Below are 188,259 nucleotides of genomic sequence, written 5' to 3'. Positions count from 1 at the left end.
GCTGGAAGAGAGATCGGTTGCTTCGTTGTCGTTCCTCCCACTCGCACGGACATCAACCCCATAGATGACCTATATGTGGACCGATTGATTTCAAGAGGTTTTCGAGCGCGCTGTAGGGCTTTCGGGAGCAAAGTGGAGTCTATGATCGTCGGTAATAAAATAATGCAGGAGAGAAGCTTAAAACGGCTTAAACAAAGAACGTATGGCCGAGGGCCTATGGCAAGTGGGGTATCTGCAAAGACAAAGCTGGTGCCAGTAGGCGAGCGACCTCTCCACTACGGCCGAGGGGACGAACAAAGAGGGCCGTGGCTCCCGGGAGCTATCAGCCAAAGGCTATCCGCTTGTTTAATAATATTTTGTGTTGTGTTTAGTAGTCCCGCCACAAGCGGGGCGGTCGCTCAGACGCAGCCGGGGTCGGTACTCCAAGGTGAGGTACGCTCGGCTGCCGATGGGTCGATCATCGAAGGGGCGACGGTCACGAACGGCAAAAACACCGTACGTACAGATGCAAAAGGTACATTTAGCATCGCTGTAGATAAAACACATGGGTCATTATTAATCAAACATATAGGCTATAAAGAGCAAAGCGTTGCTTATGATAATACAACTACTTTTTTAAAGATACAGCTGCAGGGGGGCAGCAAGGAAATAGAAGAAGTCGAGGTGGTCTCGACAGGCTATCAGAAGATACCCAAAGAGCGTGCTACAGGGAGTTTTGAGTTCGTAAACAACGAAGCCCTGAACCAAACGATCAGTGGAAATATCATCGACCGCATCGAGCTACAGGTGCCCGGCCTGCTTGTCGACAGGAACGAAGGGGCGCCGGACAAATTCCTGATTCGCGGCCGCTCCAGCATTTATGCTGATGTACAACCGCTGATTGTACTGGATGGCTTCCCCTACGATGGTGAGATAGGCAATATCAATCCCAACGATATCGAATCGGTCACCGTGCTCAAGGATGCCGCGGCCGCTTCGATCTGGGGCGCACGGGCCGGAAACGGCGTCATCGTCATTACGACCAAACAAGGCAAGTCTAAAAATCCATCGATAGCGGTCAATTCAATAATCAGTCTGTCCCAGAAACCCAGTTATCGCCATATTTCGCAGGTATCGAGTGCCGACTACATCGAATTGGAAAAATGGTTGTTTGAAAAGGGACATTACACCACGGATGAGTTTTTCGACAGCATGAACAATGGTCATCCACCATTTACACCCGTGGTCGAGCTGTTGCGCAAAGAAAGAGATAAAATACTATCATCGGCAGACGTCGAAAGACAGATTGCACAGTGGAAAGACAATGATGTGCGCAAAGATATCTTAAGAGACCTGTACCAGCGCGGTTTTAAGCAGCAATATGGCGTACAGGTCGGGCAGCAGACAGACAGAGCACGTTATATCTTCTCTGCGGGCTATGATCAAAATCGGAATTTACTGATTGGGCAGGGCGACAAAAGGTTAAACCTTAGGGTTAATTTGGAAACACAGCTTGCAAACAACATCTGGCTGAATAACTCCCTGTCGTACACGAATTCATCCCAGTACAACGGTATTAACGGCGGATTTAATTTAAAGGGCTATGCACCGTTTTCAACAGGTGGTGGCAAAAGCCTTTATCCGTATGCGCAGCTGAGGAATACGGATGGATCACCCGCGTACCTGTACCTGGATAATAACGAGGCTTATGTCACTGCACAACAAGCTAAGGGCTTAGATTGGTCGTACCGTCCCATCGATGAAATTGAAAAAATTAAAGCCAGGAATGATGTAGGCGATTTTTTACTGAACACAGGGATCAGGTTTGCGCCTTTGCCCGATCTAAACCTGTCCGTTCAATACCAGTTTGAAGACCAGACCTCGCTATTGTCAAATATACGTATGGCCGACTCCTATTATGTCAGGGCCTATGTCAATTCCTTTGCGCAGCTGGGCACCAATGGCAAATTTACGTTTCCCGTACCCAAGGGGGGCATATGGGACACAAATGCAGGTCGCGCCCGGGTGCATCAGGGACGTCTGCAGGGGGACTGGAATAAACGATGGGCTACGGCACATGACCTTTCCTTGATGGCAGGATGGGAAATACGTAGCCGTATAAATAAAACAAGTATAGACAGGCTTTATGGCTATAGCGAAGAGTTTTACGGCATCAATCCTACCGTGGATTATATGACGGAGTATGTGCTGTATAATAATTCGTTCATGAAACAGCGAATTCCACCGGCCAAAGGAATTGGAAAGTTTACCGACAACTTCCTGTCGGTGTACTTTAACGGTTCGTATAGCTTTTTGAATCGCTACATCGTGTCATTCAGTATACGGAAGGACGAAGCAAATCTCTTCGGCGTCAATACCAACCAAAAAGGAACGCCCTTATGGTCTTCGGGCCTCCGCTGGAAGATCTCTGAAGAACCCTTTTACCAGCTCGATTGGATCCCTGCACTTTCACTCCGTGCGACCTATGGCAAATCCGGAAATATTTCAAGAAATGCGTCAGCATTGCCCGTTATCCAGCTGGCAAACAGTGCTTACACCACACCGCTGCCGACGGCCTCGCTCACGCAGATGCCTAATCCCGACCTGCGCTGGGAAAAGGTGAATACCTTGAACCTAGGTGTAGACTTTGCTGTGGTGGGCAACAAACTATCCGGCACAATAGCCTATTTTGATAAACTGTCTGAGGATGTAATGGGAGAAGCAGCTATCGATCCTACCCTTGGTAGAAATCGATCCTGGGGCAATGTAGGCGAAATGCATGCCAAGGGATTTGATCTGAGCCTCACTGCAAAATTGATGGATCGAACATGCAAATGGACGACAACGCTTATAGCAGGATACAGCAGCCCAAAGGTGACTAAATATTTTATGCCTGCAAGTACCAAAGGCAATGCCTATGTTGTACGGGTCGGCAATACGATAGACCCGGTCGTGGACAGGCCTGTTTTTGGAATGTACAGCTTTCCCTGGATAGGGCTGGATCCCGTTGATGGCGGGCCACAAGGTATGCTGAATGGCACACTTAGTAAGGACTACAATAATATTTACGCCAATACCCCACTAGAGGATATGCTGTATCATGGCTCCGTACAGCCTACAGTATATGGCTCTATAAACAATGTAATTAGCTATCAGAATATAGCGTTAAGGTTTATGCTTAGCTATAAAGGTGGTTACTACTTTAGAAGGCCTTCGTTAAGCTATGCAACACTGTTTTCCTCCTGGAATGGACATGGCGAGTATGCCGACCGTTGGCAACAACCGGGCGACGAGAAGTGGACCGATGTGCCATCTAGGGAATACCCCTACAACGCATCACGCGACCGGTTATATCAATATGCCTCGATCAATGTATTACGTGGTGATCATCTGCGCCTAGAGAATATTAAACTGAATTACACGGCTCCTGCAAGGTCTGTCTTTGGAAGCACATTTAAGCAGATCGATGCCTTTCTCTTTGTACAGAATATTCCGCTGGTATGGCTTCGCAACAAAGCCGGTATGGATCCATACGACACGCAAAGTTTGAGAAATGGTATACAGTGGTCTCTAGGTTTGAATTTTACAATATAAGCGTCATGATGAATTTAAAGAATATACATAGCTATATCCTCATGGTTTTATGGGGAGTGGCTGCAGCAGGCTGTAGTAAGGTGGATTTCTTAGATGCTAAACCGGACGAATCCATGGCAGTACCCGCTACACTGGCCCATTATATGGGGATGATGGATAATGATGCGAGCATGAACGGTGCCGGTGGCTTTGGCTCCAGCCCGCTGTACCCGGCTGTGACGGAATGGGCTTCGGATAATATCTGGGTACCCCACAACCGCTATGTAAACAACTTAAAGGAGATACATAGAGCGGTTTATTCGTGGTCGCCAAATCCGTACCCCGCTACAGATATGCAAGAATGGAGTAGGCCATACGCAATTATTTTGAATTGCAATGTCGTATTGTCCGGGTTAGAAAAAATAGCGATAAATGCAGATAACCAGGCCGACTGGAAGATGATAAAGGGCATGGCTCTTTTCAACCGCTCGCACCTGTACGCCATGCTGCTGCATATGTTCGCGCCGGTATACGATCCGGCAACAGGTAATAACAGTCCTGCGATCCCGCTGCGAACGGGGACCGATTTTTCGGAAAAACTTAGATTTTCAACCGTAGAAGAATGTTACGCCAAGGTAATCCACGACCTGGAGGAAGCTATAGATTTATTGCCTTTAGAACCCCTTTACAAGACGCGGCCTTCTAAGAGATCATGCTGGGCGCTGCTGTCCCGTATCTACCTCTGGATGTCCAACTATGAAAAAAGCAATTATTTTGCCGGTCTGGCCCTGGAGGCCAATGGCGAATTGCTCGATTATAATGACTACGCAACATCTGCTAAATATCCATTCCCCAGATTTAATGCGGAAGTGATTTTTAATTGTACGATGCGAACTTCCTATTCGACCCAAATGCGAATAGATAGTGTGCTATACGAAAGCTATATGGAGAATGACTTGAGAAAAGTGCTGTTCTTTAAAAAGGCAGCTGATGTAGGCTATATTTTTTATGGTAATTATGACGGCGCAACTTATGTCTTCGCAGGTCTAGCAAACGATGAACTATATTTCAATAGGGCAGAGACCTCTGCACGGATGGGAAAAGTTGATCGCGCAATGTCGGACCTTAACAGGCTTTTAGAGAAAAGGTACCGCAAGGTGAATGGCCTGTCGACCTTTGTCCCCTATGATATAACGGATCGCAAAGAGGCAATCCGGCTGATATTGCGCGAGCGAAGAAAGCAGTTGGTATGGCGTGGCCTCCGTTGGATGGATCTCAAAAGACTAAATCTTGATCCTGAATATGCAAAAACACTGAAAAGAAAAATTGGATCCGAGCAACTGGAATTACCGCCCGATGATGCACGTTATGTATTCCCCGTGCCTGATGCAGTGACAGACTTGAATCCTGCACTTATTAAATAGATGTGATGGATAATATTAAGTTTTTAGTGGTTTTTCTGTTTATTAATTATATTCCTGCATACGGACAAAATCCGGATTACATAGCGCTAAAACAATATCGTCCCGTTATGCATGAAGACGGAAGCCTGGATAGCTTGGCATTGGACGAATATAAGGGTAAGCTTATTCTATTGGATTTCTGGAATCGGTCCTGTGCTTCTTGTATTCGGCAGATGCCTAAGCTACATGCCTTGAATCAAAAATATGCCGATCAGATTGAAATTATTCCGGTTACCAAAGATTCGTATGAACAGGTGAAAAAGGTGTATGCCAGACAGCGAGGAGGTCCGTATGACATTAAACTTTCTACAGTGTATTCAGACACGGCACTGGCGCAGAAATTCGCTGTTAAAGGGTACCCGACGGCGGTCTGGTTAAATGCCAATGGGCAATTTTTAGCCTCTACTTACGGCACAGCGGTAAATGAGGAAGTCATAGCGTTGGTTTTGTCTGAAGACTATAGTTTGCTGGACCGATCAGCAACGGTAAAAGGAGAGGTAATGCAAAACAAATTAAAAAATAAGGTTAGAGCACGTAAAGGGCCTTTGTTAAAGGTATCGGTACTTCCTTATAATTTGACAAATTCTATAAATGAATCCAACGGATTAGAAGATACTACGCTATGTACATCGGAGTACAAAAACAGAACTGTCATCGATCTGATTAAATTATTATTGTACAGTACCGACGACCCATTTACAGTTCTGCTTTTTAAGGACAACCGAAACAAAAGAATAACCTTTAGTGATAGTTTCAAAAAAGAGTTTCCGAGTTTGTTTACACGTGCTGATAATTTGACCTATGAAGAAAAAGTCTACACGTACGAAAATACCAGACGCACCATACAGATGGTATACGACAAGAAAGTAGACCCTGTTGAAATGCGAAACGCTGCCTTGAACATGTTTGAGTTAGCGATCGGGCATAAAGTCAGCAGGGTTTTTGAGGAATCGGATGTATGGGTGTTAAAATACAGCACGCCTGAGAAACATGAAATGGGCGGGATACCCCTTGAATCTCAAGTTTCGCTGCGAACAATAGCTGATCTGGTTTCATTTCTCGGTAATATTTCGGAACATGTTATAGTCGCTGATACCGAAAGTTTGTACAGCGTGGAAATAGGGGTTACGTTGGACAAGACAAAGGAAGTGAACGCGTTAATCCAAGAGTTGGAAAAACTAGGTGTTGTGCTGGTACCGGAGAAGCGCAGGATTGAAAGACTACATGTGCGATAAAGAGAAGAGGCCCCCTTGAGGGCCTCTTCTTTGTAGAGAAAGTATGTTGGTCTTAATTTCTGAACCGAACTACTTCTTGACCATTTTCTAAGGCCGGAGTGCCCGGTGCATACTTTCCAGAAGCAAGTAGTGTCACAGAGGTATAGGCCTGTGCACATTTTTCTTCATCACCTTCGCATGCGTATGGGTTTGTTGCAGATGGATCTGGCATAGTATCCTGATTGATAATATGCCCACTCGCATCGTACTCAAACCAATAGTAACTGGTCTGCAAATATTTTTCAACAGCCTTAAAGCTGGAAAAACTTATAACCGCTGCTCCTGCTAATAGGAGCATGCTATTTTTCTTGATATATGAAATTGCTTTCATTTGAGGGCCTTTTTATCGATTCCAACATCAGTTTGGTCGGAATACGCTAACTCAAAAAAAGTTTACCCAACAAAAAACTCTAATTTATTTATTTTTGACAGATACATTGCTTTTACGAGGGGTATCTGTCTTTTTAATACCTCGGGTGTTCTTTTGCAAGTTTTACGCGGAGCCCCACGTATCATAATTTATCCCCATACCGGCCTACCCGGGAAAAGGGCAAAGCGTCGCTTAAAAACATTGAAACGAATAATCAGGAGTAGGATCACGGCTACGGCTATTTGCCGGATATAGGGCAGGAACAATTTGACCGGCCTCTTGTATGCATTAGGTGCTCCGGCTGCGCCGCTTGATTTTGTCAGAAGGGCTCCCGCTAGCGATAATGCCAATAGCATAAGATTGATCAATAAATGCCATGCCCAGGGCACTCCTGCGAATATCGAAGCGCAACCACAGGGCTTTTCCGCATATAGGCCTATCACTCCTAATCCGATGTATACCGTGAATAGGATCAGTAATACGCTAGATAGCTGGTATGCCCTACGTATTAAGATTTTCTCTATTTTCAAAGGTCGCCCCAGGAATAGCAAGAAGATCAGTAACTCAACAGCCGGCAATCCCCATGCTAGTAGGTCAGCCCACCAGTCTGGAAAGGGTTGCTTTACCAGAGCTTCGTGAAATAGCGCCCAGTCCCATAGCTTATCCATAGCGACATACAGCCAGAATAACAGCAGGAAAAGGCGGATGCCATTCAGAATAGTATGTCTATTTATCTTACTCATCTTTTTTATCGAGTTATCGAGTTGTCGAGTTATAACCCTATTAACCTTATCTAACCTTCAAACCCAAAGGTATACCAAATAGGAGGTGAGTCAGGGGTTAAAATCTGAAGGGGCGAATGCCGTTTCTGGCCAATAGGAAGGGGTGGACGAGGGCTGGGGTGGGTAAAAGGTGATTATTTCAGCTTTTGGGCTTCCTGACAGAAATACGGTTTACAGAGCGCAATCGCACTATTTAAGGCGCTTACAGGGACCGCTGACGGGGTGTGAAAGGGTGTACACCCCCTTATTTTCAAAAAAATGCGGTATTTATGCGTATTCCATGGATATTTCAAGAGCTTTTACCAAACAGCTTATACGGATCAAGGAACGCACGGTAATAAAACCAATAATCAAAAGTTTCTCGCTTAGGATGTCCCACACAAGCAAGCATAAAATCGAGCTGTTTCTCCACGTAGCGCTCGATGTAAGGAATTATTTCCTCAAAGTCGAACTTGTCGATATGATCGAGGGTCAAATGCTGGGCATGCTCCTTAAAGGCGTTGCGCCGCATGATCAGCGACTTAATATCCTTCGAAAGGAGGGGTTCGCTGTATTCGTACACATGGATATGGCTCGTGTCGGGATCGCCGCAAAAGGCCAGAAAATTACAGGTTATTTTATTGAAGAAAAGGTCTTCACCATTAAGGATGGCAAAGATTAAGCTATTTTTGTCCAGAAGAGAATTCTGCACCACGCAGACGGCTGTCCTTCCCAATCTGGTTTCCGGGCGCTGTATATATACCTCGATACGGGCCTTGCTCATTAAGCTACTTAAAAGATTGCGGTACGATTCTATCTGGGCAGTTATCGCAAGGAATTTTTCGTGAAATAATTCGGGAGGTATTTTACGTTTACAGGATTTGCTGTTGTCCTTCTCTTTGGCTTCCTGGAAAAGTTCTTTACATGATCTATACTTGGCCAAGAGGGATTCGGTGTGTGCTGATAAATTTTTCATGATATTGAATTTATGAATTCCATGATTTGGCCGGGATTGTATTTTTTCATGAGGTAATTAAGTTCTTTGGATAAGTATGCTGTGATCATGGGCTTCACCTTGTCGAAGTCGAAATGCGCGATAGCGAACGTGTGTAGGTGACGGGAATATTTGGGGAATTCATTCCGCTGAATACGGTTGTTCTTAGGGTTTTCTCGATCGATCTCGTCCGCATATTCGTAAACGTGGACCTGGCCTTTTGCATAGTCTCCCCAGATGGCCAAAAAACCACAATGTCGCCATCGCGCTAGCTGTGCCGCCTTTTTGGAAGCTATGGCGAATAAGATCAGGTCTTGGGGTCTATTCGTTTTACTCAGGATAATGGAAGTGTGCTCCCAGGTTTCTATACGGATGTCGATGTCCGCTTTGACCAGTGTAGGGCTTAAAGCGTTACGGTATGCCACCAAAGGTGCCTTTACCAGGTTAAGCGTGTTCAGAAAAACACCATGCTTTTTATTCGCTGCGCGCGCGAGGGCCAGGATTTCTTTATTGGTCTGCTTGACGACCGCCATGCGGGTGATATACAGCTGTACACTAGCGGCTATTTTTGATAAGTGTTTTTCCATCGTAAAATAATTTGGTAACAATAGGATCTTCGTACAAATCGGTATACGATACTAAAGGTACAATTTTAATTTATTGACTACAAGGCATTTCTGTTTTGGCAGACCACAGCACACGGTACCTAGCCCCTGAAATCCCGGTCTATGGCCTCGACTACTGATTTCAGCAAACGTCTTACTTTGATGGCCGATCCGGCTAGGTTGCTCTTCTCAAATTTCTCTAGTGTCTTGTAGGAAATTTTACGGTTCGTCTTGCTATAGATAAATGTTGAAAAGGCTTTGGCGGCTTCTCGCTTACTGGGATAATCGAAGATCTTGGCTTTGTAGAAGTAATAGAAAAGGAGATTCAATTCATCCCCGTTGAGTTTTGTCAATAGCGCAGTGTCTTCTTCGAGCGCCATGTCTTTGTGGCTATCTCCGAGTTTTTCGAGGATGCTGCGGACATACAGCAGCATCTGCTCAAGCAAGCATTCCTGGTGCATATTGAAACAAAGATCGCTGCTGTGATAGCTGAGATGCAGCTCATGCTCGATATGGAATAAATACCGTTCCTTCGCGTGAAATGTATCTAGCTGCTTGAGGGCTTTTGTCAACTGTTCGCTCCAACGGTTGAAGAAGCCCGGATAGTTAAAGTTATAACGGATCATCAGGTATACATAGCGGTCTGTCCAGACTTTGTCCCTTTCGTCATGGGCTATTGCCTGCAGCCCATCCAGTAGTTTCGGAATGTAGCGCAGATGGGCATAACAGCAATGCGGCTGCTTGTTGGGATTTAAAAGACTCTTTAGCGCATATTTTAACTCCAGGATATAACTCTCGGGGATCGCTTTCTTCACGAGTTTGCTGCTGATGGCCGGAAGCCGCCCTTTTATCTCTTCGGACAATTGCTGCTGTAGAAACAAGGGGGGCGTACTGCCGGGCTGTATATAGAAGCCGAAAGACAGTTCAAAACTGAAATATAACTTTTCAACGGTTTGGAAAGCGGGTAACAGACTGGGGGCGCACCAAAGCTGATCCAGCAAGTTGCTGATGGCGATATAGCATTGATTGATGACCGGACTGGCCATCTCGGGGGTATTGATCTGTCGGAATTGCACAGTCATATCGGAAAGGACCTGGGTGCATAGCCCGTCGATGGAGCGCTCTGGCCTCGGATGGTCGCTGCCTCTTGCCATCAAATGCTGCTCGACGGCTGCTTGTAAAGGTGTAAGTGTAGCTATCATAAATAAAGGAAAATTTTATTGGTTTCCAGATTTTGTCCGTAATGGTGCTGTCTAAAAAGTAATAAATAGCGGTCATTGTGAACGGTTATTTTTTTATCAGACACATGGCGCGTCTAATGCCAGTAAACGTCACCTCGACCTGCTGGAGCGGTGACGTTTTCTGTATAGGATTAATGTATGGTTTCTCGATCCCTACGCTTCGGTCGGGAGGACGACACGGTCTATTACCCTGTCCTTCGGCCCGCTACCGGTACCGTATCCATATAGCGACTTGATCGAGCGGTCCCGTGGCTTCTTCGCCAACGGTGAGGCTCTGCGTCGCCTGACGCGAAAAGATAATGTCCTTGGGGCTATCCGCTCCGTCTTGGGGTGGGCTCTCTTTGTAAAAACTCACCAACTGGCCCTGATCCCAGCTGTCGGCCACGGCCGTGGCCATGCGCTGTAAGAATATGGGGTCTATCGATTGCAGTTGATCGTACTCCTGCGTATCGAGTATAAAATTCTCGTCGATCCATTCCACCGGCTTAGCCCGGAGATAGTCGGTCTCTAGCCTGCGGCCGCTCGCCGACAGGCTCAATAATCGGGTTTCCACCTTTGAAAACCCAAGGGTGTCAAATTGTTCTTGCATAGCTGTGTTGTTTGGTTACTCAAATTTAGAGCGCGCGGAGGCATATCCCAAGGAATCGGCTGTTGAAAATCCCATTTGTACATCATTTGTACAAACTGAATGATAAAAGCCGCTCAGAAGCCTTGTATAGAAGGTCTTACCGAAAGGACTTGGTCACAAATGACGGCAGTGGCATACGCTGCGATTTAATTGATTGGTAAAAAAAAGTTAAATAAATTTCTTAAATTGCTTTTATGTTGCGCGTAGGGCGTACGGTACCCATGTAAACGACAGCTATTATTGACCATTATGCAAGTAAAACTTATCAAGTATTCGCTGCTCTTGGTATGGAGCATGCTTACTGCCTATCTGATCAATATATCAGACAAGATACTCGATCCGATGGAGCGCGTAGCCGACTATAATTTTGGTATTGTATATTTCGTAACCGTCCTGTTAGTAATAGGCTATATCTATGGCATCAGCGTGTTTTATTATTGGCTGCTGGGTAGCGACACCATCAAACAGAAGATCGGAAATCGCAGCGCTACACTGCTCTACCTGCTAAGCGCTACCCTGTCGGTGGTCTTTGTACACCGCTTGTTTCTACATGCAGGAGTCGCCCTGGCCAGCCCTGCACCGGTAAATTTCTGGGACGAATTGTTCGCCCCGGTATATTGGAGGACAGATTTTATCTTTCTGCTCATCCCGGTACTGGCTACTGTGCTGTTCTTTTATTACTTTCCGCAGTATAGTTTGTTTAAAGTCAAAGAGATTCGGGTAGAAGTGCTTGTAGAGCGCGCTGTCTACATTGCGGTCGAAAAACCCGTTGAGGCTCCCGGTACTGTCTCCGCAGGATGGCGGGCCTACTGCCTGCCGCATATGTTGCTGGCAGATCTGAGGCTGAAAATGGATTCGACAATACGATTGGGAAGTTGGTGTATCCGGCTGTTTGACATAGTATTTATCGTGAAGGAAAACAACAGCTATTTTGCGGTACTGACCAACGGCGAAAAATACCAGATAAATTTTTCCAAAAAGATGCTGTCGGAATGGGCGCTAGGTGCTTGGTTTATACAGATCGAAAGGGGGCGCTATATCAATATGCTGTACGTACGCTACCCGATATCGAACTTCCTCAGACTGGAGCTGGACGAGCGGGTGGCCGAAGTGCTTTTCCACTCGGACAACCGCTACAACACCGCGATGCTCACCGTAAGCCGCCGCCTCTCCGAAGAGGTAAAGGCTTTCTTGGCACAGATCCCCGAACTGGAAGAAAATGGCTGGGAAGATGCTGTAGCAGAGGTGAGGGTGTAGAGGATTGTAAAAAAATCAGAAAGGGTTCAGATAAGTCTGAACCCTTTTGTCTTTAAATAGGACATTCTGCCCGTCACCAGCCCTTAGGGATCGGTGTGACGAACTTATTGATCTATTTGATCTCTATGGCATTCTCGGACTGGATGTAATCGTCGCCGATCTGTACCGTGACTCTAAACTTGCCTTTGGTTATATAGGCAGGAATCATGAATTTAAACCCTTCGGTGCTTCTGTTGATGACATTGATGGAAGTTCCGCCAAACATGACGTTGTTTACAGGACCTAGTCCTTTTCCTTTTACCGTAATGACATCGCCGACATAAGCTTCCAGTGGGGAGACATCGCTTATGAGACTCTTCTCTATAGTAAGTGACAAATTATTTTCTGCGAATTGACTGTGGTAACCATTTGTTCCGAGGTAGCCCACTTTGACCGTACGCTTTCCAGCAACTACAGACGGTGCTGCAAAGGTAATGGCACCATTTTGCGCTTTCTGGATGCTTGATGTTGTATTATCCACTTGAAGGGTATACGTCTCGCCATCAATAAAACTACCTCGGATAGTGATGTCTTCGCCTATATAAACACTGGGTTTATCCAAACTGTTGAGTACCAACTTGCGCACTTCTACCTTATTTTTGCTTTCCAAAGCGCTGTAAAAGGAACTCTTAAGCGTGAGCGGATACTGTCCATTTGGCAAATCCGGCACATTGATATCAAAATAATCATTGTAAAAGTTCGTAAGGGGCATCGTTACTCCGGCTAGCTGGGGCACCAATTGACTGTACGTGAAATATTGTGAAAATTTAATCCCTTGGACTCTCAACGTGGATCTCGGATGGATCACCTGTTTAGAAAAAGTTATGTCTTCGCCATTTGGAACAAATAGTTTTAATGGATTGGGCAACATAACTTCTTTCGTACCACTGGAATAGCCTACTTTGAATTCGGTGCCGATTAATCCCTCTATAGCAGACAACACCAATGGATTACGATAAGGTACTTTTTGAGTACCGATGATCAACATGAGGTCTGTGCTGGAATCATACTGGTTTGGCAAATTCTGTCCGGTCAAGGTGATGGTGCTGTTGGCAAATACCTGATCTTGGCTGATCGGGTCTATAGTGGCCAATAACTTTACCTTGGCAATAGGGTATCTTTCATTGTAATAATTGCCGCCATAATCGGGCATGGTTATATTCCTGGCCAGATAAAAATCCACATTGGATCCGTGTGCAAATGTCGTTCTGGGAACATTAAATGTGAGTGATTTTTTGTCCGCACTGATTTCGTATTCAACGGATTGGCCACCGTACGAATAATTCAATCTGAACTGATCATTCACCTCTTTAAAATCACCAATTACGGTAATACGTTCGTCGGCCTGCGCAGTAATAGTCACTACGGTGGCGTTGATATTGGCATTGATTTTAAAGGGTACATTAAAGCTTCGGTAGTATCCCTTATTGGTCTGCGCATAGAAATATACCATATAATTTTCTCCACTTACAAATCCACCTGAAGGTTTGTAATGGTGCTGGATATTCTCCACCTTTAGATTTTTGCCCAGCGATATTTTCTCTTCTTTCTTGCCGCTGCCAGAGGCTGTATATACAACAAAGCCATAGTCCTCGACAGGCTCGCTATTGAGGCTGAGTACCTGGCAGGCGATCTTGAACCCTTCTTTGCTGACCTCTTCAAGTGTAGGTACCTCAAATGTGATGGGCTTTGTCTCCACGGGCTCTAAGTGGTTCTCGACTTTCTTGCAGGCACCTAAAATAAATAGAGCCGTAAAACACAGGTATGAAAATAAGCGTAACATGGTATTATATTTTATCATCATGGGTTAATAAACTTCAAGATATTCTGTGGAGGTGATCAATTCACCACTTATCCATAAGCCAATACGAACTTTACCCTTTGGTATATAGGAAGGCAATGGGAACTTAATCTCATCGTCCGTAGCCATAATAGCTTGTACAGCGACACCGCCTACATAAATTCCGTTAACGTATTTGATCCGCTTGCCTTTCAGCGTAATGATGGTGCCGGGCATAGCTTTTGACGGATAAAATGATTCAAAAGTGGGCGGAATGACATCCAGGCTTATTATCTTATCTATATACCGATAGTCAGAAGAGGAGACTTTATACCCGATCTTCAACGAATTAAGTCCAGCACTTAGGTTACTTACCTCGAATGTCACTTTATTTCCATCGGCCTCGACTTGTCTACTGTAGTTGTCGCTACTGGTGCTTATAACATATTGCTGACCGGATATAAAATTGCCGGTGATCTCTACCTTGTCGCCCATAAGTACCTTCGATACTGGTGGCACGGTAAAGTCGAAGTCTACCACTTCAAGCTTATTCTTTAGTTGGAAATCACCGCTGGGATGACTTAAATTTATAGTATAGGTGCCTACAGGAATTTTGCCTGTGTCATAAGTGAAATTTAAATTATTGGAACCATTAAAGCGCACTAAATGTTGATCGATTGTCACTTCGGGTATGACAGGTGAAAAGTAGGTAAATAGTTCAGAAAAATCTAAACTCAACAATTGTCCGGGATGCAATATTGCTGTTTTAAGATTCAACAGATCGTCCTGAGGACGGTTAATGCTGTATTCTTGTGGAAATATAACCGAGTCACGACCATTGATATATCCCATTTTAAAATTTCCGGTGATAGGTAGTACACTTTGAATAGAGACAGTGCTCTTGTAGGGGATAATTTTGCCGTTGATAATCAAACGCAAACTACCGTCATTGAAAAAGTCTCGATCGATACCTGAAAAAGTAATGTTATCATAGAAATAATAATGGGTTTTTGTGGGAGCTTCTACCTTACCGATAAGTTTTATTTTTGTTAAATTCTGGGTATAAAAGGCGGTAGTTTCATAGCGGCTCAAACTAATGTCGACAACCCTGTTGTGGTGTCCTTTAGTATGGGGGACTACAAAGGAAAGCTGTGTCTTTTCTGAATTTAGCGTAATAGGCAGCCGGCTCACGCCAAGATCGGCAATACCGACTGTATACCGGCTGTCCAACATATTGAAATCGCCCATTAATTGAATAGTGTCACCGGTAGTGGCTATTTGCATTGGCGAAGAGGTAACCTTAAGACCACTGTACGTAACATAGGCAGTAGGACTTTTGTAGTACCCCTTTTCGGTACGAAGATAGAACTGGTATTGAAAGCGCTCGCCCAGCAAAAAGCCGCTTTGCGGCACATAACGATATTCAAATGCGCCTATCTTGGGGTTGTCTCCCATACTGATGACCTGCTCTTGGCTGTATGGATTTTCGACGTCTTTAATAAGAATACCGTAATCGGTTACTTTCTCATCATTCAACCGATCAATACTACCTGTGAGTACGGCTTTTTCCTTGTCAATGCTTAACAGCCCTTCGTTATTGATCTGGATCGGTGTGATATCCAACGCAATGGTATTAATCTCCTTATTGCAGCTTATAATGCCGCTGCTGAATACCAACAAAGCCAGTAAATTAGAAATAAAAAAGGGCTTTCGGTCTATTATATGCAGATTTATCATAAACATCGGATTAAGGAATTATTAACTCAAATACATCGGATACTTCTAACCATTTGTCCGCGATACGGGCAGATATCTTGTATTTACCGGGTTGCGCATAAGGTACCGCAATCTGCACTTCTTTCAATAACGGATTTCCGCCTATTGGGCTAACCTGCTTGTCTCCAAAATAGATATTAGCATAATTGATAGACTCCCCTTTGAGGGTCACGACGGATCCAATCTTGCCGGAGTGGGGAGCGAATCCGGTATAGCTTGGTTCGGCAACATCTATCGTAAACTGCTTGTCATGTGTATAGTAGTTGTTGTTGAAGACCCTTGCGATCCTGAAAATTTGTTTGCCGCCAGCGAGTGTAGGGATATTAAAGGTCAATAGGCCTTCGGTAGCTATGCCGTATGCTCTTACTGTGCTGAAATTATCAAAAATAATGTAATACATCTCGTTCGCTATAAAATTGCCCGTGACCTGGACTTTGCTCCCTATACTGGTTCCATATTGTGTAACATTATCGGGCTTGAAAGCCTCTACCTGAAACTTATTCTTGGTGGTGATTTCATAATTGGGGCTCTGAATGGTGAGGTCGTAAACGCCATCCGGAAGATCGGGGATCTGAAAGATAAATTTTGAATTATTATCCAAAGGTCTCAATGTCACAGGACTGCCATTTATAACGTATTTTACTTCTCCAAAAATATCTGCACTATGCAAGCCCGATAGCCTTACATGGCCATTGGGGTGCACCCTGGGGGAATCAAAAGTTATGGAATGGGCATCCGGCCTCTTGATCTGAAGTGGCTGTGGAAATATCACCGTGTCACGGCCATTAAAATAGCCTAGTCGATAGCTGTCACCTGAAAGATAGTGGATGTAATCCCTTACAAAGATACTAGAGGAATAAGGAATGATTCGATTCCCTATGATCACGGATGTATTGTAGCCTACACCCGATAGCACGGGTAATTTCAGGTAATTTGTCCAACTTATATTGTAGCTTGCTGGTGGCCCTAGGCGTGATAGGATATTGACTTTGGTTAAATATTCTCTGATCTGATAGCCTGTGGGTTGTTGGTGTGGTATCAGGAAAACGTGTAATTCGGCTTTATTGATAAAATTTCCATTAACTTTAAATGTCAAACTGTTCTCGTTATTACTAATCTGAAATGGAATAGTACCTGCTTGATCTTCTAACTGTAAGTAATATTTACCTTGAATACCCCGAAAATCTCCTTTTACCGTTATCTCGTCGCCCGGTAATACCTGGAATAAGCCCTGGCCAGGATGTACCTTAAACTTGGGCTGCTGCACAGGATAAAAAGAAACTGTAGAAGAACGGAATGTACTATCGCCGATGGTATAATAGTAGCTGAATTGAAACCCATTTTTGAGGAGTACCGTCAGATTGCCCTTGAGCGGGTAGGTGACCCTGCCCGAAACCAGCTTGGTACCCAACGAATAGTTTTGCGAATGAGAAACGGTATCGTTATAGTAAGCTATGTTAAACCCGTGGTCTTTTACATTTTCATCCTTAACATAGCTTACATTGGCGATCAGATTGATATGGTCTGCAGCGATATATTCTATGCCTTGAATTTCTGTTTGACTTTTTTTTGTGTCCTCTGGTTGAAAATTATCTACTTTTTCACAGGAAAACAAGAGCGCTAAAAATAAGGGTACAACAAATAAGGCAAAATACTTACTCATAATGGCGTTTTCAGTTAATAATCGTACGAATATACAATTTAATTTGCATGCCGTATTGTACTTTTTACAAATACAAAACAAAAAGACCCGCACTCCTGCGGGTCTCTGAAACAAAAATTACCCAGTTCCTATGGGTAGGTCGTTACCACTTTGCTGACTTTCCAGCCATCTTTGGTCTGTTGCATAGTGATGTAGTCTATACGGGTGAAGTTATCAAACTTCATCGTTGCCTTTCCTATGGCAGTGGTACCTGCTTGATCCATGATCTCGTAGGTCGTCTCACAGTTATATTTTAAACCTTTGTTGGCTTTTAGAAATGCAAGGTACTCGGAGCGGTTGGATGTCTGGTTATTTACAGCGTTGGCGTATTCAAAATCTGAAGTATAGAGGAATTTGTTGTATTGCGTATTGCCTGTAGCGATGGTCTGAAGGTAAGTGAGTGCAATTTCTTTGCTGTCTAACTTCTTAAGTGGATTAGCGGTTTCTTTGGCCGAGGCATTAAATGAAAATGCAAGGGTGAATAAGGTGGCGATGGTGGCGATAGTAGTTTTCATCTGAGTAATTTGTTTTTTAGTGGTTGTTCTATTGTTATTTAACTCTTGTCGTTATTGTTGATTCAAAAGTAGGGCAGTATACGCAGATAGGAAATGGCCTTTCGACCAAATGATTTTATTTTTCGGCGAAATCGGTAAAAGAGGCGGTGAAAGAAACTTTCGTTATCAGCTGGAACCCTTTCAAAAAAAAGTTCCTAGTTTGTTCTCAGGATAACTCATGTTGACTAAAAATATTAGTAATTATGGTTTTTATTTCTTACTTTAGCTTAGATTATAGCTACTTATAAACTTAATGCTATGAAAGAATACTATGATTATGACGAAATTCTCCTAGCGCTGGAAGATCCGCTTGGAGATCAAGGCTATGAAAGCGCATCGGTTTACATCGACCCTACGACAGACTTTGGATTCAAAAGAATCTTCGGTATGGAAGCGAACAAAGATCTGTTATTGGCCTTTCTAAATGTTCTTTTTAGAGGGCGTAAGCAAATCGAGGATCTACATTATAATAAGAATGAGCACGTAGGTGTTGCGGATAGATATCTATCTATGTAACAGAGAGACAGGCGAAATATTCTATGAGGACTTTGGCTTTATTTACATCACTTTAGTTAACTTTGTAAAAGAGGAAGCGGAACTTGAAAATGATTTTGAAGGGTGGCTGTATATCTTGAAGAATATGACAAAGCTCGACAAGTTGCCCTTATATCTTCGTAAACCAATTTTTGAGAAGCTGTTCGATGTAGCAGCGTATAGTAAAATGAACAAGGAGGACCGAGAAATGTATGATGTAAGTTTAAAAAGAAAATGGGACGCGTATTCTTATGAAGAATCGAGGGTTCTATTTGAAGAACGTGCAGTCGCTAAGGCACTGGAGCAGGGACTTCAGCAAGGACTTCAGCAGGGTATTGCGCAGATGAAACAGAAAGCTGATGTTGAAAAACTGAAATCTGCTAGAAAAATGATGGATAAGGGCTTTGACTTAAAGCTGATCACAGAACTATTAAGCTTGACCGAATCGGAAATTGACAAGCTTAATCGCTAGCCCCTGTCTGGAAAATGCAATCTTTAGAAGCTCATTAACCACGATAAAACCCCAATAAAAACCGAAAAGAGCTTCTATTTCCTTAAATTTAGTTCACCGCTGTGTAACAAAACTTTAGACCAAAAGTATTTTTTAAGAAAAATAGAGATCAACAAAATAATTATAAAAGACACAGATAAGTCTGAACCCTTTTGCTTTATAAGCATTTAAAACTAAAAAGCCTGCACTCCTGCAGGCTTTACATGAAACAAAAAGCTTCAGTTTATTGAAGCTTCTTGAATGTCTATAGATATGTCGTTACCACTTTGCTGACTTTCCAGCCATCTTTGGTCTGTTGCATAGTGATGTAGTCTATACGGGTGAAGTTATCAAACTTCATCGTAGCTTTAGCTATACAGCTGTTACCAGCCTGATCCAAAATATCGTATGTAGTAGTACAGTTGTACTTCAAACCTTTGTTGGCTTTTAAGAAACTTATATATGCGGAGCGTGAAGTTACTTCCTTATTCGCTGTATTACGGTACGCAAAATCGGATGTGAACAGGTGCTTGTTATAATCAATATTTCCGGTAGTCAATGCTTCTACATAGACGAGTGCTATTTTTTTAGCACTAAAATCTTTTAACGGATTTACGGTTTCTTTGGCCGAGGCATTAAATGAAAATGCAAGGGTGAATAAGGTGGCGATGGTGGCGATAGTAGTTTTCATCTGAGTAATTTGTTTTTTAGTTGTTGTTCTATTGTTATTTAACTCTTGTCGTTATTGTTGATTCAAAAGTAGGGCAGTATACGCAGATGGGAAATGGCCTTTCGACCAAATGATTTTATTTTTCGGCGAAATTGGAGATTGTTTCGGTGAAAAGCTAATGCTTGCGTTGGTGCGGGGTGCGGAGTTTATGTACAATCTAAAAGGCCAAAAGAAAAGCTTGTTTCATTTTTATGCTCTGATAAGAGATCGACCTGGCCGGGAAGTCGGTAACTTCTTTATCATGGTTGATAATCTCCCATTTATTTCTTTTCTTCGTATTAATTAACCTAAGGTTTAATAAGTTGTAATATATGAGTGCTGATATAGAGAGTCTATTGGAAAGATTAAGGGATGGGGATTATGATGCTTTTGAATCGCTTTATCAAACGCTACACCACCAGTTGATAGGCAACCTTTTAAAGCTCCTCAAGTCTTCCGATCTGGCAAAAGAAGTGGCACAGGATACTTTTTTGGTCCTGTGGGAGCAGCGGGCCAGTATCAAGCCAGACCAATCCATTTATGCTTATATAAATAAGATCGCCAGTAACAAAGCATATAATATATTCCGCAAGGCAAGTCACGACTCCCGATACCGCGCTTATCTATTCCCAATCTTAGCGGCTGGATACGAACAGATAGAATCCAGCTTCTTTAAAAAGGAGAGAAGCGAAGGATTACATCGTATTATCGATGAAATGCCTCGTAGACAAAAGGAGATTTTTACGATGTTTAAGATGGATGGCAAATCGTATGAAGAAATTGCTGTCGAATTAAAACTATCCATCCATACGGTACATACGCATATCAAACGTGCCAATCAATTTCTCAAAGATCGTATTAAGGATGATCCGGAACTTTTTACCCTGGTTTGGTTTGCGTTGTTCCTGCCGGCTACATTTATTTAATAATTTATTTATTTTTCTGTACCCAGAAATTTGTCAAAGATTGTTTATATCTATAAACGATCGATATTGTGAAAGAACAGAAGCACATAAAACACATTTTTTTTAAGTATCTACGGAACGAATACTCCAGGGAAGATCTCGATTTTCTTTTGAAAGAACTCGCATCCAATGATTCCAAACGTAACGAATTTGAGAAGCTGATTGAAGAAGCTCTTGATAATACCCATGGACTGGAAAAACTGGCGCCCGAAATAAATCATGTGGCTGAGTGGACGCTTCAGTCTTTGCGCCGGCAAATAAAACCTAAATCTGCTACACCTATCAGATTGCTTCTTAAAATCGCTGCTGCTGTAGTGGCCGTAGTTGGCCTAAGCATAGCCGCTTATCAATGGACATCACATAAAAAAGTCGCTCAGCCTCCAACAGAAAATATAGCTTCGACACCCATAGACATGCCCCCCGGTAGAAATCAGGCCGTAATAAGTATCGACGGTGGAGAGGAGGTAATAGTGGACGATGGGGAGCCCGGTATAGAATCGTCAAATAAAGAGATAAGATATTCGAATGGTTTAGCGCTTACCCCATTAAAACCGGGCGACATCGTACAGGTGAGAACGCCCAAAGGAGGACAGTTTCAGGTCACACTTCCGGATGGCACAAAAGTATGGCTCAATGCAGAATCTATACTGCGATACCCATCACAGTTTGGAAGTACCGAAAGAAGTGTATCACTGATCGGGGAGGCCTATTTTGAGGTGAATAAAGATTCCGGCAAATCCAAGCGTTCCTTTGTAGTGAAAAGTGATATGCAAGAGATAAAAGTTTTAGGTACGCATTTTAATGTAAGTGCTTACCCCGATGAATTGCAAAGCACAACCACGCTCATTGAAGGAGCAGTCCATGTTACTGCCTTAAACAGTAGCATCAGAAAGGGCAAAGCTGCTTCAGAGATATTGCGGCCCGGACAGCAGTCGGTGCTCCGCCAAGGGGTACTTAAAGTGGCAAATGCCAACGTAGAAAAGGCACTAGCCTGGAAAAACAATATGTTTATTTTCAACAATACTCCACTGGAAGAAGTCATGAAGACCATTGCAAGATGGTATGATGTAGAGATCTACTACCAGGATAGATCGACCGTGAGCGAAGTGTATGCCGGTAGTATCACCAGGTATGAAAACCTATCCAAAGTGTTGGGTATGTTGGAAAAAGCAGGGGACACGCGTTTCAAACTAGAAGAAGGGAGGGTCGTCGTCATGAAGTAACAAAAATCTACCCCAACTAACCATAAATACAATATAAAGCCGAGTACCCGCTGCCCAACAGTGGGAATATACCGGGAATTGAACAACTATCCTTTAAAACCAACATTAATGATGAATGAAAGATCTCAATGGAATATAGGTAAACTGGTGAAGATGATGAAACTGATCTCGCTGTTGCTTATGATGAGTATGGTGCAAGTCAATGCTCGTACATTTGCACAAACAATTACCTACGCAAGAAATAATGTCAGCCTATCTCAGCTTTTTAATGAGATCCGCAAGCAAACAGGCCTAAACGTACTTTGGTCTGCAAAAAAGGTGCAAAATAAAAAAACAATAAAGGTTAATTTTATGAAGACCCCTGTCGCTCAGGTCTTAAAGGAGAGCTTAGCAGGACAGGGACTTACTTATGAAATTGAAGACAATACCATTATAATAAAAGAAAACCCAATGAAAACGAGCGTTCAAAACGTAGTAATTTTGAACGATATAGATGTGCACGGTACCATCAAGGGGGATAACAATAAGCCACTTGTGGGGGCAACAGTAACCATCAAAGGGACCAGCAAATCGGCGATTACCAATGAGTCAGGTAACTTTTTGTTGACTAATGTAGATGAAGATGAAGTCCTGATCGTAAGCTATGTCGGGTATTTGTCGAAAGAAATAAAGGTTTCAAAAAATATGGGCGTGATTGTCCTTGCCCGTACCCATACCGATATAGGCGAGACGGTAGTGTTCAGCACTGGATACCAACGTATTCCGAAGGAAAGAGCTACAGGATCCTTTGATCTTATCAGCGGCAAGCAAATTCAAAATAAGATTCAGACAAACGTCTTGGAACGTTTGGAAGGGATGGCGCCCGGCCTCTTACTGATAGGAGGCAAGGATAGACCGAATGCAGATCCGACCCAGGATGACGGATTGACGATAAGGGGGGTATCTACATTGTACGGTACAAAAAGACCGCTTATCGTCGTTGATAACTTTCCTATAGAAGGCGATATAAACTCGATCAACCCCAATGATGTAGAAAGTATAACTATATTGAAAGACGCTGCTGCTGCATCTATCTGGGGTGCGCGCGCAGCAAATGGCGTGATCGTAATTAGTACAAAACAAGGCAAGAAAGGTAATATAACCTTTCAATATAACAACAGTTTTCAATTTCAGGCCAAGCCCAATATAGGTTACCTAAATAGATTGTCCGCGGCTGACGATATTGCCGTAGAACGTAAATTGCTTACACCAAGGTATGAAACCCTCCTGGGGTACTCGAACAGCGCATTTTCGGCCTTTGCACATCTGTATATGGATTCGGTAGCGGGTAGAATCACGCCGGAAGAATATGCCCAACGCGTGAGTTATCTATCAGGTCTGGATAACACAGATCAGATCAAAGATCTAATGATGCAATCTCCATTTACGCAAAACCATAGCTTTTCGTTTAATGGAGGTAATGATAGAAATCAATACTACGGGTCCTTAAACTATACCAATGCGAATGGCTACGACCTAAAACAACAGGATAAAACCTATACGGTGTTTCTCAAAACTGCACATCAGGTGACACAGAGGCTGAGTTTCGGTGTAAACGCAAATATGAACTTTAATAACGGTACGGATGCTCCGGTTTCCGCATTGAGTATCTTTAAGCTAAAACCATATGCTATGCTACAAGATGAACTGGGCAACCCGATGGTGGTAAACCGAAATGCTGACCCTGCGAATCAGAACAGTTCAAACGTATTTTCAATAGCGCAACGCATGGCATGGGGACTGGCCGACGAATCCTACTATCCGTTAAAGGAATTGAATAATAAGGACATACGCTTTGATGGTGCTGCACAACGTATTCAGGCAGAACTGAATTATAAAATAGCGGAAGGAATCAACTTGGGGGTGAGTTATCAGTTCGAAAAAGGCAATCTTAAAAAACGTGTCCATACCTTGTCTCAACAAGCAGATCTCCTAAAACAGATAAATGATTTTATCACGCCCTCGCTGGATGACAACGGACAGTTTGCCACCAACTTAGACGGTACTTTGCTGACACCTCAGTATAACATACCACAAGGGGCTAAATTAGACGAGGTCAATAGCAACTATTCGGGACATGTGATCCGTGGTATTCTATCCATCGATAAAACGCTACATACCGACCATGCTATTGCCGCACAGCTGGGGGTCGAGAACAAAAAGTCTGTTAATAGCGCTACTGCTGTGACCAAATACGGCTACGATGATCTTACGCTTAAATTTATAAATCTGGATTGGCAACGGCTTCAAAATTTACCGGTAACGCTATTGAGCATCAGATATCCATTTGATGGCATGAATGACTTCTTTTCTTATGAGGAAAACCGCTTTGTATCTGCTTTTGGAAATGCGTCTTATACGTTTAAAAACAAATATATTGCCAGCGGAAGTATACGTATAGATCAAACCAATCTCTTTGGAACCGATCCAAAATACCTGTACAAGCCGATGTGGTCGGCAGGGGTGGCCTGGAATGCTTCTAAAGAAACCTTCTTTGAAGGACTCTCTTTTGTAAATGATTTGCAACTGCGCGCTACATATGGTATTAATGGTAATATTCCCAAAAATTCGGGTCCTTTTATGATCGCCGCCGCAGATGTAAACTTCATTACTGGTCAACCATCCAATTGGATTATCAGCCCTGCCAATAATGCTTTACGTTGGGAGCGGACAGCGACTTCTAATATTGGGGTAGATTTTGGCTTATTCGGATATAGAATCATCGGTAAACTGGATTATTATAAACGCAATACTACGGATATATTGGGCGATGAGTCTCTAAATCCTACGTACGGTTTTTCAAATGCGCAGATTAATTCGGCAAGTATGACGAATAAAGGATTTGAGGCACAGCTCACGACCAAAAATATAGATGGCCAAAATTTCAGATGGTCTACCACATTCATGTATGCACACAATAAAAATAAAATTACCCATTCGGCTTTATCGCCGGCGTTTAACAACCCAAGAGCAATTGCCAATGGATCGCCTTTCCTTGTGGGAATGCCTTATGGAGGCTTGTATAGCATCCGGTTTGCGGGTCTGTCTGAAGATAAGGGACAGCTACAGGTGCTCGATGCAGATGGCAACCTGGAGAATAGCGAAGAGGGATTGACCAGTAGGCTGGACTTCGCTTATTTTTCAGGAAGCACTAGGCCTATCCATAACGGCGCCTTTACCAACATGTTTGGCTATAGGAATTTTGATCTAAGCTGTATGTTTGTATTCTACGCAGGCTCTGTAGCTAGACAGAATATGCCAAGAGGAGTTAGAGGTCCTAATGCCCTGGATGGTAGACTGGCAGATGCATGGAAAAAACCTGGTGATGAGCATATCACGAGCATCCCTAATGTTATCGATGATCCGAATTCTTGGTATACGAACACCTACTATCGTAATTACCTGGATGTAAATGTATTTAACTCTTCTTATGCTAAGCTTCGCGAGGTAATATTAACGTATAATGTACCGGCCAATAGCTTGAATAGAATCAAATATCTTAAAGGATTGCAGTTTAATGCGCAGATTCGGAATTTATGGACCATAGATTTCAATAAATTTGACATCGATCCGGAAGCATTCGCTAACCAGCAGCGCACATTACCAGAAATGCCAACCTATTCTATCGGTATCAACGCAACATTTTAATACGAATAAAGATGAAGAAATATTATATATACCTATTGTTTGCCTTTGTGGTGCTATCTACTACAGCTTGTAAAGAATATTTAGATATCACCCCAAAAGGCTATGTGATCCCCTCAAAGATTGAAGACTTTGAACGTATCCTAAATGATGCCAATATCTTTCGGTTTCTATCTACAGATATTGATTTTCTATCGGATGATTATTATGCGACGAATATTGACCCCACTAATTTTAAGGACAACGTACAGAGTCGGTTATATTTCTGGAAAAAAGATATTTATGCTACCGAAGAAGAAATATCTTACTCCTTTTGGTCAAGTTTGTTTGGTAGTATTTATCAGTTTAACGCGATTATTAATAATGTAGAAAAATCTGTAGGGGCTACACCGGATCGCGCTGCAAAAATCAAAGCGCAGGCTCAGTTTGGCAGAGCTTTGGCTTATTGGTATTTGGTTAATATTTACACAAAGCCTTATGCAAGCGCTACGGCGGGTACAGATTTGGGAATCCCACTGGTCGTGAACAACGATATTACAAAACAGCTGCCGGGTAGAGGTACCGTACAGGCAACATATGATTTTATAGTCAAAGATCTGACAGAATCACTAGGTGCAGTACCCGAATCGGCGGCAAATCCTTACATGATTTCTAAACCTGCTGTATATGGCTTCTTGGCACGTACCTATTTAATGATGGGTAAATACGATCTGGCGGCTAAGGCAGCTGGCGATGCATTAAGCTTTAATAATCAATTGATTGATTATAATGAGGTGTACTCGGAAAAAGTAAGTAGGAACGGTGTGCCTTATATTGGTGTCAAACCGGGGGTCACTGTATTTTCAGACCACCTGAAAGTTCCTGAAAATATCTTTTCATTACTATTTACTTATATCGGGGGTATGTATTATCAACCTATCGCAAAGGAGACAGAGAAGCTATTTGATGCCGATGACTTGAGACGTGTTTTTTTCAACCCCTACATGGAAATAGGTGCGCCCTGGAATGGTTTATATACCTATATGGAGCAGTTTGCTTACGTAAATCCGGGGATTACTACGGCAGAGATGTATTTAATCCGGGCAGAATCCAGGGCTAGGACCAAGGATCTTGCTGGAGCCATGCAGGACATAAATACTTTGCGCAAAAATAGAATTAAGGCTGACGAATTTACTGACATGACGGCTACATCCGAGACCGATGCGGTGAAGTTCATCTTATTAGAGCGGCGCAAAGAACTGTTGTTTAAAGGGGCTAGGTGGTTTGATATGCGTAGATTGAACAATGATCCTCAGTATGGTTTTACGGCGTATCATTATTTTATAGATGGTACTAAGGTGGCTATTGAACCCAACAGCCCTTCTTATACGTTGAATCTACCTGAATCGGCGCTGGCCACCCATATAGTACAAAATTAAAAATTCAAACATGGGATTAAGCTATAAATGTTATGTGTTGTGTGCGGCCTTGATGGCCGTCACAACGCTTTATGCGCAACAAAAAACAATTATAAAAGTACATAATGCGCACGCTGCCGACAAGGAGGTTAGGATCTCGATCCCTATCGATGGCAACTATTTTCAGGAAAATCAGCGCTCGAGTCAGATGGCACCGAACAAGGAGGCGGTTATTGAATTTGACATAAACAAAGAGGGCATGGTAAGGGTGGTGAACGATTTTCGCTACGTTTATGTATGGGTAAAACCTGGTGATCGCCTGGATGTAGATTTTGGCCCCGACAATACGTACAAGATAAGTGGGGCTAACGGATCTGGACAAGAGCTTTACAATAAACTATATTCTGATGATACGCGTAGCAGATATGAGGTGCTGGAAGTCTATCCTCGGGCTGAGAAAAGGGTGGAGGTTTGTGACAGCTTGAAAAACGTCGATGTTGCGCAATTTAAAGCTTTATTGGAGCAGGGTAAAATAGATAAAGACTTTTACAATAGGGTTCAGATAGAAGCAGAGCTATATTATAAGCTTCTGTTGTCTACTGCTATTTTCTTCAAGATGCGATCGCATGTGTTTAGTCCGGAACCTGATACTCAAAATTTGCCTGATCCAAGCTATTTAAAGGTATGGCAAGATATCTATAGTGACTTAAATACAAATGCAGACTGGATAAAGAGTCCGTTGTTTAATTCGCACTTGGGGCGATATCATAGCTTGCTCCGCCTGATGAACAAACCTTTGACACAAAGAGACTTACCCTATTCACTGGAAATGATTAATACATTTAAACCTCTGTTGAAAGATGAGACGCTCGAATACGCCTGGGCAACGTGTATAGCGGATGGTTTAGCAAGTAAGGACAATGAGAAAGCTTGGCTCGCTAATTGGACCGATTTTGTACAGCAGTACCCTAATAGTAAATTGATTTTGCCGTTAAAACCTGCAGTTGAAGAGGTGCAAGACTACCATAACAGAATAGGCAAAAGCGATGCGTGTGTTGAATTTTTAGAAGATTTTGCCCATATAAATACTTTAGCTGAACTTGGTGAGCGTCTGAAAGGAGCTGTCGCTTATGTAGATCTTTGGGCAACCTGGTGTGGCCCATGCCGGGCGGAGCTGCAATATAGTATCAAATTGCATGGTGCGATGGAAAAGATGGGCATAATGCCGGTGTACCTATCTATAGACTACGATAATGCGGATGCCAAATGGAGAGAAATGGTACAGGGCTATCCCTTGAAAGGGATTAATCTGCGTGCTAACAAAGCTTTGGCAAAAGATATACGCGATAAAGTTCCAGGTTTTAACGGAATACCCCGTTATCTGATTTTTGACAAGACAGGCAAAATCGTAAATTGGGATGCTAAACGCCCTAGCGATATGGATGAATTGTTGAATCAATTGAAAACGGTAAGGTAAATCTACCTACGAAAGTCTAGGTACCAGCTATTCACCTGAGGGCACACGGGTAATTTTTCGCCGGGCTTTCGTCTGTCTTCAGGGGACCGATAGCCCGGATGATTTACGCTAAGAGCGTGCTGCTTATATTCTTTTTCCAAATAAAAAGCCCCGATCGCTCGGGGCCTAAACATATAATTTACAGTAAAAATCACAAAATACTAAGCGTATGTTGTTACCACTTTGCTGACTTTCCAGCCATCTGGGGTCTGCAGCAGCGTAATGTAGTCTATACGGGTGAATTTCTCGAATTGCATGCTTGCCTTGGCCATACAGGTAGGACCTGTCTGATCCAATATTTCGTAACTGGTCTTGCAGTTGTACTTTAACCCTTTATTGCCTTTCAGAAACTTTAAATAGGTCGCACGGTTGTGTACCTGATCCGTGCTGGCGACGCGGTATTCAAAGTCCGGGGCAAATAGATACTTGTTGAACTCGGTGTTACCTATTGTTATAGCTTCTACATAGGTAAGGGCAATTTTCAGGGCGCTGACGTCTTTCAATGGATTAAAGGCCGTTTTGGCCGAAGCATTAAATGATAGGGCGAGAATGAATACTGTTGCGATGGTTGCGATAATCTTTTTCATCTGAATAATGTTTTTTTAAATGGTAGTAGTTTCTTTTATCCTTAAGACGCTAGTTCTATTATGGAGGTTGCGCCTGCTTGTTGTTTTATTTATTCTTTCTAGCATCAACCATATTTTATCAACTTTTTTCTCCGATGCCTGCTTTGTGGTAATTGCTGATTCAAAAATAGGAGGGATTGCGCAGGTCGGAAACGGTCTTTCGACCAAATGATTTTATTTTTCGGCGAAAGAAGAGATTGCTTCGGTGAAAAGTTCTGCATTTGTTGATAATTATTCTCAAAAACGACTGTTCACAGTCTCCGAATCGACTCAAAGTGCTCCTGAGACATTCCTAGATGCAATAAAATACTGGAAAGTGGGCACCTTAATTGGTAAACATACGTCAGGGGCTAACGGAAATATCAACTATCAATATCTCCCAGGAGGAATTATGGTTACTTTTTCGGGAATAAAAGTCATAAACTCGGATGGCACTAAACACCACCTCGACGGTATCACGCCAGATTATGAAGTAGACTACACCCTGAATGATGTGTTACAAAAGCGAGATCCCTTTATAGAAAAGGCTTTAGAGATCATCACAAAATAGGGGAAATAGAACAAAAAAGCAGGCCCCGAAATAATCGGAGCCTGCTTTTATATCGTATAGTTATTAAGATAGTTTATGGGCCTTTTGTTTGCGTGCATTGACGATCAGGTAACTGACATACAAGAGAATCAACCATATCGGGATGAGCTCGACAGATATCTTCAAGCCGGTAAACCACATCATCACCAAAACGCCTGACAGGAATAAAAGACAGATCACATTACTAAAAGGATAGAATAAACTAGGAAATAGGGTTTTCTTGTTTTCTTTTATCTTTTGTTTTTTGAAGTAAATATGGGTCCAGCTAATCATAATCCAGTTAATGATCAGGGATGATACAACCAGAGACATTAATATTTCTAAGGCTTTTTCGGGTATTAGTTTGTTGACAACGATACAAATGGCGACCAAGGCAGCTGATACTAAAATGGCTGCAGTAGGCGCGTGGTTCTTATTCACCTTATTCAGAAACTTAGGCGCATTGCCCTGCTCGGCTAGGCCGTAAAGCATTCTGGAATTGCTATATACGGAGCTATTATACACAGATAAGGCCGCTGTAAGCACGATTAGATTGAGCACATTGGCTATGATGGTCGTAAAGAAGTATGTCTTGCCAAACAGTGTGAATTGATAAGAATTAAGGGAGTTGAATACTTCGACAAAAGGGCTCGTATCGGCATTGATACTACGCCAAGGCATTAATGAAAATAGAATAAACAAGGCTCCTACATAGAAAATAAGGATCCGGATCAACACTTGGTTGGTCGCTCTTGGAATATTCTTCTCTGGATTCTCGGCCTCAGCGGCGGTGATCCCAACAAGTTCGAGACCCCCGAATGAGAACATGATCATCACTAGCGCAGCTAGAAGCCCCTGGTAACTACCGTCCTCGGCGGTGCCTAACCATCCTTTTGGAAAGAAGCCTCCATCGTTATAGAGGTTGGTGACCGTTGCCGTCTCACCCCCTGAACCTGAAATGAGTAGATAGGCCCCAAATATGATCATCGCAATGATGGCGACGACCTTGATAATAGAAAACCAGAACTCGGTCTCTCCATATACTTTTACAGAAGCAAGGTTGATCGCATTGACGACGATAAAAAAGAAAAGACTGGATACCCATAATGGAATTTCGGGCCACCAGAATTGTACATACACACCAATAGCCGTAAGCTCCGCCATACTAACAAGGATGTAAAGTACCCAGTAGTTCCACCCGGATGCATAACCTGCAAAGCCGCCCCAATACTTGTTGGCAAAGAAGGAGAAGCTGCCGGAAACAGGTTCGTCGACCACCATCTCTCCCAGCTGACGCATAATGAAAAAAGCAATAATGCCAGCAATAGCGTAGCCCAATAATACGGAGGGGCCTGCCAATACAGCCGCTTTTCCGATACCTAAAAATAGCCCCGTGCCTATAGCTCCACCTAAAGCAATAAGCTGAATGTGCCTATTGGTAAGTCCCCGTTTTAATTTTTGATCTTTATTGTTATCGTTCACAATCTTGGTTAATTTTTGTTTTCTTTATTATTGATAGCAGCTGTGCCGACACCTAGCAATTCATCCCAGTAGGTTCCGGTGCGACGGTAGTAGACCAGAATTTGATAATCATTGCCGGTCTGAAAATGGCTGCCTGAAAAAGCATCCGTGATGGTCTTTCCTTCAGGAGTGACCAACACATACTCGTAGTCGTAAAGCCCCTGCTTTAACTTTAGTGTTACTTCCCAATTCTGACTTTTAGCATTGTATTGCAACCGGTTATACGATGTCTGCTGGTAGTTATTGAATCCTCCAACCACATAAATCGATCCACCGATATCTTCCTTTGCCTCTAGGGAGAAGGTGACGTCTGCATAGTCAGCACTGATGTCTTCCTGGGCGTAATCGAGATTCCGTATATAGAATTTACCGTTCTCATCGTAAGTGGTCGCATAGGTCTCTCCGTTATTGTTCTTGTCGGTAAACAATAGGATATCCACAAGGCTGTCTATACGGATATCCTGGATCTGTGCCGAACCTCCTTTAAAAGAACGTAGGTCAGCATAGCGAAACTCGTTATTACCCAGAAAATCAAGGGTTTCGCTATTGTTATACTTGATTTCACTTGTGCCTATAAACATAGGGGTCTTAAGCACCATCCTATTATCGGGGCGTTGGTTCTGAAGGACATGTATCTGTATGTCTCGGTGTGGGTTAGCTATCGTTAATCCTGTTTTTATCGTTACATTTAGCTTTTGGTTCGTCAGACGTTTGTTGGCAAAGCTTGAAGCCATCACCTGGCTTTCGATGGCTACCAAAGGCTTGACCACGTAAAATCTTCGGGTAAGAATGAGTCTTTCTTTGTCGGCATCTTCATATACTTTGAGTAGAAAGTTGCCAGCAACCTTGGGCTTCACGTATTCATTCGGAAATACAGTTTTGTAATGTGTGAAAGGCTGTAAGGTACCCTGGGATTGTTGACTTTCGATGATTCGGTCTTCATTGTATCCTTCGGCATAGTCCAGGGATGATAAGCGGCTCTGTGTCCAATCGGCATTGCAGTGTTCAATGCTGTAGTAATAACTGCGAACGTCGGCCCTCAGATCATCAAACGAGAGGTTCAGAAGCTCTGTATCTCCTAATGTATATATAGGCAGCTGGCTTTCCTTGCCCGTAGGATAGAGCTGTACGGACTGTATGTCGCGGAGATAGTTGAAATCTTTATACAGCAATTCCTGCTTTGGAGACTGCTCGACATAAACACGCTTCTTTTTCTTCTTTTGCGCTTGGGCGACCAACGCTAACTGCAAAAGAAGAAAAAAGACAAAGAATGGTTTGATTTTAAACATAAAGAAGGGTTGACGCTGATTACGGCTGTATACCACTGTTATTTCATTTGTACAATGCGATCTACAATATACTTGGTGTTGCCACGCCAGGGAATGACACCATGGTACTCTTTATAATGCAGGTCGAAAAACTTGCCGCTATTAGCCTCCAATTGGGTAAATATAGAATCGCTCTCGACGGAGAAAACAAACTCATTGCTGGTCAATGTCCCGGCTCTTCCGCTACCAAACCCCTCTTGAATAAGCTTGCCCTCGTAGGTCTTGAAGAGGTTTCCTTTTTTTACGGCATAATTGAGATAACCTGATTTGACGCCCTCGCCAAAAACAAAATAGTATTTGAAATAGACAAGACCACTGCCGATTAATACGAGTACCAGAAGTGCCCATCCTAAAAAGCTCTTTAACTTGGATCCTCTTCGTTTTGGGGTAAGATTTGTATCTGTCATATCTATTAAACAATTACTTGATAGATTAAAGATACTAGAATGTTTATAATAATGAAAAAACGATGTTAAATAAAATGGTATGGAAGAGGGCAGGAGGTATATTCGTCTCCGGACCGTTGATGCCTGGAGACGAATTGCTGTAAACACTTTTTGAGTGTTATGGGCTTTTTGTTAAGATAATACTTTCATTTCCGCATCAATTGCGGCCTTGGTCTTGTCACTGATAGGAACCAATGGAAGACGTAAGACGTCCTGACCGATATCGATACGTTTTAAAATATATTTAACCCCGGCAGGATTACCTTCCACAAAGCATAAGTCCGTAATACGCAACAGCTTGTTGTGTATACTTCTAGCTTCTGTATATCTACCTTCAGCACACAGCTTGGTTACCGTGGACACTAGGCGAGGGTATGCATTGCCGACTACAGATATGACGCCAACGGCTCCCATAGCCATCATAGGAAGGGTCACAGGATCATCGCCTGATATTAACACAAAACCCTCGGGCTTGTCTCTTAATATTTCTGAAAACTGTGCAAAATTGCCCGATGCTTCTTTAATAGCGACGATATTGGAAAAATCATTGGCTAGTCGGAGGGTGGTCTCTGCGGTCATATTGCTACCGGTACGCCCTGGTACATTGTAAAGAATTACCGGTAACTTGGACGCTTCGGCTATAGCCTTGTAATGTTGATAAATCCCTTCTTGAGTCGGCTTATTGTAATAGGGCGATACAGAGAGTATTGCGCAATACCCTGCACAATCAAACTCTTCAATCTGACGTACTGTTTCCATCGTATTATTGCCGCCTATACCGGCGACCAAAGGAACTCGGCCATTGACCTTATCGGCCGTAAATTTCCAGATCTTCTTTCGTTCCTCAGAGTTTAATGTCGCCGTCTCTCCAGTGGTGCCTAGTGACACTAAGTAATTCATTCCTTGATTGATCTGAAGCTCTATGAGTTGGCCCAAAGCCTCAAAATCAATTGTTCCATCTGCATTAAATGGGGTAACTAATGCTACACCCGCGCCCTGAATCTCATTCATTTTCGTTGATTCTGATTTAAATATGTTGTAAGTTACTATTGATTAATCATTTTTAATAATTCTTCGTCCGTGATGATCGGTATTTTTAGCTTTTCTGCCTTCACTAACTTGGAAGGTCCCATTTTATCACCGGCCACCAGGTAGTTGAGCTTCGAAGAAATACTGCTTAACATCTTTCCGCCATGCGACTCGATCAATGCGGAAAGATCTTCTCTACTGTGTGTGGCAAAAACTCCGGATATCAGAAAAGTTTTTCCCTCGAGGTTGTTTCCGGCCAGTTCAATTACTTTTTCGGCGACTTCAAACTTCAATCCCGCTGCTTCTAATTTGTCGAGTTCGGATAAATGTTCCGGTTGTTGCAGATAGTGATAAACGCTTTCGGCTATGCGTATACCGATATCCTGTACGGTGGCAATCTCCGCTATGGAAGCCTGCTTGAGGTGATGAAGACTCTTGAAATGAAAGGCCAGTTTTTTGGCAACGGTCTCTCCAACATGACGTATACCAAGAGCAAAAAGAACTTTCTCAAAAGGCTTATTCTTGGACTGTTCTATTCCAGCCACCATGTTGTCTATTGATTTTTGACCAAAACGTTCTATAGTGACCAAAAGATCCTGCTTGTCTTTTAAGGTGTAGATATCGGAAAGATGACGTAGTAAGCCTTGCTTATAAAAGGATACAATAGTCTCATCGCCCAATCCCTGTATATCCATCATCTTGCGACCTATAAAATGTTGCAGCTTGCCGATGATCTGCGGCTCGCAGTGTTCTTCATTTGGACAGTAATGTACCGCCTCACCTTCTTGCCGGATTAGCCTGGCACCGCACTCGGGACAGCTGTCCGGGTATTGGATAGGGGTGGCGCCGGGGCTTCTCTTTTCCAGATTAACGCCCACTATTTTAGGAATTATCTCACCTCCTTTTTCTACGTATACGGTGTCGTGCTCGTGGAGATCTAACCGTTCTATTTCGTTGGCGTTATGCAGCGAAGCCCGTTTTACGGTAGTACCTGCTAAGAGCACAGGGGCCAAGTTGGCAACAGGGGTGACTGCGCCGGTTCTCCCGACTTGATAGCTCACGGTATTGAGACGGGTTTCGGCGCGTTCGGCCTTGAATTTATAGGAAGTGGCCCAACGTGGAGACTTGGCGGTAAAACCGAGTTCTTCTTGGTAGGCATAATCATTGACCTTGATAACGATACCGTCGATCTCGAAACTGAGCTGATGACGGGCGGCATCCCAATAGTGGACAAAATCCAAAACATCCTGAATGGTATCACATAGCTTAATGTGGTCAGAAACGGGAAAACCCCAACTTTGCACGGCATTCAGGCTATCCCAGTGCGACTGAAATACCCTATTCCGATTATCCATATATAGGAAGTATAGAAAGCAGTCCAAAGGACGTTTGGCTACTTCGGAAGAGTCTTGTAACTTGAGCGTACCTGATGCAAAATTACGCGGATTGGCGTAAGCGGATTCACCATTTTCTTCGCGTTCGCTATTTAATCTCAAAAACGCAGACTTGTGCATGAAGATCTCTCCTCTGATTTCAAAAAAATCGGGATAGGAAGTCTTGGAACGTAGCTGGTGCGGAATACTTCGGATGGTACGTACATTATTGGTCACCTCGTCACCTTGTACACCATCTCCACGGGTCACGGCTTGAACCAATTTGCCTTTTTCGTAGGTCAATGAGATAGATAATCCGTCAAACTTGAGCTCACAGACATATTGTACAGCATGACCTATTGATTTTTGGACGCGTTCGTCAAATTCAATCAATTCCTGCTCACTGTATGTATTGCTCAGTGACATCATCGGCCACCGATGCTGTACGGTATTGAATTTGGACGTGATATCGCCACCTACTTTTAAGGTAGGTGAGTTGGCATCTCTATATTCGGGATAAGCAGACTCTAAGGCCTCTAGTTCCTTAAGCTTTTGATCAAAGTCGTAATCCGAGATTAGGGGATTTGCCAACACATAATACTGGTAATTGTATGTATTAAGTTCTGCTGTTAACTGTTCTATTTTCGATTGGATATCCTGCGACATATGCAACGAAATTAAGAAATTTTGTAGCCCTAATATAATTTTAGGGCATTATTTTAATTGTCTTTTTCCAGAAAAAAGACAACGGGCGTCACTGCATTCGCTATTTCTCCGTTAATGGGAAATTATTTGCAGGCAAGTCTGAGAAACGCTGCATTTTGTTCATATAATACTCCCAAATGATGCATTTTTTGTAAAGACCAACTTTATTGTAAGCCGGAGGAGTTTTTTTCCTTTTTGAAGCATTTTTAAAGAAATTCAGGAAAAAGTACTGATGTGCTCTACTGATGGCCCAGGCGTCTCTCGCCTTTCCTTCCATAAAAAAATGCATCAGTGCTATAAGGTCTAACCAAAGGCGTGCAAATATCACCCACACCGCTGTCCAGAAGGAGAGGTTTTTTTGCAGCATGACCAGGTTGTTCCTAAAATTTAAGTAGGTCTTTTTAGGGTTACTCGTATTGAGTGTGCCCCCGCCGACATGATACACGGTACTCTGTGGACAGTAGCCGATTTTGTATCCCAGCTTTTTTAATCGCCAACATAGATCTATCTCTTCCATGTGTGCAAAAAAATCGGCATCAAAACCTTGTACTTCCTTCCAGACAGCTGACTTTATAAACAAGGCAGCTCCTGTGGCCCAAAATATCTCCTTGGTGGTATCATATTGACCGGAATCGATCTCAACGGTATTTAAGATACGACCGCGACAGAAAGGATATCCATAGATATCCAGATAACCGCCCGCAGCACCGGCGTGTTCGAAGTACTCTTTTTGATGAAAGGAGCGGATTTTAGGCTGAGCCGCAACGAAGGACTCCTGCATCATCGTCTCGATGACGGGTTCGATCCACCCTGGACTGACTTCAACATCGGAGTTTAATAACACATAGTACTCGGCTTCTACCTGCTCTAAGATCTTATTGTAGCCTCCGGCAAAGCCGAGATTTTCCGTATTTTGGATGATTCTGATCTGGGGAAAATTGGACCGGACGAAATCAATGGAATCATCGGATGAGGCATTGTCGCCCAGTATAAATTCTATATTAGGATACGTAGTGTTATATACAGATGGCAGAAACTTTTCTAAGAAATATCTGCCATTCCAGTTTAATATTACAACGGCTACCTTAGGGTATTGTGTCATGCTTTATCTTTTCGCTGTCTTTTCCATCTATTGTGCGACCATAACCAATAGGCTGGTGTATCACGTATGATCTGTTCGGTAAATTCATTATGAATTTTCGTGATTTCGTGATCCGCATACATAGAAGGCGTTTCTACTAAAGTGGTAAATTTACAAAAATAATGTCCTCTTTTTGCCTTTCGTCCAATATGACAATAAACAACAGGACTATTTGTTATCTTGGCAATACGCTCTGTACCGGTATAGACTAATGTCTCTTGATTGAGAAAGGTCATGTAGTAATCCGAATCCTGGTACATCGGGGTCTGATCGGCTACAAACATACTGATGTGAGGCGTATTTTTGAGTCGTACAATGTGCCTTAAAATCTGCTTCATCGGAACCATAGTAGCACCAAATCGAGTGCGCACACCGTTATAAATCTGATTGATGTCCTCGTTGTTTAATGGCTTATAGATTATGAGTCTAGCAAAATCGGTCATCAGCGACAAGCGATGTATTCCGAGCTCCCAGTTGCCATAATGCGCCGTAACTCCGATCACTGCCCGCCCTGCGTCAAAATGCCTGTACACCTCCTCTGGATTGAGAAGTTCGATACGCCTTTCGACATCAGCTTTCTTGATGCTGAACATCTTTACAACCTCTACAATAATGTCGGGAAAATAACGGTAAAACTGCTTGGCAATGGTCTGGATCTCCGCTTCGCTTTTTTCGGGAAAAGAGTTGCGTAGATTTCTAAACACGATCTTCTTGCGGTATCCGAGAACATGATAAATCAAAATGTACAATACATCTGAGATCCCATATAGCATCCAAAAAGGCATCTTGGACATCATATGTAAAATAAAATGTAGTATACTTTTTTTCATTTATAATGATCGTGACGTTTTAAGTTACGCAAACTTAGAGAAAATGCTTAGCATTCGCCAACACCTATCCATAAAAACTTTTACGATCCGCCAGCTGGCAGATCTCCAACAGCGATGAACCGATTCCAATGTTATCGGGTGAGCTCTTGAATGCCCATGCAAAAAAAACATTAATAAGTTCCTGACGACCCTTAAACCGAACGAAGGGAGCTCCTTGATTCCTAAGAACATAGCTTCATCAATAAAACATACACTTTCTGAAAAAAGAGCTGGAATTGTCTATTCTTTTTGGTCGCGATGCAACGTGATAGAGCCGTTTGAGCAAGCGGCTTGATTTCGATATGCTGATTAAATACTATTACTAAGCTTTTTATAGCAGAAATTTCCCTAAATAACATTAGTTTTGCGTACAAATTCAAAATTATAGTTACAAAAATGTCTATCCCTGTTCTATTAGCTGCAAATTATCTTCCGCCGGTATCGTATTTCCATGCTATTGCAAAAAATCCTGTAGATATACTTTTAGATCAGTACGAGCATTTTCCGAAACAAACCTACCGTAGTAGAACACATATCGCTACGGCCAATGGAATATTGGACCTATTTATCCCTATACAACACGGGAGAAAAGAGCATGTGGCAATGAAAGAGGTTAAGATAAGCTATGACCATGACTGGCAACGCTTACACTGGTCCAGCATACAGACGGCGTATCGCAGCTCGGCATATTTTGAGTACTACGAGGACGCTTTCGCTCCTTTTTATGAAAAGAAATACGATTATCTTTTTGATTTCAATGTAGAACAGCTGCAGGTAGTACTGCGATTGTTAAAGATCCAACGAGAAATAAAGTACACCGAATCTTACGAGGAAAGCTATCCTGAAGAATTGGATTTCAGAAGTTCGATACACCCTAAAAAAACTTCTGTCTATGCGCGTCCTAAGGTATATTATCAGGTCTTTGAAGACCGAACTGGCTTTCAACCGCAGGTGAGTATCATCGACTTATTATTCAATCAGGGACCGCAAAGTAAAATGTTCTTGTAACTTCCGACAAAGGTATTTATTTTAAAACTATAAGTCCATCTTGTTGTTCTAATCAAGATAGAAACCGCTAAGGTATTTTTATTTTATAACAATGAATCGGATTATAATAGCCTTATTATTACTTATCAGCCCTTGTAGCCCATCGATAGCGCAGACGGGCGTGGACACCATCCACTACAAAAAAGTGTATTACTTTGCCGGCACTGGATTGGGAATCCCCTTAGGAAAAACAAAGGATGTACTATCGCCCAAACTTTTTGTCGGTAGTATGGGGCTGGATATCACACTGAAAAACCCTAAGTATTACTTATACCCCGCCTTGTACATGCTGTCTTTTAAATATGATCAAAAGATCAGAGATCCGGAATTTAATACAATTATAGAAAATGGCCTATCCAGTTTTTATATGCTCAGTCTGGCAGCAGGAACTAGAAGACAGTTTGACAGATTGAATACCTATGTGTATCTGGGCCCCGCAATCGGATTGGCCAACGAGCCTCGATCTAATCTGGTGGGAGATGTGGTCAAAGTGGAATATCTCCGTTCGATAGCTTTTGGAACAAAGCTGGGGATAGGAGCAGACTATAAATTTAAGGGATTTTTCTTGGGTACGGAGATCGGCTATTTGTATAACGTAAACAAAGTTGAAGGGCAACCCTTTCACGTCTTGACTTTTATGGTTGGGCTGAAATCTGACATAACACGGTTGAGCGACAAGGTGGTGGATATTATAGCTCCTTAACTATCTGTTAAAAAATGTTAAGCTATACCCTTTTATGTAATTTAAAAAAAATGTTAACGTTATTAAGGTGAATATAACATTCATAATTTCATAATTTAGGTTAATAATTGGTTTGGTAAATCCTGAAGCTCCCCGCTTCAGGATTTTTCTTTTAACTTAAGTCTAAATTTCGGTTTGTCCGTCCAAATAATGTCATTTACTGCAAAATTGACAGTATAAATAGACTGCCATTGACAGGAAAAAATACGGTCAAAAAAATGGCTATAAAATATCTTTATCGAGAATTAATATTTTTTTGTTAAAATTATGTTAAATAATTGTTACAACTTTAATTTGGTATTTCGTTTGTGATATTTTCCGCGAATATTAAATTCATAATTTCATATTTAGGTTAATAATTGGTTTGGTAAATCCTGGAGCTCCCCGCTTCAGGATTTTTTTTGCACCTGCGGACGGCATTGCTCGAAGAGCATCAGAAAGAAACTTTGTTGATACTCCAGGTATCCGTACGCAGGATCAAAAGTTGATTTTTCAGACCGGGGCTACCTGTTATTATCGCAAGAGCTTCTTGTGCCATCATCAAACCTAATATACCGGGAACGGTATTCAATACGCCATTGAGTTCGCAACTGGGAACCTGATCCGGATCGGGGGGGAGCGGAAAGAGGTGTCTAAGATGTTTGGATCCCTCCAAATTAAAAACAGCAAGCTGAAGCTCAAAATTTAATACGGTACCGTATACGAGTGGCTTTTTTTGTCTTACACAAGCGTCATTGATCGCATAGCGGGATGCAAAATTATCTGTACCATCTAAGATTACATCGTACTGTGACACATAGTCATCGATATTGGCCTCGGTTATTTTTTCGTCTATTGCTTCGAAATTGACTGTTGAATTAAGTGCTTGAATGGCTTCCATTGCGGAGAATACCTTGGGTACACCTATATTTTTCTCGCGGTGTATAATCTGCCGGTGAAGATTATGGATCTCTACGCGGTCAAAGTCGATACAAGCTAGCGTTCCGACACCTGCTGCGGCAAGATATAGTAAACTAGGCGCCCCCAAACCACCTGCGCCGATCACGAGAACCCGACTTTGACAAATTTGTTTCTGGCCTTGAAGCCCTATTGGAGCAAAGGATATTTGCTTTTTGTAACGTAAGATCTGTTCTTTTGTTAATTCCATACCTTTAAAGTTTAGTACTCGGGCACCCAGTCTTTCCATACTGGCTGATAGCCTTTTTGGGTGATTAAAGTAGCGATCTCGGCTGGTGTGCGCTCGTCGCTAATTTCAAATTGTTCCAGTGATTCGGGTGCAACGACATAGCCACCGGGATTGGTCTTGGATCCGGCACTCATGGCGGTGATACCCAACGGAATGACATGATCCCGAAAAATAGCATGCTCTCTCGTGGAAAGTGATAACTCGAGATCTGGATTCCAGATCCGATAGGCACATATCAATTGCAGCAGGTCATCATCCTGCATGACAAAATTGGGTTCTACGCTGCCACTGGCAGGTCGTAGCCGGGGAAATGATACGCTATACTTGGTCTTCCAGTATTTCTTTTGTAGGTAATCGATATGTAAAGCAGTAAAGAAGCTGTCCACCCTCCAGTCCTCTAAACCCAATAACACACCTAAGCCAATTTTATGGATTTGAGCCCTACCGATTCGATCAGGGGTCTCGAGCCTGTAATGAAAATTGGATTTTTTACCCTTGGGGTGATAACTTTTATAGGCGGCCTGATGGTAGGTTTCTTGATACACCATGACGGCGTTTACTTTTGCTTCATGCAATACGGCATAGTCTTCATAGTCCAAAGGTTGCACCTCTATGGATATGTTTGAAAATATCGGTACCAACTGTGCAACTGCACGTAGGAAGTAATCTGTATCTACCCGATGATTGGATTCGCCGGTCACCAACAGAACATGTTGGAACCCCATTTTCTTTAGCGCTTCTGCTTCCAGCGCTATTTCGGCAGGCTGCAGTGTGCGTCTGGGAATTTTATTATCCATGCTAAAGCCACAATAGGTACATATATTCTGGCATTCATTGCTAAGGTACAGTGGCGCATACAACTGTATGTTTTTACCAAAACGCTTGATGGTGAGCCTGTGCGATAGCTGGGCCATCTCTTCCAACAGGGGTTTGGCAACGGGAGATACCAGATTCAGAAAGTCATATACATCGTGCTTTTCTTTACGGAGCGACCGATACACTTCATCTATCGTCGTATGATATATCCTGTCTTTTATCTCCTGCCAGGAGTAATCGTTGAATAGAGCCGTAAATGTAGTTTCCATTAACTATAGGTTTGATTTAAAAAAGCGGTGAGGGGGCTGCTGGATGCCGCTGTTTTGTCCACATATCCCAGGCCGGCTTCGTAGGCTAGCCGTCCGGCTTCGACAGCTTTGGCAAAGGCCTGGGCCATGACGACGGGCTGAGGTGATACCGCTATTGCCGTATTGACCAGGACGGCATCTGCACCCATTTCCAAAGCCTTGCTTGCATCGGACGGCGCCCCGATGCCCGCATCTACGATGACAGGCACGTGGCTTTGCTCGATGATGATAGATAGAAAATCAATTGTCTTCAAACCTTGGTTGGTGCCTATGGGTGAGCCTAAGGGCATCACGGCGGCCGTGCCAACATCTTCTAATCGCTTGCAGAGCACGGGGTCTGCATGAATGTAGGGAAGGACGATAAAACCTAATTTGACCAGCTGTTCACATGCAGCTAAGGTCTCTATAGGATCCGGCATAAGGTACCTGGGATCAGGATGGATTTCTAGCTTTATCCAGTTGGTCTGCAAGGCTTCGCGGGCGAGCTGGGCTGCCAATACCGCTTCTTTTGCGGTTCGGGCACCTGATGTGTTGGGTAGGAGATGTGCTCCTGAGGGACTGATATAGGATAATATATCGTCGTCGTGGCCCTCGTCAACACGCTTTAATGCTACCGTCACCAGTTCTGTGCCAGAAGCGAATAAAGCGTCTTGCATCTGTTGGTTGGAACCGAATTTTCCGGTCCCCATAAACAATCTGGACTGAAATGTCCGCTCTGCTATTGTTAGATTCTTCATTATACAGTAAGGTTAGTGTGATATATCGTTAGGGGCGTAAGGTCGGTACGTTCAAGGTAGCTCGATAGGGCAACACCGTATAGCCCGATGGCGGATAGCAATGGAATATCTTCCAAGGTGACGCCTCCAATGGCATAGATAGGTGGGGCGGGACTGTCTTTTAATTGCGTAAAGATGGCTTTATAGCCTTCAGGGCCTAGTAGGGGGCTGAGCTGTGCCTTTGACGTCGTAAAACGTAAAGGGCCCAGGCCTATATAGTCGCAGCCTTCATGGATACGCTGCTGAACATCGTCCCACGTATTTGCTGTGCCTCCTATGATTTTAGCAGGGCCAAGTTGCTGCCGTGCTGTTGCTACAGCTTGGTCTTCTAGCCCCAGGTGTACACCGTCTGCATCGACTTCCTGGGCGATATCGATAAAGTCATTGATGATAAAAGTGAAGTCGTATTCCTGTTTTAGGAGCTTGGTCGCTTTGGCGACATTGCGTACCGCCGTATGATCCTCGGTCTTAAAACGGAGCTGCACCCATTTGATTCCTTTTTGTAATACGGCCTTAATGTTGTTTAGTTGCTGTTCTTCGGTCGTGCCTGAAGAGATGTATTGTATTTTGCTATACATGTGTTTGAAAATAGGCTTTCCCTGTTATTAATGTTAAAGCGACTGTTGTTTTGTTTATTATCAACTGTATTTTAATAGTTTGTCCCTTACGCCGGGCAGGCAATTACTTTTTATCCATTAGCGGCTGCTCCCAAGGCTTTCATAAACGCTTCGCGGTTTCCGAAAAAGTCATCAAAACCGGAAGCGGGTGTAGTTCAGCGAAGCTAAACTCGCCGCCGTACCGCATGGGCACAACGGTATTGTTTCATTCTGCTGTAGCCAATCCGCTACTGCGCACCAGGCCTCAAGGTCAGGTGCCCGCTTGTGGATGAACCGGTTTCAGTTTATTGATGATCGTACCACAAGGTGTAGCAAGCCTCGAAGGCGGTAAAAGGATCCTCGGCGAGCCAGATCGCACCACATAATCCCACATCGTCAAAGTCAGATTTGAGGGTATGGATATTCTCCTGGCATATACCGCCCAACGCAATAAGTGTGGTCGAAAAATTCATGCGTTTGTCTACACAGGAAAGTTGTGCATCCTGCCCGTAGTCTGTCTTTGAAATACTGGAAAATACGGGACTGATAAAGGCTGCCTGAATACCTCTGTCCAACGCATTAAATTCGGCCCAGTTGTGTGTTGAAGTGCTGAGGTGTGTGTAATTTTGTCCCCACCGAGCAAGCCCTTCGTCTCGGACGGACGAAGGGTAATGCACGCGGTCCAAGCCCCATCTGTGGCTCAGTCCCTGATAACTGTGCAGCACGAGTTGCTTTCTCTCCTCTGCCGTGAAACGGTCGACTAATCTCATCATTTCGGTAACTTCCAGCACAGGTTTTCGAATATGCACAATGACCTCAGGATAGGTAATAAACTGTTTTATCAGTGCTTCTTCGTGATGAACGAAACCTGGAAGTGTGACAATACGCATTTAGAGATAGATTTCCTTTCCCGACTCGATGTATTCCTCAGACTTTTGCTGCATCCCTTCGGCGACGCTTTCGCGGATCTCCTGTGTGATCTTCATCGAGCAGAATTTTGGACCGCACATCGAGCAGAAGTGTGCTACTTTGGCTCCTTCGGCCGGTAGTGTCTCATCATGGTACTCGCGTGCTGTATCAGGATCTAACGACAGATTGAATTGGTCTTCCCAGCGAAACTCAAAACGGGCTTTACTCAGCACGTTGTCTCTATACTGTGCACCGGGATGTCCTTTTGCCAGGTCGGCAGCATGAGCGGCAATCTTGTAGGTGATCACACCGTCCTTGACGTCCTTTTTATTGGGCAAGCCCAAGTGTTCTTTTGGAGTCACGTAACAAAGCATGGCGCAGCCATACCAACCGATCATGGCAGCACCGATGGCTGAGGTGATATGATCGTAGCCGGGAGCGATGTCTGTCGTAAGTGGCCCTAATGTATAGAATGGAGCTTCATCGCAACACGCAAGCTGCTTGTCCATGTTTTCTTTGATGAGGTGCATAGGGACATGTCCTGGCCCCTCGATCATAACCTGTACATCGTGTTTCCATGCGATCTTGGTGAGTTCGCCCAACGTCTCCAGTTCGGCAAATTGAGCTTCATCATTGGCATCGGCTATAGACCCTGGACGTAGACCGTCACCCAGAGAAAATGCGATATCGTACTGACTCATAAGCTGGCATATCTCTTCAAAATGTGTGTATAGAAAGTTTTCCTGATGATGGAATAGGCACCATTTGGCCATAATGGAACCTCCTCTGGAGACAATACCTGTGACACGCTTGGCTGTGAGATGGATATAACGCAGCAATACGCCGGCATGGATAGTGAAATAGGAAACACCCTGCTCTGCTTGTTCGATAAGTGTATCCCGAAATATTTCCCAGGTGAGATCTTCGGCAACACCATTTACTTTTTCCAATGCTTGGTATATAGGTACAGTGCCGATCGGTACTGGCGAATTTCGGATAATCCACTCTCTGGTTTCATGGATATTTTTTCCGGTAGATAGGTCCATTATCGTGTCTGCCCCCCAGCGGCATGCCCATACGGCCTTCTCTACCTCCTCTTCGATGCTGGATGTCACCGCGCTATTGCCGATGTTAGCATTGATCTTAACCAAGAAATTACGCCCTATAATCATGGGTTCGCTTTCGGGATGGTTAATATTATTGGGAATAATCGCTCTTCCTGCCGCAATCTCGGCACGGACAAACTCTGGTGTTATCTTGCCATTCGGAGTATTTGCACCAAAACTATACCCGATATGTTGGTGGTTCATTCCTGCGGTGCTGTTTTCCAGTTGCTCTATCCGTTGGTTCTCACGGATAGCGACATATTCCATCTCGGCTGTAATAATTCCTTTCTTGGCATAATGGAGCTGTGTTACATTTCGTTGCGCTAGTGCTCTTTTGGGCTTATGCTGATAGTCAAAGCGTAAATCGGCCAACTTGGGGTCGTTGGCTCGCTCATTGCCATACACAGAACTGATATTTTCCAATATCTCTACATCGCTGCGCTCCAGGATCCACGGCTCACGGATGCGTTCGATACCGCTCTTGATATCAATAGATTTGTCGGCATCGGTATAGGGGCCTGATGTGTCGTAAATGGTTATGGGAGGATTCTCCGCTAAGCCACCAGAACTCAATCGGGTAGGCGAAAGCGTGATTTCACGCATGGCGACCTTGATCGGGTGCAGCTTGCCAGGTAGGTAAACTTTCTTTGAATTTGGAAATGGTACTGTGGTAATTGTGGTATTTTGTGTTGTCATAGTTTATGGTATTTTACCCGCCTTGAGTAGCGGTGATGATCAGTATTTCGTCTTGGTCTGCAATAGGGGTGGAGGGCCAGTCCTCACGGGGTATCACGCTGCTGTTAATAGCTACAGCGATACCATTTGTCTGGAGATCTGGCATCAACAGGGCGAGCACACTTAATAAAGTAGCGGGAAACTCGGCGCTAAACTGATGGGGTTGATTGTTTACTTTTATCTGCATAGTACTAAATTTTTTAAATTAAAGTACTTTAGGAATGCTATAAAAGCAGCGCTACAGATTGGTAGCCGCAAAGTGATTGGTACACTTACTTTTCCCTCCGCTAGTATGAACTAGATCAGGTTCCAAGGGTAAAATCTCAGCCTGTATTTTACAGACACCCCTAAAGTATTTGGTACAAGGATAAGGGATATTGTTGTGAAAAAAAAATATTTAGGAAATTTATTCGTGGTTGTTAAAAAATGTTAATACAGCGCGGCGTGTATACTAACGGGGATTGATAGTCGTTTTAATACCAAAAGTAAAGATTTCATAATTTCATATTTAGGTTAATAATTGGTTTGGTAAAACCTGAAGCTCCCCGCTTCAGGTTTTTTTTAAATACTTTCTGTATCCAGCCTTCGATCTTTAAAATAGAAGTTTTTGTCCTGGTCGGTTATAGCTCTGATGACCTTACAGGGATTGCCGGCGGCCACCACATTATCGGGAATATCTTTTGTCACAATACTACCGGACCCGATCACGGAGTTGCGCCCGATGGATACGTTGGGATTGATCACCACATTGCCTCCGATCCAGACATTGTCACCAATGTTTACGGGCATAGCGCACTCCAAACCTGTATTCCGCACTTCATAATGCAGTGGGTGACTAGCGGTAAAAATAGAGACTGAAGGACCGATCATCACGTTGTTGCCTATTTTGACGGGTGCACAATCTAGGATGGTCAAATGATAGTTGGCAAAAAAATTCTCCCCGATCTCAATGTTAAATCCATAATCGCAGAAGAAGGGCTGCTCGACACAAAACATAGCCTCGGTCTTGGCAAATAACCCCCTAATGAGCCCTTTGCGCTCTTTATAGTTTTTGGGGTCAATCTGATTATACCTGTAGCAAAGCCGTTGTGCAGCTAAGCGCAGTGTCGTCAATTCTTTGGTATGCGCGTAATACGGTCTGCCTGTTATCATTTTTTCCTTTTCAGTCATAATATCCGTCTGTCAATAGATAAAAATATCGGTGAAGATAAGAAAAGTCATTTTTATACCATTAATCAAAGGCTGAAAGAATGGTTAATTTAATATTAATTATCTTTGCCTGGAATGATGGATAGTTCAAATTTGAAGATTGGTATAATAGGAAGCGGAAGTTGGGCCACGGCAATGATAAAGATGTTGAATGACAACACGATGGCCAAGGAGGTGTTCTGGTGGGTTCGTAAACCGGAAGACGTAACGTTTATTCGGCAATATAAGCATAATCCGAGTTATTTAAGTGCGGTCGAAGTCAAGGTGAAAAAGTCGAACATCAGCTCCGATGTAAAATGGATTGTAAAGCAATGCGATATCATCGTTGTCAATACACCGGCCACTTACCTAAAAGCTGCGCTACATGGATTGACCGCAGTGGATTTCGAAGGAAAGACAGTCGTTTCGGCAATTAAAGGGATTATTCCGGACGAAAATCAGATCGTGGGCGAATACCTCCGTGCCCGGTATGACATACCTTTGGATCGGATCGTCGCTATTGGGGGGCCCTGCCACGCCGAAGAGGTGGCTCAGGAGAAATTGTCCTACCTGACCTTTGCCTGCAGCGAAGAAAAACAAGCGGCTCTGGTGGCTGGTTTTTTTGCTTCCCGCTACATCAATACAATCACCTCCAATGATATTATCGGTATCGAATACGGAGCCGTGCTGAAGAACATATATGCCCTAGCTGGCGGAATCTGCCATGGGCTGGGCTATGGTGATAATTTTCAGGCTGTGCTTATTTCTAATGCCATTCGAGAGATGGCTTACTTTGTAAAATCACTCGATCCGCAATATAGGGACATCAATGCTTCGGCTTACCTGGGGGATCTGTTGGTCACTGCTTATTCTCAGTTTAGCCGCAACAGGACATTTGGCAATATGATTGGCAAGGGGTATACTGTTCAGTCTGCACAGCTGGAGATGAACATGGTTGCTGAGGGCTATTACGCCTCGGCGTGTATACAAAGTATCATTCAGAAATTTGAGCTGAAAATGCCTATCTGTAATATGGTATTCCAAATATTATATAATCATCAACCCGCTAGTTCGGAAGTAACAAAATTGGCCAAAGACTTTACATAGAATGTTATTAAAAGAAAAAATTGCTGCGGAATATCAGCGTATTCAAGATGAAATCTGTTTAGCACTCGAGAAGTTGGACGGTGGAGCTAAATTTGAAGAGGAAATCTGGGAAAGAGAAGGAGGTGGCGGTGGAAGGACCCGGGTTATTCAGAATGGAAATATCCTTGAAAAAGGAGGTGTTAACTTCTCTGCCGTACACGGTAAGCTTCCGGAAGCCATAAAGAAAGCTTTTGGTGTGGACTGTGATGATTTCTTTGCAACAGGGGTATCCATTGTAATACATCCTAACAACCCACATGTCCCTATCATACACATGAACATCCGCTACTTCGAACTTAATGCGGAAAAGCGCTGGTTTGGAGGAGGTATTGATCTCACGCCACATTATGTGGTGGAAGAGGATGCCCGGTATTTTCATCAGACATTAAAAGGAGTTTGTGATAAGCACCATGCCCATTTCTACGAAGAGTTTAAAGCGTGGGCGGATAATTACTTTTACATTAAGCATCGCGACGAAACAAGAGGTATAGGGGGCGTATTTTATGATAAGTTAACACCTGAAAAAACGGGATTGACTTATGAAGATATCTTCGCATTTTCCTGTGATCTGGGACGGACCTTTGCGCCGATGTATGCAAACCTGGTCAATAGAAGCCGCCATAAGACCTTTAGCGGGGAACAAAAAGACTGGCAACTATTGCGCAGAGGGCGCTACGTGGAGTTTAACCTCGTGTACGATTCCGGTACGCGGTTTGGATTGGAAACTAACGGCCGCATCGAATCTATCTTGATGAGCTTGCCTGCTCAGGCCAATTGGTTTTATAATTTTACCCCAAAGCCTGATTCAGCAGAAGAAAAAACATTAGCCTTATTAAAAAAAGGTATTAACTGGATTTAATTTCTTGCTTTAACTATCTCTTATGATAAACTTTGAAAAGTTTACTTTGGACAACGGGCTGACTGTATTGGTACATGAAGACCATACGACTCCTATGGCTGTTGTCAATATTTTATACAATGTAGGCGCTCGGGATGAATCTCCTGATAAAACCGGATTTGCACATTTATTTGAGCACTTAATGTTTGGCGGTTCGATAAATATCCCCAGCTATGATGCTCCACTGCAACAGGTAGGAGGTGAAAATAACGCTTTTACCAGTAACGATATCACCAACTATTATATAACCTTGCCGGCAGACAACCTGGAGACCGCTTTTTGGTTAGAAAGCGACCGTATGTTGAGCCTGGCATTTAGCGAGCAAAGCCTCGAGGTACAGCGGCAGGTTGTATGTGAGGAGTTTAAGCAGCGTTACTTGAATCAACCCTACGGAGATGCATGGCTCCGCTTGAGACCTATGGCTTATAAAGTACATCCTTATAGATGGGCTACTATCGGCAAGGAACTCAAACATATTGAAGATGCCAAAATGGAAGATGTAAAAGCTTTTTTTCAGAAGTTTTATACGCCTCAAAATGCAATTATGGTTGTCGCTGGAGACGTTAAGGTGGAGCAGGTCCGCTCGCTTACACAAAAGTGGTTTGCAGGCATCCCTAAAGGTGAATCTTATCAGCGCAACCTGCCTAAAGAACCTAAGCAACTGAGTGCTAGACGCGAAACTGTCGTAGCCGATGTGCCGGTTGATAGTATATATATAGCCTTTCACGGCTGCGAAAGATCGTCCAAAGACTATCAGACAATGGATCTGCTTTCAGATATCCTGTCTAGAGGATCCTCATCAAGACTGTATCGATCACTGGTCAAGGAAAAGCAGTGTTTTTCGGAAATAAACGCCTATGTTACAGGAAGTGTAGATAGCAATCTATTTGTAATAGAAGGTAAAACTTCTGAAAACATAAGCCTTGCCGACGCAGAAGCTATGATATGGGAAGAGATTGACCGCATAACATCGACACCGGTGGATGAGACGGAATTACAAAAAGTAAAAAATAAAATTGAGTCTACTATGCTGTTTGCAGAATTGTCGATCCTGGACAAGGCAATGAACCTTGCTTATTATGAAGTACTGGGTGATGCCAATGATTATAATATGGAGGGTACTAAATATTCACGTATTAAATCGGAGGATTTATTACGTGTTTCTTCCGAAATATTAAGAAAAGAGAATTCATCCACTTTGTGGTACCAGACGAAAGGAGGTGTAGATGCTTAATCGATCCGTAGCCCCTCTGGCACAGCCTATAAAAAACCTTGATCTGATACATCCTGAAGCGGTAAATCATTCCAATGGCCTCCATACGTTTTTATTCCATGCGGAGGATCTTGAACTGATGAAATTTGAATTTGTGTTTGAGAATAGCTATGATAGCTCCCGGATACCGCTGCTAAATGTAGCATTGTCTTCGATGTTGAAAGAAGGTACATTAACAAGGAGTAGCGCTCAGATAGCGGATGAAATTGATTTCTACGGCGCCTATCTGATGACGGAATACAGTTTTGACTATACGGCATTGTCGCTGTATACTATTCGAAAGTATGCCGATAAAGTATTACCGATTGTCGCTGATATCCTTAGCAATTCAACTTTTCCGCAGGCGGAGCTAGATACTTATATACGTAACAATAAGCAAAATCTACAGATCGCTCTACAAAAAAATGATGTCGTAGCCAGACGCCTGTTCTACAAGAATTTATTTGGCGATAACCAGTATGGTGCTGTTGCTACTGTAGAAGACTATGACTCTATAAAGAGAGCGCAATTGCTGGATTTATTTCAAAAGCAGATCCAACCTAAAAACTGCACCTTGCTAATTGCCGGAAAGATAGATAATGATCTTAGAGAGCTGGTAAATAGTCTATTTGGTGAAAATTGGGAAGGAAAGCAACCGGCTACGCATGGAGCTATTCTCCTGACTGATTACTCCTCTTCAAAACTGCTTATCGAAACTAAAGATGATGCCCTGCAGTCTGCAGTACGGATGGGAACCTATACGATCGGACGAAATCACTCCGATTTTCCAGCGGTACAGTTTGTCAATACGTTATTAGGGGGATTTTTTGGATCGAGGCTGATGCGTAATATTCGAGAAGAAAAAGGTTATACCTATAGTATTGGGTCGGCTGTGATCAGTCTGAAACACAGCGCCTTTATGACCTTAAGCTCTGAAGTGGGCGTTGACGTGACGAAAGCTACCGTAGTGGAGATTGAGCGTGAATTTGCTCGATTGCACGAAGAACGAACCGACGAAACAGAGATCGATCTGGTACGTAACTATATGCAAGGAAGTATACTAGGTAGCCTGGAAAGTATCTTTTCGCATGTCGATAAATTTAAGGCTGTTTATTTCAGCGGACTGGACCTTGCCTATTATGGGTATTATCAGGATGTCCTTCGGGATATGACTCCCAACACTGTTCAGGAGATTGCTATGCGGTATTTCGATTTTGACCGCATGATCAAAGTAATAGCAGGGAAGTATTAATACTTCCCTTTTTTTGAATTGGCGAGTTTTTACTAACTATCTTTTTTTGCCTCTTTGGCGGCCTGCTTTTTCTTTTCTTTGGCATTAAACTCTGCTACTTCGATAATTCGAGGTATACTACTTTTGGGTGCCATATTTTTTACACGCTTCAGTTTTTTACGGTAACGGAAGGCACGTATAGTCCTGTTGTTTTTGTACAGGTTCCAGTTCATCAACAAGACGGAAAATAAAACAACAGCCAAACCTGAGATCTGCAAAGAAGTAACCTGATGCTCTGTAAAGAAGTGCACCAGCAGCAATGCTACGATAGGATTTACATAAGCGTAGGTACTAACCTCTGTCGCCGGGCGAACCTGTAACAACCAGATATAGGAACTAAAGGCCAATATAGAGCCGAAGAAAACCAGATAGATCATCGCTCCCCAATCCGCAGAGGAGACTGTCGAATAATCGAATGAGCTGTATTCACCGTTAACCAATGCTACGGTAGTAAATGCGGTCCCGGCCGTCACCATCTGCCATGCTGTCTTGACAATAACATTCAAGGATTGTTCTTTGGGCTTGTCACTTTTTTCTTTCTGACTGTACTTGGAAGTCAATGATCCGATCGTCCAACCGATGGTCCCAAGGATAAGAACTCCCATAGCTACCAGATTCTGGGATCTCTCCCCATCATCGGTCTGCCCGAACACCTGCTCTGCGAACAACATAATAACCCCCGAAAACCCTAAAATCAAACCCAAAACGATGGGTAGACTCGAGAAGTTCTCTTTCCATTTTGGCTTATCAAAAATAATAAACCAAATAGCCGTAGCGGCAGAAAGGATAGAAACGATACCACTGGAGATGAACTGTTCGGACCATATAATAGCAGCCATATCAATGAAAAGAAGTAAGAAGCCTACGAACACCGCTTGCTTCACATCGCTTCTATTAAATATTTTATAGCCTTTTAGGCCACAATAGCCCATAAGCAAGGATCCCGCTATGATAAAGCGGATCGAGCCCAATACAAATGGTGGAAAAGAATGTAGTGCTTTCTCGATAAAAAAGAAAGTGGATCCCCAGACGATGTATACGACGAGGTATGCAAAGATAATACTTGCGACCGAAGGACTTTTCTCGTTCATGCTTAATCTTTAGAGGGTATGACCAATTTTTGCTCTTCCTTAATCGTCTGTAGTACAATAGTGGTACGTGTAGAAAGTATGCCTTCTATCTTTCCTAAGGTATTACGCATGAGATCGACTAGACCGGCAGCGTCATTCGTACGTACCTTGATTAAATAACCATCATCTCCGGCAATATCATGTACCTCCTGAACTTCGGGTATCTCGGCCAATAGATAGGCCACCCCTTGTTCGCCAATAATATCCGAAGTCTTGATAAAAATAAAAGATAATAAGTTTTGATCTAAAGCCGATGGATTGATCTTGGCATTGTACTGCAATATGACGTTCCGTTGCTCTAATTTCTTGACGCGCTCCAATATAGCAGAGGGGGCCATACCCAGTTCACGGGCGATATCGGCATTGTTTGTCCGCGCATTATTTTGCATAATACGAAGGATTTGATAATCAACATGATCTAATGAAAGTTCTATTTTTGCCATAATTCTGCAAATATAGCATTTTTAAGAATATAATTCATTTAATTTTGCTTATTTATGAATTATATTCTATTATAAATTTTGATTGACGTGAAAAGCGGTTGCTTTGAAATGCGTTATTTTGCGCTAGTTGTACGATACCTTGCAAAAAATAACAATCAATGACTTCAATATACGAAATAATAGTCTAAGATTCGTTAGATTTGTTTATCTATTGGATTTAATACACAAACTTCATGTTGTCAACGTTAGAGAAACTAAACCATGAGATAGAGGGTGAACTCTATTACAATTCCTCAGACCCAAAGCACCAAACCGTAAAAATGGCCTATGCTACGGACGCATCCGTTTATCAGGAATTACCAATAGCCGTTGCGATTCCTTATACAAAAGGAGATCTGGTCAAATTAGTACGTTTTGCTACAGCGAATCAGGTTACCCTGATCCCTCGTACAGCTGGCACCTCATTGGCTGGCCAAGTTGTAGGTAAGGGGATTGTCGTTGATGTGTCCAAGTATTTTAACAAAATAGTAGAACTCAATACCGAAGAGGGCTGGGTAAAAGTGGAACCCGGCGTAATTCGTGATGATCTAAATGCATACCTTAGGCCGTACGGACTGATGTTTGGCCCGGAAACCTCTACCGCCAGCCGGGCGATGGTAGGTGGTATGATAGGCAACAATTCTTCGGGATTGCACTCTATCGTGTGGGGAGATACCCGTCAGAACTTAATACGTGCAAGTGTTATTCTAAATGACTCGAGTGAAGTAGTGTTTGAAGAACTAACGCCTGGTCGTTATTTTGAAAAATTAGCAAATAAGGGCAGGGAGGGAGATGTTTATCGTGCTTTGAATGAAGTGCTTACCAACCGTGAAAATATAGAAGCGATAGAAAAAGGATTTCCTAAAAAGACGTTGACACGACGGAATACGGGATACGCATTGGATTTTTTAGTAGATAAGGAAAAACCTTTCAACCTGTGTAATCTTCTAGCTGGCTCGGAAGGGACTATTGGTATCGTGACGGAAGCTGTGTTACGGTTGCGTCCGTTGCCTCCTAAGGAGATCGGCCTTTTGTGTATACATTTTGCCGATATGGTAGAATGTATGCATGGTAATGTGGTGGCACTGGCGCATACGCCTGAAGCCTCTGAATTGGTCGACAAATATATATTAGATTTTACTGTAGGCCACCCTACGTATCAGTACAACCGCTTTTTTATCGAGGGCGACCCTCAAGCGCTTCTTATTGTTGAATTTAGGGCTGACACCGCTCAAGAGATAGCTGAGAAGGCGCAAAAATTAAAGGAAGAACTTGTCGCAAAAAAATTGGGCTATGCTTATCCATTGATCACCGGAGACAAGGAGACCAATCTGGTATGGGATGTCCGTAAAGCAGGCCTAGGTTTGATTCGTAACTTACCTGGAGATAGTCAACCCGTTAATCTGATTGAGGATTGTGCCGTTTCGCCGGATGATCTTCCAGCTTATGTATCGGACGTCCAAAAATTATTGCAGGAAGAGGGGGTACATGCTTCGTATTACGCACACGCTGGCGCGGGGGAACTGCATATCGAGCCTTTTATTAACTTAAAATCTGCCGAGGGAAAGAAACAGTTTAGAAGTATATTGGAGAAAACAACAGATCTTGTACTCAAATACAACGGATCATTGAGCGGCGAACATGGTGATGGCCGATTGCGGGGAGAATTTATCAGCAAAGTACTGGGGGATAAGGTCTATAGCCTGTTAAAAGAGGTCAAACATATTTTTGATCCGCAGGGGATATTTAATGCCAATAAAATCGTGGACGCGCCGCCTATGGACAGTTTCTTGCGCTACGAAAAGGCTGTTGATGGCAAAACAATACCTACCTACTTTGATTTTACAAAAGACGAGAGCATCCTTCGATTGGCCGAGAAGTGTTCGGGTTCTGGCGATTGTCGTAAGACAGAGATAACAGGCGGTACGATGTGCCCTTCTTTTATGGCGACAAGAAATGAAAAAGATACGACAAGGGCCCGGGCAAATATGCTCCGTCAGTTTCTGACCAATTCGACCAAGAAAAATAGATTTGATCACGAAGAGATAAAAGAGGTCATGGATCTTTGTTTAAGCTGTAAAGGATGTAAAACGGAATGCCCTTCTAGTGTAGATGTCGCGAAAATGAAAGCGGAGTTCCTTCAGCAGTACTACGATGTCAATGGCGCACCATTCCGCTCAAAATTAATAGCCAACTTTACCAAAAGCCAACAAGTGGGATCTATGGTAGCGCCTGTTTATAATTTCTTTGCACAGACGCCGATCTTTGCTAATCTTATTAAACAGATCGTCGGCTTTGCGCCGGCACGCTCGCTCCCGACAGTATCTGGAACGACACTGAAGCAATGGATGAAGCGACAGTCTCCAACCGGTACACAAAAGAAGGTTTATCTTTTCTGCGATGAGTTTACGGATTACAACGATACTGAGATCGGTATTACGGCGTATAAGCTATTGACGGCCTTAGGTTACGAAGTTCTCGTTCCGCCGCATAAAGAAAGTGGACGTACGTACTTATCTAAAGGTTTTGTTAAAGAAGCTAAGATACTAGCAAATAAAAACATATCTCTACTAAAGGGGTTAATCAATGAGCACACTCCTTTGATAGGCATCGAGCCTTCGGCCATTCTTACTTTTAGAGATGAATACCTTTCTTTAGTAGATCAGGATCAAATGGAAGAAGCTCTCCGTGTCGCTAAAAGTGCATTGATGATTGATGAGTTCTTGATGCAAGAAGTTGAAAAAGGAAATATACATCCGGAACAGTTTACTTCGGAGCAGCAGTCTATCAAATTGCATGGACATTGTTATCAAAAGGCCTTCCACCTGGTCGGTGTTACGGAGAAGTTGCTGTCCTTGCCGCTTAATTATACCGTCGAGGTCATTCCTTCGGGCTGCTGTGGTATGGCTGGTTCGTTTGGGTATGAAAAGGAACATTACGAGCTATCGATGAAAGTAGCAGAATTGGTCTTACTACCTGCTGTGCGCAGCGCTGCCGACAATGTGCTGATAGCAGCAGCGGGTACCTCGTGCAGACATCAGATCAAAGATGGCGTAGGCAGAAAATCATTCCATCCAATAGAAATTCTTTACAAAGCTTTAATAAAATAAAACAATATTGTATCTTGATTGTTTCACAATAAAAACAAAGCTTATGAGATCGACTAACTCTTTTTTAGGATTGGGCACAGCCTGTGTTCTGGCATTAACCGCTTGTAATAACGCTCCAAAGGATGGCAATTCATCGGATGGTAATGCAGCAAAGGGAGACCCTACAATAGAACAACTCAGTAATCAGGTAGATGCTCCAAAGCAGCACTTGTTCTTACGCTTCACAGATGAAGTAAGTACAGATTCTTCAATGATCTATACAACAAAGTCGCTGTTTGACAAAGATACTGTAGGTCTAAAAGTTGAAGTGCTGAAGAATATCAAGCCTGGATTGAGAAATGACGGAACGGTTGATGAAAAGACTGGTTTTATGCGGGGATCGATAAAAATTTCCTCTCTAGGAGCGCATTCTGATGCCTTTGTTAAAGCTTTGGGTACAATGTTTAAACTTCCGACTTCCAATAAAATGACGAATGAAGTGGTTTTACCTACGGTATTTTCATCTAATAAAGGTGCTGTCGACCTGACTAAACCGGCGACATACAGTTTTAAATTATTCCTTGATAATAAAGTAGGGGAGCCTGCGGAGGTATTTGCGGTGGTAGATACTTATCGTAAATCGTTTGAATTGACCGAAAAGGATTCTACTTTCCGCGGACAGATCATCGCGGCCTTTGAAGGTAAATAGATTTAATAATCCATTAATAGATTACGCTATAGCTTATCCATGGCGTAATCTATTTTTTTACGCAACCTTTGTTTGGCTTTCTTCACCCCATCCAGCGATATACCCAAAAGATGAGCTATACTTTGATTACTTAAGTTCAATTTAAGTAAAGTAAGTAATCGAAGATTGCTTTCTGATATATTGGGATAACGAAATGTCAGTTCGTCAAAGAATCCCGGATTAGAACCCTCAAATAATGTTTTAAACCTATACCACCTTTCATCGGTCATGATATGTGATTCCAACATCTGGTTCAGACTATTCTGGATCGCTACGACATTGTGTTTCTGCTGCTGTAGCTGCGCATTGTAGAGATCATCTTCAAGTCTTTGAATAACATTTTCATTCTCCCTGATTCGGACGAGAAAATTTTCCATATTTTGCTTCGACTGAAGGAGTTCTTCGTCCAGTTGTTGTTTTTCAAGAATCAACGCTAGTTGTTCTTTTTCCAGTTTAATAGATTTTAGCCTTATTCTTTGACGGGAACGATGGATCAGCAAGGTTACACACAGGAAACTGAGGGTCAATATCAGACCAACACTAATACCGCGAATACGATCCTGTCTTCTTTTTTCATTTGCTTCTAGTAATGCAGACTCATACCGTTCCGATTCCCATTTCCACAAAGTCTTCTGCAGTCTTTCTGTATCTTTTTCCAGTTGCAACGCATCATTGTATTTGATAAATGTATTTAGATATTGGACGGCTTGTACGGGATCCCCCTGAGCTTCTGCAACTCTGGCTTTCAGACGGTACGCATTTGTTTTGTAAGGAACGAAATAGGGTTTGGCTTGAAAGTAAATTTCTGCCCGGGCAATATATTTTTTTGCCTTGTCCCATTTACCTTGGGATACAGCAATCTCTGCTAACCCCAATAATGTACGCATTGCATCTTTATATTCGCCATATTGTATGGAACTGGCGACGTTTGATTCAGAAAGTCTTATCGCTTGGGCAGTATCTCCTTTTACCAGCTGAATATTACCAATATTGCCTTTCAAAATACCTATCCATACACTGTCTTTTGTTGCTTCGGCCGTCTTTAAAGCTTTTTGGTAGTATTGTTCAGCGTCATTATAAAGGCTATCCCTGTAATAATATACTCCTATAGCATTTGTAAGGTCTATGGCTCGACGACTTAATACGGGCACATACTTCAAAGCCATCTTATAATATTCCTGTGCTTTCTTTGATTCGCCAATATAGCCGAAAAAGTTAGCAATGTATTGTAGATGAGAAGCGGCTAAGGGTATTTTCTTCAAATCCACTTGCTCCACCAGTTTGGAGGAGGACAAAAAATAGGGTAGGGCCTTGGATATCTCCCGATAAACAAAATTGTAGTAGCCAGCACGCGTCAGGGTTATGAATAAATACTCGTCTCGCTCACTTTTCTTGGCAATCGTTAAGGCCTTTTCGAAATAGTGATCTGTTGTCGGATTCACGCCATCGAATACCATGGATGTAGCATCGGCCAAAAGTAGGTAATAAGATAACCTGACACCGTCATTTTTATGCTGTAGTAAAGGCTTTAGCTTATTCTTAAGACGAGTCGTATCGATCTTGCCTTTTTCTTTCAATCCAAGGCCAAGACAATATTCTACCTGTGCTCTCTGATTGTCTATCGATTGCAGGTTTTCGGATAAAATATCTGCATGAGCTGCAGAAATGGAACTTATTAAAAGTAAGGTTATAATACGTTTGATAGCTTGCATAGATAGTTTGCAAGTTAACTTTTTAAATTAAAAACTCAAATACGCTGCAGTACACTCTTTAGGATCTCAAGGCTTTTTTCCATTTCTTCGTTATCCATATGACCAAAACCGAGCCGCATAGCGCAGAGCTTCTTATTTTGGTAGAGAATATGGCGTGGAATGAATAAGTCTTTGCGCTGGCACTCCTTTTTTAGTGTAAACAAGGACTTACTTTGAGGCAGCTCGAGCCAAAGTGCCAGACCGCCACTGGGGGGAACGACCTCCAATTCATCTGGTAGGATATCGCGTATAAGTTCGCACATGATATCGCGTCTTTCCTTATAAACTTTGAGGGATTTCTTTAGATTCCGATGGATTTCGCCTTCATCTATCATTTCGCCTAGAGCCTGTTGCATAATGATGTCCCCCTGTCGGTCTATTATGCTAAGATATTTGTTCATCTCTTGTATCAGATTGGGCGGAGCTACTACGAATCCTGTACGAAATGCTGGTGCCAACGACTGTCCAAAAGTGCCTGTGTAAACCACCATGCCATTCAGATCCGCGCTCGCAAGGGGCAACACGGCGGACTTCTCGTAATGAAAATCATAATCATAGTCATCCTCTACAATGATAAATCCATAGTGCTGGGCCAATTGCAGCAATTCAAGACGTCTTTGTGCGCCTAATGTCACCGTGGTCGGATAGTGATGGTGCGGCGTGATATAAAGCATTCGGATAGGTCCTTTTTCTAACTTATCTCTTAAAGAGGCTATACAGATCCCTTCGCTGTCCAACGGGACGGTTTCTAGCTTGGCGCCGGCTTGAAGTAACGTCATATTTACGGCAAAATTACTCAGCTCGGCAACGACGACTTTGTCGTTAAGCTGTAGTAGTACCTTGGCAATGAGATAGAGACTCATTTCCGAACTTCTGGTAATTAATAAGTTCTGTTTTGAAATATGAAGACCTCTTGACAGGTTTAGAAAGTTGCTGAGTTGCTCCTTGAAGAAGATGTTTCCCTCTTGTTGATACTGCGACATTCGTTTGAGACTTCCTTTTCTATTCATGGAAGCACTGTATTGCAACGATAGGTTCTTAACTTGGATCAGTCTGATATCGGTCGTACCATCGGTAAAGAAATATGTAGATGTATTGTCCTCGAATGGGTTATCCAAAATATTCGAACTAGGCACTTGAAACCCTGTCTTTGCGGGATACTGCGCTGAAGATATTGGTATTCGGGTCGATAGTGGTAACGGCTTACGCTGGTCTTGTTGCAATACAAAAGTTCCTTTGTTCGGTACGATATCTATCCAGCCTTGGGCCTGCAACTCATCGTAGGCGGCGATTACTGTTTTGCGATGCAAATCCAACGCTTCGCTAACCTGTCGGGTACCCGGCATCTTTGACCCCACAATAAGAAACCCCCGTTGGATTCCATTAATAATTTGTTGCGTCAATTGAACGAAGATAGGTGTGGAACTATTTCTGTCTAAATGCACAAAACTTGATAAAGAAAGCAAAACCGGACTACCCATATTATAAAAAGTGGACTATCTAAATGTTCCGGAAAGATAGGACTTTTGCCGACAATAAAACAAATACATTTTGATACTTTAATGAAACGATTATTTTTAATTCTTCCCTTAAGTTGCATTTCCTTAGCGATACAGGCACAGTCTAACGTCGCTGATACGACATCCATAAACGAGGTCGTGATTGCAGAAAACAGATTACAAATTCCATTTAACAAGCGGAATCGTAACATACAGATCATTCAAAAAGAGGACATCGCGAAGTTGCCTGTACGCTCGATCAATGAAGTATTGAGCTACATCCCTGGAGTCGATGTAAGGCAGCGCGGTCCATTTGGTACGCAGGCGGATATCAGTATCGACGGTGGGTCTTTCGAACAAACCCTTATATTGCTAAATGGTGTAAAGCTATCGGATGTACAGACGGCTCATCATTCCATGAATATACCGGTCAGCTTGGACGCTGTAGAGCGTATCGAAGTGCTAAAAGGACCAGCAGCTCGTGTATATGGGATTAATGCACTGACGGGTGCCATTAATATCATTACAAAGACGGGATCAGACACGGATCTGTCGGTGCGCGTGCAAAGTGGCTCTAGTTTTGAGGCCAAAGAGGAGGGAGACGGCACAGGAATATATGGGGGCGCAAGTGTGCAGACGGTAGCCAACTTTTCGAAAGGGAATATCCAAAACCTGATTTCTCTTGGGGGCCAAAAATCAAACGGACAACGTTATAACAGCCGCACCGGAGATCTTAAGGCCTTCTACCAGGGAAGATATGCCTTGGACGAAAAAAACAACATGGATGTGATGGCCGGATATATTCATAATGAGTTTGGTGCCAATGGCTATTACGCCGCACCTTATGACAAAGAATCGTATGAAATAGTCAAAACGAGTATTGTCTCCTTAGGAAGTACGCACCGATTACATCCAAATTTTTACCTAAAACCGCGATTGAGCTATAGGGGTAATAAGGATGATTATCGGTTTTTTCGAAATGATCTCTCTAAATCGCGATGGCAACATGAATCAAACGTATATACAGCCGAATTGAACAGCATGCTGCATACCCGTTTAGGAGATTTTGGTTTTGGAGTGGAAAGTCGCTATGAACAAATTGAAAGCACCAATCTAGGGGATCATACCCGATACAACCATGGCGTATACGCCGAGTACAAAACAGAAGCGATAAACAAGCTTTTGCTAAATATCGGAACCTATATAAACTACAATACTCAATATGGTTGGCAGGTATTTCCAGGATTGGATCTTGGCTATGCCATCGATAACCACTGGAAAGCCTCTTTGAGCGTAGGATCTAGTCAACGTATTCCTTCCTATACCGATCTCTACCTCCAACAAACTGGAAACATAGGCAATCCAAATCTGAAATCCGAAAATGCTTGGCAGTATGAATTGGCTATGCGCTACGAAAAACAAAATATGTATGTGCGAGGAGGGGTATTTTACCGCAACATAGAAAACTTAATAGATCGGATACGTTATAATACAAGCGATCCTTATCAGCCTTTTAATTTTGGAACAAACAAAATGATTGGTGTCAATCTAAGTCTCGGACAAGTATTTGCGCTATCGGGTTCGCAACGTTTAAAATACGATATAAGCTATAATCACCTAAATCCCAGCAACATGAATTACGCACAGAATGTAACGTCTAAGTATGTTGTTGAGAGTTTAAAACATCAAGCGTTATTACGCGTATTGTATCAGGTCGACAAGTTTGACATTACGTTAGGTGGTAGGTGGATTAAGCGCGAACTTAATGATCCCTATTTTATTTCAGATTTACGAATCGGGTATAGCTTGTCAAGATGGAATTTCTATGCAGAAGGCAACAATTTGCTGAATGAAACTTATAAGGAAGTTGCTGCTGTCTACCTTCCAAAACGTTGGTATAACTTGGGAATACGCTATCAGTGGAAGCGCTAAGCCGTACGTGTCTCTTTTCTAAAACCTGTACTGCTTCCAATAGGCAAGCAGTACAGGTTTTGTTAAACACTTGCCTTAATTTTTGTCGGCTGATTAACGCTTTATTTTATAGGTTACACCCGTAATAGCCCACGAAAGCCTCTGGCTGCATAATAGGACTCAGCGCCATTATGATACACAAATACACGTCCGAAACGCCAATCACCAAATATGGCACCTCCGAGTATGCGGATTTCCTCCGGCGTGGCCAACCAGCTTGATGTCTTACTATCAAATGTGCCGAGCTGCTGTAGTTGTCGGTACTCCTCCTCGGTGAGCAATGAAATCCCCATCGCTGCCGCCATATGTACGGCACTATCTTGGGGCTTATGCGCTTTGCGTGAGTCGAGCGCGCGCTGATCATAACAAATTGATCTGCGCCCTTTTGGACTCTCTGGCGCACAATCACAAAACAGGTATTCTTGACGCTTCGAATCATAACCTATGACATCTGGCTCTCCTCCGGTCTGTTCCATTTGGTAGAGCGCGTATATCTTATCTGGATTGTCGACCACGCGATTCCAGATGACGTCCCATGACAGCTCGGCATGACGATGCCTGTTTTTTTCAAACCTCTTTTTTAAGATGACTCCGAGTTCATTGATCTGATCCGAGGATAAATTACTATTTTCCATATGTAAATAATTATTTCGCGAGCTCGCTAGCTCGGCGATTCAGTCATGAAATTTACGAATAATTCTATTGCTTTCCTCCATTTCGATAATAGCATCGTGCTACCTATAACATGAGGAATATAGGCGTATCTATCCTTGGGTACATTTCCAGATGGCTTTGCCCTCATATTGCCGAAAACTGCTCTTTTTGTCTTTAGAGGCATGGATTAAGGCCTGCGCCAATAGTTCCGTCGGTAGGGGAGTGTGTGCCTTGAATAGCCCTATACGGTTGAGTGCCATAATCACTTTTGACGCAAATATCTCCGTTTTGCGATCACTATTTTTACGCAATAGCATTGGGGGGTTGAATATATGTAAGTAGGAAAAACCTAGCTTTCTAATATCAAGCTCCAATTGCCCTTTCATTCTACTGTAGAAGAACCTAGAGTGTGGAGAGGCCATCGCTGCGGATACCAACACCATATTTTGCACCCCGTTATCTCGAGCTGCTCTAGCAACTGCATACTGATAATCGTAGTCAATTTTCCATTGTGCCTCCTTGCTTCCGGCAGCTTTTAGTGTAGTGCCCAAACAGGAAAATAATACATCGCCCTTTATCAGATGTTGCCATTCGGATATCTGATCAAAATTGATGACATGGACATGGAGCTTTTCATGTCGTATAGCTATAGGCCTCCGTACAAAAACATCGACACGATCAAAAGCCTCGTCTTTCAATAATAATTCTAATAAATCTGATCCTGTAGCGCCCGTAGCACCGATTAAAAGAGCTTTCATTCCTGATATTTGTTTCGTGATCAAATCAAAAATACGAAAAGTATTCTTTTGTAATTCCATCTCTTATTGAAATCTATTTAAGCAATGATTCGACTTATTTCACTTTTATATTTTCTGATAACTGTCTTCCAATAACCGAACTAATGCTATTTTATGATTTCATTTATGTCTAACATGTGGTATCGGTAAAATGATTACTTCTTAAAAAAATGAAAGACTGCCTCCCTTTCTGGAGACAGTCTTAACTACACTTCCTACTCGTTAAATAGGTGTTACTTATGTGAATTACTTACGGCATTCGTTTTCTTAGAGTGTTATTGTTTTAAAGCCTAGCTCTTGAAGGCCAAATAGATAGGTAAACCCGTTTGGAGTCGTGTGAATAGAGGTGTCGTACTGTGATTTTTTAATTCCTAGTTTGTTCATTGCAAATTCACAAACGACTAATCTAATTCCAGAATTTTCGGCCTTCCGAATGGTTGCTTCTAATTGCTTACTTTCTGCCATGTCCTTGACTACTTCTCCGATCAATACGATCTCAAATTGAACAGCTTTGTTTTTCGCCTTATATTCTTGTCCCGTCATTACCGAAGCCATCAGATGCATTGGGTTTTGAACTAAAATAGCGTATTTCCCATCTGCTTTAACAGCCTTTTCTACCGCATCAACCGGCACTTGTTGTGCTAATATTTGATTGGTGAATGCGATCCCTAATAGTAATAATGTAACGGCTAAAATTTGCTTTTTCATTTGTTCTAATGTTTAATGTTAATTGAATCTTTTTTATTGACAAATTTAATCCTATCTAATGACCTTTGGTGTAACAAGAGATACATAGCGACACAGATTATTTTTGTAGTAATTCCTAATAGAAGACATTGGTTTGGCTTATTTACTATTTAATCCAACATAAATGATTTTACTCTTCGTATCTTTGCAACTATAAATATAATAACATGCCAAGAGAAACAAAAAGAGGCTTATATCAAGGATTCATCGAACGTGATGAAAAAGGAAATTATTTTTGTGGTCCTTACTTGTTGGACTATAAAATGACAGAAGCTAATTTTAAAGTAGGAGACAAAGTGAGCATCAAAAAAATTGTTGCAAATACCAGTGGGAAAAGTATAGAAGATTACCCACAAAAAGCAATTAAGTTTTCTTTAGCAGGCGAAGATCGGGATTACTAGAGCTGTGGTTGTATATTAGCAACTCTATTTGTACTTTTATAACATATACCTTATATTTACCTGTAAATCAATAAGATTACAATTATGAAAGCTTTTTTAATCGCTATCGTGTGTTTGATCGCACAAACTTCATTTGGTCAAACAGACAAGAGTAAACGGCCGAGTCCACCGGACTCTGTTCAAATTACGACCACAGATGGTGTGACTATTCGTGTAGACTATTCAAGGCCTTCTCTCAAAGGTAGAGAAATTGGTGTTGACATTGTCGTTGTGGGTAAGCGTTGGCGGACAGGTGCCAACGAAGCTACCACTATTGAGATTGATAAAGATATCCGATGGAATGACAATGTGCTTAAAGCTGGTAAATACAGCCTTTCGACGATTCCGGGAGAAAGCGCCAGCACGCTTATTTTGAATAAAGATTGGAATCAGTGGGGCACAAAGTATAATGAAGCTAATGATGTCTTAAGATTTGAAGTACCTACTATATATGGTTCTAATTTTCAAGAGCAATTTAAGATTGATGTGGATAAGACAGGTCTTTTTACATTAGCATGGGGTAATTTTGAGTTACAATCTCAAATCAAAGCTGATTAATAATCATAGGCTGTAGCAAGAACTTCTTACCTGTCTCTCATCATTCCACAAATAAAAGCCCAACTTTCGTTGAGCTTTTATTTTTAGAGGCAGAAGGATGTTGGCGTCCTGTATCCCCTTACTTAAGGCCGCAAAGCTACTTTTCGACCCCTCTCGTCACATTCTACGAGGTTTTAAAGTAGCTTCATGAGGGGCTGGCGCAATGGTTCTAATCATTGGGCTCATCTACCTGACTTTGATTGTAGTCAAACTAAAGCAGAATTTCATCTTTATTTCTAACAACTTTCAGATCTTTCATGGTCAAAATCTGTTCATCACCAACGTCTTCGTAAGAAAAATATAGGTTGAATATTTTCTTGCTGTCACTGAGTTTGTATCTTAAATTCTCCTCATAGATTTTCTCACCATCTTTATAAGTATGAATAATTATAGTATTTGACTTAGTTTGAAATTCCATCTCAACCTTTTCATCCTGTCCATTATCAATTTCTTTTAATAACAGCTTATCTTCCTCATTGTAAAACTCTTTTACAATCGTAACAAGATATGTAGCTTCTTCGGGAAATTTAATGCTATTTGTTTTGTGATAATCAAATATAGCAATATCAATGAAAAAGATAACAAGCATTTAATGATGGATATATTAGAAGTACCTACAAGATGTCATGGAGAAAGGGGAGGTCGGCAATACTGCTCCTGCAATTGACGGAATATTTAGATGGATGCCAGCAACTTTGAACAAAGGCAACTTCAGCACTATGGTGTACTATAGTCTACCCGGAAGAGATTGATCTTAGCCCCCCATACAGGAGCCTGGTCGAGAAGTAGTAATAGTGGCATAATTTCGAATGGGATCGCGAAAATTTTATTATCTTGTTTGCGGTGGATTTAATACGATAGAGCTACCCCTTATCGTTAATGTAATAGAAAAGGTCGTATTTATGACAATAAAAAGTTTAACAGTGTTCTGTGGATCTAGTGCTGGATCAGACAAGAAATTCGAACAAGAGGCTTATAGGCTTGGGGAAATATTGGCGCATGAACATATTGATTTGATCTATGGCGGTGCGGTCGTGGGATTGATGGGGGCGGTAGCTAATGGCGTAATGGAAAACGGAGGGAAAGCAATAGGTGTATTGCCTCATTTTCTCCAAGATAAAGAGATAGCACATACGAATCTAACGGAGCTCGTGATCGTCAATACCATGCACGAAAGGAAGACAAAGATGAACGAACTTTCTGACGGAGTGATTGCGCTGCCGGGCGGCTTCGGAACACTCGAAGAGTTATTCGAAATGCTGACATGGGCACAACTCGGTCTTCATAAAAAGCCGATAGCTATTCTAAACACAAATGGCTTCTATGACGAACTCCTTTCACTCTTACAAAATATGGTCGAGAAGGGCTTTTTAAAACCAATAAACAGAGAAATGCTATTGGTCAGTGATGATATCGACAGGCTGATATGCATGATAAGAGCGTATAAGGCTCCATCGGTCGAAAAATGGATTAAAAACACTGAAGTCTGACATCATTTGGATGAGAATTTGTTAGATAGACGTAATGATTATCATATATTAAGAAGTATATTTGCGTTATGACAGTGGAAGATTTGAAAAATGAGCTATTGGGCAAGACTTATCCGGAGGGAATCATGGTAGGTCCACATCAAAGAGTCGTAGATGTTGAGAAATTCTTAGAGGTGCAATTCTATGAATGTGAGGTCTGGAAAAAGAAAGATATTACGAAATGTCCCGGTCACTACAGACTCATGCAATTTTATGAAGCTACTAAAAACCTGTAGTCCCATTACTGGCATTTATACATGATTTTAGCCTCTAATATCTTCCGATACCAGAGGCTTTTTTTATGAAGTGGAATTTGCGCAAACTTAGCAAAAATGCTGTAGGAGCTAATTCCGGGCACTAAATGACGCGAACAACCTCCTAATGATTTTACCTTTATGGAGGTGATGTTTATAAAGACATTTTTTTGGAAAATGCCTTTATTAGATCTATTTCTTTTTGTTATTTTTCTTTTGCTGTTTCATCACCTTCTTATAGAAATCTTTGATCACAGCTTTCAATTGAGTTAATGCCTCTTTTTTCTTTTTTTCCTTTTTCTTTTCAGCCTTTTTTGACGCTTTTTTTGATTTAGCATCAGCCTTTTTAGTCTTTTTGTTGTCTTTCGATTCTTTCTTGTCTTTTGACTTAGATTTTTCAGCGCCTTTTTCCTTGTCTTTCTTCACTTCTTCTGCTTTGGAATCTTTTTTCTTCATATCGTTTTTATTTTTAGTCTCTTTCGAATCTTTATCGTTCTTCTCTTCTTTCTTGATAACGATTTTCTCTAAGTCCTGTTTTTTTGCTTCTTCCTCTTTTTTGTAGGATGCAACTTTATCTGTCACTGCACTTGATATAGCCTTCTTGGATTTTGTAGTAACAGCGGGATTCTTTGCTGTCGCAGTGGTACTTGCTAAAGGAGCAACTGCTTTTTCTGTCGTCGGTTTTGTCGTGTTAGTAGATTTGGGAGTAGCAGGTTTGCTTGGCATTGCTGGAACAGCTTTGGTAGGATTAACCGACTTTGAAGCTGCCGCTACCGGTTTGTCTGTTGTTGCTTGCTTAGCAGCAGAGGTAGTCTCAACTGAAGGGGGGGGGGCCGTAGTTGATTTTGCTGCTACAGCCGCCTTGGCTGGAGCTGCTTCGTTTTTTGCTGCACTAACTTTAGCCTTAGGCGCGGTTTTAGCTACAGCAGAACTCGCTTTCACAACAATAGTTTTAGTTGGTCTACTCACCGTGGTTTTTGGTGTGGCTGCCTTAACAGGAGCTTTTTTTGCGGTCGAAGTTGCCGCTTTTGGTGTTGTTTGTGCTTTTACTGGCTCCTTCGTCGTTTCCTGTTTATTTTCGGCAACAGTACCCGCTTGGCTTTCTACTGACATAATTCTCTTATATTTAAATAACTAATTAATAAATATTACAACACAATATAATCAAAATAGTTTGTAATTGAAAAGATTTACCGCTTTTGCTGCATTAGATTCGGATAATATATGTAAATTTGTAATTCATAACTAAGGGGTCGACCGGAATTGACAGGGTAGCGATGGTTATGTAAGCATGCAGTGCATTGTGAGTCTAGCACTTTAATCTGAACTTTCAGAATTTTAACTGGCGAAGAAAACTACGCCTTAGCTGCTTAAGTTAGACTTAACATAGCTATTTGTCCCGTTAGATCCTGTTCTTTGGTTTAACATTAGGGGCATCGAACAATAGAACTGGCCGATGTGATTTTGCTAAGCATCGGTGAGATCCAGCAGATAAGGAGAAAGGTATAGGTAAGCGACTCACCTTCCCTCTCCCGACAATCAAAGAGAAGCTAAGCATGTAGAAAGCGTAAATCATACTACGTTTGGACGAGGGTTCGAATCCCTCCGGCTCCACCAATAAAGCTCAACGAAAGTTGGGCTTTTTGTTTTAGGAGGGAGGAGAGCCCTTCTAGAGGGTTCGAACAATATCTTTGCGGCCCCAAGTGCGGGGATGCGGGACGCAAAAAATCCCTCCGGCTCCACCAATAAAGCTCAACGAAAGTTGGGCTTTTTGTTTTAGGAGGGAGGAGAGCCCTTCTAGAGGGTTCGATGCCGAAAAAAGACTGTCTGATCATAAAGCACTCTAATCGATCTATACAGTACATAAAAAAAGGAAGATCGGATAAATTATCCGATCTTCCTTTTTTAACTTATATCATCCATTTAAAAAGACTTGCTCCCCAGGAGAACCCGGCTCCAAAGGCGGTCAACATGACCAGATCTCCGGTTTTGATCTGTTTTAGATTCTGCCAGATGCACAATGGAATCGTTGCGGCAATGGTATTGCCCAAATATTCGATATTACTCAACGCGCGACCTTCAGGCATTTCCAATGCACGACCGACAGCATCGATAATGCGCTGATTGGCTTGGTGTGGAATCAACCAATTGACATCATCTACAGTTAGATTATTACGTTCTAAGACTTTAAAACAAGCGTCGCTCATCGACTGTACGGCGTGCTTAAAAACAGTTTTACCGTCTTGCTTCAAAAAACGCATGTCCGCAACAGCATCATCCGCATCCATGGGGTACAAGGAGCCTCCACCTTCTATATTAAGAAAAGCACGTCCGGAGCCATTACTACGTAAATAGGCATCCATAACACCGCCCTCTACAGAGGGTTCTAACCACACAACACCCGCACCGTCACCAAATAATATATTCGTGGATCGGTCATGGATATTGACATAGGTACTGATATTATCCGCCCCGACGACAAGTACATTCTTATACCTTTTGGTCTCTATCAATGAAGCACCTAGATCTAGGGCGTATAAAAAACCAGAACAAGCTGCATTCATATCAAATGCCCATACATTATCCAGCCCCAATTTATCCGCTATGATATTAGCCGTTGCGGGCATCGGCATATCCGGTGTAGATGTCGCCACCAATAGGGCATCTATATCCTTAAGATCTTTATGGTATCTTTCTGCAAGATCCTGAATAGCTCGTACAGCCATATCAGATGTCGCCAGATCTTCTTCCAAAATTCTTCTTTCCTTGATTCCCGTACGCTTCATGATCCATTCGTCGGAGGTGTCACAGAGTTGTTCCAGATCAAAGTTTGATCTTGTATTCTGCGGTATATATCCACCCACACCAGTTATAGCTGCATAAAGCCTATTCGGTACACTTGCACTCATAAATATTAGTAATCACAGTAAATGCTTCTCAGCAATCAGCAAATCATTTTCGTTATGTCACTTAATGGGTTTATAGTCTTTGCACATTAAGAGGCGTAAAAATAGACTTTTATTCGGCTCTAGAAAGAAAATAGAAGGGATTTTTACATAATGTTTACCTAAAACGAACTTATTTAGAATAGTTCTACTGTAGATGCTTACTAATGTATGGAAGGGTATAGCTTGAGCCAAATTTAATTTCAACCTACTGGTTGTATTGCAAATTTTAAATGGTAATCTTCAAAATTTGATTTCTCCTTGTAAATGCTGATGGAATACTTTACATTTGGTTTCCTTTTCGGGATGTAGCGTAGCCCGGTATCGCGCCAGCATGGGGTGCTGGAGGTCGTCGGTTCAAATCCGGCCATCCCGACTGAAAAAAATAAGAACTCAACTTGTGTTGAGTTTTTTTGTTTTTAAAATATAGTATTGGAATCCCCTTCACCTGTTTGTCCCCCCCTTTGAGAGCGTAGCAGCACCGGCACCAACTTCATAGCAACGTTTTATTTTTTACTATTAAATACTGTTGATTTTCTAAAGGAAGATAACCATATTCATAGACGAAGAAGTAAGTATGTCCTTTGGATGTCGAAAGCTCGTGTGTACGGTATTCCCAGTCAAATCCTTGCGTTATCAGACGATCCTCATTTACTTTGATCATCTTTTCTTCCCGGAGTAGGTCGGAGAGGATTTTTCTATTCTTATACAGCTGTTTATTGATTTTTCTAACAATATTACTATTATTCGTTTTAAGGCGATTATTGTAACTACCACGACAGGAATCGTTGCAAAAACGTTTGTCAGAACGACCTTTAATAGGATTTAAGCATTCTAAGCATCTTCTATTTTCCATAATTCTATTTCCCTTTATCCGAATATATCCGAATATAAACGGATATATTCGGATATAAGCGTTTAACAACCGACTATCAGTTAAGCTGGTTTATAATTTTGGTTCTACCTCTGGCAATCAAGCAATTACTGCCGTAGGCGAAAATACTTATATTTTTTGATAATTTAAATTTTAGAAGAATGAATGCTTTAATGAATCAAGTCCAACTCATTGGACGACTAGGTGCTGATGCGGAAATCAAAACAACAAGTCAAGGGGCACGAGTGTCTAATTTTAGAGTAGCTACAAATGAACGTATGAAATTGAACAATGGTCAGTGGCGAGAAGTAACCCAATGGCATAGTTGCGTTGTCTGGGGAGATCTCACAAAAATAGTGGAGCGCTTTGGGCATAAAGGTAATCTTTTTATGTTGTCCGGCGCACTACAGTATCATGAGTATACAGACACGCACGGCATTAAAAGAAACGTGGCGGAAATAAAAGTCAATCAAATTTTAGTACTCGACAGCTCTAGATCTGAATCTGACGTAGACGCAGCAGCAGCAGTAAACGAAGGGGAGTTACCTCTATAGGTATATAAAAAAGCGAAGGGACTACATAGTCCCTTCGCATACATGTAAAACTAAATTGATATTAAAAGTCAAAACCTGCAATCTCAGCTATCTTTTTAGGGATATCCGTATTCTCTAGCTTCTGATGAAAAGTTTCTGCTCCTTGTCCTATGGCGTAAACCGGCACGTAGGCTGCTGAATGGTTTTTTGAAGCCCAGGCTATACTTCCCAGCTTGTTCAATAACTCGATGCTCAATGTTGCTATTTTATCATCACTAGCGTACAGGCTCTTTTCAGTTTCATTGTGATGATCCACAAAGCTCTTTTTATAGGCCTCATAGATCGGACGTTCCGCTTTTTCGGACACTTTCACAGCAGACCACAGCCCTAAATTATCGCTCAATAATTTCTTAACCTCATCCCAACTCGCATTGGGATTAGACTTGCGCAACTCGCCTATCTTTGCTGATAAAGCACCTTGGGAAACCTTCTGATGTGCCAATACTTTTGTATTCAGGGTTGAACTTCCATTTCCAATCCCAAGCCCTCCGGTTTCATGGTCGGCCGTAACAACGATTAGGGTTTCTTTGGGATATTTGCGGTAAAAATCGTACGCTATTTTTACAGTCTCGTTAAAGTCCAAAACTTCCTTTATTGTAGTTGCTGCATCGTTAGCATGCGCAGACCAGTCGATCTTACCTCCCTCTACCATTAAGAAAAAACCAGTTTGATTATCTTTACTTAATGAAGTAATAGCTGCCTGTGTAATATCTGCTAGTTTGAAATCGGCTTGATTTTGATCGATAGCAAATTTCAGCGAACTAGGATCGCCACCATCTACATCCATCAAGACTATTTTTTGGCTTTTATTTTTCTCTTTGTCGAAAGCTGCCTTTCCTTTTACCACCTTATAACCTGCTTTTTCCAATTGAGGCAATAACTCTGGCATACTTTTTTTGTCAAAGGAAGTATTGGGTTTAAGAAATCCAGATCCCCCAAAGAAGTCAAAGTTAGATTTTATAATATCCTTACCGATTTCATAGTACATATTCCGATCTGCTTGATTGGCATAAAAAGAGGCCGGTGTAGCGTGATCGATACTGACACTGGTAGTGATACCGACTTTTAGCCCTTTCTGTTTAGCAGCATAAGCAATACTTTTATACGCAACAGTGCCTGTACTATCCATACCAATGACACCATTCTTTGTTTTTTTGCCTACAGCTAATGCCGTGCCGCCTGCTCCGGAGTCAGTAATGCCATGTGACAACGAATAGGTCGAGGCAAAACCTACGTAAGGAAACTGTGTGAATACTAATGGAACTACTGCGTTTTTCCCTTGGATTTCGGCCTGATGAATCTCTGCGAGATTAACTTGATTCAGCCCCATACCATCACCGATTAGATAAAAAATATATTTTGGTTGCTGTCCAAAAATCTGAACACTAATGAAAAAGGTGAGTAGGAGTAGGTGAAGTTTTTTAAATTGCATGATTAAAGTAAAATAAATTACGTCAAATATAACACTGGAATATAAAGTTATTGTTAAACAAAACAAAAACTTCTATTCAAACAAAAACGTTACAGTTTTGTTACACTTAATAAATATAACCAACAAAATTGTAAAGCCATGGAAAATAACCTTTTGCAAAATATCAAAGCCTACTTTACTGATGACGTCATGAATAAACTCGCGAACCATCTCGGAGAGGACAAAGAACAGGTCCACAAGGGAGTCAATATTGCGATCCCTTCGCTATTGCTTGGATTGCTAGGACGAAATCAGGAAGGATTATCAAGCATTCTACAATCTGCCAAGCATCTGTTCAGCGGATTTGATCTTCACGACACCTTAGGAAAGTACTTTTCCAAAGACGACCAGGGCGAACGATCTCATTTTGAGAACGATAACCTTATCACCTCTATATTTGGCGATAAATTGGAGGGAATCCTACAGTCTGTCGGTAAATATCTGGGCATGAGCCCACAATCTGTCAGTGGATTGTTTGGAGCGTCAATACCTGCTGTAATATCGGGTATCACGAGTAAAGGAGGGCATTGGGATGTAACGGAGATCATGGAACAGCTAAACGGCAGCCGATCCGCAATAACGGCGGCTATTCCGCCTGGACTTGGATTAGGTGCTTTTGGTAGCATGTTTGCCGCGGCAGAGGCTCCTAAAGAACTCCATAGCCCAGACCCTAGTCGACCCATAGCAGCTGCCCCGAGTATGGCCTATACCCAAAAGACTGTAGATAATGCAAAGAGAGGTGCTGGATTTTGGTGGATACTCATTCCGATCGTTGCTCTCGCACTATGGTTTATGTTCGGTAAAAGTTGTAGCAATAAAGCCGAGTCGGAAAGCAATACAGCTGTCACGAGCGTAGACAGCAACCTTACGACCGGAGATAGTCTTTCGGGAGCTACTTCCCTTATCGATGTCGCGCTACCTGACGGAAATTCATTAAAAGCATATGCTTCGGGCATTGAAGATCAGCTTGTTCAATTCTTGCAGTCTGATTATAAAAGTTGGACCGATGATCAGTTGAAAGCAAAATGGTTTAATTTTGATAATCTTAATTTTGAAACCGGCACTGCCAATGTCACTCCGGAGAGCCAAGGGCAGTTAGAAAATATTGGAAAAATATTAAAACTATTCCCTGGGGTGAAGATAAAAATAGGTGGCTACACCGATAAAAGAGGAGATGAAGCCCTTAACAAACAGTTATCTCAACAACGTGCTGATGCCGTGAAGGATTACCTGGACAAACAAGGACTCGGTAGCCAGGTAGTAGGAGCAGAAGGCTACGGTTCGGAATTTGCAACTGCAGCTTGGGATGCCTCAGAAAAAGAACGTGCAAAAGATAGACGGGTAGCGATTAGTATAAGGAATTAGGAGATCGTACCTAGGCAAGCTTATCTAACTTTTTTAAAGGCGTCTTTGTCATAGGGTGCCTTTAAAAAACTTTCCTTATTTTTGAACGAAAGTGGGGTAGAAACACCTTCTATTACTAAAGTCAAGAATGGATATACTGCTAAAGAAAAAACTGGAAGAAGCGTTCGAATCGTATATGTATAGTTTTTACACCGAATTCAAAAGATTCTCGTTGGAAGATTTTGGGACATTTGCGACCACGGTGTTAAACTGTTATATTAATAATAAATCGATCGAAGCAGACGACAAGTCCGAAGCAGCGTATTATTTGACCAGCCTATACAACAAAGGAATAGGCAATCGCATCACCGAGGAGCACCTTCAGATAATAACAAAATCAATAGTAGAGGATTACTCCATTGATTTCATAGTTGCTCAACGTCTATTCTAACCGAAAACGGAAGGGGCTACCCCTGAAAGGTCCAGACCAGGTTTTTCAATGCATATCCGGATTGCTCGGCATAGGCCAAGTATTTATCCCTTATTTCGGTATCTATAGTCTTGGTACGTGACAGTATCCAGAGGTAGTCCAGATTATCTCCAAATACCAGCGCATGCTGGTAGCTTTCGTCTATATGCATAATATGATAGCCTGAATAAAAGGGTCCAAAAAACGAAACCTTTAAAGCTCCCTCATTTTGGGCTCCTGCAAATTTGGCTTTTCCTACCGAACGCTTGGTTTTGTGTGTTTTTATATGCACTCCTGTATTAACGACTTTAATACTCCCATCCTTATTCAGGCTATACTCCGCAGTTACATTTTTTAAGTTCCTCTCCCAATAGAAATCCAATCGTGCAATCTCGTACCACAGGCCCAGATAGCGTTCCAATTCGAAGTTCTGAATTACGGGAAGATTACTCTTTACAGGTTTCCATATATTATACACCACCGCTCCAGCGGCTGCTCCTGCCAACAATAAAAGTGATTTCTTTTTATCCATATCTTATTAATAACAGTCGCATTTAGTAAAAGTTTAATCATTTTTCTAATTTTGTAAAAATTTAAGGTTTGTATTCGCGAGAAGAAGTAAAAAAGTTAAAAGAAGAATTCTGGACAAGTTTTGGACAGTTCATGTCTCCTGTACCGTCTGCTGATATGGAAAAAATAAATTGGGTCAACTACAGGACCGGTGTAAAACATCTGTTTTTCCGTATGGATGCAACCAACAAATCAGCAAGCATAATGATTGAGATAACGCATCCCGACGAAGGGATACGGGCATTGATGTTTGATCAATTCCGGGAATTTCAGGCACTGCTCCATGACGCAATGGCGGAAAATTGGGACTGGTATCCAGAATACCAAGACGACTATGGCAAAAGGACAGCCAGGATCAGCCACTCCATCACAGGGATATCCATTTTTAAGAAAGAAGACTGGCCTCAGTTGATTTCCTTTCTTAAACCGCGATTGATTGTATTGGACGAGTTCTGGTCCTCCGCCAAGTATGCTTTTGATATTTTTAAATAATTATATAAGGATGAAAACAAATAAACTAAGTCTTATCGCTTTATTACTGGTCTTATTTTCTTTGGGACAACAGCAACAGGTCTACGGCTGGGGAATGACAGGACACCGCGTGATTGCAGAGATAGCTGACAATCATCTCACCAAAAAAGCGAAAAAGAACATAGAGAAGATAATCGGTAAACAGAAGATCGCCTACTGGTCCAACTGGGCCGATTTTATAAAGTCTGATCCAGATCCGACATTAAACGAAACCGGATCCTGGCATTTTGTCAATACGGAAGCAAACCTAAGTTTTGAGGCTTTTGACGCGGCACTAAAGGCATCACCAGAGGATAACCTTTATAAAGCATATCTGCGCATTAAAAAAGAAAGCAAGGACAACAGGGAGCTACCTCTTTTACAACAACAACACAATCTTTACTACATCATTCATTTATTCGCTGATGCACATCAGCCTATGCATGTGAGCAGAGCTGTAGATCAGGGGGGGAATAAGATCGAAGTTTCATTTTTTGGACGCAAGACAAATATTCACCGTGTATGGGATTCTGAATTGGTAGACAACGAAAAATACAGCTTTATCGAGTATGCACAGGTTTTGGATATATACAACAAAAAATACTACTCAAAATATCAAAGTTCATTTGAACGTGCATTGTTCGAATCCCATGAGCTAGCAAATAAAATATACAAGGACGTAGAATATAACACCAATCTGAGCTATAAATATAGCTATGACTACAAATACATCATGGAAGAATGTCTGCTTAAGGCAGGAATCCGCCTTGCTAACGAACTTAATGAAATCTACGGTTAATCTATCGTATAATATTCAGAAACTTCGCACCGACCATGATCGCGTTGGAAGCACGTATACCGTTGCTGGTACGGACATAGTCTACCCGAAATAAGCGGTATTTACCCCACCCGATATTATCAAGCCCTACCGAGAACTCTTGGTAGGGCTTTTTATTGATCGTACTCAAAAGGTGATAACCGACAACTGTTTGTAGCTGCAGTCTATTGACAATTGGGATCTTATTTAACCAATAGCCTTTAAAGTTATGTTCGGCATGTAGTTCAACAAAAGACTTGTTCGTACTATGACTGTAATACGGTAATGTCAAAAAGTTGTTGAGATATTGACTCGATGTACCGATATGTGTTTGATTGCCGTTAAAATGCCGATAATCTGTAAAAGCAATATCTTTGGCATTGAAATATGTTCCGGTAGTGAGGGCATACGCAAATAAACCTTTATTCCCAATGGACATCTGTTGTCTTAGATGGAGTATAAGTTCCTGGTAATTATATGTGCTGAACGATGAAGCGAATGCGTTACTAAAGCCAATATCGATGGTGGGGTAGGCGCTGCTGTGTGTATAATCCAGCCGATTGGGTTTCTTGTCTATAGATGTCTTCAGATGGATGGTCATATTCAAAGCGGCCTTCCATAGCGCATGATCCTGAAATGCTGGAAGATCAAAATCAGACTCAGCTAACGGATTATTAGCGGTGTAAGTACTGTTGGTAGAAGAAAAAGTATAACTGGTATTGTTAAACACATTACTCCGTCTAAAGTAACCCAGCGATGCTTTTACCTGCAGATTAGGAGTCAGATACTCCTGATAGCCGGCACGGATAAATTGAGATTGATATAATTTCATATAATTATCCCCCAAAAACAAACTATATACCGAATTCAAAAACGGAGATATGGGACTGTCGGCATTAAATTGATTCAACGTCGTCCCGCCCGACAAAGCCAATGTTGCGTAGGTAATCGTATTAAAACGCATCTTAAAGTCGCCATGGGTATATAATCTTTTATCTGCAAGACCATAATTGAAATGAACACCAACACTGTATCTAGCCCCTAATCCCGCATCCCCAACCGTCGCAGACAGCGATGTTTTGAAATTGAACCCCTGAACTGTATTAAAAGACGTTCTAAATAAAGATAAGGGGGACTGGTATTGTAGAGCTAATTTTCGAGGTGTATCTTGATAGTGGTAACCGAAAAAGATGTGTTTAATCTTAAATGTGCTTCGAAGCCGGTCAATCGAGTCTATATAATGCGGCGAATTTATAATCGCTGCAATGCTGTCTCGACGGTGGTAATCGGTGATCTCATCTTCAGCTAGGGGAACCTTTCTGTTTTTCGCCCAGTAGGACTCGTCTTGCGAATTGGCATTTTCCTTAAACTCACTGTTGATCTGTCCGAAAGTCGACTGTTCAAACCGTTCTACGTAGATGTAGTTAGTAAACGTATGGGTAAAATGACCTTTAAAACGAAGGCCCATAATTCCCGCTTTGAAGTCCAAGGTCTGAAGCTGTTTGGACCATAGCCTGTCGTATCTATTATACGTGTATTGCTGCGTCAGGAACAAGGTATCTAACACAGGTTGATTTATACTAGATCCTAATAGCACGAAATCCAGACCGTACACTTGCCATGTCCCTTCTACAATATAGAGCTCACCTTCAACTACGGGTTCGGATTTCCGTTTGGCCTCAACAGCTATTTTGAAAATAAGCTGCCCTTCTTCCTCAAAAGAACCCAACAATCGATACCTGTAGTAAGAAAAAGCTTGATCCGCTATGGGAGAAATAATCTTCGCAGTACCCAAGTCCAGGAAATTGCTGTATAGATCAAATTCGGTGCCTTGTGCTCTATTAAAACTAAAACCTTGATTTTCTCCACTGACCTTGGATGCTAAAATCGTTTCTTTCATCTTGTTAGGCCTATCCACAAGGATACGGGATATCGTTTCGGAAAGATATAATATACCTGAACCGGAGCTATCCAAAAGCTGCTTGTCATCCTCCAGCTTGGCACCCAGTATTTTTTTCGGCAAGTTGATCGCCGACAAGGAACCTTTTGAATAAAAATCAGCTTCAAATTTGTCACGTGCATCGGCATTATTATCTCGATGAGCAATAGTTTTTCGTATCAGGTTGTCGGCTGGATTGCCTAAGTTCCGAATTAAGACTTCTTCAATGGAATAGACTTCTTCTTCCAGTACGACATCCAATTCAACGGGGTGCTCGCTGCCTGTCAATGCCACGGTTTTTGTCTTAAATCCTAACCGTTGAAACACGATGATTATGGACGATGTGTTTGGAGCTTTAAGTTCATATTGCCCCATGCTATTGCTCGAAGTCGCTGTATACGTCCCTTGAACACTAATCGTAACTGCACTTAAGGGAATTCCCGAAAGCTGTGTAATAGTACCACGGATCTGCGCTTGCGTCCGCACAGTAATCAAAAACAACAAAACAAGAAATAAACACGTTAGAAATGATCGCATAAAACTTAAATTAAAAGTATTAGGTTGGCCTTCCAAAGGTAACTAATTCAGCCTTTTAAAGCGCTGTTTTTATGTTAAATAGATTGGTATCGATTTTTTAAGCACTTTGTATGCAAATTCTAGAATTTTTGCTTGTCTGTTTTCATCGGTAAATCGTACCTTTGCGCTATGTCTGAAAAAATAATAATCCTTGATTTTGGTTCTCAATACACGCAGTTAATTGCGCGCCGCGTTCGCGAATTAAGTGTGTACTGTGAAATCCATCCTTTTAATAAAGTTCCTGATTTAGATGATACCGTGAAAGGGGTTATCTTTTCAGGCAGTCCATACTCTGTACGTCAGGAAGACGCACCTCAAATTGATTACAAATGTATTCAGGAAAAATTTCCATTGTTAGGTGTTTGCTATGGCGCGCAGTATCTAGCTCAACAGTCTTGTGGTGAAGTATTACCTTCAGCGATCAGAGAGTACGGCAGAGCTAATCTGCAATTTGTGGACAATGATAATGCGCTATTAAAAGGGGTGCCAGCACAATCTCAGGTGTGGATGTCTCATGGTGACACCATTAAGGAAGTTCCTGCAAACTTTAAAATCATAGCAAGTACAGACAAAGTGCGCGTTGCAGCTTACCAAGTAGAAGGAACCAATACCTACGGTATTCAGTTTCATCCGGAAGTGACGCATAGTACTGACGGTCAAGTATTGCTTAAGAACTTTGTGATTGATATCTGCGGGTGTACGCAGGATTGGACGTCAGAATCGTTTGTAGAGAGTACTATTGCAGATCTAAAAAAAGATCTTGGCAATGACCACGTAATTATGGCCCTATCAGGAGGTGTTGACTCTACAGTAGCAGCAGTATTATTACAGCATGCTATCGGAGATAGATTGCATTGCTTTTTCGTAGACCATGGTTTGTTGCGCAAAGACGAATTCGAACAAGTATTGGATTCTTATAAAAACATGGGGCTTAATATCAAAGGGGTCAATGCCAAAGAATTATTCTTTAGTAAGCTAGCCGGTGTAACGGAACCGGAGCAAAAGCGAAAGATTATCGGTGGAGCCTTTATCGATGTATTTGACCAAGCTTCAAGAGATATACAAAGTGAACTCCCTGAAGGAAGCGAAGCGAAATGGTTGGGTCAAGGAACTATTTACCCCGATATTATCGAGTCAATATCTGTCAAAGGACCTTCAGCGACAATAAAGTCGCACCATAACGTAGGTGGTCTTCCTGACTATATGAAACTCAAAGTGGTAGAGCCTTTAAAGACTTTGTTTAAAGATGAGGTACGCCGTGTTGGTAAAACGCTAGATGTAGATCCTAATATCTTAAATAGACATCCTTTCCCTGGTCCTGGTTTAGGAATTCGAATTTTAGGTGATATTAACGAAGAAAAGGTACGGATTTTGCAGGAAGCAGATGACATCTATATACGTAACTTAAAAGAATCGGGTTGGTATGATAAGGTATGGCAGGCTGGAACAATATTCCTTCCTGTTCAATCTGTAGGAGTAATGGGCGATGAGCGTACTTATGAACACGTTGTAGCGCTGCGTGCGGTGGGATCACTGGATGGTATGACCGCAGATTGGATTCATTTACCTTATGAATTACTAGCTAAGATATCGAATGAAATAATCAATCATGTTAAAGGAATCAACAGAGTTGTTTACGACATCAGTTCAAAACCACCAGCAACCATTGAGTGGGAATAAAAAATTGAGAAATTCAAGCATATTAGTAGCTCTTGCATTAGCTTTAGGTGTATCTTCGTGTACACCTAAAGTTGGTGTATTGCGATCTCCAGATTACAAGGGAAATGTGGGGAGCAGCACAAGTACAGAATCTGGAGAATCTTCGAAATCTAACGACAACGAGACAACAGGTTCTAAAAAGGATAATGCAGCTAAAAAATTTGTAGGCCGTAACATCGCCTTGGTCTTACCTTTCCAACTGGACCAGATTTCCGAAAGTACACTGGCAGACAAAGACATAAAACGTTCGGCTCTTGCTTTGGATTACTACCAAGGTTTTCAGCTGGGACTAGAGGAACTAGCAAAAAAGGGGGCAAATTTCAATCTTAATGTTCTAGATTCCCGTGACAACGCAAATTACAGCGGTAACTTAGCACTTTCTTCTGAAATACAGAGGTCATCGCTTATTATCGGGCCGGTATATCCTCAGGAAATAAAAGCTTTCGGGAGTAATCTAGCAGATAAAGAGACCTTACAGATTAACCCATTAGCAGCATCTATGCCGACAGAGTTTAACCTGCCAAACCTTGTTTCACTGACGCCGCCGATAAAGGCGCACAGCAATGCTATTGCAGCGCGAGTGGCACGTGAATACAACGTAGGAGATGTAGTCATTATTTATAATACAACAGATTCGGACGGAAAACAATTTCTCAACGGCATGTCGACAGCGATCAAACAAGCTAAAGGAAATATAAATGTCATCTCGGTATCTTCTACAGGCCAACTCAACGATAATCTTTCGTTGACAGGAAACAACCTGATTGTGACAGGTACGACAGACAAGCTTCAATTGAAAACGTTGTTGAATAATTTGACGAAGAAGTATACAGAAAATGCGTACAACTTCCAGTTATTCGGGCATCCCCTTTGGGATCGCTATGATTTTAATATGTATCCAAACTTCTCCGATCTGAACCCGACAATCACGAGTGAAAGTAATCTAAAGCCTTGGTCAAATACGGTAAAGGCTTTTAAAGAGATCTATTATAATACTTACGGAGTTAATCCTTCAGATCAGTCTTATAAGGGATACGACTCTGCACTCTATTTTGGAGGATTGATTAATAAGTATGGGGTCGATAAGCTGAAAGAAAAGTTAACGATAGAGCCTTATAATGGTTTGTTCAGTTCTTACAGATTCAGACACAGCGAAACTTGGGGGTATGCCAACGAGTCTGTTTCTTTTAGAAACTATCGTTCCGGGTCATTTCAATTACAATAGATATTTATGGAAATTAATGAGCGAAGAGTACTGCAACAGGTAAGAAATTTTGAACGGGCATTGACAGGTTATGATAATAAGGAACCTTTGGCAAGATACCTAACTCGTTTTTTTAAAGAAAATAGACAAATGGGGTCATCTGATAGAAAGATGACCTCTCGTTTTTGCTATAACTATTTCAGACTGGGCAATGCTTACCCGCAATCAGATCCTGTAGAACGACTTATACTTGGTGAGTTCTTATGCGAGCAACATTCAGACCTGGTTAATCTCCGAAATAAGGAGCTAGCCGATTCTATGGCCTTGCCGCTTTCCGAAAAATTAAGTATGGCAAACGCTCAAAAAGGTTTTGCCCTGGATCGTTTATTTCCAATTGCTGATGCTTTATCAAAAGATATTGATCGGGATATTTTCTTCAGCAGTCACTTTATACAGCCCAACCTATTTATCCGGATAAAAAGAGGACAGGAAGCCCGGGTAAAGGATTTAATAGAAAAAGAAGGTATCCAAGCTGAATCTATTACAGCTCAGACTTTGGCATTGGCTAACGGTACAAAACTTCAAAATATCAAAGGTTTGAACGGCCTTTACGAAGTACAGGATCTTTCTTCGCAGTATACACTAAATTTTATGGAGTCCAATCCCGGTGAAAACTGGTGGGATACCTGTGCCGCATCGGGAGGAAAGGCATTGATGCTGCTCGACACTCAACCGGCAATAAAATTGTTAGTCTCGGATATCCGGCTTTCCATACTCCGTAATTTGGATGAGCGTTTTCAGCAAGCAGGAATAAAGCAACCGTATCGAAAGAAGGTAATCGATCTAACGGATGTAGACAACGTAAAAGCAATACTACAGAACGAGCAATTTGACGGTGTTATTGTCGATGCACCTTGTTCGGGCTCTGGGACATGGGGACGGACACCGGAAATGATACAGGATTTTGATGTCAAAAAACTCGAAACCTTTACGACATTGCAAAAGCAAATTGTAACACAGGTCATTCCCTTTTTAAAGAAGGGGAAACCCCTGATTTATATCACCTGTTCGGTATATAAATCTGAAAATGAAGACATAGTAAACTACATACTAACACACTTTGCTATGCGATTGGATAAGATGGAAGTGATAAAGGGTTACGAAAACAGGGCGGACAGCATGTTTGCGGCCCGCCTAATTAAAGCTTAAACTTAGAAGCTTTAATCACATTTGCTAGGAATTACTAATACAGGGCATTCTGCCTTGCGGATGACGGATTCTGAAACGCTGCCCGAAATAAAATGCTCAAATCCCGTCCTTCCATTTGTTCCTAGTATCAATAAATCTGCCGACCATTCATGTGCGACAGTAAGTATTTCCTCCCGTATATTCCCAATACGGGTAAAAGTAAAAATTTCATGAGTCGATGTAAACTCGCCCGCAAGACGCTCTAAATAGTCTTGCGCCGCTTGTTGCTGAATTTCGGCTACTTCTGCAACAATAATAGGTTGTTGTCCTAAGAGCGGATCAGCGCCATAAGATGCTGGTGAAGTAGGTGGCACTACTGTCACTAGAGCCAATGCCGCGTTTTCTCCTTCCAACATAGATTTGGCATAATCTAGTACTTTATGTGAACAAGGGCTATCATCTACTGCCAATAGTATCCTTTGAAATTTGGAAAATCCCATAACTTTTTAGTTTTTTAGAAGTATATTCGTTCTTAAAAAACAAGGACACGCTATTATTGTTTTAAAAAATAAAAGTAAAATGATTCTTTCAGCTTGTAATCTGCGTATAGTACCACTTCGTGCAGACGCATCACACCGCAGCGAGATGGTTAGCCAAGTTCTTTTTGGAGAGGCTTTTGAAACTCTTGAGGAGGGAAATGACTTTGACTATATCCGTCTCTTAGATACGTGCTACGAAGGTTGGATTCAAAAAAATCAATCGGCACATGTTGACGGTCACCTGCCGTCAGATTGGATTGTTGACATATTTGGAGCTACTGCTGTTTCCAAAAAAAATACTGTACATCTCATTCATGGCACGAGCGTAGAAAAGAATGAAATGCGGATCGGTGAAGAGAACTTTCTGATAAATGGAGCGCTGCGTCAAGCTGTACTTCACGATTTCGATATAGAGTTTCCTAAGCTAATTTCTTATTACAACAACAGTCCTTATATGTGGGGAGGCCGATCTACAATGGGCATCGATTGCTCGGGCTTTAGTCAAGTCGTCTACAAACACTTTGGTGTCCAACTCAAAAGAGACGCTTGGCAACAGGCCGAATCAGGTCAAATGGTAGATTTCTTGACGGAGATAAAACCGGGAGATTTAGCCTTTTTTGATAATGAAGCTGGACGTATAACACACGTAGGTGTTATGATCGACAATGAGACAATCATCCATGCCGCTGGCCGGATCCGGATAGACAAAATGGACAATGAAGGTATTTTCAATGCAGATCTAAACAAATACACGCACAAATTGCGCATCGTAAAGCGCTACTTTTAATTATATTTTTTTTATTTTGAAAGACGATAATCCATACTTCTACTTAGCGAGTTCACAACTATTTCCCTTTACTACATCTGTACCAACAGATCGAAGTGATACCGACTTGCTCGCCGCTGCACAGAACGCACTTGAATTGATCGAATCAGGAAACACTGCCGAGGCGCTAAGCCTGTACACGACAGTGATTGAACAACATCCTCAATTACCTTTCTTTTATGCTTGCAGAAGTATTTTAAATACCCATTTAGAAGATGAGGAAGGTGCATTTTACGACTATCAAGTAGCCAAAAAATTGGATTTCAACTACCACAATTTCTTGGAATGGCAAGAAAATAAAGGAGCGATGCTTCTAGCTCAAGAGCTGAAGGAGATGAATGAAGAGATGAAACAGCATGACGCTTCCGCCCAATCCTTTATCAACAGAGCGATGCTCTGGGTACAACATTTCGATTACGAACAGGCTATTGATGATTACAGTCTAGCCCTTTCTATTGGCGACAACGCAGATGTACGCGTATCTAGAGCTGCCGTTTTTATGCGCATGCTTCATTATGATATGGCACTAATGGACCTAAATGCAGCCATTAACCTAAATCCGGAACTGCATATGGCCTTTCTTTATAGAGCAAAATTATTTGTTGCTATACGGGAAGACAAGGCAGCGCTTGCGGACTTTGAACATGTATTACAGTTAGCTCCCGATAATATAGAAATATTTGAAGAAAGAGCCAGCTACTATGAAAAGATCAACGATTGGCAGGCAGCTATTGCTGATTATACACAGGTTATTACGCGCAATCCAACTGATTTTTACTGTTACGTATTGCGAGCGGATGCATTTGAACACATAAAAGATTGGCATCGCGCTATTGCGGATTACGATGAAGCTATTCGATTGAACCCACATTACTCGGACTTGTACCAATATAGAGGCGAATTGAAAAAGAAAATAGGGGATGAGGACGGTGCTTCCCAGGATTTTAACACCTTTGAAGAACTAGAACAGGAATAGAATGGGAAAACCCAACGCGCACCTAAAGCGGATAAAAGATCTGGCCGCTAAAAATCTGGAAGAAGGGGAAGCTTTCTTAGCTCAAAACAAAAATAGGGAAGGGGTCATCGGTTTGAGTGCGGATTTACAATACGAGATCATTGTTATGGGAAATGGCGCAATCCCTACTTCCAAATCAAAAGTACTATGTCACTATCAAGGGGCACTATGGAATGGTGTTGTTTTTGACAGCTCCTATAAGCGAAAACGTCCGGAAGCACTATTGCTGAAAGAGTTGATCCGTGGTTGGCAACAGGCATTATTGCTGATGCCGGTTGGTAGTAAGTGGAAACTCTATATTCATCCCCGCCTCGCCTATGGATTTGAATCAATAACCAAAGATAGCGGAGGCAATTGTACGCTAATATTTGAGATTGAGCTGATTGCTATTTTATAGGAAGTAATACCAATAGCACGAGTTACATATGACAGACCTGGCGCTATTGGTATAATTTAGCATTAGGGATAAACACCTAAATTTCTGACAGCTTAAATATATCTTTAACTCTTATTCCTTTTTCGGTATGTTGTAACGTACAGCATTCATTCACCGCATCATGTTCAAAAAAGAGGATATACTCTTTGTCTGCAATTTCCTGCCAGTAGGATTGACGCTCTTGCATGGTGGTCAATGGGCGCACATCATAACTCATGACATAGGGGAGCGGTATGTGACCGACCGAAGGCAAAAGATCTGCCATATAGAGTATTGTTTTTCCTTTATAACTAATCTGGGGCAGCATCATCGCTTCGGTATGACCAAATGCATAACGCACATCGATATGCTGGTCATAGGCTTCGCCCTCTTTGAGGAATTTCAATTGACCACTTTCTTGAATAGGAAGTATATTTTCTTTTAAAAAAGAAGCCTTTTCACGCGGATTGGGATTCACAGCCCAGTCCCAATGCTGTTCATTAGACCAGAAATGGGCATTCTTGAATGCAGGAACTAATTTATCTCCCTCACGGACTATAGCCCCTCCACAATGATCAAAATGGAGGTGCGTGAGAAATACATCAGTAATATCGCTACGATGAAAACCATATTTCGCCAAGGACTTGTCTAGTGTATCGTCCCCATGCAAATAATAATGACTGAAAAATTTGTCATCCTGCTTGTCGCCTAGGGCTGTATCGACGAGTGTAAGTCGATCTCCGTCTTCGATAAGCAAGAGACGATTGGCCCAGGTACATAGGTTATTGGCATCCGCAGGATTCGTACGTTGCCAGATAGATTTTGGAACCACACCAAACATAGCACCACCATCCAACTTAAAATAACCTGTATCTATACTATATAACTTCATCGTCTTTATTTTTTGGTTTCAGCAAACCTACATAAAATGCAACGCATTCACGAAGATCAGCTATAAAATGCTTTAACTTTGGCCTCTAAATGTCGAATGACATGGCCTACAAAATCCTTTCCTGTAAGATCTCCTGCTAACCCTAATGCGCCAGGGCTGAAAACATTAATCTCCATTATCTTGTCGCCCACGATATCCAGACCGACAAGATACATACCATCCGCCTGGATTTTGGCACTAACCTGCTCTACGAGATGAAGTATCTTTGGATCGATAGCCGCTTTTACAGCTTTCGCTCCCTGGTGTATATTGCTCCGGATCTCGCCCTCTTTCTGCACACGCTGTACCGCAGCATACGCCCCATCCAACATTATAGGTTGACCATCCAAAAGGAAAAAGCGAAGATCACCTTTGGTAGCTTCCGGTAAATACTCCTGTGCGATCACATAGCCGTCTCGGGCTATCACGTCGACGGTTTGCTTTAGGTTATGTCGCTCTTCTGGCGTTATTAAAAAAACATTCTTCCCACCCGAACCTTTAACAGGTTTTAATATTATTCTATCGTTTTGGGAGTCCATAAAGTTTACTACATCCGAATAGAAGCGAGTGACCAGTGTTTTTGGGCGCACAACCTTTGGGAAATTCTCCAGATACAGTTTGTTACTGGCCTGTATCAATTGATCTGGATCATTAATAACAAGACGGCCCATTCTCTTTATCAACTGGGCAAATTGTAACCCCATTGAAGCTGCCCAAGGTCTGTTGTACATATCTAACACCGGGTCAAAACGAAGCCAGAGCACATCGATATCCTGCATGTGATAACGAACTTTAGCGGCACTTCTGAGTTTAGCTAGCATCTCTTCTTTTGAAGCAATCTGGCTGTTCGGTTCTATAATCCGTACATGAGCTTCAATATTTTTATCGTCGACATAAACGAAATCAGCAAGTCCAATGTAAATGATCGTGTGTCCACTTTGCAACGCGTTAAAAGCAAGTAGTGTTGTTGTAAAACCATTCTCTTCTTTATGTGTCTGATTAATCAAAAATGCTATGTTCATAGGGATATACTATTGTATTAATTTAAATATACTTCCTTCGTGTTTAATAAAATTCAATTGTTCATCATACGCTCCACTTAAGTAGCGAGGAGTGATGACTGGCATATTCATGTAACCGCGCTGAATCAAATCCTGAATAATAGGGATATAATCTTCGCGTATCTTTCCAACGGTAAGCAACTTGAGGTCCTGCCCGTTTTTAATATAGGTGATGAGTTCTATCAAACCTTGTAGATAGAGCGCATCCTTGGTCAGTCCGCCGCCTCGGTATACCCTCATCGTAATATTAAAGGACATTTCATCGCTGAAGAGATGTTCTTCCATCAAAAGAGCAAATGTGTCCATAAAGGTATGTCCCATTAACATGTTGCGCACTGCAATCACACGACCGGCCAATATGCGTAACCGTTGGTTGGACAATCCGCCTATCAGGTATTCTGCGAATACGGCTAGCCCCTCCTGCAACTGCTCATATCCCGGTACTCCTAAACTGAATAACTGTAAGGGTTGTGCCTTACCGTTAAAGTAAGTCGCAATATGGGTGCCTACTTCATGTTGGATCAATGCCGGCGCGCGCGCTGGCGATATCTGATAGTCTGCTCCGATATTAAGGACACCTCTATTAACCATCACGCCCGATATGTCGGAACGAACCCGCACGGTAGTATGCAAATCTGGAGCTTGACTACTCAGGTATGCTATTTCTTCCCTGGCCATTTGGGCAAACTCCTTGGCATTGAGCCTTTCCTCTTCTCGGGATATCGGCACAGAATTGTGCGCTATGACTGTCAATATGGATTGTGCGATTTGTAGCAGATTATCACTGACATTGCCAAAAACCTGCAGACTACCATGCATAAAATCCTCTGTATTGCGGTCGGCCAGCATACTCATCATTTCGTCCAGTTCCCGACGCTTGTCCCGGAATAGGTAAGCAATAGTGGGATCATAAATATCTTCAATGCGTAGATTGTAGAGATTGCGCTTTACCAAATCGGGGTCAATAGGCATGGGTCTGTATTGAAATACTGGGGACTTACTAAATTTTGATTTTTTAAAGGACTCCCATGCCTCAGGCACATTCAGTGGTGTAACTAATAGTAGAAAGTCAAAACGTTGGCTTTCTGTGGTAAGTGATTTATCTATATCGAATACGTTAGGCGTGATCTCCTTACGAAGATGGAATCGAAAGGTAGCGGGATTTTGGTCTGTAAATAACCGTACATATTCAAAAAATACACGTAACAGAATTTTCCCCAATGATTCTCGATAGTGCCGCAATAGGATAGGGAGATACTCACCATTGCTTAGTTGATAGCTCTTACGGATTGACATCCCGATGATGTAAATGCTCTTCTCAAGGGATTCCTTTAAGCTAAAGATACGCTCACAACCGGGGGGATGGGGCAACTCTTTCAACTTCTGAATCTCGGAAACAATATCCTGAGCTTCTGTTTGTAGGTTTTTGTGCATATACTCAGCCAAAGGCAAAATGCCTTTTTGCCCCACCAAAATAGCTACGTCCGAAGCTTGATCCGGTAATCCGCTCCATATCTCTACCAATAAACAAGATCCGAATTGCTCTTGGATACTAGTAGCAATCTTTCGCAATAAGGTAACACCATCGGCACTGTTCTGTTGGATTATAATACTAGCTAACTGCGACTTGGCCAAATTAGACAACATTTTATCTTTGGCACTAATCGGAGATCTGTAAATAAATATACAGGGCACAATCTTACTAAAGACCAACTTTCCGATATTGGGAATCTGGACGTGAAAGGGTTGCTTTGCCTTTATGGCACTCCATATAAAGTTTAAACGTCTCTCATCGCTCATACGCAAAATAGTCTTTTAAGGTCTGTACCGTATTTATCAGCAATTGCTTACAGCCCGCGATCCGCTGTACGTCTGGCTCACCCGTCCATTCATTCATAAAATCCTTACGGAATTCTACGGAGAACACACACCCCTTATCCCCAAACCTGGAATTTATAAACTGATTCAGATAGCCTCCTTTAAACTTGATATTTTCTCGAACATCAATAGATCCGCCGTACAATTTCTGATTTTGGATAGCCGTCAGGAAGTTCTCGGTCAATATGCGCCATTTCAGATCGTTGTAGTATGTTCCAAGATTAATCTGCGGATTTGCTTCCTCATCGATAGCTTGTGATATAGACTCACGTTTGACATTGTAACTGTGTACATCCAGCACTACAAAGAAGCCATACTTTTGAATAGTAGTTTGTATATTTCGTTCGATAATACGATATGTATCCCGGTGCTTCTTATAAAGAATTTCTAAAAAAGTAACTGGAAAATTGTCCTTCCAAACAGTCAAACCCCAAGCCTGATCCGGCCGGAGGTAAACAGACTGTTCGACGCTGCGATTCAGATCCAATTGAAAACGTGAGGTGCCGACCACAAACTGGTTGATCGGCAATTCTGCGATCAACGCTGTATAGGGATCTTCTTCTCGCAAGCGCTGTTTGCTATTCAAAAGTAAATACGGTAATAAATCTTGATCAATATGATGTCCATCATGTATAGCAAAGGACCAAAAAGGACTATCGACAGTCTGAACATGATAACTAACTTGTAATGACATAGGCTGAAGATTATATCTTTATGAATAGAACAGTAAGGAACACAAAAAGTTTTTTGTTAAAGTGTAACCGTTCCGAAATTATAGACGACTAATGGTAAAAGAACATTTAAAATATGGAAAAGGAAACAATGCTGGCGGTGATGTCTACAGGACTTTTTGCTGCTATAACACTCTCGATTTACTTCATTATGCGGTTTAGGTCCGTTCGAATCCAGAACAATGATACTCCACCTATCAAAAGAGAACCCTACGACTGGCAGAAACCCGGAATAGTTGTACTTGGGATAGGTGCCGGAATTCTCATTGTCGGAATTCTTAGAGAATTTAATTACTTTCATTCGGAAGATTCAATCCCTATGGGGATCATTACCATATGTGCAGGTATTTCTATGATCGTTGCGAATAAATTGGATAAAAGTCAAGAACCGAAAGATTAAGAATGGACCAAATCTATATTGATAAGGTTTTGGCGGGAGACCCATATGCTTTTAGGTATTTTCTGACAACCTACAAGCATATGGCTTATTCGGTAGCACATTCTATTGTAAAGCAGGAGCATTTGGCCGAAGAAGTCGTTCAAGATGCTTTTATGCGTTGTTATCAGTCGTTGGCGAAGTTTAAGCAGCACTCCAAATTCAGTACATGGTTTTATCGTATCGTTGTAAATTGTGCATTTAGCGCCATGCGTAGACTAAAACCAGAGTCCGTCAGTTTTGATCTTCAAGAGCATGATCTGATCTGGGATGAAAATGCATTCGATAGGCTAGTCAAGAAAGAGCAGGAGCAGGTGGTTCAACAAGCGCTGGTAAAGCTTCCTGCAAACGAAGCTTTAGCATTACGTCTTTACTACTTGGAGGAACTGGCCATACAGGAGCTTTGCGAGATCACAGGCTGGACAGATTCAAATGCGAAAGTGATCTTATTTAGAGCGCGCAAGCACCTTTACAGTGTTCTGTGCCGATTAATGAAAGAAGAATATTATGGAACATAAAGATGAACTCTATTCGCTGCTCAAGAGCAGCAAACTCGAAATGCCATTTGTTGATTTCGAAGAGCAGGCAATGAACAACATCCTTAACTATGAGCGCTCCAAAAAGGAGATGACCAAAAGTAAGAAAATGGCCATCTTATTCTTCCTCATAGGTACCGTCTTTGGTATGATGCTCAATTATGTTGGCAGTTTATTTGTAACCTCATATGGTCTATCGGAAAACCTCCAGGACAAACTATCATTCTTTTCTCAACTGGTGTATGTCATCTTGATCTTGCTTTTTAGCGACAAGCTCTGGAAGTTTTTCAAAATTAGCAAGAACAGGCCTATTAAAAACTAAGCTTAGCGCCACCATAAAAATTGCGTGTGGGAGCAGCGTTAAAATAACGTCCACCAAAAGCATTTATGTCGTTACCTAAGCTGTACTTTTGATTAAGCAGATTATCAACCCCGAGAAAAAGCTGTAGGTATATACTCTTCGACAATGGAAGTACATGACTAAATTTTCCTTGTAGTAGATGATACTTTTTGGCAAATACAGTATTAGCATCGTCTAAAGGCATCGCTGAGGTATAGTTGTGATAAAGATTAATCCCCAACTGATGAAGGAATTGTAATTGTAGGGTATTTGTCCACACCCAATTTGGTACTGCGGTCATGCGATTACCGCTATAATCCTTATCAGCCACTTTATAATCTCCAAATTGATAATCGTTATAACTTAAAGCCGAGTGCCAGTTTAATCCGAGTAAGAACGGAACATACGTCGTAACAGGGATTGTACCCCAAAATGAGAGTTCAACTCCTTTTTGCTTCATCTGACCGGCATTCTGATAATATTCTACTCCTGCATCGTTCAAGCTTCGAACGATCCCATTCCTCATTTGGTACGTATAAGCCGCAATATCAATGATTAGTGCGTTACTATTGGTTTTAACTTTATACCCCACTTCATAATTCGTTCCGGATTCAGCGTGGAGATCGCTATTAATTCTATTGTCCGACGAGCGTACTTCGGCCAAAGTTGGGGTAGAATATCCTTTTGCAATAGACATGCGCCACGACATAATATCATTCAATACGTAAGACGTAGCTATTCTTGGCATCCATTGTGTATCAAATGATAGGCTTCCTTGAGCAGGTACTGTGGTAGGAAACTTCCGGTCATAGTAGATATGACTTCCATTCAGACCTATTGATCCCTCCATATGCCAGTTTTTCACGAATTCGACCTGTGCCCGATAAAAGACACTCCATTGCGAGTTTGTCATGTCATCTTTGGCCTGAACTGCTCCAGGGATCCCGCTGTTGTTGTTGTAATTATCAATATCACTACTCCCTTTTATAGCCTCAAAGCCAAATTGCATCTGCCAGGACAGCGCTGCGTCCTCACGATCTAATGATAAATAACTACGTAATCCCCAATTTTTCTCGATACGCTTCTCGTAATTTGTGATAAAAGGATTTTTAAAATCGGTATACGACCCAAAAAGAGCCAATAGATAAGAAATGTTCTTGGTGATTTGCAGTTGATTTGATATCCCTCCAAATCCTGTCTTATTGTATATCGCTGCTTGCTGTTCTTTTGCACTGGGGTTCGTTCCGGCAGCAGGGCGATAAGTACTTGGATCGGCATCATACTGAATCGCATTAAGGCCTCCCGGGGTTTGATACCCCATATCGGTATAAAGTCCAAATACACGGAGCTGTGCTTTTCTATGGTATTGCCATTGGTGAGCGGTTTGAATCGTCTTTTTGTTTAGCGCTGAATGATCCCTATAACCATCCGAACGTATAAAAGATTGATCCAAGGAAAATTGATAGGTCGGGGCTAGCTGTTGCTGCAATGACAAAGTCTGCTGAAACATTCCATAGGATCCGGTAGTTAATTCAAGTGCGCGCTTATTCTCTAGCACCTCAAAGCCTTTGGGTCTAATCTGCAAAACCCCGCCCGAGTTTGCTCCGAAAAGTGAACCATCAGGTCCTTTAACGATTTGGATAGCATTGATCCCTACAGGGGCTAATAAATTAATGTAGGTATTGCCACCAGCATCTGTCAGGGGGAACTCATCGATATAGACTTTCGTATTGCGCACTCCGAAGGGAGATCGAATTAAACTGCCGCGCATAGCGAGACGATAGGAGCCTGGAGACCGTTCTTCCATCCGGATGCCGGGTACGGTATTTATCGCCGACACCAACGAAGTCGTCGATTGTCGTGCTAGCGCCTCTAGCGATAACGTCTGCGTGGCGGATGTCACTTCTAGCAAAGATTGCTTCGCAAAATAAACCTTGACATCGATAGGTTGTAAATCTATTTTAGCAGTATCCCTTTTTGTTTGTGCATGTACGTTGGTAAGCGATAATACGGCTAATAACGGGATAATCGAATTAAAATGCTTCATTAAGTCCCAAAAATAAACCTTTTTGACCGAACTTTCCAACGGCATAGTCGATACAAAGATTGGTACGTGTCATTTTATTAAACAGAACGCGTAAACCTGCACCGCCCGAAGGCTGCCAGTGTCGGAACAATTTCGTCCCCATCTGATCGTCTACTGTCTGTACATTTCCAAACACCACTCCGCTCAAAAATCGGTTAGGCAGAATAGGGAAGCGATACTCCACCTCGCCATAAGCGTAGGAATTACCTTTAAAATAGCCGTTCGTGTACCCTCTTCCACTTTTCGCATAGGGGTCTTTACCCGTCCCAGGTAAGTCTAGATAGGCCAGCTTACCGCTGAGGTTGTAAGATCCATAATACCAGAATGCCAACACATGATTTGGCTTTTCGGTAGACAATGGTATGTATTTACGAAAATCCGTAAGGAGCTGTATGGCGTTTTTTGAACTTCCCATCCAGGTTTGGTTGACTCGAAATACGACGTCCGTGTAGATACCTTTATAAGCATTATTCGGATTGTCACGTGTCATATACTGCAAGTTAAACATCAGTCCATTGTTATTATTGCTCACAGGATCAAATCCATTCCATTTGCTGTAAATCTCAACAGGGGAGGGGTCAATATCCGTTAATGTGCTGATATTGCGTTTCAGCTCAAAATATACGCCTGCGCCGACAAAAAGTCCAGGACTTAACTTTTTGTATACACGCTCGTTAAAACCATACACAGTATATTTATTTACAAAGCGTTCGCGATTTGGGTTGTTCAATGTCAATTCTTCTTCCGTAGGATTGGACAATGGATTACCGATTCCCATACCATAGTCTAGGCCGACCATCTTTGCGATATGTAGACTTCCCTTAAGGTTCCATTTGTTTTCCTGCGTATAGACGTCATGAAACAAATAACCGACGATAATACCACGAGTCGTGTAACTTAGCGCAGTAGCAAATACGGACATACTCGTATTCTTCCTCTCTCCAAAATGTATGCCTCCAACCGCTTTAACACCTATTTGAAAACCAATACTTGGATTGTAATTGATGTTGGGCAAATACGATACACCGGATCTCCTTTTCGGAATACTGTCTTTCTTCTTTTTATTAAAAGGGTTAATATCTTGAAAAAGGTCGACTACGTCATAAAGGCTGTCAGGCGCTAAATCGGTACTATTATGTTTTCGTACAAAAAGACTATCCGTATTACGCTGGTCTTCGATCTCTTGTGCAAAGGAAATCATGGCAAATAGGTTACCCAATAATAGGATTAGCAGGTTTTTCATACGGTTTCTCATTGCGCGTTAAGTAGTACGAAAGTAATTATAAGTTTCGGTATTCATAGAGATTTTACAAAGATTAAAACAGTTTCTCGCTAATATTTGTTATTTTGGTATAGAAGCAATTAATTAATATTGTTTTGAAGATAGAATATCATTAACAAGCTTAAAACCAATCCTTATGTTAATTAAAAAAGAAGTATCAGGAAGCAAAGGTGCTTTTGTTGCCTATGAGGAAAATAAAAAAATCGGTGAAATGACCTACTCTGTAGCTGGGGCTGATAAAATAATAATCGATCACACGGAAGTAGATGCCGAACAAAAAGGAAAAAATATAGGTAAAATATTACTTCAAAAAATCGTTGAGAATGCTAGAGATAATAACATTAAAATCATACCATTATGTCCATTTGCAAAGGCAATGTTTGACAAGGATGTGGATATCAGAGATGTGTTAGCTTAAGCAGCTTCGATCGACGGCAGGAGATAGCTCATGTTCCTGATGTCCTACCTAAAATATTCCAATTGTCCCAACAAGCCGGTCAATCCACCGGTATGTATAAATAAGATACTGCTTCCCTTTTTAAATCTACCCTTTTCTAAAAGGTCATGTAGTGCAAACAGGGCCTTACCTGTATACGTGGGTTCGATCATAATGCCTGTTTGTCGCACAAAGCTCTGGACAAAACGGATAAGGTCGGGTTTAGATTTTGCATATCCTCCAAAATGGTAGTCGGTGTGAAATTCTGTTTTAACTGTTGAAGCACCTAACGCTGTCATTTCCTCTTTGATAAACAATCCCCCTTTCAAGACAGGCACTACATGTAAAACAGTGTCTAAGCTGTGTCTTGTTATTCCTAACGAGAGACCGGCCGCCGTGGTGCCTGTACCGGCTGCAACGAAAATATGGTCATACCGTTGCTCTAACTCATCTAATAATTCGGAGCAACCCTGTGCCCCCTCCACGCCAGCACCACCTTCATCGATCATCAAAGCGTTTGCGTTACCTCCTAACGATTCAAACAGCTGTTTTTTATCTTTATAATCTGCTCTGGAAACAAAGATCAGCTCCATACCGAATAGTCTGCACATATCCAGAACCGGGTTGGAGACCTGATCGCCACGTATAAAGGCTTTTGCTTGAAATCCCTCGACTGCGGCTGCACAGGCCACTGCTAGAATATGATTAGACCAAGCACCTCCAAAAGTAATTAAAGTGTCTTTATTTATACGCTTAGCTTTTAATAGGTTATACTTCAATTTCCTCCATTTATTTCCCGAAATAAATGGATGTATCATATCGTCCCTTTTGATATAAACTTCTACAGATTTTTCGGTATGAAGCGGGTGGAGAAGTGGCTGTTCGGGACTAAAGATGAGCATAGCAAAAATAGGAGTAATTAATATTCAATGTATTGAAGTAAGTATGCGCTAAAGTTAGCATTTTTCCGTCTAATTCACTTACTTTTGTGCTATGAATGAAGACTTAGATATACAGGAACAGGACGAACAGGAGTTGTATGAACATATACGGATAGTTGCTGATAAAGGGCAGGCTCTGCTTCGTATTGACAAGTTTTTGATGAATAGGGTCGAGAATACCTCGCGCAACCGTATTCAGAATGCTATCGATGCTGGCTCAGTATTGGTCAATGACAAAGTAGTAAAGGCGAGCTACAAGGTCAAACCTTCGGATATCATCACATTAGTACTACCAGATCCACCAAGGGATACAGAAGTCTATGCGGAAAACATTCCATTGGATATTGAATATGAAGATGATGACCTGCTACTGGTCAATAAGAAGGCTGGTATGGTGGTGCACCCCGGCTTTAATAACTATACGGGCACCTTGGTCAACGCTTTGACGTATCACCTAAACCAGTTGCCAACTCTCCCCGGCAATACAGGACGCCCAGGACTGGTACACCGGATCGATAAAGATACATCGGGACTACTTGTTATAGCAAAAAATGAATGGGCGATGACTTTTTTGGCCAAACAGTTTTTTGAACACAGCATAGAGCGACGTTATGTGGCCTTGGTCTGGGGCGATATCGTAGAAGATGGCTCGGTGAGCGGATATATAGGTAGGGACATGAAGGATCGTCGGATCATGAGTATGTACGATGACCCTGAGAAAGGAAAATGGTCTGTAACACACTATACAGTTAAGGAGCGATTCGGCTTTGTGACACTGATCGAATGCCAACTGGAAACAGGAAGAACACATCAGATACGTGCACATATGAAATCAATAGGGCACCCACTCTTTAACGATGGAAGTTATGGGGGGGATCGGATACTTAAAGGAACTGTTTTCTCTAAGTATAAGCAGTTTGTAGACAACTGTTTTGAGATAATACCTAGACAGGCACTTCATGCTCGATCTTTAGGTTTTCAACATCCTAAAACAAAAAAAACGTTGAACTTTGAAGTACCATTACCTGAAGATTTTCGTTTAGCATTAGAGAAATGGCGTGCATACGGTACAGAGAAGCATCTTCAGTAGCCCGTCACTATTAGCAGAAACGATTGAATTTTAATGCATTTTTTATGCCTACACACTACATGAACTACAACGGTACGCTAGTGCCGGAGGAACATACTATATTTACAGCCAATAGCCGTGCTTTCCGTTACGGAGACGGAATCTTCGAGACCATGCTGTATAAAGATGGTGAAATACGTTTTTTAGACTTTCACATCGAACGTCTACAACGTAGCATGCAAAGACTTAGCCTGGAGAAAGCAGGTAAATTTGATACCTATTTTATAAAAGCGTCCACGGAGGAACTCATTAGAAAGAACAACATGCTGGGGCAGCGCGTCCGTGTACGTCTGGTTGTCTTTCGGGAAGGAAATGGCCTCTATGCACCAGACAGCAACAGCATAGGCTTTGTCTTTCAGGTACAAAGTCTCAAAGAGCCTGTTAGGGACAAGAAAACAGGATTGATTATCGATCTATATACTGAAAATAAAAAGCCTTTTAGTGATCTGTCTGACCTGAAATCGAACAACTCGCTAATCTATGTTTTGGCGGGACTTTATAAAAAGAAATTTGATTACGACGATGTGCTCATACTCAATCAAGAAGGCTTTCTTTGCGAAGCTCTGAGTTCCAATATCTTTGTTTACTATGAAAAAACATTATACACCCCTGCAATAAACCAAGGTTGCATAGCTGGGGTCATGCGTCGTGTGGTAATGGATATCGCTGAATCTGAAGGAATACCTGTCGTGGAAGCTCAAATCAGTCCAGAGATTATGAAAAAGGCTGATGAAATATTCTGCACCAATGCTATACAGGGTATACAATGGGTAATGGGCTACAAACAGAAACGGTATTTCAACAAGATATCGCGTATCTTACAAGATAAATTGAGCAGTTGGAACTACATTAAAGAAGGTAACTAAAGTAATCCTGCTCATTCCGAATAGCTCCTGAATGAGCAGGTCAATTGCCTATTTATCAAAAGCAACGTTGAGAATTACCTCAGGGCCTGACTTATCGCGCAATGCTTTGTAATCAATGAGAATAATATTTTCACCTTTATTGATATTAAACAGCTGTCTAGGCCTAGTGCTGTTTAGCAACATGCCATTGGAATCGAACTGTTTCAAACTTTTGTCGCGATCTAAAATCACATAATCCCCGGGGTTAAGTACGAAAGGTATATCCAATTGCCTAGTTCCAGATTTGAGAAGCAGGCCTTCTACTTTTTCTTTTGCCGTAGCAGAGACGCGGATAGCAAAACGTAGGGGCTGGCTCTCTCCGGAGGAATTAAATGTCACTTCGGAATGCGTCGGCTTACCAGGCTCTGTAACTTGGCTGTGGTGTCTATAGTCAAACGTAATGATGGTGTTTTGTGTCCTCTCCAATAGGTTAATAGGGAGTGTAACTCTGTCGTTTTCCTTTTGCAATTGTCCTCCTTCCGGTGCCCACGTCTCAATAATACGTAAACTAGGGTTGTTCAATTCTCCGGTCAACTCGTACAAAGTAAATACATTACGTAAATTCTCTTTTTGCTCATCGGAAAGGGTTTTCATCATACGCACTGTTTCCCACCTCTTGATAGCCGTCAAAATCGCTTCTCCATCGGGATTGGCTTTAATAATCGCTGGAGAGACGTAAAAGTCTACACCATTATCAAAACCTGCACAAAGTCCCATGATCCAATTGATATCTTTTAGCGTAGTATTCTCTTTAATACTGAACTGCCCCATCTTTCGAGGTAAAAGGTCTTCTTTCAGCGCCTTCTGTACGCCCAAACGATGATCTAGTTGGGATTCGCGGAAGCTTTTGGCCCACCAAGGCTCGCCCCAGCTTTCATTGGAAAAGTAGTGCCAAGCGTAGTGCATCACATCGCTGGAATTGGCGACGATGTTCTTATTTTCCAAGTGCTTGAAAAAGACATCGACAAAACGCTCGCCTCCATAGCGGTTGTGCCCTGTAGCAACGCCACCCTCAACGCCATCAAAACTAATGCGTTCTAATTTACCCTCGTTAAAAAAACGTGCAAGATTCATGGCGACACTGTCCTGTAGATTAATATCGGCAAAGAAAACTTTATAGGCATGTGAGGCTAAGCGTCCTACCCGTTGACCTTTTTGATGTGTAGAGGCCGTTGTTCCGAAGGCTCCTCTTTTACAACCACTCAGCTCAATCAGGCGTCCTGAAACTTTGGCCGCCGCATATTCGATGATTTCATCCCCAATCCGGATCGCAAATATTTCACGATTCTGATTAACATTATTATCTGTTTTAGAAGGAAGTAGCTCGTCTTTTATATAGGCTTTAATCAACGTACTGTTCTGCAAAAGAATGCTACTGTCATCGGTTCCGATTGACGTTTGAAGTGCTGTCACAGCAGCCAACTGTAGCCCCGGATGTGGCTTTGGGCTGACCAAAGGGTCGTCGGTCGTTATAAAGTTGGTCAGCGTATGAGCGCCTAGATTCATGTTGCGTTGTTTGGCTTTATCACTGCATAACGCCAGTGATCTAGTACCATTTGGAAAAGCCTTGGAATCTAATTGGTAAGTTCCCCAAGTCTTGAAAATACCTGGATGATATACATTGGTAATACCCGCACGCTGTGCGATATCCAGACACTCGTCAATATTCTGTTCCGTGAAAGAGATAATAAATTTGGAAGAAGTTGAATACAAAGATCTTTTGATCCATTCTCCAGAATGGGTGAGATGGGGGAGACCTTCCTTTATCTCTATACCTTCGATAACCCGGGGTAGAGATGCACTATCGGTCGTATAGAGGGCAAAAGCAGATCCTTTAAGCCTCGCATCATCCCCATGGACAGGAACCGCTTCAGTCAGCTCTTGAATAAAGTTATCATCCTGCCTTTGCTTAGACCGATTTCGTGTAAAACCTTGAAGAACGGAGCCCTTGACCAATCTTTGCGCAGCATTACCAAACCGTTCACGATGATCGATCTCAAATCCTCCTGAGCTCTTGATATTAAGCCCCATTAAACCTACAGCATCACTCGCGTTATATACAGCTCCTAAAGACTGTCCCACATTCCCATCGAGTCGGGTATAAATCTGTCCCCACTGCAACAATTCGACTTTGTCTTCGTGCTCTACATTTAACACTTCAAACTTCAAATAATCTGGATTCTTGGTAAGTAAAACCTCGACTTTCGGACCGTCAAAATCGAAATTTAAAATCGTACTTTTCCCTTTGTCAACCCAACTCAGCTTTCTGGGACTTTCGCTCTGTGTTTGCCCAAACCTTTTGATGCGTAATAAGGAAGAAACAGAATCTGTCAATAGGAGATTATCTGTTGAATCTGCTTTTCCTATATAAGCAATTTGTCCTTTGGTATTGATGGTGACATTTCGATCTCTCAATTGTACAGTTAAATCAGACTGAGCAAACCCTAAAACGGGCAAACTCATTGTGGCAAAGACGGCTCTAAGAACAACTTTTTTATAGGTACTCATAAGTTTAAAGGTTTTACGGAAACAAATATAAATAGAATCTGTATCTAAAGCCCACATAACAATAAGGTTACACAATCGATTGTATATAATATCCATGCAGGTGATACGGCACAAAACACGAATGACGGCGAAGTAGCATGCACACCAACTACAACAATCCGTGCATAATTATAATTACTTCGTGAGCTCGTTACACTCGGTTTGGATATTCCAGATGACAGATAAAAAAAATTTATATACATATGAAAACACAGATCATACAGACAAGGTTGTCTTTTTTTTACATTTTACTTTATACATTTTCTCTATAAAAGAATTTAAATGGATGAGGAGAGCTACAAAATTCGCTTTTACATTTCGCCGTAATTATATTGCTTGTAAAGGCGAATTTATGTAGGTTTGTCCAATGTCTACAAACGGATTAATCTCTCAAGATACTATCGTAGCTTTGGCTACCTCTCCCGGCGCTCAGGGCGCTATCGCTGTGATTCGTATTTCAGGAAATGAAGCTATTTCTATCGTAAACGATGTTTTTAAAGGAAAAGATCTTGCTAAGCAGGACTCGCACACCATACATTTTGGTACAATCAGGGATGGGGAAGAAGTATTGGACGAAGTACTTGTCTCTTTGTTTGTGGCCCCCAACTCGTATACCAAGGAGAATTCGGTAGAGATATCAACGCACAATTCAAAGTACATCATAGAGCGTGTTATCAATTTACTGATAAAAAAAGGTGCACGTGCAGCTCGTGCCGGAGAGTTTACATTGCGTGCTTTTCTAAATGGAGGTCTTGACCTATCTCAAGCAGAGGCAGTAGCAGATCTGATAGCATCCAATTCGGCAGCTTCCCATCAGGTGGCCATGCAACAGATGCGTGGTGGTTTTTCGAACCAATTAAAAAAGCTACGCGAGGATCTGGTTCATTTTGCTTCTTTGATAGAGTTAGAATTAGATTTTTCGGAGGAAGATGTTGAGTTTGCGAACCGTGACCAACTAAAAGGTTTAGTTCAACAAATCTACAGTGTGATCGCCAAACTGATCCAGTCCTTTGAACAAGGTAATGTATTAAAAAATGGTGTCCCTGTAGTTATCGCAGGAAAACCCAATGTAGGTAAATCTACATTGTTAAATGCGTTGTTGAATGAAGAGCGTGCAATTGTCTCTGATATAGCGGGTACTACTCGTGACACGATCGAAGATGAAATCAATATCCATGGGATAACTTTCCGATTTATCGATACTGCGGGAATTCGAGATACCGAAGACATCATTGAGGCCAAAGGCGTAGAACGTACACGGGAGAAGATGAAGCAAGCACGACTAATTATCTATTTGTTTGATCCCGTACAGGATCGAATCGTCACTGTCCAAGAACAAATCGCCGAAGTCAAAGATCTCAACATACCATTCGTCGTTATCATCAATAAAAGTGACCTCTTATCTGATGCCGATAAACTGGAGTATGCTAGCTTAAAGCCTCTATATATATCCGCTAAACTAAAAACCGGTATTGAAGAACTTAAAGAAGAATTATTGAACCAAGTTAATCTTTCAAATATTAATACTGACGATGTAATGGTAACCAATATCCGCCATGTCGAAGCCCTGCAACATACGCAGATAGCCTTGGAACGCGTGTTATTTGGTATTGATAATCCGGTTACATCCGATTTCTTAGCCATGGATATCCGACAATCGTTACATCATCTAGGAGAGATCACAGGGACGGTCACTACGGACGATTTGTTGGAGAATATTTTTTCGAAATTTTGTATAGGGAAATAAATCTGTCTTCAAGTCGTTTGAACATTCTTTTCACTTGATTATCAACGTATTTAAAAATAAAATTCAATTAATACGATAAATTTTAGGCTTTTTAGTCCAAAAGCGATCCATTGTCCGTGATTGAATGCTTTTTTTAAGTCAATATGTATACTTCTTAAAAGTACATATACTTATGGGGAAATCTATATGTAGATGTTAGAAACTCTAGCTGTTCATTTCGACCAAAGCTATAGCTAGATATTTTAAAAAAAATATAAAAAAGCCGAAATCCAATGGGATACCGGCTTTACGAAAAGCATCTAAATGACGCTATGATCCGTTTTTCTTAAAAATTAAAGTTTGCAATACGTTTTTGATACGTTTTCCGCTATTAAAAAGAAGTTTAGTTCGAATAATGTTGCCACTCGTTACCTCTTTTTCCAGATCGCTTCCTTCGCTATGAGTAGACAAACAAAAAGATCCGAAATCACCAAGGCGTACAATATTTACCCTAGCTATATTACGGGGGATATCATGTATTCAACTTTGTAACACAGCATAGAGGTCCGATCTCGTTATCGATGATGCATACGAAATGTCTTCCACCAGCTCTGCTAATGTCACTTCACCAGTATGTACTGGCCTTGCGTAAAACTTTTTAGGTGCAGTAATATCTCCTGTTTTGCCCACTTCTCTAACATTGAATTTAATTGCCTTTTTTTTACCTTTTAAATTTTAATAAATCAATTAATACATCACGTCTTCGGAGAGTACCACGTTCCGATTGATAATTTAAAGGTAGATTACTGCACAAATAGTCTTATCGCTTTTGTCGTATATGACTGCACAAAAATTACATCTACTAAAAGGGTAAATAGTAGCAATGGGCATAATTAGAAACAAATTATAGATACGGATTTTATCGTATAAAACTTTACATATCGTTCATTGGAATCCCTAGGTATTCGGAAGCCTGATGTATGGTGACAAGTTGTTGTCGCCCCAAACCGAACATATCTCGAATTTTATTAATAAGACGTTGACACGTACGTTCACTACGTCCGGTGATCTTTTGGTGATCAGAAGGGTAAACCGTTAAACGTTGTAATGGTGAGTTCATATCTATTTAAAAATCAATCATAATCCAAACTGGATATAAAACATATAAACATAATATGCAAAATATATTGCTGATTTAAGCCTTTTTAACTTTTTTCACCTTTCTAAAATCCCAGGGTGGAGTAGGTTCATAAAGTGACCAAATATTACTTTTGTCTTTTCTAGCTTGTAACTCAGCGTCCCGATAAATCCTGCTCTTACTATAAGTTGGATAATCCCATGCTAAACCCGCCTGAATAAGCATAAGATTCAAACTCTCTTGGTTCTCTAGCCAAACGATCCCAACAATACGTCCATATCGATCTTTACTCTTTACCTCAATATTAATCCATTTATCAAAGATGTGACCATTGGTAAAGCTTTTTGCTACTTGAAAGTAATCCTGTCCTTTTTCGGGGCAATCGATTCCGTGTAGTCTGATTTTTGTTTTCTTTTGAAACTTGTCCACGATAGTAAATGTGTCCCCATCCGCTACTTTCACCACGCGCCCTTGCATGTGTTTTTGTGCGATACCATCAAAAATAAACAATAAAAAGAGCGCAATTAAGAGCATTTTCTTCATGCCGCAAAGATAGAAGAAACGTTATCATTAGCTAACTAACGAGCCGTGTTAATTCCTAAGTAAATGACTGTAAATCCAATAAAAAATCCTGAAGCGGGGAACTTCAGGATTTTACCAAACCAATTATTAACCTAATTATGAAATTATACCATAAAAACGAAGACACAAGAGCCTTAGTACCTCGAAAATACTGTTTAACATATTTTAACAGGTTATGCTGTAGCTAGAAATTAGTTGAACTTTTTTTGAAAATGTCTAAAAAAATAAACATCTTCGCTTTATACGACGCGCGTAAATCAATTATAATAAGAAGGCTAACAAATAACATGAAGGGATCACTGGGATATAGGTTGTTGTGGGAACGAGTAAGGGGCGGGGATGAAAGTGCTTTTTTCGATCTATATGCAGCACTTTACAGTGATTTGGTTAATTTTGGTATCCGTACCTGTGGCAATGCGGATATTAGTACTGAAGCCGTTGATCAGGTATTCACTTCTATATGGGAAAAGATCCCTAATCTAGATCGTGTAGAAAATGTACAATCTTATCTATTGACATTCCTTAAAAGAAAAATATTAAGATTACTCGAAAAACAAAATAAAATAAATACTGCTCTCCAGCACTTGAAGGCCGAAGAGGATTGGACTGAAATGCCTTATGATGAATTTATAATCCGCGTACAAACGAATGAAATAGTACAACTCAAGCTTAAAGAGGCGCTTGAAAAATTGACGTACCGACAAAAGCAAATGATTCATCTAAAATTTTTTGAAGGTTATACCTACGAGAAAATTGCGGAGACTACCCATATGACCGTAAAGACTGCTTACAACACACTTTATGATGCGCTCAAAATTCTAAGACAGGAGCTAAGCGAAATTTAACAAACTAAAAATCAGACATATATATATTTATTAGTTTTTTTCTTAGGCAAAAGAACCGGTTTTGAGCACTATAATATAAAACCGCTTAAATAATGAGCCATAAAGACTACAAAGAAGTAGAAGATTTTTTGATTGACGATACTTTTCAACAATTCTGTTCACAGGAAAACGAACAATGTATCCAATATTGGGAGCAATACAGATTACAACACCCCGAACAGGAAGAAACAATAGCACGTGCACAACGTCTATTTCAGATATTGTCAGGCAATAAGAAACCCATAAACCATCAAATAGAAAAATTACGTGATGTAATCAATAACCAGAATAGTTCTGAAAAAGGAAAGCGTTGGAACAGGCCTACTACTTATATACGGATTGCAGCTGGGTTCGCTATCTGCGGTTTTGCGTACTTATGGTATACTAAAAACACGAATACCATACCTCAAAATATCGAGATGGTAGCAGTGCAGGAAGTCTATCAAACGGTAAAGGGAGAAAAGAAAACATTTGCCTTGATCGATGGAACTTTAGTAACACTAAACTCGGCAAGTAAACTTCAAATTGATAAAGATTTTGGTATATCTAACCGACAGGTATTTTTGGAAGGAGAAGCTTATCTGGATGTTAAAAAGGATGTGGACAAACCCTTTGTCTTGCATACTAACGAATTCGATATTCGCGTTTTAGGGACTTCATTTAACGTAAAATCTTATCCGGATGAATTAGCGTCTGAAGCCTTACTTATCGAAGGTCTGATAGAGCTTAAAAGTAAAGGGAGAAATGAAAATTCTATTATTATAAAGCCTAATCAGAAAGTAACCATTTATAAAAATGAACTGGCGACTGCGTTTCCAAAACCGACCAGCAAAGCTCCAAAAGTAAAGGCTGACGTAAAGGAAATCGCCATACAGGACGTAGCAAGTAATGCAGACAACGAAGTATTGGATATAGCCTGGAAAGAAAACAGATTGGCTATGGTTGATCAGGATTTTAATGAACTAAAATCTGTGCTGGAACGCTGGTATGATGTCAATATTACCTTAAAAGGAGATGCTATTGGCAACTATCGATTTACAGCTACATTTAGAGACGAAAGTATTGAGCAAGTTCTAAAAGCACTACAAAAAGTAAAACCCTTTAATTATGAGATATATGAAAAAAACGTGACCATTTATGAGAAATAAAAAAGGACAGCAAAAATTGCCATCCTTTAACGGAATGATTTAACCTGGCATGCGTAAGCTTCGAACCCATACGCAGCCTATTATAAACTTTAACCAACACTAAAGTATGATTAAAAATGGCTTAATGCAAGTGCATTTGTATTATCTTTTGCACTCTAGATTCATTATTCGGATGAAACTAACCTTAATTATGATTGTCTTCGCGTTTGCAAACGTTACGGCAAATGTATATTCGCAACAAAAAGTCTCCTTGGACGTCCGAAAGACAAAGTTGAGCAAAATTCTCAAATTGATTGAGGAAAACAGCGACTATTACTTTGTATATAGTGCGACAAATGAAAACCTGAACAAGGAACTTTCGCTAAAAGTGGACAATACAAAAGTAGTGGACCTTTTGCCTCGATTGCTCGTGAAGAATGGCTTACAGTATTCCCTTTCTGGGGAAGGATTAGTTGTTGTTACGGAACAGCAGACGCTAATTGTAAATGGATTGGTAACCGATGAGCATGGAGATAAACTGTCTGGAGCCACTGTCCGTGTAAAAGGAAGTGCTATCGGGAAAGCAACAGATCTGAATGGAAAATTCGAACTGGAAGTGCCCGCGGGAACTACATTGGTGATCTCTTTTACCGGGTATCTTACTAAAGAAATCACCGTCCAAAAAAGTGGGCAGCTAACGATCGCCTTGGAAGCGGATGACCAGATGCTAAGTGAAGTTGTAGTAACTGCACTAGGCGTGAAGAAAGAGCGTCGTGCAATAGGCTACTCAGTTACTCAATTAGATGGGGAATCCTTAACCAAAGCCAGAGAGAATAATGTGGTCAACTCCCTAGTGGGTAAGGTCGCTGGTCTGGATGTGTCGACTACGTCGGGAGGTGTAGGTTCTTCAAGCTCTGTCGTGATACGGGGTACATCTAGTTTGGGACAGACCAATCAACCCCTATATGTCATTAATGGTATGCCTATGGAAAATAAAACGATAGGTGTAGCTACTGGAGGCTCCACAAATCCAAATGGGAATAAAGGAAGTCAGTGGGACAATGCACCGGATATGGGGGATGCAATCAGTAATCTTAACCCTGACGATATCGAAAGTGTATCGGTACTCAAAGGTGCCGCTGCTTCAGCGTTATATGGTTCGAGGGCTAAAGCTGGTGTTATTTTGATCACGACCAAATCGGGTAAAGGAAATGGTATCGATTTTAGCTCTAACTATGTCATTGAGCAGGTGATGGACCGTACCAACTGGCAGGATGTATATGGACAAGGCACAAATGGCGTGAAGCCAACTACTGCCGCTGCCGCAAAACAAGTTGGGGCTTCGAGCTGGGGAGGTAAATTAGATGGTTCTAACGTGATTCAGTTTGATGGTGTAGAACGCCCATACGTGGCACAAAAGAATAATATCGAGAATTTCTATAGAAGCGGACATACCTGGACGAACTCTTTGGCTTTTAACAAATCGTTTGAAGGTGGTACCTTACGTTTCTCGGTGACCGATCTCACGAATAAATCCATTATGCCAAATTCTGGCCTAGATAGACAATCCTTTTATCTAGGAGCCGCTTTTGAACCTGTCAAGCGATTGTCTATCGATGCTAAAGCAAACTATATTATCGAAAATGCGAAGAACAGACCCATGCTTTCGGATGGCGCAGGTAGTGCAAACTTCAATACGATATTCATGCCTACAAGTATTGATATTCGGAATCTAAAGCCATGGGTTGATGCAAATGGAAAGGAAATAACGTATAATTCAGGTAACCCTTGGGATACAAACCCCTGGTATGCAGCCTATGAAATTCAGAATAACACCAAAAGAAATAGACTAATAAGCTCACTGACAGCCCGATACACCTTTGATAACGGGATCTTTGTACAAGGGCGTGCGGGCCAAGATTATTATACAAACGAGTTTACAAGTGTGTTTCCGGGGGGATTGGCCTATGCACCTCCCTTTAATATGGCTTTACAAACGTCCAAATTTAATGATTTAAATGCAGACGTTTTAGTGGGGAAGACATTTTCTTTGACGGATGATATGACACTAACGCCTAATGTGGGCGCTGCCTATAGAAATACAAAAAACGATCTTCTAATTAATCAAGGAACGGAATTCTTAGTACCAGGCGTGTATACGATTGTAGGCTTAAAGAATAAAGTGCTTTCCCAAATTAAATCGGAAGAAGAAATGCAGTCGATATACGGAACCTTAGAGTATGCGTATCGCGATATTTTGTACTTGACAGGTAGCTTACGTTCGGATTGGTTCTCCACCTTGGCGACACCAGGGGTAGACAACAAATTATACTCTGTGTATCCAGGAGTAAGTGGTTCATTGGTATTCTCTGAGTTCTTAAATTCGTCGGTATTGAATTTTGGTAAATTACGTGCCGGTTATGCGCAGGTTGGACAGGCCACAAACCCCTACCAAACGACGCTATCTTATAGCTTTATGGCGCAGAATATAAAAGGTAACGCGCTAGGGCAAATAGCAAATACAGCAGTTCCTAATTCGGGCTTATTTGCATCGACGGCCACAGAGTTGGAAATTGGTACAGAACTTCGCTTCCTCAATGATCGCCTCAATTTGGATATTGCCTGGTATAATAAAAACTCTAGAAATGAAATTTTACAGGTTGCTATTCCTGCTACGACAGGTTATACGGCAGCCGTACTGAATACGGGATCCTTACGTAATAGAGGGGTAGAAATGTTATTGACAGGTACACCTATTAAAAACGAAAATTTCAGTTGGGTATCTTCTATCAATACAACATATAACGACAACGAAGTGTTATCGCTAGCTGAAGGCATGGACGAAATGTTGTATGGAACTTCACGCTCGGGCGTTGGTTTCTTAAAACATGTACCGGGGAAATCAATGGGACAAATTTTCGCTTACGATTACAAATATAATGACCAAGGTCAGGTTGTAAAATTGGCTGATGGTTCGCCAGACCGCGGTGAATTGAAAAGCTTTGGCGACTCGCAAAGTAAATGGTTTGCGGGATGGAATAACGACTTTACCTATAAGAACTTTAATCTAGGATTCTTAATTGATGGAAAGTTTGGTGGAAAGTTATTTTCAGGAACAGACTATTATGGATACATCAAGGGATTACATAAAGAGACGCTAGCAGATAGGGAAACCCTGGGTAACACAGCACCAAAATTTTATGAGAATACGGCAAATAATACCTCTTACCGTTTTGTAAATGATGCCAGCTTTATCAAATTCAGACAGCTGACATTTGGATATAACGTTCCGGCAAAGGTATTCAAAAATAAAATCAACGGATTAAGCTTAAATTTAGTAGCACGTAACTTATTTATCTTGATGAAGAAAACCGAAAACATCGATCCAGAATCGAGCTATAATGCGACAATAATCGGATTAGAGCTAGGTGGACTTCCTCCTGCTCGAACATTTGGTTTCAATCTTAATGTTAAATTCTAAATCCACAGGCCCCATGAAAATCAAAAAATTAAATATATTAGCGTTCCTATTATTAGCAGGGACGCTTAGTAATACAAGTTGTACCAAAGATTTTGTGGCGATTAATACAGATCCCATCTCTTATGGTGCTACAAACTTTGACCCTAATTTTGTGCTATCAACTGCACAATTAACATATACTGGTAGTATAGACTTTGCTTACGAAACCTGGCGCATCAACCTCATATATTCAGGGACTATGATGCAGGGACTGTCTACAGTGATTAGTTACTGGGCTGGCGACAAATATTTGTTAACACCCTGGTACACCTCTTCGTATTGGGAGAGAGCCTACGAAGAACAAGTAAAGCCGATTGTAGATGTAGTGGAAATGACCCGTGGCAATGAGAAATATAAAAATGTACATCAAGTAGCTCGGATTTGGAAAGCGCTCATATTTGCTCGGATCACAGACCTATATGGTGATGTTCCTTATTCAGAAGCTGGTCAAGGGTATTACAAAAAGGTTCTTTCTACGAAATATGACAAACAGCAGGAGATCTATATGGATATGCTGAAAGAGCTGGAAGAAGCTACCAATGCCTTAGATCCTAATGCGGATAACATTACAGGGGACTTAATCTACAAGGGGGATCTAGAGAAATGGAAACGCTTCGGCAATTCTTTAATACTACGTCTAGCTATGCGATTGACCAAGGTGGATGAAAACACAGCAAAGACCTATGCGACTAAAGTAATAGGGAAGACCCTAACTGGTAATGCCGACAATGCCTTTGTGCAACATGACGAAGCCGGCGCTCGCGTTACACAAAACCGTAATAGCCAGGTATTGGTGGGTGATGGTGGTTCTGAGCATTACTATGTCAAATGGTCAGATACATTCATCAATGCATTGAAAAGCAGTAACGATCCGAGAATAAAAGTGGCTGCAACACAAGTATGGCCTAATGTGGGTGTAAAAAGTTATAAGAACATCAACCAGAACTATCTGACAGATCCGGCTCTGCAAAAAGGAATGCCTAACGGTAAAGACCTAAATAACAATCAATTGTATGCTATATCCTCGCATCCGTCGTACACATCCTTCCCAGAGTACTCATCACCGCATCCTGGAATGATCAAACCTGATGGTGTAACCTTCATATTAACCTATGCTGAAAGTGAATTATTACTCGCAGAAGCTGCGCAAAGATGGGGAATAGGAGGTTCTGCAGCTACGCATTATGCCAATGGTGTAAAAGCTGGAATTACATTTTTGGGCCAATATGATCCCAAGTTGGCTATCTCCGAAAGTGATGCCAACAGCTTCGTCGCGGCGAATCCCCTAACAGATGGTCTTAAACAGATTAGTACACAGTATTGGATACACCATAACACCGCTTTAAATTTCTATGAGTCATGGTTTAACTGGCGAAGGACAGGATATCCTTTGCTAACCCCAGTAGTCTATCCGGGAAATGCGACGAACGGCACTATACCTCGGAGACTACCTTATCCAACAGCGGAAGAAGCTACCACAAATAGTGCTTACTATAAAGCTGCTGCCGCTGCTGTACCTGGGGGAGATAATTTGAGTGGTAGAGTATGGTGGGATAAACAATAAAATTATGCGTTTTTATATATTAATAGTTGGGACGTGTCTGATCATGTCTTGCCAAAAGCAGGCGAGTAGCTTAATGGGAAGCTATAGACTTATTGAAAGTACAACAATAAAAGATGGGGATACCGTCTATGTACAAGTCGATAGTGCCAAAACGGAAATGATTAAGGTGATTAATGCAACGCATTTTGCTTTCTTTAATCACGATAAAAATCAAGGGAAAGATAGCACTACGCTATTCGTAAGTGGTGGTGGCAGGTATCAGTTAAAAGGAAACGAGTATACGGAAAACTTAGACTTCTGTAGCTATAGACCCTGGGAAGGTAAACAGTTTAAGTTTACGATATCTTTGAAGGGAGATACGCTAACACAGCAAGGTAAGGAAGAGTTGCCGGAGCTCGGCATCAAGCAGCATATCACTGAAAAATATATAAAAATCAGGTAGTTAATAGGGTGGTAGGCCTGCTGTAATGGCAGGTCTACTTTTTTGCCTACCTTCTATAATTACAGCTACCGCCATAGGCTGAACAACCTAAATTCAAAAAGGATATAACTGCAAATATTAATCCTAGTACAACAAATATCCATTCGTTGCTATGTAGGCCTTGAGCCGCAACGATAAGCCCCAATGCTATTCTAAACACACGCATAAAGGTCCAGTTCTTTAAAAACAATTCTTTCATCTCTTTATTAAATTGATAAATAATTCGGTACCTGCTCGAGCCGGAATGCTGTTATAACAGCATTCAAAGCGATCAAAATCAAAATTATCTGCGAACAGGGATTGATATTCCAATAGGCTGCCACCAAATGGTGGTCCCTGATCTTCAAACTCTCGATCGAATAAAACGCCCACCAGACGTCCTTTTTCATGAAGTAAACTCGTCATCTTTGCAGTGTACTCTTGACGTCTTGAAACCGGTATGGCACAAAAAAATGTTTGTTCCAAGATTAAATCGAATTGCCCTTGGTAAGTAAAAAAATCGGCACAGACAAATTGCAACCGGACATCGCTTTTGATAACTTGCTGTGCATTGGCAATAGCAGTAGGTGAAATGTCTAATACTGTGACATTGTTAAAGCCATGATCCATTAGCCATGCTGCTTCATAGGCGTTGCCGCATCCCGGAATAAGAATAGCCGCGTCTTTATTGGAATAATTTTCTGCGTACCGCACAATAGCAGGCGAGGCATAGCCAATGTCCCATCTCGTTTGTTTATCCTTCCATCTACGCTCCCAATAGAAAGCGTCAAGTTCAATAAGCTGTTCTTCCATAAATATTACAATATCTTGCTCTGGCAGATAAAATCTGTTCGTGGAATCTCTGTTTGTTTGATGGCATTGTAACCTCCTTCCACTTCACTAAAGTTACGATATCCCCGTGCTTGGAGAATACTGGCTGCTATCATACTTCTATACCCACCGGCACAATGTAAATAAAAGTGTTCTTTGGGATTTAGATCCTTTATCCAATCATTAAGATAGGCTAGAGGCTTGTTATAGGCTTGGTCTACATGTTCGGCTGCGTACTCACTCTCCTTGCGGACATCTATGATTTTATCTCCATTAGGTTTAGCTTCCACTGCAAATTGCTCCGCAGTAATTCTATTAACGGTATCAACCTCTCTTGCTTCTGCCTTCCAAGCATCAAAACCTCCTAAAAGATAGCCTACGACGTTATCGAATCCTACCCGGCTCAACCGAGTTACGGCTTCTTCTTCGCTGCCAGGATCTACTACCAATAAAATCGGTTGTTTGACATCAACGATCATTGCTCCGACCCATGGTGCAAAATCGCCCTTAAGTCCAATATTGACTGACTGTGGAATAAAACCTTGCGCAAATACTTCGCTGGATCGGGTATCTAAAATTAAGCTCCCCGTGTTTTCAGCCATCGCTTCAAACTCTGTCGGAGATAATCCACGTAATCCCTGTGCTAACACATTCTCAAAACTATTATACCCCTGTTTATTCATCGATACATTCATTCCAAAATAAGCTGGGGGAGGAAGCAAACCATCTGTAACAGCTTTGATAAAAGCTTCTTTAGAAGGCTGGTTCAATGCATAGTTTACTTTCTTCTGGTTACCCAAACTATCCATAGTTTCTTTCATCATGTTTTTTCCGCATGCTGAACCTGCGCCGTGAGCAGGATAAACCATAATCGTGTCAGATAAGGGAAGTATCTTAGTATAAATACTTTCATACAACATCCCTGCTAATTCTTCTTGTGTCATGCCAGCTGCCTTCTGCGCCAGATCAGGACGTCCCACATCCCCCAAGAAAAGTGTATCTCCACTAAAAAGGGCTTTTTCGACGCCATCAGCATCTGATAAAAGGTATGAAGAGCTCTCTAAGGTATGTCCGGGGGTATGTAACACTTTGACCTTAGCATCACCGATCGTAAAAACTTGATTATCCGCAGCGATAATAGCCTCAAAAGAAGGATTGGCCGTAGGTCCATACACTATCTGAGCACCGGTCTTACGAGCAAGATCAACATGACCACTAACAAAGTCGGCGTGAAAATGCGTCTCAAAAATATACTTGAGCTTTACGCCGTCTTTTGCGAGAAGATCCAAATAAGGCTTTGTCTCCCGCAAAGGATCAATAATAGCCGCTTCTCCATTAGCGACAATATAGTAAGCGCCCTGCGCCAAACATCCTGTATAAATCTGTTCTACTTTCATTTATAAATAATTATGTTATGATCCGTCAATTGATAGATCAGTCTGTCTTTTCAGCTAATAGATGGAACATCCAAACCGGGTTTAGCGAGCTCACGAAATAAATATTTTCGTTAATATCTGTGCATTTGTGCTACGTCTGGAGATTTCATACTTTGATATCTTTAAATTCTAGAAATAAATTTCCAATCCGTGGAAAGTTAATAATTATGCCTCACTAATCTGTCTTTCCTACGGTAAAGTTACAACGAATATACGGGTCTCACTGTGACTTATGTTACATTACCCGTTACGGCTTATCCTTGTTTGCTTGTTGTCATATTTGTGTCGGTAGTTATTCCACAATAAGTAATATAGCTATCTTTACAGTTCTAAAATATCAAGCTATGGAGCAAATGAAAATCGAAATATGGAGTGATGTAATGTGCCCATTCTGTTATATAGGAAAACGAAAGTTGGAAAAGTCATTGGAAACACTGCCCAATAAGGATCGTATCGAAATAGAATGGAAGAGCTATCAGTTAAATCCGGATCTGCAAACCGATACGACGATTGGTATTGACGACTATTTGGCTAGGCACAAAGGAATGAACATAGAACAGGCTAAGCAATTAAATAAACAAGTGACTGAGATGGCTGCTACGGAGGGCTTGACGTATAATATGGACAAATCTGTGGTAGCAAATTCATTTCGTGCGCACATGTTTGCGCATTATGCAAAAAAACACGGTAAGCAATTGGAAGCGGAAGAGTTATTATTTAGAAGCTATTTTACCGATGGTAAAAATGTGGATGATCTAGAAACGTTGAAGGAACTTGCCACAGCGTTGGAGCTAGATAAAGAGGATATGGCAGCAGCTTTGGAACGTGGGGAATTCGAGGATGAAGTGAAGATGGATATTCATGAAGCCAGACAAATTGGCGTGACGGGTGTTCCTTTCTTTGTCTATGACCGTAAATATGCTATATCTGGAGCTCAACCTCAGGAAATGTTTGAACAAACTTTAGCGAAAGCTCTTTCTGAATGGTCTGATAAGAATACGATTCAGCTTGTGGCAGATCAAAATGCACCAAGCTGCAACACTAAAGGTTGTGAATAAAAGAATAGTTTCGGATTGGATGAGAGATGTCATTCAATCCGAAACTATTTTATTAAAACAGGTCTAAATCAGCGTTAAAATTTTTGTCCCAAATATAATTATCCCAATAAACAGGGCGACGATAGCTGCTGTAAGAACCGCAGCAGCGGCTAAATCCTTTACTTTCTTGATCACTGTTCTTTTTTCAGGGGAGACAAAATTGGCAAGATATTCAATCGCTGTATTTATCAACTCGGAGCTTATTACCATTGCTATAGCCAACAAAATGGCAATCCACTCAAATGTATTGAGATCAAACAAAAACCCTAAAATCAGGGCTAAAATCGCAGATACAAGATGAACTTTGGCATTAAACTCTTCTTTAAATAGAATTTTGAACCCATTAAGAGCATACTTAAAACTATCTATTCTTTTCTTGAACTCCGACATAGCAGTACATTTAGGCAGAAGGATACAAATCGTCAAATAAGTTCTTATACTTTTCCAAAATCACCTTTCGCTTCATTTTGAGAGTCGGCGTTAGCTCACCACTTTCTATGGTAAACTCTTCCGTCAAAATTATAGGCTTCTTAATCTGTTCCCAATTTCCAAAATGTTGATTGGCAACCCGAATTTCACTATTTATTTTCTTCAAAACAACCTCTTGCTTAAGGAACTGCTCTCTCGACATCTTCACTATATCTGGCGCATTTTTTCGGCTCCATTCTAATAGATTAGAATAATTTGGAACAATGTACGCTGATGCAAATTTTTGTCCATCACCAATTACCATTGCCTGTTCAATAAAGGGCGATTCTACAAGTCGCTTCTCGATAGGCTGAGGGATCACGTACTTGCCTCCAGATATCTTGAACATCTCCTTTTTTCGATCAATAATCTTGATAAAGCGATCCTCCTCAAGAACAGCAATATCTCCCGTATGTAACCAACCATCGACAATGGTCTTATTGGTCTCCTCTGGATCTTTGTAATATCCCATCATCACATTAGGCCCTTTGACCAGTATTTCACCATCTGAGGCCAACCTGACCTCAACATACTTTACCGGAAGTCCGACTGTGCCTATTCGAACTCCGTTGATGTAATGATTCACTGCGATAAGGGGAGATGCTTCGGTCATTCCATACCCTTCATAGATCGGAATACCTGCTGCTAGAAACATGCGGGCAAGTTTATTATGTAAAGATGCAGACCCCGACGCAACTGTTATAAGATGTCCGCCTAATGCTTCATACCATTTATTTAAAACTAGCTTTCGGGCTAAAGATAACTTAAAATTATAAAGTGCACTTCGCTTAGCTGGGTTCGGATCGTAGCTATCAGCAACATCTACAGCCCACTCAAAGACTTTGCGCTTCAATCCTGAAAGTTCGTGCCCCGTCTTCATTATCTTCTCGTAAACCTTTTCCAATATACGTGGTACTGCGGTCATAATATGAGGCTTCACCTCGCCTATATTTTGTCCTATCTTTTCTAAGGATTCTGCGATATGAATCGTGATTCCTATATACATATAGGTATAAATAACCATCCGCTCGTAGGCATGACAAGGAGGGAGAAAGGTAAGTCCGCGATCAAAAGCCTGACAAGGGGTGATATCTCTAGCCGACAAGACATTGAAAATAATGTTATCGTGGGACAACATCACACCTTTGGGTTTTCCTGTGGTGCCTGAAGTATAAATCAAAGTCACTAAATCCGTTGATAGAACATTATTTCGGCAAGTATTCAAAATATTAATATCTTTATCCAATCCCAAATTTTTTAACTCAGACCAGTTTCTGACATCTGGAGATTCAGCCATACAAAAGATATACTTTAAGCTATAAATCCCGGATTTTAGATTGCTAATACGGTTATATAACGTCTTATTCCCTACAACACAAAGCTTTACCTCGGCATCATTGAATATATATTGATAATCTGTATCGGTAATATTTGGATACATAGCTACGACGACTGCGCCTATCTGCTGTATGGCAAAATCCATTATGTGCCATTCGACGCTACTATCCGCAATCAGTCCTACTTTTTCACCAGCTACAACTCCTAGTTCCAACAATCCCAACGACAAATTATCCACTTGGTCCAAAAACTCTTGGGTACTAAGATAATGCCACTGACCATCTAGTTTAGACCCAAACATACGTAAATTAGGATATAACTCAATCTGACGCCTTGCCAAATCAAATAGTCTTAAATTCTGTTTTTCTATCATACATTAAATAGCATATTCGCAAGAAACAAAATACTAATGTGAATTGATCTTATTCTTGTGAAGCAAAGTTAACAAATAGACAGCTTCTCAAATAATAATGAAATAAAAACATTTTTAATTTATTTTAATAATCAGCTAACTGATTTTGATTTAATTTATATTTTTACTGTTTCGTAATCAAATATTAAATCTATGGACTTTTTAAATGGCATAAATGCCCTAACTTTAATTTTCGTTTCACTACTCCTATTTGCTATAGCCTATCGTTTTTACGGTGTTTTCATGGCAAACAAAGTATTACGTTTAAACAGCAAAAACATTACTCCGGCTCACGAATTTGCTGATGGTCAGGACTATGTATCTACGAATAGGAATGTGTTATTTGGGCATCATTTCGCTGCTATAGCAGCAGCCGGCCCTCTAGTTGGACCTGTTTTAGCCGCTCAGTTTGGCTACTTACCAGGTACACTTTGGATCTTGATAGGTTGCGTGTTAGCAGGAGGCGTACATGATATGATTGTGCTTTTTGCTTCGGTGAGACACAAGGGGGAGAGTTTAGCCTCCATAGCTTACAAAGAAATTGGTAAAACAACAGGTACGATCACGGGAATAGCTGTACTATTCATCCTGATATTAACACTTGCAGGTCTCTCTTTAGCTTGCATAAGCGCAATGCATGAGGCATCGTGGTCGCTATTTACTGTAATCATCACCATGCCAATTGCTATATTAATGGGCTTGATTATGAGATATCGTAATAATTCGGTAACTCTAGCGAGCATAATTGGTGGACTATTACTTATTGTAGGTATAATTGGGGGACATAACTTGATGCAATATGATACTATCAGCAATTTATTTCATTGGAATATTAATACCATATCGATAGCTATCGCCATATACGGATTTCTCGCTTCTGTACTCCCAATGTGGTTATTATTAGTGCCAAGGGATTATCTATCCACCTACCTAAAAATCGGAACGATATTAATGCTTGCGATAGGAATTGTGTTCGTACAGCCCACTGTACAGATGCCTGCTGTCACGGAGTTTGTATTTGGCGGGGGGCCAATTATAGGCGGCCCGGTATTACCCTTTATTTTTATTGTAATTGCCTGTGGAGCTATATCAGGCTTTCATGCAGTTATTGCCACCGGGACTACCCCGAAAATGCTAGCAAATGAAAGAGAAATTCTATTTGTAGGCTATGGCGCAATGCTTGTTGAAGGTTTTGTCGCGCTGATGGCTCTTATCGCAGCGTGTACCCTGATGCCGGGGGATTACTTTGCAATAAACACACCTATAGCTGCTTACGAGGACTTTATAGCAAAGCACCCTGAATTAATTACAGTAGATCTGAATCATTTTATGGAAAAAATTGGTGTAGATCTACATGGCCGAACAGGGGGAGCTGTATCACTAGCGGTAGGTATGGCACATATTTTTGACAATATCCCATTTATGGACGATGTAATGGCCTATTGGTACAATTTTGCAATTATGTTTGAAGCTGTATTTATTCTGACGGCAATAGATGCAGGCACCCGCGTTGGACGTTTCTTTCTTCAAGAAATGTTGGGTAATGTGGTTCCACAATTTAAGGATAAGAATTGGATACCCGGAATCCTTATCAGCAGTTTTTTATTCACTTTCGCTTGGGGATATCTGGTGTACACAGGAAACGTAAGTAGTATCTGGCCTTTATTTGGGATAAGTAACCAACTTTTGGCAGCATGTGGACTTATAGTGTGTACTACAATGCTTCTACGCATGGACAGGGGGAGGTACGCATTATGCACAGCGATCCCTGGAATATTTATGGCAATTATTACGTTCTGGGCCGGATATGAGCAAGTTTTTAACACATACATACCCAATAGGCAATACTAACTGGCTTCATTGGCTGTATTTGCAATGATTCTGATGTCAATTGTTTTCGTTGGTGCATTTATAAAATGGTACAAATTACTTAATATGTCCGCTAATTATATCGACTTTTATAATGAAAAAGTAAAAGAGATTGTTAACAGATAAAAGGAAAAGCCCAATAATATCGCACATATTATTGGGCTTTAGGAAGTATATTGTAATTATAAGTGATTAATAAAAAATCTTTTACAATCTAATATTAGTCTATCAAAACTTGTGCCAAAGACAAATAACTTAATTAGACCACAATAAAATCCCACAAAATGAGATCATATGTGGCAAAACCTCTACCTATTTACAATTCACGCTATAAATTTCCATACGTAGGAAAGCTCGGATCAACAATGCGTTTCCACGTTTGATTTTTTTTGATGTAAGCAAATACGTAGGGACAGTAAGGCATTAACTTTCGCCCATCCTGTTCGATAAACGTTAAGGTTTTCTCGACCAGGATAGCTGCTGCACCTGTCCCTTTTAATTCAGGAGCGGCTTCAGTATGTATTAGTGCAATCCTTTCTCTAGTTTCTTTGAAATCAATAAATGCTAAATGACCATTAACTTCAATTTCAAAGCGATGATCTAAATCATTTTTTACCAACGGAGTCTGCTCTATTTCTGATTTCATGGCGTTTACTTATTTAATACATACCAAAATTACGACAACACGATACTACAATAGTTAAGGTATATTAAGAAAAAAATCTCTATTTTTTACCGATCCTATATAGTTTCCCTCCATCTGTAATCGTGTACAATGCTTCATCAGCTCCTTGAACAATATCGCGGAATCGTTGACCTTCTCTACTGAGCAACCTTTCTTCCCCAATCACTTTATTGTCTCTAATCACGAGTCGTGCAATATGCATACTACTTAATCCAGTTATAAATAGATTGTTTTTCCATTCAGGAATTGCAGATCCTGTATAAAAAGTTATTCCAGAAGGCGATAACACAGGGTCCCAATAATAAACAGGTTGTTCCATGCCTTCTTTTTGTTGGATAGGAGGAGTACCGATTTGCTTACCCGAATACTCAATGCCATAGGTAATGTCTGGCCACCCATAGTTTTTGCCGGCTTCTACGCGGTTGAGTTCGTCACCACCTCTAGGTCCAAACTCTGTTTCCCATAAATCCCCAGTCTCCGGATGAAAAGCGATACCCTGTGGATTACGGTGTCCATAAGAATATATCTCTGGGATAGCAGCGGTATTTCCTTCAAATGGATTATTTGCAACAGGTTTTCCATCGTTGGTGATCCGCACAATCTTACCGAGACTAGTTTTTAAATCCTGTGCCATAGGGCGCGTTTTCAAATCAGACCGCTCTCCGGTCGTGACAAAAAGATTTCCATTTTTATCGAAAATAATTCGTCCTCCGTAATGAAGATTACCTTTAAAGACCGGGCCTGCACGATAGATGACGACTGCATTTTCTATAGCTTTATAATCGTTAGCCAACCGCCCTTTGGCTACTGCTGTCTGATTTCCTGCAGAAGACGGCTCAGCAAAGGTCCAGTACACCATACGGTTGGTCGCAAACTGTGGATCTAAAGCAACGCCTAACAAACCTCCTTGTCCGCCAGTGTCAACCTTTGGCAAACCGGTGATAGCTTCACTCAATTTACCCTGCTTATCTACTATACGCATATTCCCTTCCTTTTCTGTGACAAGGAATCGTCCGTCTGGTAAAACAACAATCCCCCAAGGAGATTTCAATCCCTCGGCGATAACTCTGCCTTCAAAGGGGGTATTTGTTTTTACGCCCGGCACTCTTGTCTGCCCCACAAAGGCAGGCTTGTAGTCGGCGTTTGCCTTTTGAGTTTCAACAGGGGCTAAGGTGCTGTCTGCTGCGTTATCAACATTTTCGTTTGCTGTACCATTATTACAACTTATGCCTACCAAAGTTGATGAAAGCAAGGCTAGTGAAAGAATACTTTTCATATGTATATAATTACTTAATGAGCTTGCAAGCTCTGTTTGTTTCTTGTAATCACAAACGAAATGAATACTACTGTACATCGTTTGTAGACGAACGATTATTTCAGCACAATAATTTCCTTATGCTTTAATAACTGCCTATAGGTAAGTGCGTCACACATACCTTGGAAATCTTTATGATGCGGAGCGGGCAACAGTACTTTAATCTCTCTATTTTTTATTGGAATAAAATAAAGTGCACCCTGCGTCTCTGATTTCTCATTGACAATCATCGTGTATTTCTCAACAGGTCGGTCCAGCATATTTGCTTGCTGTAGATTATTGACAATTGTATCTAACATCCGTATTATTTACTTCCTTTTTCTTCGTGGAAAACTAGTATCGGTGTGTTCGAATGAAACGCGAACTTATTGGATAGACTAGAATTGATTAATCTATCGAAGAAATTTCTATTCCGTTTGACAATAGCTAAAAGATCAATGTTATTCTCTTTCAGAAAACTATTAACGGTGTTTTCAATACTTTCTTTCTTCTCTAAAAAGACAAAATCTAGTTTCTTACCTTGAAATTTCTTACTCCAGTCTTCTCCATAAAATAAAGCGTTACTTGGGTTACTGGTATCTTCCATCACATGGGTACAATAAACTTCTGCCTCAAATAGCGCTGCCATATCAACAACTTCTTCTAAAGCTGCAACATCTTTCTCCTGGAACAACGTAGTAAAAGCTATTTTCTTTATAGGGGAATATTTTGCTCCTGCTGGTATAGCTAAGACTGGCTGCCGTATATTTTGTATAACCGCTACTGTATTGGTACCTACAAACTTTTCTGTTAAGCCAGAAGCGCCATATGTCCCCATAACTACCAACCGTATCTCTTCTGTTTTCACGACTTTCCTGACGCTACTGACAACAGTACCTTCCTCAAACAGAAACACTAATCTACTGCTATCCAAACCATTTTTTTCTGCCAGTTCGTGAAGTGCAGGGGCCTGCTTTTTGAAATAATCAAACTTAGATAACTCAACTTGTTGATATACATCGGCCAACATCTCTGGCTGTCCTGCGTGAGTGGCAGACAATACCGGTGTAACATAAGAATACAGCACAAATAATTTAGCATCAAGCTGATTTGCAAGACGCATAGCATATAAGAACGCATTATTTGCTACATCTGAAAAATCCGTGGGAAAAAGTATATGTTTCATCTCAGTAAATTGTTTGAGTCTATAACGACATGACTTCATCAGAATGTTCTATAAAGATGATTTTGCCGCCTTTTTTATTTTAAAATTAAGCAAAAAGAAACAAAGACTCAAGAGCTAAGATAAATATACATGGAAACATTTATTTTGCTGTAGCGATCTTCTTTTTATATTCGTTTTCTATCGAAAAGGGAATTTTAAGTAGAATGAAGACTTTATGATTGGTATTATTGGGAATAAATTACATAAATTAGATAACTGAACACCAGATAAGTCTTACGTGAATATATTGCCAAAATATTTCCAAAAGAGAACACCTTTAACGCTAAAGTCCGCTTTGGAGGAATGTGTATTGGCCGATACCGAACGAAGCAAGTCTTATATCTACAAAAAGTTTTATGGGTATTTAATGGCTGTGGCTCTACGTTATGTTAAAGAAGAAATGGAGGCCGAGGACGTGGTCAATGAGTCATTTGTAAAAATATTTAGAAAAGTCAAGGATTTTTCTTTTGACAGTGATGAGCAGGTCATTGAGAAGACATTTAAAGCTTGGATGGCACGCGTAACAGTGAACACATCGATTGATAAAATCAGGGCCAAGAAGGAAACTTATGCTTTGGACGATGTACATGACGGGGAACTCTTACATCATGCAGTAAATTTATCTACGAGACTGGAAGAAAATGATATATTGAACTTGTTGTATGAACTTCCAGAAATCCAACGCTCTATATTCAACCTTTATGAAATTGAAGGGTATTCGCATGAAGAAATCAGTCAATTATTGAATATACCGGAAAGTACTTCAAGAACTTATTTGACACGAGCTAAAGCCAGATTAAGAAAACTTTATACAGATCAATTTTCTGTATTGGACAATATAAATCATTCTTAAAATTAGACAGAATGAAAACTGAGAAAGAAATAATCGATGAAATTGTAAATCGGCTTAAGTCACAACCTGAGCGTGCATATAGACCCGGCGCTTGGGAAGGCTTTAACGATCAATATGGTAATCGTGCGAAAAAAATCCAGCAGATATCACGTTGGGCTGCGAGTGTCGCTGCTTGTCTGTTAATTGGAATAGGATCGGTATACTATATCAGCGACACTACAAAACCGACCGTCTCCAGAGAAAGTGAAGTTGCCTCGACGAGACAAACACCGATCGACGAGTATAATGTAGCCCCGTTAAATACTCCGATGCACAAGGAAGGTTATCATACCGCGCCGTTAGCTGAGAAAGGAAACACAGCTAATGCCGCCGATAACGCTATTGGAAATAAAATAGTATCTTCCGATAAAAATAGTACTGTAGACAGATTTTTAGCTCTCTCCGTTGTATCTGATGTAATCCGGAACATCAATGCACGAATTAATATTTCGTCTAATGAGCTCAATCCATTAAGCGATGATAATAGAAAATATTCATCTATTGGTACAGATCCAGTGTATCCGCATTCCATTAATAGGGATCAACTTGCCCTAGCAACATCATCTAACCCTAATTCTGACTTAAAGATTCGTGAGGTCGAAAATATAACACAAAATAAACGGGTTCGATTTGGCGATAAATTTGACTTGGCCTTGTTTGTATCTCCATACTCGACCGGAGATAAAATGAATGTTGGGGGAGGACTTACATTCGCCTATAATCTTACAAATAAACTTAGTGTTCGCACGGGAGCTTCATACAATTCCTATGAAATGGGTATGCTAAAAAACCCTACCGAACCAAATAGTTATGAAGCTGTTATAGTAAACAACAACTCTGATGCAAGTAAAAATATGGCTGGTTTGGCAGCACCGCAAAGTAGCAGAATGATCATCCCTAATATAAATGCGGTAACTGGTATTGTTCAGTCTGTCGATGTGCCTATTGAAATGAAGTATAATGTAGGTAGATCGCTGTATGCTGTAGCGGGAGTTTCCTATTCGGCCATCATAGGACAAGAAAGGAATGCGCACTATGTAGAAAATGTCAATACGGAAACATTTTCTCACGGATTTCCGGAAAATGAAAAACAGATTCAAACGGCAGTAAAGGCTGTCACTAAGACAGTAAAGTCTGCAGAAAAAAATGTTTCAACAGATGGTTTCAATGGTTTTGTTAACTTTTCGATAGGTAAAAAAGTTAACGTCAACAACAGATTTGGTGTATCTATAGAGCCTTATCTAAAAATTCCAATCGGCGAGTACCGGAGAGCTGATATGGACTATACCAATGGGGGGATCCGTATTATGACTAACTTTTAGTTTTTTAGAGTTGATCTATCCGAACCCAAGACATCCCTGCTGCCATGGCTCCTTGTACACCCGGATCGCCATCCTCGAAAACCAAGCATTCTTCTTCTGGTACGCCCAGTAGTTGTACACAACGTGAAAATGGATCAGGAAAAGGCTTTCCTCTTTCTGTCTCTCCTGCACATACCATCACTTCGTATTTGTCGGATAGACCAATTACTTGTAAGGTGATTGCTAGGGTAGAGCGGCTACCTCCAGAAACGATACCTATTCTTTTATGCCCGACATTATCCAATAAAACCTGACAAACAAACTTGATCGGCTGTGTTTGATAAACAAATCTATCAATGAAAATAGCAGATTTCCGCTTAGAGAACTCAATCGGATCTAAAGTGACTTGATATCGCTTGGAGATCTCCTGCGCAACTGCTACTGTAGGCCAACCTGCTGTCTCATCAATCAATGTGTCGTCTATATTAAGACCGTATTCCAAAGCGGCCTCAACATAAGCGGCTTTATGAGCCCAAATGTTATTGGCTAGCGTGCCGTCAACATCAAAAATCAATGTACTAAAAGGTTGTGCTAGCTTTGTTAACCTATTGTACTTCTCTAATTCTAATTCGTTCATCTTATTGATCTTGATTTCACTAAAAAAGTCTCCGGATATCAAAGAGAATGGATCTACATCCTATCTCATTTTCAAAACGAAGACTTTTAAGTATACCTCTTACGGAGATAAATATATTTGATTTTACTTTTGTAAGCTCTTTCTACGTTGCTTTTCTTTTATAATAAGGCTAAGCTCCCGTCCTGTTTGGCCAGCTGCGGAACTATTCTCTTGTGCTCTTCTAAAGAGATAGGGCATAACAGATTTTACGGGTCCGTAAGGCATATATTTTGCGACATTGTAATTTGCAGCCCCTAAATTGAAAGATAGATTATCTGACATTCCTAAGAGTTGAGCAAAAAATACGTGAGGATGATTATGGGGAATATTACGTCGATCCATTTCTTTAGCCAACAACATACTACTTACATCATTATGTGTACCGGCCATTAGTCCAATCTTCTCCAAATTATCTATACAGAACAAGATTGCATCGTTGTAATCTGTATCACTTGATGATTTTGTCGGCTGAATAGGGGAGGGATATTTTTTTTCAGCTGCACGTTCGCGTTCAATTTCCATATAGGCTCCTCTAACAATTTTAGCTCCTAAGTAAAAATTCTGAACTTGTGCGTATGAAAAATCTGCTTTCAACGACGCTAGCTTATCATGTCGGTACAATTGATAGGTATTGTAAACAATAGGTTTTTGTTTGTTATACTTCTCCATCATTTCTCGGGCGATATCGTCTATTGTGTCTTGGATCCAAGAATGTTCAGCATCGATAAGAACCCTGATATCAGCTTCATAACAGGCTTTACAGATTTCGTCAAAACGATCCACAAGACGGGCAAACTCCTGTGTTTCTTCCGGACTTAGCTTTTCTTTGGCGTCCACTTTCGCCAACAAATCAAATCGCCCAACACCAGTAGGCTTAAAAACACAGAAGGAGATTAATTTATTAGTTTTGGCAAACTCTACAGTAGCCAAAACCTCATCCCGACAGGCATCAAAGCTTTCTTCGGAATCTTCACCTTCTACGGAATAATCTAAGATAGTAGTTACGTTCCGTTTACCTAGGTCTTCTATAGCTTTAGAACATCCCTTTATCGTTTCACCTCCGCAAAATTGCTTATAAATTGTATTACGTATGATACCTTGAATAGGCAACCCTATACTGAGCGAAAAATTAGTAATTGGGGTTCCGATCTTAATAAGCGTACTTGACGCAACCATTTTAAATAACCAATAGGCTCTTTCAAGATCTTTATCTGTCTTGTTACGAAACGCAATCTCTGTGTTATCGAAATTCAATATAGTTGAGCTTTCTTGTGTAATCATTTTATTTTATTTTTTCTTTACAAAAGTAAGTAATTAATGATTACTTTTTTTGCAAAAAGATTATTTTAGCCGATATTAAATTACTTTTGCATATGCAAACATTCACATTAGAGGGAGAATTTATTCCAATGATTCAATTATTAAAAGCCTTAAACTGGGTCGAACATGGGGGCATGGCACAACGTGTGGTAGAGGAAGGGCTTGTAAAATATAACGGCGAAGTAGACTTAAGAAAAAGACTTAAAGTACGCAAAGGAGATGTCATCGAATTTGAGGATTTAAAGGTCCAAGTTGTTTAAAATACGTATATTTACTACTTGATTTCAAAGAGCATGCAAACCATCGATAGTTTAGGATATAAAGTTTATTTTGAAGAGAATTTAAAGACATTAGAATCTTTTATTTCACAGGGAGCTTATTCACAGGTTTTAATTTTTGTAGATAGAAATACAAATGATCATTGTCTCCCTTTATTGCAATCTCTGTTGCCAGATCTTGTTGATTATGATATTATTGAAATTGACCCTGGCGAAGAGAACAAAAACATTGATTTTTGCATCGGTGTATGGAAAACTATGCTTGATTTCGGGGCAGATCGCAAGGCCTTAATGATAAATCTAGGTGGAGGTGTTGTTACTGATATGGGCGGGTTCGCGGCTTCTACTTATAAAAGAGGTATTGATTTTGTTCATATTCCAACCACGCTATTAGCACAAGTGGATGCCTCTGTAGGTGGCAAAACGGGTATCGATATGGATAACGTAAAAAATATTATTGGTACTTTTACCCAACCGAAGGCAGTATTTATTAATCCCAGATTCTTAGAGACATTGGATCAAAGACAGTTGATTTCAGGCTTTGCAGAGGTGATAAAACATGGGTTAATCCAAGACCGTGACTTATATGAAAAATGCAAACTAATGGATATTTCAAAAATAGGTCCGGAAGTTATCCACCGGTCGGTTGAAATTAAGAACAATGTTATCATTGAAGACCCGAAAGAACAGGGGCTTCGTAAAATTCTAAATTTTGGACACACCATCGGTCACGCTATAGAAGGTTATTCATTACTTCATGACAACAATCCCTTACTACATGGTGAAGCTATCGCGATCGGTATGATCTGTGAAGCTTGGCTATCGAAAAGGTACAGTGGATTGTCAGAGGTGGACTTGAAGGATATAACGCAGGAATTTCTTCGCCGATATACGCCTTATTCCTTTGACAAGAGTATTTACACCGAACTGATGGTGTTGATGAAAAATGACAAGAAGAATGAAGATGGTAAAATAGGCTTTGCGCTGTTAGAAAAGATAGGTAGCGCTACCTATAATGTATTTGTAACTGAAGATGATATCAAATTAGCTCTAGGTTACTATTTGAGTATTAGTAAATAAAAGAATTTGAAAAACTTAAGCTTCTTTCTTGTTATTCTTCTCGTTTTGACAAAGGTCGACTCTTTTGCTCAACAAGCTAAAAAAGTACTAATTTTCAGCAAAACAACAGGATTTAGACATAGTAGTATCCCTAAAGGGGTACGTGTAGTGACTGGTCTTTTGGCAGATCAAGGAATTAAATCTTTTCATACCGAGGATGCTGCTTTTTTTTGTCCAGATAGTCTACACAATTATGATGCTGTACTATTCTTGAGTACCACTGGCGATATTTTCACGGAGGAGCAAAAAAATGCCTTTCAAAACTTTATACGAGCTGGAAAAGGCTACGTGGGAATACACGCTGCCTCAGATACAGAGTTCAACTGGCCTTGGTACGGTCAACTTGTGGGCGGATATTTTTCAAGCCACCCAAATGTACAAGAAGCTAAGATTGATGTTAAGAATCAGAAGCACCCTTCAACGGCACATCTACAAAGCGTATGGTTTCATAAAGACGAATGGTACGACTTTAAAAATGTCAAAAAGGGATTAAATATACTAATGACACTGGACGAAGATTCCTACAAGGGAGGAAAAATGGGAAAATTTCATCCTATTGCCTGGTTTCAGGAGTTTGACGGAGGCCGATCCTTTTACACAGGACTAGGCCATACAGAAGAATCTTTTGATTCCCCAAACTTTCAAAAGCACATTGTAGGTGGGGTTAAATATGTTTTAAAAATTAACTAATATTACACCTAATTAATCGGTTTTTCATGCATAGGACTATAACTGTAGCGTTAGCTATTGTGATCGACCAAAAAGGAGATCTTTTAGCTCTTCGAAAAAAAAGCGCTCCATATTTTACACTTCCGGGAGGGAAAATAGCCTCAGGAGAAACTCCTCTTCAGGCGCTGACAAGAGAGTTAAAAGAAGAACTTAACCTTACACTGACCGCGGCTAATTTTGAGTTCTTAGGGATGCATAAAACTATTGCGGCTAATGAAGCAAACACTTCTGTAGAGGGGCATATTTTTCTCCTGAGAACGTCAATTTCCCAAACTCTCTATCCCTACAACGAAATAGAGGAGATTGCTTGGCTATCCAAATTAAATTACAAAAACTATAAACTTGCCCATTTATTGTCAGAGTTTGCTTTACCAAAATGGTTAAATGGCCTATTTTATTAGTACCCTAATGTCCCAAAGGACTATTTACTAAGCTTTCAGCCTCTTCTAAGACCTGTTTTTCTCTCTTTTGTCCTATAGTTATAATCTGCAAAAACTTAGGGTCCCTAATAATATCTTTAACGAGAATACACTGTGCTTTTAACAACCTCGCTTTGTCCTGTTCATTTAGTGAAGTCAAACAAGTAATAGGATACTCGCCATTGCTATCTACTCTTGACTTTAGGCTATTACTTTTCGGGTAATCCCAAGACAACAGATTCATACCGTGATACTCGCCAAACTTTATCGAATCTGTTGTTAAGTAAGCATTGGTGACAAGCCATCCACCGGATATTTTTAACGATTTATTGAAAAAAGTATAGATAATATCGGATATATCCTTTACCCTAGACATAAAGTACATCGGTGTCGTAACAGATATCTTTGCGTCTACATCATTCCGGAACTTACATTCAATTGCTAAAAGGTCATCCCCTTTACAGGCGACCACATCGATTTCATGGCTGACAGCATGCCCTTGTATAGTTTGACCCGTTATAGCTTGATACCCCTCTTCTTGAAATATCCTGGCGATCCACTTTTCAAAATAGAATCCTTCAGGCCCTAAATCACGAAGAGCTTTCTTTAAGCTGTAGCGGGCCGCATAAGTGTCTCTACAGGCCTTTAAGTAATCAAAGGCTAATTCATACAGCTCCCGCGTAGAGATACCGTCGTAAAGTTTGCTTCGAATACTATTAAATACACCTTCAACTTCTTCTGGACTAGCGCCCGATCGTGACAAAGAATATCTTAAGCTTTCCGGTTTAAAGGGGACGAGTTCGCCTGAATGTTTCTTTACTTGCATTACCTGATTTACGATTAAAAATACCTTTTCAATATACAATTTATTACCTGTCCTAAAAAACATATTATCAAATAGATTGTTGTATAAACGAAACTAAAACGATAAGAATATGCTATTGAACTATGCGTTGGAGAAGATAAAACAAAAAGTTGACGAGGATTGTATAGACAGAAATCTGGGGACTTCCGAAAGGATACTGTCTGTCGTAGCGGGCGGATTTATACTAGGGATAGGGATAAGACAGATTATTAAACGGCCTCTTGCAGCCTTTACCGGGATCTCACTCGGAGGTGCGCTGATGTATCGAGGGATTACGGGACATTGTACCATTAAAACGGCTATTGATAAAATCACTAACGAAGAAGACAAAGTAACGGTCATAGAGCATCGCTATTTCGTCAAATAACATTAGTAGTGCAATAAAATCAAACTACATATTTTATTGTTTTTTTATCTTTGTAACCTATGAAACTTAAAAATGTAGTTGTCTTAACTGGTGCAGGTATCTCAGCAGAAAGTGGCCTACAAACATTCAGAGGAAATGACGGACTTTGGGAAGGGTATCATATCGAAGAAGTAGCTACGCCAGAAGCATGGAGAATGAATCCTGAGCTGGTGCAACGATTCTATAACGAAAGAAGAAAAAAATGTATTGAGGCTCACCCCAATGCTGCACATTTTGCATTGGTAGAGTTGGAGAAGTATGCTGATGTATCTATAATAACACAAAACATAGATGACTTACACGAGAGGGCTGGTAGTAAAAGTATTGGTTATAGGAACTTCCCTGCAAGTTTATCCAGCTGCCAATTTAGTTTATGAAGCGGACTCGGATTGCCAAATCATTGTTGTTGATCCGCATATACCCCCAATAAATAGAAATCGGAAAAACATGTGTTTTTTTGAAGAGAAAGCATCTGTAGCCCTACCCCGAATAGTTACAAATTTCGGAAAAAAAAATTCTTTTTATAAATAATAAAGGAGAGCCGATGCCCCCCTTTATTCTATTGACACACAAATTAATATGTTAATAATATCTATTATAAGTTTCGTTAAAACTCAATCTCATCGTAGAGAAGTTTTCAAGAACTTTATTTATAAAACGCTCATCTAAAATTTCAAATATACCATTGACCCCGTTTAAAACATCTGCTTCTGCTATCTTATAGGACTGTTCTAGATTTCCTTGTTCAAATTTTATTATAAATTTCTGATTCATGCCGAAGATCGAAATTTTACAGTCTGGATGTGGTAGCTCTGCTAATACCCTCATTTTATTTTGATTTGTATAAGCTCGCAAAGTAAGGAAAATCCTTTTAAATGCCTAAATATTAAAGTCGATTACAATCTATAAAACTCCTTGAGACTTCATTGATTCCGCAACTTTTATAAACCCACCGATATTTGCACCTTTTAAATAGTTAATATAGCCTCCTTCTTCTTTTCCATAACGAACACATGCTTTATGAATATTTTCCATAATTGCCTTCAATCTGCCATCAACTTTACTTGAAGGCCATTGCTGTCCGATAGAATTTTGTGACATCTCCAGGCCTGAAACGGCTACACCACCTGCATTGGCAGCCTTACCTGGAGCGAAGAATACTTTAGCTTTTAAGAACACTTTGACAGCCTCCGCAGTAGATGGCATATTGGCTCCTTCGGCCACGCATTTGCACCCATTTTTAATAAGCCTCTTGGCATCATCTTCGTTCAGTTCATTCTGTGTGGCGCAGGGGAGGGCAATATCACATTTAAATTGCCAAGGCTTCTCTCCAGGATGAAATGTTGCTACTTTATATCTCTTTGTATATTTGTGCAATTCTCGTCCTAAACTACCAATGTAGGACAATTTCTCTAAAGTGAAGCCTTCTTTATCATACAAAGTACCAGAGCTATTTGATAAGGTGATTACCTTTGCACCTAAAGCGATTGCTTTCTCAGCAGCGAAATGGGCTACATTCCCAGCTCCAGAAATAGTGATAATCTTGCCTTCAATATCTTCATTTATAAAATCATATATACATTCTACAAAATATAAAAGTCCATAACCCGTGGCCTCTGGTCGAATATATGAGCCACCCCAATGAACACCTTTACCGGTAAGAACTCCAGTAAAATTATTCTGTATCCGCTTATATTGACCAAAAAGATATCCGATTTCTCTAGAGCCAACGCCGATATCTCCAGCGGGAACATCTGTCTCAGCCCCAATATGGCGATATAGCTCTGTCATAAAAGACTGACAAAATCTCATGATTTCATTATCGGACTTACCCTTAGGATCAAAGTCGGAACCACCTTTACCACCACCAATTGGTAGACCTGTAAGTGAATTTTTGAATACCTGCTCAAACGCTAAAAACTTAAGGATACTTAAATTAACATTTGGAGCAAAACGCAAACCTCCCTTGTACGGCCCTATAGCGCTATTCATCTGAACTCTATAACCTCTATTAACTTGAATCTGGTTTGCATCATCTAGCCAAGCTACCCGAAAAGATACAACTCGTTCGGGTTCAGTTAAACGTTCCAAAATTTTCAATTCTTCGAACTCGGGATGATGTTCGTTAATATACGGTATAAGATCCTCAACCACTTCAACTACAGCTTGTAAAAACTCCGGCTCGTTTGGATTCCGATCTTTTACGTGTTTTATAAAATTCTTAAGGTTTAGCATTATTATTATAAATATTACATTTCGATGTTTTCAAATTTAACAATTTTAATCAAATTACTTTAATAAAATATAAAAAACGAAATACAAATTAAGTTTACTAATTAAACCTACCTAATAACTAATTTTTATAAAAGCAGACTTTTTATGCTGAATAAGTACTTACATATACTAAAATTGATTAGATTTACCGTGTTTAGGCATGGAAATTTTCGGTTCTCTATTGGCAGTTGTAATAGGTATCACTCTTGGGATGATGGGGAGTGGAGGGTCTATTCTAACTGTTCCTGTACTTGTCTATATTTTGCATGTAGACCCTAATTTATCAACGACTTATTCCCTCTTCGCTATTGGTGTATCTTCATTTATAGGCTCTGTGATTAATTTCACCAAAGGCACGATAGAATTTCGGAAAGTATTGGATTTTGGGCTTCCTTCCATAATTACCGTTTTCCTAACAAGGCAATTTATTCTTCCTTTGGTGCCGAAGGTATTTAATATCGGCCCTTGGAGCATCCATCAAAATACGGTATTAATGATTTTCTTTGCCTGTATTATGATTCTTTCTGCCTTCTCTATGATAAACAGGAAAATCGAACAGAACTGGAAGATAGAAAAAAAATATTCCAAAGGGACAACAATAGGACAGGGTATAGGCGTTGGTTTTATAACTGGTGTAGTAGGGGCGGGAGGAGGCTTCTTAATTATACCTGCTTTGATTAATTTTTACAAAATGCCGATGACAAGGGCCGTATCTACGTCATTAGCTATTATTGCCATTAATTCCCTATTCGGACTTGTTGGAGATTTAGAAAAATTCACTGTATTTGACTGGAATTTAGTATTACAGTATACAAGTGCTTTGATACTGGGAATGCTTATTGGATTCTATTTATTACGATTCTTCACTGGGAATCAATTAAAAAAAATACTAGGATTTCTAATTTTTTTTGTGGGAATCTTTATAATAATTAACGAATTCCTTCTGAAAAATTAGTTCTGTGGATAATTAATCACATTTCATAGCTGGATTAAAGGGTTCAATATGCACAAAAACATTGGAGATGTCGGACATATTATCCATGAGATAATCCTTTAATGCATGAGCTATATCGTGTCCCTGTTTGACTGTCAAATCTGAATCCACAACAGCATGAAGGTCAATGATATAAAACATCCCAACTTTACGAACAAAACACTTATCCGTGGCAAGAACACCATCAACTAGCAATGCCATTTCTTTGACCTGATCGACCAAATCTTCAAAGATATTTTCATCCATAATTTCTCCTAAAGCAGGACGGAAAATACGATAACAATTATATAAAATAAAACCGGCAGCTAATAAAGCAGCCCAATCATCGGCATATTCATACCCTTCACCAAGACATATTGCTATAGAAACACCTATAAATGCAGCTATTGAAGTTAAAGCATCGCTACGATGATGCCACGCATCGGCCTTCAAAGAACTGCTATTTAACGCTTTTGCACGTCTGTTAACAATTTGATAGCTTGTTTCTTTCCATAAAATAATTCCTCCTAACACAATAAGTGTCCAAGCAGCTGGAGGTTCATGTGGCGTCCGTAGATTTATCACACTTTGATGCGCGATTACGGTTGCTGACATAACTAAGAACAACACGACTATAAATGTTATTAAAGGCTCGATGCGCCCGTGACCGTATGGATGAGTCTTATCAGCTGGACGTTTGGAATATTTGATCCCTAATAATACTAAGATTGAAGAAAAAATATCTGTTGAAGATTCTATGGCGTCTGCAATTAGAGCGAATGAATTCCCAAAGAATCCGGCGAACCATTTTATCAAAGCTAAACCTAAACTACCTAAAATACTAAAATAAATTGTTTTTTCTGCTTTATCTGCTTTTGACATGTTTAAGATATTTATGCAAAGTAAGCAAATAAATTTCGGCTATGGAATCCATAAATGGCATATTTAAGATCAACACCTTCTTTCAAAAGCACAAAAGTTTAATAATTTGCATTATGTTAAATATAAAATGATAACAAACTGCGATCTTTTAGGGTAAATATAAACCCAAACACTTATGAGGTGTTTGGGTTTATATAGAATTGTAGCAGGTATATTAATCCCTCAACAATGTGATATCCAATACAGGCTTTTTCAATCCCATTTTCTTTATTTCATTTTTGCAAACGTCCACCATATCTGCTGTCATCTTATATCTATACTTTCCGTAATCATCCATCTCAAACTCTCCAATATAGAAAAATCCGTATTTATCGAAGAACTCACTTAAATCCACTTTAGCAACTTCACAAGCTGTTTTTACAAAATTCAGTTGGTGAATTGCAGGATTTCGCTCGCCTTGCATACGTTCCTGTGCCCAATTCGTATTTTTCACCTGATTAGAGCTATCCTTATTGTTTGCTTGATCACGAAACGTTTGGAACAAATCTGGATAAAAATCGGGATTTGCTCCAGCTCCCTCAAAATATAACTGTAGCTGCCAAAATGGAACTAATCTATTGAAGACATCCGGATCCTGTAGAAATGATATTTTACCGTCAATTATCTTTTCTTTTGCCGTCTTATAATTTCCTTGTTCGGATATTCTTGTGGGGTTACCGAAAGAACGTGTTACATACAATGAAAACAAATTATTACTCACCTCCCCTAGGCCTCCCCAATTAAACATAGGTCGTGTCTGATGCACATGACCGACTTCATGGCTGAATCCCCAACACGGATCACCTTTTACGACTCGATTAGGATCTACCACAAGATTCATTGCATAGCCTTTTTTGTCTCCCATGTATGCTACTCCATCACCGTCTCTAAACATATAATAATTATAATTTACCCGTGATAAAATTTTATTTTGAGGTACCCTCCCATGCTTAATCAATCCCAATATCCGATGTTGTCGATAAACAAGAGAGTCGTAATTACTAATCAACTCCACTCCTTTTCCGTAAGCATACTTTTTGATCGCCTCAACGGGATAAGCGATCTGTATATGCTCTCCAATACCATCCAGTATCGGGAATACCGCATTATCAACTAACTTATTCCAATCCGTATTATTATGTCTTTTGATATCGAAATATCCATTAGTCTTGCCAGTGATAAAGTGGACTTTGATAGGCTTTTCTTTTGAAGGGGTATCCGAGAAATAGTCGATATATGCCAAACTTCCATATTCTTTCAATTCAATCACATTGGTTCCGTTTTGCAGTTCGAATGTCTGCTTCTCTATTCCCCATCCTTTCGGATCCTTAGTTGGCTCCTCAGGGTTTGGCGCTTTGCGCTCCCAGTTTGGAATCACCAAGTTCACTTTCTTATCCTTATCAATTCCTTCTACCAAGACAACATGTCTGCCTAATGGTAAATAGACGCCCGTTATATTCTCGTATTTACTGTACCCGTTTCCGATACTAAGTTCTTTTCCTAATGTTGTGGGGGAAAGCAAAGCATTGTAGGTGTTAATTTTGAAACTATTATCATAAGTTCCTTTCAACATCTGTAAAGCCACACCTTTAATAACAGGATCTAATATATTATTAACCTCCTTGGTATTAACACCAGTTTTTAGAGCTGTAGCGACAGGATCATTAAAAATAGACAAGCTGCTATTGATCGTCTTGAGATCAGATGTGGTCTGCGCGTCCAAACCTACTGTCAGTAGATTTAAAGCAAGTGCTGTACATAGAATTTTTTTCATAATTGTTACTTCATAAGAATATCTAAAATAAGAGATAATAGATTCAAAAGAACGCAACAAAAAAGTGACAATGCAAATATGAGGAGTAGAATCTTATTGCAAACGATTGTTTAATTTTTATCTTAAGAAAAAAAAGCTTGCACATTCTCTAACAAAACTATAAATTTGACTAATTATTATTAATAAATGATAACATCGCTATCACATCACATTCATATGCATCATCGCCAGTTTGGCGATATGTAATGTTATGTGTTTCTACGTGAAGCATCCCCCTCCGATTTCATTTTAATATTAATAATAGTTTAATTTCAACTAAGCAATTCATTTTGAAAAATTTAAAGATAGCTATCCAAAAATCGGGTAGATTAAACGAAAAGTCAGTTCAACTCTTAAAAAACTGTGGTCTTGATTTCGAAAATTACAAAAGCTCGCTAATTACTACTGTTTCTAACTTCAATCTAGAGATTCTATTCCTCCGTGATGATGACATCCCGGGCTACGTGGAAGAAGGTATAGCAGATATCGGTATCGTCGGTGAAAATGTAATCGATGAGACGGAATCCAGCGTTACTTATCTGCAAAGGTTGGGATTCGGAAAATGCATGCTAAAGTTGGCTATTCCAAGAGATTCGACAATCACCGATCTTAAAGATCTGAGCGGAAAGTCTATTGCTACTTCATACCCTGTTATTTTAAGGAATTTTCTTCAGGAATATAAGATCACCGCTGATATACAGACGATATCAGGTTCTGTCGAAATAGCTCCGGGTTTAGGTTTGAGTGACGCGATCTGTGATATAGTGTCTACAGGAGGAACATTGAAGAGCAATGGTTTAAAACCATTTGCTGATGTTCGAAAGTCCGAAGCTATACTAATAGGTCGTGAAGGTTTGGAAGAGAACGAGGTGTTATGCGAATTACTGCAGCGTATACGATCAGTACTTCGTGCTAAAGAGACTAAATATGTCGTGTTAAATGTTGAAAAAATAAATCTCCCAAAAGTGACTAAACTTCTTCATGGAGTAAAGAGCCCTACTGTTGTTCCTTTGGCAGAGGAAGGTTGGTTCGCTGTGCATACGGTGATTTCGGAAGACGACTTTTGGGGGAAAATTAATAAGTTAAAATCGGCTGGAGCACAAGGGATAGTGGTTATGCCAATCGAAAAAATTATTTTATAATGCTTAAAGTATACAATTACGAAAACCTACTACCGACTGAGGTACAACGTTTAACCTTGCGCAACACCGATCCAAATAATGCCATTCAAGAGACGGTCAACAGTATAATTGATCAGGTCAAAAAAGATGGAGATATTGCGTTGAAAGCCTATACGTCCAAGTTTGATAAAGTCAACTTAGAACACATATACCTCGAAAAAGATGAGATAGAAGAACTAGCGCTTACCATTTCCCGGGATCAGCAACGTGCTTTGGAAATTGCTTTTCAAAACATACACCGATTTCATAGTACACAATTGAAAAGAGAAAGAGTAACAGAAACTATGCCTGGGGTCAGATGCTGGCGAGAGATCCGCCCTATTGAACGAGTGGGTTTGTATATACCTGGAGGCTCAGCAGTTCTACCTTCTACTCTTCTCATGTTAGGAGTTCCGGCAAGAATAGCAGGTTGTAAAGAGATTGTGGTTTGTTCTCCACCTCAAAAGTCGGGTAAAATCAACGGTTTCATTGCATTCTGCCTTACTCTTTTAAAAATAGATCGTGTATACTTAGTCGGTGGAGCTCAAGCTATTGCTTCAATGGCGTTTGGAACCGAAACCATCCCTAAAGTTGATAAAATATTTGGACCAGGTAATCAGTTTGTTACTAAGGCTAAAAGTATAATACAAGCTCAAACTAACGTTAGTATTGATATGCCGGCAGGACCATCTGAAGTTCTTATTATCGCAGATGAAACAGCAAATCCTAGTTATGTTGCTGCCGATTTATTAGCACAAGCAGAGCATGGGGCCGATAGTCAAGCAGTTCTAGTGTCGACATCAGCTAATCTTATTGAAGAAGTAAATAGAGAATTGGCCTCTCAGGTTCAGCTGCTACCTCGCAAGGAGACCGCGAGTGCAGCACTGGCCAATTCATATGCTATACTAACTCCTGATTTAAGAAAAGCCATGAGTTTTTCGAATCAATACGCCCCAGAACACCTCATACTAGAAACGGATTCGTGGCAGTCTATCACCTCTCTTATACTCAATGCTGGATCTGTTTTTTTAGGACACTTAACTCCTGAAAGTGCAGGTGACTATGCTTCAGGAACGAACCATACATTGCCTACTTCTGGATACGCTCGATCTTATTCGGGGGTTTCTACAGATTCCTTTATCAAAAAAATTACCTTTCAACAAATAAATGAACAAGGTCTAGAACAGATCGGTTCCGTTGTAGAAATACTGGCTGAACTGGAAGGGTTGCACGCTCACAAAAATGCGGTCACTATACGTAAAGCATCACTATAACTTATTAAAGAGAGCCAGAAATTTCTATTTGGCTCTCTTTAATGGTTTTTATAGGATCAGAAAGCGTCTCTTTAGCCAGTTGGTAACCTGCTTTTATTAAATCGGCTGACCTGTCGAAATCCCATATTCCAGAAATATCGCAAGGTACGTTAACAATATAATCTGGCTTATAAAGCTGCATACTAAGCATACTAAGTCGTCGACGCATAGCCATATAAGATTCCTGTAGTATCCCGATGGCATTAAGTTTACTATAGACCTTTGGATTCGCTGAACATGGAGATCCATCTAAATTGATGGCGATTTTTATATTATCGGTATTTTGCACATGATTTACTGGAACGGGATTTAACACCCCTCCATCTACGAGAAATTGATTTTTAAGGTGTATTCCCTGGAAAACAGCCGGTATAGCTATAGAAGCTCGAATGGCGGAATAAATACTGCCACTGCGAAAAATAACTTCCTTTTCGCTAGCGAGATCTGTTGCTACCGCAGTATATCTTATGGGTAAATTTTCAATATCAATATCTTCGAAAACCTCCTGTAAAGTACGCATCACCTTTTGCCCTTTTAATATCCCAAATCTAGGATCCGAAAAATCCATTAAGCGAAATACTTCTCGCTTTGTCAGCTTGCTCATCCATTCTCCCAGCTCTCCTATTTTTCCTCCGGCAAAAGCAGCCCCGACTAGGGAACCTATGGAACACCCTACTACTTCATCTATTTCGACTCCTTGCTCGAGGAGCCATTGTATAGCACCTATTTGAGAAATACCCCGCGCTCCCCCACTTCCTAAAATCAAAGATACCTTCTGTTTTTGCATTGTATACAGTTTTGATTAAAGATATGAAAAAAAAGATAAATTTATTTTTGTCAACGGAAAGTCTAAAAAACTGGTCATATTTGCAAAAAACAAAAACAGGTGCTACTTTTGCTAACAGTGTTAACTAAATGTTTAAACACATGAGTACAGCAAGCAGAAGAGAACGTGAAATTGAGGAACTACGCAATAAAATTATCACCCAATCGTGGAAGATAATAATGGAGGATGGCTGGCAGGCCCTTTCTATCCGAAGAATTGCGGATGCCATCGAGTATAGTGCACCTGTAATCTATAAACACTTTGAAAGTAAAGAAGCAATTATCGAGTATTTCTCAAAAGAAGGGTTCAGCATCCTATCGCACGAGATGAGTTTGATTCCTGAATACAAAATGGATTCCAGCGAGCGCTTACGTGATATCGCCTATACATACTGGAGATTCGCATCTTCTTACGTACAACATTATAGAATCATGTTTGGATTAGGAATCCCCCCCTGCGAGACTATCAATAGCTCGAAAGAAATGCAACGTACTTCAAACTATATGTATAATGCTATTGAACAAATCTTAACTGACTCGGCAAACAACACCGCAGATAAGCATCTGAAGCTCAAAACCTTCTGGTCTACACTTCATGGTTTTGTAGCGATTGCGCTATTATCAGAGGACAATATTCCCTCAGCACCTACAGCAACACTAATAGACGCCGTTGAAGGTTTTATATTTACATTAAAAAACAACAAATAAACAATGAGCTTATTACAAGATCTATCCTGGAGATACGCCACAAAAAAGATGAACGGCACTCCGGTAGCACAAGAAAAAGTAGACTATATTATCGAAGCGGCCAGAATGGCTCCTACCTCGTCCGGATTACAACCGTTTAAAGTTATACAGATAAGCAATCACGAGCTTAAGGCTAAAATTCAACCTATTGCATTCGGGCAAACACAAATTGTAGACTCTTCTCATCTATTGATTTTTGCGGCTTATGACGAATATACAAAAGAACGTGTAGATGCCATATTCGCGCAGCAGGAAATAGAACGGGAATTACCGCTAGGAACTTCAGACGATTATAAGAATACATTGTTTGGGATGTTTGCACAACAAACCAAGGAGCAACACTTTGCACATGCTGCCCGACAAGCCTACATCGGCTTCGGAATGGCTATAGCCGCCGCAGCAGAGCAACGTGTGGATGCTACGCCGATGGAAGGGTTTACGAATGTACAACTGGATGAACTTTTAGGCCTGGATAAATTGGGACTGAAATCGGTCACGATACTGGCACTAGGTTACAGAGATGAGTCAAATGATTGGTTGGTCAACCTGAAAAAAGTGAGAACAAAACCGGAAGACTTCGTCATCAATTTTAATTAATTTTTTATAGTTTCTATCAAAAACGCCCTAACCATTCGGTATAGGGCGTTTTTTTATAAGTTAAGAATTGCTTAAAAGCCCGCAATTGCAGCATTCAATGTTGCTGAAGGACGCATCGCTGTAGAAGCAAGCGCATCATTAGGGAAGTAATATCCACCAATATCCTGCGCTTTACCTTGTGCAGCAATTAATTCTTCGTTAATCTTAGCTTCATTGGCTGTCAGCGTTTGTGCCAATGCGGCAAACTTAGCTGCTAAATCAGCATCTTTAGTTTGTTTTGCTAATTCTTGCGCCCAGTATAAAGTCAGGTAAAAATGTGAGCCACGGTTGTCTATCTGACCTACTTTACGTGCTGGAGATTTATCATTGGCCAAGAACAATGCATTTGCCTCATCTAGAGCATCTGCCAAAACCTGAGCCTTGCTATTGTTCTGTGTTTGTGCTAAATGCTCGAAAGAAGCTTGTAAAGCAAGGAACTCACCTAAGGAATCCCAACGCAAATAGCCTTCTTCTAAGAACTGCTCAACGTGTTTTGGAGCAGAACCACCTGCACCTGTTTCGAATAGACCTCCTCCGTTCATTAAAGGAACTATAGACAGCATCTTAGCTGAAGTACCAACCTCTAAGATTGGGAATAAATCGGTAAGGTAATCGCGTAAAACATTCCCCGTTACGGAAATAGTATCTTCACCTTCACGAATACGGTCCAATGAAAATTTTGTAGCCTCTACTGGAGACATTACAAAGATATCCAAACCATTTGTATCAAAATCACCTAGGTATTTCTCTACTTTCTTGATAATCTCTCTATCGTGTGCACGCGCCTCATCCAACCAGAATACTGCAGGTGTTGCCGATAGACGAGCACGATTAACAGCTAACTTAACCCAGTCTTGAATAGGAGCATCTTTTGTCTGACACATACGGAAGATATCGCCCGCTTCTACAGCTTGACTCATATATACATCGCCATTTGCACCGACAACACGAATTGTTCCTTTAGCTGTTGCTTGGAAAGTCTTGTCATGAGAACCGTATTCCTCTGCTTTCTGCGCCATCAAACCTACGTTTGGTACCGAACCCATTGTTTTTGGGTCTAAGGCACCATTTTCTTTACAGTCTTCGATCATAGCTTCGTAGACACCTGCATACGAACGATCAGGGATCATCGCAATAGTATCACGTTCTGCACCTGTTTTATCCCACATTTTACCACCTATACGTATCATCGCTGGCATAGAAGCATCGACAATCACATCAGAAGGTACATGTAGGTTGGTAATTCCTTTATCCGAATTAACCATAGCCAAATCAGGACCATTAGCAATAGCAGACTCAATAGCCGCTTTAACTTCGCCTTCTTTTTCATTACCAGCTATTTTAGCAAGTACCTCGCCCAAGCCATTATTCTTATTGATACCTAAAGAAGCGAACAATTCACCATACTTGGCAAATACTTCTTTAAAATATACTTCAACGATAGCACCAAAGATAATAGGGTCTGAGACCTTCATCATGGTAGCTTTTAAGTGTGCTGACAACAAAACTCCAGCTTCTTTCGTTTCCGCAATAGTAGCTGCAACAAAGTCTTTTAGTTTAGCAACATTCATGACGGAAGAATCAATGACTTCACCGGCTTTTAGCGGAGCTAAACCTTTCAATTCTTTTACAGAACCGTCTTCAGCGACAAATTCTATTTTAAACTGAGATTCTTCTTCAATAGTCACAGATTGCTCGGTAGCATAAAAATCGCCCTCCGTCATAGAGGCAACCTTAGTTTTGCTATCTGCTGCCCAAGCGCCCATTCTATGTGGATTTGTCTTTGCATAGTTCTTCACAGCTTTCGGTGCTCTGCGATCCGAGTTTCCTTCTCGCAATACTGGATTCACAGCAGAGCCTAATACCTTTGCATAACCGGCTTTGATTTTCTCTTCCTCATCATTAGAAGGGTTATCTGGGTAATTAGGCACCGCATAACCTGCAAGCTGTAATTCGGCGATAGCCGCTTTCAATTGAGGTATCGAAGCCGAAATATTTGGTAATTTAATAATATTTGCGTCAGGTGTAGTTGCCAGTTGTCCCAATTCAGCCAACGTATCAGTTGTTTGTTGTTCAGGTGTCAAATAGGAATTGAAATTAGCAAGGATACGTCCCGCTAACGAAATATCTCTCAATTCAACGTCAATATCAGCCGTTTTTGCAAATGCTTGTACAATCGGTAAAAATGAATAAGTAGCCAATAATGGCGCCTCGTCTGTTTTAGTGTAAATAATCTTAGAAGACATAGTTTCTGTTGAAATATTATAATTTTTTCGATTTAAGATCCTGAATATTAACAATAGTTGATTATATCGTTAAAATTCGTCTAAAGATAACAAAATCAAAGGGTAAATCCCCATAAAAGCCTAAAATATGACTTTATCTCCAACCTTCAAGCCATTGTTCTTGGCTATGACGCCACACATATGGTATAATAGGCGCGCACCAACATTCCCATCCCATTCATCCTCCCCCGGAGCGACCTCTACAAGATCCATACCTATTATTTTCCTGTCAGATTCTGCTAGACGACTTAAAGCATATACGGCTTGCTCATAGGATACCCCTCCAGGTACCGGTGTGCCTGTATTTGGACAATACCATTGATATAAAGCATCTATATCAAAGCTCACAGCAACATTGGCAGGCAGTAAAGCAATGGCCTCATCGACCTGCTCTTTCCAGGTCTTGCCTTCAAATTGTTCTTTCTTTAAATCAGCATCTGTAAAGACTTTTACTTTTTCAGAAACTCTGACAACTTCTACCTCCTGCTCACAGAAATCACGGATTCCAATTTGAACTAACTTTGTTACTTCAGGAAGCTGGATGGCATTATACATAATTGAAGCATGTGAAAATGTAAATCCTTCATAAGCGATACGTAGATCCATATGTGCATCGAAATGAAGTATCCCAAAAGTACCATAGCTTGCTGCCAACGCCTCATAATAACCATAAGGGGTAGAATGGTCTCCTCCCAATAGGATCACTTTTTTACCCTTCTTTATCCAAGACGATACCCGTTCCTTTAATTCGCGATTTAATACCTTCGAAGCTTCATTTATTTTATCCAAATCAGTTTTTAATGCAGGGAAGTCTTCGATATTCTGTCCATTTTCAAGCGCCTCGATGATTGGCTGTGCCATTGCTTTATATAAGTCACTATTGGGTTTCCAATGTGCTGGCCCTTCATCCAAATAAATACCTAGTTTCCATAACTCAGGAAACTCCTGATGCAATAAGTCAACTTGAAAAGACGCATCAAATATGGCCCCAGGCCCGTCCGATGCTCCTGCTCCATAACTCACTGTCACCTCCCATGGTACAGAGACAATAATAACTTCACTCTCATCCGCAGAAAACGGCAATCCATAAATACTTGCATCTGCCAACCCCGGTTGGGATGGATCAAAATTTGCTATCTTTTCTTGTTTTGTCGACATAAAATGTATTTTTAACTACAATGCGCAAAGATACTATTTCTATAAAAATAAAACAGCAACCAAATGGCTGCTGTTTTCGTATATATACCTAGGAGTTTCCAAAACCCTATTTTTTATAATACTTCATAGCTTCGGGTATCAAACTCTGCAATTGCGTTATTCTTCTAGCATCATTAGGGTGAGTACTCAACCATTCTGCCGGTTGATTGCCGGACTTAGCACTGGCCATGCGCTCCCAAAATTTAATTGCAGCATTAGGGTCATATCCAGCCATTGCCATTATGATAAGCCCAGCCTTATCGGCAGCTAGTTCGTCCTCTCGCGAAAATTTCAACATACCGATAGGAGCACCGATGCCGTAAGTTAGATTAAGCGCATCGATCCATTTATTATCAGTGGTTTGCGAAGCAACACCGATGATCTGACCTAACCCTTGAGCAGCGATCTTGTTTGACACCTGTGCTACTGAATGTTCTTCAATAGCATGTGCGATCTCATGCCCCATTATTGTAGCCAGTCCAGCATCCGTGCCCGTAAACGGTAAAATACCCGTAAAAACAGCGACCTTACCACCCGGCATGCACCAAGCGTTTACTTCATCATTTTCAATTAAATTAAATTCCCAATTAAAATTATATCGATCGGCAATACCTCTTTCCTTAAGAAATCTCATAGTTGCAGCCGCGATGTTATTTCCAACACGCTTTACTGCTGTGGCATTAGCGGTACCGGTAACCACTCTTGTACTAGAATTTGACAGAAACTCTTTGTACGCCAACGCGGCTTGTTCATTAATAGCGCTACTATCGACCAATTTAAGATACTTTCGACCTGTGATAGCTGAGGTTGCACAGCCGGCGACCACTCCCGCCATCAATACTATAGCTGTGTATTTAAATAACTTTTTCATCAAAATATTTTTTATCTGCGATGGCTAAGCCAAATACAAGAAATAATTAACAATTCCTATGCCTAAAAAACTAATCGTTTCGTCTTTTTTTAAATAGATAAATTTTGGACTCGTGCCCCTTCAGTAAACGTTCTATATTTTTCTGATGTGTAATCAATATTAACGCGCATATTGCAATAGCGTAAAGCATGATCGAGGGTACTGTTGTCTTAAATATTAAAGCTAATGTTATCGGAAAGGTAAACCCGGCAGAGATTGAACTCAACGATACATAGTGGGTAATCAACAAACATAAAATAAATACAGATACACAGCATAGCGCGGCAGGCCAGTGAATAGCCAACACCATCCCAAACAAAGTCGCAACGCCCTTTCCTCCTCTGAATCCTGCGAAAAGCGGAAACAAATGCCCCAAAACAGCGATAACTCCTAACGCGAGCTGAAAATTCACAAAATGCGGTGATCGATAATCGCCAACTATGGATGAATCCAATAGGTACGGTAGGTTAGTGGCCGTCCATCCCTTAAATATATCAACAAACATCACGATTGCACCCGCTTTTTTACCCAACACACGAAAGGTATTGGTGGCACCAGCATTCCCACTTCCATATTCCCTAACATCCACACCATAAAATGCTTGTCCAAACCAAACAGCAGTCGGTATTGATCCAAATATATAGGCTAGAATTACGATACTTACTAAGTAAATAGAAATCATCAATTCCAATTAAATAAGTTTGGCTTTAAGACTTAAATCTAGACTTTTTACCGAATGGGTCAACGCTCCTACTGATATAAAATCTACACCAGTCACGGCATAGCTACGTATTGTCTCTAATGTAATTCCGCCCGAAGCCTCTGTCATCATCTTACCATTTACCAATTCTACGGCTCTTTTTACATTTTCCGGTGTGAAATTATCAAACATCACGCGCTCAACACCATTGCAGCCCATCAATTCTTCAAGTTCCTGAAAATTACGCACCTCTACTTCTATCGGTATATCGATTCCCTTTTCTATCTTGTACTTTAACGCATTAGACACCGCTTGAAAAACACTTCCCGCATAATCAACATGGTTATCCTTAATCAAAATCATGTCGTACAGGCCAAAACGGTGATTCACCCCTCCTCCGACAACAACAGCTCTCTTTTCTAAAAATCGAAGTAAAGGCGTGGTCTTTCTTGTGTCCAATACTCTAGCCTTTGTGCCACTTAATTCCTTGACATACTGCGCTGTTCTACTAGCTATCCCTGACATCCTCTGCATGACATTAAGTACTAAGCGTTCTGCTTTAAGAATAGAATGAATCCTACCTTTTGTAGTCAACACGATATCTCCCACATTCACTTTATCACCGTCCTTAATAAAAACTTCAATTTGTAGCGTAGGATCTACTTCTTTCAATATTTCAACTCCTACGTCAACTCCTGCTACAATACCATTTTCTTTCACTAGCAGTTTAGCTTCCCCCATTTTATCCTCGGGCAAAGCTGCTAAAGAGGTATGATCTCCGTCCCTAACATCCTCCCTCAAAGCCTGTTGTACAAAAAAACTAAGCTCTTTCTTATACTCTCGATCCATTTAATTTGTTTCAAATAATAAGCTAAGATGAATAAAATAAATTTATTCTAAAAAATTATTGTTTATTAACTCTTCAAAAATCAATCTATCCGGAGCTCAGATATTGATGCAGCTCCCTTCAATTCAATGACTTTCACTAGAACGCGAAAATTTCTATTTGCAGTCTTGACATTATAGATAAAATAGCGGTTTGATTGGTTACCACCAGAGGCAGTAACCCTTTTGACTTCTGTCACTTTATGCTGTCTAAAAAAATCAGCAAGAAGCAATTCGCCCTGAAACCGGGTTACGACTTGTTCTTCTTTATCAATAGAGAGACTAATAGAGGATGAGAAATATTTGGCAACTGCCTTGGCATTATTCGCTTTTAGTCCTTGGATTATATTGTTATTTAAATTAATAATTTGAAATGAGCATAGTAAAATTATAGACGGAATAGCAAGGAAAATCAAGTTTTTAGTCATCATAAGATACAATAGGTAACGAAGCATAATAAGCTTAAAATGGCAAATAGCAAGCTAAAAGTATGCCACAAATGTGCTTTTTAAACCAAGCATAGTGAAAACATTATCTTTTAAAATCATTATATTTGTGTGTGGACAATTTAAATCAAAAAAAAGTAGCCCTACTTATCCTGGATGGATTAGGGTATGGCAAAGAAGATAGTTCAAACGCAGTCTTAGCCGCTCAAAAGCCCTTTCTTGATAAGCTATTGGCAGGCTATCCTAACTCTAAGTTAGAAGCATCAGGCGAATCGGTGGGACTTCCGCAAGGACAGATGGGAAATTCTGAGGTCGGCCATATGAACTTAGGTGCAGGCAGGGTAGTATATCAAGAGTTAGGCCGTATTAATAAGGCTGCTCGCGACGGAGAGTTCAATCGTGATCAAACGATTCAAAATGCATTTAGTTACGCACAGACAAACCAGAAGAAGGTACACTTCATAGGTTTGTTATCTGACGGTGGCGTGCACGCACATATCGATCATTTAAAAGCTTTATGCGACGCCGCACAATTTTTTGGACTGCGGGATGATCAAGTTTTCATACATGCCTTTATGGATGGCAGAGACACTGATCCTAATGGAGGAGTTCCCTACTTGCAAGATCTTAAAAATCATCTAGTACATTCCTGTGGAAAAATAGCTTCCGCTATAGGTAGATACTATGCGATGGATCGGGATAATCGTTGGGAGCGCGTTCAGCAAGCTTACAATTTATTAACTAAAGGTATAGGAACACATTCAACAGATGTAGTCGCTAGCGTACAGGCTTCCTATGATGACGGTATTACCGATGAATTCATAAAACCTATTGTTATTGTAGACGAGACAAATACCCCAATAGCTACAGTCGCTGATGGGGATGTTGTCATCTGTTTTAATTTCCGGACAGACCGAGGTCGGGAGATCACCATTGCACTCACCCAAGAGGCTTTTCCAGAATATGGTATGCATCCTCTAAATTTACATTATGTTACTTTGACAGCCTATGATGAAACATTCAAAAATATCAACGTAGTATTTCAAAAAGACAACCTTTCTAAAACATTGGGCGAGGCATTAGCTTTACAGGGAAAAAGTCAAGTACGAATAGCCGAAACCGAAAAATATCCTCATGTGACTTTTTTCTTTTCGGGTGGCCAAGAAGCTGAGTTTGAAAATGAAAGACGACTTTTAATTCCTTCACCAAAAGTCGCGACATATGATCTGCAACCTGAAATGAGTGCTGTTGCCATTACCCAGGCAATTACAGATGATATTAGAGAAAATCAACCTGATTTTATCTGCCTTAATTTTGCTAATCCGGATATGGTAGGACATACAGGTGTATTTGATGCTGTAGTCAAAGCTGTTGAAACGGTAGATCGGTGTACACAACAAGTTGTAGAGGTTGGTTTATCATATGGATATTCTTTCATTATCTTAGCAGACCATGGCAATTCTGAATTTATGCGCAATGCGGACGGCTCTCCAAATACAGCGCATACGACTAATTTAGTGCCATGTATATTGATTGATGAAGATTATAAGCATATCAAAGATGGCAAATTAGGTGATATTGCTCCAACAATACTTAAAATCATGGGGTTGACTATCCCTAAAGAAATGACCGGAGATGTTTTGGTATACTAGCAAACTATCCCGCATGATAAGAATTACAAAAGCAGTAAGCATACTATGCATTACTGCTTTTACTTCATCCTGTACTTCTGCTTCTAATAATGCACATAATTCAAATGACCTAGAGATTGATATACCTTCTTTTTTTCAAAATGAGATTGCATTGTTGAATTCAAAGAGACCTACAGTTACAAAGACTGTAAAAAAAGACAGTATATCAGAAACCAAACAGCTAACTGTCTCCGATTGGCAAAAAGAACTCGCCAATTTCACTTCTATTGATATTAACAAAGCTGCCTATCGCGGTAGCTATCACAAAGACAGTATTGGCAATACGGTAACTTACAGTTTCAAGGATTCTGCTCTAGATCTATCATCTTTAAAAATTGTATATGATAATGGTATTCCTTCTATTTTTACAATTAAAAAAGTCACAAAAAATCTTCTCTATGACACAGAGGAAAATTTAGAATACATCAAAGGAAAGAGTTATAGCGTTGACAAAACGCAAGTTGTTAAAGCCCTAGGAAGTCATCACTATCAGATAAAAGGCAGAATCGAAGAACAAATCGGTAAACCTTTTTAAATAGGATTTTCACGAAGCAAAAAAGGCATCCTCATTTCAGCTGAGGATGCCTTTTTTGCATTATGAAACATTTTACTTATGTCGAGCAGCAGCCTTCTTCTGCGCTCTCAGATTAAGATACTCCACAAGAACAGAGAAAGCCATTGCAAAATAGATGTATCCTTTAGGGATATGTTGATCAAACGCTTCTGCCGTCAGTGAAACACCAATCAAAAGTAAGAAAGCTAAAGCTAGCATTTTTACGGATGGATGATCATTCACAAACCGGCTTATTGATTCCGCTGATACCAGCATAATTCCTATTGCTACAATAACTGAAGCGATCATCACACCAATCTGATCGACCATCCCCACAGCGGTGATTACCGAATCCAAGGAGAATACTAAATCAAGGATAAGTATCTGCATAATTATAGATGCAAAAGAAACTACTTTTTTACCCGCGGTTGACGTTTCGGCATGGCCCTCTACTTTATGGTGAATCTCAGTTGTACTTTTATAGATCAAGAACAAACCACCTATAAAAAGGATTAAATCACGTCCAGATAACACAAGATAACGTGCATATTTCTCATTAGTTATATTAAACCATTCAGCAAAGTTGATAAGAGGAGCAGTCAACCCCATCACCCATTTGATAGAAAAAAGCAGTAATACACGCATTACCAAAGCAAGTAAAAGACCTATTTGCCTTGCTTTTTTCTGTTGTTCCAACGGCAGCTTAGCACTTTGAATCGAAATAAAAACGATATTGTCTATCCCTAGGACAATTTCCAATACCGTCAATGTCAAAAACGAAATCCAAATTTGGGGATCAGTAATCCATTCCATATATAAAGTATAATTTTAAGACGTAAAAATATAAAATAGAACGAATAATCCTAATACCTGACCAAAGAAATTATATGATCACTAAAGCGTGACAGTCGCCCCTCTCCTTTCAGAAAATCTAAACTTATTATAAAAGAGAACCCGACAACTTCGCCACCTAGCCTTTCAATCAATTTGGCCGTTGCCACTACAGTACCACCAGTAGCCAATAGGTCATCGTGTATCAACACTTTCGCTCCGCTTTCGAAAGCATCCTCATGGGCCTCGATGGTGGCTTGCCCGTACTCCAGTTTGTAAGACTCTGACACGGTTTTATAAGGTAGTCGTCCCTGCTTCCGTATGGGAACAAAAGGAATCCCCAACCTATTGGCGAGCATTAGTCCAAAGAGAAACCCTCTGCTTTCTACACCAGCAATTACGTCAATATCCAATCCATTCAACCTTTTCACAAACTCTTCAACAATCTCAGAGCAGAGCTTTGCGTCTTTTAAAATTGGAGTTATATCCTTAAACAAAACACCTGGACTCGGAAAATCCGGTATATCCCGAACAATAGCTTTTAACTTTGATTCTATCATATTAATTTTAAAACTCTAAGTAAGGCTCAATTTTACGGAAAAAATCCTGATTCAATAGTCGAATAGATTCCAAACTTTTCAAGTCTTCATAAAAGCCATGCTGCTCTCTATAATTTATAATCCACTGGGCCTGTTTCCACGATATGTAAGGATGCTTTGCCAATTCATTTAGGGACGTCTTATTAATTTTTATTTTCTTGACTGGTTCTTCAGGAAGATAGAGCTTATCTTTGATCAATGCGAAAGTTTCTGAAGGCAGGCCATAGACTTCAGCGATTTGATTGACATCGTGAAAACCACCTAATGCTTCCCTATACTTGATAATCCTTTTCGCCAAAACCGGACCTATCCCCTTCAATAACACCCACGCCGTACTATCGGCATTCCCGATATCAACCAAGACTTCTTTTCTTTCTTTGGTCGGATACACAACATTATCCTTTTTCTTAAAGTCTGTCCCTTGTTCGTAACTAGTATGTCCAATATCCGCTATTGAGTTAATCTTGATATAAGGTAATAATCGTTTATAATCTTCTTCCGAAATAGCGTAGATCCGAGATAAATCTTCTTTCTTCCGGAAACGCCCACCTTTTGACTCAAAATTTTTAATCACTTGCGCCTGCTTAACCGACAAGCCTAAGTTCGTCCACCGCTCTATAGATAGCCCATTGGGATCGAATTCATCCAAATCTACCTCCTTTGACTGCAAAAACCGGGGCCTACTGCCCGTCAATCTATTAAAATACACACTGTCACTTTTCAAATCATTGAATAGAATCACTTCATGTTCCAACGATTCATCCTTTCGTATAGCGTCATACAAATATGGTATAGATAACAAAAACAAAACTATGAGGCTGAGCGTAATAAACCCTCTTTGTTCGGCCAAAGACAGTTCAAAATAACTAAAAAGTCTTTTCATAAGATTATCATAAATAGATCTCTTTTTATATTTTAGACCCGCAGGTTAACAATGTTTACTTAAATTTGGGAAATTAATACGGAATTTTGAAATGTATTTCATCAATGCGCCTTTTTTTCTTCGTTGGATGTACCCTGACGTGACTTGGAACAGGTCACGAATGGATAAAAAGATATATCTTACCTTTGACGACGGCCCTATTCCAGAAATTACACCTTGGATTTTGGATACTTTAAAGCAACACAAAATCCAGGCAACATTTTTCTGTGTCGGAGAAAACATAATCAAGTATCCAGAGATCTTTCAGAGACTTCTCCATGAAGGTCATCGTTTAGGCAACCATACTTTTAGCCACCTAAAAGGCTGGGATACTTCAGATGACGTATATATGGAGAATATCAGATTATGCCAGCAACATACATTGTCCAATCTTTTTAGGCCACCTTATGCTCGGGCCAAAAGATCTCAGATCAAATTATTACGTAAAGATTTTGAATTGATCTATTGGGATGTTCTATCGGGAGATTTTGACACCAACCTTAGTCCAGAAGCATGCTACCATAACGTTCTAAAACACACAAAGAATGGATCCATCGTCGTCTTTCACGACAACTTAAAAGCTATTCCGCGTGTTCAATATGCTCTCCCCAAAATGATCCAACATTTCTCCCAGTTAGGTTATACTTTCGATATTCTTTAATCGGTGATTGATACTATTCTAACACCGTAATCTTTCGCACTACAGACACTGAAAAATCCCAATGCCCCGTTCGAAATATTCGACGTTGGATTTGCCGGAGCTGCACTACCGGGGTTCAACATCTGGATTTGATTCCAATATGTATAGACCTCTTTCGTTACACACTGTCTACGTACGATAACAGAATCTCCCAAAGCTAATGAGTTATCTTTATCTGTCACACCGTGAGACACGTAAAGACCATCATTAAACTTATCACTAAAAGTACTTGCAAATTTAAAAGAAGATCCGTTTACAGAAATATTATATTTATAGTAATTGGCTATATTTTTTTGATCTTCAAATTTTAGCACCACTGAATAGTAAGTCTCATCAAAAATAATCTCCTCCTTTATGGCCAATGAGTCTATCGGCACAAAAGGCATCATCTTGGTTGAAGATAGAAATACTTGTCCTTTGACATTCACTGTCAAATCATATCTTAACTCCTCCTTGGGTTTAAAGTTTTTACGTCGATAGGCACCATTCCCTTGGTCTTCAAAAACAAATTCTCTTCCCTCGCTATCTTTCACGACTACTGTCGCACCGGTAACAGGCTGGTTAGCCACAGGCGAATCAAAAGCCACAGTTTGGGTCAACCAAATCACTTGATCAGAGCTCAGGTTATTCAAGTCTGCTTCAATCACAATCTTCGGGTTTGCTTTATTCAAATCTATATCGACCAAGTCCTCACATGATACAAGCGTAAGGATCAAGACAATTAATATATTAAATCTAAATAGTCTCATCTTTAAAATTTAAAGTTCCAGGTAACCGATGGAATAGCTCCAAACAAAGCTATGCGGTAAGCCTCGGTAATGTTTGCATTATTTTCATTCTCTCTAAAATCAATGATATAGGCATTCTTTCGGTTATAAACATTGTAGAGACCAAATGACCAACTTGAGCGAAAACGTTTGTGTAGTGGTTTAGGCTCATATGTAGCCGAAATATCTAATCGATGATAGTCAGGCATACGGTAGCCATTCCGTTCAGTATAATAAAACATCGTATTACCGTTTACGCTATATTTGCCACTTGGAAAGGTGATGGCATTTCCCGTGTAATACACGAAATTAGCCCCCAAACTCCATTTTTTAGTTAATTCATACATGGCAACAACTGAAACGTCATGCGTTCTATCCTGACGCGCATTAAACCAATTTCCATCATTGATTTGGTCAAATTGTCTTTCACTTTTTCCTAGCGTATAGCCTATCCAGCCATTGAAACGACCTTTCGTCTTCCGTAATAACCATTCCACTCCATAAGACCTTCCTTTCCCAAACAACAATTCTCCTTCCAAGAATTTATTAGCCTGCAAGTCGGCACCGTTTCTAAAGTCTATCTGATTGCCCATGAATTTGTAGTAGGATTCTACGGACAGTTCAAAACTATTATCCGCAAAATTTCTAAAATAACCTAAGGCTACTTGGTCAGCATACTGCGGTTTAATATTCACACTGCTCAATACAAACTGGTCTGTAGGTAGCGAAGATGTGGTATTTGTAAGTTGATGCAGATTTTGCGTGACGCGGTTAAATGATGCTTTGATACTATTTCGGGCGTTCAAAATCAAGGACATGGACAGTCGAGGCTCAATATTAAAATGATGCTTTATTACAGTGCTGCCATACACCTGGCTATCACTGGCCTGACCATCTTCATCAAATGTATAGAATGTCCCAGGTCCTTTTACCAAGAAATCGGTTAGTCTGACGCCATAAATCACGGACAACCAATTTAAAGGCTTCCATTCATGAGAACCATAAGCAGCTAGTTCTATGCCATTTCTTTTTTCAATATCAAGCGAGTTCACAGACGAGCTATTAGTCGCATTTAGACTTGCTGGTGATATTTTCTGGCGTAATACATTTACCCCAAAACGAAATGTATTAAGATTATTCCGGTAATACGAAAAGTCCTGTTTAAGATTAACATTCTCTATTTTCGAAGCGATTTCAAAGTCACTATCATCATTCGACACGTTTACATTATAAGTAAAATCACTATAGATTAAGGTAGTATTACTGAATAGCTTTTCGTTAAAAACATGATTCCACCTTGCGGTAGCAGTAGCATTTCCCCAGTCAAAACTAAACAAATCACCATATCCCATATCATCTTTTCCAAAATATCCCGATAGATACAGCGTGTTTTTATCATCAAACCTATAATTCATTTTCGCATTCAGGTCATAAAAGTATAGCTTACTCTTATTTACCGTCTCATCATCTGATAACTTCAGAAACAAATCGGCATAGGTACGTCTACCAGAGATCATAAATGAACTTTTATCTTTGACGATTGGTCCCTCTAGTTTCAAGCGCGAAGCAATCAATCCCAAACCTCCCTCAGCAGCGAATTTTTTATTATTACCATCGAGCATACGTATGTCCAACACCGAAGAAGCTCTTCCTCCATACTGAGCAGGTATCCCTCCTTTATACAAGGCGATGTCTTTAATAGCATCTGAATTAAATGTAGAGAAAAACCCCATTAGATGCGATGCATTATATACAGTAGCTTCGTCCAAGAGAATTAAATTCTGGTCACCACCACCACCCCTCACGTAAAAGTTAGAGGAGCCCTCTCCTCCTTTAGCTACACCTGGAAGCATCTGTATTGTCTTTAAGATATCTCGTTCCCCAAATAACACCGGAACATTTTTCACTTCTTCCATCGTGAAATTCAGTGCCCCCATTTGGGCATTGGTTACATTATCGTTTCTCTTCCTACCAGAAATAACGACTTCTTCCAATACATTCTCTACAGGATCGAGTTCAAAAGATAACCGTTTGCCTTCCGAGACACTAACTTTAACAACTATTGGTTTATAACCTACAAAGGAGACAATTATCTCAGCCTGCCTTTCTGCTACATCTATAGAAAAATAGCCATAACTATTGGTCGATGCGGTTAGGTTCTGATTTTTCACCTGCACAACAGCACCGATCAAAAGCTCCCCCGAAGAAGCGTCCTTCACGTACCCACTTATCGTTTTTTTCTCTTGTGCGATAGCGGTAACAAATGTAAATACGCTTAAAAATACAAAGACAAGTATACGCATATAATGAATTAGGGATAGGTAGATTAATTTCTGAAAAACTGATCAAAAAAAGCCATTTGCAGTTGCACCGATTGCGCCCAATAATCCCAGTTATGCTTACCGGGCATGGATACAAAAGTGTGAGGTATGTTCAGGTATGTCATCCTCTCGTGCAACTTTTTATTAACCGTATAAAAAAAATCTTCTGTGCCACAGTCGATAAAAAACTTCAAGCTATTGGGTTTTATTAAATGTAGCATTTCCATAACCACATGACTGTCCCATATTTCCTTATTTTCAGCATAAGTGCCTAATCTTTGGATTATTTCCCAGTTGTTCGGAAAAGGCCTAAAGTCAACCCCTCCTGCCGTACTACCAATAGCACCATAGACGTTTTGATGTCTTATTCCTAAATACATAGCACCATGTCCTCCCATACTTAATCCGGAAATCCCCCTTCCTTCTCTAGTCGTACACACCACATATTCTTTTTCGATATAAGCGACAAGTTCTTTCGAAACAAACGTTTCATACTGATTATTCTTGTCATTTTTCACATCCCAGTACCAGCTACCGTAACCACCATCTGGGCACACAACAGCATAATTGTACCTATCTACCAGTGTCTTAATATAAGGCACTTTATTTACCCAATTAGAATAGTTTCCGGAGTAACCATGCAATAAATATAAAGTAGGAACCGGCTTACTTTGGTTTTCCGGAAAAATTACAACCGTTTTAATCTTCTTTCCCATACTTTCGGAAAAAACTTCAACAGTATCGACCTGAGCGGCCTTTAACTGAAGGCCCAAAAAGAATAATGTCGTAAGTAAAAAATAACGCATAGTATCAATAATCATATTTATAAAGATAAGCATCTAGACCAAAAGGTCGTTCAGAAATTGTATAAAAGAAACGATCATCCCGATCAAAACAAATAGCTTCCCCTTGAGGTTCTATTTTGTAAGGTATGTTTTTAAAGTCTCCTTTCAAGGTAGAAATTATGTCTTGTCCCTTTTTACGTTCCCACAGGAATACTGAATTCAAATTTTTAATAAGGATGAATTTACCATCTTGCCGTATATCAGCTGCCGTTACAAAAGTAAAAGGCAATTGCATCTGAGGTTCTAATTCGTACACGCTCTCCTCTTGAAAGGCAGAGAGTGATAAGCTAAATACGGTAGACTTAAAGTCTCTCTTTGAGACGATATATATCCTGTTATCTATCGGATCTACAAATAATGCCTCAGCATCCCGTCTTTTATCCTTATATCTAAATTTGATTTCCCGGATTTCATCTGCTTCAATGCGGTAGTTATCACGACCTGGTTCTAGGATAGGCTCTTTGAATAAAAACAGAGACAATGTATCCCTGTCCCGTAGATTGTTGCCCATATCAGCTAATAGCAGATAGGATATACCACCTATGCTCAGGGCGGCAATATCCTCCGCATCTACCAATGTGACTCCCCCTAGTTCGACAGTAGCTATCAGCCCAGCTTCATTACCGATTGCGTAAATAGCAGACCGATCACCACTATCATTGTGTACCCAGAATACTTTACTACCATAGGCTGAAGCCGTAATCCCAGACACTTCGGTGAGCGCAGAACTACGCAAATTACCAATTATTACAGGATCCTGAGCTACAGTAATACTTGCACTAAATACAAGCAAAAAAGCTGTCAACCAGACATATGTTATCCACATTATTACATTTATTCTTTATCAAATACCAGAGCTCCACTTACATTCCAAAAACTCATACTATCTCCCTCTTTCGGCCCCTGTGGTATTTGCACACGAAGTTTGTGTTTACCTGCTTTGAGATCCCCGAAATCAATAAAGATAGGATAGGTAATGGTACCGGGGCACCAATTAGATCTACTTAGATCAGAAGAAGACAATCCATTTTCAAAATTTCCTGACACAGGATTATACAGTCTATAGCTCCCACAATCAACACGCCACGGAGTAAACTGAAACATCGACTGTCCGTCCAAGTACACCCTGTTTGTTTTAGGGACAAACTCATCTCCATTACCCCATCCACCATGGCCAGTCGTTATATAACGTAATTTTGCATTCTTAACATCCTTATCCAGAACAAACTCAAATTCAAGACCCTTTTCTTGACCAAATAATGTAGGATACCCTTGCCCTCCCATCTCCATTACGTTCGTCGTATTGAATAAAGCGAGCATATCTACACTTTTAGCATAGTTTGAGCCTCCCGGGTGTATTGTCAACTCCAAACTCACTTTATGTCCTCCCTTATCGTAGTTTCCTATATAAGTGCCAATATAAACATTCTTCCCGGCCATTACCTTCAAAAACTCAGAAATATCCTGTCTATATACTACACTGTCCTGCCAGGTTTTATCCTTAAGTGACAATCGTCCATTAAAATGCGAGACACCAAAAGGCGTAAAGAAACGCATCAGTTCAAAAATCGGCGAATATCCTGCAGTACGTACCATTCCCAGATAAGATTGTCCATCCCCATTTTCGTAAGCAGGCAATGTCTTCATACCCTTTCTCATACCGTCCAGAAAGCTCAGGTTTTGATCTTCTGCAATCATAAATACCGATCCCGTTCTATCATAAGCATCTCCGTTAGATTTCTCGACCAACTCGATAAAAGCCTGGCTATTTTCTGATACCTCCGGTATGCGGATTCGCTTCATTATCACTGTACCTTCTGCAAATCTCATTATGGAATCCGATTTGATTCCCGGTTGAAAGCATATTTGTTCGTTTTTGAAGATAGGAACTTGTATAAATCGACTTTTCCATAAAATATCCTTATAGGTCAATCCATCTAACAACAAATTTTTATCTGGAAATTTCAACAGGCTAGGTAAAGATTTTACCAGCTCCACATGCGTCGCAACAAGACCCGAATTGCCGTTACGCCGATACTCCATTACCAAGCCCAGATCAAGTCCCATATCATTCGGGGATGCGTTTATTCCAAGATCTTTATTATACCAAAGTTCTATCGCATTCGAGTTCACCGAAGTTGTTGCTTTGCGCACCTCCCGATCCAGAACTTTCTTCCTATCGTCAGCAATAGTATAACTATAGCGTACAAACGCCTGTTCATCCAGTGTCGCGATCTTCTTATCCGAAGATAATGCTGATTGCTTAATCATTGTCTTTTCCCCGAAATCTACGTAAGACTCCTCATAAGGATATCTAACGTTTCCGCCTATCACACTCTGTTTCGTTATTATGGTCTTATTTTTGGAAGCGTATACAATTACCGGGTCTTGCTTCGTTATAGCGCCATCCCTAAAATAGTGATAGGTTATCTTATATACATCCTGTCCCATACCTATCATCACATACAACTGACATAGGATTATCCAGACTATTTTCTTCATAATTATTCTATTTACAATACTTCAATTACAGTTCCGTTTTCAATTGGGTGCGAGGTACATATCAAACATTTTCCATTAGTAACCTCTTTATCCGTTAATACTTCATTATAATCCATCCGTACTGCGCCTTCTTGTACTTGAGATATACAAGTACTACACATACCGGATTTGCAGGAATAGGGCAACTTTATCTTATGTTCCAACCCTACATCCAACACACTTTTATTGTAAGGAATCGTCAATAAGTATTGCCGACCATCAAATTTCAGCGTGATGTCGTAAGAAGTTTTGTCTACCGGTTCTTCTTCCTTCTCATCTTCATCCTCCTCCTCTTCCGGAAAATGAAAAGTTTCCCTTCTTATATCTTCATCCGGAAAGCCCATCCCCAAGAGCGTAAAACGGCACAAATCCATATAGAACAAAGGTCCGCAGGTATAAAATATACTTTTCGTTCCTTCTTCCAAGTTGTCTTTGACTAATTCAATAAGATACTCCCGATTCAATCTGGCTTTCAAAAGATTCTTCGTATTAGACCAGATAAATTCTATTTTCAGTCGTTCGGGATACATTTCTTTCCAATGAAGCAACTCTTTATAAAACAACGTATTTTCCTTGCTACTATTGCTATAAACGAGGATCACTTTACTGTTGTCCTCTCGGGTTAGTGCGGTCTTAAGAATAGAAAACAGTGGAGTGATACCTACTCCTGCTCCAAAGAGAAAAACAGTTCTACGAACCTCCTTAACGGGTTCATATATAAATAATCCTTGGGGATCCATCACTTCAATAACATCGCCGACAGAAGTACTATGATGCAATAGTCTAGAAATCTCTCCGTTGTCTACGCGCTTTACAGTTACCTCATAGGGTTCTTCCACATCTGGCGAGCTACTAAACGAATACGATCTCCTTACTTCGCGTTCAGCAAACTCGAAGCATAGTGTTAAAAATTGTCCAGCTTTATAGGTGGGAAAATTTCCCGACAAATCCTCAAAACGAATAGAAATATTATGATTTGGGTGCTTTATTATATCCGAGATTCTAAACTTATACATAGAGCTAAAGATAGAAAACTTAAACCGTTTAAAGCAAAAAAATCCCAACCGCATTGGTTGGGATTAAATATATTAAATACGGTAAATTACAATTTACGTTTTACTTCTACTTGCTCGTAGGCTTCCACGATGTCACCTACCTGTATATCGTTGTATTTATCAATTTGAAGACCACATTCATAACCATGAGTAACCTCTTTTACGTCATCTTTGAAACGTTTCAATGAAGCTAGTCTACCGGTATGAACTACGACACCATCGCGGATTATGCGGATATCGTTGTTTCTAGTGATTTTACCTGTAGTGACCATACATCCAGCAATTGTACCCACTTTCGTGATTTTGAATGTCTCACGGATTTCAACCTCTGCAACAATCTTCTCTTCAAACTTAGGTTCCAACATACCTTCCATCGCCGATTTAAGCTCTTCGATAGCATCGTAGATGATAGAATATAAACGGATATCAATTTGTTCAGCCTCAGCTAGCTTACGTGCATTTTGAGTAGGTCTTACTTGGAAACCGATGATCACAGCATCCGATGCAGATGCTAACAACACGTCAGACTCCGAGATAGCGCCCACCGATTTGTGAATGATATTAACCTGAATCTCATCCGTAGATAACTTCAATAAAGAGTCGGATAAAGCTTCGATAGATCCATCCACATCCCCTTTAACAATGATGTTAAGTTCTTTAAAGTTACCAATTGCCAAACGACGACCTATCTCATCGAGTGTAATGTGTTTCGTAGCACGCATACCTTGTTCACGTTGCAATTGCAAACGTTTATTCGCAACTATACGAGCTTCCGATTCGCTCTCCATCACGTACAGTTTATCTCCCGCGGTAGGTGCACCCGACATACCAAGAATCTGAACCGGTACCGAAGGACCTGCCTCTTTCACACGCTCACCGCGTTCATTAGTCAACGCTTTCACTTTACCAGAGTGCGAACCTGCTAAAATAGCATCTCCAACACGTAGAGTTCCACCTTGTACCATCACCGTAGTTACAATACCACGTCCTTTATCCAAAGCAGCTTCGATTACCGAACCTACAGCACGTTTTGTAGGATCAGCCTTAAGCTCAAGCATCTCAGCCTCCAACAATACTTTCTCTAATAGCAACTCCACATTTTCACCTGTTTTTGCTGAAATTTCTTGCGCTTGGAATTTTCCGCCCCAGTCTTCTACAAGAATATTCATCGCAGACAACTGTTCACGGATTCTGTCTGCATTAGCGCCTGGTTTGTCCACTTTCGTGAAAGCGAATACAATAGGTGCGCCAGCAGCCTGAGCATGATTAATTGCTTCTTTTGTTTGCGGCATCACGGCGTCGTCCGCAGCGATTACGATAATAACGATATCCGTTACCTTCGCACCACGGGCACGCATCGCTGTAAATGCTTCGTGACCAGGAGTATCCAAGAAAGTTATCTTCCGACCTCCGTCAAGCGTTACTGCGTATGCACCTATGTGCTGCGTAATACCACCTGCTTCACCTTTAGTTACATTTGCTTTACGGACATAATCCAATAAAGATGTTTTACCGTGATCGACGTGTCCCATTACAGTAACAATCGGAGCACGAGGTATCAAGTTATCTTCGTTGTCAGCTTCTTCTAGTTCTGTAGTTTCCTCATCTTCCGGTTTTATAAATTCGATTTTGTAATCAAATTCATCCGCTACAATAGCTAAGGTTTCAGCGTCAAGACGTTGGTTGATCGAGACAAACATTCCCAAGCTCATACATGTACCGATAACTTTCGTAACAGGAACATCCATTAAGTTTGCTAACTCATTTGCTGTTACAAATTCTGTAACACGCAATACTTTGGACATCATTTCTTGTTCCAATGCAGCCTCTTCTGCCGATAAAGCTACATCATCACGCTTCTGTCTACGCAATTTGGCACGTTGAGCAAACTTACCGGACTTACCAGCACCACTCAAACGAGCTAAAGTTGCTTTAATCTGATCTTGGATTTCCTTTTCTGACAACTCTCCTTTAGGAGCGGCATCTTGTCTCGGACCTCTATTTCTAGGATCAAACTTACCTCTTCCTGCAGGTGCATTTCCACCTGGACGGTTATTATTGTTACCTCTAGGGCCTCCTCCGTGTTGGAAGCCTCCTGGTCTATTTTGACCTTGGCCTTGACCTTGGCCTCCTCCTTGTTGGAAACCGCCTGGTCTATGCTGTCCTTGAGTTCCCCCTTGTTGTCCTCCCTGTGCATTCGGAGAAATAGGTGTACCAGGTTTATTTGTACGTTTACGTTTGCGCTTATTATCTTGATTTGCGTTAGATGATGAAGCGACAGGCTTATCTTTAGGCTTGAAAGTTGGCAATTCAATTTTACCAATTACTTTTGGCCCTTCCAGTTTTTCGGAGCGCGCACGAATCACTTCGTTCTGTTCCTCTACTGGTTTAGATTCTACAACAGGTTTATTCTCCACCTTAATTTCTTCCTTTTTAACTTCAACTTTTTGTTCAGGTTTTTCTACCACAGGTTTTACCTCTTCTACAGGTTTGACTACAGCTGGCTTCTCAATAGGAGCAGCTTCTACCTTTACTTCAGGTTTTACTGGCTCTGCCGCTTTAGGTTCTTCTTTAACAGGCTTTGATGTTTCTACAGGTTTAGGCGTTTCTACAGTTTTAGGTTCTTCCTTTATAGGCGCTACAACTGGTTCTGCCTTCACCTCAATCCTAGGCTCTGCTTTAACCTCTGGTTTTTCAACCGCTTCTTCTTTCTTTTTAAACTTACCCTTATTCAGGCTATCAAGATCTATCTTACCAATAACCTTAAGGTGTCCTCCTGCAGCAGGCTCCTCTTCTTTTTCTTGTTTAGCAGGAGCTTCCTTTTCTACAGGAGCAGATGTTGATACATTCTTAATCAAAAGACCATCTGTATCATCATTATGTTCATCTCTTTTAGAGGTCGTAGAATCTTGAGGCACGGTTGCATTCCCGCCCAAAGGAGATTCATCACGGCGGATTTTACCAATAACAATTTGCTTAGCTTCATCCTTTGCGATTTTATCACCTTGAAATTCGCGCGAAAGAACACCATACATATCTCCAGTTAATTTTGTTGTAGGCTTTGCTTCTACGTCAAAACCTTTTTTACTTAAAAATTCCACTGCAGTACCTATACCAATATTAAGTTCCTTTGCTGCTTTGAGTAAGTTTATGCTTTTACCTTCTGTCATCTATTTATTAACCTCTAAAAATCTATTACTACAAAAATATGTTTTTTTTACTCGCAATTAACAAATATTTACATTTAATATGCAATATCCGTAGGGGCAATCGAAGCTTATTCAAACTCCGACTGCAAAATGCGTACTATCTCTTGAATAGTATCTTCTTCTAAATCTGTACGTCGTGTCAATTCTTCTAATGACAATGACAACACAGACTTCGCACTATCCAGACCAACGCGTTTTAACTCATCGATGATCCAGCTGTCGATTTCATCTGCGAATTCTTCAATATCCACATCCTCCTCTACCTCATCATTCTCTCTATATACATCAATCTCGTATCCGGTCAATTTGCCTGCCAACTTAATATTGTGTCCTCCACGGCCGATAGCTAATGATACCTGATCTGGTTTTAAATAAACAGCAGCCGTCTTCTCGTCCTCATCAATTTTTATTGAGGAGATACGAGCAGGGCTCAGTGCACGCGTGATATATAAAGAATGATTCGTTGTGAAATTAATCACGTCAATATTCTCATTACGCAACTCCCGTACGATACCGTGGATACGGGATCCTTTCATACCCACACATGCTCCTACTGGATCGATACGATCGTCGTAAGACTCAACCGCTACTTTAGCGCGCTCTCCGGGTTCGCGTACAATCTTCTTAATCGTAATTAAACCATCAAAAATCTCAGGAACCTCCAATTCAAACAAACGCTGTAAAAATTCCGGTGCAGTACGAGAAATAATAATCTTAGGATTACTATTCATCATATCCACCTTGTATACTACGGCACGGATACTATCACCCTTTTTAAAGTAATCGGCAGGAATCTGTTCTGTTTTTGGCAAAATCAATTCATTGCCATCCTCATCAAGCACAAGAATCTCCTTTTTCCATATTTGATAAACTTCACCGATCACAAGTTCACCTTCACGATCTTTATATTTTTTAAAGACCTCATCTTTTTCCAATTCCAACACTTTAGAAACCAAAGTCTGGCGTGCAGCCAGAATAGCACGACGGCCAAAACTTTCCAAAGTAATCTGTTCGATATAGTCGTCTCCGACTTCTAAATCAGGATCAAACTGATGTGCTTCAGCTAATTCAATCTCCAAATCATCGTCTTCCGAAAACCCATCTTCCATCACAACACGCGTTCTCCACATTTCCAAATCCCCATTATCCGGATTCACAATAACGTCAACATTTTCGTCTGTACCAAAACGTTTACGAATCATGCTACGGAACACTTCTTCTAATACGGTTATTACCGTCGGACGGTCGATATTTTTGAACTCTTTAAACTCCTGAAAAGAGTCAATTAAATTAATATTGCTGCTCATTTTTAACTAAATGAAATTAACACCTTTGTTTCTTTTATTTGATCCATTGGAAGCATGACTTCTTTTACTTCAGCCTTTTTCCCTTTTTCTTTTGTTGTCTCTGCTATGACTATCTCGGACTCCGACGCCTTTAACAGCTTACCCTCGTGCTTAACTCCATCAACCAGTTTAACACGAACATTCCGCCCTATATTTTTAGCGTATTGCCTAAGTGACATTAGGCCGCCGTCTATTCCAGGAGAGGACACTTCAAGGCGATACGCATTCTCAATAACGTTTTCCTCCTCTAGATGAAAACCAACATGCTTACTTACCCCTACGCAATCTTCAATTGAGATTCCATTATCTCCGTCCAATAGAATTTCCAGAACTCCATTTTTTAACATCTTTATAGAAACGATAAAAAGATCTGCTCGATCCGCAATCTTTTCCTCTACCAATTCTTTAACACGTTGTTCAACCTGCATAAGCTTATTAAAAATTCAATTAAAAAAGGGGGCAAACCATGCCCCCTTCCTTTCAGATATTACAAAAGTAGGTGTTTTTTTTCAAAAAAACAACCCATAAGCATATATTTTTACAGAAGCTATTCATTTCCATTTATACTATTGATTTTGGAAACAAAAAACATCCCTTTCATTACAAACCTTACTAGGAAATCTTTTTTGTATCCACTACAGCATTTATTGTTTTTTGCATCTGTGCCATCATGGATGTCAAGGATTCCATAGTAGGCTCCACATTCGGTTCCGGAAACTCCGTCGAAATATAAGCTTTAGCTTTCCATACTTCAAGAATTTCCTCTGCAGGAACCCAATAGGGTTCATACACTTTATTATCCGAAAGTAGCTTCAGCCCTTTTTCGTCTTTATATTTAAATGCAATACGCTTATAAACGACACCTTCATTATTAGAGACTACGATATAAGTCTGTCCAGGTTTTATATCGTGCCAATTTTCCACATACTCGCCTACCACTATAGTACCGCTTGGCATTGGCAACATCGAATCACCTTTAATCTCAAAAGCCCGATAGGTCCCTTGTCTAAATATCGGCAGAGAAAACCTTGGAAGATCCTTCACGAACTCAGGATCCCCATAACCATTTAAATAACCGGCGCTGGCCTTAGTAGGCACCAATTCTATATTTTCACGATCTTCCCCATCCACAGTAACACTCAGCACCCGTAAGTTAGAGGCATTACTCTTTGGCACGGGCTTCCAATTCTCGTCAATATGATCATTTGCCAATTCGTCCATTGATAGATCATAATAAGAAGCTATTTTTTTTAGCAAACTATATTTAGGCTCAGCACGATCTTCTTCGTACGCTCCTACCGATGCACGCTTAATATCCATTACATCAGCAAATTGTTGCTGTGTTAGTTTAGCCCTTTTTCTTAAGAACTTCAGGTTTGATGCTATGTTTGACATAAATTATTTTAAAATATATTTTTCAAAAACTAATTTTATTAGTAACATTGTGCCAATAAAATTAGTAAAAAATAAAACTACAACCAAATAATTTAGTATATCACATGAAAAAACACCTAATTTACATCGCTACAGACCCTAACAGAGTATCTGTTGAAGCTGGATATACACAAGATTTAATGACACAATCATCCGATCTGCAATTCCACTCTATCCACAGCTCAGGTAGGTCACCTAAATTTAATCGTATTGTACACGTAGAAGAATTTTCGTCTTTTGATATCGCACAAAAACGTCTGATAGAACTGACCCGCTTTACACGCATGCAGAAAGAACGATTAATCAGAAGACACAATCCGAATTGGCTAAATATAACATCGTTAAACGCTGGTATGACCAACCCCGCAACAATACATCTTTCACAGACTCTTGTGTCCGCTTACTAAGCCAATTTGATTCCGTTGTGATATACTAGAATAAGTTGTATAAAAAAGTCCTCAATTCTATTTAAGGACATTATAATATTCATAAAAAAAGTCGTTGTTTAAACCTTAGTCTAAACAACGACCCTTAACAACCTCAACATATATCGCATATGTTTTAGGTATAGACTACCATCCCGGCGTAAAGTTTAATCCAAAAGCACCAAATTTTGAACGGGTCTTTTGAAATGGGATAGCGTAATACGGCTCCAATATCATTGCGCCAAAAAGATTGACACGCAATGATACCCCTGCGCTAAATATTGGCACTCTGACATTTTCACTGTATTCCATCACCTGCTGATTGGTTTCTGGATCTATAATAGGTTTTCCCTGTCCATCAACTGCAGGTACCTTATCTGCATCCGTTTTGTCCCATTTAATCTGATCGCCGCCGCGCCATGCCAGACCTCCATCAATAAAAAAGTTCAGATCCGAAAATAAAAAACCAGACTTAACTACAGCAAGCTTCTCAGGCCCCGTAAATGGAATACGTACCTCAAGGTTCGCTATAGCCATACGTGTTCCGATCAGATCCGAAAAATTCACTTTACCCTGTGCGTCAAAATTTCCCGTTTCGTAACCTCTTATCAGGTACGGATACCCGATGTACAACGGGTTTAGAGCTTTCTCATCTTTTCCGGTACGCATATACGAATATACACGCCCTGCTATCGTCACAGGTTTAAGCCTGTGGTATTTTCTCAAGTCTACATTCAGCGCGGTAAAACTATAATCTCCAAAATATTGCTCTACACCGAATCGGTATCTGTACCCCTGCAGTGGCGCTGCTATACCAAATACCGCATTGTCACCAACAAAACCGGCATTCACCTGCTGCAGCGTAAAAGGCTTCATACTTCTAATTCCTAGCACCTCTTCTGCCTCCTCATTCGATATCTTTTGCCGATCACCATATCCCCAATAATAGCTTTGACGCCATTTATCCACGCGATAACTATAGCGCGATATTGCCGCACCGGCTTCGACACGATGATGACGGTTAAATGGAAAAGCTACAAATCCTTCCGCCTGCGTTTGAAAAGTACGAATCAGATAAGTATTCAACGACAACTCCGGCCCGTTACCAAAATCCTCTGTCTCATACATATTATATCCCGACATATACGGAATATGAGACAGCGCTCCTCCCCAGTTGATACGACTACGTTGGTTAATGTAAGCCAGTTGTCCACCGAAATCGTAAATCTCTCCATTAATATTCAAGGCAGCAAAAATCTGATTATAACCTAAGATATCCGAAAACATACCCTGCACACCACTCGAGATCCCCGCACCATATCGCGAACCTACAGACATCCCAATACCACTATTGGCTAGGTAGTCCAATTTAAATTTTGGCGTGTAGGCGATATTATTAATCTGTTCATCACCGATACGACCGAATACATTAAAATTACGCAGGTTAGTATTGACCACGTTAACTCCTCTGCTCATCAATGGAGGCAACATTGCCGCTGTAAAGTCACTTTTACTTCCGTCTACGACCACCGCTTCAAATTCAGAACTTTTCGCTTTATAGACATTATATTTATTTTTTTTAAAATAAGAGTACACTATTTCGTCGTTATTGGAAATGCTCATCGCTGGAGAATACTCTGTAATCCCTGATATTCCTGTGAAATAGTCCGTCAAGCGTTCTACCGTACCTGAAGCAATCAAATACCGGTACATATTACGGTAGCCGTCTCCATTCGACAAGAAATAGATTTCCTGTCCATTGGAGGAAAAGTGTGGATTTAAGTTATTCGCTCCAGGAAAGACATTAATATTCCGAATCTCTCCCGTAGACACTGTCAATACCGCTAAGTTCATCGGAATATCCACCTCTCTGTTGTCACTTTGCAACGCCAATCTATCTGTACTAAACACAATATACTTGCCATCTTTCGAATAGCTTGGTTGAAAATCCGAATACACATCATTCGTCAACTGTGTCACTTTGTTCGTTTTCAAGTTGTAGGTATACAGATCCGAATGTCCATTGCTCAATCCAGAAAAAGCCAGTGTTTCACCATCCGGAGCCCAGGTTATATTCGCAAACTCCACAATATCCCCCATCGATTGCACAGATAGAGTCTTGCCTGTCTCCACGTCCACTGTCATCAACTTGCTTTTTCCCTCACTAAACACAGAAAATGCAAATTTCTTACTATCTGGAGAAAATGAACCCGCAGACTCTAAAAAACTAAACTCGTCAATATCTTTATTCGTCAATTTACTTCCTAACTTACGGATCATCTTTCCTGTATAGGCGTCTGCGAGATACAGATCAATACTGAACATATCCTTTTCCGACAGATAAGCCACATATTTACCATCGGGAGATATCGTAGGAGACACATTCATACTTCCTCCATTCGAGGGGTTAATTAACGATACACCAATTGGTCGTGATGCTGTATCCTTTCCCAATCCACGATACATACTTTCCATACTATTCTTCCATAGTGTAGAGACAGTCTGCGAATCATAGCCAAATACCCTTCGCATAGCGTAATCATATCCATATTTCGCCGTCTCTATAAATAATGGCATAATCACGGTATCACCATATGTAGAGCCGATATAAGACCAGAACGCCTGTCCGTATCGATAAGGAAAGTAGTTATAGGACTGCTCCGTCATCTGCTTTAGTGAAGGGATATCATTATTTACATACGCATCCCGCATCCACATCGATGTAAAAGCATCCTTCTTGCCGATCGAAAAATACTCGGCCATCCCTTCCACCATCCAAAGAGGGATGTTTCCCAGATTTTCCAGACGAGTAGAATCACCTCCCTCCATGATCACCCTGTACTGGAATGCGTGTACCAGCTCGTGCCCCAATACATGTCGCGTCTGTTGGTTGATCTGCATAATAGGCATCACTACCCGTTGTTTGAAGGCCTCGGTCACACCACCGGTCCCCACACTGATCTCTCCTGATATTGCAGTAGTCTGTTGAAACTCGGGATGGTTATTATAGACGATTATGGGATTTTTTCGGGAGAATGTATCTTGAAAGACCTGTTGATGTAGCTCATACCACACCTCAGACTCTTTGGCAAGCCAACGGACCAAACTATCATTTTTTGAATAATAGTAAAGGTTAAAATGAGGTGTGTCATACACCCTAAAATTCAACTTCTTATAGCGCATTTTATTCTGCCCAAAGTATTGCGCTTGTGCAGCCTCGCCCAATACTATCAAAAATAAAAAAGCTAAAGCTATTTTAGTCACCCACTGGATCATTCCGTTAGTCATAATTGTCGTAATTTATAATTCAATAAATCTATCAATAATTAGCGTAAAAAACTCATAATCATAGCACCGTTTCATCAATTAGTTCACGTTGCCCTGTCCTGCTCCAGTTGGCCCCAACTCCTCTAGTTCTGGTAGTACCAACTCCTCTAAATTTTCAGTATCTGTTGTTGTATCCGTACTGTCACTAGGTTGCTCCACCCGAATACGCGGGCTTGGACACCTATATTCTTTTTTTATCTCTACTGTAGATTCAGGAAACTTTCCAAATGTTACCCCCAGTTCAGGATGTTTATACAATTCTTCCATGAACAGTGCATAAATAGGCAGTGCCGTTTTGGATCCTTCGCCTGTAGCAGAATTCTTAAAGTGTATACTTTGTTCGTCGCAGCCGACCCACACCCCCGCTACAAGATCCTTTGTCACCCCCATGTACCATCCATCTACATAATCCGAAGATGTACCTGTTTTTCCCCCAATTTCATTACCGTCTCTAAACAAGTCCCACTCCCATAACGCCTGTGAAGTGCCTCGAGGTTCCTCTACAGTACCTCTTAGCATATAAGTCATCAACCAAGCGTTTTCTGGATCGATCACTTTCTTCTGCTCAGATTTAAAGGTAGCGATTGTATTACCGTCCATGTCTACAATCTTAGACACCAATACAGGGTCAGTCTTCTTTCCTCCATTCATAAAGGTACCATAAGCACGAACCATCTCAAACACCGATACATCGTTCGATCCCAATCCCACAGAAGGTACAGACTCCAACTTACTTTCTATACCACACTGATGTGCTACATCGACTACTTTATCCCAACCAACAGCCTCAGTCACCTGAGCTGTTATTGTATTAAGCGATCTCGCCATCGCCCAACGGAGTGACATTTCCTGATAAGACACGCTCCAATCTGCATTTTTCGGTTCCCATACTTCATTCTCCCCCTTCTTATTGATGAATTCTATCTTCACAGGTTTATCCGTAAATTTATCGCAGGGAGTCATTCCAGACTCCAGAGCCGCCATATAGGCGAAAGGCTTAAAAGTAGATCCAGCCTGACGCTTTGCTTGATTGACGTGATCAAATTTATAATAATTGTGATTGATACCACCTACCCACACTTTAATTTCACCGTTATACGGATCCATGGCCATCATACCTGTATTCAGCATCATGAGATAGTGTTTTAATGAATCCATTGTGGAATAGTTTACTTTTTCCATTCCTTTCCAGGTAAAAACCTCCATCTCCCGCTTTTCCTTCATCGCTACAAACACACTGTCCTCATTGTTCTTGTACTTTTGCATTAACCCTGCATAGGAAGGTAGTTTACGCGCATGATTTTCCAAAAATTCAGGAATCACATTACCTTCTTTATCCCGCCAAGGCTCTTCACTGCCCCAGGTATTCTTTAGGCGGCGTTGCAATTCCTCCATTCGATCAGCGACTACCTTTTCTGCAATTTTCTGCATCCTCGAGTCGATCGTTGTGTAGATCTTTAACCCAGCCTTGTTAATATCAATTTCGTTGTCCTGACTCCATTTATCCAGCCATCTAGCTACTGCCGAACGGATATAAGAGTCATTACCATCAATAGAATCTTTATAATTCAAATTTAAGTTCAACGAATCTTTTGAAAAATCAGTCACCTGAGCCTGCGTTAGATAACCCGACTTTTCCATTTGAACCAACACCACATTACGGCGTTGCATAGCATTTTTCGGATTACGTATTGGATTATAAATTGTCGTCCCTTTGAGCATACCCACCAAGAGAGCACTTTCTTTGATATCCAGTTTACTAGGTTGCTTATTAAAATAGCGCAATGAGGCGGATTTGATACCGTAAGCATTATTGCTAAAAGACACCGTATTCAAGTACATCGTAATGATCTCGTTCTTACTATACTTATTTTCCAGCTTGTACGCGGTCATCCATTCTTTGAACTTAGTCACCAGAATATTTATGCCTGGTATCTTGTTGAGATAGCCTTGGGCATGCGCATATCGTGTTTTGAAAAGATTCTTAGCCAATTGTTGCGTGATGGTACTGGCTCCTCTTGGATCGCCTTTCAAGGTAGATACAGCTCCAGAAACCAATCCCAAGAAGTCAACGCCATTATGTTTATAAAAACGGATATCCTCCGTCGCGATCAGCGCATCGAGTACATGTTTAGAAATACTATCAAAAGGAACCGGATCACGATCTTCTTCAAAATAACGTCCAATAAGGACTGAATCCGCTGTATACAGCTCAGATGCGACGTTCAAAGTTGGCATCACAATATCCTTTTTTGTAGGCGAATAGCCAAATAGACCTAAAAAATTAAGTTGTACGGCACAGGTAAACAATATGATACTATAAATGACAATAAGTATATATCGTAAAAATCTATTTTTAACACGTCTAAACATGCGGTAAATATGAATAAAATGTTTTGAAATCTGATATTTTACAAAACAAAAATAAACTACGCACAATAAAATTAACGAATTTTAACAAACTCTAATAATCTACTGAAACACGATATTTTAACTACCGTATTTTCTATTAAAATATGTTCATCCGTTTTAATTAAAATGAGATCCAATATCTAATATCGGTTTAAATCATTATTTTTACCCATGTAATTAACTTAGATATGCTAAAACAGACATTACAGCAAAAATTATTACAAAAACTTTCTCCGCAACAGATTCAGTTTATAAAACTGTTGCAGGTACCTACAGCATCTCTAGATACACGAATCAAAGAAGAGCTGGAAGAAAACCCTGCATTAGAGGATGGCAGTTTGGCCAATATGAATGACCCTGTAGAAGAATACCCGGACAAAGACCCCGAAGAATATGAAAACGGTGAAGATTCTTTCGACGAAGAATTCAGTGTAGAAGACTATATACAAGAAGACGATTACAAAGACTACGGCAGTAACTATTCTAGCGATGATGAGGACGAGCAAAAGGAAATCCCGATTGCTATTCAAGATTCCTTTTTTGAAAAGTTACAGAGCCAGCTCGATTTACTAGCTTTAAGTGATAAGCAATATCTAATTGGAAATCAAATAATAGGAAGTCTTGATGACGATGGATACTTAAGACGGCAGATACTTTCGCTTATCGACGATCTTGCATTTTCACAGAATGTAATCACAGAAGAGGCAGAAGTCGAAGAGATGCTTCATGTCATCCAGTCCTTTGAGCCTGCGGGCATCGGCGCACGTGACTTACAGGAATGTCTTTTGATCCAACTCAAGAAAAAAGACCAGAATAACCCTACCGTTCGACAGGCAATACGTGTCGTCCAAAACTATCTTGAGGAGTTTACAAAAAAGCATTATGATAAAATCGAAAAGCAACTTGACGTCAACTCTGAGCAGCTGAAGGATATTGTTAATGAGATATTAAAATTAAACCCCAAACCTGGAGATTCTGCTGCAGTAGCCGGCAAGCAGTTGCAGATCATCCCCGATTTTCACATCAGTAATGATGATGGCGTCTTACATCTCACACTCAATGGCCGAAATGCCCCCGAGCTACGTGTATCCCGTTCGTATCAAGATATGTTCGAACACTATGAAAAAGCAGAGAAAGGCGACAAAAAAATGAAAGAGGCCGTACAGTTTGTCAAACAAAAATTGGATTCGGCCAAATGGTTTATTGATGCCATCAAACAACGCCAGCAGACCCTGCTTAAGACAATGAATGCAATTATGGAGTTTCAGTATGATTATTTCCTGACCGGGGATGACCGTATGCTCAAACCCATGATCCTAAAAGATATCGCCGAAGAGATCGAAATGGATATATCCACCGTCTCCCGTGTCGCCAATTCCAAATATGTACAGACAGAGTTTGGGACATTTTTATTAAAATCATTCTTTTCTGAGGCTATTCAAACAGATTCTGGTGAAGAAGTATCGAATAAAGAAGTAAAAAAAATACTCGAAGAATGTATCGCCAACGAAGATAAGCGTAAACCGCTAGCAGACGAGAAACTTACCGATATTTTAAAAGAAAAAGGTTACACCATCGCTAGAAGAACAGTAGCCAAATACCGTGAGGCACTTAATATTCCGGTTGCCCGATTACGTAAGGAACTCTAGTCCTTTGGCGAATCCTATTTAACTTTCCTTCTGTTTTGACCTGCAGAAGGAAAGTATCCGTAAAAAAACTTCCCTCACAAAAAAACACTATCTTGTACAATGTCTAACGATAACCCCATAATCCATGGAAAATCCTATAGTTAAGCAAAAAAACAAGCTAAAGAGAGCTGCCAAGCTTATCAGTATATTGGGAAAATATGGCTTTGAAGACCTTAAATCAAAGATCAGTAACACAGCTAGCAATTCCAATAATCCGACAGAAACCTCCAATCACCAGCCCCTCTTTTATGAGCGGATACGCAAGGTGATTGAAGAACTCGGCCCCACCTATGTCAAGTTTGGCCAAGCCCTATCTACACGTGAAGACTTATTACCTGCCGAACTCATTCTCGAATTAAAGAAGCTTCAAGACAATGTAGCCCCCGAAAACATCAATATCCATGAATGGTTAGAAAGCGAATTACCAATAGACATAACGGAAACATTCCTTCATATCGAAAAAGAGCCTTTTGCCTCAGCCTCCATTGCCCAGGTCTATAAAGCTACGTTGGCCAACGGCGACACCGTAATCCTTAAAGTAAAAAGAACCGCAATACGCGAAATGGTCACGGCCGATCTGCTCCTAATCAAAGATATAATCAACGTATTAATGAGCTATTATCCACTCATACGAGAGATCAATCTACCCCAGGTTTTCGAAGCATTCGAAAAGAATATTATGGAAGAGCTTTCTTTTCTCAACGAGCTCAAAAATATCCAGCAGTTTGCACGTAATTTTTCTGAGGAGCGTCGAATCAAACGCATGCAGGTATACGCAAACCTCTCGTCCGACAATCTGCTCTGCATTTCCTGGATTGACGGCGTACGTATTACAGATATTGAGGCACTGCGGTTGCAACAGCTAGACACCGAGCACATTGTAGACACAGGACTTGATCTTTATCTTACTCAAGTGTTAGAGCATGGTTTCTTTCATGCAGACCCCCATCCGGGCAATCTCTTGGTCACACCCTCCGGTCAGATTGCCTTTATCGACCTGGGCGCTATGGCCAAGCTACTCCCCAAAGACAAAGAATATCTCGAAAACTTTATTCTCTACTTTGTAAACAAAGATATCGACAACCTGATACGATCCATCAAAAAGATGTCAATACGTATCAATATCACAAACGAAAAGATCCTTGTGCGTGATCTCCAGCAATTGTTTACAATGATTGATTCACAGACCCTAAAAGAACTCGATATCAAAGACATATTTTCCAGATTCTCCAATATTCTCAATAAAAATGACATCCTCATGCCAGATTATATTTATCTTTTGGTTCGTGGCATCGTACTTATCGAGGGAATAGGAAGATCCCTTCTACCCGATTTAAACATTATAGACAAAGTAAAACCCTATGTTGCTAAAATTATGGCCAAACGACTATCCCCTCCATATGTCATCGAGAATATACTGCAATCCCTACAGCAACTGCAAGGTACACTGACAACAGCCCCCCAATCCATGACAGATTTACTCCATAAAGTCGAACAGGGCGAACTAAAAATACGGTTGGACAGCAAAGATCTCGAAACATTTCAGCGACAACAACGCAAAGATCACAGTGTCAACAGACATCTATATCTTGCCTGTGCTACATTCCTTGGTGCCTGCTTGCTGGCAGATACCCAACAGCCCGCACTTTTGGGTTTACCATGGATCACATGGACATTGTTTATCCTAAGTTTCACTTTGTTGATCATTGGTTGGATTCGAAAAGCAAAAACAGCGTAAATCACGTATTATCTCTTAAGTTAGCTCTTTTATTTTTTTGGTATCTTTACTTTATCTTGTTATCTTGCTCTTTTTAGCAAAGCTTACCAATTCTAACTAAATATGAAAAACAATATATTATTTATTATAGGTTTAGCTATATCCACCTATTCCTGTAATTCTTCAGCACCTATAGGTGGTAAAGCAACGTATGCAGGTGGTCTCACCCTACGAGACTCTGTTTTTATGGTCGCAGAATCCGATCTAGACAAAGATAGTCTCAAATATTATTATTTCGGGATCGCTGCAGCCCCCTCTCGTCTATTTAACCGTTTACGCGAACACAATATTTTGTTGATAAATAATATTGACATCCCCAACCAACACTATGCAGTATATAATCAATTTGCAGATTCCATTATCCTATCACGTACCGGAAAAACCTTTCAAGAACTATTTGACGAGAAGTAGTGGACCGCTTCCAAAACGTATATCCGCAATGGATTGATTAACCTCTTCCAGCATGGCAATTCCCCGCATTACATACGTTCGCTGTCGATTTCGATGAAAAAGTTGGTATAGTAAAAATCAATTGAAAACGGAACTGCCAAGCTAGCGTCCTCATCTAGACTTCTCACACCTTCATTGCCATAAACTACACTGTTATAGACTTTGATGCGTGTACCTGATTTATTATACATCCCCGCTGTTACCGAATTAGGATTTCCGACAATAGTATTCCCTACGATACTACTATTGATCCAAGTCATCGTGCCAGATTCTGTATTTTTATTATAAACACCGCCTCCATAAGCCGAAGAATGAGAAGAACAGACCCTATTTCCGACAATTTGGTTATTAATCCATGCTATAGCGCCACTATTACTATTAAATATTCCGCCACCATAAGCTAATGAACTCGAAGTAGCATGATTATCTTTTACGACCGTATTGGTCCATGTCATGACACCTTCATTCGCATTATAGATAGCTCCACCGTAAGTCAATGATGTTGATGTGGCGGCATTATCACTGAAATAATTATTCGTCCATATCATTGTCCCCTTACCATAGTTCCAGTTATAAACAGCTCCTCCAAAAGCAGCCGAAGCGACCGATGATGACAAAACAGTATTGTTATGGATGTTGTTGTTGTGCCAAGTCATTACACCTTCACCACTATATTCCGTATAAACACCACCTCCGTAAGCATATGCAGAAGTAGAAGAAGCCATATTATCACAGATTTCCAGATTTTTAAACGTTGGAGATCCAGCCGTCACCATATTATATATCCCTCCACCATAAGCCCTGCAAAAACGATGCCCAGCCACCCGAATTGATGATCCTTGGTTGTCGCTTCCACCTCCCACTATAGAAAATCCATCCAGCCTACACTTTTCGCCCATATCCCCGGCCAATAACACCACATGAAAAGCTTTATCCGTTCTATCTGTCATTTTTAGCCCCTTTCCTTTGCCGACAATACTATCATCTCCCTTATAGTCTCCACTCAGAATAGTTGCACTACCACCCCTAAGTTTTAACAGGCGGTCAGACATCCCTGGATTACCCGACATCGGAAAACCACCATACAATTGCACATTCTTGACCAGCAAAAAACTTCGATCTCTCGGCTCCTTAATGGGGGTACTAAAGTGCTTACCATCTTCAGGGCTGTACATCGGCCGATAAGTTCCCTCAGCTACCCATATCTGCAATGGTTCGGCCTCCGACCATAGGCCTTTATCTTTATTTTCATAAGCCCATCTCAATGCATCAGCGAGTTCAACTATGGCATTTTCCCAATTCTTACCCGAGCCATTTCCATCGCGCGCGGCTTTATTTACATACAAGATGCGCCCATATGGTGATATATGTTTTCTATCTAAACAACTTTTCACTTCATAAGCTCCTCTATTTGGGACTCTTTTGAGCCTACGAAGAGCACCGCTACTATTTTCATCTATTTCCAAGATATTCCTCCTTCCTGCGTCACATATTTTCCAGATTACAATTCACGCTATTATTCAGTTCCGAATCAGTTTTCTTTCACATAGTCCCAGTTTCAAAGGTGAGTTTATGCAAATTTTCAAGTCCTATCTGAGATACTCAGGCTTAAAAAACAAAACTAAAATAGCAATTTATTACCGATTAAAGAAACCCTATATTTCCTTGTCGCTAATTTTTTTTCAACACCACATCCTTCTTGTTTTACAATAAAGAAGTCAAAAAAATCTGATTATCAACCATATGAAACTAAGCCGGAAAGAAAAAACATACCTTTTTCAGTTGTTTTTACTTTAGCACCTCTAGAGTTTCTTTTGTCAAGGGCAGCTCCATACGTATTCTTTGTAATCGACATCGGAAAAAAAGGCTATCACAGCTATAATAGGTTTTTTTTGACGTCAAGGTGTTGGTTCTCGAAAAGGCATTATAAACAATTAAGAAACCTTATATATCAAGTATATCGGTGAGACTTTTACATCCAAAGAAGGTCTATATACCGATAATCTCCTAATCGCCGACATGAATTTGGAAACCTTGATTCCCCAAAAGAAACACACCGGAGTACTTCTTAGGATAAAAAAAACGTACCTTTGTATTCATTTTGCGCAGGCCAAACGATTCGATTATTACATTTACACGCAATATTTGCAGACGAAAGTTATGTTTACAAATTCAAAATTCATCTTCTTATTAGCACAAATATTATTTCTTACCGTCACATCATATTGCCAACAGATTGACCCCCTTCAGTTGCATGAAGAGATTTCAGCCTTAAATGATAACAATCAAAACGAAAAGTCTATCCTTATTTTAGAAAAAATCATAAGTGATCCCCGTTCTACCGTTTATGACCGTTATTATGCATACTTAGAAAAATCACTAACCTACAAACAGCTGTATAATTACTCTGGTGCCTTAAAGAATCTAGAGCTGGCCGCTCAGGAAATTAAAAATACAGACAAAGAAGATCAGCTAAACATCCGGGTCATTATTGAGCGCATACTCATTCATTTTGACCTTAAGAATGAAAAGGAGTACCTAGAACTGCTAAAACAAGTAAAGCCCGAAAATCTTCAATATGTCAAAAAAGAGACCCGCGCATTCTATCAGTGTATCCTTGGCCACCTCGAACTTCACAAAGGCAACTATAAAGAGGCTGATCAACACTTCGATGACTGTATCCAGCTTTTGGAGAAAGAATCCCCCAAACACCTTCCTATTATCTATAAAGTCAAAGTAGAGCTTTATAACAATATGGGCCTTAAAAAGGAGGCTTTAGCGGCATTTGAAAAGGGACTTGAATATGCAAACATGTATGATATCGACATTTATAAAATCATGATGTACGAGACCATCATCTATTATTATACGTCCAATAAAGAGTATGAAAAAGCCTATCTGGCGCAAAAAACCGTTAGCGAGGCCCGTCGTCAATACGATGCTGCCAATAGAAGTGGTAAACTTAACCTACTTGAAAAAGAGCTATTACAACAACGCAATGAGATAGAAATCGTAAACCGGAAAAATCTTATGTGGCTATTTTCCTGTATTATTATTCTTCTATGTACTCTTATTTTTGTGCTGTTCAAACTCTATCAATCAAACAAGCACCGTCGAATCCTGATGGAAAAAGAAATGGATCAGATGCGCATTAGACTAGAACAATATATCAACCGTACTTCGGAAGAAGTAAAAGACGATATAAGCAAAAAACTAAAGAACACTAAATTAAAGGCCAGACAAATTGAAGTAATTGAACTCGTTAGACAAGGCAAGACCAATAAAGAAATTGGGACAGAGTTATTTATATCCGAAAACACGGTTAAGTATCATCTAAAAGCTATTTACGAAATATTGGACATCGACAATCGTTCAGCTTTGCTTAAGGATAAAACTAGGTTCACCGACTTAGGAGATTGATCGTAGTGATTTTTTCCGTAATACTGGTGCAAGTGAAATGCAAGAGATTGACCGCGTACACCGCGACTATCCCGATCTCCAGGATGACGAGTTCGTTCGCTCGTTTTTAAATGGAGAATCGGCCAAGTAATAGAAAGACCTGCAGGTGTGCAGGTCTTTCTACTTAAAGCAATATCCCCGTTAATGCAAAGCCGACCAGTATGGTCACGACGATGGCCACTATACCAGGCAGCATAAAGCTATGATTTACGACAAACTTTCCGATTTTGGTTGTTCCCGTTCGATCAAAATCTATGGCTGCCAGCAGAGTCGGATAGCCCGGGAGTAGAAAGTCACCATTTACAGCTGGAAACATGGCCAGTAGGTGCGGATTAGTGATTCCTAGCGCTACGCCCATAGGCATGATTGTACGTGTGGTGGCTGCTTGGCTGAATGTCAACGCACCCATCAGAAATAATGCTATCGCAAATGTCCAAGGCTGCGCTGTGACGATACCCTTAAAAGTATGTTCGATCGCCGCCTCATTGGCCAACATAAACGTAGCACTCATCCACACCACCCCGAGTATCGATACGACAGCTGTCGCCATCGATGTAAATAGGCTCATCTTCGCTACCTCGGCAGTCGAAGTCTTGGTGACCAACATGATCATCGCCGACGCCGATAGCGTGATGATCATGATCAGTGTGGTAAGGTTGATATTACCGTTTGCATTTACGCTAAAACTAGGATTACCGCCCACATGAGGTACCAACCCCGGAAAAGCACCAAAAATCACAATCAGAAGAATAGCGAAGGCAAAGATAGCTACCGCTGTCTTTGCTCCCGGCTTCGGTTCATAATGCACCTTCTTTCCTTCATCAACTTCCATCGGATCCATTGAGCGCGCAAACTCAGGATCTTTCATTTTTTCCAAAAATACGGGATCCCTATCCAGTTCTACCCCTTTCTTCCATACCGCTAATATACTGGCCAATATTCCACAGATCGCGGCCGGTATACAGATCATCATGATATGAATAGATGCAGATGAATACGCCAGTATAGAAGCCAAAGATGCGCTGGCCGCACTCATAGGGCTTCCGGTGATCGCTAAATGCGATGCTATTACCGATACAGAAAGTGGCCTCTCGGGTCTCACACGCTGTTTGGCAGCCACCTCCGAAATAATAGGCAGCAGCGAATACACGATATGGGCGGTGCCTGCAAATAGACATAAAAAATAAGTCGTAAACGGCGCAATAAACGTTATTCGGCTTGGATTTTTACGGATGATACGTTCGGCGATACTAACCAGATAATCCAGTCCACCTGCAGCCTGCAAAGTAGCGGCCGTAGTCACTATAGCCAGAATAATCAATAGTACCGCGATCGGAGGCTCAGCAGGAGTCATACCAAATACAAACACAAAAATCAATAGACCGACCATCCCCATCACCCCCAGACCTATTCCTTTCATCCGGGATCCGATCAATATCATCCCCAGTAAGATTGCTAACTGCACAAATATCATCGGGCAATAAATTTGGGATGGATCAGGTTTTCAATCGAATAGATCTCTTCCCACTTCGCCTGACTTATTAATTTCCGTTCGATCACGACTATTTCGTATATAGACTTGCCCGAGCTAAGAGCCTCCTTAGCGATAGACGAACACTCCTCATACCCCAATATCGGGTTCAGTTGCGTCACGATACCGATACTTTGCATTACCATATTTTTGCTATGCTCCACATTAGCAGTGATCCCCACTACACACTTATCTTTTAGTGTGCGGCATGCCTTGGTCAGGTACTGTAAAGAGGTGAATAGTGCCATCCCCATGACAGGCTCCATAACATTAAGCTGCAGTTGTCCGGCCTCCGCAGCCATAGTCACTGTCAGATCAGCACCGATTACGTAATAACAGGTCTGATTCATTAATTCAGGGATGACCGGATTCACTTTGCCCGGCATGATCGACGATCCCGGCTGCATAGCAGGCAGATTAATTTCATTAAGACCGCACCTTGGCCCACTGCTCAGCAACCGCAGATCATTACATATCTTACTTAGTTTTATAGCATTCCGCTTTAACGTACCACTCAGCTGTACCAGAGCTCCTGTATCATAAGTCGCTTCGATAAGATCTGCCGCGAGCGTCACCGGCACCTGACTGATCTCTGCGAGGTAGTTGACACATAGTTGTGCGTACCCTTCAGGGGCATTCACTCCTGTACCGATCGCCGTAGCCCCCATATTCACCTCCGTGATCAAAAGAGAAGCCTCCCGTATACGCAACACGTCCTCACCCAAAGTCGTCGCAAAGGCGTTAAATTCCTGTCCCAGTGTCATCGGTACGGCATCCTGCAATTGGGTACGCCCCATCTTCAAGACCCCTTCAAATTCCTTTCCTTTCGAATAGAATGCCATCTGAAGCTCTTCCAGCGCCTGCGAAAATGAAGCTATCTTAAGATAGACCGCAATTCGAAAAGCGGAGGGATAGGCGTCATTCGTACTTTGGGATAGATTGACATCGTTATTGGGGTGGAGGTATTGGTACTCTCCCTTTTTATGGCCTAAGTATTCGAGCCCTAGGTTGGCGATCACCTCATTTGCATTCATATTCGTAGAGGTGCCGGCACCCCCCTGAATAAGATCGCTCACAAACTGATCGGCAAATTCACCCGCAATCAGACGGTCACAGGCATAAGCAATTGCTTCAGCTTTCTTCAGATCCAGGATACCCAAATCTCTATTGGCCAAGGCTGCGGCCTTCTTGACATAACCAAAGGCTTTAATAAAAAGCGGTTCACTACCGATCGGTATTCCTGTAATATCAAAATTCTCTTTGGCGCGCATCGTCTGCACCCCATAGTAGCAGTCGTTGCTAATTTCCTTTTCCCCCAAGAAATCATGTTCAATTCTGAAAGTTGTCATCGTGTTCTGTTTGTTTATATGGTTTGTATTTGGTGTATATAAGTGATCGGTATCAAACCTACATAAATTAGCCTTTACGCGCAATATAATTATGTGGTATTTTAAAAGCGATTTTTGCAGTTTTCCTCCATTACCAGTTTACCCCGACCTTCCTGGGAACTTTCAATGTTCTGGGTAAAAAAAATTAGAACAGATTGAACCTTTTACTGTTATTTATATCTAAAGAATCGTAACACGCAATTATCTTACTTTAAATAGGCCTTATCATGGAGAAAAGTAAAAACCTGCACCTACTATGGCGTAGTGGCTTTGGCCCAGCTCTTTCAGATATTCAGAAATTAGACAAACTGACTACTAGACAATTATGGCAAAACATAAAAAGCAATAGTTTGACAGTCCTACCCGATATCAGCCCCTCCAGTTCCTTCGTCCAGGATAATTACGACAAGAGTGCAGGCGCAGATCTTAGCAAAGCAGAAAAAGAGGCGTGGAACAGAAAGATAAGGCAACAAAGCGCCAAGGATATCAAAGAATTTAATCAGCAATGGATACGTTCAATGGTAAACAGCACCAATCAACTTGGCGAAAAAGTAAGCTTCTTCTGGCATCATCACTTTGCTATACGCCACCCGAATAGTTTTCTACAACAGGACGCCGTCAATAGTATCAGGCGCAACGCTTTAGGCAATTTCCGTGATCTTTTAAGCGAAGTAAGCAAATCAGGCGCCATGGTACTCTCGCTCAATAACCAACAGAATCGAAAAAGCTCACCCAATGAAAATTTTGCACGCGAGATCATGGAACTTTTTACCATGGGGATCGGCCACTACACCGAGCAAGACATCAAGGAAGCGGCCCGAGCGTTTACAGGTTGGGGAGTTGGCAAAGATGGAAGATTTGTATTCCATCGCAGATTGCATGATGACGGTATTAAGCAGATACTTGGTAAGACAGGCCGCTTCAATGGCGATGATGTAATCGACATCATCCTAGACCATCCCCAGACTCCGGTTTTTATTGTCACAAAGGTATACCGCTATTTTGTCAGTGAGACGGTAGACCAACATAGAGTCCAAGTGTTGGCTGCAGCATTTCGCAAAGACTATAATATCCGGCAGTTATTGGATAGTATCTTTGATAGCGAGTGGTTTTATGCATCGCAATATACAGGCAACCGGGTAAAATCCCCGATCGAGTTATTGGTCGGTATGCAGCGATTATCCCCTGTTGCCGCCATAGAAGAACAATTACAGTATCGGACCCAAAAGCAGTTGGGTCAGGTTTTATTTAATCCGCCCAGTATTGCTGGCTGGCCATCCGGCAAAAACTGGTTGGACAGCAGCACGCTAATGGTACGGTTGCAGCTACCACAGATTATCGCAGGGGCAGTAACAGCCAATTTAAGAACCAAAAGTGACGACGATACCAATATGGGTCTATCCAATCCAGATGATATCGTACGTCTTCAGCAGCGTGGCAGGATTGTCTCCAACCCCGCGTGGAATCTCTGGTTGTCCCAGCAAAATGAATCCACCATTACCACATCCATCAGTGCGGCAGCAATCCCGCAGGAGACCCGATCGTTGTTACAGCGCAAAAGTGGCGGTGATAAAAATGAATATGCACAGGCCCTGATGAATCTACCCGAATATCAACTCTGTTAAACCTCAAGCATCATGTTAATCAAAAGAAGAACGTTTTTACAAACGACAGCACTTGCCTCAGCAAGCTTATTTCTCCCCAAATTTTTGAATGCCATGGCAGGAAACACCCTACCTGATGGCAGGCAAAAAGTATTGATAGTCATACAGCTGACCGGAGGTAATGATGGATTAAACACCCTTATACCCTATACCAATGACCTTTACTATAGCAGTAGGCCAGCGATAGCTATCGGCAAAAATCAGGCTTTACGGATAAACGATGATGCGGGGCTCAATCCCCATCTCCCGATATTGAAGACATTACATGACGAAGGGTGTCTGGCTGTGCTCAACAATGTTGGCTATCCCGAGCCCAACCGTTCGCACTTCAGGAGTATGGATATCTGGCATACAGCCAGCAACCCCGACGAATACCTGTCAACAGGTTGGCTAGGTCGCTATCTGGACCATCAATGCAAAGACTGCGACCTGCCTGTTCAGCTTATCGAGACCGACGACATTTTAAGCCTGGCGCTTAAAGGAGAACAGTACCAAGGTATCACCTTTCGAGATCCACGAAAACTATATACAAAATCGCAGGAACAGTTCTACAAAAATATCGGGCAGGTACACCATCATGAACACGAGATGGCCGACTATCTGTACAAAATATTGGGAGACACGATCAATAGCACCAACTATATCTTAGAAAAATCAAGAACAAACCCCAGTACGGCAGACTATCCCTCGACCGCATTTGGCAATAATCTCAAACATATCGCTTCATTGATCCGAAGTGATATCAATACCAGCGTGTATTACGTTTCATTGGGTAGCTTTGATACCCACGTACGACAAGTCGGTAGACAAACTGAACTTTTCAAAGAACTGAATGCCGGATTAGAAGTGTTTATCAAGGATTTAAAAAAGGAAAATCGCTTCAAAGACACACTCATTATGACCTTCTCCGAGTTCGGTCGTCGCGTCGCCCAAAATGCAAGCGCAGGCACTGACCACGGGACAGCAAACAATATGTTTTTCATCAGCGGCGCACTACGACAAAAAGGAATTATCAATGCGTTGCCCGACCTATCCAACCTGAGCAGTGGTGACCTTCAGTACAGCGTAGACTTTAAAAATGTATATGCGACCATCTTAGATAAATGGTTAAACAGCAGCGCCCCAGATATACTGGGCAGAGACTTCAAAACACTTGATTTCATTTGAGAGAATAAGTTATACGACATCTCTTAATTCACTAGCATAACTTCCCACTTCTTCTGTCGCAAAAACAAGAGCGGAGTGGGTCAGCGGAAGCTTAAGTCAAGACCGTATATAAAGTATTACTTAACTTATACTAAAACATCATATAAAATCAATAATAACACTGATTAATAACGTTGTTTTACTTTAAAGAAATAACAGAATTTAAACTATTGCAAAATTCGCAATGGCAAAAAATGACTATTTCCACTAATTTTATCTAGCCACTCCGCTCTCTTACCCCAACTTTAAAACTCAAATTTGATTCCTCCCTTGCACGACATCTGCTGCTTTAAACATTAAGGCATTGTACATCCTGTGGAGCAGTGAATAGTCCCCTGTTTAAAAATTGATAATTGTTGATTCCCCTCAAAGTGACGACTCCTCTATCCGGCTTTGGTAATAGCATTACCGTTAGTCTTTCGGCATGATATCCTCTCTTCATCGTTACAAATAAAGATCAACGGTTTAAAACCGCTCTCCCAGTTGCTCCAATACCGTAAAAAAGCACAATACTACTTAAAAATGCAATAACGGGCCGAAACATTTCCAAGACCCTCTATTTAACATAACAAAATTTATCAACACGGATATAGAATCCCAATCACTCCGGAGGAGATAATCCGCGTTACGCCAGCACGAGCCGATTACACTTCTTACTTTTCGTGAATAAGCCCTTGTAATTTCTTTTAAAAATCTTTCGTTTTTTTGACTTTCTAAAAATGGATAAACCATCGCCTCTATGTAAACTATTTCGTGATATCAACACTAAACTAGAATCTTATTACTGAAAATATAAAGTAATGATACAATATAGAGCAGGATGGGACTAAAAGGTAAAAGCTACACCAGCAAAGCCTACAAGAACACATTAACGACAAAAGGCTAGAACGTGCCGCCTTTTGCATCTGTATGTACGGTATTTTTGCCGTTCGTGACCGTCGCCCCTTCGATGATCGCCCCATCGGCAGCCGAGCGTACCTCACCTTGGAGTACCGACCCCGGCTGCGTCTGAGCGACCGCCCCGCTTGTGGCGGGACTACTAAACACAACACAAAATATTATTAAACAAGCGGATAGCTTATGGCTGATAGCTCCCGGGAGCCACACCCCTCTTTGTTCGTCCCCTCGGCCGTAGTGGAGAGGTCGCTCGCCTACTGGCACCAGCTTTGTCTTTGCAGACACCCCACTTGCCATAGGCCCTCGGCCATACGTTCTTTGTTTAAGCCATTTTAAGCTTTTCTCCTGCATTATTTTACTACCGACGATCATAGACTCCACTTTGCTCCCGAAAGCCCTACAGCGCGCTCGAAAACCC

Annotated in this window: 167 protein-coding genes, 1 tRNA gene, 1 other RNA gene, 1 pseudogene and 1 riboswitch; of the genes and pseudogenes, 75 read left to right on the top strand and 95 right to left on the bottom strand. The window is 40.9% G+C overall.

Features of this window, described 5'->3' with window-relative positions:
- The 3 genes from G7B20_RS16910 to G7B20_RS16900 form a co-directional block, all read left to right on the top strand.
- On the top strand, positions 1-3,573 hold a 3,573-nt coding region (locus tag G7B20_RS16910; protein WP_164112600.1), incomplete at its 5' end, for a SusC/RagA family TonB-linked outer membrane protein.
- Positions 3,574-3,578: 5 nt separating this feature from the next.
- Entirely contained in the window at positions 3,579-4,976 is a 1,398-nt protein-coding gene (locus G7B20_RS16905; RefSeq protein WP_164112599.1) for a RagB/SusD family nutrient uptake outer membrane protein, read from the top strand.
- 5 nt (positions 4,977-4,981) lie between these two features.
- Positions 4,982-6,250: a TlpA family protein disulfide reductase gene (locus G7B20_RS16900; protein WP_164112598.1), complete on the top strand. Its 1,269-nt coding sequence runs from the start codon at positions 4,982-4,984 to the stop codon at positions 6,248-6,250.
- A 52-nt stretch (positions 6,251-6,302) separates the two neighbouring features.
- Here the strand turns inward: G7B20_RS16900 and G7B20_RS16895 are convergent, their stop codons facing one another.
- The 6 genes from G7B20_RS16895 to G7B20_RS16870 all read right to left on the bottom strand — a co-directional run bounded on the left by G7B20_RS16895 (position 6,303) and on the right by G7B20_RS16870 (position 10,849).
- A complete protein-coding gene (locus G7B20_RS16895) occupies positions 6,303-6,620 on the bottom strand; it encodes a hypothetical protein (RefSeq protein WP_164112597.1) in 318 nt (105 codons plus the stop codon).
- Between the two features lie 188 nt (positions 6,621-6,808).
- Positions 6,809-7,402 (bottom strand): MauE/DoxX family redox-associated membrane protein, encoded by a 594-nt coding sequence (locus tag G7B20_RS16890; protein WP_164112596.1) that lies wholly within the window; start codon positions 7,400-7,402, stop codon positions 6,809-6,811.
- Positions 7,403-7,730: 328 nt separating this feature from the next.
- Entirely contained in the window at positions 7,731-8,396 is a 666-nt protein-coding gene (locus G7B20_RS16885; RefSeq protein ID WP_164112595.1) for a hypothetical protein, read from the bottom strand.
- Positions 8,393-9,001 (bottom strand): hypothetical protein, encoded by a 609-nt coding sequence (locus G7B20_RS16880; protein WP_164112594.1) that lies wholly within the window; start codon positions 8,999-9,001, stop codon positions 8,393-8,395. The genes G7B20_RS16885 and G7B20_RS16880 overlap by 4 nt, the downstream gene beginning before the upstream one ends.
- 119 nt (positions 9,002-9,120) lie before the next feature.
- Complete coding sequence (locus G7B20_RS16875; RefSeq protein WP_164112593.1) at positions 9,121-10,221, bottom strand: hypothetical protein; 1,101 nt, start codon at positions 10,219-10,221, stop codon at positions 9,121-9,123.
- Positions 10,222-10,465: 244 nt separating this feature from the next.
- Positions 10,466-10,849, bottom strand: a complete 384-nt coding sequence (locus tag G7B20_RS16870; protein ID WP_164112592.1) for a hypothetical protein — start codon at positions 10,847-10,849, stop codon at positions 10,466-10,468.
- A gap of 288 nt (positions 10,850-11,137) precedes the next feature.
- Here G7B20_RS16870 and G7B20_RS16865 point away from each other — a divergent pair, with 288 nt between their 5' ends.
- Positions 11,138-12,145 carry a hypothetical protein gene (locus G7B20_RS16865; RefSeq protein WP_164112591.1) on the top strand — a complete coding sequence of 336 codons (1,008 nt, stop codon included), beginning with the start codon at positions 11,138-11,140 and terminating at the stop codon, positions 12,143-12,145.
- A gap of 112 nt (positions 12,146-12,257) precedes the next feature.
- Here the strand turns inward: G7B20_RS16865 and G7B20_RS16860 are convergent, their stop codons facing one another.
- From G7B20_RS16860 to G7B20_RS16845, 4 genes are all read right to left on the bottom strand, one after another.
- Entirely contained in the window at positions 12,258-13,967 is a 1,710-nt protein-coding gene (locus G7B20_RS16860) for an IPT/TIG domain-containing protein (protein ID WP_164112590.1), read from the bottom strand.
- 24 nt (positions 13,968-13,991) lie between these two features.
- Positions 13,992-15,701, bottom strand: coding sequence for an IPT/TIG domain-containing protein (locus G7B20_RS16855; protein ID WP_164112589.1), 1,710 nt, complete (start codon positions 15,699-15,701; stop codon positions 13,992-13,994).
- A 10-nt stretch (positions 15,702-15,711) separates the two neighbouring features.
- Positions 15,712-17,403 carry a hypothetical protein gene (locus tag G7B20_RS16850; RefSeq protein ID WP_164112588.1) on the bottom strand — a complete coding sequence of 564 codons (1,692 nt, stop codon included), beginning with the start codon at positions 17,401-17,403 and terminating at the stop codon, positions 15,712-15,714.
- 128 nt (positions 17,404-17,531) lie between these two features.
- Positions 17,532-17,957, bottom strand: coding sequence for a nuclear transport factor 2 family protein (locus tag G7B20_RS16845; protein WP_164112587.1), 426 nt, complete (start codon positions 17,955-17,957; stop codon positions 17,532-17,534).
- Positions 17,958-18,254: 297 nt separating this feature from the next.
- Between G7B20_RS16845 and G7B20_RS19535 the strand changes: the two genes are divergently transcribed.
- Positions 18,255-18,512, top strand: coding sequence for an Rpn family recombination-promoting nuclease/putative transposase (locus tag G7B20_RS19535; RefSeq protein WP_240466033.1), 258 nt, complete (start codon positions 18,255-18,257; stop codon positions 18,510-18,512).
- Positions 18,484-19,002 carry an Rpn family recombination-promoting nuclease/putative transposase gene (locus tag G7B20_RS16840; RefSeq protein WP_240466032.1) on the top strand — a complete coding sequence of 173 codons (519 nt, stop codon included), beginning with the start codon at positions 18,484-18,486 and terminating at the stop codon, positions 19,000-19,002. The genes G7B20_RS19535 and G7B20_RS16840 overlap by 29 nt, the downstream gene beginning before the upstream one ends.
- A gap of 283 nt (positions 19,003-19,285) precedes the next feature.
- Here G7B20_RS16840 and G7B20_RS16835 read toward each other — a convergent pair whose 3' ends face one another.
- Positions 19,286-19,711 carry a nuclear transport factor 2 family protein gene (locus G7B20_RS16835; RefSeq protein WP_164112586.1) on the bottom strand — a complete coding sequence of 142 codons (426 nt, stop codon included), beginning with the start codon at positions 19,709-19,711 and terminating at the stop codon, positions 19,286-19,288.
- Positions 19,712-20,061: 350 nt separating this feature from the next.
- On the opposite strand from G7B20_RS16835, the gene G7B20_RS16830 reads away from it, so the two are divergent.
- From G7B20_RS16830 to G7B20_RS16810, 5 genes are all read left to right on the top strand, one after another.
- Positions 20,062-20,655 (top strand): RNA polymerase sigma factor, encoded by a 594-nt coding sequence (locus tag G7B20_RS16830; protein ID WP_164112585.1) that lies wholly within the window; start codon positions 20,062-20,064, stop codon positions 20,653-20,655.
- A gap of 68 nt (positions 20,656-20,723) precedes the next feature.
- Complete coding sequence (locus G7B20_RS16825; protein ID WP_164112584.1) at positions 20,724-21,917, top strand: FecR family protein; 1,194 nt, start codon at positions 20,724-20,726, stop codon at positions 21,915-21,917.
- Positions 21,918-22,025: 108 nt separating this feature from the next.
- On the top strand, positions 22,026-25,604 hold the full coding sequence (locus tag G7B20_RS16820) for a SusC/RagA family TonB-linked outer membrane protein (protein WP_164112583.1): 3,579 nt from the start codon (positions 22,026-22,028) through the stop codon (positions 25,602-25,604).
- Between the two features lie 11 nt (positions 25,605-25,615).
- Positions 25,616-27,019 carry a RagB/SusD family nutrient uptake outer membrane protein gene (locus tag G7B20_RS16815; RefSeq protein ID WP_164112582.1) on the top strand — a complete coding sequence of 468 codons (1,404 nt, stop codon included), beginning with the start codon at positions 25,616-25,618 and terminating at the stop codon, positions 27,017-27,019.
- 10 nt (positions 27,020-27,029) lie between these two features.
- Positions 27,030-28,475, top strand: coding sequence for a TlpA family protein disulfide reductase (locus G7B20_RS16810; RefSeq protein ID WP_164112581.1), 1,446 nt, complete (start codon positions 27,030-27,032; stop codon positions 28,473-28,475).
- Between the two features lie 200 nt (positions 28,476-28,675).
- On the opposite strand, the gene G7B20_RS16805 is transcribed toward G7B20_RS16810, so the two are convergent.
- A complete protein-coding gene (locus G7B20_RS16805) occupies positions 28,676-29,101 on the bottom strand; it encodes a nuclear transport factor 2 family protein (RefSeq protein WP_164126758.1) in 426 nt (141 codons plus the stop codon).
- 244 nt (positions 29,102-29,345) lie between these two features.
- On the opposite strand from G7B20_RS16805, the gene G7B20_RS16800 reads away from it, so the two are divergent.
- The gene (locus tag G7B20_RS16800) at positions 29,346-29,690 is read left to right on the top strand and encodes a S41 family peptidase (protein ID WP_164112580.1); all 345 of its coding nucleotides are present in this window, start codon (positions 29,346-29,348) and stop codon (positions 29,688-29,690) included.
- Between the two features lie 63 nt (positions 29,691-29,753).
- Here the strand turns inward: G7B20_RS16800 and G7B20_RS16795 are convergent, their stop codons facing one another.
- The 7 genes from G7B20_RS16795 to G7B20_RS16765 all read right to left on the bottom strand — a co-directional run bounded on the left by G7B20_RS16795 (position 29,754) and on the right by G7B20_RS16765 (position 38,081).
- Positions 29,754-31,190, bottom strand: a complete 1,437-nt coding sequence (locus tag G7B20_RS16795) for an amino acid permease (protein ID WP_164112579.1) — start codon at positions 31,188-31,190, stop codon at positions 29,754-29,756.
- Positions 31,191-31,198: 8 nt separating this feature from the next.
- Complete coding sequence (locus G7B20_RS16790) at positions 31,199-32,518, bottom strand: type IX secretion system plug protein domain-containing protein (RefSeq protein ID WP_164112578.1); 1,320 nt, start codon at positions 32,516-32,518, stop codon at positions 31,199-31,201.
- A gap of 38 nt (positions 32,519-32,556) precedes the next feature.
- On the bottom strand, positions 32,557-32,964 hold the full coding sequence (locus G7B20_RS16785) for a hypothetical protein (protein WP_205600251.1): 408 nt from the start codon (positions 32,962-32,964) through the stop codon (positions 32,557-32,559).
- Positions 32,965-33,135: 171 nt separating this feature from the next.
- Positions 33,136-34,014, bottom strand: coding sequence for a 4-hydroxy-tetrahydrodipicolinate synthase (gene dapA, locus G7B20_RS16780; protein ID WP_164112577.1), 879 nt, complete (start codon positions 34,012-34,014; stop codon positions 33,136-33,138).
- 35 nt (positions 34,015-34,049) lie between these two features.
- Positions 34,050-36,071 (bottom strand): NAD-dependent DNA ligase LigA, encoded by a 2,022-nt coding sequence (ligA, locus tag G7B20_RS16775; protein ID WP_164112576.1) that lies wholly within the window; start codon positions 36,069-36,071, stop codon positions 34,050-34,052.
- Between the two features lie 100 nt (positions 36,072-36,171).
- Positions 36,172-37,212, bottom strand: coding sequence for a glycosyltransferase family 2 protein (locus G7B20_RS16770; protein WP_164112575.1), 1,041 nt, complete (start codon positions 37,210-37,212; stop codon positions 36,172-36,174).
- Positions 37,209-38,081 carry a lysophospholipid acyltransferase family protein gene (locus G7B20_RS16765; RefSeq protein WP_164112574.1) on the bottom strand — a complete coding sequence of 291 codons (873 nt, stop codon included), beginning with the start codon at positions 38,079-38,081 and terminating at the stop codon, positions 37,209-37,211. Before G7B20_RS16765 ends, G7B20_RS16770 begins: the two co-directional genes overlap by 4 nt.
- Positions 38,082-38,516: 435 nt before the next feature.
- On the opposite strand from G7B20_RS16765, the gene G7B20_RS16760 reads away from it, so the two are divergent.
- Both G7B20_RS16760 and G7B20_RS16755 read left to right on the top strand, forming a co-directional pair.
- Positions 38,517-39,128 (top strand): WbqC family protein, encoded by a 612-nt coding sequence (locus G7B20_RS16760; RefSeq protein WP_164112573.1) that lies wholly within the window; start codon positions 38,517-38,519, stop codon positions 39,126-39,128.
- A 91-nt stretch (positions 39,129-39,219) separates the two neighbouring features.
- Positions 39,220-39,870: a hypothetical protein gene (locus tag G7B20_RS16755; protein WP_164112572.1), complete on the top strand. Its 651-nt coding sequence runs from the start codon at positions 39,220-39,222 to the stop codon at positions 39,868-39,870.
- A gap of 472 nt (positions 39,871-40,342) precedes the next feature.
- Here G7B20_RS16755 and G7B20_RS16750 read toward each other — a convergent pair whose 3' ends face one another.
- The 8 genes from G7B20_RS16750 to G7B20_RS16715 form a co-directional block, all read right to left on the bottom strand.
- Positions 40,343-41,056: a HesA/MoeB/ThiF family protein gene (locus G7B20_RS16750; RefSeq protein WP_164112571.1), complete on the bottom strand. Its 714-nt coding sequence runs from the start codon at positions 41,054-41,056 to the stop codon at positions 40,343-40,345.
- 11 nt (positions 41,057-41,067) lie between these two features.
- On the bottom strand, positions 41,068-42,180 hold the full coding sequence (thiH, locus tag G7B20_RS16745; protein WP_164112570.1) for a 2-iminoacetate synthase ThiH: 1,113 nt from the start codon (positions 42,178-42,180) through the stop codon (positions 41,068-41,070).
- Entirely contained in the window at positions 42,180-42,956 is a 777-nt protein-coding gene (locus G7B20_RS16740; protein ID WP_164112569.1) for a thiazole synthase, read from the bottom strand. The genes thiH and G7B20_RS16740 overlap by 1 nt, the downstream gene beginning before the upstream one ends.
- On the bottom strand, positions 42,956-43,573 hold the full coding sequence (locus G7B20_RS16735; protein WP_164112568.1) for a thiamine phosphate synthase: 618 nt from the start codon (positions 43,571-43,573) through the stop codon (positions 42,956-42,958). Before G7B20_RS16735 ends, G7B20_RS16740 begins: the two co-directional genes overlap by 1 nt.
- A 323-nt stretch (positions 43,574-43,896) precedes the next feature.
- A complete protein-coding gene (locus tag G7B20_RS16730; RefSeq protein ID WP_164112567.1) occupies positions 43,897-44,364 on the bottom strand; it encodes a thiamine phosphate synthase in 468 nt (155 codons plus the stop codon).
- A gap of 117 nt (positions 44,365-44,481) precedes the next feature.
- Entirely contained in the window at positions 44,482-46,302 is a 1,821-nt protein-coding gene (thiC, locus tag G7B20_RS16725) for a phosphomethylpyrimidine synthase ThiC (RefSeq protein ID WP_164112566.1), read from the bottom strand.
- Positions 46,303-46,315: 13 nt separating this feature from the next.
- Positions 46,316-46,528, bottom strand: a complete 213-nt coding sequence (thiS, locus tag G7B20_RS16720; protein WP_164112565.1) for a sulfur carrier protein ThiS — start codon at positions 46,526-46,528, stop codon at positions 46,316-46,318.
- Between the two features lie 75 nt (positions 46,529-46,603).
- Positions 46,604-46,700: riboswitch (TPP riboswitch) on the bottom strand.
- Positions 46,701-46,902: 202 nt separating this feature from the next.
- Positions 46,903-47,511, bottom strand: coding sequence for a sugar O-acetyltransferase (locus tag G7B20_RS16715; RefSeq protein ID WP_240466031.1), 609 nt, complete (start codon positions 47,509-47,511; stop codon positions 46,903-46,905).
- 114 nt (positions 47,512-47,625) lie between these two features.
- Here G7B20_RS16715 and G7B20_RS16710 point away from each other — a divergent pair, with 114 nt between their 5' ends.
- The 4 genes from G7B20_RS16710 to G7B20_RS16695 are packed head-to-tail and all read left to right on the top strand — an operon-like array spanning position 47,626 to position 52,077.
- Positions 47,626-48,636, top strand: a complete 1,011-nt coding sequence (locus G7B20_RS16710) for an NAD(P)H-dependent glycerol-3-phosphate dehydrogenase (protein ID WP_370626379.1) — start codon at positions 47,626-47,628, stop codon at positions 48,634-48,636.
- Between the two features lies 1 nt (position 48,637).
- Positions 48,638-49,534 (top strand): oxygen-dependent coproporphyrinogen oxidase, encoded by an 897-nt coding sequence (hemF, locus tag G7B20_RS16705; RefSeq protein WP_164112564.1) that lies wholly within the window; start codon positions 48,638-48,640, stop codon positions 49,532-49,534.
- A 22-nt stretch (positions 49,535-49,556) separates the two neighbouring features.
- Entirely contained in the window at positions 49,557-50,807 is a 1,251-nt protein-coding gene (locus G7B20_RS16700; protein WP_164112563.1) for a M16 family metallopeptidase, read from the top strand.
- Positions 50,800-52,077, top strand: coding sequence for a M16 family metallopeptidase (locus tag G7B20_RS16695; RefSeq protein WP_164112562.1), 1,278 nt, complete (start codon positions 50,800-50,802; stop codon positions 52,075-52,077). Before G7B20_RS16700 ends, G7B20_RS16695 begins: the two co-directional genes overlap by 8 nt.
- Positions 52,078-52,109: 32 nt before the next feature.
- Here G7B20_RS16695 and G7B20_RS16690 read toward each other — a convergent pair whose 3' ends face one another.
- Both G7B20_RS16690 and G7B20_RS16685 read right to left on the bottom strand, forming a co-directional pair.
- The gene (locus G7B20_RS16690) at positions 52,110-53,207 is read right to left on the bottom strand and encodes an EamA family transporter (RefSeq protein ID WP_164112561.1); all 1,098 of its coding nucleotides are present in this window, start codon (positions 53,205-53,207) and stop codon (positions 52,110-52,112) included.
- A 2-nt stretch (positions 53,208-53,209) separates the two neighbouring features.
- Positions 53,210-53,689, bottom strand: a complete 480-nt coding sequence (locus G7B20_RS16685) for an Lrp/AsnC family transcriptional regulator (RefSeq protein WP_164112560.1) — start codon at positions 53,687-53,689, stop codon at positions 53,210-53,212.
- A 233-nt stretch (positions 53,690-53,922) separates the two neighbouring features.
- Here G7B20_RS16685 and G7B20_RS16680 point away from each other — a divergent pair, with 233 nt between their 5' ends.
- Together G7B20_RS16680 and G7B20_RS16675 are read left to right on the top strand one after the other, a co-directional pair.
- Positions 53,923-56,838, top strand: a complete 2,916-nt coding sequence (locus G7B20_RS16680) for an FAD-binding and (Fe-S)-binding domain-containing protein (protein ID WP_164112559.1) — start codon at positions 53,923-53,925, stop codon at positions 56,836-56,838.
- Positions 56,839-56,881: 43 nt separating this feature from the next.
- Positions 56,882-57,526 (top strand): hypothetical protein, encoded by a 645-nt coding sequence (locus tag G7B20_RS16675; protein ID WP_164112558.1) that lies wholly within the window; start codon positions 56,882-56,884, stop codon positions 57,524-57,526.
- A gap of 26 nt (positions 57,527-57,552) precedes the next feature.
- On the opposite strand, the gene G7B20_RS16670 is transcribed toward G7B20_RS16675, so the two are convergent.
- A complete protein-coding gene (locus tag G7B20_RS16670) occupies positions 57,553-59,277 on the bottom strand; it encodes a tetratricopeptide repeat protein (protein WP_164112557.1) in 1,725 nt (574 codons plus the stop codon).
- A 35-nt stretch (positions 59,278-59,312) separates the two neighbouring features.
- Positions 59,313-60,797: a PLP-dependent aminotransferase family protein gene (locus G7B20_RS16665; protein ID WP_164112556.1), complete on the bottom strand. Its 1,485-nt coding sequence runs from the start codon at positions 60,795-60,797 to the stop codon at positions 59,313-59,315.
- A gap of 81 nt (positions 60,798-60,878) precedes the next feature.
- Here G7B20_RS16665 and G7B20_RS16660 point away from each other — a divergent pair, with 81 nt between their 5' ends.
- The gene (locus G7B20_RS16660) at positions 60,879-62,747 is read left to right on the top strand and encodes a TonB-dependent receptor plug domain-containing protein (RefSeq protein WP_164112555.1); all 1,869 of its coding nucleotides are present in this window, start codon (positions 60,879-60,881) and stop codon (positions 62,745-62,747) included.
- A gap of 113 nt (positions 62,748-62,860) precedes the next feature.
- Here the strand turns inward: G7B20_RS16660 and G7B20_RS16655 are convergent, their stop codons facing one another.
- The 3 genes from G7B20_RS16655 to G7B20_RS16645 form a co-directional block, all read right to left on the bottom strand.
- Positions 62,861-63,421 carry a DUF4256 domain-containing protein gene (locus tag G7B20_RS16655; RefSeq protein WP_164112554.1) on the bottom strand — a complete coding sequence of 187 codons (561 nt, stop codon included), beginning with the start codon at positions 63,419-63,421 and terminating at the stop codon, positions 62,861-62,863.
- Between the two features lie 129 nt (positions 63,422-63,550).
- Positions 63,551-64,258: an NAD(P)H-binding protein gene (locus tag G7B20_RS16650; protein WP_205600252.1), complete on the bottom strand. Its 708-nt coding sequence runs from the start codon at positions 64,256-64,258 to the stop codon at positions 63,551-63,553.
- 246 nt (positions 64,259-64,504) lie between these two features.
- Complete coding sequence (locus G7B20_RS16645) at positions 64,505-64,945, bottom strand: DsrE family protein (RefSeq protein WP_164112553.1); 441 nt, start codon at positions 64,943-64,945, stop codon at positions 64,505-64,507.
- A 206-nt stretch (positions 64,946-65,151) separates the two neighbouring features.
- Between G7B20_RS16645 and G7B20_RS16640 the strand changes: the two genes are divergently transcribed.
- Complete coding sequence (locus G7B20_RS16640) at positions 65,152-65,385, top strand: hypothetical protein (RefSeq protein ID WP_164112552.1); 234 nt, start codon at positions 65,152-65,154, stop codon at positions 65,383-65,385.
- Positions 65,386-65,469: 84 nt separating this feature from the next.
- A complete protein-coding gene (locus tag G7B20_RS16635) occupies positions 65,470-65,982 on the top strand; it encodes a DUF2911 domain-containing protein (RefSeq protein ID WP_164112551.1) in 513 nt (170 codons plus the stop codon).
- Between the two features lie 250 nt (positions 65,983-66,232).
- Here G7B20_RS16635 and G7B20_RS16630 read toward each other — a convergent pair whose 3' ends face one another.
- Positions 66,233-66,610, bottom strand: coding sequence for a hypothetical protein (locus tag G7B20_RS16630; protein ID WP_164112550.1), 378 nt, complete (start codon positions 66,608-66,610; stop codon positions 66,233-66,235).
- A 313-nt stretch (positions 66,611-66,923) separates the two neighbouring features.
- Between G7B20_RS16630 and G7B20_RS16625 the strand changes: the two genes are divergently transcribed.
- Both G7B20_RS16625 and G7B20_RS16620 read left to right on the top strand, forming a co-directional pair.
- Entirely contained in the window at positions 66,924-67,511 is a 588-nt protein-coding gene (locus G7B20_RS16625; RefSeq protein WP_164112549.1) for a TIGR00730 family Rossman fold protein, read from the top strand.
- A gap of 68 nt (positions 67,512-67,579) precedes the next feature.
- On the top strand, positions 67,580-67,786 hold the full coding sequence (locus G7B20_RS16620) for a DUF6965 family protein (RefSeq protein WP_164112548.1): 207 nt from the start codon (positions 67,580-67,582) through the stop codon (positions 67,784-67,786).
- Positions 67,787-67,996: 210 nt separating this feature from the next.
- On the opposite strand, the gene G7B20_RS16615 is transcribed toward G7B20_RS16620, so the two are convergent.
- The gene (locus G7B20_RS16615) at positions 67,997-68,917 is read right to left on the bottom strand and encodes a hypothetical protein (protein ID WP_164112547.1); all 921 of its coding nucleotides are present in this window, start codon (positions 68,915-68,917) and stop codon (positions 67,997-67,999) included.
- 136 nt (positions 68,918-69,053) lie between these two features.
- Here G7B20_RS16615 and ssrA point away from each other — a divergent pair.
- Positions 69,054-69,421, top strand: a transfer-messenger RNA (tmRNA) gene (gene ssrA / locus G7B20_RS16610).
- Between the two features lie 293 nt (positions 69,422-69,714).
- Here ssrA and G7B20_RS16605 read toward each other — a convergent pair.
- Positions 69,715-70,713, bottom strand: coding sequence for a beta-ketoacyl-ACP synthase III (locus tag G7B20_RS16605; RefSeq protein ID WP_164112546.1), 999 nt, complete (start codon positions 70,711-70,713; stop codon positions 69,715-69,717).
- Positions 70,714-71,051: 338 nt separating this feature from the next.
- Here G7B20_RS16605 and G7B20_RS16600 point away from each other — a divergent pair.
- Positions 71,052-71,125: transfer RNA gene (locus G7B20_RS16600), tRNA-Pro, on the top strand.
- Positions 71,126-71,242: 117 nt separating this feature from the next.
- Here the strand turns inward: G7B20_RS16600 and G7B20_RS16595 are convergent.
- Positions 71,243-71,605: a hypothetical protein gene (locus G7B20_RS16595; RefSeq protein ID WP_164112545.1), complete on the bottom strand. Its 363-nt coding sequence runs from the start codon at positions 71,603-71,605 to the stop codon at positions 71,243-71,245.
- A gap of 191 nt (positions 71,606-71,796) precedes the next feature.
- Between G7B20_RS16595 and G7B20_RS16590 the strand changes: the two genes are divergently transcribed.
- Positions 71,797-72,177: a single-stranded DNA-binding protein gene (locus G7B20_RS16590; protein ID WP_164112544.1), complete on the top strand. Its 381-nt coding sequence runs from the start codon at positions 71,797-71,799 to the stop codon at positions 72,175-72,177.
- A 61-nt stretch (positions 72,178-72,238) separates the two neighbouring features.
- Here the strand turns inward: G7B20_RS16590 and G7B20_RS16585 are convergent, their stop codons facing one another.
- Positions 72,239-73,648, bottom strand: coding sequence for an alkaline phosphatase (locus G7B20_RS16585; protein WP_164112543.1), 1,410 nt, complete (start codon positions 73,646-73,648; stop codon positions 72,239-72,241).
- 138 nt (positions 73,649-73,786) lie between these two features.
- Here G7B20_RS16585 and G7B20_RS16580 point away from each other — a divergent pair, with 138 nt between their 5' ends.
- Both G7B20_RS16580 and G7B20_RS16575 read left to right on the top strand, forming a co-directional pair.
- Entirely contained in the window at positions 73,787-75,052 is a 1,266-nt protein-coding gene (locus G7B20_RS16580; RefSeq protein ID WP_164112542.1) for an OmpA family protein, read from the top strand.
- A 127-nt stretch (positions 75,053-75,179) separates the two neighbouring features.
- Positions 75,180-75,482, top strand: coding sequence for a hypothetical protein (locus G7B20_RS16575; RefSeq protein WP_164112541.1), 303 nt, complete (start codon positions 75,180-75,182; stop codon positions 75,480-75,482).
- A gap of 16 nt (positions 75,483-75,498) precedes the next feature.
- Here G7B20_RS16575 and G7B20_RS16570 read toward each other — a convergent pair whose 3' ends face one another.
- Positions 75,499-76,032, bottom strand: coding sequence for a lipocalin family protein (locus G7B20_RS16570; protein ID WP_164112540.1), 534 nt, complete (start codon positions 76,030-76,032; stop codon positions 75,499-75,501).
- Between the two features lie 68 nt (positions 76,033-76,100).
- Between G7B20_RS16570 and G7B20_RS16565 the strand changes: the two genes are divergently transcribed.
- Together G7B20_RS16565 and G7B20_RS16560 are read left to right on the top strand one after the other, a co-directional pair.
- The gene (locus G7B20_RS16565) at positions 76,101-76,562 is read left to right on the top strand and encodes a DUF4268 domain-containing protein (protein WP_205600253.1); all 462 of its coding nucleotides are present in this window, start codon (positions 76,101-76,103) and stop codon (positions 76,560-76,562) included.
- A gap of 10 nt (positions 76,563-76,572) precedes the next feature.
- Entirely contained in the window at positions 76,573-77,379 is an 807-nt protein-coding gene (locus G7B20_RS16560) for a S1/P1 nuclease (protein ID WP_164112539.1), read from the top strand.
- A gap of 1 nt (position 77,380) precedes the next feature.
- Here the strand turns inward: G7B20_RS16560 and G7B20_RS16555 are convergent, their stop codons facing one another.
- Positions 77,381-79,873: a DUF5686 family protein gene (locus G7B20_RS16555; protein WP_164112538.1), complete on the bottom strand. Its 2,493-nt coding sequence runs from the start codon at positions 79,871-79,873 to the stop codon at positions 77,381-77,383.
- Positions 79,874-80,041: 168 nt separating this feature from the next.
- On the opposite strand from G7B20_RS16555, the gene guaA reads away from it, so the two are divergent.
- Genes guaA through G7B20_RS16540 form a run of 3 tightly spaced genes read left to right on the top strand, consistent with a single transcriptional unit; the run spans position 80,042 to position 84,044 of the window.
- Positions 80,042-81,592, top strand: a complete 1,551-nt coding sequence (gene guaA / locus G7B20_RS16550; protein ID WP_164112537.1) for a glutamine-hydrolyzing GMP synthase — start codon at positions 80,042-80,044, stop codon at positions 81,590-81,592.
- A complete protein-coding gene (locus G7B20_RS16545; protein ID WP_240452848.1) occupies positions 81,522-82,856 on the top strand; it encodes an ABC transporter substrate-binding protein in 1,335 nt (444 codons plus the stop codon). The genes guaA and G7B20_RS16545 overlap by 71 nt, the downstream gene beginning before the upstream one ends.
- A 6-nt stretch (positions 82,857-82,862) precedes the next feature.
- A complete protein-coding gene (locus G7B20_RS16540; protein ID WP_164112536.1) occupies positions 82,863-84,044 on the top strand; it encodes an RsmB/NOP family class I SAM-dependent RNA methyltransferase in 1,182 nt (393 codons plus the stop codon).
- An 11-nt stretch (positions 84,045-84,055) separates the two neighbouring features.
- Here the strand turns inward: G7B20_RS16540 and G7B20_RS16535 are convergent, their stop codons facing one another.
- Positions 84,056-84,523, bottom strand: a complete 468-nt coding sequence (locus G7B20_RS16535) for a universal stress protein (RefSeq protein WP_164112535.1) — start codon at positions 84,521-84,523, stop codon at positions 84,056-84,058.
- A gap of 79 nt (positions 84,524-84,602) precedes the next feature.
- Here G7B20_RS16535 and G7B20_RS16530 point away from each other — a divergent pair, with 79 nt between their 5' ends.
- Genes G7B20_RS16530 through G7B20_RS16520 form a run of 3 tightly spaced genes read left to right on the top strand, consistent with a single transcriptional unit; the run spans position 84,603 to position 86,800 of the window.
- Positions 84,603-85,349, top strand: coding sequence for a C40 family peptidase (locus G7B20_RS16530; RefSeq protein WP_164112534.1), 747 nt, complete (start codon positions 84,603-84,605; stop codon positions 85,347-85,349).
- A gap of 16 nt (positions 85,350-85,365) precedes the next feature.
- Positions 85,366-86,364: a tetratricopeptide repeat protein gene (locus G7B20_RS16525; RefSeq protein ID WP_164112533.1), complete on the top strand. Its 999-nt coding sequence runs from the start codon at positions 85,366-85,368 to the stop codon at positions 86,362-86,364.
- Position 86,365: 1 nt separating this feature from the next.
- Positions 86,366-86,800, top strand: a complete 435-nt coding sequence (locus tag G7B20_RS16520) for an FKBP-type peptidyl-prolyl cis-trans isomerase (RefSeq protein WP_164112532.1) — start codon at positions 86,366-86,368, stop codon at positions 86,798-86,800.
- Positions 86,801-86,876: 76 nt separating this feature from the next.
- On the opposite strand, the gene G7B20_RS16515 is transcribed toward G7B20_RS16520, so the two are convergent.
- The 4 genes from G7B20_RS16515 to G7B20_RS16500 are packed head-to-tail and all read right to left on the bottom strand — an operon-like array spanning position 86,877 to position 91,382.
- Positions 86,877-87,710: an MBL fold metallo-hydrolase gene (locus tag G7B20_RS16515; protein ID WP_164112531.1), complete on the bottom strand. Its 834-nt coding sequence runs from the start codon at positions 87,708-87,710 to the stop codon at positions 86,877-86,879.
- A 56-nt stretch (positions 87,711-87,766) separates the two neighbouring features.
- Positions 87,767-88,771 (bottom strand): glutathione synthase, encoded by a 1,005-nt coding sequence (locus G7B20_RS16510; protein ID WP_164112530.1) that lies wholly within the window; start codon positions 88,769-88,771, stop codon positions 87,767-87,769.
- Positions 88,772-88,780: 9 nt separating this feature from the next.
- Positions 88,781-90,610, bottom strand: a complete 1,830-nt coding sequence (locus G7B20_RS16505; RefSeq protein ID WP_164112529.1) for a flavohemoglobin expression-modulating QEGLA motif protein — start codon at positions 90,608-90,610, stop codon at positions 88,781-88,783.
- On the bottom strand, positions 90,600-91,382 hold the full coding sequence (locus G7B20_RS16500) for an N-formylglutamate amidohydrolase (RefSeq protein WP_164112528.1): 783 nt from the start codon (positions 91,380-91,382) through the stop codon (positions 90,600-90,602). Before G7B20_RS16500 ends, G7B20_RS16505 begins: the two co-directional genes overlap by 11 nt.
- 113 nt (positions 91,383-91,495) lie before the next feature.
- Here G7B20_RS16500 and G7B20_RS16495 point away from each other — a divergent pair, with 113 nt between their 5' ends.
- From G7B20_RS16495 to G7B20_RS16485, 3 genes are read left to right on the top strand one after another with little or no spacing between them, the layout of a single operon-like run.
- Positions 91,496-91,819, top strand: coding sequence for a hypothetical protein (locus tag G7B20_RS16495; protein ID WP_164112527.1), 324 nt, complete (start codon positions 91,496-91,498; stop codon positions 91,817-91,819).
- Between the two features lie 2 nt (positions 91,820-91,821).
- Positions 91,822-92,373, top strand: a complete 552-nt coding sequence (locus tag G7B20_RS16490; RefSeq protein ID WP_164112526.1) for an RNA polymerase sigma factor — start codon at positions 91,822-91,824, stop codon at positions 92,371-92,373.
- Positions 92,363-92,713, top strand: coding sequence for a hypothetical protein (locus G7B20_RS16485; RefSeq protein ID WP_164112525.1), 351 nt, complete (start codon positions 92,363-92,365; stop codon positions 92,711-92,713). Before G7B20_RS16490 ends, G7B20_RS16485 begins: the two co-directional genes overlap by 11 nt.
- Here G7B20_RS16485 and G7B20_RS16480 read toward each other — a convergent pair.
- Together G7B20_RS16480 and G7B20_RS16475 are read right to left on the bottom strand one after the other, a co-directional pair.
- Complete coding sequence (locus tag G7B20_RS16480; RefSeq protein WP_164112524.1) at positions 92,703-94,778, bottom strand: TonB-dependent receptor; 2,076 nt, start codon at positions 94,776-94,778, stop codon at positions 92,703-92,705. The two genes, G7B20_RS16485 and G7B20_RS16480, sit on opposite strands and share 11 nt — an antisense overlap.
- Positions 94,765-96,060, bottom strand: coding sequence for a BamA/TamA family outer membrane protein (locus tag G7B20_RS16475; RefSeq protein WP_240452847.1), 1,296 nt, complete (start codon positions 96,058-96,060; stop codon positions 94,765-94,767). Before G7B20_RS16475 ends, G7B20_RS16480 begins: the two co-directional genes overlap by 14 nt.
- Positions 96,061-96,235: 175 nt before the next feature.
- Between G7B20_RS16475 and G7B20_RS16470 the strand changes: the two genes are divergently transcribed.
- Positions 96,236-96,517, top strand: coding sequence for a GNAT family N-acetyltransferase (locus G7B20_RS16470; RefSeq protein WP_164112522.1), 282 nt, complete (start codon positions 96,236-96,238; stop codon positions 96,515-96,517).
- A gap of 44 nt (positions 96,518-96,561) precedes the next feature.
- Here the strand turns inward: G7B20_RS16470 and G7B20_RS16465 are convergent, their stop codons facing one another.
- Positions 96,562-97,437, bottom strand: a complete 876-nt coding sequence (locus tag G7B20_RS16465) for a 1-aminocyclopropane-1-carboxylate deaminase/D-cysteine desulfhydrase (RefSeq protein ID WP_164112521.1) — start codon at positions 97,435-97,437, stop codon at positions 96,562-96,564.
- 91 nt (positions 97,438-97,528) lie between these two features.
- Here G7B20_RS16465 and G7B20_RS16460 point away from each other — a divergent pair, with 91 nt between their 5' ends.
- Both G7B20_RS16460 and G7B20_RS16455 read left to right on the top strand, forming a co-directional pair.
- A complete protein-coding gene (locus tag G7B20_RS16460; protein WP_164112520.1) occupies positions 97,529-98,566 on the top strand; it encodes an RluA family pseudouridine synthase in 1,038 nt (345 codons plus the stop codon).
- Positions 98,567-98,610: 44 nt separating this feature from the next.
- Positions 98,611-99,471 (top strand): aminotransferase class IV, encoded by an 861-nt coding sequence (locus G7B20_RS16455; protein ID WP_164112519.1) that lies wholly within the window; start codon positions 98,611-98,613, stop codon positions 99,469-99,471.
- 48 nt (positions 99,472-99,519) lie between these two features.
- Here the strand turns inward: G7B20_RS16455 and G7B20_RS16450 are convergent, their stop codons facing one another.
- Positions 99,520-102,018 carry a hypothetical protein gene (locus G7B20_RS16450; protein WP_164112518.1) on the bottom strand — a complete coding sequence of 833 codons (2,499 nt, stop codon included), beginning with the start codon at positions 102,016-102,018 and terminating at the stop codon, positions 99,520-99,522.
- 406 nt (positions 102,019-102,424) lie between these two features.
- On the opposite strand from G7B20_RS16450, the gene mnmE reads away from it, so the two are divergent.
- Positions 102,425-103,804: a tRNA uridine-5-carboxymethylaminomethyl(34) synthesis GTPase MnmE gene (gene mnmE, locus G7B20_RS16445; protein ID WP_164112517.1), complete on the top strand. Its 1,380-nt coding sequence runs from the start codon at positions 102,425-102,427 to the stop codon at positions 103,802-103,804.
- A gap of 309 nt (positions 103,805-104,113) precedes the next feature.
- Here mnmE and G7B20_RS19835 read toward each other — a convergent pair.
- From G7B20_RS19835 to G7B20_RS16425, 3 genes and pseudogenes are all read right to left on the bottom strand, one after another.
- Positions 104,114-104,494 (bottom strand): annotated as a pseudogene (locus tag G7B20_RS19835) (hypothetical protein).
- A gap of 223 nt (positions 104,495-104,717) precedes the next feature.
- Positions 104,718-104,903, bottom strand: a complete 186-nt coding sequence (locus G7B20_RS16430; protein ID WP_164112515.1) for a hypothetical protein — start codon at positions 104,901-104,903, stop codon at positions 104,718-104,720.
- 75 nt (positions 104,904-104,978) lie between these two features.
- Positions 104,979-105,464: a thermonuclease family protein gene (locus G7B20_RS16425; protein WP_164112514.1), complete on the bottom strand. Its 486-nt coding sequence runs from the start codon at positions 105,462-105,464 to the stop codon at positions 104,979-104,981.
- 326 nt (positions 105,465-105,790) lie between these two features.
- Between G7B20_RS16425 and G7B20_RS16420 the strand changes: the two genes are divergently transcribed.
- From G7B20_RS16420 to G7B20_RS16400, 5 genes are all read left to right on the top strand, one after another.
- Positions 105,791-106,348, top strand: a complete 558-nt coding sequence (locus tag G7B20_RS16420) for an RNA polymerase sigma factor (protein ID WP_164112513.1) — start codon at positions 105,791-105,793, stop codon at positions 106,346-106,348.
- A gap of 92 nt (positions 106,349-106,440) precedes the next feature.
- A complete protein-coding gene (locus G7B20_RS16415) occupies positions 106,441-107,535 on the top strand; it encodes a FecR family protein (RefSeq protein ID WP_164112512.1) in 1,095 nt (364 codons plus the stop codon).
- A gap of 172 nt (positions 107,536-107,707) precedes the next feature.
- Positions 107,708-110,995 (top strand): SusC/RagA family TonB-linked outer membrane protein, encoded by a 3,288-nt coding sequence (locus tag G7B20_RS16410; RefSeq protein WP_240452844.1) that lies wholly within the window; start codon positions 107,708-107,710, stop codon positions 110,993-110,995.
- 13 nt (positions 110,996-111,008) lie between these two features.
- Positions 111,009-112,598, top strand: coding sequence for a SusD/RagB family nutrient-binding outer membrane lipoprotein (locus G7B20_RS16405; RefSeq protein ID WP_164112511.1), 1,590 nt, complete (start codon positions 111,009-111,011; stop codon positions 112,596-112,598).
- Positions 112,599-112,602: 4 nt separating this feature from the next.
- Positions 112,603-113,040, top strand: a complete 438-nt coding sequence (locus G7B20_RS16400) for a hypothetical protein (RefSeq protein ID WP_164112510.1) — start codon at positions 112,603-112,605, stop codon at positions 113,038-113,040.
- Positions 113,041-113,086: 46 nt separating this feature from the next.
- On the opposite strand, the gene G7B20_RS16395 is transcribed toward G7B20_RS16400, so the two are convergent.
- Genes G7B20_RS16395 through G7B20_RS16385 form a run of 3 tightly spaced genes read right to left on the bottom strand, consistent with a single transcriptional unit; the run spans position 113,087 to position 115,286 of the window.
- Positions 113,087-113,278 (bottom strand): hypothetical protein, encoded by a 192-nt coding sequence (locus G7B20_RS16395; RefSeq protein WP_164112509.1) that lies wholly within the window; start codon positions 113,276-113,278, stop codon positions 113,087-113,089.
- Positions 113,275-113,871, bottom strand: coding sequence for a methyltransferase domain-containing protein (locus G7B20_RS16390; protein WP_164112508.1), 597 nt, complete (start codon positions 113,869-113,871; stop codon positions 113,275-113,277). The genes G7B20_RS16395 and G7B20_RS16390 overlap by 4 nt, the downstream gene beginning before the upstream one ends.
- Before the next feature lie 5 nt (positions 113,872-113,876).
- On the bottom strand, positions 113,877-115,286 hold the full coding sequence (locus G7B20_RS16385; RefSeq protein ID WP_164112507.1) for an MBL fold metallo-hydrolase: 1,410 nt from the start codon (positions 115,284-115,286) through the stop codon (positions 113,877-113,879).
- Positions 115,287-115,669: 383 nt separating this feature from the next.
- Here G7B20_RS16385 and G7B20_RS16380 point away from each other — a divergent pair, with 383 nt between their 5' ends.
- A complete protein-coding gene (locus G7B20_RS16380) occupies positions 115,670-116,383 on the top strand; it encodes a DsbA family protein (protein ID WP_205600254.1) in 714 nt (237 codons plus the stop codon).
- A gap of 63 nt (positions 116,384-116,446) precedes the next feature.
- On the opposite strand, the gene G7B20_RS16375 is transcribed toward G7B20_RS16380, so the two are convergent.
- Positions 116,447-116,812, bottom strand: a complete 366-nt coding sequence (locus G7B20_RS16375; RefSeq protein ID WP_164112506.1) for a diacylglycerol kinase family protein — start codon at positions 116,810-116,812, stop codon at positions 116,447-116,449.
- A gap of 10 nt (positions 116,813-116,822) precedes the next feature.
- The gene (locus tag G7B20_RS16370; RefSeq protein ID WP_164112505.1) at positions 116,823-118,601 is read right to left on the bottom strand and encodes an AMP-dependent synthetase/ligase; all 1,779 of its coding nucleotides are present in this window, start codon (positions 118,599-118,601) and stop codon (positions 116,823-116,825) included.
- A 192-nt stretch (positions 118,602-118,793) separates the two neighbouring features.
- On the opposite strand from G7B20_RS16370, the gene G7B20_RS16365 reads away from it, so the two are divergent.
- Positions 118,794-120,491 carry a carbon starvation protein A gene (locus G7B20_RS16365; RefSeq protein ID WP_240466029.1) on the top strand — a complete coding sequence of 566 codons (1,698 nt, stop codon included), beginning with the start codon at positions 118,794-118,796 and terminating at the stop codon, positions 120,489-120,491.
- Positions 120,492-120,837: 346 nt separating this feature from the next.
- On the opposite strand, the gene G7B20_RS16360 is transcribed toward G7B20_RS16365, so the two are convergent.
- The 4 genes from G7B20_RS16360 to G7B20_RS16345 all read right to left on the bottom strand — a co-directional run bounded on the left by G7B20_RS16360 (position 120,838) and on the right by G7B20_RS16345 (position 123,674).
- Entirely contained in the window at positions 120,838-121,155 is a 318-nt protein-coding gene (locus tag G7B20_RS16360) for a GNAT family N-acetyltransferase (protein WP_164112504.1), read from the bottom strand.
- 79 nt (positions 121,156-121,234) lie between these two features.
- A complete protein-coding gene (locus G7B20_RS16355) occupies positions 121,235-122,470 on the bottom strand; it encodes a PQQ-dependent sugar dehydrogenase (RefSeq protein ID WP_164112503.1) in 1,236 nt (411 codons plus the stop codon).
- Positions 122,471-122,565: 95 nt separating this feature from the next.
- A complete protein-coding gene (locus tag G7B20_RS16350) occupies positions 122,566-122,808 on the bottom strand; it encodes a hypothetical protein (protein ID WP_164112502.1) in 243 nt (80 codons plus the stop codon).
- Positions 122,809-122,813: 5 nt separating this feature from the next.
- The gene (locus tag G7B20_RS16345; RefSeq protein ID WP_164112501.1) at positions 122,814-123,674 is read right to left on the bottom strand and encodes a universal stress protein; all 861 of its coding nucleotides are present in this window, start codon (positions 123,672-123,674) and stop codon (positions 122,814-122,816) included.
- Positions 123,675-123,951: 277 nt separating this feature from the next.
- Here G7B20_RS16345 and G7B20_RS16340 point away from each other — a divergent pair, with 277 nt between their 5' ends.
- Together G7B20_RS16340 and G7B20_RS16335 are read left to right on the top strand one after the other, a co-directional pair.
- Positions 123,952-124,566 (top strand): RNA polymerase sigma factor, encoded by a 615-nt coding sequence (locus G7B20_RS16340; protein ID WP_164112500.1) that lies wholly within the window; start codon positions 123,952-123,954, stop codon positions 124,564-124,566.
- An 11-nt stretch (positions 124,567-124,577) separates the two neighbouring features.
- The gene (locus G7B20_RS16335; protein ID WP_164112499.1) at positions 124,578-125,927 is read left to right on the top strand and encodes an outer membrane beta-barrel protein; all 1,350 of its coding nucleotides are present in this window, start codon (positions 124,578-124,580) and stop codon (positions 125,925-125,927) included.
- Between the two features lie 4 nt (positions 125,928-125,931).
- On the opposite strand, the gene G7B20_RS16330 is transcribed toward G7B20_RS16335, so the two are convergent.
- A complete protein-coding gene (locus tag G7B20_RS16330; protein ID WP_164112498.1) occupies positions 125,932-126,543 on the bottom strand; it encodes an HAD family hydrolase in 612 nt (203 codons plus the stop codon).
- 123 nt (positions 126,544-126,666) lie between these two features.
- Positions 126,667-127,863, bottom strand: coding sequence for a proline dehydrogenase family protein (locus G7B20_RS16325; protein WP_164112497.1), 1,197 nt, complete (start codon positions 127,861-127,863; stop codon positions 126,667-126,669).
- Positions 127,864-127,955: 92 nt separating this feature from the next.
- Here G7B20_RS16325 and G7B20_RS16320 point away from each other — a divergent pair, with 92 nt between their 5' ends.
- Genes G7B20_RS16320 through G7B20_RS16305 form a run of 4 tightly spaced genes read left to right on the top strand, consistent with a single transcriptional unit; the run spans position 127,956 to position 130,429 of the window.
- A complete protein-coding gene (locus G7B20_RS16320) occupies positions 127,956-128,162 on the top strand; it encodes an RNA-binding S4 domain-containing protein (RefSeq protein ID WP_164112496.1) in 207 nt (68 codons plus the stop codon).
- A gap of 33 nt (positions 128,163-128,195) precedes the next feature.
- Entirely contained in the window at positions 128,196-129,260 is a 1,065-nt protein-coding gene (aroB, locus tag G7B20_RS16315) for a 3-dehydroquinate synthase (RefSeq protein ID WP_164112495.1), read from the top strand.
- A 6-nt stretch (positions 129,261-129,266) separates the two neighbouring features.
- A complete protein-coding gene (locus G7B20_RS16310; protein ID WP_164112494.1) occupies positions 129,267-129,989 on the top strand; it encodes a ThuA domain-containing protein in 723 nt (240 codons plus the stop codon).
- 26 nt (positions 129,990-130,015) lie between these two features.
- Positions 130,016-130,429, top strand: a complete 414-nt coding sequence (locus tag G7B20_RS16305) for an NUDIX hydrolase (protein ID WP_164112493.1) — start codon at positions 130,016-130,018, stop codon at positions 130,427-130,429.
- 4 nt (positions 130,430-130,433) lie between these two features.
- On the opposite strand, the gene G7B20_RS16300 is transcribed toward G7B20_RS16305, so the two are convergent.
- A complete protein-coding gene (locus G7B20_RS16300; RefSeq protein ID WP_164112492.1) occupies positions 130,434-131,273 on the bottom strand; it encodes an ATP cone domain-containing protein in 840 nt (279 codons plus the stop codon).
- Positions 131,274-131,382: 109 nt separating this feature from the next.
- Between G7B20_RS16300 and G7B20_RS16295 the strand changes: the two genes are divergently transcribed.
- Both G7B20_RS16295 and G7B20_RS16290 read left to right on the top strand, forming a co-directional pair.
- Positions 131,383-131,679, top strand: a complete 297-nt coding sequence (locus G7B20_RS16295; protein ID WP_164112491.1) for a DUF2892 domain-containing protein — start codon at positions 131,383-131,385, stop codon at positions 131,677-131,679.
- A gap of 59 nt (positions 131,680-131,738) precedes the next feature.
- Complete coding sequence (locus G7B20_RS16290; protein WP_317166241.1) at positions 131,739-132,095, top strand: Sir2 family NAD-dependent protein deacetylase; 357 nt, start codon at positions 131,739-131,741, stop codon at positions 132,093-132,095.
- Positions 132,096-132,300: 205 nt separating this feature from the next.
- Here G7B20_RS16290 and G7B20_RS16285 read toward each other — a convergent pair whose 3' ends face one another.
- On the bottom strand, positions 132,301-132,546 hold the full coding sequence (locus G7B20_RS16285) for a hypothetical protein (protein WP_164112490.1): 246 nt from the start codon (positions 132,544-132,546) through the stop codon (positions 132,301-132,303).
- 75 nt (positions 132,547-132,621) lie between these two features.
- On the bottom strand, positions 132,622-133,953 hold the full coding sequence (gdhA, locus tag G7B20_RS16280; RefSeq protein ID WP_164112489.1) for an NADP-specific glutamate dehydrogenase: 1,332 nt from the start codon (positions 133,951-133,953) through the stop codon (positions 132,622-132,624).
- 199 nt (positions 133,954-134,152) lie between these two features.
- On the opposite strand from gdhA, the gene G7B20_RS16275 reads away from it, so the two are divergent.
- Positions 134,153-134,947, top strand: a complete 795-nt coding sequence (locus G7B20_RS16275) for a sulfite exporter TauE/SafE family protein (RefSeq protein WP_164112488.1) — start codon at positions 134,153-134,155, stop codon at positions 134,945-134,947.
- Positions 134,948-134,959: 12 nt separating this feature from the next.
- Here the strand turns inward: G7B20_RS16275 and G7B20_RS16270 are convergent, their stop codons facing one another.
- Together G7B20_RS16270 and G7B20_RS16265 are read right to left on the bottom strand one after the other, a co-directional pair.
- Entirely contained in the window at positions 134,960-135,847 is an 888-nt protein-coding gene (locus G7B20_RS16270) for a cation diffusion facilitator family transporter (protein WP_164112487.1), read from the bottom strand.
- Positions 135,848-136,061: 214 nt separating this feature from the next.
- Positions 136,062-137,660 (bottom strand): M60 family metallopeptidase, encoded by a 1,599-nt coding sequence (locus tag G7B20_RS16265; RefSeq protein WP_164112486.1) that lies wholly within the window; start codon positions 137,658-137,660, stop codon positions 136,062-136,064.
- Positions 137,661-137,989: 329 nt separating this feature from the next.
- Here G7B20_RS16265 and hisG point away from each other — a divergent pair, with 329 nt between their 5' ends.
- Complete coding sequence (hisG, locus tag G7B20_RS16260; protein WP_164112485.1) at positions 137,990-138,841, top strand: ATP phosphoribosyltransferase; 852 nt, start codon at positions 137,990-137,992, stop codon at positions 138,839-138,841.
- Positions 138,841-140,133, top strand: coding sequence for a histidinol dehydrogenase (gene hisD / locus G7B20_RS16255; protein ID WP_164112484.1), 1,293 nt, complete (start codon positions 138,841-138,843; stop codon positions 140,131-140,133). Before hisG ends, hisD begins: the two co-directional genes overlap by 1 nt.
- Before the next feature lie 4 nt (positions 140,134-140,137).
- Here the strand turns inward: hisD and G7B20_RS16250 are convergent, their stop codons facing one another.
- Entirely contained in the window at positions 140,138-140,959 is an 822-nt protein-coding gene (locus tag G7B20_RS16250) for a patatin-like phospholipase family protein (RefSeq protein ID WP_164112483.1), read from the bottom strand.
- 140 nt (positions 140,960-141,099) lie between these two features.
- Between G7B20_RS16250 and G7B20_RS16245 the strand changes: the two genes are divergently transcribed.
- Positions 141,100-141,705 (top strand): TetR/AcrR family transcriptional regulator, encoded by a 606-nt coding sequence (locus G7B20_RS16245; protein WP_164112482.1) that lies wholly within the window; start codon positions 141,100-141,102, stop codon positions 141,703-141,705.
- A gap of 3 nt (positions 141,706-141,708) precedes the next feature.
- Entirely contained in the window at positions 141,709-142,341 is a 633-nt protein-coding gene (locus G7B20_RS16240) for a nitroreductase family protein (protein WP_164112481.1), read from the top strand.
- A gap of 71 nt (positions 142,342-142,412) precedes the next feature.
- Here the strand turns inward: G7B20_RS16240 and G7B20_RS16235 are convergent, their stop codons facing one another.
- The 6 genes from G7B20_RS16235 to G7B20_RS16210 all read right to left on the bottom strand — a co-directional run bounded on the left by G7B20_RS16235 (position 142,413) and on the right by G7B20_RS16210 (position 148,788).
- Complete coding sequence (locus G7B20_RS16235; protein WP_164112480.1) at positions 142,413-144,626, bottom strand: NADP-dependent isocitrate dehydrogenase; 2,214 nt, start codon at positions 144,624-144,626, stop codon at positions 142,413-142,415.
- Between the two features lie 120 nt (positions 144,627-144,746).
- A complete protein-coding gene (locus G7B20_RS16230; RefSeq protein WP_164112479.1) occupies positions 144,747-145,823 on the bottom strand; it encodes an agmatinase family protein in 1,077 nt (358 codons plus the stop codon).
- Positions 145,824-145,929: 106 nt separating this feature from the next.
- The gene (locus G7B20_RS16225) at positions 145,930-146,733 is read right to left on the bottom strand and encodes a M48 family metallopeptidase (protein ID WP_164112478.1); all 804 of its coding nucleotides are present in this window, start codon (positions 146,731-146,733) and stop codon (positions 145,930-145,932) included.
- Positions 146,734-146,803: 70 nt separating this feature from the next.
- Positions 146,804-147,454, bottom strand: a complete 651-nt coding sequence (plsY, locus tag G7B20_RS16220; RefSeq protein WP_164112477.1) for a glycerol-3-phosphate 1-O-acyltransferase PlsY — start codon at positions 147,452-147,454, stop codon at positions 146,804-146,806.
- A 9-nt stretch (positions 147,455-147,463) separates the two neighbouring features.
- On the bottom strand, positions 147,464-148,321 hold the full coding sequence (gene nadC, locus G7B20_RS16215; RefSeq protein WP_164112476.1) for a carboxylating nicotinate-nucleotide diphosphorylase: 858 nt from the start codon (positions 148,319-148,321) through the stop codon (positions 147,464-147,466).
- Positions 148,322-148,401: 80 nt separating this feature from the next.
- Positions 148,402-148,788, bottom strand: coding sequence for a DUF4783 domain-containing protein (locus G7B20_RS16210; protein ID WP_164112475.1), 387 nt, complete (start codon positions 148,786-148,788; stop codon positions 148,402-148,404).
- A gap of 128 nt (positions 148,789-148,916) precedes the next feature.
- On the opposite strand from G7B20_RS16210, the gene gpmI reads away from it, so the two are divergent.
- Positions 148,917-150,455, top strand: coding sequence for a 2,3-bisphosphoglycerate-independent phosphoglycerate mutase (gene gpmI / locus G7B20_RS16205; protein WP_164112474.1), 1,539 nt, complete (start codon positions 148,917-148,919; stop codon positions 150,453-150,455).
- A 13-nt stretch (positions 150,456-150,468) separates the two neighbouring features.
- Entirely contained in the window at positions 150,469-151,029 is a 561-nt protein-coding gene (locus tag G7B20_RS16200; protein WP_164112473.1) for a hypothetical protein, read from the top strand.
- A 72-nt stretch (positions 151,030-151,101) separates the two neighbouring features.
- Here G7B20_RS16200 and G7B20_RS16195 read toward each other — a convergent pair whose 3' ends face one another.
- From G7B20_RS16195 to G7B20_RS16185, 3 genes are read right to left on the bottom strand one after another with little or no spacing between them, the layout of a single operon-like run.
- A complete protein-coding gene (locus G7B20_RS16195) occupies positions 151,102-151,860 on the bottom strand; it encodes a TerC family protein (RefSeq protein ID WP_164112472.1) in 759 nt (252 codons plus the stop codon).
- A gap of 50 nt (positions 151,861-151,910) precedes the next feature.
- Positions 151,911-152,438, bottom strand: a complete 528-nt coding sequence (locus G7B20_RS16190; RefSeq protein ID WP_164112471.1) for an adenine phosphoribosyltransferase — start codon at positions 152,436-152,438, stop codon at positions 151,911-151,913.
- 7 nt (positions 152,439-152,445) lie between these two features.
- Positions 152,446-153,360 carry a helix-hairpin-helix domain-containing protein gene (locus G7B20_RS16185; protein WP_164112470.1) on the bottom strand — a complete coding sequence of 305 codons (915 nt, stop codon included), beginning with the start codon at positions 153,358-153,360 and terminating at the stop codon, positions 152,446-152,448.
- A 160-nt stretch (positions 153,361-153,520) separates the two neighbouring features.
- On the opposite strand from G7B20_RS16185, the gene G7B20_RS16180 reads away from it, so the two are divergent.
- Entirely contained in the window at positions 153,521-154,060 is a 540-nt protein-coding gene (locus G7B20_RS16180; RefSeq protein ID WP_370626385.1) for a polysaccharide deacetylase family protein, read from the top strand.
- Here G7B20_RS16180 and G7B20_RS16175 read toward each other — a convergent pair.
- The 10 genes from G7B20_RS16175 to G7B20_RS16130 all read right to left on the bottom strand — a co-directional run bounded on the left by G7B20_RS16175 (position 154,057) and on the right by G7B20_RS16130 (position 167,578).
- Positions 154,057-154,848 (bottom strand): DUF4249 domain-containing protein, encoded by a 792-nt coding sequence (locus G7B20_RS16175; RefSeq protein ID WP_164112468.1) that lies wholly within the window; start codon positions 154,846-154,848, stop codon positions 154,057-154,059. The genes G7B20_RS16180 and G7B20_RS16175 overlap by 4 nt on opposite strands.
- A gap of 2 nt (positions 154,849-154,850) precedes the next feature.
- Positions 154,851-157,169, bottom strand: a complete 2,319-nt coding sequence (locus tag G7B20_RS16170; protein WP_164112467.1) for a TonB-dependent receptor — start codon at positions 157,167-157,169, stop codon at positions 154,851-154,853.
- 23 nt (positions 157,170-157,192) lie between these two features.
- Complete coding sequence (locus tag G7B20_RS16165; protein ID WP_240452843.1) at positions 157,193-158,008, bottom strand: alpha/beta hydrolase; 816 nt, start codon at positions 158,006-158,008, stop codon at positions 157,193-157,195.
- The gene (locus G7B20_RS16160; protein WP_164112466.1) at positions 157,998-158,858 is read right to left on the bottom strand and encodes a hypothetical protein; all 861 of its coding nucleotides are present in this window, start codon (positions 158,856-158,858) and stop codon (positions 157,998-158,000) included. Before G7B20_RS16160 ends, G7B20_RS16165 begins: the two co-directional genes overlap by 11 nt.
- A gap of 8 nt (positions 158,859-158,866) precedes the next feature.
- Positions 158,867-160,534 carry a PNGase F N-terminal domain-containing protein gene (locus G7B20_RS16155; protein ID WP_164112465.1) on the bottom strand — a complete coding sequence of 556 codons (1,668 nt, stop codon included), beginning with the start codon at positions 160,532-160,534 and terminating at the stop codon, positions 158,867-158,869.
- Positions 160,535-160,545: 11 nt separating this feature from the next.
- Complete coding sequence (locus G7B20_RS16150; protein WP_164112464.1) at positions 160,546-161,589, bottom strand: ferredoxin--NADP reductase; 1,044 nt, start codon at positions 161,587-161,589, stop codon at positions 160,546-160,548.
- Positions 161,590-161,675: 86 nt separating this feature from the next.
- Positions 161,676-164,798 (bottom strand): translation initiation factor IF-2, encoded by a 3,123-nt coding sequence (gene infB / locus G7B20_RS16145; RefSeq protein WP_164112463.1) that lies wholly within the window; start codon positions 164,796-164,798, stop codon positions 161,676-161,678.
- 107 nt (positions 164,799-164,905) lie between these two features.
- Complete coding sequence (gene nusA / locus G7B20_RS16140) at positions 164,906-166,144, bottom strand: transcription termination factor NusA (protein WP_164112462.1); 1,239 nt, start codon at positions 166,142-166,144, stop codon at positions 164,906-164,908.
- A gap of 2 nt (positions 166,145-166,146) precedes the next feature.
- The gene (gene rimP / locus G7B20_RS16135) at positions 166,147-166,611 is read right to left on the bottom strand and encodes a ribosome maturation factor RimP (RefSeq protein WP_164112461.1); all 465 of its coding nucleotides are present in this window, start codon (positions 166,609-166,611) and stop codon (positions 166,147-166,149) included.
- Between the two features lie 184 nt (positions 166,612-166,795).
- Positions 166,796-167,578 carry an XRE family transcriptional regulator gene (locus tag G7B20_RS16130; RefSeq protein WP_164112460.1) on the bottom strand — a complete coding sequence of 261 codons (783 nt, stop codon included), beginning with the start codon at positions 167,576-167,578 and terminating at the stop codon, positions 166,796-166,798.
- 104 nt (positions 167,579-167,682) lie between these two features.
- Here G7B20_RS16130 and G7B20_RS16125 point away from each other — a divergent pair, with 104 nt between their 5' ends.
- Positions 167,683-168,024: a hypothetical protein gene (locus tag G7B20_RS16125; RefSeq protein WP_164112459.1), complete on the top strand. Its 342-nt coding sequence runs from the start codon at positions 167,683-167,685 to the stop codon at positions 168,022-168,024.
- A 165-nt stretch (positions 168,025-168,189) separates the two neighbouring features.
- Here the strand turns inward: G7B20_RS16125 and G7B20_RS16120 are convergent, their stop codons facing one another.
- Both G7B20_RS16120 and G7B20_RS16115 read right to left on the bottom strand, forming a co-directional pair.
- Entirely contained in the window at positions 168,190-171,330 is a 3,141-nt protein-coding gene (locus G7B20_RS16120) for a basic secretory protein-like protein (protein ID WP_240466028.1), read from the bottom strand.
- A 78-nt stretch (positions 171,331-171,408) separates the two neighbouring features.
- Positions 171,409-173,607 carry a penicillin-binding protein 1A gene (locus tag G7B20_RS16115; protein ID WP_370626387.1) on the bottom strand — a complete coding sequence of 733 codons (2,199 nt, stop codon included), beginning with the start codon at positions 173,605-173,607 and terminating at the stop codon, positions 171,409-171,411.
- A gap of 362 nt (positions 173,608-173,969) precedes the next feature.
- Here G7B20_RS16115 and rpoN point away from each other — a divergent pair, with 362 nt between their 5' ends.
- The 3 genes from rpoN (at position 173,970) to G7B20_RS16100 (ending at position 177,657) form a co-directional block, all read left to right on the top strand.
- Positions 173,970-175,430, top strand: a complete 1,461-nt coding sequence (rpoN, locus tag G7B20_RS16110; RefSeq protein WP_164112457.1) for an RNA polymerase factor sigma-54 — start codon at positions 173,970-173,972, stop codon at positions 175,428-175,430.
- 124 nt (positions 175,431-175,554) lie between these two features.
- Positions 175,555-177,207 (top strand): ABC1 kinase family protein, encoded by a 1,653-nt coding sequence (locus tag G7B20_RS16105; RefSeq protein WP_164112456.1) that lies wholly within the window; start codon positions 175,555-175,557, stop codon positions 177,205-177,207.
- A 102-nt stretch (positions 177,208-177,309) separates the two neighbouring features.
- Positions 177,310-177,657, top strand: a complete 348-nt coding sequence (locus G7B20_RS16100; protein WP_164112455.1) for a hypothetical protein — start codon at positions 177,310-177,312, stop codon at positions 177,655-177,657.
- Positions 177,658-177,725: 68 nt separating this feature from the next.
- Here G7B20_RS16100 and G7B20_RS16095 read toward each other — a convergent pair whose 3' ends face one another.
- Complete coding sequence (locus G7B20_RS16095) at positions 177,726-179,162, bottom strand: hypothetical protein (RefSeq protein ID WP_164112454.1); 1,437 nt, start codon at positions 179,160-179,162, stop codon at positions 177,726-177,728.
- 694 nt (positions 179,163-179,856) lie between these two features.
- Between G7B20_RS16095 and G7B20_RS16090 the strand changes: the two genes are divergently transcribed.
- The gene (locus G7B20_RS16090) at positions 179,857-181,116 is read left to right on the top strand and encodes a tetratricopeptide repeat protein (RefSeq protein WP_164112453.1); all 1,260 of its coding nucleotides are present in this window, start codon (positions 179,857-179,859) and stop codon (positions 181,114-181,116) included.
- Positions 181,117-181,279: 163 nt separating this feature from the next.
- Here G7B20_RS16090 and G7B20_RS16085 read toward each other — a convergent pair whose 3' ends face one another.
- Both G7B20_RS16085 and aspA read right to left on the bottom strand, forming a co-directional pair.
- A complete protein-coding gene (locus G7B20_RS16085; protein WP_164112452.1) occupies positions 181,280-182,629 on the bottom strand; it encodes an anaerobic C4-dicarboxylate transporter family protein in 1,350 nt (449 codons plus the stop codon).
- Positions 182,626-184,035, bottom strand: a complete 1,410-nt coding sequence (aspA, locus tag G7B20_RS16080) for an aspartate ammonia-lyase (protein ID WP_164112451.1) — start codon at positions 184,033-184,035, stop codon at positions 182,626-182,628. The genes G7B20_RS16085 and aspA overlap by 4 nt, the downstream gene beginning before the upstream one ends.
- Positions 184,036-184,301: 266 nt before the next feature.
- Here aspA and G7B20_RS16075 point away from each other — a divergent pair, with 266 nt between their 5' ends.
- Both G7B20_RS16075 and G7B20_RS16070 read left to right on the top strand, forming a co-directional pair.
- Positions 184,302-185,699 carry a DUF1800 family protein gene (locus G7B20_RS16075; RefSeq protein ID WP_164112450.1) on the top strand — a complete coding sequence of 466 codons (1,398 nt, stop codon included), beginning with the start codon at positions 184,302-184,304 and terminating at the stop codon, positions 185,697-185,699.
- Positions 185,700-185,711: 12 nt separating this feature from the next.
- Positions 185,712-186,905, top strand: a complete 1,194-nt coding sequence (locus tag G7B20_RS16070) for a DUF1501 domain-containing protein (protein ID WP_164112449.1) — start codon at positions 185,712-185,714, stop codon at positions 186,903-186,905.
- 921 nt (positions 186,906-187,826) lie between these two features.
- On the opposite strand, the gene G7B20_RS16065 is transcribed toward G7B20_RS16070, so the two are convergent.
- A partial coding sequence (locus G7B20_RS16065; RefSeq protein WP_164112448.1) for a hypothetical protein occupies positions 187,827-188,259 on the bottom strand: 433 nt, incomplete at its 5' end.

This window comes from Sphingobacterium sp. xlx-96 (assembly GCF_011007365.1).
Classification (GTDB): Bacteria; Bacteroidota; Bacteroidia; order Sphingobacteriales; family Sphingobacteriaceae; genus Sphingobacterium; species Sphingobacterium luzhongxinii.
This window is presented reverse-complemented; position numbering and strand designations above follow the sequence as displayed.

Coding starts and splice junctions, on each gene's coding strand:
- G7B20_RS16700 (WP_164112563.1), top strand. CDS start 49,557: ATGATAAACTTTGAAAAGTTTACTTTGGACAACGGGCTGACTGTATTG.
- G7B20_RS16375 (WP_164112506.1), bottom strand. CDS start 116,812: ATGTCGGAGTTCAAGAAAAGAATAGATAGTTTTAAGTATGCTCTTAAT.
- G7B20_RS16320 (WP_164112496.1), top strand. CDS start 127,956: ATGCAAACATTCACATTAGAGGGAGAATTTATTCCAATGATTCAATTA.
- G7B20_RS16690 (WP_164112561.1), bottom strand. CDS start 53,207: ATGAACGAGAAAAGTCCTTCGGTCGCAAGTATTATCTTTGCATACCTC.
- G7B20_RS16805 (WP_164126758.1), bottom strand. CDS start 29,101: ATGAAAAAGATTATCGCAACCATCGCAACAGTATTCATTCTCGCCCTA.
- G7B20_RS16575 (WP_164112541.1), top strand. CDS start 75,180: ATGGATATACTGCTAAAGAAAAAACTGGAAGAAGCGTTCGAATCGTAT.
- G7B20_RS16225 (WP_164112478.1), bottom strand. CDS start 146,733: ATGAAAAAGTTATTTAAATACACAGCTATAGTATTGATGGCGGGAGTG.
- G7B20_RS16645 (WP_164112553.1), bottom strand. CDS start 64,945: ATGAAAAAGCAAATTTTAGCCGTTACATTATTACTATTAGGGATCGCA.
- G7B20_RS16325 (WP_164112497.1), bottom strand. CDS start 127,863: ATGATTACACAAGAAAGCTCAACTATATTGAATTTCGATAACACAGAG.
- G7B20_RS16465 (WP_164112521.1), bottom strand. CDS start 97,437: ATGCTCATCTTTAGTCCCGAACAGCCACTTCTCCACCCGCTTCATACC.
- G7B20_RS16905 (WP_164112599.1), top strand. CDS start 3,579: ATGATGAATTTAAAGAATATACATAGCTATATCCTCATGGTTTTATGG.
- G7B20_RS16180 (WP_370626385.1), top strand. CDS start 153,521: ATGGATAAAAAGATATATCTTACCTTTGACGACGGCCCTATTCCAGAA.
- G7B20_RS16130 (WP_164112460.1), bottom strand. CDS start 167,578: ATGTCAAACATAGCATCAAACCTGAAGTTCTTAAGAAAAAGGGCTAAA.
- G7B20_RS16815 (WP_164112582.1), top strand. CDS start 25,616: ATGAAGAAATATTATATATACCTATTGTTTGCCTTTGTGGTGCTATCT.
- G7B20_RS16105 (WP_164112456.1), top strand. CDS start 175,555: ATGGAAAATCCTATAGTTAAGCAAAAAAACAAGCTAAAGAGAGCTGCC.
- G7B20_RS16865 (WP_164112591.1), top strand. CDS start 11,138: ATGCAAGTAAAACTTATCAAGTATTCGCTGCTCTTGGTATGGAGCATG.
- G7B20_RS16100 (WP_164112455.1), top strand. CDS start 177,310: ATGAAAAACAATATATTATTTATTATAGGTTTAGCTATATCCACCTAT.
- mnmE (WP_164112517.1), top strand. CDS start 102,425: ATGTCTACAAACGGATTAATCTCTCAAGATACTATCGTAGCTTTGGCT.
- G7B20_RS16075 (WP_164112450.1), top strand. CDS start 184,302: ATGGAGAAAAGTAAAAACCTGCACCTACTATGGCGTAGTGGCTTTGGC.
- G7B20_RS16120 (WP_240466028.1), bottom strand. CDS start 171,330: ATGACTAACGGAATGATCCAGTGGGTGACTAAAATAGCTTTAGCTTTT.
- G7B20_RS16410 (WP_240452844.1), top strand. CDS start 107,708: ATGAAACTAACCTTAATTATGATTGTCTTCGCGTTTGCAAACGTTACG.
- nusA (WP_164112462.1), bottom strand. CDS start 166,144: ATGAGCAGCAATATTAATTTAATTGACTCTTTTCAGGAGTTTAAAGAG.
- G7B20_RS16765 (WP_164112574.1), bottom strand. CDS start 38,081: ATGAAAAAAAGTATACTACATTTTATTTTACATATGATGTCCAAGATG.
- G7B20_RS16520 (WP_164112532.1), top strand. CDS start 86,366: ATGGGAAAACCCAACGCGCACCTAAAGCGGATAAAAGATCTGGCCGCT.
- G7B20_RS16510 (WP_164112530.1), bottom strand. CDS start 88,771: ATGAACATAGCATTTTTGATTAATCAGACACATAAAGAAGAGAATGGT.
- G7B20_RS16355 (WP_164112503.1), bottom strand. CDS start 122,470: ATGAAAAGTATTCTTTCACTAGCCTTGCTTTCATCAACTTTGGTAGGC.
- G7B20_RS16895 (WP_164112597.1), bottom strand. CDS start 6,620: ATGAAAGCAATTTCATATATCAAGAAAAATAGCATGCTCCTATTAGCA.
- G7B20_RS16275 (WP_164112488.1), top strand. CDS start 134,153: ATGGAAATTTTCGGTTCTCTATTGGCAGTTGTAATAGGTATCACTCTT.
- G7B20_RS16570 (WP_164112540.1), bottom strand. CDS start 76,032: ATGGATAAAAAGAAATCACTTTTATTGTTGGCAGGAGCAGCCGCTGGA.
- G7B20_RS16755 (WP_164112572.1), top strand. CDS start 39,220: ATGAATCGGATTATAATAGCCTTATTATTACTTATCAGCCCTTGTAGC.
- G7B20_RS16480 (WP_164112524.1), bottom strand. CDS start 94,778: ATGAAGCATTTTAATTCGATTATCCCGTTATTAGCCGTATTATCGCTT.
- G7B20_RS16810 (WP_164112581.1), top strand. CDS start 27,030: ATGGGATTAAGCTATAAATGTTATGTGTTGTGTGCGGCCTTGATGGCC.
- G7B20_RS16250 (WP_164112483.1), bottom strand. CDS start 140,959: ATGCAAAAACAGAAGGTATCTTTGATTTTAGGAAGTGGGGGAGCGCGG.
- G7B20_RS16540 (WP_164112536.1), top strand. CDS start 82,863: ATGGAAATTAATGAGCGAAGAGTACTGCAACAGGTAAGAAATTTTGAA.
- ligA (WP_164112576.1), bottom strand. CDS start 36,071: ATGTCGCAGGATATCCAATCGAAAATAGAACAGTTAACAGCAGAACTT.
- G7B20_RS16830 (WP_164112585.1), top strand. CDS start 20,062: ATGAGTGCTGATATAGAGAGTCTATTGGAAAGATTAAGGGATGGGGAT.
- G7B20_RS16420 (WP_164112513.1), top strand. CDS start 105,791: ATGAAGGGATCACTGGGATATAGGTTGTTGTGGGAACGAGTAAGGGGC.
- G7B20_RS16085 (WP_164112452.1), bottom strand. CDS start 182,629: ATGATATTTGTGCAGTTAGCAATCTTACTGGGGATGATATTGATCGGA.
- G7B20_RS16695 (WP_164112562.1), top strand. CDS start 50,800: ATGCTTAATCGATCCGTAGCCCCTCTGGCACAGCCTATAAAAAACCTT.
- G7B20_RS16265 (WP_164112486.1), bottom strand. CDS start 137,660: ATGAAAAAAATTCTATGTACAGCACTTGCTTTAAATCTACTGACAGTA.
- G7B20_RS16620 (WP_164112548.1), top strand. CDS start 67,580: ATGACAGTGGAAGATTTGAAAAATGAGCTATTGGGCAAGACTTATCCG.
- G7B20_RS16155 (WP_164112465.1), bottom strand. CDS start 160,534: ATGAAGAAAATAGTCTGGATAATCCTATGTCAGTTGTATGTGATGATA.
- G7B20_RS16455 (WP_164112519.1), top strand. CDS start 98,611: ATGCCTACACACTACATGAACTACAACGGTACGCTAGTGCCGGAGGAA.
- G7B20_RS16650 (WP_205600252.1), bottom strand. CDS start 64,258: ATGGAATTACAAAAGAATACTTTTCGTATTTTTGATTTGATCACGAAA.
- G7B20_RS16890 (WP_164112596.1), bottom strand. CDS start 7,402: ATGAGTAAGATAAATAGACATACTATTCTGAATGGCATCCGCCTTTTC.
- G7B20_RS16160 (WP_164112466.1), bottom strand. CDS start 158,858: ATGTGGATAACATATGTCTGGTTGACAGCTTTTTTGCTTGTATTTAGT.
- G7B20_RS19535 (WP_240466033.1), top strand. CDS start 18,255: ATGAAAGAATACTATGATTATGACGAAATTCTCCTAGCGCTGGAAGAT.
- G7B20_RS16400 (WP_164112510.1), top strand. CDS start 112,603: ATGCGTTTTTATATATTAATAGTTGGGACGTGTCTGATCATGTCTTGC.
- G7B20_RS16125 (WP_164112459.1), top strand. CDS start 167,683: ATGAAAAAACACCTAATTTACATCGCTACAGACCCTAACAGAGTATCT.
- G7B20_RS16530 (WP_164112534.1), top strand. CDS start 84,603: ATGATTCTTTCAGCTTGTAATCTGCGTATAGTACCACTTCGTGCAGAC.
- G7B20_RS16845 (WP_164112587.1), bottom strand. CDS start 17,957: ATGAAAACTACTATCGCCACCATCGCCACCTTATTCACCCTTGCATTT.
- G7B20_RS16175 (WP_164112468.1), bottom strand. CDS start 154,848: ATGAGACTATTTAGATTTAATATATTAATTGTCTTGATCCTTACGCTT.
- hemF (WP_164112564.1), top strand. CDS start 48,638: ATGTTATTAAAAGAAAAAATTGCTGCGGAATATCAGCGTATTCAAGAT.
- G7B20_RS16655 (WP_164112554.1), bottom strand. CDS start 63,421: ATGGAAAATAGTAATTTATCCTCGGATCAGATCAATGAACTCGGAGTC.
- G7B20_RS16195 (WP_164112472.1), bottom strand. CDS start 151,860: ATGGAATGGATTACTGATCCCCAAATTTGGATTTCGTTTTTGACATTG.
- G7B20_RS16880 (WP_164112594.1), bottom strand. CDS start 9,001: ATGGAAAAACACTTATCAAAAATAGCCGCTAGTGTACAGCTGTATATC.
- G7B20_RS16850 (WP_164112588.1), bottom strand. CDS start 17,403: ATGAGTAAGTATTTTGCCTTATTTGTTGTACCCTTATTTTTAGCGCTC.
- G7B20_RS16285 (WP_164112490.1), bottom strand. CDS start 132,546: ATGAGGGTATTAGCAGAGCTACCACATCCAGACTGTAAAATTTCGATC.
- G7B20_RS16190 (WP_164112471.1), bottom strand. CDS start 152,438: ATGATAGAATCAAAGTTAAAAGCTATTGTTCGGGATATACCGGATTTT.
- thiS (WP_164112565.1), bottom strand. CDS start 46,528: ATGCAGATAAAAGTAAACAATCAACCCCATCAGTTTAGCGCCGAGTTT.
- G7B20_RS16300 (WP_164112492.1), bottom strand. CDS start 131,273: ATGCAAGTAAAGAAACATTCAGGCGAACTCGTCCCCTTTAAACCGGAA.
- G7B20_RS16885 (WP_164112595.1), bottom strand. CDS start 8,396: ATGAAAAATTTATCAGCACACACCGAATCCCTCTTGGCCAAGTATAGA.
- G7B20_RS16590 (WP_164112544.1), top strand. CDS start 71,797: ATGAATCAAGTCCAACTCATTGGACGACTAGGTGCTGATGCGGAAATC.
- G7B20_RS16365 (WP_240466029.1), top strand. CDS start 118,794: ATGGACTTTTTAAATGGCATAAATGCCCTAACTTTAATTTTCGTTTCA.
- G7B20_RS16295 (WP_164112491.1), top strand. CDS start 131,383: ATGCTATTGAACTATGCGTTGGAGAAGATAAAACAAAAAGTTGACGAG.
- G7B20_RS16165 (WP_240452843.1), bottom strand. CDS start 158,008: ATGATTATTGATACTATGCGTTATTTTTTACTTACGACATTATTCTTT.
- G7B20_RS16625 (WP_164112549.1), top strand. CDS start 66,924: ATGACAATAAAAAGTTTAACAGTGTTCTGTGGATCTAGTGCTGGATCA.
- G7B20_RS16115 (WP_370626387.1), bottom strand. CDS start 173,607: ATGCCAACTTTGAACGTCGCATCTGAGCTGTATACAGCGGATTCAGTC.
- G7B20_RS16665 (WP_164112556.1), bottom strand. CDS start 60,797: ATGGGTAGTCCGGTTTTGCTTTCTTTATCAAGTTTTGTGCATTTAGAC.
- G7B20_RS16710 (WP_370626379.1), top strand. CDS start 47,626: ATGATGGATAGTTCAAATTTGAAGATTGGTATAATAGGAAGCGGAAGT.
- G7B20_RS16515 (WP_164112531.1), bottom strand. CDS start 87,710: ATGAAGTTATATAGTATAGATACAGGTTATTTTAAGTTGGATGGTGGT.
- G7B20_RS16330 (WP_164112498.1), bottom strand. CDS start 126,543: ATGAACGAATTAGAATTAGAGAAGTACAATAGGTTAACAAAGCTAGCA.
- G7B20_RS16785 (WP_205600251.1), bottom strand. CDS start 32,964: ATGACAGATACAAATCTTACCCCAAAACGAAGAGGATCCAAGTTAAAG.
- G7B20_RS16750 (WP_164112571.1), bottom strand. CDS start 41,056: ATGGAATTAACAAAAGAACAGATCTTACGTTACAAAAAGCAAATATCC.
- G7B20_RS16305 (WP_164112493.1), top strand. CDS start 130,016: ATGCATAGGACTATAACTGTAGCGTTAGCTATTGTGATCGACCAAAAA.
- G7B20_RS16235 (WP_164112480.1), bottom strand. CDS start 144,626: ATGTCTTCTAAGATTATTTACACTAAAACAGACGAGGCGCCATTATTG.
- infB (WP_164112463.1), bottom strand. CDS start 164,798: ATGACAGAAGGTAAAAGCATAAACTTACTCAAAGCAGCAAAGGAACTT.
- G7B20_RS16335 (WP_164112499.1), top strand. CDS start 124,578: ATGAAAACTGAGAAAGAAATAATCGATGAAATTGTAAATCGGCTTAAG.
- G7B20_RS16170 (WP_164112467.1), bottom strand. CDS start 157,169: ATGCGTATACTTGTCTTTGTATTTTTAAGCGTATTTACATTTGTTACC.
- G7B20_RS16855 (WP_164112589.1), bottom strand. CDS start 15,701: ATGATAAATCTGCATATAATAGACCGAAAGCCCTTTTTTATTTCTAAT.
- G7B20_RS16545 (WP_240452848.1), top strand. CDS start 81,522: ATGTTAAAGGAATCAACAGAGTTGTTTACGACATCAGTTCAAAACCAC.
- G7B20_RS16860 (WP_164112590.1), bottom strand. CDS start 13,967: ATGTTACGCTTATTTTCATACCTGTGTTTTACGGCTCTATTTATTTTA.
- G7B20_RS16385 (WP_164112507.1), bottom strand. CDS start 115,286: ATGAAAGTAGAACAGATTTATACAGGATGTTTGGCGCAGGGCGCTTAC.
- G7B20_RS16685 (WP_164112560.1), bottom strand. CDS start 53,689: ATGGCAAAAATAGAACTTTCATTAGATCATGTTGATTATCAAATCCTT.
- plsY (WP_164112477.1), bottom strand. CDS start 147,454: ATGATTTCTATTTACTTAGTAAGTATCGTAATTCTAGCCTATATATTT.
- G7B20_RS16200 (WP_164112473.1), top strand. CDS start 150,469: ATGATAAGAATTACAAAAGCAGTAAGCATACTATGCATTACTGCTTTT.
- G7B20_RS16580 (WP_164112542.1), top strand. CDS start 73,787: ATGGAAAATAACCTTTTGCAAAATATCAAAGCCTACTTTACTGATGAC.
- G7B20_RS16415 (WP_164112512.1), top strand. CDS start 106,441: ATGAGCCATAAAGACTACAAAGAAGTAGAAGATTTTTTGATTGACGAT.
- G7B20_RS16395 (WP_164112509.1), bottom strand. CDS start 113,278: ATGAAAGAATTGTTTTTAAAGAACTGGACCTTTATGCGTGTGTTTAGA.
- G7B20_RS16585 (WP_164112543.1), bottom strand. CDS start 73,648: ATGCAATTTAAAAAACTTCACCTACTCCTACTCACCTTTTTCATTAGT.
- aspA (WP_164112451.1), bottom strand. CDS start 184,035: ATGACAACTTTCAGAATTGAACATGATTTCTTGGGGGAAAAGGAAATT.
- G7B20_RS16345 (WP_164112501.1), bottom strand. CDS start 123,674: ATGAAACATATACTTTTTCCCACGGATTTTTCAGATGTAGCAAATAAT.
- G7B20_RS16210 (WP_164112475.1), bottom strand. CDS start 148,788: ATGATGACTAAAAACTTGATTTTCCTTGCTATTCCGTCTATAATTTTA.
- G7B20_RS16370 (WP_164112505.1), bottom strand. CDS start 118,601: ATGATAGAAAAACAGAATTTAAGACTATTTGATTTGGCAAGGCGTCAG.
- G7B20_RS16070 (WP_164112449.1), top strand. CDS start 185,712: ATGTTAATCAAAAGAAGAACGTTTTTACAAACGACAGCACTTGCCTCA.
- dapA (WP_164112577.1), bottom strand. CDS start 34,014: ATGAATGAGATTCAGGGCGCGGGTGTAGCATTAGTTACCCCATTTAAT.
- G7B20_RS16635 (WP_164112551.1), top strand. CDS start 65,470: ATGAAAGCTTTTTTAATCGCTATCGTGTGTTTGATCGCACAAACTTCA.
- G7B20_RS16505 (WP_164112529.1), bottom strand. CDS start 90,610: ATGAGCGATGAGAGACGTTTAAACTTTATATGGAGTGCCATAAAGGCA.
- G7B20_RS16150 (WP_164112464.1), bottom strand. CDS start 161,589: ATGTATAAGTTTAGAATCTCGGATATAATAAAGCACCCAAATCATAAT.
- G7B20_RS16760 (WP_164112573.1), top strand. CDS start 38,517: ATGTCTATCCCTGTTCTATTAGCTGCAAATTATCTTCCGCCGGTATCG.
- G7B20_RS16230 (WP_164112479.1), bottom strand. CDS start 145,823: ATGTCGACAAAACAAGAAAAGATAGCAAATTTTGATCCATCCCAACCG.
- G7B20_RS16380 (WP_205600254.1), top strand. CDS start 115,670: ATGGAGCAAATGAAAATCGAAATATGGAGTGATGTAATGTGCCCATTC.
- guaA (WP_164112537.1), top strand. CDS start 80,042: ATGTCTGAAAAAATAATAATCCTTGATTTTGGTTCTCAATACACGCAG.
- G7B20_RS16240 (WP_164112481.1), top strand. CDS start 141,709: ATGAGCTTATTACAAGATCTATCCTGGAGATACGCCACAAAAAAGATG.
- G7B20_RS16470 (WP_164112522.1), top strand. CDS start 96,236: ATGTTAATTAAAAAAGAAGTATCAGGAAGCAAAGGTGCTTTTGTTGCC.
- G7B20_RS16715 (WP_240466031.1), bottom strand. CDS start 47,511: ATGACTGAAAAGGAAAAAATGATAACAGGCAGACCGTATTACGCGCAT.
- G7B20_RS16405 (WP_164112511.1), top strand. CDS start 111,009: ATGAAAATCAAAAAATTAAATATATTAGCGTTCCTATTATTAGCAGGG.
- thiC (WP_164112566.1), bottom strand. CDS start 46,302: ATGACAACACAAAATACCACAATTACCACAGTACCATTTCCAAATTCA.
- G7B20_RS16630 (WP_164112550.1), bottom strand. CDS start 66,610: ATGCTTGTTATCTTTTTCATTGATATTGCTATATTTGATTATCACAAA.
- G7B20_RS16185 (WP_164112470.1), bottom strand. CDS start 153,360: ATGAAAAGACTTTTTAGTTATTTTGAACTGTCTTTGGCCGAACAAAGA.
- G7B20_RS16670 (WP_164112557.1), bottom strand. CDS start 59,277: ATGCAAGCTATCAAACGTATTATAACCTTACTTTTAATAAGTTCCATT.
- G7B20_RS16770 (WP_164112575.1), bottom strand. CDS start 37,212: ATGACACAATACCCTAAGGTAGCCGTTGTAATATTAAACTGGAATGGC.
- G7B20_RS16350 (WP_164112502.1), bottom strand. CDS start 122,808: ATGTTAGATACAATTGTCAATAATCTACAGCAAGCAAATATGCTGGAC.
- G7B20_RS16675 (WP_164112558.1), top strand. CDS start 56,882: ATGAGATCGACTAACTCTTTTTTAGGATTGGGCACAGCCTGTGTTCTG.
- G7B20_RS16740 (WP_164112569.1), bottom strand. CDS start 42,956: ATGAAGAATCTAACAATAGCAGAGCGGACATTTCAGTCCAGATTGTTT.
- G7B20_RS16535 (WP_164112535.1), bottom strand. CDS start 84,523: ATGGGATTTTCCAAATTTCAAAGGATACTATTGGCAGTAGATGATAGC.
- G7B20_RS16500 (WP_164112528.1), bottom strand. CDS start 91,382: ATGTCATTACAAGTTAGTTATCATGTTCAGACTGTCGATAGTCCTTTT.
- rpoN (WP_164112457.1), top strand. CDS start 173,970: ATGCTAAAACAGACATTACAGCAAAAATTATTACAAAAACTTTCTCCG.
- G7B20_RS16605 (WP_164112546.1), bottom strand. CDS start 70,713: ATGAGTGCAAGTGTACCGAATAGGCTTTATGCAGCTATAACTGGTGTG.
- G7B20_RS16090 (WP_164112453.1), top strand. CDS start 179,857: ATGTTTACAAATTCAAAATTCATCTTCTTATTAGCACAAATATTATTT.
- G7B20_RS16460 (WP_164112520.1), top strand. CDS start 97,529: ATGAATGAAGACTTAGATATACAGGAACAGGACGAACAGGAGTTGTAT.
- G7B20_RS16735 (WP_164112568.1), bottom strand. CDS start 43,573: ATGTATAGCAAAATACAATACATCTCTTCAGGCACGACCGAAGAACAG.
- G7B20_RS16245 (WP_164112482.1), top strand. CDS start 141,100: ATGAGTACAGCAAGCAGAAGAGAACGTGAAATTGAGGAACTACGCAAT.
- G7B20_RS16660 (WP_164112555.1), top strand. CDS start 60,879: ATGAAACGATTATTTTTAATTCTTCCCTTAAGTTGCATTTCCTTAGCG.
- G7B20_RS16595 (WP_164112545.1), bottom strand. CDS start 71,605: ATGGAAAATAGAAGATGCTTAGAATGCTTAAATCCTATTAAAGGTCGT.
- nadC (WP_164112476.1), bottom strand. CDS start 148,321: ATGGATCGAGAGTATAAGAAAGAGCTTAGTTTTTTTGTACAACAGGCT.
- G7B20_RS16390 (WP_164112508.1), bottom strand. CDS start 113,871: ATGGAAGAACAGCTTATTGAACTTGACGCTTTCTATTGGGAGCGTAGA.
- G7B20_RS16430 (WP_164112515.1), bottom strand. CDS start 104,903: ATGAACTCACCATTACAACGTTTAACGGTTTACCCTTCTGATCACCAA.
- rimP (WP_164112461.1), bottom strand. CDS start 166,611: ATGCAGGTTGAACAACGTGTTAAAGAATTGGTAGAGGAAAAGATTGCG.
- hisD (WP_164112484.1), top strand. CDS start 138,841: ATGCTTAAAGTATACAATTACGAAAACCTACTACCGACTGAGGTACAA.
- G7B20_RS16790 (WP_164112578.1), bottom strand. CDS start 32,518: ATGTTTAAAATCAAACCATTCTTTGTCTTTTTTCTTCTTTTGCAGTTA.
- G7B20_RS16490 (WP_164112526.1), top strand. CDS start 91,822: ATGGACCAAATCTATATTGATAAGGTTTTGGCGGGAGACCCATATGCT.
- G7B20_RS16290 (WP_317166241.1), top strand. CDS start 131,739: ATGAAACTTAAAAATGTAGTTGTCTTAACTGGTGCAGGTATCTCAGCA.
- G7B20_RS16875 (WP_164112593.1), bottom strand. CDS start 10,221: ATGATAGCTACACTTACACCTTTACAAGCAGCCGTCGAGCAGCATTTG.
- G7B20_RS16820 (WP_164112583.1), top strand. CDS start 22,026: ATGATGAATGAAAGATCTCAATGGAATATAGGTAAACTGGTGAAGATG.
- G7B20_RS16730 (WP_164112567.1), bottom strand. CDS start 44,364: ATGATGAGATTAGTCGACCGTTTCACGGCAGAGGAGAGAAAGCAACTC.
- G7B20_RS16560 (WP_164112539.1), top strand. CDS start 76,573: ATGAAAACAAATAAACTAAGTCTTATCGCTTTATTACTGGTCTTATTT.
- G7B20_RS16640 (WP_164112552.1), top strand. CDS start 65,152: ATGCCAAGAGAAACAAAAAGAGGCTTATATCAAGGATTCATCGAACGT.
- aroB (WP_164112495.1), top strand. CDS start 128,196: ATGCAAACCATCGATAGTTTAGGATATAAAGTTTATTTTGAAGAGAAT.
- G7B20_RS16450 (WP_164112518.1), bottom strand. CDS start 102,018: ATGAGTACCTATAAAAAAGTTGTTCTTAGAGCCGTCTTTGCCACAATG.
- G7B20_RS16495 (WP_164112527.1), top strand. CDS start 91,496: ATGGAAAAGGAAACAATGCTGGCGGTGATGTCTACAGGACTTTTTGCT.
- G7B20_RS16360 (WP_164112504.1), bottom strand. CDS start 121,155: ATGAAATCAGAAATAGAGCAGACTCCGTTGGTAAAAAATGATTTAGAT.
- thiH (WP_164112570.1), bottom strand. CDS start 42,180: ATGGAAACTACATTTACGGCTCTATTCAACGATTACTCCTGGCAGGAG.
- G7B20_RS16270 (WP_164112487.1), bottom strand. CDS start 135,847: ATGTCAAAAGCAGATAAAGCAGAAAAAACAATTTATTTTAGTATTTTA.
- G7B20_RS16680 (WP_164112559.1), top strand. CDS start 53,923: ATGTTGTCAACGTTAGAGAAACTAAACCATGAGATAGAGGGTGAACTC.
- G7B20_RS16615 (WP_164112547.1), bottom strand. CDS start 68,917: ATGTCAGTAGAAAGCCAAGCGGGTACTGTTGCCGAAAATAAACAGGAA.
- G7B20_RS16835 (WP_164112586.1), bottom strand. CDS start 19,711: ATGAAAACTACTATCGCCACCATCGCCACCTTATTCACCCTTGCATTT.
- G7B20_RS16425 (WP_164112514.1), bottom strand. CDS start 105,464: ATGAAGAAAATGCTCTTAATTGCGCTCTTTTTATTGTTTATTTTTGAT.
- G7B20_RS16870 (WP_164112592.1), bottom strand. CDS start 10,849: ATGCAAGAACAATTTGACACCCTTGGGTTTTCAAAGGTGGAAACCCGA.
- G7B20_RS16485 (WP_164112525.1), top strand. CDS start 92,363: ATGGAACATAAAGATGAACTCTATTCGCTGCTCAAGAGCAGCAAACTC.
- G7B20_RS16555 (WP_164112538.1), bottom strand. CDS start 79,873: ATGCGATCATTTCTAACGTGTTTATTTCTTGTTTTGTTGTTTTTGATT.
- G7B20_RS16900 (WP_164112598.1), top strand. CDS start 4,982: ATGGATAATATTAAGTTTTTAGTGGTTTTTCTGTTTATTAATTATATT.
- gdhA (WP_164112489.1), bottom strand. CDS start 133,953: ATGCTAAACCTTAAGAATTTTATAAAACACGTAAAAGATCGGAATCCA.
- G7B20_RS16475 (WP_240452847.1), bottom strand. CDS start 96,060: ATGAAAAACCTGCTAATCCTATTATTGGGTAACCTATTTGCCATGATT.